This is a genomic window from Polaromonas sp. JS666 (assembly GCF_900103405.1).
In the GTDB taxonomy this organism is placed as follows: domain Bacteria; phylum Pseudomonadota; class Gammaproteobacteria; order Burkholderiales; family Burkholderiaceae_C; genus Polaromonas.
On the sequence record NZ_FNHX01000007.1, the window covers coordinates 1 to 171,041 of the forward strand.

The window sequence follows — 171,041 nt, forward strand, 5'->3', positions numbered from 1 at the left end:
AGGCCGGCGACAACGTCGGTATCCTGCTGCGCGGCACCAAGCGTGAAGACGTCGAGCGCGGCCAGGTGCTGTGCAAGCCCGGCTCCATCAAGCCGCACACGCACTTCACCGGCGAGATCTACGTTCTGAGCAAGGACGAGGGCGGCCGCCACACGCCTTTCTTCAACAACTACCGTCCCCAGTTCTACTTCCGCACGACGGACGTGACCGGCGCGATCGAGTTGCCAGAAGGCAAGGAAATGGTCATGCCAGGCGACAACGTGTCGATCACCGTCAAGCTGATCAACCCGATCGCCATGGAAGAAGGCCTGCGCTTCGCCATCCGTGAAGGTGGCAAGACCGTCGGCGCCGGCGTCGTGGCCAAGATCATTGCGTAATTCTGAAAAAACCAAGGAATTACCATGGCCACCAAGCAAAAAATCCGCATCCGCCTGAAGGCGTTTGATTACAAGCTGATCGACCAGTCGGCAGCTGAAATCGTTGACACCGCCAAGCGCACCGGCGCGATTGTCAAGGGCCCCGTGCCCCTGCCAACCCGCATGAAGCGTTTCGACATCCTGCGTTCGCCCCACGTCAACAAGACGAGCCGCGACCAGCTGGAAATCCGCACCCACCAGCGTCTGATGGACATCGTGGACCCCACGGACAAAACCGTGGACGCCCTGATGAAGCTCGACCTGCCGGCCGGCGTGGACGTCGAAATCAAGCTGCAGTAAGCGAAAAATCGGGGTTTCGGCCACAAGCCGGGCCCCAAATCGACAGGTTTTAGCCCGGGTTTGCCATTTTTGGCGGCCTGGGCTATACTCTTGGGCTGTCCATTACATATTGGCTTTGTTGCCGGTATGGATTGGGCGGTTTTATTAACTGTCTTTCACATCAAAACGTCTGCGGCCAATTGAAGTCGCAGCGGTGAAAGTTACGAAAGAACACATCATGAGTCTGAGCAACTCCCTCGGGTTGCTGGGCCGCAAAGTTGGCATGATGCGTCTGTTCACGGATGATGGGGACACAGTTCCTGTCACCGTGGTGGATGTATCCAACAACCGCGTGACCCAGGTTAAAACCGAAGCAAATGACGGCTACGATGCCCTTCAAGTGGCATTTGGCGCACGCAAAGCATCGCGCGTGACCAAGCCGGCCGCCGGCCACCTCGCGAAAGCAGGCGTTGAAGCTGGTGAAATCCTGAAAGAATTCCGCGTGACGCCCGACGTCGCAGGCAAATACGCCGCCGGCACCGTTGTGCCCGCAGCCGACGTGTTCGCCGTGGGCCAGCTGGTGGACGTGCAAGGCACCTCCATCGGTAAAGGCTACGCCGGCACCATCAAGCGCCACAACATGAGCTCGCAGCGCGCGTCGCACGGTAACAGCCGTTCGCACAACGTCCCCGGCTCCATTGGTATGGCGCAGGATCCCGGTCGCGTGTTTCCCGGCAAACGCATGACGGGCCATCTGGGCGACGTCACCGTGACCACGCAAAACCTGAACATCGTGCGCATCGACGAAGCCCGTCAGCTGCTCATGATCCGCGGCGCTGTGCCTGGTTCCAAAGGTGGTTTTGTCACGGTTCGCGCCGCGATCAAGGCCAAGCCCGCAAACGCTGCTAAAGGAGCGAACTGATGCAGGTCGAACTCCTGAATGACCAAGGTCTGGCCTCGTCCAAAGTGGACGTGCCCGATACCGTGTTTGGTCGCGAATACAACGAAAGCCTGGTTCACCAGGTGGTCGTGGCCTTCCAGGCCAACGCCCGCCAGGGCACCCGTGCCCAGAAGGACCGTGAGCAGGTTCGTCACTCGACCAAGAAGCCCTTTAAACAAAAGGGCACCGGTCGTGCACGTGCCGGTATGACGTCTTCGCCCCTGTGGCGCGGCGGCGGTCGTATCTTCCCGAACATGCCTGACGAAAACTTCACGCAGAAGATCAACAAGAAGATGTACCGCGCCGGCATGGCGTCCATCCTCTCGCAGCTGGCCCGTGAAGGCCGCCTGGCTGTGGTTGACTCCCTGACCGTGGACTCGCCCAAGACCAAGGTCCTGGCCGACAAGTTCAAGGCCATGAACCTCAACTCGGTGCTGGTCATCGCTGATGAAGTTGATGAAAACCTGTACCTGGCTTCCCGCAACCTGGTGAACATCCTCGTGGTTGAGCCCCGTTACGCCGATCCGGTGTCGCTGGTCCACTACAAGAAGGTTCTGGTCACCAAGGCCGCCATGGACCAACTCAAGGAGATGTTCGCATGAGCGCCCGTAACCCATCTTCTCCAAAACTGAAATTCGACGAAGGCCGCCTGATGCAGGTCCTGGTCGCGCCCATCGTGTCCGAAAAGGCCACCATGATCGCCGACAAGACCAATGCGGTGACCTTCAAGGTGCTGCAGGATGCCACCAAATTTGAAATCAAGGCCGCTGTGCAGTTGATGTTCAAGGTGGACGTCCAGTCGGTCGCCGTTCTCAACATCAAGGGCAAGACCAAGCGCTTTGGCAAGTCCATCGGCCGCCGCGACAACGTTCGCAAGGCCTATGTGACGCTCAAGCCCGGTCAAGAGCTCAACCTCGGCGGGGAGACTGCGTAATGGCTGTCATTAAAATGAAACCCACCTCCCCCGGCATGCGCGGGATGGTGAAGATCTCCCGGGATCACCTGCACAAGGGTGAGCCTTACGCGCCGCTGCTGGAACCGCAATTCCAGAAGGCTGGCCGTAACAACAACGGGCACATCACGACGCGCCACAAAGGCGGCGGTCACAAGCACCACTACCGCGTGGTGGACTTCAAGCGCAACAAGGACGGCATTCCGGCCAAGGTCGAACGCATCGAGTACGACCCCAACCGTTCCGCCCACATTGCCCTGCTCTGCTACGCCGACGGTGAGCGCACCTACATCATCGCCCCTCGCGGCCTTGAAGTCGGCGCCACGCTGGTGAGCGGTTCGGAAGCGCCGATTCGCGCCGGCAACACGCTGCCCATCCGCAACATTCCCGTGGGTTCCACCATCCATTGCATCGAGATGCAAATCGGCAAGGGCGCGCAAATCGCCCGCTCCGCCGGCACCTCGGCAACGCTGCTGGCCCGCGAAGGTACCTACGCCCAGGTGCGTATGCGCTCCGGTGAAGTTCGCAAGATCCACATCGAGTGCCGCGCCACCATCGGTGAAGTCGCCAACGAAGAACACAGCCTGCGCCGCCTCGGCAAGGCCGGTGTGAAGCGCTGGATGGGTATTCGCCCGACCGTTCGCGGTGTGGTGATGAACCCGGTTGACCACCCGCACGGCGGTGGTGAAGGCAAGACCGGCGAAGGCCGCCATCCTGTCGACCCATGGGGTAACCTGACCAAGGGCTACCGCACCCGCAACAACAAGCGCACGCAAGTGATGATTGTTTCGCGTCGCAAGAAGTAAGGCTAACCCATGACACGTTCACTCAAAAAAGGTCCGTTTGTCGACCATCATTTGGTAGCAAAAGCCGACAAGGCCGTTACCAACAAGGACAAAAAGCCGATCAAGACCTGGTCGCGTCGCTCCATGATCCTGCCCGAGTTCATCGGCCTGACCATCGCCGTGCACAACGGCAAGCAGCACGTGCCTGTCTACATCACCGATCAAATGGTTGGCCACAAGCTGGGCGAGTTCGCACTCACCCGGACTTTCAAAGGTCATCCGGCTGATAAAAAAGTTGTGAGAAAGTAAGGAAAGACCATGGAAACACGTGCAACCCTCCGGGGCGTTCGTCTGTCGGTCGACAAGGGCCGTCTGGTCGCTGACCTGATCCGCGGCAAGAAAGTGGATCAAGCCCTCAACATCCTGAATTTCACGCAGAAAAAAGCTGCTGGAATCATCAAGAAGGTTGTTGAGTCCGCCATCGCCAACGCTGAACACAACGATGGTGCCGATATCGACGAACTGAAGGTGAAAACCATCTACGTCGAACAAGGCGCCACGCTCAAGCGTTTCTCCGCGCGCGCAAAAGGCCGCGGCAACAGCATCAGCAAGCCCACGTGCCATGTGTACGTGGTGGTTGGCAACTAAAGGCAGCAGGATATGGGACAAAAAATCAACCCAACCGGGTTTCGCCTTGCAGTTAGCCGTAACTGGGCCAGCCGCTGGTACGCAAGCAACCGTGACTTCGCCGGCATGCTGGCCGAAGACATCAAGGTTCGCGAGTACCTCAAGGCCAAGCTCAAGAACGCCGCGGTTTCGCGCGTTCTGATCGAGCGCCCCGCCAAGAACGCCCGCATCACGATCTTCTCGGCACGTCCGGGCGTCGTGATCGGTAAAAAAGGCGAGGACATCGAGAACCTCAAGAAAGAACTGAGCCGCCAGCTGGGCGTGCCGGTCGCCGTGAACATCGAAGAAGTTCGCAAGCCTGAAATTGATGCCAAGCTCATCGCCGACAGCATCACGCAGCAGCTTGAAAAACGCATCATGTTCCGCCGTGCGATGAAGCGCGCCATGCAAAACGCCATGCGTCTGGGTGCCCTGGGCATCAAGATCATGTCGTCCGGCCGCCTCAACGGCATTGAAATCGCTCGCTGCGAGTGGTACCGCGAAGGCCGCGTGCCCCTCCACACCCTGCGCGCCGACATCGACTACGGCACCTCCGAAGCCAAGACCACCTATGGTGTGATCGGCGTCAAGGTCTGGGTCTACAAGGGCGACACGCTGGGCCGCAACGATGCGCCCGGCGCCAAGATGGTGGAAGTGCCTGACGAAGAACGCAAGCCGCGCGGCCCCCGCCGTGATGCGCGTCCTGGTGATCGTCCAGGCAGCGACCGTCCCGCTCCCCGTGGTGCCCGCGCACCGCGTGGCGCGACCAACACCGCCCCGGCGGATGGAAGCGACAAGCCGGCTGAAGCTACCCCTGGTAGCGAAGCCCCGAAAACCACCGTTAAGCGCGTCCGTAAAGCCGCGCCAGCTGCAGCAGCTGACGGTGCCAAGACCGAGTAATCGGTCTATTAACGGAGAATCAAAATGCTGCAACCCGCTCGCAGAAAATACCGCAAAGAGCAAAAAGGCCGCAACACCGGCGTCGCAACCCGGGGTTCCTCGGTTGCGTTCGGTGACTTCGGTCTCAAATGCACCGACCGTGGTCGCCTGACTGCTCGTCAAATTGAAGCCGCGCGCCGCGCGATTTCCCGTCACGTCAAACGTGGCGGCCGTATCTGGATCCGCGTCTTTCCGGACAAGCCAATTTCCCAAAAGCCCGCTGAAGTGCGTATGGGTAACGGTAAAGGTAACCCGGAGTACTACGTGGCTGAAATCCAGCCCGGCAAGATCGTCTTTGAAATCGTCGGTGTGCCTGAAGAGCTGGCCCGCGAAGCGTTCCGCCTGGCATCCGCCAAGCTGCCGCTGCGCACCACCTTCGTCAGCCGCATGATCGGCCAGTAAGGGGAAATGACAATGACCAAATCTACTGAACTGCGCCAAAAAGACGTTGCCGGCCTGAAGGCTGAAGTCAAAGAGCTGCAAAAAGCCCACTTTGGCCTGCGCATGCAAAAAGCCACGCAGCAACTGACCAACACTTCCACGCTGCGTTCCACGCGTCGCAGCATCGCTCGCGCCAAGACTATCCTGGCCGAAACCATCGTCAAGCAAGGAGCCAAAAAATGACGGAAGCTAAAAAATCCCTCAAGCGCACCTTGATCGGCAAGGTGGTGAGCGACAAGCGCGCCAAGACCGTGACGGTCCTGGTTGAGCGCCGTGTGAAGCACGAGCTCTACGGCAAGATCGTGTCCCTGTCCAGCAAGTACCACGCCCATGACGAAAAGGGCGAGTACCACACGGGCGACGTGATCGAGATCACCGAAAGCCGCCCGATCTCCAAGACCAAGAACTGGGTTGTGACCCGTCTGGTCGAAAAGGCTGCGATCGTTTAAGTCCCAGGTTTACCTGGAGCTGGCGTCAAGTCACTCTCTCAAAAACGGCTCACCTTGGTGGGCCGTTTTTGTTTGTACCGGTGCTTGCCGATGTTTGCCGCTTCCTCCGGAGATGACCTTCAGAGGCGAGCCGGTTTCTGTGCAGTGAGCGCACGCTTGCCGGCTCCGCACTACACTTCGGGGGTTGATTTCCAACCCCTTCATTATTCTCAGAGGAGTACACCATGATCAAAGTAGGCGACACCCTTCCGGCCACCACGCTGATGGAATTTTCCGAAGTCGAAGGCAACGGCTGCAGCATAGGCCCCAACCCGGTCGATGTGGCCAAGGCCTCGGCCGGCAAGACCATCGCCCTGTTTGCTTTGCCCGGCGCGTTCACGCCCACCTGCTCGGCCAAGCACGTGCCCGGCTATGTGGAGAAATTCGCCGAGTTCAAGGCCGCCGGTGTCGATGAGATCTGGTGCCTGAGCGTCAACGACGCCTTTGTCATGGGCGCTTGGGCGCGCGACCAGAAGACCGGCGACAAGGTGCGCATGCTGGCCGACGGCAGCGCGGATTTCGCGAAAGCCACGGGCCTGACGCTGGATCTGACGGCGCGCGGCATGGGCCTGCGCAGCAACCGTTACTCCATGCTGGTCAAGGACGGCAAGGTCGCCAGCCTCAATGTGGAAGGCCCCGGCAAGTTTGAAGTTAGCGATGCGGCCACGCTGCTGGCACAAGCCAAGGGCTGAGAGCGAAGTCTTCGCCATGAAAAAAGCCACCGTGCGCAAGCCCGGTGGCTTTTTTGTTTCCGCCTCCGGAAAGGCTTAAAGATCCACCTTGAGGTAATGCGCCCCCGCGATGGGGTTGTGATAGTAGGGCGGTATCTCGGCAAAGCCGAGCTCGGCATACAGTGCGCGCGCCGACTCCATGTCGTCCAGCGTGTCCAGCAGCACCGAGTGGTAGCCCGCTACACGCGCCGCGTCCAGGATGGCCTCGGCGAGCTGGCGGCCCAGGCCGAAGCGGCGAAAGGGCTTGCGCACATAGAGGCGCTTCATCTCGCCGGCATTGGGATAGTCGACCGAGTCCAGCGCGCGCAGCGCGCAGCAGCCCGCGACTTCGCCGTCCACCAGCGCCAGCAACAGCGCGCCTTCGGGCACATCGTATTCACCGGGCAGCTCGGCCAGCTCGGCCTCAAAGTTCTGGAAGCACAGGTCCACGCCCAGCTGCTCCGCATACTCGCGAAAGATCAGCCGCGTGGCGGCCAGCTCTTGAGGCGAGTCGGGTGTAATGAACTGGATGGAAGGGCGCTGCACGGGGTCGGCGGAGAAAAGTCGACAGCCAGTTTAACGTGATTTGCCGCCACCGCCGGCCGGTGCAAGCCCGGCCCCCGGCCTGCCGCGCGGGGCCTCAGAACGCCGGCGCCGCCAGCGTGGAAACCCAGTAGGCCACGCCGCCGCAAACTGCCAGGATCAGCACCGCGGCCACACGCGACACCGTGTCGTCGCGCGAGGGCGGCGCTTGCACCACCAGCTCCTTGTCGCCGTGCAGCATGGCGCCCACCAGGTTGTGCTTGCGGCTCAGGTAAAAAACGATGGCCGCGATGTGGAGCACCACCAGCGCCAGCAGCACCCATTTGCCGATGTTCTTGTGGTAATTGGTCGTCAGGCTGACGGTGGCGTTGGAGACAAAGCGCGTCAGCGGGCCGGCAAAAGCGATCTCGTCGTCGCTCAGCAGCCCCGTGCCGACCTGTGCCACCAGGAAACCCAGCATGGCGAACACCGAGCCGGCGCCTATCGGGCTGTGGCCGATACCGTGCTCGGGCTTGCCCTGGCCCTTGAGGTAGTTGATGACGCTTTGCGGCGCATAGATGAACGCACCAAAACGGGACCAGCGCCCGCCCACCAGGCCCCAGACGATGCGAAACAGCAGCAAGGCCAGCACCGTGTAGCCGAAGCGGAAGTGCCAGACCATGGCGTTGCCGCCCACGGTGCCGGTAATGGCCAGGCCGATCACGCAGGCCACCAGTGCCCAATGGAAAAACCGCGTGGGCAGGTCCCATACACGCACCTTGTGAAGATTTTTATTGGTGTACACGCTCACTCCTCGTTCATGTGGGTTATCTGATGGCGGGATTGTCCCCGGCCGCTCCTTGGTGCTTTCCCGTAGCGCATAAGTTCCTGCGGAACTTATCAGGCTTGGCTAAACTCAGCCACATGGCAGCAAGCCCAGCACGCTGCCATGGCCTGTCACCGACCATATCCTAAAAAAACCTCACGAGGAAAACCATGAAATTTTTCGCCAGCATCGCAGCGGCCGCCACCCTGGCAGCCATGGCCGCCCCGGCCTCCGCGCAGTTCGCCAAGCCCGAAGACGCCATCAAATACCGCCAGAGCGCGTTGTTTGTCATGGGCCAGCATTTCGGCCGCGTCGGCGCCATGGCCAACGGCCGTGTTCCCTTCGACGCCAAAGTCGCCGCCGAGAACGCCGAGATCGTGGCCGACATGGCCAAGCTCCCGTGGGCTGGTTTCGCACCCGGAACCGACAAGGGCGGCAATACCAAGGCCAAACCCGAGATCTGGACCGAGCAGGCCAAATTCAAGGAAGGCCATGAAAAGCTGGTCGCCGAAACCGCCAAGCTGGCCGCCGCCGCCAAAACCGGCAACCTCGACGCGCTGAAGACCGCTTTTACTTCCACGGCCGGCACCTGCAAGGCTTGCCACGACGCTTACCGAAATCAGTAAATAGGGCCCCCACGCTCCCCCACTGCGTGTGGGTCGCTGCCCCCCGAGGGGGCCGCCCGCCTGCAGTCCGGCAAAGCCGGTCCTGCGGCTCATGCTGGAATGGGGAAACAAAAAAAGCCGGTTCGTTTGAACCGGCTTTTTTACTGGGGAGGCGAATCGCTTCAGGTCTCGGCGAGCAGCTTCTCAATCAACTGGTGCAGCGCCGCAAAATCCGGCTCGCCCACGTACCGCTTGACGATCTCGCCGCGCTTGTTCACCAGGTAGGTGGTGGGCGTGAGCTGCACGTCGCCCCAGGCCTTGGCAACCGCGCCGGTGTTGTCGATGGCCACCTTGAAGGGCAGCTTGCGCGTCTGGGTGTAGTTCACGACATAGCTGGGCGGGTCGTAGCTCATGGCCACGGCCAGGGTGTCGTAGCCCTGGCTCTGGTATTTGTTGTAAGTGGATATCACCTTGGGCATCTCGGCCACGCAGGTCACGCAGCTGGTGGCCCAGAAGTTGACCAGGGTGACTTTGCCCTTGAGGTCGGCCGTGGTTTTTTTGCTGCCGTCCAGCAGCACGAAGGTCGACTCAGGCGCGGCCTGCGCGCCGCTGCATCCGGGCAGGCTGGCGAGGGCCGCCAGCGCCAAAATACCGGCCAGCGCCATGCGGCATACTGTCCAGCTGGATGTCAATTTCATGGGAGACCTCATCATGCAACGTCGCAATTTTAACCAGGCCGGCGTCAGCGCGTTGGGCGCACTGATATTGGCCACTTACCACCAGGCCCAAGCGCTCTCGCTTGGGGACCTGTCCGGCATCAGCAATGCCGACGCCAGCGCCGGCCTCAAAACCGCCCTTGAAAAGGGCGCCATCGCAGCCGTCGCCCTGCTGGGCAAGACGGATGGATTCCTCGGAAACCCAAAAGTTCGCATTCCTCTGCCCGGTTACCTTGAAGATGCGTCGAAACTGCTGAAAAACTTCGGCCAGGGCAAGCGCATCGACGAGCTGGTCACCTCCATCAACCGCGCCGCCGAAGCGGCCGTGCCCATGGGCAAGGATCTGCTGGTCAACGCGGTGCGCACCATGAACGTGAACGATGCCAAGAACATCCTGACCGGCGGCGAGACCTCGGTCACCACCTTTTTCGCGGAAAAAACGCGCGCGCCGCTGGGCGTGAAATTCCTGCCCGTGGTCACCAAGGCCACCGAAAAGGTCGGGCTGGCCAACAAATACAACGAGTTCGCCGGCAAGGCCGCCGGTTTCGGCCTGGTCAAAAAAGAAGATGCCAACATCCAGCAATATGTCACCGGCAAGTCCCTGGACGGCCTCTACCTCATCATCGGCGAGGAAGAAAAGAAGATCCGCCAGGACCCGGTGGGCACCGGCAGTGCGATCCTCAAGAAGGTATTCGGGTCGATGAAATAAAAAGTTCTAACGAACTGGATGTGACGCAAGACTGAGCGGATCGGCGATTCCGGTCCTCCTCTATTTGGAGGAGGCGAAGCATTTCCTTACATAGTGTTGGTAAATGTGCCCACACGGGAAATGCCCTTGCGGCGCGGCGGATAAACGTGCTCTGATTGGGACTGGTTGCAGTTAACGATCAGGAGGACAGCAGCCGTGCAAATAACAAAATCGGTGTTGGCGTACGTCCGCGGGAGCAGGCACTGCATGCGGCCTGTGAAGGCCGGCGCGCACTTGGCCGCAGCGCGTTTTGCGGCACTGCTTCTGGCGTCTGCGGCTGCCTGGACATCCCCCGCCGCCATCGCCGCGCCCCTGCTCGATGAACCGATACAACCGGTCCCCTTGACGCTCAAGCAGGACCCCGCCCGCGCGGACATCGGGCGCTTGCTGTTTCGCGATACCCGCCTGTCCGGCAACGGCCGCATCTCGTGCGCCAGCTGCCACGACATCAGCAAGGGCGGCGGCGACGGGCGCGACCGCTCGGTCGGCCTTCATGGCGGCCTCACCAGCGTCAACGCCCCGACCGTGCTCAATGCCGCGCTCAACTTCAAGCAGTTCTGGAACGGCCGCGCCGAGTCGCTCGAGGCGCAGGCCGACCACGTCATGCAAAACCCGGTCGAGATGGGATCGCAATGGGCGGAGGTGGTCCAGAAGGTCTCGCAGGACCCCAAATACAAGGCCGCGTTCGCCGCTTCCTACAAGGATGGCGTCACCAAGGCCAACATCCAGAATGCCATCGCCACTTTCGAGCGCACCCTGATCACGCCCAACTCGCGTTTTGACAAATACCTGCGCGGCGATGCCAACGCGATCACGGCCGCGGAGAAAGCCGGCTATGCGAAGTTCAAGCAGTATGGCTGCGTCGCCTGCCACCAGGGCGTGAACGTCGGCGGCAACATGTTCCAGAAGTTCGGCGTTATGGGCGACTACTTCGCCAAACGCGGCAACCCGACGGAAGCCGACCTGGGCCGTTACCTGGTCACCAAGGTCGAGAGCGACAAATACGTCTTCAAGGTGCCCAGCCTGCGCAACATCGCGCTGACCGCACCCTACTTCCACGACGCCTCGGCAAAAACCCTGGACGAGGCCGTCGACATCATGTTCCGCTACCAGCTCGGCCGTGTCGCTTCCAAGGAAGACAAGGAGGCCATCATCCGCTTCCTCAACACGCTCACCGGCGAACTGGACCCCAAACCGTGAAAAAAACGAATCGACTGGCCTGGATGCCCATGGCGGTGGTCACCGCCGTGCTGTTGTCCATCCTGGTGTTTCTGTACGCCAAGACCCAGAGCTTCGACGAGTCGCATTACTTTGAGGACATCGCCGTGCTGCGCCACCTCAAGCAGCTCGACGCGCAATGGGAGCTGGACGTGCTGAAGTCCAGGATAGGCATCAACACGCACTACGACGCGCTGGCCGACAACCAGGGCGAGATGGCCCGGCTCATGGAACAACTGCAGTCGGACAAGGACGCCCATCAGCACGATGCACCCGGGCGCGCGGACAAGCTCACGGCGCTGCAGCGCGCCGTGCAGGACAAGGCCTTGCTGATCGAGCAGTTCAAGTCGCACAATTCGGTGCTGCGCAACTCGCTGGCCTTTCTCCCCACTGCGGCGGAGGACGTCCAGCAGTCGCTCGGGACGGGCCGCGGCGCCGCGCAGCCGGCGTTCCAGCTGATTTCGGCCGGCGTGAGCAGGCTCCTGCTTGCGAGCATGCTGTACAGCCAAAGCCCGACCGGCGAGAAGGGCACCGAAATACACGACGAGCTGAACCGGCTTGACGGCACGCTGCACCTCGCGCCGCCGGGCATACGCGACAGGCTGGGTATTTTCCGCGCGCATGTCCAGGCCATTTTGCGCGAACAGAAAATCGTCAATGAGCTCCTCGCCGGCATTTCCGTGGCACCGACCGGAAAGCTGCTCGATGACGCCAGCGATGCCCTGACGGTCGAGCAGCAGCAGGCCGGCGTGGAGGGCGAGCGCTACGGCCGCTACCTGCTGATTTTTTCGGCGGTGCTGGTGGCGCTGCTGCTGTACGCGGCGGTCGACCTCCTGCGCAGCCACTCGACCATACGGCGCGTCAACGAGGAACTCCAGGGTGCCAATGAAACCCTGGAGCAGCGCGTGCGGGAGCGCACCCTCGCGCTGCATGCCAGCGAAACCCAGCTGCACCTGATCACGGACACGGTGCCGGCCCTGATCGCCTATATCGACGCCGACCAGCGCTTCCAGTTCCACAACCTGGCTTATGAAGAACGCTTTGGCTTGAAGCGCGAGCAGATCCACGGCAAGACCATGCGCCAGATGATGGGCCACGAGCTCTACGAGAAAGAGCGCGGCAAGATCCAGGAGGCCCTGGCGGGCTACGCGGCGGAGTACGACCGCACCCAGGAAGCGGCCGACGGCCAGCTGCACGACTACGTCATGCAGTACTTCCCGCGCTATGGCGAGGGCGAGGACGAGGGCAAGGTGCTGGGCTTTTATTCGCTGGGCACCGACGTGACCGCGCTCAAGCGCGTCGACCGCATGAAGAGCGAGTTCGTCTCCACCGTCAGCCATGAGCTGCGCACGCCGCTGACCTCCATACGCGGCTCGCTGGGCCTGATCGTCGGCGGCGTCGCCGGGGAGCTGCCGCCCATGGCCAAGAACCTGGTCGGCATCGCCACCAGCAACTGCGAGCGGCTCATCCGGCTGATCAACGACATCCTCGACAGCGAAAAAATCGAGTCCGGCAAGATGCGCTTTGACATGCAGGTCACGGAATTGGCGCCGCTGCTGGCCCAGGTCCTGGTGGCCAATGAAGGCTTTGCGGACCAGCACAAGGTCAAGCTGGCGCTGGATGTCCAGGCTGAAGGGGTCATGGTCAGTGTCGACAGCGACCGGCTGACCCAGGCCGCCACCAACCTGATCTCCAACGCCGTGAAGTTTTCACCGGCGGATTCCTTTGTCTATATCAGGCTGCTGTGCAGCAACAGGCGGGTCCGGGTCGAGGTGGCCGACAGCGGCCCCGGCATTCCGGAGGAGTTTCGCAAGCGCATCTTCCAGAAATTCTCGCAGGCCGACACCTCCGACACCCGGCAAAAAGGCGGCACCGGCCTGGGCCTGAACATCTCGCGCGCCATCGTGGAGCGCATGGGCGGCAGCGTGGGCTTCACCTCGCAGACCGGCGTGGGAACGGTGTTTTATTTCGAACTGCCAGAAGCGACGGCGCTGCCGGTGGAAGAGGCCAGCGTCGATGAAGGCAAAACCAGGGCCGGCTCACCGCCCAGGCCCTTGATCCTGGTCTGCGAGGACGACCCCGACATCGCCCACCTGATCAAGCTGATGCTCGACAAGGGCGGGTTCGATTCGGACATGGTCTACCGCGCCGCACAGGCCATGGAGCAGGTGGTCAAACGGCCCTACGCCGCCATGACGGTCGACCTGGGCCTGCCGGACCTGGACGGCATCAGCCTGATCCGCAAGCTGCGCCTGGAAGAGCGCACGCGCGAGCTGCCCATCGTCGTGGTGTCGGCCAACGCCGAAGCCGGCGAGCTCGAATTCAACAACCAGCCGCTGGCGGTGTCGACCTGGCTGGAAAAGCCCATCGACGAAAACAAGCTGATCCTCAGCCTGCAGCGCGCCATCGCCAACATGGCCGAAGGCCGGCCGCGCATCCTGCATGTCGAGGACGACCTGGACATCCAGCGCATCGCCGCCACCATCGCCCAGGACTTCGCCACCTTTGAATTCGCCGCCAGCCTGCGCGAGGCGCGCGAGCAGCTGGGCAAACACCACTACGACCTGGTGCTGCTGGACCTCACGCTCAAAGACGGCTCGGGCTGGGAATTGCTGGACACCATAGAGGACCTGAACCCGGCGCCGCCGGTGGTGGTGTTCTCCGCGAGCGACGCGGTGGCCCTGGACAGCGACCGCGTGGAGGCCGTGCTGGTGAAGGCACACACCTCCAACGACCAGCTGCTGCGCACCCTGCAGCGCGTGCTGGACGAAAGCCTGTGGGGGACGGTGCATCCGCCGTTGAGTGTTTAGCCCACCCCCGTCGGACGCTCACTTCGTGTAGCGCCTTCCCCCCTTCCAGGGGGCGGCGCCTGCGGTCTGGCAAAGCCAGTCCCGCGCCCCCCCGCCTGGATATGACATCATCGCTTCGTCCATGGCCCACTTCGCCCACACCTACCGCTACGCCGAACCTTCGTCACTGGAATTTTCCGGCGGCGCGCACATGAGGCTGGCCACCTCGTCCCCCGGCGCCAGCCCCCACCCGCATTTCTTTGACGGCGTGCTGCACCAGCCCCAACTCGCCGCGCAGTTGCTCAGCGCCGTGCACCTGCTGGTGGGTTCACGCTTTTTCACGCCGGCCAACAGCGTGAGCCTGGCGATCATGCTGGCCGACCCCGTGGTCACCTCCGGCGGCGGCATGTTGCGGCTGGAGGGTTTTTCGGCCTGCTGCAGCACCTACATACGGGTGGACATGGAGCCGCAGGCCTACACAGGAGACATCGCCGGCAGGGGAACGACCAATATCGACTTCAATGCCCCCATGCGCGCCGCGCTGGCCAAGGTGCGGGATGCCGATGGACTGTCGCTGTCGGTCGGGAGCACCGAGTTCGCGCTGCGCACGGCGGGCGCCTCGGTGGTCGAGAAAAAAGTGGAGCTGCCCCTGCGCTGGTTGCGCAGCATGGTGGCCGTGCAGGCTTACCAGGCCGCCATGCACAAGGTGTTTGAAGTGGACGCCATCCCCGCCTTGCGTTTCTTGCGCGGCCTGCCTAAGGCCTCCACCAGCAAGACACCGCTCTGGGTGATGGCCGGCCCGCAAGGCCTGCGAACCACCACGCAGGGCGATGGCACCGGTGTGCGTTTTACCGACGGCACCCGCTTGCGCGTGCTGGAAAGCCTGTTGCCCAAGGCCAAAACCCTGACTTTGTACGCCGATGCCCAACAGCAAGCCAGCGCCTGGTGCCTGGACTTCGGGAACATGCGGCTGACGCTGGTGCTTAGCGCCGAGGTCTGGCGAGGGTTCTCGGGGGAGGGCCAGGCGCTGCATGCGCTCGCGCTGGCGGACGATCGCCGTCCCGTTTCCGCAGTGCGCGCGCAGCTCAACTGGCAAGATGCCTTGCGTCCGGACGCACTGGCCGAGCAGTTGCAATGGCCGGTGCCCGATGTGGACAAGGCCTTGCAGGTGTTGGGCGTGGCGGGCCTGGTGGGGTTTGACCTGGCGCACGGCGCCTACTTCCACCGCGTGTTGCCCTTTGACCTGAGTCTGCTGGAAGACATGTCCCCCCGTTTGGCTGATGCCCGCGCGCTCCTGCGCGAGGGGGCGGTGCATCTGGTGTCCACCGCGCCGCTGGAAGCGCTCGTGCAAAGCGCCGACGTGAGTTACCGCGTGCGCGAGCTGGACGGCCTGATGCGCTGCACCTGCCCCTGGTTTGCCAAACACCAGGGTGAACGCGGCCCGTGCAAACACGTGCTGGCTGCACAAGCCGCGCTGAGTCTGAACTCTTCAAAGCTCCCGCAAACCGATGCCAGAAACTGATTCACAGCCCGCCTGCGATTCGCCGCTTGAAGCTTGCATACTGGCCGGCGACATCACCGGTGTGATGGACCTGGTCGATGCCATGAGCCCCGCCGAACGCGCCGCCAGCCTGCCCGCCGTGGAGCGGCTGGTGCACGCGCGCTGGCGCATGCTCAGGCCGCAGCAGCTCGACCCCGCGAACCCGACCCAGGCCCTGGACAAGCACAAGGCCAACAGGCTGTTTCGCGCCGTCGACCTGGCCCGCTTCCTCTGCACTTCCGGGCATCCGGCGGCAGACTACTGGATGCACATCGGCGTGCAAGACATTGCGGCCTTCAGGCAACGCTATCAGCCCGCGCTGTCGAGCCAGCCCATTGAAAAGCAACTGCGTGGCGAGCACAACTGGCACTACCGGCGCCATGTTCACCGCGCCATCGTCGCTGGGCTGATCGAGCGGCCGCAAACCGACGAGTATCTGCAAGCGCTCTTTTTTGGTGACTTGCGGGCCGAGTCCAACATCGTCCTCAATCATGTGGACGCGGACCCCGGCCTGGCGCCGCATCTGCTGCAACTGTTTGACCACGAGGGCACATCGGATGGCAGCTTTGCGGCCGTTGAAAAGTATTGCCACGACCCGGCGCTGACCTGGACCCAGGCCTTCCTGACCCTGTGCGAACGCGGTGTCTATACCCGGACCCAGTTGCTGGACAAAACCCTGGGTGCCCTGGCCTGCGACTGGCCGCAATTCAAGTCCGGCTGGTTCTCGCGCTTTCACGAGCGCCTGGCGCCCACCGTGGATGAAATGGCCGCCTTTGCACCCCGTTACCTGGCGCTGTGCCATAGCCGCATTGCGCCCACCGTGGGCCTGGCCATGGATGCCCTCGCACGCTTGTACAAGGCCGGCCGCATAGACGACACGCAGGTCTGCGAGGCCGTGCAGCCTGTGGTGACCTCCGCCGTCAAAGACCGCGTGCTGTCGGGACTGGAGCTGTTGGGCCAGGTGGTCAGGGACACGCCCGCGCGCGCCGCCGGCATCAGCGCCATGGCCGCGCATGCGCTGGCCCATACGGCCCCGGACGTGCAGAAAAAAGTCATTGCCTGCCTGCAAAGCTGGGGGCTGGACGCCGCAGGCCAGGAAGTGGCGCGTGGCTACCTGCCGTTTGTGTCGGCCGTCAACCAGGCCGCACTGGGCAAGCTGGTGGGCGTTGCGCAAGCCGTTGCAGCGGCCAGCACGCCGCCGGCAGGCGCCGGTGCATCCGCCCCAGTATTGCCCCCCGCGCCCGCCAGGCTCTCACCGCTTGACGCCAGCCGCGCGTTGCAACCCCTGGCCCAGGTAGCCGACCTGGTCGAGCGCATGGCCTACGTGTTGGAAAATCCCGCCGATGTGGACGAGTGGGAGCGCGTGGCCGAAGCCTTGGTTCGCCTGGCCCCGATACCCGCGGCAGACCGGGCGGCGTTCCTGGCTTTGAAGAAGCGCGGCAGTCGCCTGCACTGGGACAGCAAGCCGCTGGGCTTTGCGCTGGCCCAGCTGATGGCTTGCGCGCTGGGCGACGAAACCGCCGCCATGGCATCCATGGACTCCCCGGCAGGCAAGGTCAGCACCCATGACTTTATTGCCCAGCGCACACTCGGCCTGATGTCGCAAGCCGCTGCCGGCCTGGGCCTGACGCCTCTGTCCGCGCCCACGCACCGCGGCGGCTTCATAGACCCCCGGCAACTGGTGGCACGCATCGCGGCCTGCCAGGAAGCGAATGCAGCCTTGCCCTTGTCCGAGCAGGTGTTTGCGTTGATGCGCCTGGTGCCCGCCAGCGTGGACGCGGACGCCGCCCGCGACGCATTGCAACTGGCCCGCTCGCTCAAGGACCAGCCGGTGGTGCAAGCCCTTCGCCATGCGCTGGGGGGCACGGTGGCGGTGCCGCATGATGACGCTGCGCAAGCCTTGTTCGTGGCCGCTGCCCGCATACGCTCACCCCGCATGGACGATGCGCTCACGCTGGCAGCCTTTGGCGGCCTGGGCCCCGATGGCTCGGCCGCCGCGCAATTGGACTGGCATGTCAGCAGCAGCGAGCCCAGCGAAGCCGGCTATGCCGTGTTTCACACCCTGCATGTCACCTGCAGGCCCGAGCTGCGGCCGGTCGCTCCGCATCACTACGGTATCGCCCTGTGTGCAAAACACCTGATGGGCGAGCGGTGGCAAACCGAAACCGATGCCTCCACCATCGGCTTTGCCGCCAGCCTGCAGCCCTCCAACCTGGAGCCATTTTTTGCCGAAGGCGCGCGTACCCTTGGCAACAATGTGGATTGGTGGGAAGCGCAGTGGCAAAACCGCGCCTACCTGGATGTGCTGCTGCAGCCCACCACACCGATGACGCCTATGGCATGCCTGCTGCTGGCCGTGGGCCTGGCCGGCAAAGAACCGGGCCAGGGCGCGCTGGCGGTCGACGCGCTGGCGCGCAGCGTGCAAGATGGGCGCCTGGACCTAACGGCCATGGGCCAGACATTGGCGCGCCTGTGGGCTACGCCGCTCGTCAAAGGCCCGCGCCTGGCAAAGAGCCTGGCAGCCGCTACCCAGGCCCACGCCGCCATGCCTGCCGCCGTGTTCGCATTGCTGTGCGCCATGGCAGAGGTGCAATCCGGCGCACCGCGCAAAGACCTGTCGCCCCTGCTGGAGCTGCTGCTGGAATTGAAGCTGACGCAAGGTCTGGATTTGCCGGGCAGCACGCGCACGGCACTGCAGGCCATGCGCCTGAGCGGCAAAGGCAAACTCGCCGTGAAAGCACTCACCCCCGTCCAGGGGGCGGCGCCTGGGGCCGGCGAAGCCGGACCCTCGGCCCCCACTGGTGAAGACCCGGCGCTGGTTAAGCCATGAATTCTTAAGCCAGCATGAGCCGCGGAACCGGCTTTGCCGGGCCACAGGCGGGCGGACCCTTTCTCAGTACAAGGGGCAGGGAGCCGCCGCAGGCCCGAAGTGAGGGAGCGTGGGGGCTCTACTTCTTTTGCGTGGAGCGGAAGACCTGCATCACCGTCGCGAAGTCGCGGTCGAAATTGATGGGCAGGAAAGTGTCGTTGCCGGGCAGCTGCTTCTTCAGCGTGGGCGAGAAGCTGTAGCTGAACGAGCACTTCTTGACCCTGGCCTGCAGCTCGGGCGACACGTCCTTGTTCATGGTCCAGGTTTCCGTCATGAAGGGCGGGCTTTCCCAGATCGTGCGTATGCTCGATCCCTTGACGTCGCCCTTGACGACCATGCGCTGGTACAGGTCGCTGGCCACGGCCGCGGCCGGGAAGAAGCCGTGCATCACGCCCGTCACCGAGCGCTCATGCCCGTTGGAGAACACCACCTCGTAGTCCTTGTCCGGTGTCAGGCCCAGGGCCGGGAACAGCGCGCGCGGCGCCAGGTTGCCCGAGTTGGAGGTCGGCGTGGTGTGGGCAATCTTCTTGCCGACCAGGTCCTTGGGTTCCCTGTAGGGGCTGTCGATGCGCGTGATCAAAATCAGTTTGTAGGAGTTGCGCTGGCCGGTGGCCTTGTTGCCCGGCACCGCGAAGGGTGGGGCCTGCCCGGCCGTCACCATTTGCGCGGCCAGCCCCGGGTTCACCTGTCCGATCTGGGCCTTGCCGGTCGAAAGGGCCTCGACCAGCTCTTTCTCGCCCAGGATGTCGACATTGCTGGTGCGCTCCAGCGAATCGCCCTGGGCATTTTGCAGCTCCACATTGGCGCAGCGCGACAGGTGGCTGAAGTAGTCGCCCCACAAGGCCATGGTCTCGGTCTTGCCGTAGGTCTTGGGCATGGCCACCACCAGTTTTTCGCGCGGGCCGGTGAATTTTTCAACCGCCGGCGCGGCCGTGGCCTTGGTTTTTTTCGAGGGTGGGGTTTCAGTTTGTGCCACGGCAGAACCCAGAGCCAGCGCCGCGCCCGACAGCACCGCCACATTACGCAATAAAACCATCATGTTGATCGCCCCTAGTCATTGATGAACCGCATCCCACGGCAAGCACGGCCGCAGGGCCGTGCATTCAGTGTGCGCCCAAATTAACTTTCACTTACAAGTCGACGAACGCCAAAGGGTCATAAAGCGGGAATACCCCGGGTGATCCGTGGTTTTTTTGTCGAAAGAGAGGGCGCCAAGGTAGCGCGCCAAACGCCTTTTCTGATAAGAAAGCGTTACAACTCGCGGCCGGCGCCCGTGGCGCGAGCCATAGGGGTCATGCGCGGCAAGCGCCGAAGCGCCGCCACGCTTGATCTGCCGCAAGCTTTGCGCTGATGGCGTTTGCGGGAGCGCGCGCGCTTGCGCCAGATCAAGCCGCCCGATGGGCCGCGGGGCTTCAATCAGTGGCGGGAATGTTCCCGCTTCTCTTGCCTACTCATGAAAAAACAAACCATCGTCGCCTCTGCCCTCTGCGCGCTTTTGTCGAGCACGGCCTTTGCCCAAACCCTTGAAAGCCCCTGGCTGGTCCGCGCCCGCGCGGTCCACCTGGACAGCGCCAACGGAGACAGCACCGGACTCGGGCTGGCCATCAACAACAAGTGGATGCCCGAGCTCGACATCAGCTACTTCGTCACCCCCAAGGTCGCGGTCGAGCTGGTGCTGACGGTTCCGCAAAAACACACACTGTCGGCCGCCGGCACTGCCATCGGCAGCTTCAAACACCTGCCGCCCACGCTGACGGCGCAATACCATTTCGACCCCCTGGGTTCGGGCGCCTTCAAGCCCTATGTCGGCGCGGGCATCAACTACACCCGCTTCAGCGCGGTCAGCCTGCCGCCGGGCGTGGACATCAAACGCAGCAGCTGGGGCCCGGCCTTGCAGGTCGGCGTGGACATTCCCCTGGGCAAGCAGCTGTCCCTGAACCTCGACCTGAAGAAGGTCTACATCCGCACCGACGTCTCCGCGGCCGGCGCCAAGATCGGCACCTTCAAGGCCGACCCGATGTTGTTTGGCGTGGGGCTTGGCTGGCGGTTTTAAGCCGGCAGGTCCAAGGCGCTCGCGGCGCGAGACGCGTCGATTTTGCCGAGCAGCCACTGCAGGCCGGCCAGGTGCTGCTGGTCGTGGCTGCACAGGTAGTGCACCAGGCTGCGCAAGGTCAGCGCGCCATAGCCTTCGAACTCTGCCGTGCGCTCCAGCGCCTCCGGCGTGAGGCCCGCAAGAAGCTCCATGGTCTTGGCGCGCGCCGCGCGAAAAGCCGCCAGCGCCTCCCGCGCATCGGCCGTCGCATAAGCGCGTTCGCGCTCCAGTTCATAGCCGTCCAGCGATGCCAGCAGCGGCTTGTCCTCGGCCAGCGTGCGCTGTATGCGCACATGGTAGCCATCGATCTCGATATCCCGTACATGGCAGACCTGGCCCAGTGCCGAGAAGGTCTCGCTGGGGATGCCGTCCCAGGACGAAGGTGTCCAGTTGCGGTGGCTTTCGGGAATGGCCGCGTAAAACAGCTCCAGCTGGCGCGGGAAATCCGCCATGGCCTGCAGGGTCGCCGGATTCAGGGGCAGGGCGTTGCTCATGCCTTGCCTGTCTGAACGGAAGGCCAGAGCAGCGCCTGCGCCACGATCACACGCTCGCCGTTAAAGGTCGCGGCCGGCGAGCCGTAAAGCGCGTAACCGAGCGCAAGTGCCTCGCTGACCCGGTGGCAAAAACTAGCGTCATCGGGGCCGGTAAGCAGACGGTAGATGGGAAGGCCGTCGGGCGGCATGTTCGTGGCTGATGTCATGGCGGCATGGGGCGGGTGAACGGAGGGCGATATTACCGTGTCCGTCCCCATGCTGCACGAACAATCCCTCTCAGGCTTTCACCATGCCCGGCAATAGCAGGCTGCGGCCTGGGGCCGGCATGCCGGTAAACGCAAAATCGACTTCCGGCACGCGCCCGCTCACGATGTCGGCAATCGCCGCGCCCGAGCCGCAGGCATGCGTCCAGCCCAGCGTGCCGTGGCCCGTGTTGAGGAACAGATTGGACGTTTTGCTTTTGCCGATGTAAGGCACGTTGCTGGGCGTGGCCGGGCGCAGGCCGGTCCAGAACTGCGCGCCTTCGCCGTCCGTCATCTCGGGGAAGAGCTGCTTCACGCGGCGGACGATGGCCTGGCAGCGCACCAGGTTCAGCTCGGTGTTGTAGCCATTGAGTTCCGCCGTGCCCGCAATGCGCAAGCGATTGCCCAGGCGCGAGAACACCAGCTTGTACTCATCGTCCGTCAGGCTCACCTGGTAAGAGGCCGCTTCATTGATCACCGGCAGCGTCACCGAATAACCCTTGGCGGGGTAGATGCGCAGGCTTTGCCCCAGCTTTTTGGCCCAGGGTGCGCTGAAGGCACCCAGGCACATCACGTAAGCGTCGGCTTTCAGCACCTCGACGCGCCCGCCCGCTTCGCCACTGCCCCCGGCGACCAGCACGCCCTCCAGCTGCCCGCCGGCGGCCAGTACGTCAAGGATGTTCGTGTTGTAGAGAAACTTCACGCCCGCCTGCTCGCAGCGCGCGGCCAGCGCGGCGGTAAAGGCCTGGGCGTCGCCCGACTCGTCGCTGGGCGTCATGCTGCCGCCCACGATGCTGGCGCGGCACTGCGCCAGCGCGGGCTCTATGGCCACACACTCATCGGCGGTTTTCATGTCGAGTTCGCAGCCGTGCTCGCGCATGATGCGCGCCGGTTCCTGCGCGGCGTCGTATTCGGCCTGGCTGGTGTAGAAATGCAGGATGCCCTGGGTCTTCGCGTCGTAGCGCAGGCCCAGTTCGGCCCTCAGTTTTTGCAGCGCGCCGCGGCTGTACATGCCCAGGTTCACGATCTGCCGTATGTTTTGCGCGGTGCGCGCCGGCGTGCAGTTGCGCAAAAACTCCAGGCCCCACAGCCACTGGTTCACATCGGCGCGCAGCCGGAACAACAGCGGCGCGTCCTCGCGCGCCAGCCACTGCAGCACCTTGAGCGGCGCGCCCGGGTTGGCCCAGGGCTCCGCATGGCTGACGGAAATCTGTCCGCCGTTGGCAAAACTGGTTTCCATCGCGGCCGCGCCGCGCCGTTCGATGACTGTGACTTCGTGTCCGCGCTGCGCCAGATACCAGGCCGTCGTGACCCCCGTGACACCCGCACCCAAAACCATGACTTTCATGGCGATTCCTTTTTCAAGCAGAAATGGCAGTAGCGCAAGCGCCATGGCTTGGGGGTGCTTGAATCCGAAAGAAGAATCATGGCAACCGCCAAGCCATCAGGTGCTTGCGGCCGCTTCCACTGTCCTTGTTACCTGAGAGATTCAGCCGCGGCTTGCGCTGGGGCTTTGCTCCTTCGGTGCGCCGCACCTTGCATGCGGCGTCTCTCCAGACGGCTGTGTGTTTCCGGGCAGTACGGGACCTGAGCGATTATGGAAGTTTGCGCCTTCGGTGGCTGCCTTGCGGCAGCGCTCTCCTGCTTGAACGCCTTGAATTTACCACCTCAGCCCTGTTTGCCAAGTGCCGAGGGGGCATTAGTACAGGTCCAGCGGGGTGATTTGGCGGCTTAATAGTAGCGGCGCATGCGGGGCTTCAGCCTTCGCACACCGAGCGCACAAACTCCGCCTTGGCGTCGGTATAGGCCTCGCGGTCGGCCGGGTATTTGGCCGCCAGCTCGGCCTTGAGCGCCGCATAGTGCCAGGCCAGCGCGGCATCGGCGCGCAGCGCATCCCGAAATTGCAGGCGCTGCGCCCACACCGGGCTGCCGTGCACCACCAGGTGCAGGTGGTGGGTGCGGTGGCCGTCGGCCCAGCGCATCAGCCACTGGCGGTCGACCAGCGTCGCGTTGAATTCCGCCGAGGCCGTGTAGCCCTGCGCGCACAGCGGCGCCACCAGCGCCCTGGCCGCCGCCATCGAAGCCACGCCGCCCAGAATGTCGATCACCGGCTTGGCCGCCAGCCCCGGCACCGCCGTGCTGCCCATGTGCTCTATGGCGATAAAGTCGCCAGGAAACAGCGCCAGCAGCCGCTCCCGCTCAGCCTCAAACATCGCGGGCCAGTGCGGGTCGTAAGCCCGCAGCGCCACTTCCTCGTGGATGGCGGCCTGCAGCGACTCGGCGTCCGTCATGGCATCCAGCGTTGTCAGCGCAGCGCCACCACGGCCCGGCGCGCCAGCACCAGGCGCTCGTCCAGGTAGGCGCCGTAAAAATCCGGGATCGCCGCACCCACCAGCGGCTCGGCCAGCGCCTGCCCCTGCGGGCCCAGAAACAGCACCGTGGGCGTAAACGTCGCCTTGGCGGCCCGGGTCCAGGCGGCCGCCGTCGTGGGCTTGCCGTCAAAACCCGTCAGCGGCGTGCGGCTGTCGGTCACATTGAGCTGCCAGGCCTGAAGGCCGCTTTCCTGGCGTGCGGGCAGCAGGTAGTTGCGCCGCACCAGCTCGCAATACGGGCAGCCGGGCAGGGTGACCAGCATCACGAGCGGCTCGCTGCGCGCCGCGGCCAGCCCGGCCGCCTCGGGCAGAGAGGCCGGCACGGGCAGGGCGCTGTCCTTGGCCTGGGCCTGCAGCGGCCAGGCCAGGCTGCCCGCCAGCGCGGTCGTGAAGCCGCGGCGGCCTACCATCTTCATTCGGCGCACTCCAGCAGGATGTGCGCCAGCGCCGCCGGCTCGGTCACCATGGGGTCGTGGCCGGTGGCCAGCTCCAGCACGCGCGAATTCGGCAGCCAGGCGCCGCCCCAGAATTGCGGGTCGCGCGCGCGCAGCCGGCTGGGCGTGATGGTCGCCAGCGCCGGCGTAGTACAGCTCACAAACGTGCGCGGCACTGCCGCCACGCGCTTCACATCAAAATCCAGCGGCGCCTGGTAGGTGTTGCCCGGGTGCGGCGTTTGCCGGCGCTGCACCCAGTCATGGTCGGCGCCCGCCAGGCCGTACACCTCCGGGTCGGGCGGCGGAAAGCTGAAGCAGGGCGAGGCCTGCGCCGCCACCATGCGCTTTTGCTGCGTGGCGGCATCGTGCGTGCTGCTCCAGCTTTCGCCCGGCTGCGGCAGCACCGCATCCACATACACCAGGTGCTTGAGGCGCCCGCCCATGCGGTCCGCCACCGCCGTGCCTATCATCCCGGCGTAGGAATGCACCGCCAGCGTCACCTCGTGCAGCTCCTCGGCCTCAATCAGGTTGATCACGTCGTTGATGTGGGTGTCGAGGTTGATCGCGGGCGACAGCAGGTGCGCCCGCTCGCCCAGGCCCGTCAGCGTGACGGCAAAGGCCTTGTGGTGGTCCAGCTGCAAGACCTGCGCCACACGCCGCCAGCACCAGCCGCCATGCCATGCGCCATGCACCAGAACAAAATTGTGTTTCATCGCATCACCTCCTGCTTGGGGTTTGCCGCCTCAAATTGTCTTGCCGCCCTTTAACTCCGACAGCTTGGCGTCGGAATAGTTCAGCAACTCGCGCAGCACTTGCTCGGTGTGCTGGCCCAGCAGCGGCGGCGGCAAATCGGTGCGTACCGGCGTCGCGCTCAGGCGCATGGGGCTGGAGACCAGTTTTAAATCGTCTTTCACCGGATGTTGCCATTCGGTCACCATGCCGCGCGCCGCGATTTGCGGGTCGGCAAACACCTCGGCCAGGTTGTTGATCGCGCCGCAAGGCACTTTCGCCGCCTCCAGCGCCGCCAGCCAGTCGGCCTTGGCGCGCGTCTTCATCACGGCCTCCAAAATCGGCACCAGCTTGGCCCGATTCTGTACCCGGTTGCGATTCGTGGCAAACAGCGGGTTGCTCGCGAGCTCGGGGATATTGGCCACCGCGCAGAACTTCGCATACTGCGAGTCATTGCCTACGGCCAGGATCAAATGGTCCTTGCTCCCATCGGCCGCCGGCGCCACTTCAAACACCTGGTAGGGCACGATGTTCTGGTGCGCATTGCCGGCCCGGCCCGGCGCCTTGCCGCTCACCAAATAATTGGCGCCCAGGTTGGCCAGCATGGCCACCTGCGTGTCCAGCAGCGCCATGTCCACCTGCTGGCCCTCGCCGGTTTTTTCGGCATGGCGCAGCGCGGCCAGGATCGCCACCGTCGCATACATGCCCGTCATCAAATCGGCCACCGCCACGCCCACTTTTTGCGGCCCGCCACCCAGGTCGTCGCGCTCACCCGTCACGCTCATGAGCCCGCCCATGCCCTGGATCGCGTAGTCATAACCCGCGCGCTCGGCATAAGGGCCGTTCTGCCCAAACCCCGTGACCGAGCAGTACACAAGCCGCGGGTTGATGGCCTTGAGCGAGGCGTAATCCAGCCCATAACGCGCCATGTCGCCGACCTTGAAGTTCTCGACAAACACGTCGCAATGCGCGGCCAGCTCCCGCACCAGCGCCTGGCCTGCGGGCTGGGCAATGTCGCAGGTGACTGAGCGTTTGTTGCGGTTGGTGCCCAGGTAGTAGGCCGCCTCGGTGTCGGCGCCATCGGCATCCTTCAAGAAGGGCGGCCCCCAGGTTCGCGTGTCGTCGCCCGTGCCGGGCCGTTCAATCTTGATCACATCGGCCCCGAGGTCGGCCAAAGTCTGGGTGCACCAGGGGCCCGCGAGCACGCGGGAGAGGTCTAGGATGCGGATGCCGGATAGGGAGTTCATGGTGGCATTTTGCCTTGGCGTGAGAAGCGGGTATCAGGCGGACAAGCGTCGTGGGTGGCGCTAAAAAGCCACGCCTCCTCCGATTGAGGGAGGGATTGAATGCGATAGACGCCTAGAATTCGTTGGTAGCTGCTTCCGGGTTTGGTGACTTCACTTACTGCGTAACTTTGCCTCAATTTCGCAAAGCCAATGCTGGCGGCACTTCCAGAAGATCACGTTTCTAAGTTGTACCGCGGGTCTTGCGGCATACATTACGTCAGACCGCATTGATACACTGTGGCCGTGTGGGAGTTAGTGGTCGAAACGCTGGCCGATTAAGGTAGTTAGCTCAAAGCCGGAGACTGGGTTCAAATCCTGGCCACACACAAATATGCCTACGCCCGCCCTGCGCCCGTTCCTGGATGCCACTGGTCGCATCGTCCACCATCTGAATACGATTGTGGTGGGTTTGAGCGCAGTTGAAGGGGGAACAGCGGTAAAGCCTGCGACGATGGACATCACGTGGGCTCCACACGATCCTCGCACGTCGAGTCGGCAAGCGCGAGCTTTCGCACTCCGCTCCACATTGGTCTTCCTCTCGGAAGAGGTGAATATCTATCTGGACCGTCACACAACCTTTCCGGGTGTGAAGAGGCCTGCGGACTGGGAATCGAAGAGCAAGACTGATCGATTGCTCGCCGTCTGGCGTCACTGGAAGCTAGACGAGGACTTCATACTGGCGGGTGCGCTCCTCGTGGGGCATTGGCGAAATCGTAACGTTCACCGCAAGTCGAACGCGCGTCTCACTGACGCCCAGCGGAAATTGTTCGTTGACGCTGCGGAGGAGATCGGCGAGAAGTTCAAGAATCTTGATCCGAGGCAAACCCTTGAGCATTTTGAGAAGGACACACCGACGCTCAAAGATGTGTCATCGCTCACCGCGATGACTATTCGCTGCGTGAAAAGGCTTGACGAAGCTGTCCCTGAGCCAAAAAGCGCGGACGAGGTAAACGAGTGGTTCTCTGCTCTGGGGCTGGCTGGCGATCTGGATCGAGTACGCCGAGTATCCGCAGCAAAAGGGACGGAGGCGGTTGGAGTCTCGACCTTTCTCCGAACTCACTGTCCAGAGTTGCTGGACGCCTATGCGTACTACTGTGCCGATGCGGTCTAATTGGTCGGTCGAGCCCGGCACCCAGCGGCAACGCGCCGCTGGACGTACGGTCTTCCAATACGCCTCGCGGCGTCTTGCCGCTGGTGCGGCTCACCTTCGCGTTAGGTCCTAGCAAGTGTACTCTCGGTCTCCTACACCAAAGCAGGAACTCCTCCTCAAACGTGAAGCCTCCCTGGCCGCTATGGCCCTTGGGGCCGGCCTTGCTGACGTGCGAAGATTCAACTATGCCCAGACCGGGTACTTTTATAACGGCATGTACTCGTACTGCGTCGGGTTGGAGCGCGTGCTCAAAATCGTCTCGATTTACGACTACCGGCTAAATCATAGAGACCGGTTTCCGACGAATTCAACCCTGAAAGCTTTCGGTCACGGAATCAAGGACCTTCTTACCTACGCGGAGTCCGTTGCGGCGACACGGCATTTGGAGGTTCACCCAACATATAGAGCCGACCCCCTCTACGAAAAGATCATCCCGTGGGTAACTGACTTCGCTCAAAGTACCAGGTACTACAACCTTGACACTCTGACCGGGCGCTTGCATTCGACGGATGAACCGCTGGTTCGCTGGGAGAAGGAGGTTTGTTCGGTGATCGTCGAGCGCCACCACCGGCCGTCGGCTGCGCGTTTGCAGGAATTGGAAATGGTGAAAGCCATGCTCGAACCATTTGCACATGTCCGGCATACGAGTGGTTCAGGGATGCAGTTGAATGATGTTTCGTCCGCTGTCGATGAAAGTGCAACCTCTAAGGTCAAGCAGAAGTTTTCGATGTACTACCTCTACCAGCTATCCCGCTTCGCCTGTGAAGTTCTGCGAGAGCTCGAGTATGAGGGAAACTTCTTTCCAACGCTCCGTGAGTTCTTCCCACTCTTCATGTCCGACGAGAAGGCTTGGGTCCTTAGCCGAAAGACATGGGACCCGTACAAGCTGTGAGTGAGAGGCCTAACAAGTCGGTGGAGACGGGCGCTCGATCGGCGGGTGTTGGCCGTCTGCTGTCCGCCGGTCATCTCCAACGTTAGACCGCAGAGTCCAATGAGTCGAGACAAGCTGTCCCGTGCCGTCGAACGCGAGGTGAAATTGCTCGAATGTTCTTCGCGGCTACTTTCGTACCGGCGACTGAACTGGCGTATGGACGCAAGCCACAGAATACGTCGAGCCTTCGAAACCTTCGTGCAAGAGACGCGCTGGGGAAAATACCCGTTTAGCCTCCACGTGACTCAACATGAACATCCGGTCGAAGGGATGGTCCAGATTTCGGCAACCAAATTCCCGACCGGTGCAGTCACTCGTACCACCACGCACGACTCAGAACTTCGCGAACGGGTCACCGATATTCCTGTATTGGAGGAGGGCGGAACACTGGTGGCATCTCTCTCGGTGTCCGGGCATGTCGCGTTCATTGTTCACCCCAGGAGGTCGGATCGGATCAAGCCCGCCGAAGAACAGATATTCCTATTTCATCGACTCGATCCGACAGACGTAACAGACGGGGTCCTCGAAAGGGTTCTTCTTCGGTATCTTCTGTACATGCGCAGTACCTCTGTAATCGGCATCCACGACACACTTAATGTTCGGGAGTACCTTACGCTCCTGCGGATGAAGGTCGGAGATGTGCGATACCAGTACCGCTTATCCCGCGCCCTGTTGTCCATGCAGAATGAATGGGGGAAGCTGCTCTTGGCTGGTCTCATAGGCTGGCTAGTCGCGTATGTGACCGGAGCCGGAAAGTAAAGCGATCTAGCAGGTCATTAGATCCGGACACGCAGCGGCATTGCGCCGTGGGCCGTGTGCGGGAGCATACTCGCGCGCTGTCCGCCGTCATCTATGACGCTGCGCTGACCAAGCGCTGCCGTCAATAAGTTTTGTACGGCAAAAACTTCCCCGACAACACCACATTGACCCGATCCCCCTTGGGATCAGGCTCGCGCACGATATTCCATGCTGAAATCAATCGCGCTCATGATGCCATCGCCGAATTCTTCGTAGACGTAAGATGCGCGTGATCCATCTATACGGCTCTCCGACTCGCCATGATGAAAAAAACCGTCCCCGCCTCAAGCCCTGACGCTTATGTCGCCGCCCTCTCCGATTGGCGGCGTGCGGTGGTTGAACAGCTGCGTGCAGCCGTCCTGGGCGCCGCCACGCTGGACGAAGCCATCAAATGGGGCCACCTGGTCTATCTGTCGAATGGCCCCGTGCTGCTGATCCGCGCCGAAGAAAGCCGCGTGCTGTTCGGCTTCTGGCGAGGGCAGCGTCTTCGCGAGATGGATCCGCTGCTAAAGCCCGGCGGCAAGTATGAAATGGCGACCAGGGAGTTTCACGAGGGCGACGAGGTCAATGCGGCCTTGTCGCGACGCCTCGCCAAAGAAGCGATGCGACTTAACAAGACGCTTGGCGACCCCACCAAACTCTAGTATTGGCTTGAGTTTCAAATGAACGACCTATCGGACTACCTTGACAGCACGCATTCGAGCGTGCAGATCGATTTGCGTAACGACGAATGGCATTGTGAAGGCGGAATTCCGAGTCTTCCGGGTTGGTACTACATCAGCACGAATGCGCCGATCGATCTGCTCCAACGCCAGCCGCTGTGGAGCTCGACATATCAGCAGGCGAGGAACAAGCAGACGGCCAAGGTCAGGAACTACAACATTCAACAAAGAGCAGGCCGCTTCACGGATCGTCTTGCTCCTTACTTCAACACGAAAGGCGTCTACTCCGGGCTGGCTTCCAAACTTCTAGCCCGCGCAAGAGAGCACACTTTCGCTGATCCCGGCACAGCGGGCCTGGCTCTGGCCAGGTATCCAGAGTTCTTTGACTTCGAATGGATATTCCACTTCGTGACCCTTCACAGATTCATGGCCGACTGTCAATGCGAAGAGGTTCTCCTTCATCTTGGCGAGCAGGTGTGGCGTGCGAAGCATGGCTGGCCAATACTGTGCGCAGAGTGAAATTTAACCCCTCCATTGAGCGGACATGTGACATCAGGCTTTGCCTGCTGCCGTCTGCTACTCATGTCATACGGTAGACGTCATGGAAGCGACGCATGCCGAGATCGCGGACTATTGGTCACGTCACGAGGATGAATGTGATTTGTCAGTCGACTGGGCGGAGGCTGAAAAACTTTGCTGGCGGTGCGCTCAGGGGCGTAAGTTGCAACGTTGCCACATCATTCCGCGCGCCTTGGGCGGATCTGAGGATGCAAGTAACCTGGTTCTACTTTGCGCTCAGTGTCATTCCGAGGCGCCAAATGTCGCGGATCCGGCGTTCATGTGGACTTGGCTGCGTGCGCACGCCGTGAGCTCCTACGGGACGTATTGGTACGCCAGGGGATTTCGGGAGTACGAATTCATCTATGGCAAAAAGCCCTTCATTGGGGCGAAGGATCCTGAGGCGCTGTTGCTCCGGATGCGGGCGGCTCTCGAACAGTATCTGAAGCAGACAAGCACACATTGGGGCCAAGGGAAGCTCAATCCATCCACAATTGCCTGGGTTCTTCATCAGGTAGAGAGGGAGACGCGCGAATGACATCTAACCCCTGCCGAGCTACACAAGGTCCTAACATTCGCCATGATGAAGAAAACCGCTCCTGCTGCAAGCTCTGACGCTTACGTCGCCGCCCTCTCCGGCTGGCAACGGGCATGGTTGAACAACTGCGGACAGCCGTCCTGGCGTGGTCACGCTGGACGAAGCCATCAAATGGGGCCACCTGGTCTATCTGTCGAATGGCCCTGTGCTGCTGATCCGCGCCGAAGAAAGCCGTGTGCTGTTTGGCTTCTGGCGGGGGCAGCGCCTTCGCGAGATGGACCCTCTGCTAAAACCCGGCGGCAAGTATGAAATGGCGACCAAGGAGTTTCGCGAGGGTGATGAAGTCAATGCTGTCTTGTCGCGCCGCCTTGCCAAAGAGGCGGTACGACTCAATAAGACGCTCGGCGATCCCACCAAGCTTTAGTCGCGACGGCCGTTGCCGTGCCACCAGTCGAGCTGGCGCGCGATGCCCGTGCTGAAGTCGATGCCGCTCATGATGCGTAGCCGTAAACGGATACAACTGGCCGTTCTCAAGAGGATTGCATGCTCAAATTGAATCGCACCCACCAAATTGAGCTGCAGGTTTTGCAGCCTGCAATAGGTTAGATGCCATGGGGACAGCTTTTTTTCTCATCGTCGGATTTTTTGTTGCCGGTTTTGTACTGGGTGCCCTAGTTAACCATCCGAATGAGCAGCCAGCTGGCCGACTGAGAAAAATAGTGGGTGTCGTTTGGATAGTTTGGACGGTTCTTTGTGCCGTGATCGAAGCGAGCCTATTGCATAAGGTATGTCCACCAGGTGGGTGTGTGGGGTTTCTTGCCTTCAGCTCAATATTGGGGATGCTCTTAGGCTGGCTTGGCTTGGGTTTTTGCGCAACTTGGGGCTTCTATGTCGCCCGCAGCTACCTGCGCAGTCATCCATGAAGCTCACGCCCCGCAGTTCAATGGAGAGGGGCGTCGCGTTCTTGCCTCAATAAGTTTTGTAGGGCAAAAACTTCCCAGACAACACCACATTGACCCTATCCCCCTTGGGATCAGGCTCGCGCACGATGTCCATGCTGAAGTCAATGGCGCTCATGATGCCGTCGCCGAATTCCTCGTGAATCAGTTCCTTGATCGTCGTGCCGTAGACGCTCACGATTTCATACCAGCGGTAGATCAGCGGGTCGGTGGGTACGGGCGTGGGCAGCGAGCCCTTGTAGGGCACAACCTGCAGCCATTTTTGCTCTTCGGCCGTGAGGCCGAATATCTTGCCAATCACTTTCGCCTGCTTGGCGTCAAAAGTCATCTGGCCCAGGCAGCCGGCGGTTGTCCATTCCTTGCTGAGGCCGACTTTTTTGGCGACGGACTCCCAGGTGATGCCTTTGCTGACTTTGGTGGCGATGATTTTTTCGGTGATGTCGTTGCGGTTCATGGTTTGGCTCCTGTGTTGGGATGCCATAGCAAGCCTCATGCCCTGGCTTGTGCCTTCCTCGCGTGCATCACATGGATCGAATGCGCCAAGGCGGTGCAAAATCCCCTGAAAAGCGGCGCGCCGGGCTGAAGTTGGTGCCATTCAAGGGCGATCAACAGGCGCTAGCCCCGGGAAAAGCGGGTTGCAAGTTTCCAGCTGCCGTCTGCCTTGGGCTTTCCGGATACCACCAGCTGGCGAACGTTGGGATTCGGCTGGTCGAAGTCGCGGCGGGGCGCGGAAATATCGAGTACGTCCAGCTGGATGGCGTTGCCTTCAAACTGCACGGTCAGGCGCTTGCCCTTTTGGGCCAGAAACGCGGTAGTGCCCTCCAGCCTGACCTCAGCCTCGGTGGCCATCGCCCACCGGACCGTGCTGTCGGGGCGGGCTCCGAGAAGCTCGTCGTCGAGTTGCACCGCATCGTCCAGGAAACGGGCGCGGCGGGTGGCCCGCGTGACCTGGCCCGGTAAAAGCGCGGGGGTCAGGTCTATCAAGGCCTCGCGCTCGGCAACCATGCGCAGCGTGGCCATGCCGCGGGCGCTGTGTGCCTGGCCGTCCAGCGTCAGTGTGTTGTGCGCTTCGGCTGACAGCCTGAAGACCCGCCAGCGTGACGAACCCGGCTTCATGTTCCACAGGTCTATGCCGCGTGATTCCAGGCTGCTGTAGTCCTGCATGCCGAGGTCCTTGGCCCAGCGCAGGCCATCCAGGTCGAGCACAAAACTGCCCGCATCCATGTGCGCATGGCTGTGCGCTGCACCGCCCGCCTTGATGGCGAACCACCACGCGTTGGGATCGGACCATGATGAGCGCCAGATAGCGAGCGGCTGCGCCCCCTGGCCCGAGAAACTGGTGGGCGCGGTATTTCCACCTGTTTTTGTGGGCCACCACAACACCGAGAGAGGCGCGAAGCGGTCGGACAGGCCCTGCCTGTCGCGGATCATCTGGCGCTTGGCCGTCACCAGCGCGGGCTGATCCAGCTCACGCGCCAGGTAGACGATGGCGCATGGCAGTTCCTGCCCCTCGTTGCTGTCGGCAAAATTGAAATACTTCCCGGACGGGCCGATGGCGTGTGCATAGAACTCGGCGCTGCGCTTGAATCCAGGCGCATCCAGCAAGCCCCAATCGCGGTCCGTGCTGCCGTCCCTGTTGTTGCCGCGCAGTGCGGCGGCCAGCAGTACCGTATAGCTGCTTCCATAGCTCCAGTAGTCCGGCCCCTCCGGGTAGACCCCGTCCGGGCGGTAGGCCTTCAGTCCGATGAATACGCCTTGATGCGCCGCCGCGAGAAGGTCGGCTGCAAGTGCGGGTTCATCGTCCTCCACGGCCAGCGCCCCGAGGACCATGCCGCCGATGCAAACCTGGTTCCAGTTGTTGGTGGACCTGAACGTGATGTGGCCTTTGCGCGCCTGGGCAATGCCCTTGTCGACCATCGCGGTGCGCAGGGCGGCACGGTCATAGTCCGACAGGTCGTTGAAAAGCCAGCTGTAGGAAATGGCCATGCCTGTGGTCATTTCGGCGAGGTCCAGGTAGTGATCTGGATGCCAGTCGCTGAATGCGGCGACGGCGAGCATTTCCTGCCGGGCGCGGTCCAGAAAAACCCGCTCCCTGGTCACCCGGTAAGCGAAGGCCCACTGCAGGCTTCGGCGGATGAACTCGCGCGAGACACCGAGCAGGCGGCCGTCTTCGAGTGTGTGCTCCAGCGAAGGCAGGGCCATGTCACTGCGAGCGCGTGCCAGCAGTGCTGCGTTGAAACGGCCAAGATCAGGGTCTGCCTTGCATCGATCGGCCAGGGAGGACCAATCGCTTTCGCTTGCAAGCAGTGGCGGGTGAGCTTGAACTTGCTCTGTCGGCGGCGATTCGACAACCGCCTGCATGCTTCCGCACCCAGCCAACGGGGCAGTGGCCGGCAACATCGCTGCAAGAACCTCACGGCGGTTGAAAGGCATCCTTTTTGTCCTTCACCTTTTTGTCGTTCATTCAGATTGCGTTGGCTTTACACCCCGGACAGGGCTTTGACTACTCCGTAAATTCAGTAAACATCGGCTCAGGGCAACGCCCGTTTGCACCATTGCGTGCGTAGTAGTTCCAGCGCCAGGCCATTTCGGTGTTGTCCCGGCAGGCCGCGCCTTTGTACAGCTTGCCATAAGTGGCCCTCGCACCTGAGGACGACCGGTAACTGTCCAGCGTTTCAGTGACCAGCACACCGTCTTTGGGGTAGACCTTCAGCACGCCAAACGACGCATTGCTCGGGATGTCGTATTCAACATACAGTTCGGTCCGCTCAGGGTCGGGGTAGGCCTTCTCTACCAGGATAAAAACCGCCTGCTGTTGCGCCACCAGTTCTTGCTGCGTCAGGTGGTTAAAGGTTTGGGACTGGACTTTTTTGCCGAATTTCAGCGCCGGGCCCAGCACCAGCAAAGGTTTGCGCTCGCCCGCGGCGGCGGGGTTGAAGCGATGCAGAAGCGGCTTTTTAAACCGGTTCACGACAGCCGAGAAGATTTCGTCGTCGCTAAAGTTCTGGTTCTGCAGCTCCAAGGCCCGAACAGGGCTTGCGGCACATAGCAGCATGGCCGCCATGAATATGTGTGGTTTGAAAGAGGTCATCACCAAAGCTTACCAAGCAAGGCGCCCGGGGTTGGAGCGATGCTCGGTCTGCGAAGCGCGCCAAGGCAGATCCATGAATCGCTGTAAAGTCCAAGGCATGCTTACGATTTTCGGGGGCGCCGCGCGCTCCTTGCCGCGGCCGTCCGCCGCTTTTTTCCTGACAGCGATAGCCGTGCTCGCCGCCTGCAGCCCCAGCCTGAACTGGCGCGAAGTGCGGCCCGAGGGCACGCGCCTGGCGCTGCTGCTGCCCTGCAAACCCGACAAGGCGCAAAAAACCGTGCCCCTGGGCGGGCCGGCGACGCCGCTGTCCATGCTGGGCTGTGATGCCGGCGGCGCGACCTTTGCCGTGGCGGTGGCGCAGCTCGGTGATGCGGCCCAGGCCGCGCCCGTGCTCGCGCAGTGGCAAAGCCTGGCGCTGGCGAACATGAAAGCCGGGCCCGCGCAGGTGGCGCCGCTCAAGGTTTCCGGCGCGGCCGCCGTGCTGGTCAAGGCCCAGGGCAGTCGCCCCGACGGCGCGGTGGTCGAGGGGCAGGCCGCTTATTTCGCCCAGGGAGCGCAAGTCTTCCAGGTGGTGCTGTATGCGGACCGCATTGCGCCCGAAGTCGCCGAGACCTTTTTCTCCAGCCTGAAATTCGAATGACAAGCGCCGAAACCTCCATGTCCGCCGCGCACAATGCATCGGCCGCGCCGTCCGAACCCGGCCGGCTGGATGCCTGGACGGGCACCATCGTGTTCCTGGCCTTTGCTGCCGCCTACTTTTGCTCGGCGCTGGTGCGGGCCATCACGGCCACCCTGTCTCCCGTGCTGACGCAGGAGTTTTCGCTGCATGCGCGCGACCTGGGGCTGCTGGCGGGCGGTTATTTCCTGGGTTTTGCGGCCACGCAGCTGCCGCTGGGCACCTGGCTGGACCGCCATGGGCCCAAGCGCGTGATCCTGAGTTTTTTAAGCATTGCGGTGCTGGGCTGCCTGGCGTTTTCGCTGGCCACGAGTTTTGCCTGGCTGCTGGCGGCGCGTGTGCTGGTGGGCATGGGCGTGAGCGCCTGCCTGATGGCGCCGCTCACGGGCTACCGCCGCTGGTTCGAGCCGGCCACGGTCTTGCGCGCCAATTCCTGGATGCTGATGACGGGCTCGCTGGGCATGCTGGCCTCCACCCTGCCGGTGCAGTGGCTGATGCCGGTCACGGGCTGGCGGCCGCTGTTCTGGATCCTCGCGGCCATGATTGTGCTGTCCATGGCCGCCATCGCCTGGGTGGCGCCCGTGTGGAAAACCGGCCATGCCGCGGGGCCGGCCGGGGAGGCTGAAGAGTCCGGTTACGCGCCCATCTGGCGCAGCCGCTATTTCCGCAAGATGACGCCCATGGCCTTTTTTAACTACGGCGGGCTGGTCGCGGTGCAGACCTTGTGGGCCGGGCCCTGGATGGTCAAGGTGGCGGGCTACACGCCGCTTGAGGCCGCCACCGGCCTCTTTTATATCAATGCCACCATGCTGCTGACCTTCTGGAGTTGGGGCATGGTCAATCCCTGGCTGTCGCGCCAGGGCTGGTCGGCCGACCGGCTGATCACCTGGGGCGTGCCGCTCAGCATCGCGGTGCTGGCCTTTAACATCGCGGCCGGCGCGTCCACCGGCTGGCTGGGCTGGGCGCTGTTCTGCATGGGCTGCAGCGTCATGGGCTTGGCGCAGCCGGCGGTGGGCATGGCCTTCAAGCCTTCGCTGGCGGGGCGGGCGCTGTCGGCCTACAACCTCATGATTTTTGCCGGCGTGTTTGTCGTGCAGTGGGGCATAGGCCTGCTGATCGACGTGTTCGCCGCCCTGGGCCTGGGCACGCTGGCGAGCTTCCAGGCGGCCATGGGGGTGTTATTGTGTTGTTGTATCGCCTCATATGGGTATTTCCTCAGTGTGCGCGCCGATAATTCAGTGGAACCCGAAAACCCATGAACGGCATCTTCATCATCGCCCACGCCCCGCTGGCCTCCGCCTTGCGCCAGTGCGTGCTGCATGTCTTCCCCGACAACGCGCCCGGCGTCGCCGCGCTGGACGTGCAGCCGAACATGCCGCCCGAGGAAACCCTGGCCCAGGCCCGCATCATGCTGGCCCAGCTGGGCACCTCGCATGCGCTGGTGCTGGCCGACGTCTTTGGGGCCACGCCCTGCAACGTGGCGCAAAAGCTCGTCGACGGCGTTCATTCCAAACTTATCACCGGCATCAACCTGCCCATGCTGCTGCGCACCGTGTCCTACCGGCACGAGTCGCTGGACGCCCTGGTGGCGCGCGCCCTCGTCGGGGCCACGCAGGGCGTGATGCAGGTCGCCATTACCGCACCGCAAAACCAGGTGCGCCGAAACCATGATCAAGACCAGCACGAACATCAGCAATAAGCTGGGCCTGCACGCCCGCGCCTCCGCCAAACTCACCAAACTCGCCGGCAGCTTCGGTTGCGAAGTCTGGATGAGCAAGGGCGAGCGCCGCGTCAATGCCAAAAGCATCATGGGCGTCATGATGCTGGCCGCCGGCCTGGGCAGCACCGTCGAGGTCGAGACCAACGGCAACGACGAGCAGGCCGCGATGGAGGCCATCCTGGCGCTGATCGCGGACAAGTTCGGTGAAGGTGAATGAACGCACCGGCCAGGCCCATCACCCAAGCGCTGCCACTGCGGCGCATGACAGCCTGCGACCAGCCCGGATCTCTACCGCATAACTGGCGCCGCGCCGCGTTGCCGGCCGGCGCGCTGATGTTTTTACTCCCGGTTGTTTCAGCCTGGCCGGTGCCGGCTCAAGCTTTGAGCGCACGGCCGTTTGGCGAGGCGGTTCGGCAGCAGTTGGCATCGGGAAGTGGTTTTTTTCGCGGCGAGGCGGGGGAGCTGTTGCTGGCGCCGGATGGCCATTTCCGCCACGCTGCGGCATTGGCTCCTGACGGAGCCGGGCCATGGCTGGGTACCTGGAGCTTCAATGCCGACTCCGATGATCTCTGCCTGATGCCCTTGCCGGTGCAGGTGGCATTGCTGGCTGGCGGCAGGCCTGGCAAGCGCCCGCAGACTGTGCATTACAGTGCCGCGCTCGCTCGCGCCGGGCTGGTGGCTGATGGGGCGACTTTCGACGGGCCCGCGCAACTTAAGGCGCTTGCCGCGACGCCGGCCGTCGACATCCCCGCCAACGGCCGCGAAGCCAGCGCGATAACGCTGGACCGCGCGGCACGATTCATCCACGTGGCGGTTCCCGTGCGGCGTGAGAACCGCGAGGTCATTTACGCCACCTATCGCTTTCCGGTCACCAGGGATGCGGCGGTCTATCGCATTGTCTTGTCGGGCGTTTCAGCGCACGGTGCCCCCCCGCATCCGCTCGCGGGTTGTCGGCCGCTGGCGGCGTTTGGCTTGTTCGACGTGCGCGGGCTTGAGGCCACGGAGCGCACGGCGCTGCAGGCGCAAATTCAGCAGACGCTGGCTGCGCTACCCGCCGAGCCGGACTATGTGCAAGGCCTGCCGCGTGCGCAACAGCAGCAATCCTGGCGCCGCATCCAACCGCAAGACACCGGCCGCTTCTCCGTGCCGCAGACTGCCGTGCGGCTTACCGTGGGGCGCCGCCAGCCGGACCTTTACCAGGCTGCGACGGACGCCCTGATGGAAGGGGGCCCCGCCTTCAGCCAGGATCGCACGGCCGCGCAGCTGTCCAGGCCCGATGAGCGTGTGCTGGGTACTGCAGCCGGACTGCAATCGCCTGCTGACTTTGACGTGGACATGCGCCTGCTGGGTGAAGGCCGGCTGGACATAGCCGTGCTGTCGCGGCGCACTCCGATGGAAATCAATGAAGAGCGCGCACGCTCTCGCGAGTTGTTCGATCGTGTCCTGAACGCATTCCCGATGCTGGCACCGGGCGGTCCGCGCAGCAAGTCGCCTTCCTCTACGCAGGATAAAAAATCATGACTTTTTCCGTCCACGGTCTCGCCGTTTCTCGCGGCATCGCGATAGGCCGCGCCGTGCTGGTCGCCTCCAGCCGCGCCGACGTGGCGCACTATTTCATCGAGGACGAGAAGACGGCCGACGAGATCACGCGGGTGCGGATTTCGCGCAACGCGGTGATGGAGGAAATCACGCGCCTGCAGCAAGACCTGCCCAAGGACGCGCCGCACGAGCTGGCCGCCTTGCTGGACGTGCACCTGATGCTACTGCAGGACGAGCAACTGATCAGCGGCGTCAAGCACTGGATCGTGGACCGTCACTACAACGCCGAGTGGGCGCTGACCACGCAGTACGAAATCATCGCGCGCCAGTTCGACGACATGGAGGACGAGTACCTGCGCGAGCGCAAGGCCGACCTCGAGCAGGTGGTCGAGCGCATCCTGCGCCACATGAAGGGCGTGGCCTCGCCGGTGCAGCCGGCCGCCCAGGCGGGCGCGGGGCGCAAGCTCTCGCAGCAGGACCTGCTGCTGGACGACACCACCGACGTGCCGCTGGTGCTGGTGGCGCACGACCTGTCGCCGGCCGACATGCTGCAGTTCAAGCAAAGCCTGTTCGCGGGTTTTGCCACCGACGTGGGCGGCAAGACCTCGCACACGGCCATCGTGGCGCGCAGCATGGACATCCCGGCGGTGGTGGGCGCGCGCAGCGCCAGCCAGCTGATCAAGCAGGACGACTGGGTCATCATCGACGGCGATGCCGGCGTGCTGATCGTCGACCCCTCGCCCATCATTCTGGCCGAGTACGGCTTCAAGCAGCGCCAGGGCGAGCTTGAGCGCCAGCGCCTGAACCGGCTCAAGAACACACCCTCGCTGACGATGGACGGGCAGCGCGTGGAGCTGCTGGCGAATATTGAAATGCCCGAGGACACCCTGGGCGCGGTGACGGCCGGCGCGGTCGGCGTCGGGCTGTTCCGCAGCGAATTCCTGTTCATGGGGCGCAGCGGCAAGCTGCCCGACGAGGAAGAGCAGTACCAGGCCTACCGCAAGGCGATTGAAGGCATGCACGGCCTGCCGGTGACCATCCGCACGGTGGACATAGGCTCGGACAAGCCGCTGGACCGCCATGCCAAGGCGCAGGACACCCATCTGAACCCGGCGCTGGGCCTGCGCGCCATACGCTGGAGCCTGGCGGACCCGCCCATGTTCCTCACGCAGCTGCGCGCCATCCTGCGCGCGGCCGCGCACGGCCAGGTCAACCTGCTGGTGCCCATGCTGGCGCACGCCACGGAAATCCGCCAGACCATGTCGCTGATCGACCATGCGCGCGCCACGCTGGACAACAACGGCACGCCCTACGGCCCGGTGCGCCTGGGCGCGATGATTGAAATCCCGGCGGCCGCGCTCACGCTCAAGCTTTTCCTGAAGTACTTCGACTTTTTGTCGATAGGCACCAACGACCTGATCCAGTACACGCTGGCCATAGACCGCGCCGACGAGGCGGTCTCGCACCTGTACGACCCCTGCCACCCGGCGGTGCTGCGGCTGATCGCCGACACCATCGCCGAGTGCGACGCCCAGGGCAAGGGCGTGAGCGTCTGCGGCGAGATGGCCGGCGACGTGGGCATGACGCGGCTGCTGCTGGGCCTGGGCCTGCGCAGCTTTTCCATGCACCCCTCGCAAATCCTGGCGGTCAAGCAGCAGATCCTGCGTGCCGACGCCTCCAAGCTGCAGCCCTGGGCCGAACAGGTGCTGGCCAGCGAGGACCCGGCCGCGCTGCTGCAGTCCGCCTGAGCGTTCAGGCGCCCCAGTTCTTCCCGGTCACCAGCCGCCAGGCATTGCCGTAGGCGATTTTGTGGCGCGCGGCTTCGCTGAGCGGCGCCAGGATCAGGTTGCGCTGCCGGCCCATGGCGGTCCGGTACATGGACTCGACCGGCGGCCGGTAGTCGCTGGCCGCCAGAAAGCGCTCGGGGAATTTCTCCAGCAAGGCCTGCCATTCACTGCCCAGCCGCCCGCCCTGGAACAGGGTGGAATCGCGCGCGCCCGAGGGGCGGTAGATGTTCTCGGGGCGCGGCACCGCCAGGTCGAAATGCAGGCCGGGAAAGCGTGTGATCAGCGAGGCCACGTAAGCGGGGTTGTAGTTTTTGGTGCGCTCCGGGTAGCGGACCATGCCCAGGTGGCACCAGATGACCTGCGCCTTGGGGTAGCGCGCCAGCATGGCTTCCAGCACCGGGAGCAGGCTGTCCTCGATCTCGTAGTGGATCTGGAAGGCCGTGCCGGTGTCCTCGCTGAGCTGGAACAGCGCCTGGCCCGCGGGCCCGTCCAGCGGCACGGTGATGTCGCGGGCGAAGTTGCGGGCTTCCACCTGTTCGGGAGAGGGGTAGTGGCGAAACTCGTACTCGCCCATGGTGTAGTAGCGGCCGGTCTTCAGGTCGCCGGCCACCTTGCTCACAAAGGCGTCGGGGTTGTTCCACCAGCGCGGGAACTCGCCGCTGCTGGTCGTGGGGATGAAATAGCCGGGGTACTGGCGGTGCAGCTCCAGCGAGGGCTCGGAGTCCGGCGAAAATGCCGGCGCAAAAGCGATCTGCGCAATGTCGATCTCGTCCATCCAGGCCATGAGCTGGGGGATGTTGGTGGTGCCGGCCACATAGGTCGCTTCCATGTCGATGAGGGGCAAGCGGCCCTTGTCGAGCATGCCCTGCAGCCGTTGCCGCCAGGCTTCGATGGAGGCGGCGCGCGCGGCCGGGTCGGCGCTGCCTGCGGGCAGGGGCTGTGAAAAGGCCGGCAGGCTCAAGGTGGCCAGCGCGGCAGCCGGTGCGGCGGCGCGCTGCAGAAATTGTCGGCGGTCCATGTGTTTTATCCCTCCTCGGGCCTCCGGCCCTTTTTTCGCTGACCATCTTAGGGGAAGACCCCCGCCGAAACAAAGCGAAACATGCCGCAACCGGCGCGAAAACACCGCCGCGCCCGGCGTGGGCACCATGAAGAACCTCCAACCTCTCGCAAGGCTCTTCATGAAACACCGCATCAAAAAAACCCTGCTCGGCCTGTTTGGCGGGGCGCTCATCATCGGCAGCCTGGGCGCCTGCTCGCACGGCGGCCACGGCTGGCACGGTGACCCGGGCTCACCCGAAGCGCGCGCCCGCATCGTCGAAAAAATCGGCTCGCGCCTGGACCTGGATGCCGCGCAGAAACAAAAACTCGCCGTACTGGCCGACAAGCTGCAGGCCCAGCGCACCGCCTTGCGCGGCGCCACCGAGCCGCGCGAAGCCTTTCGCGGCCTGTTTGCTGGCAACAAGCTGGACCAGGCCGGCGCGAAAAAGCTGATCGACGAAAAAACCGCGGCCCTGCAGTCCGGCAGCCCCGAGGTGATCGCCGCGGCGGCCGATTTCTTCGACAACCTGCGGCCCGAGCAGCAGCAGAAAGTGCGCGACTTCATGGAGCGCGGCCGCCGCTGGGGCTACCGTGGCTGAGGCGCTGGTCTTTTTGCCCGGCCGCATGGCGCGCAGCGCGCGCCGTGTGGTGGCGGCGGAGCCCGGCAGCGCCAATGGCGGCGTGCGCCTGCTGCTGCGCGCTGAAGGCCTGATGGTGCTGGCCGCCTCGGTGGCGGCTTATGCCCAGTTCGGCGCGGGCTGGGGCTGGTTCGCGGCGCTGTTCCTGCTGCCCGACCTGTCCTTCGCGGCTTACCTGGCCGGGCCGCGCTGGGGTGCGCTGGCTTACAACGCGGCGCATTCCTATCTAGGGGCCGTCGGCCTGCTGGCCGTAGGCGTGCTCGGTGCTTCGCCCCTGCTGCTGGCCGCGGCGCTGGTCTGGTGCGCGCACATCGGCTTTGACCGCCTGCTCGGCTACGGCCTCAAGTACGGCGCGGGCTTTGGCCATACCCACCTCGGGCGGCTGGGCCCGCAGGACCCCTGGTGAAGACCGCGCAATCGCACCGCCTGCTGCGCGGCTTTTTGCTGCTGGAGGCCGGCCTGCTGGGCGCGGCCTCCGCGGTGCATTCCGGCCTGCTGCTGCGAGGCCATGCCCACGGCCAGGCCCGCATCGCCGAGGCGGTGATTGCCGCCGTGCTGCTGGCGGCCTGGGCCCTGAGCCTGGTCTGGCCCGCGCGCACGCGCAAGCTGGCGCTGCTGGGCCAGGGCTTCGCCTTGCTGGGCACGCTGGTGGGCCTGTTCACCATCGCCGTGGGTATAGGGCCGCAGTCGGCGCCCGACCTGGTGTTTCACTTCGCGCTGGTCGCCTTGCTGCTGGCGGGGCTGTACTTCGCGCGCCGCGCGCACGCCTGAGGGTGGGCCGCGATTTCTCCCTATGATGGTTGCATGCCCCGCATACTCCTGATCGACGACGACGAGCACCTGGCCGCGCCGCTGGCTGCCTACTTCGCGCGTTTTGACTTTGTGCTGGACAGCGCCCTGCGCCCCGGCGAGGGCCTGGCCAAACTGCGCGCCGGCACTTATGACGCGGCCATCCTGGACGTCATGCTGCCCGAGATGGACGGCTTCGCGCTGTGCCGCGAAATCCGCAAGGAAAGCGACATCCCGGTCATCATGCTGACCGCGCGCGGCGACGTGATGGACCGTGTGGTCGGCCTGGAGCTGGGCGCCGACGACTACCTGCCCAAGCCTTTTGAGCCGCGCGAGCTGGTGGCGCGCGTGCAGACCATTTTGCGGCGGCAGCGCGCCGTGGCGCCGGCCGGCCCGCGCCGTGTGTTCGAGGGCCTGGCGATCAACCTGGAAACCCGCGAGGTGCTGCGCCTGGGCGAGAAGGTCGAGCTGACCGGCACCGAGTTCGAGCTGCTGGCGCTGCTGGCGGCCGACCCGGGCAAGGTGTTCAACCGCGACGACATCCTGAACCGCCTGCGCGGCCACGAGGCCGAGCTGTACACACGCGCCGTCGACATCGTGGTGAGCCGGCTGCGCAAAAAACTCGAGCCGCTGGACTGCATCAAGACGCTGCGCAACGCCGGTTACACGCTGGCGGTGGGCAAGCCGGGCGCGCCATGAGGCGAAACCGGAACCGCTGCCGCCCTTCGCGGCCCGAGCGCTGGCGCCGCCGCTGGGGACATTCGCTGCGGCTGCGCCTGATCACGGTCTTCCTGCTGCTGGCGCTGGCCATGGGCGCGGTTTTCATGAGCGGCATGCAGCGCGCGTTTTCCAGCGGCTGGCGCGACGCGGCCAAGCCCCTGGTCAGCGACTACATGGACAGGCTGGTGGCCGACCTGGGCTCGCCGCCCGACCTGGGCCGCGCGCAGGCGCTGGCGGCGCGGCTGCCGATCTCGATACGCATAGAGGGGCCGCAGGTCAACTGGCAGTCGCACCCGGACCGGCAGTTCTTCGGCGGCCGCGCCAGCGAGTGGCTCAGCCGCACCACGGCCGACGGCCACAAGGTGGTGTTCGGCCCCGGCACCATTCCTTCGCACGGCATGTTCGGCTGGATCACGCTGTCGCTGCTGCTGTGCCTGCTGGTCGGCGCCTATGCCTATGTGCGGCGCCTGCTGCGACCGCTGGACGACATACGCGCCGGGGCCGAGCGCTTTGGCCGCGGTGTGTTCGACACGCCTATCCCGCTGCGCCGGCGCGACGAGCTCGGCGACCTGGCCGCGCGCATCAACACCATGGCGCACGACATCAAGGCCATGCTGGATGCCAAGCGCGGGCTGCTGCTGGCGCTGAGCCACGAGCTGCGCTCGCCGCTGACGCGCGCGCGCCTCAACGCCGAGCTGCTGCCGGTGCAGGGCGAAGGCAGCGCGCCGCGCGAGCGCGATGCGCTGCTGCGCGACCTCGGCGAGATGCGCGACCTGATCAGCGACCTGCTGGAAAGCGAACGCCTGGCCAGCCCGCACGCGGCCCTGCAGCGCGAGACCGTGGACCTGGCCGCGCTGGCGCGCGAGGTGGTGGCCGACATGCCGCAGGCGGCGGCCGTGGCGCTGGACCTGGCGCCGGATTTGCCGGCGCTGGCACTGGACCGCATGCGCGTGCGCCTGCTGCTGCGCAACCTGCTGGACAACGCGCTGCGCTACAGCGCCGGCGCGGCGCAGCCGCCGAGCCTGTCGCTGCAGGCCGGGGAGGGCGGCGGCGTGATGCTGGAGGTGCGCGACTTCGGCCCCGGCGTGGACCCGGCGCAGCTGGCGCATTTGACCGAGCCATTTTTCCGCACCGACGGCGCGCGCCAGCGCGCCACCGGCGGCGTCGGCCTGGGCATGTATTTGTGCCGGCTGGTGGCGCAGGCGCATGGCACGGCGCTGGAAGTGCGCAACGCGGCGCCGGGGCTGGCGGTGCAGGTGCTGTGGCGCTAGAGCACTGCCGGTTGCCCGGCACAGACCTCGCGCACGCAGGCGCGCAGCCAGCGGTGCGCCGGGTCGGCATCCAGCCGCGGATGCCACAGCAATGACACGGTGAACCCGGGCGTGGCGACCGGCAGGGCAAAACTCAGCATGCCGGCGCGCAGCTTGCCGGTATGGCGTTCGGGCAGGCTGGCCACCAGGTCGGAATCACCGGCCAGTGCCAGCGCCGCTGAAAAGCTGCCGACGATGGCGGCGACCTCTCTTTGCAGGCCCAGCGGCGCCAGGGCCTCGTCCACCGGCTCGGCGCCCAGGCCGCGCCGCGAAACGGCGATGTGCCGGGCGGCCGCGTAACGCGCGGGTGTGATCTCGCCTTCGGCCAGCGGGTGGCCACTGCGCACCACGCCTATGAAGCGGTCGCGGAACAAGGCCTGCACGCGCAGCTCGGGCGCGGTGGCCTTGCCGATCACGCCGGTTTCCAGGTCGACGTCGCCATCGCGCAGCGCTGTGCTGTCCTTGTCGAGTTTCTGCACAAAACACAGGCGCACGCCGGGCGCTTCCCGGCTTAGGCGGGCGAGCAGCGCGGGCCCGAAGTTCTCCACAAAACCCTCACGGGTGCGCAGGGTGAAGGTGCGCGCCAGTTGCTGCAGGTCGAGCTTTTCGGCGGGGCGCAGCACGGCCTGCGCGTCTTGCACCAGTTGGCCGACCTGCTCGCGCAACTCCATCGCCCGGGGTGTGGGCACCAGGCCGCGCCCGGCCCTGACCAGCAGCGGGTCGCCCGTGGTCTCGCGCAGGCGGGCCAGCGCCCGGCTCATGGCCGAGGGGCTGAGCCGCAAACGCCTGGCCGCACCGGCCACGCTGCCTTCGGCGAGCAGCACGTCGAGGACCACCAGCAGGTTGAAATCGGGCATGGACATGCCCGCACCATAGCGCATCTGGGCTTGGCATGGCGTCAAACGCACGAATAAAGTGCAAATGCTGCGCCTTCCGCTATGTCCGGCAAAAACCTAGGCTTGAGGCAGCCCTGTTGCGGGCTTTGTCTAACTCAATAAGAGAGCGGAATCCATGTCCAAGCCAATCCCTACACAACCCGGTGCCGGCACGGCATCGCCGCCCATGCCGCCCGCGGCTCGCTGGGCGCTGGCCAGCCTGTCGCTGTCCATGCTGCTGTCCGCGCTGGGCACCAGCATCGCCAATGTGGGCCTGCCCACGCTGGCGCAGGCCTTCAGCGCCTCCTTTCAAGAGGTGCAATGGATAGTCCTGGCCTACCTGCTGGCCATCACCACCCTGATCGTGGGCGCCGGGCGGCTGGGCGACATGCTCGGGCGGCGGCGCCTGCTGCTGGCCGGCATCAGCCTGTTCACGGCGGCTTCGCTGCTGTGCGCCGCCGCGCCCACGCTGGGGCTGCTGGTTGCGGCCCGCGCGCTGCAAGGCCTGGGCGCCGCCGTGATGATGGCGCTGACCATGGCTTTTGTCGGCGAGACGGTGCCCAAGGCCAGGACCGGCAGCGCCATGGGCCTGCTGGGAACCATGTCGGCGGTGGGCACGGCCCTGGGCCCCTCGCTGGGCGGTGTGCTGATCGCCGGCCTGGGCTGGCGGGCGCTGTTTTTTGTCAATTTGCCGCTGGGCCTGCTGGCCTTGTTTTTGGCTTGGCGCCACTTGCCGCCGGACCGCGCGGCCGGTGCCGAAAAAACCGGCAAGGCCGGTTTTGATGCGCTGGGCACGCTGCTGCTGGCCCTGGCGCTCGCCGCCTATGCGCTGGCCGTGACCCTGGGCCGCGGCAGTTTCGGCCCGCTCAATATCGCGCTGCTGCTGGCGGCGGCGCTGGGCGCGGGCCTGTTTGTGTTCACCCAGTCGCGGGTCGCTTCGCCGCTGCTCCGCTTGGCGATGTTTCGCGACCGCGTGTTGAGCGCCAGCCTGGTGATGAATGTGCTGGTCGCTACGGTGATGATGGCGACGCTGGTGGTCGGGCCTTTCTATTTGTCCCGCGCGCTGGGGCTGGGCACGGCCATGGTGGGGCTGGTGCTGTCGGTGGGGCCGGTGATTTCCGCGCTGAGCGGCGTGCTGGCAGGCCGGCTGGTCGACCGCCTGGGCGCGCCGGCCATGGTTGCCGCAGGGCTGGCCGCCATGGTGGCGGGCTCGGCAGCGCTGTCGGTGCTGCCGGGCCTGTTCGGCCTGGCGGGTTATATCGCCGCCATCGCCGTGCTGACGCCGGGCTACCAGCTGTTCCAGGCGGCCAACAACACGGCGGTCATGGTGGATGTGCCGCCGGACCGGCGCGGCGTGGTTTCCGGCCTGCTTAATTTGTCGCGCAACCTGGGGCTGATCACCGGGGCTTCCGTCATGGGCGCGGTGTTCGCTTTTGCCTCGGCGGCCAGCGACATCACGGCGGCCAGCCCTGAAGCGGTGGCCGGCGGCATGCGCATCAGCTTCGCGGTCGCGGCCGTGCTGGCTACCACCGCGCTGGCCCTGGCGCTGGCCAGCCGCGCGCTTACGGCGCGGCCTAGCGTGCCCGCGTGCCCAGCACCGCCGCGCCTATGATCATCGCCGCCGCCAGGCCTATGCTCCAGCTCAGCGCGCGGCCGCTGACCCCCATCAGCAGCGCGGTGGAGCCCAGCGGTGTGAGGTAGCTCAGGATGCCTATCTGCCGCGCGTCGCCGAGCTTGAGGGCCTTGTCCCAGAGGAAAAAGGCCGCGCCCAGCGGGCCCAGGCCCATCACGGCCAGCAGCAGCCAGTCTTGCGCCGACAGGGCCGCCGCCGGCTCCAGCACCCAGTGGCACAGCAGCGAGAGCAGGCCCGAGACCAAGCCGAACAGGCCTATGGCCGCGGTGGGGAAAGCCGCAACGCGCTGGGTCAGCAGCGAGTAGCTGGCCCAGATCAAGGCCGAGCCCAGCGCCGGCAGGTAGCCCCAGGACCAGCCGCCCGTGGCGGACCCGCCGGCCGCGCCCAGGATGGCAATGGCCGCGCCGGCAAAACCCAGCAGGGCCGCGGCCACATGCACGCCGCGCAGCCGCACGCCGCGAAGAAACATCGGCGCCAGCACCACCATGAACAGCGGCCACAGGTAGTTGACCAGGTTGGCCTCGACGGCGGGCGCGTGGCGCAGCGCGATAAAGAGCAGGAAATGAAAACCGAAAAGGCCGTAGATGCCCAGTGCCAGCGTGGCGGCGGGAATCTTCCATAAGGCGCAGTCGCGCAGCACAAAAGGCAGGGCCAGCAGGCTACCGACCAGCAGCGCCACACCGGTCAGCAGAAAAGGCGGAACATGTTTGAGCGAGACCCCGAGCGAAGCAAGCAGGGCCCAGAGGGCGATGGCGCCGAGTGCATAAAGATTGGCAGGCATGCCGCGAGCATAAAAGCCGCCGCGCCGGCCATCGTCGCGCAACGATGCTGTTCCAGCGTGCAACGACGCTCAAGGGCCTGCGCCAGGGCCATGTGCGCCTGCCGTCCTACAGGAATGCCTACATCCGGTAACCAGTTTCACCTGGCGGGCGTGTGCCGGACACCTCCTGGGCGCGGCTGGCGCGTTCAATGAGGGTGCAGATGTTCTGTTCTGACAACAAACCGGGGCCCGCAGCCTCAAGGAGACCCTCATGAAAAAGCTTTCCATCCTCCTGCTCTCGCTCGTGGGCTTTCTGGCCTTGTCGGGCTGCGTGGCCTATCCGGTGCCTTACGACAACGGGCCGCATTACCGCGGCGGCCCCGGCCCGCGTTATGACCGTGACGGCGATGGTGTCAGCGACCGTTATGACCGCCGGCCCAACAATCCCTACCGCTATTGAGATTGGCGCTTAAGCGCGGCCGTCAGCGCCGAGGGCGAGTGGTAGCCGCAGTGCAGCGCGGTGTCGGCCACGCTCATGCCGCGGCCGCGCAGCTGCAAGGCCAGTTCCAGGCGTTGCCGGCGCAGCCAGTGCATCACGCTGAGGCCGGTTTCGCGCCGGCAGCGCGTGGCGAACTGCGTGGGGCTTAAAAACACCTGCGCGGCGAGCTGCGCCACGCTGAGCGGTTCGTGCAGGCGCTGCTGCGTCCAGGCGGCCAGCTGTTCCCAGTCTATGGGGCGGCGGTAGCGTGTGGTGCGCGGCGAATACTGCGCCAGCGGCTGCCAGGATTCCAGCAGCAGGGCCGGGCCATAGTGCTGGGCCAGGCTGCCGCGTTGCTGCAGCGCGTGGGCCAGGTAGTTGCCAAGGGCCAGGGCCTGTGCGGCATTGGCCGGGTCGGCGGCGCAGCGCGCCCAGCCTGCGTGTGGGGTGTCCAGCACGATGCAGCGGCTGCCTTCGCGCGATTCAAAGTCGTGGTGCTCGCCGGGCGCGATCACACAGCCCTGGCCGGCCGCAACGCGGCGCCCGCGTCCCCGTACCTCGAGTTCGAGCACGCCGTCCAGGCCCAGCAGGACCTGGAAGTGCGGGTGCGCATGGCTGCCGTGGGAAGCGCCGTAGCGGCGCAGCGACAGGGAGCCTTGCGGCGCGTTCATGTTGCGTGGATCAAAGGGCCGCAGCCGCCGCGTCGGCCTTGTCGGCCACGCCGGCGGCGTGGGCCTGCTGGTCGGCGTGGTAGCTGCTGCGCACCATGGCGCCCACGGCGGCGTGGGTAAAGCCCATCTTGTAGGCTTCTTCCTCGAACATCTTGAAGGTGTCGGGGTGCACGTAGCGGCGCACCGGCAGGTGGCTGGTCGAAGGCGCGAGGTACTGGCCTATCGTCAGCATGTCGATGTTGTGGGCGCGCATGTCGCGCATGACCTGCAGGATTTCCTCGTCGGTCTCGCCCAGGCCCACCATGATGCCGCTCTTGGTCGGCACATCGGGGTGCAGGGCCTTGAACTTCTTGAGCAGGTTCAGGCTGAAGGCGTAGTCGCTGCCGGGGCGCGCTTCTTTGTAGAGGCGCGGCGCGGTTTCGAGGTTGTGGTTCATCACGTCGGGCGGCGCGGCTTTGAGGATCTCGAGCGCGCGGTCGTCGCGGCCGCGGAAGTCGGGCACCAGGATTTCAATCGTGGTGGCAGGCGAGAGCTCGCGGATTTTCTGGATGCATTCGACAAAATGGCCGCTGCCGCCGTCGCGCAGGTCGTCGCGGTCCACGCTGGTGATCACCACGTATTTGAGCTTCAGCGCCGCGATGGTTTTCGCCAGGTTCAGCGGCTCGTTGACATCCAGCGGGTCCGGCCGGCCATGGCCCACGTCGCAGAAGGGGCAGCGGCGCGTGCACTTGTCGCCCATGATCATGAAGGTGGCCGTGCCCTTGCCGAAGCATTCGCCGATGTTGGGGCAGCTGGCCTCTTCGCACACCGTGTTGAGCTTGTTCTCGCGCAGGATCTGCTTGATCTCGTAAAAGCGCGTGGTCGGGCTGCCGGCTTTGACGCGAATCCAGTCGGGCTTCTTGAGCATTTCGCCCTGCACCACTTTGACGGGGATACGCGATAGCTTGGCCGCGGCCTTTTGTTTGGCCAGCGGGTTGTAGCCTTCCAGGGCCTGGACTTCGCGGACCACGGGGTTGGCCGTGGTTTGGAGGGGGTCGGGTGTGCTCATGAATGTGTTTCGTGTTGGCGGCAGGGGGCTTTGGGCCTCAGGGCGCCAGGTAGGTGGCGAGCTTGCGGCCCAGCACATCCGCGGCTTCCTGCCAGCTTGCCGATACCCCGATTGTAGAAAGGTCTGTGGTTTGCAGTCCTACGTAGCCGCAAGGGTTGATGCGCGAGAAGGGTTCCAGGTCCATGGCCACATTGAGCGCCACGCCGTGGTAGGTGCAGTGCCGGCTGACCTTGATGCCCAGCGCGGCGATCTTGCCCAGGCCGCGAAACGGGTCGGCGGGGTGCAGCGGGCCGGTCAGCGCGGCGTGCGAGCTAGGGTCGTCCAGGCGAACATAAATGCCGGGCGAGCCGGCCACGCGGTGGCCGGTGACGCCGAAGTGCGCCAGGGTCTTGATGACGGACTCTTCGATACGGTAGACGTATTCCTTGACGTAGTAGCCGGCGCGCTTCAAGTCAATGAGCGGATAGGCCACAACTTGGCCGGGGCCGTGGTAGGTCACCTGGCCGCCGCGGTTGGTCTGCACCACCGGGATGGCGCCGGGATTGAGCAGATGGTCGGGCTTGCCCGCCAGGCCCTGGGTATAGACCGGCGGGTGCTCGCAAATCCACAGCTGGTCGGGCTCGCCCTCATCGGCGCCCGGGTGGCGGGCGGCCGTGAAGGCCTGCATGGCTTCGTAGGTGGGTAGGTAGTCGACCCGGCCCAGGTGGCGTGGTTCTGCCTGCATTTTGCGGCGCTATCGTGGCCTAGAGGACCACCTTGACCATGGGGTGCGTGGACAGCGTGCGGTAGAGCTCATCGAGCTGTTCGCGGCTGGTGGCGGTGACGGTGACGGTGACGCCCAGGTATTTGCCGCCCTTGCTTTCACGCAGCTCTATGGTGGAGGCGTCGAAGTTCGGGTCGAACTGGTGCGCCACCGAGGTGATGGCGGCGACCAGCCCTTCGACCTTGTGGCCCATGACCTTGATGGGGAACTGCGAGGGGTATTCGATCAGCGACTCCTGGCGCGAAGGCTCGGAGCCGGGGACTCCGATGATTTTCGGGGTGTCGGGCGATGTGGTCATGGCAAGGGGTCCTTTCAGGCCTGTTTGGCGCGCTGGTATTGGGCGTACAGCTTGGCATAAATGGGGCCGGGCTTGCCCTTTTCCAGCCCGTGGCCCACGGGCTGGCCGTCCAGCAGGGTGACCGGCAGCACTTCCTTGGTGGCCGATGACAGCAAAACTTCATCGGCCGCCAGCACTTCGGCGCGCGTGATGCGGCGCAGCTCGAAGGGGATGCCGGCGGCGCGGCAGATTTCCTCGATGAGGCCGAAGCGTATGCCTTCGAGCACCAGGTTGTCCTTGGGCGGGCCCAGCACCTTGCCGTCCTTGACGATCCAGACGTTGCTCGAAGCGGCTTCGCTGAGGTGCTCGCCGCGAAACATCACGGTCTCCACCGCGCCGGCATCGACGCTGATCTGGCGCGCGAACACCGCGCCCAGCAGGCTGGTGCTTTTGATGTGGGCTTTTTCCCAGCGGAAGTCGTCGGCCGTGACGCAGGCCACGCCGGCCTCGCGCTGCTGCGCGCCGGGCAGCTTCATCGTGTTGGCCACCGCGAACACGGTGGGGGTGAGGCCGGGCAGCATGGGGTGGTCGCGCATGGCGACGCCGCGGCTGAGCTGGATGTAGACCAGCTGGTTGCCGCTTTCGGCCGGCGCGGCGGTGGATTGCGCGTGGGCCGCGATCAGCTTCAGGGCCACGGCCTGCCATTCGGCGCGCGTCATCGGGTTCGGGATGCGCAGCTCGGCCAGGCTGCGCTCCAGGCGCGCCATGTGCTGCTCAAAACGGAACAGCCGGCCGCCATAGGCCGGCACCACTTCGTACACGCCGTCGCCGAAGATGAAGCCGCGGTCCATCACGCTGATCTTCGCGTCCTTGAGGGGGGTGTATTCGCCGTTCAGGTAGCAGGGCGTGTCGGGAAGGCTGGGGGAAAGCGTGGTCATGGTGGCTTGAAACAAAGAAAAGAAGGAAGAAAAAGAAGGAGCGTAAATACCCGATTGTCCAGGGTCCGGCGTTCAACGGCGGCGGCGCTTGAACCAGATGCGCAAACGCCAGGCCAGCTTGACCAGCAGGTAGCCGGAGGCGGAGCCCAGCACCGCGAACAAGCCCATGCCCAGTATGGCAGGCCCGCCAAACGAAGCCAGCCAGCTGATCACACCCGCGCCTTCGGACATGGGCACCGGCGGCGGCGCGTCCAGCAGCAGGCTGCCGGCCTGGTAGGCCAGCCAGAGCCAGAAGCCCACGGTGAAGGGGTTGGTGATGAAGGTGATGCCGACGGCGACGGGAATATTGGCGCGCCACCAGACGCTGTGGGCGGCGGCCGCGACGATTTGTGCGAAGGGCAGGGCAAAGGCCCAGAAGATGCCTATGGCCGCGCCGCGCGCCACGGCTTCGTGCTGCAGCCGCCACAGCTGCGGGTCCAGCAGGCGGTGCGCCACGGGCTTGAGCCAGGGATGGGCGGCCAGCACCTCGCGGGTCGGCACCGACGCCTTCAGGCGCTCCAGCCAGCCGGTTTTTTTTCGGGGTTGGGGCCGCGCCTTCTTCACGCGAGAAAAATGACGGCGGCTATCGCCAGCGCGCCCAGTGCGAGGTTGGCCATGGCCAGGGTGGCGATCTGCCCGACGCGGCGCCCGCCTTCGGGCCAGGCGGACGCGGCCACGGCCTGCTTGAGGCGGCGGAAGGGGCCGAAATACAGGTGGCCGAACAGCGCGAACATCAACAGACCCAAGCCGAACATCATGTGCCAGCCGGTGGGCGCACTTTTCATGCCGACGGCCAGCAGCATGGCCAGGCCCGTCACCAGCAGGACCGCGATGCCGGCCCACACCCCGACGAAGAAACGCCGCAGGACCTGCACGATCAGGGGCAGGCGCTGCGGCGGCGCGAGCTGCTCGGCCGCGGCGGGGCGCAGGGCGAACAGCATGAAGGAAATCCCGCCCAGCCAGGCGATGGCGGCGGCGAGGTGCAGGAATTTCATCAGGGCGTGCATGGAGGGATCTTTCAGTGGGGCGTTGGGCCAGCCCATTGTGAACCACCCCTGGTGCCCGCCCCGGCGCAGGTGTGAGAGGCCCCTAATTCACCCGCAAGCGGGGTTTTTTATGGGGGTGCAGGGGTTTCTACGTATAATCAAGGGCTTTGCTAATAGCGGCCCCTGTAACTTTCCCGTAATTTGTAGGTTTCAGAATGACAAATTCGGCGAATTCGGCGACGGACCCGGTCCCCCGGGCAGTTACATATGAGCTTGAGGCGGACGACGAGGGTTTCAAGACCCTGACGCGGGAAGAAGCCCAAAAGCTTCGTGAAACGAGTCCGTCGATCTCCCCCTGGTCGGTATTGGCGGGGCAACTGGTGGTTGGGGTTCTGGTGGCATGTGCTGCCTGGGCACTGACAGGCCAGCGGTCCGCCGGCTGGTCGGCGCTCTACGGGGCGCTGGCGGTGGTGATTCCGGCCGCGCTGTTTGCGCGCGGCTTGACCGGCAAAGTGTGGTCCATGAACCCAGGCACTGCGGTGGCTGGTTTCTTTTTGTGGGAAATGGTCAAGATCGCCTTGACGGTGGCAATGCTGTTTGCCGCGCCAAGGCTGGTTTCGATGCTGAGTTGGCCGGCCATGCTGGTCGGCCTGGTGGTGACAATGAAAACGTCCTGGCTCGCGCTGTTGTTCGCGGTCAGGAAAAATAAACTTTGAGGCGAGCAATAAATGGCTGCTGAGAATGCTGCTGGACATGGCGGTCCAACCGCCGGTGAATACATCGTTCACCACCTGACGCACTGGCGCAACAAGGAACTTGTTGGCCCGTTCGATCTGAGCGTCATCAACCTGGATTCCACCGTTTTCACCATCTTGCTGGGCGTGCTCGGTTGCTTCCTGCTCTGGAAAGCGGCCCGCAAAGCCACTTCCGGCGTTCCAGGCCGCTTCCAGGCCGCGGTTGAAATCCTCGTCGAAATGGTCGACGCGCAAGCCAAGGGCATCGTGCACAACGCCGAAAGCCGCAAGCTGGTCGCGCCGCTGGCCCTGACCGTGTTTGTCTGGATTTTCCTGCTGAATGCCATGGACTTGCTGCCGGTCGACCTGCTGCCCGTCATCTGGGCCTGGATTTACGGCGCCGCCGGCCATGACGCTCACCACGCTTACATGCGCTCGGTGCCCACCGCCGACCTCTCCATCACCATGGGCCTGTCCATGGGCGTGCTGATCACCTGCCTGGTCTACAACGTCAAGATCAAGGGCGTGGGCGGCTGGATCCACGAACTGTTCACCGCGCCTTTCGGCAACCACTGGGCGCTGTACCCCTTCAACTTCCTGATGCAGGTCATCGAGTTCGTCGCCAAGACGGTCTCGCACGGCATGCGACTGTTCGGCAACATGTATGCCGGCGAACTGATTTTCCTGCTGATCGCCCTGATGGGCGGCGCCTGGTCGCTGTCGGCGACCGGCATCGGCCTGGCCATCGGCCACATCATCGCGGGCTCGGCCTGGGCCATCTTCCACATCCTGATCATCACGCTGCAAGCCTTCGTGTTCATGATGCTGACGCTGGTGTACATCGGCCAGGCGCACGATCACCACTAACCCGTTGTCCCCGTTTTCCGTTTTTCTTTTTCTCTCGTAACCAAAGTCCTAAGGAGTCATCATGGAAGTTATTAGTTTTGTCGCTCTGGCCGCTGGCCTCATCATCGGCCTCGGTGCTGTCGGCGCCTGTATCGGCATCGGCATCATGGGCAGCAAATACCTCGAAGCAGCTGCACGCCAGCCTGAGCTGATGGGCGAACTGCAGACCAAGATGTTCCTGCTGGCCGGTCTGATCGACGCCGCTTTCATTATCGGCACGGGTATCGCGCTGTGGTTCGCTACCGCCAACCCCTTCCTGGCGCAAATCGCCAACCTGCCCAAGTAAGCATTGACCCAAGTCCCAAGAATGTCATTCCTTCGGGCCGGCTTGCAGCTGGGCCCCAAGGGAAAGGATGAGCAGTGAGCATTACCGGTACCCTTATTGTCCAGCTGATCGTGTTCCTGATTTTGGTCGGGTTCACGATGAAGTTTGTGTGGCCACCCATCGCGGCGGCCCTGGACGCGCGCGCGCAAAAAATCGCTGACGGCCTTGCTGCTGCCGACAAAGCCAAATCCGAACTCTCCGTCGCCAACAAGCGCGTGGAAGAAGAGCTGGCCAAGTCGCGCAACGAAGCGGCCGTGCGCCTGGCCGAAGCCGAGCGCCGGGGCCAGGCCCTGATCGAAGAAGCCAAGGCCAAGGCCACCGAAGAAGGCAGCAAGATCATTGCCGCCGCCAAGGCCGAAGCCGAGCAGCAGGCCGTGAAGGCCCGCGAAGCCCTGCGCGAGCAGGTGGCTGCGCTGGCCGTCAAGGGCGCCGAGCAGATTCTGCGCAAGGAAGTCAATGCCGGTGTGCATGCTGACTTGCTGGGCCGCCTGAAGATCGAACTCTAAGCGAGCATCAACATGGCCGAACTAGCCACCATTGCCCGTCCCTACGCCGAAGCGCTGTTCAAGGCCTCCGGCTCCGACCTGGGCGGCACCGCCGCCTGGCTCGACGAGCTGGCCGCCATCGCTGCGAATGCGCAGCTGCAGCAGTACGCCGGCAACCCCGGCGTCACTTCGGCGCAGGCGTTCGACGTGATTTCGGGCGTTGCCAAGACCAAGCTGCCGGACGCCGCGAAAAACTTCCTGCGCACGGTGATCGAGAACGGCCGCCTCAGCGTCCTGCCGGAAATCGCCGCGCAGTTCCGTGTCCTGAAAAACGCGCAGAGCGGTTCTTCCGACGCGACCGTCTACAGCGCTTTCGCGCTCGACGGCGCGGCGCTGGCCGACCTGTCGGCAACGCTGGAAAAACGCTTTGGCAAGAAGCTCAACCTCCAGGTTGAGCTGGAGCCGGCCCTGATAGGCGGCGTGCGAGTCGTGGTGGGTGACGAGGTGCTGGACACCTCGGTCAAAGCCCGTTTAGAGCAAATGAAAGTGGCGCTGATCTCCTGAGCCCGGTGCTCAGGCGCCACCCGCAGGTTTTTAGCCAACAACATACTGAAAGAAGGAAAGAGTCATGCAACTCAATCCCGCAGAAATTTCTGAACTGATCAAGAGCCGTATCGAAGGCCTGACCGGCAGCAGCGACATCCGCAACCAGGGCACCGTGGTGTCCGTCACCGACGGTATCGTCCGCATCCACGGCCTGTCCGACGTGATGCAGGGCGAAATGCTGGAATTCCCCGCAACCGCCGACGGTACCCCCACCTACGGCCTGGCGCTGAACCTCGAGCGTGACTCGGTCGGCTCCGTGATCCTGGGTGAATACGAACACATCGCCGAAGGCGACACCGTCAAGTGCACGGGCCGCATTCTGGAAGTGCCCGTCGGCCCCGAGCTGCTCGGCCGCGTGGTGAACGCCCTGGGCCAGCCCATCGACGGCAAGGGTCCGATCAACGCCAAGATGACCGACGTGATCGAAAAGGTCGCGCCCGGCGTGATCGCCCGTAAATCCGTCGACCAGCCCCTGCAGACCGGCCTGAAGTCCATCGACTCCATGGTGCCCGTCGGCCGCGGCCAGCGCGAACTGATCATCGGCGACCGCCAGACCGGCAAGACCGCCGTGGCCATCGACGCCATCATCAACCAGAAGGGCAAGGGCGTTTCCTGCGTCTACGTCGCGATCGGCCAGAAGGCTTCGTCGATCAAGAACGTGGTGCGCGCGCTGGAACAAGCCGGCGCGATGGAATACACCATCGTCGTGGCCGCCGCGGCTTCCGAGTCCGCCGCCATGCAATACGTCAGCGCCTACTCCGGCTGCACCATGGGCGAATACTTCCGTGATCGCGGCGAAGACGCGCTGATCGTGTATGACGACCTGTCCAAGCAGGCCGTGGCTTACCGCCAGGTTTCGCTGCTGCTGCGCCGCCCGCCGGGCCGCGAAGCCTATCCCGGCGACGTGTTCTATCTGCACAGCCGTCTGCTCGAGCGCGCAGCTCGCGTGAACGAGAAGTATGTTGAAGACTTCACCAAGGGTGCGGTCAAAGGCAAGACCGGTTCGCTGACCGCGCTGCCCATCATCGAAACGCAGGCCGGCGACGTGTCCGCGTTCGTTCCGACCAACGTGATTTCGATCACCGACGGCCAGATCTTCCTGGAAACCAGCCTGTTCAACGCCGGTATCCGTCCCGCGATCAACGCCGGTATCTCGGTGTCCCGCGTCGGCGGCGCCGCCCAGACCAAGCTGGTCAAGAACCTGTCCGGCGGTATCCGTACCGACCTGGCCCAGTACCGTGAACTGGCCGCCTTCGCGCAGTTCGCCTCCGACCTGGACGAAGCCACCCGCAAGCAGCTGGACCGCGGTGCCCGCGTGACCGAACTGCTCAAGCAGGCCCAGTACTCGCCGCTGTCGATCTCCAACATGGCCGCCACGTTGTTCGCCGTGAACAAGGGCTTCATGGACGACATCGAAGTCAAGAAGGTCCTGGCTTTCGAACACGGCCTGCACGCCTACCTGAAGGACAAGAACGCGGCCCTGATGGCCAAGCTCGAAGCCAACAAGGCCATGGACAAGGACGCTGAGGCTGAACTGAACACGGCCGTGGCCGAGTTCAAGAAGTCGTTTGCCTGATCTCGCCTGACCTCATCGTCAAGCAGGTAATTAAGCAACCCTCAGGAACCCCTTAGGAATCCATATGGCAGCAGGCAAGGAAATACGCGGCAAGATCAAATCGGTGGAAAACACCAAGAAGATCACCAAGGCCATGGAGATGGTGGCCGCCTCCAAGATGCGCAAGGCGCAGGAGCGGATGCGCGCTGCCCGTCCTTACAGCGACAAGATCCGCAACATCACGGCCAACCTGAGTCAGGCCAACCCCGAGTACACCCACGCGTTCATGGAGTCCAACGACGCCAAGGCCACCGGGTTCATCGTGGTGACGACCGACAAGGGCCTGTGCGGCGGCATGAACACCAACGTGCTGCGCGCCGTGACGGCCAAGCTCAAGGAAGTGCAGGCCGCCGGCCATGACGCGCGGGCGGTGGCCATCGGCAACAAGGGCCTCGGTTTTCTGAACCGGGTCGGCGCCAAGGTGGTGTCGCACGCGACCCAGCTCGGCGACAAGCCGCACCTGGAAAAACTGATTGGCCCCGTCAAGGTGCTGCTCGACGCGTACGCGGAAGGCAAGATCAACGCGGTGTACCTGTCGTACACCAAGTTCATCAACACCATGCGCCAGGAACCGGTGGTCGAGCAGCTGCTGCCCTTGACGGCCGCGCACCTGCAGGCCGACAAGGACCAGCACGGCTGGGACTACATCTACGAGCCCGACGCGCAGACCGTGATCGACGACCTGCTGGTTCGCTACGTGGAAGCGCTGGTGTACCAGGCGGTTGCCGAGAACATGGCGTCCGAGCAGTCCGCCCGCATGGTGGCCATGAAGGCCGCCACCGACAACGCCGGCAGCGTGATTGGCGAACTCAAGCTGGTTTACAACAAAACGCGTCAAGCGGCGATCACGAAAGAACTTTCGGAAATCGTTGCCGGTGCTGCAGCGGTTTAAGCCGCCACACCCGATTTAAAGATTTAAAGAAACGGAAAAGGATTCAATCATGGCTCAGGCTCAAGGCAAGATTGTTCAGTGTATTGGTGCGGTGGTTGACGTGGAATTCGCGCGCGACCAGATGCCCAAGATTTACGACGCGCTCAAGATGGAAGGCTCCGCGCTGACGCTGGAAGTCCAGCAGCAGCTGGGCGACGGCATCGTGCGCACCATCGCGCTGGGCACCTCCGACGGCCTGCGCCGCGGCAACGTCGTGTACAACACCGGCGCCAACATCACGGTTCCCGTGGGCAAGGCCACGCTGGGCCGCATCATGGACGTGCTGGGTTCGCCCATCGACGAGCGCGGCCCGGTCGACCAGACCCTGACCGCCCCCATCCACCGCAAGGCCCCCGCGTACGACGAACTGTCGCCATCGCAGGAACTGCTGGAAACCGGCATCAAGGTGATCGACCTGGTCTGCCCCTTCGCCAAGGGCGGCAAGGTGGGCCTGTTCGGCGGCGCCGGCGTCGGCAAGACCGTGAACATGATGGAACTGATCAACAACATCGCCAAGGCGCACTCGGGCCTGTCCGTGTTCGCCGGTGTGGGTGAACGTACCCGCGAAGGCAATGACTTCTACCACGAGATGGCCGACTCCGGCGTCGTGAACCTCGAGAACCTCGGCGAATCCAAAGTGGCCATGGTCTACGGCCAGATGAACGAGCCCCCAGGAAACCGCCTGCGCGTCGCGCTGACCGGCCTGACCATCGCCGAATCCTTCCGTGACGAAGGCCGCGACGTGCTGTTCTTCGTGGACAACATCTACCGCTACACGCTGGCCGGTACCGAAGTGTCCGCGCTGCTGGGCCGTATGCCTTCCGCCGTGGGCTACCAGCCCACGCTGGCCGAGGAAATGGGCCGCCTGCAAGAGCGTATTACCTCCACCAAGGTCGGCTCCATCACTTCCATCCAGGCCGTTTACGTTCCTGCCGATGACTTGACCGACCCGTCGCCCGCCACCACCTTCGCTCACCTGGACTCCACCGTGGTGCTCTCGCGTGACATCGCTTCGCTGGGTATCTACCCCGCGGTCGATCCGCTGGACTCCACCAGCCGTCAGCTGGACCCGAATGTCGTCGGCGAAGACCACTACAACACGGCCCGCGCCGTGCAGGGCACGCTGCAGCGTTACAAGGAACTGCGCGACATCATCGCGATTCTGGGCATGGACGAACTGGCCCCTGAAGACAAGCTGGCCGTGGCCCGCGCCCGCAAGATCCAGCGTTTCCTGTCGCAGCCTTTCCACGTTGCTGAAGTGTTCACCGGCTCGCCCGGCAAGTACGTCAGCCTGGCTGAAACGATTCGCGGCTTCAAGATGATTGTGTCCGGCGAGTGCGATCACCTGCCGGAACAGGCTTTCTACATGGTCGGGACCATCGACGAAGCCTTCGAAAAAGCGAAAAAGGTGGCGTAAAGCGGCCATTTGAGCGATCCGCGTTGTTGGCGTGCTCAATGTGCTTTCTGCACATTTCCGCGCGCCGCCTAGCGGCTCATCTCAACTGACCACTTTCCATCCCCCTTTTTAATTGGAGTACGTATGAGCACCATTCACGTCGACGTCGTATCCGCAGAAGAGTCCATCTTCTCGGGCGAAGCCAAGTTCGTGGCATTGCCCGGCGAGGCTGGCGAGCTGGGCATTTACCCGCGCCACACGCCGCTGATCACCCGCATCAAGCCGGGTGCCGTGCGCATTGAAAAAGCCGACGGCACGGAAGAGTTCGTCTTCGTGGCCGGCGGCCTGCTCGAAGTGCAACCCAACTGCGTGACGGTGTTGAGCGACACCGCCATCCGCGGCAAGGACCTGGACGAGACCAAGGCCAGCGAAGCCAAGGCCGCCGCCGAGGAAGCGCTGAAGAACGCCAAGAGCGACATCGACATCGCCATGGCCCAGTCTGAACTCGCCGTCATGGCCGCGCAGATCGCCGCCTTGCGCAAATACCGCCAGAAGAAATAAAAACAAGCCTTCCGGCTTTATCGCCGGATCGCAGCAAGCCCCTGTCGAAAGCCAGGGGCTTTTTTCATGGGCGGCGCATCAGCACTAATCCTTTCGCACTCATGCTGTTGCGCCGGCGCCTCAGCTTAACAACTGGAAACCCTAAATCACAGCCAGCGAGGGCGCCCCTGCCGTATCGTGGATCCAGGGATTCAACCGAAGCGACGAGGTGGGATTATGGACAGCGCACTGGACAGTCTGACGTGGGACGAAGAGCTTTCGCCGCACCGCAAGGGACGACGTTCGCTCAGGACATGGATACGCCGCATCCTGGTTGTGCTGACGGGGTTGTTTGTCTTGGGCGTTTTGCTGTCATCCTGAGCGGGTCTCTTCACTGAAGCAGCGGCGCGTCGGGCAGTTCATTCGCCTTGGCGTGCGCATCTTGCTCCGAGCCATCCACCGCGAAGTGCTGCATCAGTACCGCCGAGGTTTCCTCCAGCGCCTGCGTCAGCCCATCTTCATAACGCTGCTCGCGAAACGCGGCCGCCATGCGCGCCACCATGGCCTGCCATTGGTCGGGGCCGACATGCCGCGCCACGCCGCGGTCGGCGACGATCTCGATCGCGCGTTCGGCCAGCAGCACGTAAATCAGCACGCCGTTGTTGTGCTCCGTGTCCCAGACGCGCAGCTTGCCGAACATCGTGACCGCGCGCTGGCGCGTGAGCGCGGCGATGGACGTGTGCCGGCCCAGGCGCCAGAGATAGCTCAGGGGCAGTGAAGCCTCCACGCAGATGCGGATCTCGCCGCTGTGGCGCCGCTCGCTGGCCGCCACGCGCCGCGCGAGCCGCTGCAGCATATCGGGCGGAATCGCGCGCCGGGTATCGGCGGCGTCCAGCCAGAGGTGTTTGAGCAGGGTCTTGAGCTTGTTGAGCATGATGCCTACCAGTCTCCCGAGGCGCCGCCGCCGCCGAAATCGCCACCGCCGCCACTGCTGAAACCCCCGCCGTCGCTGCTGCTGCTGCTGCCGCCGCTGCTCCAGCCGCCACCGCCGCCGCTACCTATGCCGCCGCTGGTCCAGCCGCCCGAAGAGCGGCCGCCGCGGCCCAGCGCGCCCAGGCTAGCGACCAGCGCGAACACCGTGCCCACCAGGACGGCGAGGCCGGCCACGATCAGGCTGCTGGTGAAAATCCAGGCCAGCACGCCGACCACACCGCCGGTGGCCAGCGAGCCGAACTTGCGCCCCAGCACCATGGCCGCTATGCGCCCGGCAATCGGCACCGCAAAAAACAGGAAGACGGCCAGGTCCGTCCACTCAAAACCGTCGTTGTTGCCGCTGCTGCCGCTGTGTTCGGGCGCGGGCAGGTTTTCGCCGCTGATCAGCGCAATGAGCTGGTCGGCCGCGGCATCGAGCCCACCGGCGAAGTCGCCTTGTTTGAAGCGCGGCGTGATGGCCGTGTCTATGACCTGGCGCGCCGCCAGGTCGGGAATCGCGCCTTCCAGCGCCTTGGTGGTTTCTATGCGCACCTTGCGGTCGTTCTTGGCGACCACCAGCAAAAGCCCATCGCCTACGCCCTTGCGGCCTATCTTCCAGCTGTCGCCCACGCGCTGCGCATAGGCGGCGATGTCTTCCGGCTGGGTGGTGGGCACCAGCAGCATCACCACCTGGGCGCCGCGGCTTTGTTCAAAGGCCGTGAGCTTGGCTTCCAGCGCCTCGCGCTGCGCGGCGCTCAGCGTGCCGGTGCCGTCCATGACATGGGCTGTCAGTGCCGGTACCGGCTGCACGCCGCCCTGCGCCCAGGCCGCCAGCGGCAGCCAGGCGGCCAGCAGCAGGCCTCCCAGCAGCCGGGCACCGCCGCGAACAAAAAGCATGGAGCGCCGCACGCTCAGGCCCGCCGTGCTTTATTTCTTGTTGAAGTCCACCACCGGCGGCGTGGAGATCTGCGCCTCGTTCTGCACCGAGAAGTTGGGTTTGACCTGGTAGCCAAAGACCATGGCCGTCAGGTTGTTCGGGAAGCTGCGCGTGAGCACGTTGTATTCCTGCACGGTGTCGATGTAGCGCTTGCGCGCCACGGTGATGCGGTTTTCCGTGCCTTCAAGCTGCACGCGCAGGTCGCGAAAGCCCTGGTTGGCCTTGAGGTCGGGGTAACGTTCGCTGACCACCATGAGGCGGCTCAGCGCGCTGCCCAGCTCGCCCTGCGCTGCCTGGAATTTGCTGAAGGCGGCCGGGTTGTTCAGGGTTTCGGGCGTCACCTGGATGGAGGTGGCCTTGGCGCGCGCTTCCACCACCTTGGTCAGCGTATCCTGCTCGAACGCCGCTTCACCTTTGACCGTGGCCACGATATTGGGCACCAGGTCGGCGCGGCGCTGGTACTGGTTCAGCACTTCGGACCAGGCCGACTTGGTCTGCTCATCCAGGCGCTGGAAGTCGTTGTAGCCGCAGCCCGAGAGCAGCAGGCCCAGCAGGGCCGCGAGGGTGAATGTCAAAAAGCGGGATATCGTCATGGCAATGCCTCCGAAAATGCAAGCCGCAACACTAACATAGTCGAATGTCCCCGCTGCCCACATCCCCCGCTTCCGGCAGCCCGCTGCAAGCTTTGCAGTCCGCCCTGCGCCCGCCGCCGCCCGTCCAGGCCAAGCCGCGCCTGCTGGTGGCCGGCGCCACCGGCGTGCTGGGCAACGAGGTGCTGCGCCGCCTGGTCGGCAGCGGCCGCTATGCGCACACCGAGGTGCTGGCCACCGAAGCCATGGCGACGGGGCTCTCCGGCGTCGGCATCGCGCTGGCGGGCGTGCCTTCGCCGATCGCGCAATGGGCCTTGAGGCCGCTGCCGGCGCACACCGGGCTGGTCATGTTCGAGCCGCCGCGCATGTATTACGGACGTGAGCGCACGCTCTGGACGCCCGCGCCTGCGGAGCTGCCCGCGCTGGCGCAGTGGCTCAAACGCTGCGGCGTGCAGACCCTGGTCGTGGTCGTGCCGCACGCCACCGGGCGCCTGCCCGATGCGCTCAAGCGCGGCCTGGCCAACCTCGACGAGCAGGCCGTCGCCGCCTTGGGCTTTGAACGCCTGCTGCTGGTGCGTTCGGCCCGCAAGGCGCAGGACGCCGCGGGAAAGAATGTGCTGGAGCGGGTCGCGGCCTGGATGCTGTCCACGCTCAGGTTCATGATTCCCCAGGCCGAGCAGCCGGTGCGGCCCGCCAAGCTCGCGGAGTTCGTCGATGCCGCCCTGCAGGTGCTGCCGCCCGGCACCCATGTGGCCGCGCCCGAGCTGCTGTGGCAGGCCAACCAGAGCGGCAGCGCGGGCCGGGCGGGCGGCGGCATGCAGGGCGTGGTCCAGGCCTGGCTTGCTGCGGCGCGCAATCCCGCGCAGAATTCAGCACCAAACGCCAAGCCGGATTGAAGCCCATCCCCTTGCCCGAACTTCTTTTGATCGTCCCCATGCCCAAACCCAAAGTCCCGCCCGCCAGCACCGGCAACGCCGATGACATCGAGGCGGCCTTTTACGACGCGCTGCAAACCGGCGACATTGAAAAACTCATGGCCTGCTGGGGTGACGAGGACGACATCGTTTGTGTGCACCCTGGGGGCGCCCGCCTCGTGGGGCCGGCGGCCATACGCGCGACCTTCGATGCGATGTTCTCCAACGGCACCATACGCGCGCAGCCCATCAAGGTCCGCAAGGTGGAGGCCATGAGCGCCAGCGTGCACAGCGTGCTCGAGCGCATCGAGGTGCTCACCGAAGAAGGCCCGCGCCACGCCTACGTCATCGCTACCAACGTCTACCACAAGACCGCGCAGGGTTGGCGCATGGTGGCCCACCATGCCAGTCCCGGCACGCCGCGCGAAATGCAGGAAGTGTCGGAAACGCCCACCGTTCTCCATTGACCCGGCTGCGCATGGAACCCGCCATGAACTATGCCGCGCCCTGGTGGCTCCCGGGCGGCAACCTGCAGACCATCTGGGCCGCCCTGCAGTCGCGCCGCTTCCTGGGCCCGCAGCCGGTGTTTCGCCGCGAGCGCTGGACCACGCCTGATGAGGACTTTGTCGATGTCGACTGGCTGGTCACGAACGACGCGACTCCCGAACCCAAACCCTTGCTGGTGGTGTTCCACGGCCTTGAAGGCTCCTCCGCCAGCCACTACGCCGAGGCGCTGGCCGATGCCGCGCGCGAGCGCGGCTGGGCCTGCGCGATCCCGCATTTCCGCGGCTGCTCGGGCGAGATCAACCTCGCGCCGCGGGCCTACCACTCGGGCGACTTCGCCGAGATCGACTGGATACTGCGGCGCTTCGCGGAACAGCGCGACGGGCCGGTGATGGCCGTCGGCATCTCGCTGGGCGGCAACGCGCTGATGCGCTGGGCCGGCGAGATGGGCGCCGAGGCCCGGCAGGTGGTGGGCGGCATCGCTTCCGTGTGCTCGCCGCTGGACCTCGCCGCCAGCGGCTGGGCCATAGGCCGGGGCTTTAACCGCCTGGTCTACACCCGCATGTTCCTCAAGACCATGGTGCCCAAGGCCTTGCAAAAGCTGGAGCAGCATCCCGGGCTGTTCGACCGCGAGCGGCTGCTGGCCGCGCGCGACCTCTATGCGTTTGACGACGTCTTCACCGCGCCGCTGCACGGCTTCAAGAACGCCGACGACTACTGGTCGCGGGCCTCGGCCAAGCCGCACCTGCACCGGATTGCCGTGCCCGCGCTGGCCCTGAACGCGCTCAACGATCCCTTTGTACCGGCGTCCAGCCTGCCGCAGGCCTCGGAGGCGGGGCCGCATGTCACGCTGTGGCAGCCGGCCCAAGGCGGCCATGTGGGTTTTCCCTCGGCGCCCTTCCCGGGCCATGTGCGCGCCATGCCTGACGCCATCACCGCCTTTCTGGCGGCGCAGTTATAGCTCCGCGCGCAAAATAAGCTCATGGACGACATTGTTCGGCAGGCGATTGCCAAATGGCCCAATGTTCCCGACTGCTACGGCTGGCTGGGGCTGGACGCGCGCGGCAACTGGTATATGCGCGACGACAGGGCCCAGGCCGCCGGGCCCTTTAGCGGTGTTCCGGGTGCGGACCCCGCGCGCAACAAGGCCGCCAAGGGCTCGCTGCTCAAGCATGACAAGTTGATCGACTTCATCCAGCGCAACTACGAAAGCGACGCCGGCGGCCGTTGGTTCTTCCAGAACGGCCCGCAGCGCGTTTATGTAGAGCTCGAAGCCACACCGCTGGTCTGGCGCGTCGGCCCGGCGCCCTCCTTCGCCGTCACCGCGCACACCGGCGCGGCCGCGCGTGCGCAGCGCTGCATTCTGGATGAGGCCGGGCGGCTTTACCTGGAGACCGACCTGGGCTTTGGCCTGGTCCATACCCAGGACATGACGCATGCTGCCGATGCGGTGGAGCAGGGCCTGTGGGTGCCCGAGGACTACGCCGCCCGCGACCTGCCGGCGCGCTTTGCCTATGTGCGCAGCCCGCAGGCGCAGCAGCAAAAACCGTAGCGGCAAGCGCTGCCCCTGAATAAAAGAAGCACAAGAAAAAAGCCGGTCAATGACCGGCTTTTTTGTGAGGGGGCGGGCAGCTTACTTGACCGAAGTGACCATGTACTGAACCACGGCCTTGATTTCGCTGTCGGAGGCTGCGGAACCGCCCTTGGGTGGCATTGCGCCTTTGCCCTTGATGGCACTGGCGGTCAGCCCATCGACGCCGGCGGCCACGCGTGGGCCCCAGGCGGCCTTGTCACCGAGCTTGGGTGCGTTGGCCACGCCCGTTGCATGGCAGGTGGCGCAGACCTGGCCGTACAGCGCGGGAACCGCGCCACCGGCGGCGGCTGGTGCCGCAGCGGGTGCGGCACCCTTGTTGGCGGCGGCCAGGGCCGCCACGACGTCTGCTGATGGGGCTGCGGCGGCCGTTGCGTCGGCGGGAGCTGCCGCTGCTGCCGCGGCAGGCGCCTTGGGTTCGGCAAACTTGCCGCCAGCGGCTGCCGTCATGTAGACCACGGCCCTGCCGACTTCGATGTCATCAAAGTCGCCGCCACCTTGCGCGCCCATCGCGCCCTTGCCCTTGAGGGCCGAATGCCAGAGTGCATCGAAGCCGGTCTTGATACGGGCACCCCAGGCGGCCGCGTCACCGAATTTCGGTGCGCCGGCGGCGCCCGTGCCGTGGCAGGTCACGCACTGGGCTTTGTAGACTTCTTCGCCGGATTTGAGGGGACGGTTCGCATCGCGGATTTCAACCGAACCGATTTTCTGGATGCGCTGCGCGACGGCTTTGGCGTCTTCGCTGGCGCCGGCAGCCGGCTTGTTGGCCGAAGCGACGTAATAAACCAGGCCGATGATGGCGAAAACGGGGACGACAAAAGAGAAAAAAACCGCTGCCAGCAGCTGCTGGGGCGTCTTGATCGGGCCAGTGTGGGCTTCTTCGTGGGCCGTGGTGTGGTCGTTTGCGCTCATGGCGTCCTCAAAAAACTAAAAATCGGGGGGCTATCGCGTATTGGTGGCACGCTTGTACAGCGCTTGCTCAGCAACCTCGGATTATAGCTGGGGCTCTTGCCGGGCCCGGGGCGTGCCGTGGCCGGCTGGTAGAATCGGGCACACCGCGCGGCGTGAATCGCCCGCGCGGTGCAAATGCCCTGATTTCGCGTCCTCCCGGGCCGCGAATTCCGGCGCAAACCGTTTCCAGCGTTGCGGCTGTAGCTCAGTGGATAGAGTATTGGCCTCCGAAGCCAAGGGTCGTGGGTTCGATCCCCGCCAGCCGCACCAATTTCGCTTTGTAGATCAATGATTTACAACGCGCAGATGATATCAATGTAGTGCATTGTTTAGCAATATTTGGCACGCCGTGCGTGCCAAATCTGTGCCAACAACTTGCAGTATTTAGCGTTGCTTGATTTGCGTAATGGACCTTACCGGTCATGGCGGCAACCGATTCCCCCTTACGATCTTTCAAGTGCCAAGTGCATTAGTCAGTACCCATCATTCGCCATTCAAGCGCAAGACTCTCTCTTGTTTTAATCACGTCAAGAAGCACTGACCGCTCTTAGGCTTGGGGAGACGCTGGACGGGCTCTGTTCCCGTTACCCAGTTGCGATGTCAACAATCGGCCAGAAGCAGACATCAGAACCCGCAGGGTGCATTTATAGTGCTTCGGCGCAGTACGGTAGGCGGCAAGAATGAACGCTGACGGTGCACTGCCGAAAGTGCAATCGGGTCGACGGCTGGAGGAGACCTTCATAATTAAGGCCTTCCCCGCTTGTTTGAGATGCCCACCTTCCGTCATGAATAAATTCTCGCTGCAACAGCAGGTGCTGAAACGGCTCGCCGAAGACCTGCTGCAAGCCGAAGATGCGGTGCGGGTGGCACACGAAACGGCGACCCACGCAGAAAATATCGCCGAAAACAAATACGACACATTGGGACTCGAAGCCGCCTACCTGGCCACCGGCCAAGTCCGGCGCGCCGAAGCCATCCGCCAGGCGATGGCCAAGTGGCACCAATTCCGCCCGCGTCCCTACGACGCCAGCAAAGGGATACAGCTCGGCGCGCTGGTCTGCCTGGTCGATTCCGACGACAAGCAGCAACAGCTCTTTCTCGGCCCGGATGGGGGCAGCATGCAGTTGGGCAGCGGCACTCAGCTGGTTCAGGTCATCAGCATGGAAGCCCCTTTGGGCAGGGCCATGCTGGGCAAATGCGAGGGTGATGATGTGTCGATACAGGTCGCTGCAATCCGACAGCAGTTTGAGGTGCTGCGGGTTCATTGAGCCGTGAACGACTCCTCTGGGCCCATTGCAGCCGTCGGTCAGATGACAGCTTCCGGCAAAAGCAGACGTAGAGTTTCAAACGTGAAGCACAAAAAAGAATCAGACATCATCACCGCAGCCGAGGAGACCTGCGGTCTGCCGTGGACAGAACTTTTCGCATTGAATGGCAGCGTCATTGGCAGTGAAAGAGCAGGCGGACAAGTCTTTCTTCACATGATTGATGATGACCACTTGGCGGATGCTGCATTGAGGTTGTTACGCCAGCAAGGTAAAACTCGCAACGATGGTGGCGCATAACTGTCGAATTTCGCTGAAGTCTGACCCGCGTAGGCACTACCTTGCTTGTTTTAAAAGCAGAGGGAATTCAGGAGTGATAGACGTGGCGACAGTGCGATCAAGCTGCATGAATCGCTGAGCATCCTCTGTCTTTGATCCAAGGCCTGACGGCACAGCCGCGCGGTAGAAAGAGCCGGCGTACGGCATTTGGCCTTTTTGCGCCTCCTCTACTTGGAGGTGGTGGCCCACGTACGTAAGCGTTAATCTTCAATGGCCGCGCTATGTGGTGCATTGGATTAGAGCGCTACAAAATTCAAGTACGCAGGAACTAGGAGCCGTAACGCATATGATTTTTTCCAGACTTGCTGCGCTTTTTATTCCAGTTAGCCTGGCCTTTCTGCTCGCGGCGTGCGCCAGTCCACCTCGTTACGCAAATGTGAGGCATGAAAAGGAAGATCCAGCGCCCAAGAATAGGGCTTCTTTAAAGCCTTACCTCACGACCACGTGCATTGACAAGACAAGAAAATTAAGCGAAGGGTGCGAGACAAAAAAAGAAGAAACCTTCATAGGGCTGGCTATCTCCGGTGGAGGTTCAAGAGCGGCAAACTACGCAGCAGCCGTGATGCGGGAGCTTGATTCCATTGGAATACTTCAGCACGTTGACGCTATATCAAGCGTATCCGGGGGCTCTCTCGCGTCCGCTTACGTCGCCGCAAAGGGTAAAAAATACGACCAGAACACATTTGAATTTTGGGAAGAAGCCAAACGGGATTTGTCGCAGGACTTTCGATCAAAGCTTCTGGCCAAGTTGGCTCGGCCAGACAACTTCATATCTTCAATGTTTGGTTCGCTAGGCCGAACCGAGTTGATGGCAGAAGTCTTTGACGACACGCTGTTCAGAGGCTTGACCTTTGGGGATATGGGCGATGGCGGATTTGGCTTACTTATCAACGCAACGGCATTGAATGAGCTACCCGGTCCATATCCACAGCATTGCAGTAGCCGAGGTGTGCTGGCGCCAAGAATCAAGTGGGAGAGTGTCACTTTTACGGATTTCTTTTTCAGGAACTGCCTGAACTCGAATTTGGATTCCTACCCATTGTCACGGGCAGTTGCGGCCTCGGCTGCTTTCCCGGGGCTTTTCAGCGCGGTTCCACTGGCGTCGTACCCTAGCGACACTCAAGTTCACTTTGGCGCAAAGAAGACGGACAAAAAGTTTCTGCATGTGATTGACGGCGGTCCGTCTGACAACCTTGGCGCCGAAAATCTGGCTGGGTCCCTCCTCTATAAGGTTGCCCACGACCGAGTAGAAGTGAAGCAGTGCCTGCTGATTGTGATCGACGCTTTTGCGACAGGGGATATCGATCAACGGTATAAAACCGATGACGTGCGCAGCCCCTTGGATCGGCTTGTCGACACGGATTTCTTTGACTCGATCGATGCGATGCTCAGCCATCGTCGTGAAGCGACGTTGCGCAATCTGGGTCAAGTTCGTGATGTCAACCGCAGCCTTGGATATGCAGACAATTTCCCAGTCCAAGGAAGCACTTTTAAGCTGCGGCACAACTCTCGAACTTCAACAACCTCACTGAGAAAGGTGCTGGGAGAAGAGCGGGTTTTTTACCGCGACGACGTCAATTGCTTCGTCTGGTACCTGTCCATCGATGGCCTTGAAGAGCTCGTCGGGGCTAAATGGGCTTTTGGCGAGCAACTCAAGGAGAAGACCCGTCGCGAGTTCGAGTTGAAGTACACGACCGAAGAGCTCAAACGGCTTGGAGAGCTGCCCATGTACCAACCGGAGGTGCTTCTCAATGAATACATGACGACAGACTATCCTCGTCGGGCGAAGGCCGTTAGCGACTTGGCTTCCAGAGTGAGGACGGATTTTAATCTTGTCGGGCCAAAAAACTGCTCTGGCCCGGTTCTATCTCGAGCGCTGTGGCTGGCTGGTGCGATTTCAGTCAATGCCGACCTACTGGGTCGCAGCGAGGTTTGCAGGTGGATGAGGGCGCGAGGGCTCAGCGTTTCGGGGAGCTGCGAATCCGACGAGCTTTATGAATTGCCGAGGCTGCCTGTCAAGTATGCTCCGACCGAACAGGGAGACTACTCGGTAGCTTGCGAATAACCTGCTCGGAAAGCATGCTTTCGCCCATCCTGGCCTGTCGCACCCCCAATCAGATATCGATCGCATGCAGTTGAAGATCGCGGCGGGTTCGCAACCTTGGCTGGATGGAACCGCCTGATCAAGAATCGACATGCTTCGAGCGGTGGTTTCGATAACCTCGGCTACGGTACGTTGACGTTTAGCCTGCGCCGATGGTCCTCACAGGTGAGTAGCGGCAAGGCAAAGGTCTTGTGCAGGGCAAGCGCCCGCCGCGCCTCATCCCGCGATTCACCGCGACGGCCGCCAGGACTTCAGCAACTCCCGCGACGCGGCGCAGGCCCGCGCGGCGCGCTGCGGCAGTCCCAGTTCCGGATGGGTCTTGCCGGCCGGTGCTTCCACCGACAAGGGGATATCGGCGGGCAAGGCATCCAGGTAATCTTTCAGGGGCAACTCGCCTTCGCCCGGAAACAAACGTCCCTGGCGCGCTTCGTCGGTGATGCCGGCGTCGGTCGGGTCCTTGAGCGGTGCGTCGCAAAGTTGTACCGAACCGAGCAGGGCGGCGGGAATCTCGCGCAGCATGGCGGCCGCCCCCCCGGACCGGTACAGGTGCAGCATGTCCACCAGCAGCCTGCCGTTGGGCCGCGCCGCGCGCGTGACGATTTCCAGCGCCTGCGGCAGCGTGCCGACGATGCGAAAGCGCATGAACTCCAGGTCCACGCCGAGGCCGACGCCGGCGGCGAGGTCGCACAGCGTGCCGAAGTTATCGGCCAGGCGGCCGAAGTCCGTGTCGTCGCCCGAGACGCTGAGCCGCCGCGCGCCCAGCTCGGCGGCCAGCGCCACGGTGGCCGCGTAGTCGTCCACGCGCAGCTGCGGCGCAACCGAGAGGAACTCCACGTCATGCACGCCGACGCCGGCATCGGCCATGCGGCGGCGCCATTCGATGACCGTGGGCCGGCTCAGCGGGTAACACAGGCCGCCGGGTACGGCGGGAAAAACGCGTAGGCCGACCTTCTGGTAGCCGGCCTGGGCCGCGAGGTCGAAGAAGGCCGGCGGCGCCGCGTCCAGCACGGTGAGATGGGCAAGTGACAGTGGAATCATGGTGCTATTTGTGGAGGATCTGGCCGAGGAAGTCGCGCAGCCGTTCATGCTGCGGGTTGGTGAAAAATACCTCGGGCGGCGCCTGCTCGACGATCTCGCCGCGGTCCATGAACAGGACGCGGTCGGCGACGCTGCGCGCAAAACCCATCTCGTGCGTGACGCACAGCATGGTCATGCCTTCTTCGGCCAGTCCAATCATGGTGTCCAGCACTTCCTTGACCATCTCCGGGTCCAGCGCCGAGGTCGGCTCGTCGAAGAGCATGATTTTAGGCGTCATGCACAGCGCCCTGGCGATCGCTACGCGCTGCTGCTGGCCGCCCGAGAGCTGCGCCGGGTACTTCTTCGCGTGTTCGGGTATGCGCACGCGCGCCAGGTATTTCATCGCGATGGTTTCGGCCTCGGCCTTGCCGGTGCCGCGCACCTTCATGGGCGCGAGCATGCAGTTCTCCAGCACCGTGAGGTGCGGGAACAGGTTGAATTGCTGGAACACCATGCCGACCTCGGCGCGCACCGCGCTGACGTTCTTCGCGCCGGCGCCCAGGTCCATGCCGTCGACCATGATGCGGCCCTTCTGGAAGGGCTCCAGGCGGTTGATGCAGCGTATCGTCGTCGACTTGCCCGAGCCCGAAGGCCCGCAGATGACGATGCGCTCGCCCCTGCGCACCGTCAGGCTGACGTCGTTCAGCACCTGCGCCGCGCCGAACCACTTGCTGACGCCCTCCATCGTGATGATGGTTTCCTTGCCGGCGGCGCGCGGCACCGCGTGGTCCGGCGCGATGCCGGAATCCCTGGAGATCATGATGCTCGCTCCGCTGTGCAACTACTTCGCCACCGCGGCGGGCAGGGCGGCTTCGGTCTCGCCGGAGGCCGGCATGTCGGTGCGCATCTCCTGCCCTATCCATTTCTTGTAGAGCGCGCCCAGCTCGCCGCTGGCGATCTTGCGCGCGATGAAGGCGTTGATGTAGTCCGCCCATTCGCGCTCGCCCGGCCGCACGGCCGCGCCCTGGTAGCCGCGCGCCACCACGAGCTTGATGTCGTATTTGCCGGCGCCCGCGATCTGCGCGATCGAGCCGAGCTGCGTGTGCGCCGCGCCGGCCAGGTCCACCTGGCCCGACAGCAGCGCCTGCACCGCGGCGGCATCGTCGTCAAAACGCTGGACGGTCGCGCCGGAGTTCGCCTTGGTCATGGCCGAATCCTGCACGCTGCCGCGCGGCACGCTGATGCGCAGGCCCTTGAGGTCGGCATAGCCCTTCATCGCCGGAAGCGATGTCTTGCCGATCAGCACGGTCTCCAGATAAGAGTAGGGGCGCGAGAACAGCACCACCTTCTGCCGGTCGGCCAGGATGGTGACGACCGCGGCCAGCACGTCCACCTGCCCGGTCAGCAGCGCCGCCGTGCGGTTGGCCACCGTCACCGGCGTGAACTCCGGCTTGACGCCGAGGTCCTTGGCGAGCATTTCCGCGAACTCGATGTCGTAGCCGGTCAGCTTGTTGTCCTTGTCGCTGAAGCCCCAGGGAACCTGGGCCACCTGCGCGCCGACCTTGAGCACGCCGGATTTTTTGATGTCGGCCACTTTCTGCGCATGCGCCAGGCCGGCCAGGGTGAGTGCGACGGACAGGGCGATCAAAGTGCGGCGGGTGAATTGTCGAATCATGGTTTGTCTCCTCTAATGAATGCGGAAATCCGCGGGTCTTGCGTGATGGGATCAGCCTGCGGCGGCAAAGCGTTTTTCCAGCCGCGCGCTGTAGCGCGACAAGGGAAAACAGATCGCGAAGTAACACGCCGCAACCAGCCCGAAAGCGAGCAGCGGCTTGTAGGTGACGCTGGAGACCAGCTGGCCCGAACGGGACAGCTCGACGAAGCCGATGATGGCCGCGAGCGAGGTGCCCTTGATCAGCTGCACCAGGAAGCCGACGGTGGGCGCAAACGACATGCGCAGCGCCTGCGGCAGCACGATGTGGCGCATGCGCGTCCAGTAGCAAAGGCCCAGTGCGTCCGCTGCTTCCGACTGCCCGCGCGGCACGGCCTGGATGCCGCCGCGCCAGATCTCGCCCAGGAAGGCACCCGCATGCAGTGTCAGCCCCACGGCCGCCGCGACCCAGACATTGACCTTGAAGCCGAACACCGGCAGGCCGTAAAACACCAGGAACAGCTGCAGCAGCATGGGCGTTCCCTGGAAGAAGTCGATGAACACCCCGGCCGCCACGCGCAAGGCTTTCACCGGCGCGGTGCGGGCGAGCGCCACACCCAGCCCGGCCAGGCCGCCGCCCAGGAAGGCGATGGCCGAGAGCTGCAGCGTGGCCCACAGGCCGCTGGCAATGACCCAGAATTCAGTGAGTGTGAAGTCGCGAATCATGGCGGCCTCAGCGGGTGGGGTAAGAAAAGTAGAAGCGGTCTATCAGCTTGAAGACCGTCGAGAAAACCGTCGACATCGCCAGGTACAGCAAGGCGGCGATGATGTAGACCTCAAAGCTGCGGAAGGTGTCCGAGTCGATGTTCTGGGCCACCGAGGTCAGCTCCTCCGCGGAGATGGAGGAGACGATGCTGGTGGTCAGCAGCAGCATCACGAACTGCCCGGCCAGCGAAGGGTAGACCGTGCGCAGCGCCGGCTTGAAGACGATGTGGCGAAAGGTCTGCAAAGGGTTCAGGCCTAGCGCGGCGCCGGCCTCGAACTGGCCGCGCGGCACTGACTCAATGCCGGTGCGTATGATCTCGGCCGAGAAAGCACCCAGGTTCAGGCTCAGCGCCGCCACCGCCGCGGTGTTTGGCGTCAGGCTCAGGCCCAGCGAGGGCAGCCCGAAAAAGATGAACAGCACCTGCACCAGGAAAGGTGTGTTGCGCACGATCTCGATGTAGCATTGCGCAACCCAGCGCAGCGGCGTCGCCGTGGAGCGCTTGCCGAGAACGGCCAGCAGGCCTATGGCCATGCCTATCGCCACCGCGACCGCCGAAAGCCGCAGCGTCAGCCAGCAGCCCTGGGCGAATTGTTCCCAATGCGGTAGCAGCACCGCGAAGTTGAAGCTGTAATTCATGTCTGTCGCTCTTGTCTCGTGAATAGGTCTTTTGGTGAACCGACATGGGCGCGCCAACCCGGCGCCCTCGGGCTTGGCTTTCTAGGCCGGCAGCGAAACCGCGCTCCCCGTCTTTGCCGCCTGCGTCACCGCCAGCGTCGCTTCCAGCGTGCGGAAGCCGTCCTGCGCCGAACACACGGGCGCTTCGTGGCCTTCGATGAGCGCGGCGAAATGGCGTATCTGTTCGGTGTAGGGGCAGCCGATGTGCAGGGCGGTGCGCTCCATGGTCAGCGGGTCGTGCCAGCCCTGGGCCGGGCCCTGGTCCTGGCGGTAGCGCCAGACTTCCAGGCGCGGCAGGGTCAGCGAGCCTTCCGTGCCTGAATAGAAATGCGCGTTGATGTCCTGGCGCGGGAAACGCTCCGCCTCGCCGGCGGCCAGGTCCCAGTTCCAGGGCGCGGCCGCCGTGTCCGACACGGTGACCGTGCCCAGCGCGCCGCTGCGAAAGCGCAGCGCGACCACCGCGGTGTCCTCGACGCCAAAGCCGCGCACCGCGCTGGAGGCCAGTGCCTGCACGCTGTCGATTTCCCCGTAGAGATGGCGCATCAGGTCGATGTCGTGGATCAGGTTGATCAGGATGGGGCCGCCGCCCGGCTCGCGGCGCCAGGCCACGTCGAAGTAATCGCGCGGCTTGAGCCAGGTGCACATCACCGTGGCGCTGACCGGCCGGCCCAGCGTGCCGGCGGCCACGATGGCCTTGGCCTTGCGCATGATGGGGTTGTGGCGGCGCTGGTGGCCCACCAGCACCGGCAGCCCGGTGGCGCGCGAGGCTTCGCAGATGCGCCGCCCGTCGGCCAGGGTGTCGGCGATGGGTTTTTCGACCAGCACCGCGGCGCCGCGCTCCAGGCAGTCGACCGTGATCTGGGCGTGCGTCACATTGGGCGTCGCGACGATCACGCCTTTCGGTTGGGTCGCGGCCAGCAGGCTTTGGTAGTCGGGAAAGCAGGGCACGCCGATGGAGCGCGCGAAGTCGGCGGCCGCCGGTGTCGGGTCGGCGATGCCGGCCAGTTTGACGTCCGGGCTTTTGAGCGCGCGGTCTATATGGGTCATGCCGATCAGGCCGGCGCCGATCACGGCGATAGGAAGTCTGCTCATGGGTCCTTTTCTGGATGGGGGCTGCTGTTGAGGGGGAGTCTAGTAACAACAAAAATATCTACAATCCGCAAATAGTTGAGTCGTATTCAACGAATTGTTGATAATCAAGGCCATGGACCTGAAGGATTTGCACGTGTTCTGCGAGGTGGTGCGCCGCTCAGGCTTTGCCGCCGCTTCGCTGGAGATAGGCACGACGCCGGCGCACATCAGCAAGCGCATAGGCATCCTGGAGGCACAACTGGGCGTGCGCCTGTTCCACCGCACGACGCGGCGCGTGGTGATCACCGAAGATGGCGAGCGCGCCTACCAGTGGGCGCGGCGCATCCTGGACGACAGCAACGCGATGTCCGAGGCCTTCAGCAGCGCCAAGAGCGAGCCCTCGGGCCAGCTGCGCATCGCCACCAGCCAGCGCCTGGGCCGCGAACATGTGGCGCCCATACTGTCCCTGCTGGGCACGCGTTACCCCCGCATCGAGGTCTGGCTCGAACTGCTGGACAGGCGCGTGGACCTGGTCAGCGAGAACTTCGACCTCGACATCCGTGTCGGCGAGCCGGCCCAGCCGCAGCTGATTGCGCAGCGCATGGTGGAGAGCTGGCGCATCTTGTGCGCCTCGCCCGAGTACCTGGCGCGGCGCGGCCACCCCAAGTCGGTGGCCGAACTGGCCGAGCATGAATGCCTGCTGTACCGCGAGCGCGAGCAGCCCTTCGGCACCTGGCGCCTGACAGGGCCCAAAGGGCCGGAGTCCGTCAAGGTGACCAGCCGCTTCAGCTCCAACCACAGCGATGTGGTGAAGGGCTGGAGCGTGGACGGCAAGGGCATCTGCCTGCTGTCGATATGGGATGTTGCGCAGCCTTTGCGCGACGGCCGGGTGGTGAGGGTGCTGCCCACACACCACGAACCGGCCGACGTCTGGGCCATGACCAGCACCCGCTCGGCCGGCTCGGCCAAGGTCAGGGTCTGCGTGGAGTTCCTCAAGGAACAGCTGGCGCGGGGGCCGCACGCGCTGCAAATAGGCGCGCGCTCGTCACGGCCAGCCTAGGCTGCGAACAGGGGCCCCGGGCGGCCCCGCTGGCCGGGCGAGGGGAGAAAAAGCTTCTTTTGGATACTTTAAAAGTATCAAATAGCCCGAATTAAGATATTTTACATGCTGCACATGCGTTCCTAGAATCGCGCCAAACAGCCGTGGTTTGCAAGTTGTTACAGCTTGCTTTCCCGGTAGCCGGACAAAAAGGTCGTCAAGGAAACGCTGGATTTGCAGTCCATTTGTGACGCGTAGGCGGGGAAGCCGCCATAGCGCACAAGGCGTGAAGCCGTGTCGATCTCCGTATTTTTGACAAGCGGGGTATGGGCATGACGTGTGTTCGCAATCGATGGTTACAAGTTGTCGTGGCAATGGGCCTGGCTTTTCTCTGCGTGCGCCTTTTCGCTGCGGCCGACAAAACCGCCGGCGAACTGCCCAAGGAGCAGGTGATTGACCTGGAAAGCGCGGGCGCGGCCTATCCCTTTGCGGTCTATTCCAACATCGACCTGCGCCGGCCTGACCCCGGCATCCGGCGCGCCGTGGTTTTTGTGCATGGCGTGCAGCGCGATGCCGACCGCTACTTCGGTGTGGGCCTGGGGCTGCTGCAGGCCGCGCGGCTGGACGCCTCCAGCACTGTGTTGCTGGTGCCGCATTTCCTGACGGCTTCTGACCCGTCGCCGGACGGCAGGATTCCGCTCTGGCGCGGCGGCAACTGGATGCAGTGCCAGGAGTCGCGCGGCAAGGAGGCCATCAACTCCTGCGGCGTGCTCGACGATATCGCCCGTTACCTGAGCGCGGACAAGCGTTTCCCCGTGCTCAAGGAAATCGTCTTCATCGGCCACTCGGCCGGCGGGCAGCTGATGCAGCGCTATGCCGTGCTGAACAACAGCGAGGAGGCGCTGCGCAAGGCGGGCATACGCGTGCGTTATGTGGTCTCCAGCCCGTCCTCTTATCTGTACCTGGACGCCAACCGTCCCGAGGGCGAGGACTTCAAGCCGGTGAACAGCATCCTCTGCCCCGGCTACAACAACTTCCGCTACGGCCTGGGCAACATGGTTCCCTACGGCCAGGGCCTGGACGGCGAACAGCTGTTCAAGCGTTATGCGGCGCGCGAGGTCCTTTACCTGGTGGGCGCGCAGGACAACGACCCGGCCTACGAGTCGCTCGACAAATCCTGCGGCGCCGCCATGCAGGGCACGGACCGCCTGAACCGGCACAGGAATTACCTGCGTTACGAACAATTTCTGGCGCGCAAGTGGAGCACGCCCGTGGCGCGCGCCGTCATGGTGGTGCCTGACGCGGGCCACGAGGCGGCCGATATTTTTGAATCGCGCGAGGTCGCCGCAAAAATTTTCCCGGCCGCCGGCCACTAGCCAAGAGCAGGGAGAGCACAAAAACACACAGGGACCAACAGGGACGCACCGAAATACAGGCACACGAAGAAAACACAAAAGAAGCCCCCACGGCGCGCACACAACAACAAGACAGAAAACGAACACATGATGGAATCCCCACGCCTTGCCGCGCCCCGGCGAAAAATCCTCGCATCGCAGATCTGCGCGATGCTGGCCGCCGCGCCCTTCACCATGCCATGCGCCGTCCACGCGCAAACGCCGCCCAGCGCCGGCACCCTGTTCGACGCCAACCGGCAGCAGCTGTCGCCCGCGGAAACCAGCGGCGCGCCGGCGGCCGTGCAGCGCCCCGCGCGCATCGAAAAAGAGACCGAAGGCAGCGATGAGGGCCAGGGCCTTGCCGCAGGCGGGCCGGGCGTGCAGGTCACCGGCTTTGTGTTGAGCGGCAACCGGTCCCTGCCGGCTTCCGAGTTGCAAGGCCAGTTGCAGGAATTTGTCGGCCGCGAGCTGGACTTCGCCGGGCTGGGCAAAGCCGCCGCCAAGATCACCGCCTACTACCGCGCGCGCGGCTACCTGGTGGCGCGTGCCTACCTCCCGGCCCAGGAAATACAGGGCGGCATGGTCGCCCTCGGCATCCGTGAAGGCGTCATAGGCCGGGTGGTGGCCGAGCCTGACGCCAATGTGCGACTGGACCCGGCGCTGATAGGCCGGCACCTCGCGGGGCTGCAGCCGGGCGAGGTGATCCAGGAGAGCGACCTGGAAAACACGCTGCTGCGCCTGTCCGACATCGCTGGCATGACGGTCAAGGCGGTGCTGCGACCGTCGGCCGAGCCGGGCGCCACCGACGTCATCGTCAAGCTCAGCGAAATGAGCGCGATCACCGCGCGCGTGAGCATAGACAACGGCGGCAGCTTTTACACGGGTGCCAATCGCCTGTCCGCCAGCCTGAGCCTCAACGACGCGCTGGGCATGGGCGAAAGCTTCAGCCTCAACACACAGCAAACCTTTGAAGGCCTGCGCATCGCCGGCGTGGGCTACCAGCAGCCCCTGGGCACGACGGGCCTGACGGTGGGCGCGAACTTCGCGGGCCTGCAATACAACATTGGCAAAAACCTCAAGGAGGTCCAGGCCAGCGGCGAAGCCCGCATCAGCACGCTGTTCCTCAATGCCGCGCTGCTGCGCAGCCGGCGCGCCAACGTCAATGCCTCGCTGGCGGCGGAATACCGGCATTTCCAGGACACCACAGGCGGCACCACCGTCGACAAATCCGCCCATGTGCTGAGCGCGGGCCTGTCCGGCGACTGGCGCGACGATTTGACCGGTGCGCCGGCCAGCAACAGCTGGAATGCACGCGTGGGCATGGGCCACCTGAAAAAGGAAACCGCCAACGACGCAGCGCTGGACCGCTTCACGGCCAATGCGGCCGGCGACTACAAAAAACTCAACCTGTCCTATAGCCGCCTGCAGCAGCTGGGTGGCGGCTTCTCGCTGCTGGGCTCCGTCAGCGCGCAGTACGCCGACAAGAACCTGGACGCATCGGAAAAAATGAGCCTGGGCGGCTCGAACGGCGTGCGCGCCTACCCGGCCGGCGAGGCCGCGGGCGACCAGGGCATGCTGGCGCGGCTGGAATTGCGCAAGAACCTGGGCGTCGTTGGCAACGCGGTGGTGGAAGGCGCGCTGTTTGCCGACGCGGGGCGCGTGACCATCAACAAAAAGCCCTGGGACGCCAGCGAGAACCGCGCCAGCCGCTACGGCTACGGCGTGGGCCTGAACGTCTACCACAAGGACCTGGTGTTCAATGCGAGCTTGGCGATGTCGCCCGGCGTCAACCCGACCAGCGAACCGAAAAGCGCGCGCCGCCTGTGGCTGTCGGTCTCGGGGTCGCCCCAGGCCTTCACCGGCCTGGCCTCCAGCAGCAGCGGCGGCAACCGGGGCGAGGACTTCGAGGAAGCGCAGGACGGCATGCTGTTCTACGGCTCGCTGGGCATCGTCCCCGAATATGTGAGCCGCTCGGGTTCCACGCCCGCGGCACCCGCCGACCAGAGCAAACTGGCCACGCCCAACGGGCGCAATATGTCGGGCTTCTGGCGCGCGCGCGACAACGTGTCCTACGTGGGCGCGCGTGGTGGCATCCCGATTTACGAGCATTGGAAGCTGCTGTGGCAGCTGGAGCTGGGCTTGTCGCTGAGCGCGGGCGCCGCCGGTGTCGATGCCTCGCCGGACTGGACGCACAGGCAGGAACTGCGCAACACCGGCGTGGCCGTCGCCCATCCCGACGCCGGCACCGCGATGTACGGCAACTGGGACATGCCGCTCAAGGAAAGCACAACTTCCTTCGATCCCTTCGGCGCCACCACCAGCGCGGCCCACTACAACATCATCGGCTCGCCGGGCTTTGCCACCAGCATCACCCGGAATTCGGGCCCGGTGGGCACGGCGGCGGTGAACAACAACGACGATGCCGCTTTCAACCGGCGTCAGGCCGGCGTGTACGGGTACTGGACGCCCAAGATGGGGGGCTTTCAGCTCAAGCTGGCGTATTCGAACAACGGCATGAAGGCCGCGCCCGACGTGGACACCGGCTACCTCTACGGCGGCAGCCTGTCCTATGAGAACGGCGGCTTCTCCGCCGTGGTGGCGGCCGAGCAGCACATCAACTACTTCGGCATCGCCAGCCTGGGCCGCAACGCGCGCGGCGTCGGCACCAACACCCACGTCACGCAGGGCACCACCTCGGACGACTACAGCGTGCGCTACGGCGTGGCCTACGACTTCGGCGACACCAAGGTCTCGCTGATTGCCGACGAGTTGCGCTACGCCGAATCCGGCGTCGTCAACACCAGCGTCACCTCCAGCGACATGTCCAGCTACCGCCGCCGCGCCTACATGGTCGGCGTCACCCACAAGATCGGCGCCTGGCAGCTGCGTGCCAGCCATGCCAAGGCCTTCGCGGGCGACTGCACCATGATTTCCGGCAACGGCGTGAACTGCTCGACCGAGGGCATGGGCGCGACCTCCCAGGCCATCGGCTTTTCCTACAACTGGAGCAAACAACTGAGGATCTTCGGCCAGTACGTGGTGCTGCGCAACCAGCCGCTGGCCAACTACAACTACGCCGTCGCCGGCGTGTTCGGCACCTCCGGCGTAGGCACCACGATTCGCGCGATCGGTGTCGGTATCAATTACACATTCTGAGGGGCTCGCCATGACGCACCAACCTTCCCCGGCTTCTTCCATTCATGCGGCGCGCAAAAGCCGCCCGAGGCTGACGCCGCTGACGGCCGCCATGCTGTCGGCGCTGTGCAGCATCTACCCGCTCCGGGTATACGCGCTGGACCCTGGCGCGCTGCCGACCGGCGGCCAGGTCACGGCCGGCAGCGGCAGCATCAGCCAGAGTGGCAACGTGATGAACGTGGTGCAAGGCAGCGACCGCATGGCCGCGACCTGGAACACCTTCAACATCGGCAGCGCGGCCAGGGTCAATTTCGCACAGCCTTCGGCCTCCTCGGTGGCGCTCAACCGCGTCACCTCCAGCGACGCCTCGCAGATCATGGGCCAGCTCAATGCCAACGGGCAGGTCTACCTGATCAACCCCTCGGGCATCCTGTTCGGCCAGGGCTCGGCCGTCAACGTCGGCGGCCTGGTGGCCAGCTCGCTGAACCTCTCCGACGCCAATTTCATGGCCGGCAACCACCGTTTTGAAGCCGATGGCACGGGTGGAGCGGGCGGCGCCGTGATCAACCAGGGCAGCATTGTCGCGGCCGACGGCGGTTATGTGGCACTGCTGGGCGCGCAGGTGCGCAACGAGGGCAGCATCACGGCCCGCCTGGGCAGCGTCATGCTGGGCGCCGGCGAAAAAGTCACGCTGGATTTCAACGGCGACGGCCTGATCAATATGCAGGTCAGCGACCCCGCGCTGGGCGCCAGCGTGGTGAACCAGGGCCTGCTCAAGGCCAACGGCGGCGTGATTGTCATGTCGGCGCGCTCCGGCGACGCACTGCTGTCCCATGTGGTCAACAACGAGGGCGTGATCGAGGCGACCAGCCTGCAGCGCCGCAACGGCGCCGTGCTGCTCGACGGCGGCGGCGCGGGTGTCGTCGCGGTGAGCGGCCGTGTCGACGTCTCGGGCCGCGGCGCCGGCGAAACCGGCGGCACTTTCAAGGCCCTGGGCCAGTACGTCGGTGTGTTTGACGGCGCGCGCATAGACGCCTCGGGCGACGCCGGCGGCGGCACGGTGCTGGTCGGCGGCAACTACCAGGGCAGCGGCACCGAACGCCAGGCCGTGGGGACTTTCATGGGTGAAGGCGCCCGCATCCAGGCCGACGCGATCAGCAGCGGCGACGGCGGCAAGGTCATCCTGTGGTCCACCGACAGCACGCGCTTTCACGGCGGCATCACCGTGCTGGGCGGGGGCCAAACCGGCAGCGGCGGCCTGGTCGAGACCTCGGGCCACAACCTGGAAGCGACGGGTTCGGTGGATATCAGCGCGGCCTCCGGCAAGGGCGGTACCTGGCTGATCGACCCCTACAACATCAACATCACGAGCACGGCAAGCGTCGGTGCGACCGGGAGCTCGCCCTTCACCTCGAGCGGCGCGGCCAGCTCCAACCTGAGTTCGGCCGTGCTCAATGCCTCGCTGTCCGAAGGCGCCAACGTGATCGTCCAGACCTCCGCCGTCGGCGGCACCTCGGGCGACATCAACGTGCTGGACAACGTCAAGGGCGTGGGCAATGCCTCGCTGACGCTGCAGGCGCACCGCAACATCATCATGGGCAGCCGCACCATCTCCAACGGCACCGGCAAAAGCCTCAACGTTTCGCTGGTCTCCAACTACGGCGATACCGGCAATGGCTCGGTGGCATTGACAGGCAGCACCATCACCACCAACGGTGGGGCCATCACCATCAGAGGTGGCAGCAATCCGCTGACCGGCTATGCCGCCACCAACCAGAGCGGCGCCTCTGGCGTGGCGATCACCGGGGGCACCACGCTGAGCACCAGCGGCGGCAACATCACGATACGCGGCGCCTCCACATCGACAAGCTCCAGCAGCAGTGCGGTGAATATCTCCGGCTCCACGCTCAATGCCGGCGGCGGGAACATCTCCATCCTGGCCAACGTCGCCAGCGCCAGCGCGACTGGCGACGCCTTTGTGCTCACCGGCGGCAGCAACGTGCAGACCAGCGGTGCCGGCTCCATCACGGTGGACAGCACCAACCTGGGCAGCGGCAACGGCACGCGCATCTTCAGCACCAACAACACCCTGGCCGCCAGCGGCTCCGGCAACCTGACGATCAGCGGCAACGCGACTTCCGGCTTCGGTGTGCTGATCTGCTCGACCGCCAGCACCTCCTCGCAACAGCTCACTGTGGGCAGCGGCAACCTGACCGTGCAGGCCAATGCCAACGGCTTCGCCGGCGCCGGCCGCGGCGTCTACCTGGCGGCCTCGGGCAACGGCGGCGTGGTGCTCAATGCCACGGCCGGCGGCGCCATCACGCTGGGCGGCAGCAGCACTGGCAGCTACGGCACCGTGCTCAATTCGACGGGCCCGGGATCTTCCATCAGCATCTTCTCGGACGGCGCCATCACGGTGGCCGGCAACACCTCGGGCGGCACCACGCCCGCGCTGGGGCTGCTGAGCTCCGGCAGCGGCGCCAGCGCGGCCACCGCTTCCAGGGTCAACATCAGCAGCACGGCCGGCGCGCTCAAGCTGTTGGCCAACAACAGCGTGGTCAATCCGACCACCGGCTCGTTCAAGGCCGTGTCGCTGGATGCCAGCGGCAGCTACGCCAGCATCAACCTGGGCACGCAGTCGGGCGCGCTGACGCTGGACGGCACCAGCTATTCGGGCCGCGGCGTCGACATCGCGCCCTCCGGTGCCAATGCGGCGATCAACATCACCACCGGCAGCGGCGCCATTGCCGTCAACGGCAACAGCACCAGCAGCTTCGGCGGCTACGGCATCTTCCTGAACTCCACCGGCAACTCGAACGGTGTCAACGTCAGCACCGTGAGCGGCGACATCACCTTCCGCGGCGACTCCATAGGCACCTCGGACGCCATTTCCCTGGGCGGCAGCGCTTCGAGCACCAACTCGGTCAACAACATCGCCTCGCAGGGCGGCAACATCACGCTGCTCGGCAACTTCCACTCGCCGAATGTCGCCGAGCTGGACCATGGCATTGCGATCCAGAACGTCGCCAACCGCATCCAGACCACCGGCTCGGGCAACGTGACGCTGGTTGGCAATGCCGCCGACCAGGGCAACGGCGTCAGCATTTACGGCGGCGGCAAGGCGCTGGTCAGCGTCGAGAACGGCGCGCTCGCGATCACCGGCAGCAGTGTCTACGGTGACGGCGTGGGCGTGCTGACCGGCAACAACGTCATACGCGCCACCGGCAGCGGTTCTGTGAGCGTGGCCGGCAGCTCCAGCTACGGCAGCGGCGTCACCATCTACCCTTCGACGGCGACCAGTTCCGCCGCGATCTCCACGGTGTCGGGCAAGCTCTCGGTCACGGGAAACAGCGGCCCGGCCTCCACCGCGCCGGCGGTGCTGCTGCGCAGCGCGGCCTCGGGCGCCGCCAACGGCGTCAGCATCACCTCGGGCAGCGGCGACATCGACATCCAGGCGACGACCGCAGGCTCCGGCGAGGGGCTCTCCATTGTCGGCAGTAGCACCAATGCCTTCAATACCGTGAGCACGGGCGGCGACGGCAGCCTGCGCGTTTCGGGTTCAGGCGGCAGCTACGGCGTGCGCATAGACGGCGGCACCAACAAGCTGCAGGTGGAAAACGGCCTGCTGCTCATCAGCGCCAGCGCGCCCAATGGGCAGGCTTTCAGCCAGTCCTCCGATGTCACGACGATTGCCGCCACTGGCTCCGGCACCGTGCTGCGCAGCCTGGGCGGCACCATCAGCAACAGCCTGACCAGCGCCGCGTCGGCAGGCGCCACTGCCGCGCTGCAGACTGAAATGGCCGGTGGCGACTGGATGGCACCGCTGGCGGGGGACACCCCGGCGCCGCCCTCCGGCGCCGGCACGGACAGGCTCACCATTTCCGTGCTGTCGCCAGGCGCCGATCTCAATGCATCCGCCGCGGGAAAAGACGATGCGACGCCTTGAACCTGTGCCCGCCGCGGCGGCGACCATCCGCTTCATGCCGCCGCGCCGCACCGGGCGGCTGGTGCTGCTTGCGCTGCTGCTGGCATTGCTGTCCGGCGCGGCCGTCGCCGCGGACAAAACCCCCGGCAAGGCCGAGCACGACAATTTTCATTTCCTCGGCGAAATGAACAAGGCCTCCACCGTGATGGTGGTGGAAACCCGAATCGTCCCGCCCGAGCTGGGCAAAAAAATCGCGCGAGCGGTCGACCAGGTGATCCGGGACGGCAACCAGCCGGGCGCCAAGCGCCCGGGGGACTACCTGCAGTACGAGCCGCTGATCCTGGCGCTGGCCGGCCCCGACGGTTCGCGCATGCATTCGGGGCGCAGCCGGCAGGACATCCTGTCCACCACACGGCGCCTGATGCAGCGCGAGCGCGCGCTGGCCCTGATGGCCGCGATGACCCAGTCGAAAGCGCAATTGCTGGCCGTGGCCGAAAAAAACCTGGACACCATCGTGCCGGCCTATACCAACGGCGTGCAGGCCCAGCCGACCACTTATGCGCACTACCTGCTGGCCTTCGCCTCGGTCTTCGGGCGCGACAGCGCGCGCCTGAAGGATGCTTATGCGCGCCTGAACCTGAGCCCGCTGGGCGCGGGCGCGCTCGGCACCTCGAGCTTTCCGGTGAACCGCGAGCGCCTGGCGGAGCTGCTGGGTTTTGACGGCGCGCTGGAAAACTCCTACGACGCGGCGCAGCTCGGCGCGCTCGACACCGGCGTGGAACTGGTGGGCCTGTGCAGCAACGCGGCGCTGATGATGGGCGTGCTGGTGCAGGACATGCACACCCAGTACCACCAGGCCGCTCCCTGGATCACCCTCCAGGAAGGCCGGCTCACCGGCACCAGCAGCATCATGCCGCAAAAGCGCAACCCCTATGCCCTCAACACGCTGCGCTTGCAGGCCAGCGAGGTGGTGGGCCGCGCCTTTACCTACCAGCTGGAGGCGCACAACGTCACGCCCGGCATGCCCGACTACAAGCGCGACCAGGTCGAAAAAACCCTGGAGCTCACGACCGATGCCTTTGTGAAGCTGGCTGAGCTGATGAACAACCTCGTCATAGACCGCAGCCGCGCCCTGCAGGAAGTCGAGGCCGACTATTCCACCACCACCGAACTGGCGGACATCCTGCAGCGCGATTCCGATGTCCCGTTTCGGGTCGGCCACCATTTCGCCTCGGAGCTGGTCAGCCACGGGCGCGCCCACAAGCTCAAGCCCGCCGAGATCCCTTTTGACGTCGTCAAGCAGCTGTACACCGAAGCGGTGAAAGCCTTTGACTTCCCGCGCACGGATTTCCCGCTCACGCAGGAACGCTACCGGACGGCGCTGAGCGCGCAGAACATGCTGGCCTCGAGCAAAGGCCTGGGCGGCCCGCAGCGTGCGGAGACCACCAGGATGCTGGCGGCCGAGAAGCGCCGGCTGGACCAGGACGCAGCCTGGCTCAAGGCGCAGGAAGAAAAACTCGCGCTCGCCCAGCAGAAGCTGGACCGCACTTTTTCCGGGCTGTTCCAGTGAGCCTGGTGTCGGCAACGGTGATACTGGCGTTGCCGGAGGGGCGCCATGGCTGAGGAAATTTTTTCGCTCGAAAACTTCGAATACCTGTGCTACTCGCGGCAGCAGGAGCCGGCCGCGCGCGAGCTGGTCAAGCTGCTGCTGCTCATAGACAGGAACTACGGCAACCTTGACGGCAACTTCGCGCTCAGCTTGTCGGCCGCCGTGGGCGCGCGGGAGCGCGACGCGCACGGCCTGACCCGCATCACCAGCGCCATCTCGGCGCTGTTCTCCGACCCAGGCTTTCACGTCACGCCAAACGGCTTCGGCCAGCTCATCAACTTCCAGCGCTGGCTGTCGGCGCTGTTCGCCGCCAGCGCCTTCGTCCATTGCGACCACATCCTGAAGTCGCTCAACTTCCTGGGACCCGGCGCGCCGGAGTTCCATGTCAGCGAGCAGGACCTGGTGAAGTTCTGCATCCTGTACTCGCCCGAATCGGAAATCCCGCTGGACGCGGAACTGCTGTGGCGGCAGAACAAAAAACTGGCCGCCGCGCTGTTCACGGCCCTGCTCTCGCCGCGCTTTCTCGGCTCGCCCGCCGCGCACTCCAAACGCGAGGCGCTGCTGGCCTGGTTGCCCGATCATCTCGAGGAAATCGACAGCCTGGACCTTTTGCCGCTGGGCATCCTGCACGACGTGTACATGCACTGCAGCTACGCCGACCTGCCCGGCCGCCATGAGATCAAGCGCCCCATCAATCGCCTGATCCGCAAGAAACTGGACGCGCTGGGCCTGGCCCGCGTGCCCCTCACCCTGGCTCCGGCCAGCACGGACAAGCCCGTCATGCTGGTGCTGCTCGAATGGTTTTCCGGCGGGCATTCGATTTACCGCACGCACTCCAGGAGCATGGAGGCCGCGCGCCGGCATTTCTACCTGGTGGCCGTCGCCTATCCCGGCAACATCGACGAGCTGGGCCGGGCGGTGTTCGACGAGGTGGTGGATTTCGAGGCGCCCAACGACATGATGGCCTGCCTGCGCCAGCTGCACACGCTGGCCTGCGCCCTCAAGCCCGCCGTGTTCTACATGCCCAGCGTCGGCATGTTTCCCATCACCATGTTCGCGGCCAACCAGCGCCTGGCGCCGGTGCAGGTGGCCGCGCTGGGCCATCCGGCCACCACGCACTCCGACCGCATCGACTACATCAGCGTGGAAGACGACTTCGTCGGCGACCCGGCCTGCTTCAGCGAAACCCTGCTGCGCCTGCCCAAGGACGGCCAGCCTTACCGGCCGTCCGCCATCGAGGTCTCGCTGGCGCGGCCGCGGCGGCAGGACTCGCCCGTGGTCAACATCGCCGTGGCCTCGACCACCATGAAACTCAACCCGAAGTTCCTGCTGGCCTGCCAGAAGATATGCGCCGGCTCGCGCAAGCAGGTGCGCTTTCATTTCCTGATCGGGCAGGCGACCGGCCTGATCTATCCGCAGGTGCTAAGGGTGATACGCCGCTACCTGCCGGATGCCGAGGTCTACGCCCACCAGCCCTATCCCGACTACCTCGCCATCTTCAGCCGCTGCGACATGTTCCTGAGCCCTTTTCCTTTCGGCAACACCAACGGCATCACCGACGCGATGACGGTCGGCCTGCCCGGCGTGTGCAAGACGGGGCCCGAGGTGTTCGAGCATATTGATGAGGCCCTGTTCCGGCGCCTGGGCCTGCCGGACTGGAGCATCGCCGCCAGCGTGGAGGACTACGTCGCGGCCGCCATCCGCATGGCCGACCGCTACGAGGAGCGGGCCGCGCTGTACCGCCGGCTGGAGCGGCCCGAATGCCTGGACGCCTTGTTCCTGGGCCGCGCGGAGTGCCTGGGCGACCGGCTGCATCAGACCTGGTTGGCGGCGGCCGGCAGGTCCTTGCCCGACAGGGCCTGATGCATGGCCTGGCGGTCCAGCGTTTTTTCCCAAGCGCAGACGGCGATGCAGGCCACACAGTTGCCGATCACGTTGGTGAGGGAGCGGCATTTCATCAGCCGCTCCACGCCCAGCAGCAAGACCATGCCGGTCAATGGAATCAGGTTCAGGCTGGCCAGCGTCGCGGCAAGGGCCACGAAGGACGAACCGGCGACGCTGGCGGCGCTCTTGGACGTCAGCATCATGATGCCCAGCAGCGACAGCAGCTGCCAGAACCCCAGGTCGACATGCGCCACCTGCGCCAGGAAGACCGCCGCCATCGCGATGTAAAGATTGCTGCCGTTCAGGTTGAAGCTGTAGCCGGCCGGCAGCATCAGGCGCACCACCGGTTTGGCGCAGCCCATTTTTTCCAGCTTCTCGACCAGGCCCGGCAGGGCGGCGATCGATGCGCTGGTGAAAAAGACCAGCATCAGCTCTTCCTTGACATAGGCGACCAGGCGGAAGATGCTGCAGCCGGCGGCGCGCGCGACCAGGCCCATCACGACGAAGACGAACAGGATGCTGACGAGGTAGATTGCGGCGAGAAAGTGCAGCAGCGGCAGCGCCGAGGATATGCCGTAGCGGCCTATCATGAAGGCCACGGCACCGAAGGCGGCCAGTGGCGCCAGCTTCAGGACCATGCCGACCATGCCGTAGAACACCTGCTGCACGCCTTCTATGAGCTCCAGCAGGCCGCGGCCGCGCTCGCCCACGCGCGCTAGCGCGATGCCCGTCAGCAGCGCCAGCAGCAGGACCTGCAGAATGCTGTTGCCGGTGAAGGCGCCGGTGAAGGTCGAGGGAATGATGTCGAGCAAAAATTCGCTCGCGCTTTGCGTGGCCGGCGCGGGCGCCGCTTGCTGCGCGGCCTCGGCGGCAAAAACCGGCGCGAAGCCCTTGCCGGGCGCCAGCAGCAGGGCGCCTGCAATGCCCGCCGCCAGCGAGAGCACCGTCATGGCCTCGAAGTAGAAGAAGGCCTTGACGCCCACTTGCGTGGCCTGCAGCCGGTTGCGCATGCCGGCGATGCCGGACACCACCAGGCAAAAAATCAGCACGCCGATCAGCATGCCGACCAGGCGCAGGAAGCCGTCGCTCAGGGGTTTCATCAGCGCGCCGGCTGACGGGAAGAAATGCCCCAGCAGCATGCCGGCGGCAAAGGCGAGGGCCATCTGCGCGATGGGATGGCGAAGCGTTTTTCTGGTTCTGGTCATCGACCGCCCAGTCTACGGGTGATCTTGCCACGGGCCTTCGCGAGCCGCGCCATACGGTGGATTTTTGAGGATGGACGGTGAGTGTAAAGACGCATAGGTGTCATCCTGCGCCCAGGGCATATACCTAAAATCCGGATGCAATATTCCTGATATCTTTAAAAGATGGGTTGAGGCGATGGAACTGAGATGGAACTGAGACACCTGCGCTACTTCCTGATGGTTGCTGAGGAGCAGCATTTCACGCGCGCCGCCGAGCGGCTGAACATGCAGCAGCCGCCCCTGAGCCACCAGATCCGGCTGCTGGAAGAAGAACTGGGTTTCGAGTTGTTCCGCCGCCATCCCAAGGGCGCGGCGCTGACGGCCGGCGGCGCCGTGTTTGTGCAGGAGGCCAAGGCCATACTGCGCGGCGTCGAGCAGGCCTCGGCGCGCGCCGCGCGCGCCGCCCAGGGTTTTGAAGGCACGCTGGCCATAGGCTTTACCAGTTCGGCCGCGGCCCACCCCCTGATTCCCGGCATCATCCGCGCCTACCGCGACGCCTATCCCGATGTCCACCTGGACCTGCGGGAAGCCAATGCGGCCGAGCTGACCGAAGGCATAGACCGGGGCACGGTCAATGTCGCGATTTTGCGTTCGCCCGTCAGCCATCCGCGCGGCGTGAGTTTTTTCTCCCTGCTGGAAGAAGAGATGCTGCTGATCCTGCCGGTGGGCCACGCGCTGGTCGCGGGCGCCGCCAAGGACAAGATGCCGGTCATCGACCTGAGGGCCCTGGCCGATGAACAGTTCATCCTGGTGCGCAGGCACGGCGCGCCGGGCATGTATTCGGACCTGATCGAAGCCTGTGAACAAGCTGGCTTCACGCTCAAGATCGCCACGGAGGTCGAGCGCATGCTGACCAACATCAGCCTGGTCGCGGCCGGCGCGGGCGTCTCCGTCGTTCCCGCCTCGATGAAGGATTTCCACCGCGAGAGCGTGGTGTACTGCCGCATCCGCAATGCCAGGCCGGCCCTGGTGGCGCCCATCACGCTGGTGAGCCGGGAGGACAGCAACTCACCGGCCGAAAAAAACTTCCTGGACCTGGCCAAAAGTTTCGCGCGGCAGCACAAGGCCGCAAGGTAGGCGTGCGGCGGGCCCTAGGCCGGTTTCAGTGCAAAATGGGCCGGCGCCGCTGCCCGCGCCTGACATGTCAGCCACCACACCGCCGCCTCCATGAGAACCCGCCACATCGAAGTCCTGCAGGCCATACTGCGCACCGGCACCATCAGCGGCGCGGCGCGCCTGCTGCATGTGTCCCAGCCGGCCGTGACCAAGGCCTTGCAGCATGCGGAGGCAACCGTCGGTTTTGCGCTCTTCAACCGCGAAGGCAAGCGCTTGGTGGCGACCCGGGAAACCCACGCGCTGGCCCCGGTCGTGGAGCAGGCCACGGGCGGCCTCGATGCCGTGCGCGAGCTGGCGCGCAACCTCAAGCTGGGCGCCGACAAGGCGGTGCGCGTGGCGGCCGTCGCCTCGCTGGCCAACAGCGTGCTGCCGTCCGCGCTGCTGGCGGCGCGCAAGCTGTTTCCCAAGATGCGCAGCGAGCTCAACACCGGCCACACCGAGGACATGATGCAAAAGCTGCTGATGCACGAGGTGGACCTGGCGATCGCCTTCGACCCGCCGCTGCATCCCTCGCTGGACTGCGTGGAGATAGGCCACCTGCAGCTGGTCGCGGCCAGCCTGCCCGCGCGCCTGGGCAAATATGCGCGCAACAAAACGATCTCGGCCGAGGCGCTGGCGAGCATGGAGCTGATTGAGCTCTCGGGCAAGGACCCGCTGGGCCGCATCTATTCGCGTTATGCCAACCGCTTCAACTGGCAGCAGGGCAAGACGGCGGTGCGCACCTACCAGATGGCGGTGCGGCTGGCCGAGCTGGACCAGGGCGTGGCGATTGTGGATTCGGCCAGCGCCAACTTTTTTTCCGACAAGCTCAAGGTCCTGCCGCTGGAGCCGCGCGCCGAGTTCCCGGTCTGCGCGATGTACCTCAAGGCGGCCGCCGTCACCGACATCATGCGCACGCTCACGCAATGCGTCGGTGACGAACTCCAGAAAGTACAGGAAGCCACCCTGCAGCCCAGGGCCTGAAGGGCGGCGAGCCTGCCGGCCTAGTACTGGCTGGCGGCCGCGGGTTGCGCCACCGCTTGGCCGCGCAGGCTTTGCACCACGCGCCTGGCGGCGACCAGGTCGCTCAGGCCCACGCCGACGGCCTTGAACAGGATGATCTCCTCGGGCGAGCGGCGCCAGGGCTCCCGGCCGGCCAGCAGCTCGGGCAGGTCGCTGATCTGCGAGGCGTCCAGGCTTTTGTCGGCCAGCCCGATCACGATCTCGCCGGCCTCCACCAGGCTTTGCGGCTTCCATTCCACAATGACGCGGTCGCTGCGCGCGCGGCTCACCTGGTCGATTTCGGTGCCGCCGGGCAGGCTGGTGCCGACCGCGCAAATGGCCGCGCCGCGCTGCAGCCAGGCGCCGTCAAACAGCGGCTGCTTGGAGCGCGTCACGGTGACGATCAGGTCGGCGCCAGCCACTGCCTCCTGTGGCGACATTTGGCGCACCGCGATGCCGTAACGCGCAGCAAACGCTTCGCAGGCCTGCGAGACATCGGCCGTGTCGACGATGGCGATCTCCGAAAAGCCCATGGTTTCCTGCAAAGCCTCGAGGTGCGTGCGGCCCTGGATGCCCAGACCGAAGAGCGCCATTTTTCTCGCGCCCGGCCGGGTGATGTTGTGCGCTGCCCAGGCCGTCATGGCGGCGGTGCGCGCGCGCGTGATTTCCGCTGCCGGCATCACGTGGTGGTCCTGCCGCGCCAGGTCGAAGAGGTTGACCAGGAAGTCGAACTGGCCGTTGAGGCTGGTATAGGTTTTGTAGGCGGCGACGCCGCGGCTTTCCCACAGCGCCCCCATGCCGCTGAGCTTCCAGCTGCCGCAGTCTATGCGCTGGCGCGCCTGTATGGCCGCGTCGCCGCTGCGCAGGGATTCAAAGGCCGCGGGCAGGTCCTGCAAGACCTCGCGCCAGCCGACGCTGCGGGCGACGTCTTCATCGGTATAGGTATGGATCATGGAATGCTTTCGAAAAAGAAGGCGCGCCTGGAGGCCCCAAGCCGGCGCCGAGGAGAGCATCCTAAGTGGGCATGCGAGCCCGCCCTCATCACATTTGCGCGAGGCCAATAACCTGAAGTTATGGGCTCCTCTGAAGTGCTGCTTGGGCGCGCGTGCGCCGGGCTTGACGCGCTGCGGCTTCGTTTGCATGATGCCGCCAACCCGTCCCTGCCGAATGCCCTTGCTGAAAGCGAATTCCTCCCATGCCCGCATTGCCATCCCTCTTGCGCACCGGATCCAAGCCCCTGGCCGCGCTGCTCGGCCTGCTGCTGCTGGCCTGCCCGGCGGCACGCGCGCAAAAAGCGCAAACCGTGAACTTCCTGAGCGAGGACGGCAAGACGACGCTGGTGGCTTACCAGTACGTGCCCGATACGCCGGGCCCGCACCCGGCGGTGGTGATGCTGCATGGGCGCGGCGGCCTGTACACCACGCTCAAGCAGACTTTTGATGCCGACTCGCTGTCCTCGCGCCATGTCGCGTGGGCGAAGTTCTGGGTCGAGCGCGGTTATGTGGCCTTGCTGGTGGATTCCTTCGGCCCTCGCGGTTATGCGCGCGGCTTTGAAGCGGGCACCAACGACGGTAGCCGGCCGGCCAGCGTCAACGAAATCACGGTGCGCCCGCTGGACGCCTACGCGGCACTGAAGTTTCTGCGCGCCCAAGCCGCCGTCGTCAAGGACCCGGTGTTTCTGCAGGGCTGGTCCAACGGCGGCAGCACGGCGCTGTCCGCGGCCTCCACCACGGCGCCGGGCATCGAGGCACCGACCGAGGCCACGGGTTTCCGGGCATTCCTGAGCATGTACCCGGCCTGCGGCCAGGTCATGCGCAGGTATCCCCAGACTTACCGCAGCTACGCGCCCATGCTGCTGCTGATAGGCACGGATGATGAAGAGGTCAACCCGGAACGCTGTGCCCGGCTTTCCGAGATCGCCGAGCGCAACGGCAGCGACTGGCAGTTTGTGCTCTACCCCGGTGTCGAGCATTCCTACGACACGCCCACGCGCAAGCGCGAATCCGTGGCGGCCAACAAGCTCGCGGCCGAAGACAGCAAGCAGCGCGCCGAGGCCTTCTTCGGAAAATTCCTCAAGCGCTGACATGGGCCGCGCCAGGCGGCCCCCTCCTTGAATGATCGAACGCCCGCCTTGCAGCGGGCGTTTCGCTTTGTGCACGCCAGTGGTGCGCGCGCGGTGTTTCTAGGCGGTGATACATATTTTTTGCGTGGATAAATAACCGTGGGTTATGGATATGGGCGGGTATTTCGAACTGGTCCCGGCAGGCAAATCCCAGTCCAATAAGCAGCGGGGAGAAGCAGCTTTCAAGCACGGCGCCGGTCCGGCTGAAAGCTTTTGAAAACGACAGATGCAAGCAATCCATGTGAACAAATCCAGAAGCCGGCCTTTTAAACCCAGCGTCATTGGCGGCTTGCTGGCGCTTTCCGGTTATGGCGCCTTCGCGCAAGCGCCCGATGCCGGTCGCATGCTGGAGTCCATACGCGAACGCGCGCCGGGCCTTTCAAACCCGGCACCGGCGGACGCACCGGCCGTGATTGAAAAACCCGCGCAGGAAAACCACGCGCCGTCCGCCGACACCGGCGCGCGGGTGCTGGTGACGCAGTTCGCGTTCAGCGGCAACGATTCCATCGATGCGCAAACGCTGGCCGCGGAGCTCGGCGGCTTCACCGGCCGCGAGATCGGCTTCGAGGCGCTGGCCGAGGCCGCCGCGCGCATCACGCGCTTTTACCGCGAACGCGGCTTTCTCGTGGCGCGCGCCAACCTGCCCGCGCAGGACATTGCCGGCGGTACGGTGAGGCTGGAAATCCAGGAAGGCCGGCTGGGCGCGGTGAGCGTGGAACCCGCCAAAAATGTGCGCCTGGACCCGGGTGTGGTGCGCCGCTTCATCGCCGGCCTGGCGCCCGGTGCGGTGATACGCGAGGCCGAGATAGAGCGCGCGCTGCTGTTGCTGACGGACCTTCCCGGCATCACGGTCAGGGCGGTGCTGCGCGCGGGTGCCCAGCCCGGCACGGCCGACCTGGTGGTGAGGATCAGCGAAAGCCCGCTGGCGCAGGCGCGCTTCGGTTTTGACAACCAGGGCAACAGCTACACCGGCCGCAACCGCCTGACGGTGGAGCTGTCGGCCAACGACTGGCTGGGCCTGGGCGAGGCCTGGAGCGCCAAGGGCATCACCAGCTTCGAAGGCCTGACGGCCCAGACCCTGGGTGTGTCGGCGCCCCTGGGCGGCTCCGGCCTGCGCGCGGGCCTGGCTTACACCAACCTGCTCTACAAAATCGGCCGGGATTTCGCGCCGCTGGACGCCAGCGGCGAGGGCGAAAGCCTCAGTGGCTTCATCGCTTATCCTTTCATGCGCGGCCGGCAGGCCAACCTCACGGGCCAGCTCTCGCTGGAGCAGAAAAACTATATAGACCGCGTCAACCAGGCCGGCCTGGACGTCAGGAAATCCTCGACCCTGGCCAGGCTGGATATCTATGGCGACTGGCGCGACGGCGTGAGCGGCAACCCCGCGCTGACGAGTTACTCCCTGGGCCTGACGCGCGGCCGCCTGAGCCGCGACACCCTGTCCGACGCGGCCTTCGACGCGCGTTCGGCCATGACCAACGGCCGCTTCAGCAAACTCAACTGGTCGCTCTCGCGCCTGCAGGCGCTGCCGGGCGGCTTCACGCTGCACGCTTCGCTGTCGGGCCAGCAGGCCTCGAAAAACCTCGACTCGTCGGAAGAATTTTTCCTGGGCGGCCCGGGCGGCGTGCGCGCCTACCCGCAAGGCGAGGGCGCGGGCGACGAGGGTTGGCTGTCCCGGCTGGAACTGCGCCACGGCCTGGGACGCATGGGCGGCTTCGGCGTCGAAGGCTTTGTGTTTTACGACGCCGGCCGCGTGCGCATCGACAAAAATCCTTGGGATCCCGCGCAGCTGAGCAACCATAGAAGCCTGCAAGGCGCCGGCCTGGGCCTGGTGCTCACGCGGCCCAAGGCGCTGACGGTCAGCGTCGGCGTGGCCTTCAAGCCCAGCAGCACACCGAGCACCGTCGAGGCCTCGCACAGCCCGACGTTTTTTGTGCAGCTCAGCGGCGCGCCGCAAGTCTTCGCGGGCCTGGGCTCCTCGCTGTCGGACGATGCGGCGCTGAGCTCGGACAAGTTTGAGATCTACGGCGGCTTCGGCCTGGAGTTCGAGCAGGTCGCGCGCGACGGCGCGACGCCGGCCGGCCCGCGCGGCGCGACTTTCTCCGCCACCCCCACGGGCAGGCAGCTGCCTTCCTACCTGCGCATCAGCGACCCTTCGTCCTCGATAGGGGTGCGCGGCGCGCTGGGCCTGGGCGGCGGGCTGGAGGCCTTCTGGCAGGCCGAAGCCGGCGTGGCCTACAAATACGTGCCGAAGACCGGCCCCAGTTCCGAGCGCCCCGAATCCAACGCGGCCACCAGCCTGCAGGACGCGGGCGTGGGCCTGCGCAGCCCCGACTGGGGAGCCGTGCGTTACGGCCAGTGGACCATGCCGTTTCGCGACATGACGGCCAAGTTCGATCCCTTCAATGACTACGGCATAGGCGGCGCGGGCGGCATCATAGGTTCGCCGGGCCTGGGCGTGGGTTCTTCGAGCGTGGCCGGCCCGGTCACCGAGGTGGGTGATGCGAACAACGACGACGCGGCCTTTATACGCAGGCAGCCCGGCGTGTGGCAATACGCCACACCGGAATGGAAGGGCCTGTCGGCGCGCATCGCCTATTCCAACAACGGGCGCAGGGCGGCGCCCGACCTGGGCGCGGGTTCGGCCTGGGGTTTCAGTGGCTCTTATGTGAACGGCGCGCTCAAGCTCGGCATCGCCTACGAACAGCACAACCAGTATTTCGGCATTGCCAGCCTGGGCCGCAACAACCGCGGCGTCGGCTCCTCGGCCACGGCGGTGACCCAGGGCACTTCCTCGCGCGACTGGGCCGTGAGCCTGGGCGCCAGCTACACGCTGGGCGCGACGACCTTCTCCATGCTGCTCGACAAGCTTTCGTATGCCGAGTCGGACGTGATTCCCGGCAACACGGTGCCGGATTTGCAGAGCTACCGCCGCCGCGCCAGGCTGTTCGGCGTGACCCATACGCTGGGCGCCTGGGAGCTGCGCGCCAGCGCCGGCCGCGCCTCGCCCGGCAGCTGCGACACGGTGTCCAACGACCCCGCGCTGCGCAGCTGCTCGACCGCGGGCCTGGGCGCGACCCTGGTCGCGCTGGGCTTGAACCGCACCGTCAGCAAAAACCTGAGCGTCTACGGCACCTATTCGCGCATACGCAACGACGGCTCGGCGAGCTACAACTTCCGCACCGGCGCGGTGTTCGCCTCGGCCGGCAACACGCCCGGCGTAGGCGCCGACGTGACCGGCTACGGCCTCGGCTTCAAGTACAGGTTCTGAGAAAGAGAGTCACGCATGCATGCCGTCCACCAACGCTCCCCCCGCGCCTTCCGCCCCCTGCTGAATTCCGTCATGCTGGCCGTCCTGGCCCTGCAGGCGGGGCGGGTGTTTGCCGACGCGCTGCCGGGCAATGCCTTGCCGACCAACGGCCAGGTCGTCGCCGGTTCAGGTGGCATCACCACCTCGGGCAATGTGCTGACCGTCAACCAGTTCAGCGACAAGCTCACGGCGCAATGGGACACTTTTAACATCGGCGCCGCGGCCAAGGTGAATTTCGTGCAGCCTTCGCGCTCGTCCATCGCGCTGAACCGCGTGATGTCCAGCGACCCTTCGCGCATCTACGGCCAGATCAATGCCAACGGCCAGGTTTTCCTGGTCAACGCCGCGGGCATCCTGTTCGCGCCGGGCTCCAGCGTCAACGTCGGCGGCCTGGTGGCCAGCACGCTGGATATTTCCAATGCCGACTTCGCGGCCGGCAACCTGCGTTTCAGCAACAACAGCGGCGCCAGCGGCCAGGTGCTCAACCAGGGCACGCTCACGGCCAGCGAGGGTGGTTACGTCGCGCTGATAGGCCCGCAGGTCGGCAATGAGGGTGCAATCAGCGCGCAGCGCGGCACGGTGGCCCTGGGCGCGGGCAACAGCGTCACGCTGGACATGCACGGCGACGGGCTGCTCAACCTGCAGGTGGACGGCGCCGCGCTGGCGGCGCTGGCCTCCAACAGCGGTGCCATCCAGGCCGACGGCGGGCTGGTCGTGATGGCCGCGCGCGCCGGCGGCGACCCGCTGGCCACCGTGCTCAACAACAGCGGCACGGTGCAGGCCAGAAGCCTGACAAACAAGAATGGCGTGATACGCCTGGAAGGCGGCGACAGCGGCGTGGTGGCGGTCAGCGGCACGCTGGATGCCTCGGGCTACGGCGCGGGCCAGACCGGCGGGACCGTCAAAGTGCTGGGCGACAAGGTCGGGCTGTTTGCCGGCGCGCGGGTCGATGCCTCGGGTGATGCCGGCGGCGGCACCGCGCTGCTGGGTGGCAACTGGCAGGGCTCGGGCAGCGAGCAGCGCGCGCGGGCGACCTTTATAGACGCCGATGCGCGGGTCAAGGCCGATGCGGTGAACAGCGGCAACGGCGGCAAGGTGGTGGCCTGGTCGGACGAAAGCACGCGCTACTACGGCAGCATCAGCGCCAAAGGCGGCGCGGCGAGCGGGCAGGGCGGCAACGCCGAGGTGTCGGGCGTCAACTTCCTGGACTACGCGGGCACGGCGGACCTTACGGCGGCCCGCGGCAACGCGGGTTCGCTGCTGCTGGACCCGACCAACATCACGATCTCGACCGGCGGCAACACCGCGACCTGGAACGGCAGCAACACCTTCACCGGTTCGGGCGCCTCGTCCATCCTCAACACCACCACGCTGGTCAACCAGCTGGGCACGGCCAATGTGACCGTGAGCACGGCCAGCGCCGGCGCCTCGCTGGGCGATATCACGGTCAGCAACGCCATCGCCTACAACGGCGCGACCGACCGCACCCTGACCCTGCTGGCCAACCGCGACATCAATGTCAACGCCAACATCACGTCGGGTACGGCCAAACTTCATGTTGTGCTGAACTCGGCCTCGGCCGGCGGCGCGGCCGTCGGTTCGGTGTCGCTGGGATCGGGCGCGCAAATCGTCAGCAACGGCGGCAACATCACCATAGGCGGCGGTGCCGACCCCACGACCGGCTATGCCACCGGCGGCGGCGTCACCACCATAGGCTTTCGCATGGTGGGCGGGGGCAGCCTGCTGAGCAGCGGCGCGGGCAACATCCTGATCAATGCCAAGGGCGCGACGGGCCAGGCCTTCTCCATGGGCACCAGCGCCAACACCATCCAGAGCACCAGCGGCAACATCACCATCAACGCCCGCAACGCCGACGCCACGGCCTTTGGCATGAACAGCGGCACCAACATCATCCAGTCCACCGGCACGGGCAACATCACGATCAACGCCGAGTCCACCGGCAACGCGCTGGGTATGACCATGGGCTCCAGCGGCAACAACACGATACGCGTCGCGGACGGCGTGCTGAGCATCAATGCCAAGTCGACAGGCTCCAGCAGCGCGCTGGCCATAGGCTCGGGCACCAACACCCTGCAGGCCACCGGCAGCGGCAGCCTGGCCCTCACCGGCAACTCCAGCGGTTCGGGCAACGCCGTCTCCATGATCACCGGCACCAACCTGATGCGCACGGCCGGCGGCAGCATCAGCATCAGCGGTACGGCCACGGGCAGCGGCAGCGCCATCGTGCTGGGCGACGGCGCCGCCCAGGCCAAGGTCGAATCCACCGGTGCGGGCAACATCACGCTCACGGCCAACCGTCCGGTGGCGCTGAACCTGGCAACGCTCAGTTCGGGCGGCGGCAACATCGCCGTGTCGGGCACGGGCGCGGGCGCGACGCAAGGCATCGCGCTGACAGGCGGCAGCAAAATCCTGACTTCGGGTGCGGGCGGCATCACGCTCACGGCGGCCAACACCGGCGGCAGCGCCTTGCTGATGGGCTCGGGCAACAACCTGGTCGCGGCCTCGGGCTCCGGCAACGTCACGCTCGACTTGCAGTCCAGCAACGCGGGCTCGGGTTCGGGCCTGAGCATGGGCAGCAGCGGCACCAATGCCATACGCACGGCCGACGGCACGCTGAGCATCAATGCCCGCTCCGCCGGCAGCAGCAGCGCGCTGGCACTGGGCTCGGGCAGCAACACGCTGGAGGCGACCGGCGCCGGGCAGGTGCTGCTGGCCGGTGCGGCCACGGGCGCGGGCAACGGCATCTCGCTGGCCGGTGGCACCAACCAGGTCAAGACCGTGGGCGGCGCCTTGTCGATGTCGGGCAGCAGCACGAACGGTGGCGACGGCATCACCTTCGGCTCCTTGAACAACTCGGTGCTGTCGCAGGGCGGGAACATCAGCCTGAGCGGCAGCAGCGCGCGCGGCGCCGGTATGTCCATGGCCACCGGGGCCAACCTGGTGCAGGCCGGCGGGCAGGGCAGCCTCAGCGTCAACGCGCAATCGGCCAGCACCGGTTCCGGCTCCGGCCTGGGCATGGGCACCGGCGGCAGCAACACCTTGCGCACGGCGGACGGCACGCTGACTGTCAATGCGCAATCGGCCGGCAGCAGCAGCGCGCTGGCGCTGGGCTCGGGCAGCAACCTGATTGAATCGACGGGCAGCGGGCAGCTTGTGCTGGCCGGCAAGGCCTTGGGATCGGGCAACGGCATCTCGCTGGCGGCCGGCGGCACCAACACGGTTCGCAGCGCGGGCGGCGACCTGTCGGCCACCGGAACGGCCATGGGCAGCGGCGACGGCATCAACATGGCCAGCGGTAAAAACAGCTGGCTCACGCAGACCGGCACCATCACGCTGTCCGGCATCGCGGCAGGCTCGGGCACCGGCATCGCGATACGGCCCAGCACCGACGTGGCGACGATTGAAGCCAGCGGCGCCGGCAACATCAGCTTCAAGACCGACAGCTACGACAGCACGCCGACTTCCACCGGCACCGGCTCGGTGCGCATCGCGAGTGCCGGCGGCGTGCTTGCCATCGAGCAGCTGACCTCCGGCATCACCCTGGGCATAGGCGAGGGCGCGGTCGGGCAGCTTAACTGGAGCGGCGCTGAAATCGGCCAGGTCGCCACCGGCTTTTCCTCGGTGCGCATAGGCAATATGCTGTCCGGCGCCATCGATGTGCGGCCGCCGTCCTTTCCCGCGCCCGTGGTGTTGCCGGTACGCTCGGGCGATGCGGCGCGCCAGCAGGCTGCCATCGTCGCTTCCACACAGGGCGAAGCGCCCGAGTCGGCGGCGGCCCATGAGCCCAATGAGAGCACGCTGGCCCTGCGTGTTGAAGAGCCCCATTTGCTGAAGGTGGAGGGCTTTGATGAAAAACCTTGAATCATGGCGATTTGTTGCGTCGGCCGCATTGGCTTTCAGCCTGGCCTTGCCCTGCCTGGCGCAGGAAAAAGTGCAATTCCCCAGCCTGGACCGTTGGCAGGGCAGCGAGCGGCTGGTGCTGGACGGGTATCTCTACAAGCCCGAGGCGCAGGGCCGCTTTGTCGCGCTGGTGATGTTCCACGGCTGCGCCGGCGCCCTGGGCAAGAACGGCGCCGTCACCCAGCGCTTTCGCGATACCGCCAAATTGCTGAACAGCATGGGCTACGGTGTCCTGCTGGTGGACAGCTTCAACCCGCGCGGCGAGCGGCAGATCTGCACCGTCAACCCCAAGGCCAGGGCCATCCAGGAAGAGCATCGCTGGCTGGACGCCTATGGCGCGATCGAATACCTCAACGCGCGAGCCGACGTGGTGCCCGGAAAAATTGGCGCCATCGGTTTTTCGCACGGCGGCACCGCGGCCGTGCAGGTGATGAATGCCGAGCTGCCGGTGAAAAAACAGGGCGCGCCCGGCTTTGCCGCGGCCATCGCCATGTACCCCGGCTGCGCTTCCACGCTGGCGGCCAGGCCCGACTATGCGGCTTATGCGCCGCTGCTGATCCTGGCCGGCGAGCTCGACGACTGGACGCCGGCCCGCTACTGCCAGAAGCTGGCCGAACGCAGCAAGGAACGCGGCCAGCCCGTGGACATTGAAATCTACCCCGAGGCCTACCACGGCTTTGACGAGCTGAGCCCCGTCAAGCTGCGCGAAGACGTGGTGCGCAGCGGCAAGCCCGTGCACGTGGGCGGCAACCCCGCCGCGCGTGTCGCCGCCCACGCCAGGATCCGCGAATTTTTCGCCAGGCACCTGCCGGCCCAGTGAACCGGCGCCCTCATTCTCTCCATTTCACAAGGAAAAAAAGATGCGTTTACACACGAGAGCCCGCGCTTTGACGGGGCTGGGTTTTGCTTTTTTCATGTCGCAAGCGGCCGTGTATGCCCAGCTGCAGCCGGTCCCGGCCCAGGACGTCGCGCCCGAGCCGTCCTCGGGCTACACCGAGAAGAAGGCCGTCACGGCGAAAAAATTCATGATTGCCACGGCCAACCCGCATGCGACGCGCGCCGGCCAGGAAATGCTCAAGGCCGGCGGCAGCGCGGTGGACGCGGCCATCGCCGCCGCCCTCATGCTGAACCTGACAGAGCCGCAGTCTTCGGGCATAGGCGGCGGCGCCTTCATCGTGAGCTACGACGCGGCCCAGAAGGCGCTGAACGCCTATGACGGCCGCGAAAAGGCGCCGGCCTCGGCCAAGGGCGACCGCTTTCTCGACGCCAAGGGCAAGCCCCTGCCGCTCAGGGAGGCCATCAACTCCGGCAAGTCCGTCGGCGTGCCCGGCCTGCTGCGCGTGATGGAACTTGCGCACCAGAAGCACGGCAGGCTGCCCTGGGCCCAATTGTTTGAGCCCACCATACGCCTGGCCGAAAGCGGCTTTGCGGTGTCGGAGCGGCTGCACACCGTGATCAAACTCGACAAGACCCTGCGCGCCAACGCGAATGCGCGCGCCTATTTTTACGACGCGGCCGGCGAACCGCTGGCGGTCGGCGCCACGCTGAAAAACCCGGCCTTCGCGGCGGTGCTCAGGCGCGTCGCCAAGGAGGGCCCCGATGCCTTCTACAAAGGCGAGATTGCCCGCGACATCTCCGCCGCCGTGAACAGCCAGGCCCAGCCCGGCGACATGACGCCGCAGGACATCGCCGGCTACCAGGCCAGGGAGCGCGCGGTACTGTGCGGCAGCTACCGCGCCTACAAGGTGTGCGGCATGCCGCCGCCCTCGTCGGGCGGCATTGCGGTGCTGGCCATGCTGGGCGCGCTGGAGCGTTTCCCGCTCGCCGGCGTGCGGCCCAACTCCACCGAGGCCGTGCACCTGTTTTCCGAAGCCGGTCGCCTGGCCTATGCCGACCGCGACTACTATGTGGGCGACCCCGACTTCGTGAACGTGCCCGCGACGGCGCTGGTCTCGCCCGAGTACCTCAAGACCCGCAGTGCGCTGATACGCACCGATGCCAGCATGAAGCGCGCTTCGCCGGGCGTGCCGGCCGGCGTCAAGATGGCCTGGGCGCCCGATGAGGATTCGGAGATACCGGCGACCAGCCACATCTCGGTCATCGATGGCAGCGGCAACGCGGTGTCCATGACGACGACGATTGAGGCGGTGTTCGGCAGCCACATCATGGTGCGCGGCTTTTTGCTGAACAACCAGATGACGGACTTCGCGCTCGCGCCCGAGGAGAACGGCCTGCCGGTGGCCAACCGTATCGAGGGCGGCAAACGCCCGCGCAGCACCATGTCGCCCACGCTGGTGTTCGACGCCGACGGCAAGCTCAAGATGACGGTGGGCTCGCCCGGCGGCAGCGCCATCATCAATTACGTGGCCAAGACCCTGGTGGGCGTGCTGGACTGGGGCCTGGACGTGCAGCAGGCGATTTCGCTGCCGAACATGGGAAGCCGCAACCGCGCCACCGAGGTCGAGCTGGGCAGCGAGCTGGAAAAACTGTCCGGCCCCTTGAAGGCGCTGGGCCACGAGGTGCAGGCCATTGAATTCACCAGCGGCCTGCAGGGCATTGTGGTGACGCCCCAGGGCCTGGTCGGCGGCGCCGATCCGCGGCGCGAGGGTTTTGTGCTGGGGGAATGAGGCAGCGCTTTTTTGAGCAAGCTGCAAACGGGCCGGCTGGAAGAGGGCGCGCTATCTGCGAAGATAGCCTGCTTTATTTCCAGCAAACCCAGGAGCAGGCATGCAAGATGGTATCCACACTGAGAGGCTTCAGGCCTCCCCCTGCGCATGACGGCGGGCGGGCAACTGGGTTTCGGTTTTGACGAGGGCCTGCTGGCGATGGCCGCCGAGGCCGCTGCCGCCAAGCTGCGCAAGCCCAAGGCGGTGAAGGCGCCCAGGCCCGTGGCGCCCGAGGCCGCGGCACTTCCTCCCGCCGCAACGGACGACAACCCTGAGGCCATGGCCCAGGCGCTGGAGCGCCACCCCGACTACCGGGTGCTCAGGCGATTGGTGCCGGCCATGGAGTTTGCGCAGGCGCCGCAGGGGCCCGTGGCCCATGTGGTGATCCTGGACACCGAAACCACCGGGCTGGACGCCTCGCGCGACCAGATCATGGAGCTGGCGCTGCTGCGCATCCAGGTCGACACGCAGACGGGCCTTGCGACGGGCCCGGTCCAGGTCTATGACGGGCTGCGCGACCCGGGCATGCCGGTGCCGAAGATCGCGCGCGAGATCACCGGCATCACCGACGGCATGCTGGCCGGCCAGCAGCTGGACATGGCGCGCGTGGGCAGCCTGCTGGAAGGCGCCGACCTCGTCATCGCGCACAACGCGGGTTTTGACCGTCCCTTCGTCGAAGGCCTGATTCCGCAGGCGCAAGCCCTGAACTGGGCCTGCTCTTTTGCCGACATCGACTGGACGGCGGCGGGCCACAGCTCGGCCAAGCTCAGCTACCTGGCTTCCGAACTCGGCTGGTTTTACGATGCGCACCGCGCGGAGATGGACTGCCATGCGCTGCTGGCGGTGCTGATGGCCGAACTGCCGGGCCAGGGCGTCAACGGCCTGGCCCACTTGCTGTCCTCGGCCCGCCTGCCCAGCTACCGCTTGCAGGCCACGGGCGCGCCTTTCGCGGCCAAGGAGCTGCTCAAGAACCGAGGCTACCGCTGGGACAGCACCGCCAAGGTCTGGCACACGCGGCTGGGCGGCGACGCCGCGCTGCAGGCCGAATGTGAATGGCTGCAGCGGGATGTTTACGGCGGGCGGGCCGCGCGGCTGGCGTGGGAGCGCTACGATGCCACAAGCCGCTACTCCGGCCGCGCCGGAACTCCCGGCTGGGCCCAGCTCGGCGCCTAGGCCGGGAACATTGCGCCGCCGGTGGTATCTGACAACTCCACAATCAAAAATTCCAGGAGCCCTTCCCCATGAAAGCCTTTCACACCGCCCCGGCCATGGCCCTTGTGGCGCTGCTGCTTGCCGGCTGCGCCTCCACGCCCGTGACGCCCGGCATGTCGCGCGAGCAGGTGCTGGCAAGTTACGGCACGCCGACGCGCACGGTGCCGTTGGCATCGGGCACGCGCCTGCAATATTCCGGCCAGCCCAAGGCCCAGACGGCCACCATGGTCGACCTCGATGCCGCCGGCAAGGTGGTGGCGGCCCGGCAGGTGCTGAACCTGCAGGACTTTTCGAGAATCGAGGCCGGCAAATGGACGCGCCAGGACGTGGAGCGCGAGTTCGGGCCCCCCTCGACGGTGGACCGGGTGTTCAATTGGCCCGGGGATGTCATGACCTACCGCTGGCTGGACCTGGATGTGGACAAGCTCTACTGGGTCTACCTGGATGCCGGCAACGTGGTCCAGCGCACCGGGCAGGGCATCGAAATTCCGGTCCGGATGAACGACAACTGACAGGGAGAGCGCGGCACTCAGTCGCGTGATACCGCGCGGCCGATTTCCGGCCAGCGGTGGTGCAAATACATCCAGGCCGTGAGCCCTATGCACATCATGCCCAGCGACACTGCGGCCAGCGCGGGCGTGGAATGCATGACCAGCGGCGCGACGATGCCGGCCACGATGCCGTTGGCGGTCGAACCGATAAAGGCCTGCAGCGACGAGGCCATGCCGCGCCGCTCGGGATACAGGTCCAGCACCAGCAGCGTGACCACCGGCACCATCAGTGCCCAGCCGAAGGCGAACACCGCGATCGGGAACAGCGCCCAGGAGGCATGCGGCGTGAACAGCAGGTTGGCCGTGAGGTTGAGCACCGAGGTCAGCAGCATGATGACGAAGCCGTGGCGTATCTGCTGCTTGGGCGCGATCTTGCCCGCCAGGCGGCCGCTGAGCCAGGCGCCGGACATGATGCCGGAAATGGTGAGCAGGAAAAACCAGAAGAACTCGGTGGGCTGCAGCGCCAGGTGGTCCCCCAGGAAGGCCGGCGCCGACAGCACGTACAAAAACATGCCGTTGAAAGGCACGCCGCTGGCCAGCGCCAGCAGCAAAAAGCGCGGGCTGGAGCCCAGCTGCCAATAGCCGCGCATCAAATGCCGCACCTCAAAAGGCTGGCGGTCCAGCGGCGGCAGCGTCTCGGGCAGGAAGCGGAAGTTGGTTGCCCACAGCACCACGCCCACGCCGGTGAGAAACCAGAAGATGCTGTGCCAGCCCAGGTGCACAAACAGCCAGCCGCCGACGATGGGCGCCAGCGCGGGCGCCACGCCGAAATAAATCGTCACCTGGCTCATGACCTGCTGGGCCTGCGCCGGCGGGTACATGTCGCGGATGACGGCGCGCGAGACCACGATGCCAGCGCCCGTCGACAGGCCCTGCACGGCGCGGAAAAAGACCAGTTGGCCTATGCTTTGCGACAGCGCGCAGCCGGCCGAGGCCAGGGTGAACAGCGCGATGCCCCAGAGCACCACCGGCCGGCGGCCGAAGCTGTCGGCCAGCGCGCCGTGGAACAGGTTCATGAAGGCAAAGCCGAACAGGTAGGCCGACAGCGTCTGCTGCATCTGCACCGGCGAGGCGCCCAGCGACTGCGCGATGCCGGAAAACGCCGGGATGTAGGTGTCTATGGAAAACGGCCCCAGCATGCCGAGGATGGCCAGCAGGGCGGCGAGTGTCCAGCGCGGGGCGCGCCAAAGCTGGTCGGCATTGGGGTTCATGCGTTCTTGAGTTTGAGGGCGGTTTCGTAGAGTTCGTTGCGTCCCAGGCCGGTGATGTCCGCGGCCAGCTTCACGGCGGTCTTGAGCGGCAGTTCGGCCAGCAGCAGCCGCAGCACCCGCGTGCCGTCCTCGGCGTTTTCGGGCGCGTAAGAGGGGTGCAGCACCAGGGCGAATTCGCCGCGCGTGCGCTGCGGCCCCGCGGCCAGCCAGGCCGCGAAGTCCTGCGCCGGCACGGTTGCGATCTCCTCGAACTGCTTGGTCAGCTCGCGGCCCACGGTGACCAGGCGTTCCCCCAGCACGGCCATGGCGCGCGCCAGCGCCTCGATACGGTGCGGCGCCTCCAGAATGACGACGGCCCGCGTATCGGCCTGCAGCGCCGCGATGGCCTGGTCGCGTTCGCCGGCCTTGCTCGGCAAAAAGCCGGCAAACACAAAACCGGTCTCGCCGCCGGGGCTGGCCAGGCCGGCCACGCTGAGCACCGTGGTGACGCTGCTGGCGCCGGGCAGGGGCATGACGGCCAGCCCGGCCGCGCGCACCGCGGCGACCAGGCGCGCGCCGGGATCGCTCACGGCGGGCGTGCCGGCATCGCTGACGTAGGCCACGCGCTCGCCGCGCCGCAGGCGTTCAATCACCAGGTTAGCGGCCTCTGCCTCGTTGTGCTCGTGCACCGCGAGCAGCGGCTTGTCGATGCCGTACTGGCGCAGCAGGGGCTGGGAGTGGCGCTTGTCCTCGCAGGCGATCGCGTCCACCAGCTGCAGCACCTGCAGCGCGCGCAGGCTGATGTCGGCCAGGTTGCCTATGGGCGTGGCCACGACATACAGCGCGCTTTCCGGATAATGCTGCATGCCCGCCGCGGCGCGCGCCGCATCCAGGGCCAGGTCGAAAGAAGCGTTCAATGTGGTTTTCCAGAAAGGTTTCCAAGGTCCCGCCGGTGGCCGCGGCCGCCGAAGCGCGGCCCCTGCCCGGGCAGGTTACCACCAAGTCGCGCGGCGATGCCGCGGAATCCGCCGCGCGCGCCTACCTGGGGCGGGCGGGACTGCGCTTCGTGGAGGCCAATTATCGGACGCCGGGCCGCGGCGGCGGCGAGATCGACCTGGTGATGCGCGCACCCGACGGCACACTGGTGTTTGTAGAGGTGCGGCAGCGCGCAGACGACCTGCATGGCGGCGCGGCGGCCAGCATCAGCAGCGCCAAGCAGCAGCGCATCGTGCTGGCGGCGCGCCACTACCTGATGCGTTTCGCGAGCCCGCCGCCCTGCCGTTTTGACGTGGTGCTGGTCAAGGGCGCGCTAGGTGGGGATGCGCGCGCCGCCATCGAGTGGCTGCCCGCCGCGTTCGACGCTTCGTGAATCGTGCCCGCCGCCAGGCGGGGCGCCCGCTGGATCAGGTCTGGAATTCGCTCGGGTGCACGGTCTCGACCATCTTGTTGTCGCGCAGAAAGGTGACGATCCAATGGCCGAACTTCTGCGTGAAATGCACGGGGACGGCCTGATTGAGCGCGAGGGCGATGGATTGCCGCACGGGCAGGTCGATGTCGCGCTGGTCCGAGGGCGCAACGTCCACGCGTATCAGCATGAAGGTGTCGCGGTCCTGGAGCTCCACGCTCGGGGACGACCATCTTGCGGCCGTCGCCTGCATGAAGGCGGCGGTCACCTTGCTGACGACCTCGGGATCAAAGACGGGACTGCTCATGTGCGTGGGACTGGCTTGTTAAGTAACCGTATGTATCGATGATGGCGCAAATTTTCCGCAAGCGGCCACCGTGCGCCGCATTTTTGGAATGAACCGGACATAGTTCCTGGAACTAGTTCCGCTTTTGTGCCCTGCTATTTGCGAGAGGCCAGCTCCCGGGGAGCGGCTGCTTTTTGCAAAGCCCTCGATTCTATAAAGATCGCCAGGGCGGGCCGGCCAACGCGCCGGCCGGCCATCAGGGGGCAAGCATGACCCGCTATCATTGGCGCATGCTTGAACAACGCATTGAACAGCAGTTTATTGACAGCGCCGACCTCAAGTACCAGGCCGCCCAGGTGCTTTCCAAACCGGTCGCGGCGGCGGTGCAGGCCATACTGGCCAGCGTCACCAGCGGCGGCAAGGTGCTGGCCTGCGGCAACGGCGGATCGGCCGCCGATGCCCAGCATTTCGCCGCCGAGTTCGTCGGCCGCTATGAACGCGAGAGGCCCGAGCTGGGCGCGATCGCCTTGACGACGGACAGCTCCATCCTCACCGCGATCGCCAACGACTACGATTTTTCGGTGATCTTTTCCAAACAGGTCCGCGCGCTGGGCGTCGCCGGCGATGTGCTGCTGGCCATGAGCACCAGCGGCAACTCGGCCAATGTGCTGGCCGCCATCGAAGCCGCCCACGAGCGCGAGATGACCGTGGTGGCCCTGACGGGCCGCGGCGGCGGCAAGATCACCCACGCCCTGCGTGAAACCGATGTGCATATCTGCGTGCCGCACGAGCGGACCGCGCGTATCCAGGAAGTGCACCTTCTTGTCCTGCATTGCATCTGCGATGGCGTGGATACCCAGTTACTTGGCGACCAGGAGACCTCTGTATGAAATGTGTTTCGTTTAAACGGCTGACTTTGACCCTCGTCACGGCCACCCTGATCGGCGGCAGCCTGACGGCCTGCTTCCCGCTGGTGGTGGGCGGCGTCGCGGGCGGCGCGCTGGTGGCAACCGACCGCCGCACCTCCGGCGCGCAGCTCGAGGACGAGGGCATCGAATTGCGCGCGACCAGCCGCATCCGCGGCAATGTCGGCGAGCGCGTGCACGTCAACCTGACCAGCTACAACCGGCAGGTGCTGCTCACGGGCGAAGTGCCGAACGCCCAGGACAAGCAGCTGGTCGAGCAGATCGTCGCGCGCGTGGAAAACGTGAGCTCGGTGGTCAACGAACTGGCCATCATGGGCAATTCGACCCTGACGCAGCGCTCTTCCGATGCCCTGGTCACCGGCCGTGTCAAGGCCATGCTGCTCGATGCGCGCGACCTGTCCTCCAACGCCTTCAAGGTGATCACGGAGCGCGGCACGACCTACCTGATGGGCCGTGTCACGCAGCGTGAAGCCGATCGCGCCACCGAGGTGGTGCGCTCCACGCCCGGCGTGCAGAAGGTCATCCGCATTTTCGAGATCATCAGCGAAGAAGAGCTGGCGCGCATGCTGCCGTCCAAGCCCGCCACGCCGCCGGCCCAAAGCACCAAACCCGCGGGCGGCTGAAGCCCAAAAGCAAAGCGGCCGCACCGGACAAGCCGGTGCGGCCGCTTTTTTTTACCTGTGGGGTAGGCTTAGCGTAGGCGCTTGATGAGGCTCGAAGTATCCCAGCGCTGGCCGCCCATGGCCTGCACGTCCGCGTAGAACTGGTCCACCAGGGCGGTGACCGGCAGCCGGGCCCCGTTGCGCTTGGCCTCGTCCAGCACCAGGCCCAGGTCCTTGCGCATCCAGTCGACGGCAAAGCCGAAATCGAATTTGTCGGCCACCATGGTCTTGCCGCGGTTGTCCAGCTGCCAGCTCTGCGCCGCGCCCTTGCCGATCACCTCCAGCACCTGGTTCACGTCCAGCCCGGCTTTCTGGCCGAAGGCCACCGCTTCGCTCAGGCCTTGCACCAGGCCGGCGATACAGATCTGGTTGACCATCTTGGTGAGCTGGCCCGCGCCGCTGGCGCCCATCAGCGTGAAGGCCTTGGAAAACGCCATGCCGGCGGGTTTGACGGCGTCGAATGCCGCCTTGTCGCCGCCGCACATCACGGTGAGCGCGCCGTTCTGCGCGCCGGCCTGCCCGCCCGAGACCGGGGCGTCGATGAACTGCAGGCCCAGCTTGGCCGCCGCCGCGTAGAGTTCGCGCGCCACATCGGCCGAGGCCGTGGTGTGGTCGACAAAAATGGCGCCGGGCTTCATGCCGGCGAAGGCGCCATCCGCGCCTAGCGTGACGGCGCGCAGGTCGTCGTCATTGCCGACGCAGCAAAACACGATGTCGGCGCCGGCGACGGCCAGGCGCGGCAGGGCGGCCTGCGCCGGCTTGCTCGTAGCCGCGAATTCGGCAACCCAGGCGGCGGCCTTGGCCGCGCTGCGGTTGTAGACGGTGACGCCGTGGCCGGCCAGCGCCAGGTGGCCGGCCATCGGATAGCCCATGACGCCCAGGCCCAGGAAGGCGACCTGGCGGGGGGAAGAAGGTTCGTAGGTTTTGGGGGTGGTGCTGGACATGGGAATGGATACAGGGACGGGATGCGTGGGGAGGAACGAAGAAGAAGAGGGAGAAGAGGGCCGCCGGCGCAAGGCCGGCGCCCTGCACCCTAAACGATGGCGAAGTTTTCGGTGCCGGCCGACAGGTCGGTCGACTTGGCGCGCTGCGAATTGAGCTTGATCTGCAGGCGCAGGTCGTTCACCGAGTCGGCATTGCGCAGGGCATCTTCGTAGGTGATGAAGTGGCTTTCAAAGGCGTCGTACAGGGCTTGGTCGAAGGTCTGCATGCCCAGGTTGCGGCTCTTTTTCATGATCTCCTTGATCTCGGAGACTTCGCCCTTGAAGATCAGGTCGGAGATCAGCGGCGAGTTGAGCATGACTTCCACTGCGGCAAAACGGCCCTTGCCGTCCTGCTTGGGCACCAGGCGCTGCGAGATCATGGCCTTGAGGTTGAGCGACAGGTCCATCAGCAGCTGGGTGCGGCGCTCTTCGGGGAAGAAGTTGATCACGCGGTCCAGCGCCTGGTTGGCGCTGTTGGCGTGCAGCGTGGCCAGGCACAGGTGGCCGGTTTCGGCGAAGGCGATGGCGTGCTCCATGGTCTCGCGGTCGCGGATCTCGCCCATCAGGATCACGTCGGGCGCCTGGCGCAGCGTGTTTTTCAGGGCCGCTTCCCAGCTGTCGGTGTCCAGGCCCACTTCGCGCTGCGTGATCACGCAGTTCTTGTGCGCGTGGACGAACTCCACCGGGTCTTCAATCGTGATGATGTGGCCGTAGGACTGCTCGTTGCGCCAGTCGACCATGGCGGCCAGCGTGGTCGACTTGCCCGAGCCGGTGGCGCCGACCAGGATGGTCAGGCCGCGCTTGCTCATCACCACATCCTTGAGCACCTGGGGCACGCCCAGCCCGTCGATGGTGGGCAGCGTGGCCGGAATCGTCCGCATGACCATGCCGACCTTGCCCTGCTGGATGAAGGCGTTCACGCGAAAACGGCCCACGCCGGGCGGCGAGATCGCGAAGTTGCATTCCTTGGTGCGCTCAAACTCCGCCGCCTGCTTGTCGTTCATGATGGAGCGCGCCAGCGCCAGCGTGTGGTTGGCGTTGAGCGGCTGCGGCGAGACCTTGGTCACCTTGCCGTCCACCTTCATGGCCGGCGGAAAGTCGCCCGTGATGAACAGGTCGCTGCCGTTGCGGCTGACCATGAGCTTGAGCAAGTCGTTGATGAATTTACTGGCCTGGTCGCGTTCCATGAGCGACTCCTTTCAAACAGATTCTGTTGTCAACGAAAGACGGCGGGATGGCTTAGCCGGGGAAGTTTTCCGGTATCTTGGCCTTGCCGCGCGCCTCCGCGGCGGAAATCACATTGCGCTTGACCAGGTCGGTCAGGTTCTGGTCCAGGGTCTGCATGCCCACGCTGTTGCCGGTCTGGATGGCCGAATACATCTGCGCGACCTTGGCTTCGCGGATCAGGTTGCGGATTGCGGAAGTGCCCAGCATGATCTCGTGCGCGGCGACGCGGCCCGCGCCGTCCTTGGTCTTGCACAGCGTTTGCGAAATCACCGCTTGCAGTGACTCCGACAGCATGGAGCGGATCATTTCCTTTTCCTCGGCCGGGAACACGTCGATGATCCGGTCTATCGTCTTGGCGGCGCTGGAGGTGTGCAGCGTGCCGAAGACCAGGTGGCCGGTTTCAGCGGCCGACATGGCCAGGCGTATGGTTTCCAGGTCGCGCATTTCGCCCACGAGGATGGCGTCCGGGTCTTCGCGCAGCGCGGATTTCAGCGCGGCGTTGAAGCTCAGCGTGTGCGGGCCGACCTCGCGCTGGTTGATCAGGCATTTTTTGGATTCGTGCACGAACTCGATGGGGTCTTCCACCGTGAGGATGTGGCCGTACTCGGTTTCGTTCAGGAAGTTGACCATGGCCGCCAGCGTGGTGGACTTGCCCGAACCCGTGGGACCCGTCACCAGCACCATGCCGCGTGGTTTGAGCGCCAGGTCGCCGAAGATTTTCGGGGCGTTGAGCTGCTCCAGCGTCAGGATCTTGGACGGAATGGTCCGCAGCACGGCGCCGGCGCCGCGGTTCTGGTTGAAGGCATTGACGCGAAAGCGGGCCAGCCCGTCGATCTCGAACGAGAAGTCGACCTCCAGGAATTCTTCGTAGGTTTTGCGCTGGGTGTCGTTCATGATGTCGTACACCATGGAATGCACCTGCTTGTGGTCCAGCGGGTCGATGTTGATACGCCGCACGTCGCCGTGAACCCGAATCATGGGCGGCAAGCCAGCCGACAAATGCAAGTCAGACGCCTTGTTCTTGACGCTAAAGGCCAGCAACTGCGTGATATCCATCCCGGGACCCTTTTAAAAATGACTCAACTAAAGTTTACAGTTCGATTATGACCACGATTGTGCGCAATCTCCAGCTTGTCCGTGACCGTATCACCACGGCCTGCTTCGCCGCCGGGCGCAACCCGGCCACCGTGCGGCTGCTGGCCGTGTCCAAGACCTTCGGCGCCGAAGCCGTCGCCGAAGCCGCCTCGGACGGGCAGCGCGCCTTCGGCGAAAACTATATCGCCGAGGGCGTGGAAAAAATCCTCGCGCTGCGGGGCCGGCCGGGCGGCCTGGCCCTGGAATGGCACTGCATAGGCCCGGTGCAAAGCAACAAGACCCGCCTGGTCGCCGAGCATTTTGACTGGGTGCAGTCGGTCGACCGGCTCAAGATCGCCCAGCGCCTGAGCGAGCAGCGGCCCGACAGCCTGCCGCCGCTGCAGGTCTGCCTGCAGGTCAATATCGACGGCGGCGCCAACAAATCGGGCCTGGCGCCGGCCGAGGTCCAGGCCCTGGCGCAGGAAGTCGCGCAGCTGCCGCGCCTGGTGCTGCGCGGCCTGATGGCCATTCCCGAGCCCGCCGCAGACTTCGACGCGGCCTGCGCGGTGCATGCCAGGACCAAAGCCCTTTTTGATGCGGTCAATGCTTCAGGTGTCCTGCCGACACCTATGGATACCTTGTCGCTGGGCATGACCGCCGACCTGGAGGCCGCCATTCATGCTGGCAGCACCATGGTTAGAGTAGGCACCGCCATATTTGGCAAGAGGTAGGCCCCCACGCTTTTCACTTCGCCTTCGGCTCCGTGTAATGCGCTGCCCCCCAAGGGGGCACTGCGCTTGCGGCCCGGCAAAGCCGGTTCCGCGGCCCCTGCTGGTGAAAATATGCCCGCCTCGGGCTTCTTTTATTTCTTGGGGACAGCGATGGGCTTGATGGTGCCGCAGTCGGCCGACAGCCATTTGCCCGTGGCATCCATGGTCATCTTCTCGGGTTTGCCCTTGACGGTGGTCGTGGTGTTCATCTTCATGGTGTAGCCGGAGTCGCCGTTGAAGGTCATCACGCCTTCGCCGCTGGAAGGCGGCTGGGTGCAGGCGTAAGAGAACTTCATGGTGTTGCCGCTGACCGGCGAACGGGTGGTCTTGCAGTCGCCTTGCTGCTGCTGCGGCAACTCATTGCGCTCTGCCATTTCCTTGGTGATGCATACCTTCATGCTCATGCCGCCACCGGAGGCCGAGCCCATGGACATGCCCTGCTTGGCCATCATGTCCTGCATCTGTTTGCGCTGCTCGGGCGGCATGCTGGCCATCTGCTTTTCCATATTGGCCATGGCTTTTTCCATTTCGCCGGAACTCGACTGCATTTTGTTGGTGATTTCCCACAAGCCGGGCTTGGTGGTTTGCGCATAAGCGCCGGCGGCGAAGGCCAGTGCGGCGCTTGCCAGCAGAAGAGAGGTGGATTTCATGGTCACTCCTGGTGAGATCTGACAGGGAGGGGTGTGGTTTGTGCTCGCATTATGGCCAGGGAGCGCCGCCTGGCAAGCCCTGGCGCGGCCCTGCCCGGACGGCGGGCCCGGTTCAGCGCATGAATTTCCCGCCGCGCCCGATGATGGTCAGGTCGGTGAAACGCGAGCCCTCGTGGCTTTTGGGCGCGTAGCTGATGGTGAAGCCGCCCATGTTGTGGTCGCGCAGTGATTCCAGCGCCGTGGCCAGGCTTTCGCGGGTCAGGTTCTTGCCGGCGCGGCGCAGGCCTTCGGTGAAGACCTTGGCCGCGAGAAAACCTTCCATGCTCGAAAAATCAAAATCCTTGTTGCCGGCTTCCGTCATGCGCTGCTGGTACTCGCGCACGATGGCCGAGGAGGGCGTGTAGGGAAAGGGCACGACCTGCGAAATCGTCACGCCGGCCCCGGCGTCGCCCAGTTCCTCGGCCAGAGCCTTGGAGCCGACAAAGCTCACATTAAAAAACTGGCCGCCGTAGGCCTTGGCCCGGGCCTGCTTGATCAGCGCGGCGCAGGACTTGTAGGCGCTGATCTGTATCACCGCTTCTGGCGTGGCCTTGAGGATTTCCGCCAGCGGCGCGGCCACGTCCACGCTGTTGCGCTCGACGGTGACGCTGGCCGCGGCTTTGAGGTTGCGTTTGGCCAGCGCCCGCGTCACGCCCTCCAGCCCGGCCTTGCCGTAAGAATCGTTCTGGTAGAAAACGGCGATCTTGGTGATGCCAACGGTGCTCAGGTGCTGCACGATGCGTTCGGTCTCGTCAAAGTAGCTGGCGCGTACATGGAAGATGTTGCGGTTGAAGGGCTCGCGCAGGGCCTGCGCGCCGGTGAACGGGCCTATCAGCGGGATGCCGGCCGCGTTGATGGCCGGCACGGCGGCCAGCGTGGTCGGCGTGCCGACCGAGCCGACCAGCGCGAACACCTTGTCCTCCTCGATCAGGGCCTTGACCGCTGCGGCGGCCTTCTCGGGCTCGTAGCCGTCATCGCGCGATACCAGCTTGAGGCTGCGGCCGTTGATGCCGCCCGCCGCATTGACCGCATTGAAGTGGGCCAGTATGCCCAGCTGCATGCGCTTGCCCAGCTCGGCCGCGGGGCCAGTCTGGGCGGCGAATTGCCCGACCAGGATTTCGTTGTCGCTGACACCGGTTTCCGCGCAGTGCGCGCTACCGGCCGCCAGTGCCAATAGCAGCGCGCCGAACCGGGACCATGGCTGGGTGTTCATCAGTAAGCCCTCCGATGTTGTCTGCAACCGTGGATTCGGCCGCAGTCTGCCTATGCAGTGGATTACCTATATTTGTGTAGGGCAAAGGTATTCCGAGCTTGCCGGCTTGGCAACGCGGTTAGTCCCCATAGAGGGCCGGTTTTGGGAAAAAGTCTGTGAAATACAGCCGAAAAAGGGTGAAAACCGCATTTCCCGGCGGCCGGCGCCCTTGGGCGGCTAAACGCCCAGTGCCAGCCGAGTGGTGCTCTTGACCTCTTCCATCACCGCGTAGGTACGGGTTTCACGCACGCCCGGCAGCTGCCACAGCACGGTACCGGCGAAAGAGCGGTAGGCCGCCATGTCGGCCATGCGGGTCTTGAGCAGGTAGTCAAAGCCGCCGGCCACCATATGGCATTCGGTGATTTCAGGGTGCACCTGCACCGCCGCTTTGAAGGCCTCGAACACATTGGGCGTGGTGCGGTCCAGCAAGACCTCCACAAACACCATCATGCCGGCGCCCAGCTTGAGCGGGTTGAGCAGGGCCTCGTAGCCCAGGATATAGCCGTCCCGGCTCAGGCGCTGCACCCGGGCCAGCACGGCCGTGGGCGACAGGGCCACGCTTTCGGCCAGCTTGAGGTTGGAAATCCGGCCGTCCTGCTGTAAAACATTCAGGATTTTGAGGTCTATACGGTCAATTTCTGCTGAGGCTTCAAACATGAGTAGTGAATTATTCGGTTATTTTGTGAAATTTAGCGGGAAACTCATCATTATTCAACGGAACATCGATGTATCCACTGAATAACTACCCCAAACCGTGAAATCCTCCATGGAGCCCCCGATGTTCACCTCCCCGCGCCTGCCTTTCCCCTACCGCCCTGAATCCGAGATCGTGGCCGGCCAGCTGCGAAGCCTGGCCGGCGCGCTGGACTGGGCGGCGGCCGCACATTCGGCCCAGCCCTGGGTGCAGGCCGTGCGCGACAACCCGCCGCCTTTCTGGGCCATGGAAAGCCTGCTCAAGGAATACCCGATTTCCAGCGCCGAGGGCCTGGCCCTGATGCGCCTGGCCGAAGCCCTGCTGCGCGTGCCGGATGCTGAAACGGCGATTGCGCTGACGGCCGACCAACTGGGGCGCGCCGATTTCGACGGCGCCGGCGACGGCGTGATGGCGCGCCTGTCGGCCTCCGCGATCGCGATGTCCAAGCTGTTTTTGCCCGAGGGCGGCCATCCCAACTTGATGAGCAAGCTGGGCGCGCGCACCGTCGTGGCCGCCACCCTTCGCGCCGTGCAACTGCTGGGCCGGCAATTCGTGCTGGGCCAGACCATTGGCGACGCCATGGGCGAGGCCGACGGCAGCCGCAAAAAAATCCCCAACCTGCGTTTCAGCTACGACATGCTGGGCGAGGGCGCGCGCACCGACGCCGATGCCCTGCGCTACCTCGCGAGCTACACCCATGCCATCCAGGCCATCGCCGCCGGCGCGAATGCCGCAGGCCCGACGGAAAAAAACGACGGCATCTCCATCAAGCTCAGCGCGCTGCACCCGCGTTATGAAGACGCCCAGCGCGAACGCGTGATGGCTGAACTCGTGCCGCGTGTCTGGGGCCTGTGCGAGCTGTCGGCCCGGGCCAATATCAACCTCACGATAGACGCCGAGGAAGTCGACCGGCTGGAGTTGTCGCTCGACGTCTTTGAGGCGCTGGCCGCCCTGGTGGCCCAGCACCATCCGCAGTGGCAGGGCTTTGGCCTGGCCATGCAGGCCTACCAGACGCGCGCGCTGGACCTGATCCATCACATCGCCGCCATTGCCCGCAAATACAGGCTGCGCCTGATGTGCCGCCTGGTCAAGGGCGCGTACTGGGATTCGGAAATCAAGCGCGCCCAGGAGATGGGCCTGCCGCACTACCCGGTGTTCACGCACAAGCACCACACCGACGTGTCCTACCTGGCTTGCGCGCAGGCCTTGCTGGCCGCGCCCGATGCGATCTACCCGCAATTCGCCGGCCACAACGCCGCGACCATTGCCGCGATTTTGCAGATGGCTTCGCGCAACGCCGTGCCCTTTGAGCTGCAGCGCCTGCACGGCATGGGTGAGGGCGTGTTCCGCGAGGTGCTCAAGAACCCGCTGATCAGCTGCCGCGTCTACGCCCCCGTGGGCGCGCACCGCGACCTGCTGGCCTACCTGGTGCGGCGCCTGCTCGAGAACGGCGCCAATTCCTCCTTTGTGCACCAGCTTGCCGACGAGTCGGTCGGCATGGGCGAGCTGCTGACCTCGCCGCTGCGGCTGGAGCCCGAGTCCTCGCTGCCGCTGCCGCCCGCGCTCTACGGCCCCGGCCGGCCCAACAGCCTGGGCCTGGACCTCACGGTAGCCAGCATGCGCGCGCCGCTGCTCGCCGCGCTGGCCGCCACCCCCGTGCCCGTGGTGCCGGAGTTTGACACCCGGCAGGCCGCGGCTGTGGTGGAGAAAGGCGTCGGCGCTTACCGACAATGGAGCAAAGTGGACGTGGCCGGGCGCGCGGCCATCCTGCGCCGCGCCGCCGACGCGATGGAGCGGCAGATGCCCAAGCTCTGCGCGCTGCTGGTCAAGGAAGCTTTCAAGACCTGGGGCGACGCCGTCTCGGAAGTGCGCGAGGCGGTGGATTTCCTGCGCTACTACGCCAATGAGGCCGAACGCATCATGCAGCCCGTGGCCCTGCCCGGCCCGACCGGCGAGACCAACGAGCTGCGCCTGACTGCGCGCGGCGTCTGGGTTTGCATCAGCCCTTGGAATTTCCCGCTGGCCATCTTCACCGGCCAGGTCGCGGCGGCGCTGGCCACCGGCAACGCCGTGCTGGCCAAGCCGGCCGAGCAGACGCCTGGCATTGCCTGGGAGGCGGTGAAGCTGCTGCATGAAGCCGGCGTGCCCGAAGGCGCGCTGCAGCTCGCGCACGGCCCCGGTGAGACCGTGGGCGCGGCGCTGGTGGCGGCGCCCCAGGTGGCCGGCGTGGTGTTTACCGGCTCCACCCAGGTCGCCAAAATCATCAACCGCGCGCTGGCCGCCAAGGACGGCCCCATCGTCCCGCTGATCGCCGAGACCGGCGGCATCAATGCCATGCTGGTCGACAGCACGGCCCTGCCCGAGCAGGTCGCCGACGCGGTGGTGCAAAGCGCGTTTCGCAGCGCCGGCCAGCGCTGCTCGGCCCTGCGTTTGCTGTGCGTGCATGAAGGCATCGCCGACCACGTGATAGAGATGATCCAGGGCGCGGCGCGGGAACTGGTGGCCGGCGAGACGGCAAACCTCGCCACCGACGTCGGTCCGGTGATTGACCGTGAAGCCTTTGACAACATCCAGAAGCATTTGCAGCGCCTGGGCGACAGCGCCAAGGTGCTGGTCGCACCAGTAGCCCCGGCTTCCCAGGCCAACCTCATCCCGCCCGCCGCCTTTGAAGTGCGCAGCCTGTCCGACGTGAAGGACGAAATCTTCGGCCCCGTGCTGCAGGTCGTGCGCTGGGGTAGCGGCGAACTCAAGGACCCGCAGGCCGTGATCGCGCAGATCAACGCACTCGGCTACGGCCTGACCCTGGGCATACAGACCCGCATAGACTCCCGCGCCCAGGCCCTGGCCGTAGCGGCCCATGTCGGCAACATTTATGTGAACCGCAACATGATTGGCGCGGTGGTGGGGGTGCAGCCGTTTGGTGGAGAGGGGCTCTCCGGGACCGGCCCCAAGGCCGGTGGGCCGCATTACCTTTACCGTTTCTGTGCTGAGCAGACGGTCACTGTGAATACGACGGCGGCTGGCGGGAATGCCGCGCTGCTGGCGGGCGGCGTTTGAGGGTTTGCTCGCCCTCGCGGGCGGGCGTCAGATCTCTATCTTGCTGCCCAGCTCCACCACGGAGTTGTTCGGCAAATTCAAGAAGTCGGCCGCCCCACTCGCGTTGTGGTGCATCTGCGCAAACAGCTTCTCGCGCCACGGCGCCATGCCGCTGCCAATCGTCGGAATCACGGTGTCACGCGAGAGGAAGTAGCTGGTGGTCATGGACTCCAGCTCGCAGCCGCGGCCCTTGATCTGCTGCAAGGCTTTGGGCAGGTCCAGGTCGTTCTTGAAGCCGTAGTGCACATTGACCTGCCAGCAGTCATGCCCCAGCGCCTGGATTTCCAGGCGTTTGTTCATGCCTATCCAGGGAATTTCGTGGTTGCGCACGGTCACGAACAGGTTCTGCTCGTGCAGCACCTTGTTGTGCTTGAGGTTGTGCAGCAGCGCGTTGGGCACGCTGCCGGGTTCGGCGGTCAGGAACACGGCCGTGCCCTCGACGCGGGCCGGCGGGCTCACAAAAACGGCGTCCAGGAAGCTGGGCAGGTCTATCGCGTCGGCGCGCAGCTTTTCATTGAGCAGGTGGCGGCCTTCCTTCCAGGTGATCATCAGCGTGAAGACGGCGCCGCCTATGACCAGCGGGAACCAGCCGCCGGCGAACAGCTTCATGAGGTTGGAGGCGAAGAAGGCGAAGTCGACGAGGAAGAACACGCCGGTGGCGGCGATGCACAGGCTCAGCGGGTACTTCCAGCCGTAGCGGATCACGTAGAAGGTCAGGATGGTGGTGATCAGCATGTCGGTGCAGACCGCGATGCCGTAGGCGGCCGCCAGGTTGCTGGACGAGCGGAACATCACCACCGCGAGCACGATGGTGATGAACAGGCCCCAGTTGACGAAAGGCATGTAGATCTGGCCGGTGTCACGCACGCTGGTGTGTTGGATATTGAGGCGCGGCAGGTAACCCATCTGGATGGCTTGTTTGGTCACGCTGAAGGCCCCGGTGATCAGGGCCTGCGAGGCGATCACCGTGGCCATGGTGGCCAGGCCCACCAGCGGCAGCAGCGCCCACTCGGGCGCCATCAAATAAAAGGGGTTTTTTACGGCGGCGGGGTTGCTGATCAGCAGGGCGCCCTGGCCGAAGTAATTGAGCACCAGCGAGGGCATGACCACCGAGAACCAGGCCAGGCGTATCGGCTTTTTGCCGAAATGGCCGAGGTCGGCGTACAGCGCCTCGGCGCCGGTCACGCACAGCACCACGGCGCCCAGGATGATGAAGGTGGTGCCGGGGTTGGCCCACATGAACATCACGGCATAGTGCGGGCTCAGCGCCACCAGGATGTGGGGGTTGGTGGCGATCTGCGAAATGCCCAGCAGGGCCAGCACGGCGAACCAGATCAGCGTGATGGGCCCGAAGAACCGGCCTATGCCGGAGGTGCCGTGCTTTTGCACCGCGAACAGGGCAAACAGGATGATCAGGGTGATAGGGATCACGCCCTGCTTGAAGGCCGGCGAGACGACTTCCAGGCCTTCGACCGCCGACAGCACCGAGATCGCCGGGGTGATGACGCCGTCGCCGTAAAACAGCGAGGTGCCGAAAATGCCGACGACCAGCAGGGTGCGGCGCAGCTGGGGCTTGTCCTTCACCGCGGTGGAGGCCAGCGCCAGCATGGCGATCAGCCCGCCTTCGCCGTTGTTGTCGGCGCGCAGCACCAGCGCCACATACTTGATGGAAACGATGACGGTCAGCGTCCAGAAGAAGATGGACAGGATGCCGTAGACGTTGTCGGGGGTGAAGGGAACATGCCCGGAACCGAAAACTTCCTTGACGGCATACAGGACGCTGGTTCCGATGTCGCCGTAGACGACACCGATGGCGCCCAAGGTGAGCGCCGCGAGTGATGATTTTTGACTAGACACAAAAACTTCCCGTCTTTGCGCCAGGCCCGTTCAAAACGGCTCCAGGCGGGCGGGAATGGTTACCTTTGGGAACGCTATTTTGCGCCCGGGGGCCCGGCTTGCAAGTCGGCGGGCACCCCTAAATCCAACTAATCCCGATTTTGTTGCACCGCAACAACTTGTAACAAGGGGAGGGCGCTGCACGTGCTTGGGGCCCTATCCGGCAGATGACGGGGTAATGCTATGTATTTAATAGTGGGCTGCGTATGGCGCATGGGGGTTGGCCCCGAAAGGCCGTAAAAGGCCATCAAAAAACCCCCTTGCGGGGGTTTTTCAGTCGTAAACCTCGGCGTCCGGGTCGGTGGCTTCGAGTTCGTAGCTTGCCGCCAGCATGGCCAGCCGGGCGATCACGCCATACATATAGAAGCGGTTGGGGCTGCTGGAGCCGGGCTTTTCGCCGGGCTGGGGCAGGCGTCCGCTGTCGGCGAAGGCCAGCGGCACAAAACTGGCGCCGGGCGCGTTGAGATTTTCGTCCACGCCGCGCTCGGCATGCACGCGGTAAAAACCGCCGACCACATAGCGGTCCATCATGTAGACCACGGGCTCGGCCACCGCGTCGTTAACGCGCTCGTTGGTCAGCACGCCTTCCTGGATGATCACTTCCGACAGCGCCTGACCGTCCTTGGTGGTGCTCATCTTGTTCTTGGTCTTGCGGTTCAGCGCGTCCAGGTCCTTGACGTCGCGCACCGTCATGATGCCCATGCCGTAGGTGCCGTTGTCGGCCTTGACGACGACAAAGGGCTTTTCGTTGATGCCGTATTCCTTGTACTTGCGCTTGATCTTGGTCAGCAGCGCGTCGACATTGGTGGTCAGGCACTCCATGCCGGTGTTCTCGGCGAAGTTGACCTCGCCGCACTGCGCGTACATGGGGTTGATCAGCCAGGGGTCTATGCCCAGCAGCTTGCCGAAGCGCTTGGAGATTTCTTCGTAAGCCTTGAAGTGGTGCGACTTGCGGCGCACCGACCAGCCCGCGTGCAGCGGCGGCAGCAGGTACTGCTCGTTGACGTCTTCCAGGATGCCCGGGATGCCGGCCGACAGGTCGTTGTTCAGCAGGATGGTGCAGGGGTCGAAGTCCTTCAGGCCCAGGCGCCTGTCGGTACGTATCAGCGGCTCGATGGTGATGGTCTCGCCGGTCGGCAGGTTCAGTGTGGTGGGCGCCTTGATCTCGGGGCTCAGCGAGCCGAAGCGCACGTTCAGGCCCGCCTGGTGGAAGATGCGCTTGAGCTGCAGCACATTGGACAGGTAAAAGCTGTTGCGCGTGTGGTTCTCGGGCACAACCAGCAGATTGCGCGCTTCCGGGCAGATTTTTTCGATCGCGGCCATGGCGGCCTGCACCGCCAGCGGCAGCATCTCAGGCGTCAGGTTGTTCCAGCCGCCGGGATACAGGTTGGTGTCCACAGGGGCCAGCTTGAAGCCCGCGTTGCGGATGTCGACCGAGCTGTAAAACGGCGGCGTGTGCTCCATCCACTCCAGCCGGAACCAGCGCTCGATGGCCGGGGTGGAGTCCAGCACGCGTTGTTCGAGTTCGTTGATGGGGCCGTTCAGGGCGGTGATGAGGTGCGGAACCATTCGGCCACTTTCGATGAGGGAGTCTGTTATGTACTTCGGTTATATCTGACCGAATTTTAGGGAGATTGGGGTGGCATACCTGGGTTACAAGGGGTAACGCCAACGCGGGCCATCCAAAAATCCGTGGGCCGGCTTCGCAGCCCGGCATGCCCTCAGGAGCGCACTTCGCCCTGTCCCAGCACCACATATTTGAGGGAGGTGAGTCCCTCTATGCCGACCGGCCCGCGCGCGTGGAACTTGTCGGTACTGATGCCGATTTCGGCGCCCAGGCCGAACTCGAAACCGTCGGCGAAGCGGGTGCTCGCATTCACCATGACGCTGGCCGAGTCCACCTCGCGCAGAAAGCGCTGGGCGTGCATGTGGTCGCGCGTGAGGATGGCGTCGGTGTGGTGGCTGGAGTAGTGGTTGATGTGGGCGATGGCTTCGTCAATCCCGTCCACCACCTTGATGCTGATGATGGGCGCCAGGTATTCCTCGTACCAGTCCTGCTCGGTCGCGGCCACAGTGTTGGCATTTTTCACGCCGGACAGGATGGCCAGCGCTTCGGGGTCGCAGCGCATCTCCACGCCCTTGGCGGCGTAAATCGTGCCGATTTTCGGCAGGAAGGCGGCGGCCACGCCGCGCGCCACCAGCAGGCCTTCGCTGGCGTTGCAGGGGCTGTATTTCTGCGTCTTGGCGTTGTCGGCCACTTTCACGGCCATCTCCAGGTCGCAGGGGTCGTCGACGTACACATGGCAGTTGCCGTCCAGGTGCTTGATGACGGGCACTTTGGCGTCACGGCTGATGCGTTCAATCAGGCCCTTGCCGCCGCGCGGGATGATGACGTCCACATACTGCGGCATGGCGATCAACTGGCCGACGGCCTCGCGATCGGTGGTGGGCACCAGCAGCACGGCGTCGGGCGGCAGGTCGGCGTCGGCCAGGGCTTGCTGCACCAGCGCGGCCAGCGCCTTGTTCGATTCGATGGCTTCCGAGCCGCCGCGCAGTATGCAGGCATTGCCGCTCTTGATCGCGAGCGAGGCGGCCTCTATCGTCACATTGGGCCGGCTTTCGTAAATCATGCCGAACACGCCAATGGGCACGCGCATCTGGCCCACGCGTATGCCGCTGGGCTGCTCCTTCATGCCGATGATGTCGCCGATCACGTCGGCCATCGCGGCCAGCTGTTCGCAGCCCTGGGCCACGGTGTCGAGGATCTTGGGCGTGAGCTTGAGCCGGTCCAGCAGGGGGCCGGCCAGGCCGGCGGTTGTGGCGCGTTCCAGGTCGCGCTGGTTGGCGGCTTCCAGCGCCGCCGTGTTTTTGCGCAGCGACTTGGCCAGGTTCAGCAGGGCTTTGTTCTTGGCGGCGGCCGGTGCGCGCGCGATCTCGGCCGAAGCCGCTTTGGCCCGGGAGCCCAGCAGTTCCATCATGCCAGCGACGTCGCCGGCGATATCGCTGGAAGAAGAAAGGGCTTGGTGGGAGTCGGGCGCGTTCATGAGGCCATTTTAGGCTTGCCGCAGGCCGCCGACGGCGCTGGGGCTATGCCTGCCTGGTACGCCCTTGCGTCGCGCATTGCTCGCAGACCATGCCGGCCAGCCGGTGCAGGGCCTGCCAGCCGTCGGCGGGCCAGTCGGGCTGCTTCAGGCCCTTGACGATGCCGTCGACCTTGTGGGCGGCATGCAGCAGGTTGGCCAGGGTGGTGTCGCCGATCTGCGGCAGCACGCGCTCGAACAGTTTTTCCTTGATGCCCCAGACGCGGTTTTCGCGCAGCGCCATGGGCATGGGCCGGCCGGCACTGATGGCGTCCTTTACGCGCTTCATGCTGCGGATGTCTTCGGCCAGCGCCCAGTGCACCAGCACTTCAGACTCGCCCTCGGACTGCAGGCCGTCCAGCATGCGCGCCACGCGCACCGCCTGGCCGCCCAGCACGGCTTCGGAGAGCTTGAAGACGTCGTAGCGTGCCACGTTGAGCACGGCATTTTCGACCTGGTCGAAGCTGAGGACGCCGTCGCTGCCACCGGACTGGGCCGGGTAGAGCAGGCCCAGCTTCTGGATTTCCTGGTGCGCCGCCAGCAGGTTGCCCTCGACCCGGTCGGCGAAAAACTGCAGCGTGCGCTGGCCTTCCTCGCCGGCGGCCACGCGCTGGCCCTGCTGCTGCAGGCGTTGGGCGATCCACTGCGGCAGGCTGCGCCTGTCTATCGGGTCGAATTTGACGGTGACGCCGAAGCTCTCAAGCGCACCGAACCAGGCGCCCTTGGCTGTCATGCTGTCCAGCCGCGGCAGCATGACCAAAGTGAGCGTGCTGTCGTCGCCCTGCGCGCGCTCGGCAATCTGTTGCAGCGCGACCGAGCCGTCCTTGCCGGGTTTGCCGCTGGGGATGCGGATCTCGACGATCTGCTTGTCGGCGAACAGGCTCAAGGAACCGCCGCTGGCCAGCACCTCGCTCCAGTCGAAATGCGCGCCGGCCACGGTGTGCACCGTGCGCTCGGTATAACCCTGCTCGCGCGCCGCGGCGCGCAGTGCGTCGGCGAACTCCTGCACCAGCAGCGGCTCGTCGCCGTGCAGGGTGTACAGGCTCTTCAAGCCGCGCTTGAGGTGTTCCTGGAGTTGGGCGGGGGCCAGATTCATGTCGGGGAGTTTAGCGGGCGTATCAGGGTCACAGCTTGGTGGTCGACAGCAGCAGGCTGGTTTCGGTATTGGCGATGCCCTCGAGCAGGCGTATGCGGCCCAGCACGCGGTCGAAGGCTTCCAGGCTGTCGGCCTGCAGCTCGGCCACCATGTCCCAGCGGCCGTTGGTGGTGTGCAGGGCGCTGACGGCCGGGTCGCCGCGCAGCGCGGCCAGCACCGCGTCGGTGCGGTTGCCCTCGACCGCCACCGTCATGAAGGCGCGTATGCGGTGGCCCTCGGCCTGGGGCTTGAGGCGCACCGTGTAACCCGTGATGGTGCCGTCGGTCTCCAGTCTGGCCAGCCGGTTCTGCACCGTGCCGCGCGAGACCCGCAGCACCTTGGCCAGCGAGGCGACGGAGGCCCGGGCGTTGTCGCGCAACAGGGACAGCAGTTGGCGGTCGGTATCGTCCATGGGTAGATTTTATTGGCGAAACGCCAATTTTGACTGGCTATTTGCTCAAACAACCGGGGAATTTGATCGGTTTACTGACTTTTCTTTGCCATGAGGGCTGCAGACAATGGAAATCAACACAAGACCGGGAGCCCCACCATGGTTGACTACATTGGCATTGAAAGCATCCAGAAAATCGTCCGCCAGCGCGGCGCCGCCGCCTTTATCGAAGGCCTGGCCGGCGAGATCGAGCATGACTACCGGCGCTGGAACGATTTTGACAAGTCGGCGCGCCACGCCATCCATTCGCCCGACGGCGTGATCGAACTGATGCCGACCAGCGACGGCCACCAGTATTCCTTTAAGTACGTCAACGGCCACCCCAAGAACACCGAACTGGGCCTGCTCACGGTCACCGCCTTCGGCGTGCTGGCCGACGTGGACACCGGCTACCCGCTGCTGCTGTCCGAGCTGACCATCACCACCGCGCTGCGCACCGCCGCCACCTCGGCCCTGGCCGCGAAATGGATGGCCAGGCCGGACAGCCGCGTCATGGCCCTCATCGGCAATGGCGCGCAAAGCGAGTTCCAGGCGATCGCCTTTCACCACATGCTGGGCATACGCGAGATGCGCCTTTTCGACATCGATGCCGCGGCCAGCGGCAAACTGGCGCGCAACCTGCACGCCATGGGGCTGCAGGGCTTGCGCGTGACGGTTTGCCGCTCGGCCGCCGAGGCCGTGCAAGGCGCCGACATCGTGACCACCATCACTGCCGACAAGCGCAATGCCGTGATCCTGACGCCGGAGATGGTCAAGCCCGGCATGCACCTGAACGCCGTGGGCGGCGATTGCCCCGGCAAGACCGAGCTGCACGCCGACATCCTGCTGCGCAAGGACGCCCGCGTGGTGGTCGAGTTCGAGCCGCAGTCGCGCATCGAAGGCGAGATCCAGCAAATGCCCGAGGATTTCAAGGTGGCCGAATTCGCCGACGTGCTCAAGGGCACGGCCGTGGGACGCGCATCGCCCGAAGAGGTCACGATTTTTGATTCGGTCGGTTTTGCGCTGGAGGACTATTCGGCCCTGCGCTACCTGCACAAGCTGCAGCTCGCCGACCCGGCCCTGCGCCGCCAGATCGACCTGGTGCCGCGCCTGGACAACCCCAAGGACCTGTTCGGCTTGCTGGCGCCGGCGGCAGCCCGTACAGTCAAGGTACCCCGTCCCGACACCATCCCTGAAATGGCCCTTGATGAGCATTCCCGTTGACCTGATAGGCGCGCCCACCGACATAGGCGCGGGCAGCCGCGGCGCGTCCATGGGCCCCGAGGCCCTGCGCGTGGCCGGCATCCGCGAGGCGCTGCATGCGCGCGGCCTGCAAGTGGCCGACACCGGCAACCTGGCCGGCCCGACCAATCCCTGGCTGCCGCCGGCCGACGGCTACCGCCACCTGGCGGAAGTGGTCGAATGGAACAAGGCCGTGCATGAGGCCATGTACCAGAGCCTGGCCGCCGGCCGCCTGCCCATCCTGCTGGGCGGCGACCATTGCCTGGGCATAGGTTCCATCAGCGCCGTGGCGCGCCACTGCCGCGCCAGCGGCAAAAAACTGCGCGTGCTCTGGCTGGACGCGCACACCGACTTCAACACCAACACCCTCACGCCCACCGGCAACGTGCACGGCATGCCGGTGGCCGTGCTGTGCGGCCACGGCCCGACCGAGCTCACCGGCATAGGCGGCGCCACGCCGGCCATGAGCCCCTCGGCGATACGGCAGATCGGCATACGCAGTGTGGACGAAGGCGAAAAGCGCTTTGTGCGCCAGGAGGGGCTGGAGGTCTTCGACATGCGCTACATCGACGAGATGGGCATGCGCCACACCATGGAAAAAGCCCTGGCCGGCATGGATCCCGACACGCACCTGCACGTGAGTTTCGACGTGGACTTCCTCGACCCGTCCATCGCGCCCGGGGTGGACACCGCCATCAAGGGCGGGCCGACCTACCGCGAGGCCCAGTTGTGCATGGAAATGATCGCCGACACCGGCCTGCTGGGCTCGTTGGACGTGATGGAACTCAACCCGGCGCTGGATGTGCGCAACGGCACGGCCGAAGTCGCGGTGGACCTGATCGAGAGCCTGTTCGGCAAGAGCACGCTGATGCGGGCCTGAGGCCCTAAAGCTCCGTCACGGCCGCCAGGCGGCGCATGATTTGCTGGACCACGTCGCTTTGCATGTCGCGGTACAGCATGTTTTCTTCGGCTTCCTTGGCCAGCACGGCGGACTCGTTGAAGCTGATGTCGCGCTGCTGCAGGATTTCGGAGTCGGGAATCAATTCCTTGCCCGCCAGCGTGCGCAACCTGAAGCGAAAACGCAGCCGCAGCTGGAATTCGCGCACCTGGCCCGAGGTATTGGTGCTGAGCACCACCTTCTCGCGCTGGTCGCTCAGCACGTCCAGGATCACCTGCGCCTCGTTGAGGCGGCGGGGGTCGGAGATCACTTCCACCTTGTGGGTGGCTTGCAGGGATCTTCTGAGTTCCACGCCCAGCGGCGAGCTTTCGCCCAGGGAAGAAAAAAGCGTGCTGAAGGCGAAGTTGGGCGCCTTGCGCAGGGCGAAACCGCAACCGCCCAGTGTGAGGGCGGCGGCGCTGGCCGACAGGGAAAGGAATGCGCGACGCTGCATGGGCTTGCCTTCTTTGCGTTGAAACGGTCTCAGATGACGATGTTGACCAGGCGGCCGGGCACCACGATCACTTTTTTGGCGGGTGCGCCCGCGGCCTGCTTGATGAAGGCTTCCGACGCCAGCGCGGCCGCCTCGATGGCGGCCTTGTCGGCGCCGGCCGGCACCGTGACCGCGCCGCGCAGCTTGCCGTTGATCTGCAGCACCAGTTCGATCTCGTCCTGCTGCAGGGCGGCTGCGTCCACCTGCGGCCAGGGCGCGTCGAGCAGCTCGCCGTGCTGTGCGGCATAACCGAGCTGCGACCACAGCGCGTGCGCCAGGTGGGGCGTCGCCGGGTACAGGCAGCGCAGCAGGATGCCGAAGCCCTCGCGCAGGGCGGCGTCCGAGCCCGCGGAGGCCGCGCCCTTGAAGTCTTCCAGCGCGTTGAGCAGCTTCATGTTGCCCGACACCACGGTGTTGTACTGCATGCGCTGGTAGTCGTAGTCGATCTGCTTGAGCACCGTGTGGATTTCCAGGCGCAAGGCCTTGGTGTCCTTGTCGAACGCGGGCGTGCCGCCCTCGGGCTGCTTGCCGGCGCCGAGCTTGACGCCGAAGTTCCAGACGCGGCGCAGGAAGCGGTAGGAGCCCTCGAGCGCGGCGTCGTTCCACTCCAGGGTGGTGTCCGGCGGCGCGGTGAACATGGTGTAGAGCCGGGCGGTGTCCGCGCCGTACTTTTCGATCAGGTCCTGCGGGTCGACGCCGTTGTTCTTGGACTTGGACATGGTGGTCCAGCCCTCGTAGGGCACCGGCAGGCCGTCGGCCTTGGCGGTGGCGGAGAGCACCTTGGCGTGCTCGTCGCGCACGATGTCGAGCTCGTGCGCCCAGAAGTACTGCTTGCCGGTGGTGGTGCGCGCGAAGGCCTCGTTGAGCACCATGCCCTGCGTGAGCAGCTTGGTGAAGGGCTCGTCGACCTTCACCAGCCCCAAGTCGCGCATGACCTTGGTCCAGAAACGCGCATAAAGCAGATGCAGGATGGCGTGTTCGATGCCGCCTATGTACTGGTCCATGGGCATCCAGTAGTTGGCGCCTTCGGCCACCATCTTCTGGGCGTTCTTGGGATCACAGTAGCGCATGAAGTACCAGGACGAGTCGACAAAGGTGTCCATGGTGTCGGTCTCGCGGCGCCCGGGTTTGCCGCAGACGGGGCAGACCACGCCGGCGTGAAAGCCCGCATGCTTGTGCAGCGGGTTGCCGGAGCCGTCGGGCACGCAGTCCTGCGGCAACACCACGGGCAGGTCTTTTTCCGGCACCGGCACGGCGCCGTGCTCCTCGCAGTGGATGATGGGAATGGGCGTTCCCCAGTAGCGCTGGCGGCTCACGCCCCAGTCGCGCAGGCGCCAGGTGGTTTTTTTCTCGCCCAGGCCCTTGGCCGCGAGGTCGGCGGCGACGGCTTCGACGGCCGCCTTGAAGGACAAGCCGTCGTACTTGCCGGAATTGATGGTGGTGCCCTGCTGCTTGTCGCCGTACCAGTCGGCCCAGGCGTCCAGGCTGTAGGCCTGGCCCTTGACGTCGACCACCTGCTTGATGGGCAGGCTGTATTTTTTGGCGAACTCGAAGTCGCGCTCGTCATGCGCGGGAACGCCCATGACGGCGCCGTCGCCGTAGCTCATCAGCACATAGTTGCCGACCCAGATTTCGACCTTGCCGCCGGTGAGCGGGTGCGTGACGAAAAGGCCCGTGGGCACGCCTTTCTTTTCCTGCGTGGCGAGTTCGGCTTCCGTGGTGCCGCCGGCCTTGCTTTCCTCGATGAAGGCCGCGACCTTGGGGCTGGAAGCCGCCGCGTGCAGGGCCAGCGGGTGCTCGGGCGCCACGGCGCAGAAGGTCACGCCCATGATGGTGTCGGCGCGCGTGGTGAAGACGTACATCTTTCCGTCGCCGATCAGCTTGCCGGAGGCATCCTGGATGTCGTGCGTGAAGGCAAAGCGCACGCCTTCGCTTTTGCCTATCCAGTTTTCCTGCATGAGCTTGACGCGCTCAGGCCAGCCGGGCAGCTTGTGGCTGACGCTGTCGAGCAGCTCTTCGGCGTAGGCCGTGATCTTGAGGTAGTAGCCGGGGATTTCGCGCTTTTCCACGGTGGCGCCGGTGCGCCAGCCTTTGCCGTCAATGACCTGTTCGTTGGCCAGCACGGTCTGGTCGACCGGGTCCCAGTTCACGACCTGGGTCTTGCGGTAGGCAATGCCTTTTTCCAGCATCTTCAGGAACAGCCACTGGTTCCACTTGTAGTAGTCCGGGTCGCAGGTGGCGACCTCACGGCTCCAGTCGATGGCCAGCCCCATCGCCTGCATCTGCTTTTTCATGTAGGCGATGTTGTCGTAGGTCCACCGGGCCGGCGGCACGCCGTTTTTCATGGCGGCATTTTCGGCCGGCAGGCCGAAGGCGTCCCAGCCCATGGGCATCAGCACGTTGTAGCCCTTCATGCGCAGGTGGCGCGTGAGCATGTCGTTGATGGTGTAGTTGCGCACGTGGCCCATGTGCAGCTTGCCGCTGGGGTAGGGCAGCATGGAGCAGGCGTAGTATTTCTTGCGGCCTGCATCCTCCGTCACGCGGTAGGCGTCGGCGGCGGTCCAGTGGGCTTGAGCGTCACGCTCAACGTCGAGATGGTTGTATTTGTCTTGCATGGAGAACCGGGAAGGCGGAAAACGGAACAGGAAACAGGGGAAAAGGCCGGGCGGCGCGTGCCGTTGCCGGGAATCCCCGATTTTAGGGGCAGGGCTGTTTTAGCGCGGTGCGGCTGAAGCGGCAGGGTTGTCGGCCACAAAGCCTATGCGGTTGAGCCCGGCTTTTTGCGCCAGGCCCATCACCTGCACCACCTTGCCATAGGGCACACCCTCGTCGGCCCGCAGCTGGACCTCGGTCTCGGGGCTCTGGGCGGCGGTCTCACGCAGCCGGCCCGCGAGTTCGTCGGTGTTCAGGGGTTTGTCGTTCAGGAAAGCCTGGCCGGACTTGTCGATCACCAGCGTGACGAATTTCGGGGCGTCGGCCGGCTTGGCGGCCTCGGTCTTGGGCAGGTCCAGCCGTATGCTGCTGGCCAGCAGGGGCGCGGTGATGATGAAGATGACCACCAGCACCAGCATCACGTCCACCAGCGGCGTGACGTTGATCTCGCTCATGGGCTGCGGGCCCTGGGTGCGCTCAAGCCGTCCGAAAGCCATGGTCGTCAGGCCTTGTGCGCCAAAAGCTCGCGCAAATCGCGCGCGAAGCCTTCAAGATCGGCTTCGATGCGGCCTATGGAGCGGCCGAAGATGTTGTAGGCCAGCACGGCCGGGATGGCCACGGCCAGGCCGGCTGCCGTCATGATCAGGGCCTCGCCGACGGGGCCGGAAACCTTGTCGATGGTGATCTGGCCGGCCGAGGCGATGCCGACCAGCGCGTGGTAAATACCCCAGACCGTGCCCAGCAGCCCCACAAAAGGCGCGGTGGAGCCGACGGTGGCCAGCAGCACCTGGCCGAATTGCAGCTTGTGCAGCACGGCATGCAGCGCGTCGCGCAGCACGCGGGTCAGTTGCTGGGACTTGTCGCCCGCCGTGGCCAGCGTGCCGGCGGCCGGGAGCCTGGTCGCGGCGATCAGCGGCAGCACCAGCGCTTCGCGGTCGAAGGCGGCGACTTTTTCACCGGCCTGCTCCACCGAGGCCGATTGCCAGAAGGCCGCGGTGCTGCGGGCCACGTCGCCGGCGGCGCGCTGAAGCAGCCAGCTTTTCCAGAGGATCACGACCCAGCTCGCCACTGACATGGCCAGCAGCAGAACGGCCACCAGCTGGCTGACGATGCCGCCTTGGGTCATGAGGCTCAGGAAATCCATGTGGGTCACACCTTTGAGTTGCCGCGGCCCGGACCGCGCTTATTTTTTCAGGCCCAGCACGTCGAACATGTCGAAAAGGCCGGTGGCGTGCCCGTCCAGGAAACGGGTGGCGCGCAGGCTGCCCTGGGCATAGTTGCTGCGGCTGGACGACTTGTGGCTGATTTCGATGCGTTCGCCGGTGCCCAGGAACATCACGGTGTGGTCGCCCACCACGTCGCCGCCGCGCACGGCGGAAAAGCCTATGGACCGCGGGTCGCGCTCGCCCGTCACGCCTTCGCGGGCGTAGACGCCGCAGTCCTTCAGGTCGCGGCCCAGTGCGCCGGCGATGACCTCGCCCATCTTGAGCGCGGTGCCGGAAGGCGCGTCAACCTTGTGGCGGTGGTGGGCTTCGACGATTTCGATGTCGTAGCCGGTGGACAGGGCCTGGGCCGCCATTTCGAGCAGCTTGAGCGTGACGTTGACGCCCACGCTCATATTGGGCGCCATGACGATGGCGATATCCTTGGCGGCGGCGGCGATTTCGGCTTTCTGCGCATCGGAGAAGCCGGTGGTGCCTATGACCAGCTTGACGCCCATCTCGCGGCAGGCCGCCAGGTGGGCCAGCGTGCCTTCGGGGCGGGTGAAGTCGATCAGCACGCGGGAGTCTTTCAATCCCTGGCGTATATCGGCGCTGATGGCGACGCCGCTGGCGCGGCCGGTGAACGCGGCGGCGTCGGCGCCTATGGCCGGGCTGGAGGCCTGGTCAAGCGCGCCGGTCAGCTGGCAGTCGGTGCTGGTGTTGATCGCCTCGATCAGCATCTGGCCCATGCGGCCGCTGGCGCCCGCCACCGCGACCCGGTGACGGCGGGCCTGGTTGGCAACCGCCTCGCTCACTGTTTCGGGCTTTCGAGGGGAGGGTAGCTCGCGGCCGGCGCGCCGGCGGGCACGCTCGCGGAGGTCGCGGCGGCGCTGTCCGCTGCCGGCTTGGATTTTCCGGCGGCCTTGACCAGCTGCTCTTCGGTGGCTTCGAGCACGGGCACCTCGCCCAGCTTGCGCCGGTTGCCCAGCTTGGCGATGAATTCGGTTTCGCTCGGCATGGCGTCACCTTCAAAACGTTCCAGCTGGTCGTTCTTGAAGTAAACGGTGTATTTGTAGGACTGGGGTTCCACGCCTTGCCGTTTCAGGGTGAAGACGTAATCCCAGCGGTCGGCGTGGAACAGGCTGGCCATCAGCGGCGTGCCCAGCGTGGCCTTGACCTGGTCGCGCGTCATGCCGGCCTTGAGCTGCTCGACCTGCTCCTTGGACACGAAGTTGCCCTGGATCACGTCGACTTTGTAGGGGGTGACCCAGTTGATCGGATTGACGGAGCTGGCGCTCATGCCGCGCAGGCTGCTGCAGGACGCCAGCACCGTGCAAGCCAGGAGCAGGAAAGCGGTTCGGGCGCCGTAACGATGATTTGCAGGCATGGCTGACATAGTAAGGGGGTGTAGCGATATGATTGTTCATTGTAGCGGCTGGGGGCCCCCGGCCGGCATCCGCCCGGACGGGCCGCATTGCCGCTTTACACCGGTTTTACCCAGAGAGTTTCCCCATGAGCAACATTGACGAGCTGAAAAACACGGGTTTGAAGGCCACGCTGCCGCGCCTGAAGATCCTGGAAATTTTTCAGGCGGGCAAACAGCGCCATATGACGGCCGAAGACGTGTTCCGGGTGCTGCTTGAAGAACGTTCGGACATCGGCCTGGCCACCGTCTACCGGGTGCTGACCCAGTTCGAGCAGGCCGGCCTGCTCAACCGCAGCAATTTCGAGTCCGGCAAGGCGGTTTACGAGATCAACGAAGGCCAGCACCACGACCACCTGGTGTGCCTGGACTGCGGCAAGGTCGAGGAGTTCTACGACGCCGAGATCGAAAAACGCCAGCAGTCGGTCGCCAAGTCCAAAGGCTTCGCCATCGCCGACCACTCCCTGTCCATTTACGCCAACTGTACCAAGGACAAATGCCCCAACCGCAGCACCGGCACGCCGGTCAGGCATCACCATTCTTGAGGGTTTAGAGGGCGTCTATAAAACGGGGGAATGCCGCGCGGCGTAGAAGGTGTGAAGAAACCGTAGCGAGCGGCCCGAGGTCGCGTCGAGAACCGGAGCCGTACACCCGTACGGCGAGGATCGCAGGCGCGAGATCGGGACGCGCAGTAGGTTTATTCGCACCTTCTAGTCGTCTTGTTCCATGGCGCGGCGGTGCCTTTCGACGAATTCCTGGTAAGTATTGATGCCGCGCAGCTGCAAAATCGCATTGCGCACCGCGGCCTCGACCAGCACGGCGATGTTGCGGCCGGCCTCCACCTGGATGATGACCTTGCGCACGGGTATGCCCAGCACGTCCTGCGTCAGCGGCTCGTAGGGAATGCGTTCGTAGTCGCGCTCCAGCGTCTCGCGGCGCACCAGGTGCACGATCAGCTTCAGGCGCATCTTGCGGCGCACGGCCGTCTCGCCAAAAATCGCCTTGATGTCGAGCAGGCCTATGCCGCGCACCTCGAGCAGGTTTTGCAGCAGCTCGGGGCAGCGCCCCTCTATCGTGGTCTGGTTGATGCGGTACAGGTCCACCGCGTCGTCGGCCACCAGGCCGTGGCCGCGCGAAATCAACTCCAGGCCCAGCTCGCTTTTGCCCAGGCCCGACTCGCCGGTGATCATCACGCCCATGCCCAGGATGTCCATGAACACGCCGTGCATGGAGGTGCGGTCGGCGAAATGCTTGGACAGATAGGCCCTGAGCACGTCGATCACGAAGGCGGCCGACTCCGGCGTGGAAAACATCGGCAGCTGCGCGCGCTCGCACATGGACAGCAGCGTGTCGGGCGCCACCTGGCCGTCGGCCACGACCAGCACCGGCGGCTCCAGCGTGATGATGCGGGATATGCGGCGGGCGCAGTCCTCGGGGCTGGCGTTGGTCAGGTAGGCGACCTCGCGTTCGCCCAGAATCTGCACGCGGTAGGGATGGATGTAGTTGAGGTAGCCGACCAGGTCGGCGCCGGAGCGGGCGGCCCGCACGGCGACTTCGTCGAAGCGCCGCTCGGAGGCGCCCAGGCCGGCGACCCATTCCCATTTCAGGGAGGCGCGGTGGTCTTCAAATAAAACGTCGGCGCTGACAACGGTGGGCTTCATGCCGGCCTGTGATACGGGAAAAGAGCCCGGAGCGGGCTAGGAGCTGACTTCGTGGACCGAGTGCCAGGAAGCGATCAGGTGGTGCAGTCCAGCGGCATCGGTGCTGGTCTTGAGCTGCTCGCGCAAGGTGCTGTCGCTGAGCAGTTCGGCGATTTCCGAGAGGATCTCGAGGTGTTTTTGCGTGGCGGCTTCGGGTACCAGCAGGAAGATCAGCAGGGCCACGGCCTGTTCGTCCGGCGCGTCGAAGCCGATCGGCGATTGCAGCAGGAATACCGCCGCCATGGGGGCCTTGAGCCCCTTGATGCGGCCGTGCGGAATCGCCACCCCATGGCCGAGCCCGGTCGAGCCCAGGCGTTCACGGGCGAACAGGCTGTCGGTGATCAGCGCGCGGTTCAGGCCGTGCTGATTCTCGAACAGCAGCCCGGCTTCTTCGAAAGCACGCTTTTTGCTGGTCGCTTCGACGCTGACCAGCACTTGGGAGGGGGGCAAAATTTGCGAAAGACGGTTCATAACAATCTTTTAGTCGCCGAATTATGCACTTTGCAGCGGGTTTGCTGGGAAAAGAGGCATAAAAAAGCCGCTTGAGCCTTCAAGCGGCTTTTTTCATGCAACTTGCGCAAACCCGGTGCCGGTCGCCAAGGCGGAGTCTCCAATCGGGCCGCGTTGGGAACAGCGCGCCCCCTTGGCAGGGCTGCGCACCAGCTCGGGCAAAAAACGGGTAGGCCCTTCAGGCCTGGCGCTTGGCGGCAACGTGGTGGTGATCCTGGGTTCTGGTTTTGTAGCGTCCGACCTGGCGGTCCAGCTTGTCGGTCAACTCGTCTACGGCGGCGTAAAGATCAGCGTGGGAACTCTCGGCGAACAGGTCGCGGCCCTTGACATGCACATTGCACTCGGCCCGCTGGCGTCTTTCCTTTTCTTTCATGTTGTCCACTGTCAACAGGACTTTTACGTCCACTACCTGGTCGAAATGCCGGGTAATCCGATCCAGCTTGCTGGTCACATAGCCGCGCAGCGCGGGGGTGACTTCAAGATGGTGACCGCTGATCGTCAAGTTCATAAAGAGACTCCTTTTCCAATGTTGGAGCTGGGTTTGAAAACACCACCCGGCCCGTGAGGGGAGGGCGGCAGACGGGGACAACGCTCTTGGATTTACTATGCGCCCGAAGGCCGTCAATTGCAACCGGGCTTGCAATAAATAATGAAACCTTCTGAAAATCCCCTTGACCGGTATGGCGCCGCGTTCGCCAGGCCTGCCGGGGCGCCGCTTCCGCGGGTGCGGCAAGCGCTTGATTTCGCAGGCTTTTTGCGGCCGGAACCCTGCGTGGAGGGATAGCAGGCTTGCAGGAAATCCACGCGGGCGGCATCATGCGGACAAGGTTCACGCTGGCTGCTGCGGGCCGAAACAAGGGCCCATCCAGGACCGGGCCGCTGTATGCCGGGCTGCAGGAAAACCATAACAACAGGCCTCTTCACGACCATGCACCGCCTGCTCTTCCCCTGTTCGCCTTCGACCCGGCCCGGCCATGTCGCTTGAGACCATTATTTCCTCCGCCTTGACCCGGCCCGACGAGGACCGCAATGCGCTGGTGCTCATGGGCGGCGGGGCGCGCACCGCCTACCAGGCCGGCGTGCTGCACGCGCTGTCAACCATGTTGAGCCTGCAGGGCGGCGCGGCCGGCGAGCGTTTTCCCTTCAACATCCTGGTGGGCACCTCGGCCGGCGCGCTCAATGCCGCCTTCCTGGCGAGCCGCGCCGGCGAGGGCCTGCAGGCCTTTGCCCAGCTGGCGGCCTTCTGGACCACACTGCGCTCCTCGCATGTCTACAAACTCAAGGTGCCGGCCTGGATACGCTCGAGCCGCATCGCCGCGGCGCTGTTTCTGTCGCAGCAGGTGCGGGCGCAGCAGGCGCTGCTGGACAACACGCCGCTGGTGGACACCTTGCACCGCGCCATCTCGCTGGGCCGCATCGAGCAGGCCCTGCAGGACAGGACGCTGCGCGCCGTGGCCGTCACGGCTTCGAGCTACAGCAGCGGCGTGCACTGGACCTTCTGCCAGATGGCGGCGGGCCGGCAGTCCGACCTGTGGAGCCGGCCCGGGCGCCGCGCCGAATTCCAGCCCATCACCATCGAGCACCTGATGGCCTCCAGCGCCATCCCCTTTCTCTTTCCAGCCACGCCGCTGTGGGTGGACGGCCATCCCGAGTTCTTCGGCGACGGCTCCATGCGCCAGAGTTCGCCGCTGTCGCCCGCGCTGCACCTGGGTGCCGGCAAGGTGCTGGTGATAGGCGTGGGCCAGCCCGAACGCGCCGGCTTTGTGGGTGGCGGCAACGGCGCCAACGTCACCGGCCGGCCTTCGCTGGGCGCGATTGCGGGCCATGCCATGGCCAGCGTTTTCCAGGACACGCTGCAGGCCGACGTGGAGCAAGCGCAGCGTGTCAGCAAGACCGTGCGCCAGATGCCGCGCGAAATCGCGGCCATCATGCCCTACCGGCCGGTGGATATCCTGGCGATCGCGCCTTCGCAGTCGCTGGACGCACTGGCGCAGGCCCATGCGTCCGAGCTGCCCGCTGCGACCTACAACGCCCTGGCGGGCCTGGGCGCGCTGGGCGCCAAGGGCAGCCCCGGCGGTGCCGCGCTGGCCAGCTACCTGCTGTTTGAGCCGGGTTTTGTGAAGGCGTTGATGGCGCTGGGCGAGCGCGATGCCTATGCGCGCAAGGACGAGCTCATCGCCTTTTTTATGTAGTCCGCAAGATGGCTAACCCGGACCTGAAATGCCATAATCGCCGCTGTTCAATTACGGAGAAATCCTTGGAAAGCAGCCCTAGTCGCTAGCTTTCAACACCGCAGACTGACGCAGGCTTGCAAAGGCTCATGCTCAAAAGGGGGTTGAAAGCGATGCACCATCCCACCGCCCCTTTACCGCGCTTTGCGCAAGGCCCGAGCGCAGGCCTTGTGTGCAGCCCCCTGAACCGATAGGCAGTCAGTCATGCTCAATATTTTCACGCTCGCCAACGGCCGGCTTTTCCAGGAAGAAATCGAATCCCTGGAAGAACTCTCCAGGTTCCAGCCCATCTGGGTGGACCTGGAATCCCCCACCCTCGAAGAAAAACGCTGGATCAAGCAGTACTACGGCCTGTCCATCCCCGAAGACGCGATGGACGAGGACATCGAGGAGTCGGCGCGCTTTTACGAGGAAGACAACGGCGAGCTGCACATACGCTCGGACTTCCTGATCGCCGACGACGCCGAGCCGCGCACCGTGCGCGTGGCCTTCATCCTGAACCTGGTCAACGACGACCTCAAGAGCAAGGGCGTGCTGTTCTCCATCCACGACGAGGACGTGCCGGTGTTCCGGCTGCTGCGCATGCGCGCGCGCCGCGCCCCCGGCCTGATCGAGGACGCCAAGGAAGTGCTGCTCAAGCTGTTCGACGCCGACGCCGAATACTCGGCCGACACGCTGGAGGGCATTTACGTCGAGCTCGAGAAAGTCAGCACCCAGGTACTGTCGGGCGACGTGACCGACGCGCTGGCCGGCGAAGTGCTGGGCAGCATCGCCCGCCACGAGGACTTGAACGGCCGCATACGCCGCAACATGATGGACACGCGCCGCGCCGTCAGCTTCATGATGCGCAGCAAGATGCTCAACGCCGAGCAATTCGAGGAGGCGCGGCAGATCCTGCGCGACATCGACTCGCTGGATTCGCACACCGCCTTCCTGTTCGACAAGATCAACTTCCTGATGGACGCCACGGTCGGTTTCATCAACATCAACCAGAACAAGATCATCAAGATCTTCTCGGTGGCCAGCGTCGCGCTGCTGCCGCCCACGCTGATCGCCAGCGTCTACGGCATGAACTTCAAGCTCATGCCCGAGCTCGACTGGTCGCTGGGCTACCCCTACGCCATCCTGCTGATGGTGGCCAGCGCCGTCGTGCCCATGTGGTACTTCAGGAAGCGCGGCTGGCTGAAGTAGCCGCCGCGCCGCGGCCGTTCACGCGTCGCCGTAGACCGGCTCGCAGCGCACCTCGGTCTTCACCGAGTTGGCGATAAAGCAGGCCTCGTGCGCGTCGTGGTGCATCTTGGCCAGCTCTTCGCGGCTGGGCTGGTGTTCGCCGGAAAAACTCACCTCGGGATACAGGGTGACCACGGTCATGGCCACCTTGCCTTCCGCGTTCTTTTCCATGACGCCGACCGCCGCGTCGAAGTAGCGGTCCACGCGGAACTTGCGTTTGACGGCCATGGTCAGGAACCACAGCATGTGGCAGCTCGACAGCGCGGACACAAAAGCCTCTTCCGGGTCCAGCGCCGACGCGTCGGACATCGGCAGCGGCACGACGCTGGGCGAGGATGAGCCGGGCACCTCCAGGCCGCCGTCAAAGCGCAGCAGGTGGCGGCGGCTGTAGCGGTTGTCCAGGAAGTTGGCGTCCTTGCGTTCCCACAAGGTTTGTGCGGTGTAGTGCGACATGTTCGAAGGCCCGGAATGGATCAGTGGAAGAAGTTGCGCAGCGCCCGCGCGGTGGCCTCGGGCTGCTCTTCGGGAATGAAATGCCCGGCCGCCATGGCCTGGCCGGCTACTTCGCCGCTGCACTGCGCTCGCCATAGCGCCAGCGGGTCGAACAGGCGGTGCACCACACCGCGCTCGCCCCACAGCACCAGCAGCTCGCAGGCCAGCTTCAGGCCCTGCGCGCGCCCGTCGCGGTCGTGTTCCAGGTCTACGCCGGCGCTGGCGCGGTAGTCCTCGCAGGCGGCGTGCAGCGCTTCGGCATTGCAAAAGCTGCGCTCGTATTCGGCCAGCGCCCGCGGCTCGATGTAGTTCAGCCCGGCGCTGCCCCAGCCGCCCAGCTTGGCGTGCAGATAGGCCTTGGCGGTTTCCGGGTGGTTGGCGCCCATCATGATCTCGGGCAGCGGCGCGGGCTGCAGCATGTGGAACCAGTGGTAGTAGGCGCGGGCAAAGGCCATATAGGGTTCGGTCATGCTGCGGCCCTCGTACATGTCGAGCGTGGGCGCGATGTCGATGATGCAGAGCTTGGCCACACGCGCGGCGTGGTCCAGCGCCAGCCGATGCGCCACACGCCCGCCGCGGTCGTGGCCGCACAGAAAGAAGCGGTTCACACCCAACGCGTCCATGACGCCAATCATGTCGTGCGCCATGTTGCGTTTGCTGTAGTTGCTGTGGTCGGGCAGGCCCGCCGTCTTGGAGGAGTCGCCGTAGCCGCGCAGGTCGGGCATGACCAGGAAATAGTCGCCAGCCAGGCGCTGGGCCACGCGGTGCCACATCACATGCGACTGCGGAAAGCCGTGCAGCAGCAACAGGGCCGGGCGTACCGGGTCGCCGGGCACCACACGGGAGACCCGCGCATTGATGGATGCGCCGTTCACTTCGAAATTGCGCAGCTCAAACCCGTCAAACCAGCTCATGGAGCCTCCCGGTGAGATTCAACTCTTGCGTTGGGCTAGCGTCGCACTCCGCATGCCCTGTCTCAGGCGGGACGCGACGCCAGATATTTTTGCAGATTCGCGGCCGCCTGGGCCCGCACTTTGTTACGCAGAAAAGGCGTCCAGCCCAGCAGCAGGCCGGGCGCGCCCAGCGCCTGGCGCGACCAGGCCCAGAAATCAAAGCGGTCGCGGTGGCGGCTGATGAGTCCCTGTTCATTGAACTCGAACTGGCCGTCGATGACGTTGTGCACCATGCGTCCGGTGGTGCTGAAGCGGTAGTCGGCCTCCCAGTGCGCTTTGCCGGCCCGCGCGTCGGCCTCAATACCGCTGTAGGACAGCTTCCAGACGTCGGCGCCCTTGGCCTTGGTCACGTCGCAGAGCATGTGCCACATGCCGGTGACCTCCTTGTGGCCGCGCAGCGAGAAGGCCTCGTCGTCGAACTGGGCATCGGGCGCGTAGCAGGCGGCCATGGCGTCCGAGTCGAGGCGGGTGAAGGACGCGTAGAAATTTTCGAGGGTGATCTGGTTGGGGTGCATGCTGTCTCCTGGTCGGCAATGTCGGTGAGGGTCGGGTCCGCGAACTCTATAGCGGCCGGCGCGGGGCGGGCGTCACTCAGGCGTCAGCCGGCCTCTTGCGGCACTTCCGGCTCTTGCAGCAACTCCAGCAGCCGCCGCAGCGCATGCGCCGCCGTGGCGCCGCGCACCGCGGCCCGGTCGCCGTCAAAGCGCCGCACTTCCGACACCAGCCGCCCCGGCAGCGCGAAGCCAAACCATACCGTACCCACGGGTTTGGCGGCGCTACCGCCCGTCGGGCCGGCCACCCCCGTCACTGCCACGGACACGTGCGCGCGCGAATGCGCCAGCGCACCGGAAGCCATGGCACACGCCACTTCCTCGCTGACCGCACCGTGGCGAGCAATCAGCGGGGCCGGGACGCCCAGCAATTCCGTCTTGGCTTCGTTGGAATAGGTGACAAAGCCGCGCTCAAACCAGTTGCTGGAGCCGGCCAGGTCGGTGCAGGCCGCCGAAATCATGCCGCCGGTACAGCTTTCGGCGGTGGCCAGCATGCGGCCCTGGGCCTGCAGCAAGGCCGCGAGCTGTTCAGCCAACGCGCTGCTCACCAGAACCTCCAGAGCGCGATCACCAGCAGCGTGCAAAACGCCGCCACGAAGTCGTCAAACAGGATGCCGAAGCCGCCACGGTAGTTAAAGCCCTTGAAGGCCTGGTCGGCCCAGGCCACGGGGCCGGGTTTGACGGCGTCAAAAAAGCGGAACAGCCCGAACGCGGCCAGCTGGGCCCCGAAGTCCGCGGGCATCACCAGCCACAGCACCAGCCAGAAGGCCACGACCTCGTCCCAGACGATGCTGCCCGGGTCCAGCACTTTCATGGCCTTGGCCGTCACGGTGCAGGCCCACCAGCCGGCCAGCGTGGAGGCGGCGATCAGCCAGCCCATCTCGGCCGGCGTGAGCCACTGCTGCAGCACCAGGAAGGCCAGCCAGGCCCAAAGCGTGCCGGCCGTGCCGGGCGCGACCGGGCTCAGGCCGGCGCCAAAGCCCAGCGCAATGAAATGCGCGGGGTGCGTCAGCAGGAATTTCGCGGTGGGCCGGAAAGCGGGCGGCGGCGTGGTGGTGTCGGTCATGTGTGGGGTGGGCAGCGAATGCCCCGGGGCAGTGGCTGATTTTGTCACAGCGGTTTCACACGCGGCCGGCACAGTCCTGCGATTCACCAGACAAGAGGGAATTCGGGATGAGCAAACACAAACAGGTGTTGAACAGGATGAACGCCTTGACCCTGGCCGCCGCCTGCGCGCTGTGCCTGGCGGCCGGCAGCGGTCGCGCCCAGACGGCGCCGGCCGTAGAGGCCGTGCTGGCGGGCCATGCGGCCCTGGGCGCCGACGCCTCGGTGGCGGCGCCGCGCGATGCGGGGCCCTTTTTTGCCACGGCGGGCAAATTCGCCAATGCCAAACGCCAGCGCAACGAGCAACTCGGCAGCGAAAGCGCCAACACCTTTGTCGGCGACCCCAAATACCCGCGCGCCTCCGGTGGCGCGCTGCCCATGAAGGGCCAGTCAGTGCAGGGGTTTTCGGGCATTGTCTCCCTGGGCAAGGGCGAATTCCTGGCGCTGACCGACAACGGCTTCGGCAACAAGGTCAACTCGCAGGACGCGCTGCTGATGGTGCACCGGCTGTCCGTCGACTGGGGCAAGGGCCGGGTCCTGCGCCGCGGCACGACCTTTCTGAGCGACCCCCACAAGCGCATTCCTTTCCACATCCAGAACGAAAACACCTCGCGGCGCTACCTCACGGGCATTGATTTCGACCCCGAATCCCTGCAAGTGGTGGGCAATGAGTGGTGGATAGGCGACGAGTACGGCCCCTACCTGCTGCGCACCGACTTCCAGGGCCGGGTCCTGGGTGTGATCGAAACCGTCATCAAGGGCAAGCTGCTGGCCTCGCCCGACCACTATATGCAGGGCCGCCTGCCCAACCTGCCCGGCGAGGCCTTGTTCGAGGTGCGGCGCTCCAACGGCTTTGAGGGCATGGCCAGATCACCCGACGGCAGCAAGCTCTATCCCATGTTTGAAGGCCCGCTGTTCGACACCACGGCCAAAAGCGTCGAGAAATCCGGCGACAAGACCTATGTGCGCATCAACGAGGTGGACGTTGCCTCGGGCGGCTACACCGGCAAGCAGTGGAAATACCTGCTCGAGGAAGTGGGCAATGTCGCGGCCGATTTCCAGCTGCTGGACGCCACGACCGGCCTGGTAATAGAGCGCGACGACAGCACCGAAGGCCAGGCGCCGGCCTGTCCGGGTGAAGCGCGCACCGATTGCTTTACGCGGCCCGCGCGTTTCAAGCGCGTCTACAAGATAGACCTGGCGGCCGCCGATACCGATGGTTTTGTGCGCAAGGTGGCTTATATCGACCTGACCCGCATCGCCAACCCGCAACGCCTCGCGAAGCTGGGGCCCAATGAAGCGATGTTTTCGCTGCCGCACCTGGGCCCCGAAGGCCTGGCGATTGTCGACGCCACCCACATCGTGCTGGTCAACGACAACAATTTTCCGTATTCATCGGGCCGTGAAATCGGCAAGCCCGATGCCAATGAGCTGACCCTGCTGGATATTCGCGCGCTGGTCGAAGCCAAATAGGCCGGCTAAGCGCGCGGGTCAGCCGGCGGTCGGGCCGCCCACCAGGTCTCTTTCGTGGCTGAACCACTCGGCCCAGTAGTCGATACAGGCGCGGATCTTCGGCAGCCGGTGGCGCCCGCCCAGCGTCACGGCATGAATGGGCACGGGCTGCTCGTCGACAAAGCCCGGCAATACCGGCACCAGCAGGCCGCGCCGCACCAGGGGCTCGGCCGCCAGCATGGCAAAGCGCGCAATGCCCAGGCCCTGCAGGGCCAGCTGGCTGGTCGTGCCGGTGGAGTCGGCACGCCAATGGCCGTCCGCCGTGATCACCACGGGCTGGCCGTCGATGATGAAGGGCCAGCGGTTGAGCGTGGTCGCGCCGCTGTTGCTGATCAGGCGGTGCCGGCCCAGGTCGTCAGGGTGCTCGGGCGTGCCTTGGGCCGCAAGATAAGCCGGCGTGGCGTACAGCCGTCGCCCATGCGTGCCAATCTGGCGCATCACCGTGTTCTCGTTGGTGTGCGTGCCGCTGCGGATCGCGATGTCGACACCGTCGCGCACCATGTCCACCAGGCGGTCGTCCACCTTGAGTTCCACACGAACCTGCGGATGGCGCCGGCTCAGCCCTTCAAGGCTGGGCACCAGCAGGTACTCGGCCATCACGGTGCTGGCCGCCACCCGCACCCAGCCGCTGGCCTCGCCGCTCTGGCTGGCGAACTCGCCTTCCAGGTCGTCCAGTGTCTGTGTCATGCGCCGGCAATAGCCGAGAAAAGTCTCTCCCTCGGGCGTGAGGGTCAGCGCATGCGTGCTGCGCTGTACCAGCCGCGCATTGCAGGTTTTTTCGATGCGGGCAATGGCGCGGGATACCTGGCTGACCGGCACGCCGCGCGCACGCGCCACGGCCGAGAAGCTGCCCAGTTCGGCCACGCGCGCAAACAGGTGCATGTCGTCAAAGTTCAGGTCGCGCATGCCGGCCATATTACCCATCGCCGGGCTTTTTTGTTTTGCGCCTGGCGCAAGACGCATTTGCGCCGCGGGTGGTTTCCGGCGGCGGCGGTTTTGCGCACAGTGGAGCCGTACCCCAACCGAAAGGACGCTCTCATGAACTCCCTCTACACCGCAGCCGAAGAACAGCGCCTGACCGCCGCCGCGATGGCCGAGGCCAGGCATTTGCGTGCCCTGGCACCGGCCCAATTCTGGTCGGTGCTGGGCCGCCTCGTGCGCGACCTGGTGCACCCAGTGCGCCCAGGCGCCGCCGTCCACCCTCAGGCGAAGTGATCGAAAGAAGCGTAGTGCCGCAGCAGCGGCGCGCCGGCCGCGTCGAGCAGGCGCAGGCCGGTGGCCGCGTCGATGCGGCCTATGCGGCTGACGGGTGTTTGCGCCTGCCTTGCCGCTGCCAGCACGGCGTCGCGGGCGGAGACCGGTGCGGTGAAGGCGAGCTCATAGTCGTCGCCGCCGGCCAGCGCGAACTCCAGCTGCTTTTCAGCGCCAATGCCGGTTCCGGGCCAATCGGGGTGGGCGCTAGCGGCCACCAGATGGGCCGCGAGCGCGGTTTCCAGTGTGGCCCCCGCGCTCGAGGCGCGCAGGATGTGCTGCAGGTCGCCAATCAGGCCGTCGCTCACGTCGATGGCCGCCGAAGCGATGCCGCGCAGCGCCTGGCCCAAAGCCACACGCGGTGTGGGTTGCTCCAGCCGGCGCCTGGCCTGGGCCAGCAAGCCGGGCTGCAAGGACACCGTGCCGCGCAGCGCGTCCAGCGCGAGCCGCGCGTCGCCCAGCGTGCCGCTGACATACAGGTCGTCACCGGCTTTTGCGCCCGAGCGCAGCAGCGCCTGGCTTTTGCCGTTCAGCACGGGCACTTCGCCGAACACGGTGATGCAGATATTGAGCGGCCCCTGCGTGGTGTCGCCGCCCACCAGCTCGCAGCCGTGCGCATCGGCCAGCGCCAGCAGGCCTTTCGAAAAAGCCGCCAGCCAGGCCTCGTCGACCCGCGGCAGTGCCAGCGCCAGCGTGAAGGCCAGGGGTTTGGCACCGCAGGCGGCCAGGTCGCTCAAGTTGACGGCCAGCGCCTTGTGGCCCAGCGTGAAAGGGTCCACGTCCGCGAAGAAATGCCGGCCCTCGACCAGCATGTCGCTGGAAATCGCCAGCTGCGTTCCGGGCGCGGGCTGCAGCAGCGCGCAATCGTCGCCCACGCCCAGCGCCGCGCGCGCGGCGGGGCGCGTGAAGTAGCGTGCGATCAGGTCAAATTCACCCATGGCGCAGAGCATACAGGCTGCGCCGGCAGGGGTTTCAGAAATTCTGCTGGTGCGTGAGGCCGCCGCGAAAACGTTCCGACGCCTGGCGTATGACTTCGGCCAGCAGGTGTTCCTCGCCCTGCCTTTCGCGCAGCCAGCGGGCATCGTTGTCGCCGCGCTCCACGCTGTTTCGCAGCAGGTGCAGCGAGGCGCCCGCGCCCATGGCGGTGGCATGGCGCTCGATCTGCGCCATGGTCAGCAGTATGTGCTCGCGCAGCGGCATGTGGCCGCCGGTGGCGGGGTCCACATAGACCGCGTCCAGGCCGAAGCGGCAGGCCTGGAAGCGGTTGTAGGTGTAGACCAGGTAGTCGTCCTCGGTGGGCACAAAGGGCTGCTCGTGCATGAACCAGGAGGCCAGCGACTGGACAAAACCCGCCAGCGCGGTGGCGCGCTCCACCGTGAGCGGCGTGTCGAACACGCGGATCTCGATGGTGCCGAACTCCGGCTTGGGCCGGATGTCCCAGTAAAAGTCCTTCATGCTCTTGACCACGCCGGTGCGCGTCATCTTGTCGAAGTACACGGTGAAGTCGTCCCAGGTCAGCGCGAAGGGGGCTCGGCCCGAGAGCGGAAAGGCGAACACCGAGTTGAGCCGGGCCGAGTCGAAGGCCGTGTCCTGGCCCTGCACATAGGGCGAGGAGGCCGACAGCGCGATGAAGTGCGGGATGTAGCGCGACATGCGGTGCAGCGTGAGCAGCGCGCTATCGGCGTCGGGGCAGCCCACGTGCACGTGCTGGCCGAAGATGGTGAACTGCTTGGAAAGATAGCCGTAGAGCTCGGACAGTTCGCGAAAGCGCGGCTTGTCGTAGATGCGGCGCTCATGCCACTGCTGGAAGGGATGGGTGCCGCCGCCGACCACGGCGATGTTGAGCTTGTCGGCGCTCTTGACCAGCGCGTCGCGGATCTGCGAAAGCTGGCCCAGCACCTCCGAGGCGTTGTGGCAGATCCCGGTCGAGACCTCAATCATGCTGGAGGTCATCTCGGGCACCACGGCGCCGGGCAGCGGGATTTTGGACATCAGGCGCAGCATGTCCTCGGCATAGGGCGCGAGATCGTAGTCATGCGTGTTCACCAGCTGCAGCTCAAGCTCCACGCCCAGCGACAGCGCGGCCGATTTGTGAAAAGGTTCAAGGCTCATGGACGGGTCCGGATGCGGGGCCGCGCGTGAGCGGCGCCCAGGGTTTGGAACTTTCGCCGGCGCGGTAAATGGCCACGGTGGCCAGCACCGCGCCCAGTACCTCCATCAGCAGGATGGCGGGCAGGGCCACGCTGGCGATCTGCCGGCCCAGGGCGCCCGAGGCCGTGGCGAACTGCGACACCAGCAGCAGCGCGACCGAGGACATCGGCGACATCGCGCAGCCCACCCACAGGGCTTGTTTCCAGCTGGCGCCGCTGCCCGCGTTGCCGATGGCAACACCGATGATCTTGGCCGCCATGCGCGCCAGCACCATGGCGATGACCAGGCCTGCCACCGGGCCGCTCCAGTCGGCCTGCGCCGCCACCACCGAGACCAGCACGAACATCAGCATGGTCAGCATGGCGGAGGCCGTGCCCATCTGCCGCGGCCACGACCAGGGGCGCGGGTTGAGCTGCTTGAGCAGCATGCCGCCCAGCAGCGCCGCTAGCGGTGCCGAGCCGCCGAAATGGGCCGCCAGCGCGGCGCCGGCGGCGATCAGGGCCAGCAGCAGGATGGCGGTGTTTTCGCTGGTGGGGCTCATCACGCGCAGCGCGGTGCGCAGCGTGAGGGCCAGCACCGCGCCCACCACCACCGACAGGCCCAGCACCACCAGCACCGGGTAGAGCGTGCTGAGCACGCTGGCCACACCCGATTCGGGGCGGTGCATCATGCCGGCGCGGGCGCTGCATAGCGTGAGCGCATAGAGCGTGCCCAACGTGGACAGCACCAGCGCGCGTTCGGTGACCGGGCCCGCCGCGCGCGTGTCTATGGCCACGCGCGACAGCACCGCCGGCGAAGCGGCCATGGCCAGCAGGGCCAGCGGTTCGGCCACGGCGACGCGCACGCTCATCGCGCCCAGGGCCCAGTACACGAGGATGAAGGTCAGCGCCGATTCGGCCAGGCTTTGCACCAGCACCATGGGGTTGTGGCGAAACCAGCGCAGCGGAATGCGCCCGCCGGCCTCGAACAGCACCACAGCCACGCCCAGTTCCAGCAGGAACAGCCCCGTGCCCTGCAGCGGCCAGACCGCGCCGGTGAACCCGGCCAGGCCGGCAACGCCGCCGACCAGCGAATAGCCGACCACCTTGGGCAGGCCGGTATAGCGGTTCAGCAAGTGGCCCGCGGCGGCGGCCACCGCGAGAAGGATGGACCACTGCACGGTCGGCAAGCCTGCCGAAGGTTTGATCCATTCGGCCCAGATGGCCAGGATGTCATTCATGGGGGATGGGTCTCCACTCTGATGGGAACTTCTGCAGACAGGCCCCTGAAGGCGGCATGTTGCGCGTTGGTCGGCCGGCCTTTACGGCCTGGGGCCCGGTGGGTTTGCGCGAAAGAAAACTTGTTGCATTAATTTACAGGCGCCTCCGGTGCGAGCCTGTAGGACAAGGCCGGAAATGCCACCCATGCTTGTTGGGTGAAGAGCCCAGCGGCGCAACCTAATGGAGGCATGTTCACCAGTGGGGGCCGCGGGACTGGCTTTGCCTGACCGCAGGCGCCCGCCCCCTGGGAGGGGGGGAACAGGCTACACGCAGTGAGCCTGGACGGGGGTGAGCTTATTCAGGCATGAAAAAGCTGCGCGGATGGCTGCGCCAGCGCGCCCAGATGGCGGCGCGAATGCGGGCGCGGTCCACATTGCTCACGTTGTGCGCCTGCAGGGCCAGGCGGAACGCGAGGTAAAAACTCACGCCGAGGTTGAGCGCGCCTATCAGCGGAATGGCCGCGACGCACCACCAGATGGTGGGGTGCTTGAAGGCTTCCAGGCCCAGCGAGGCGCCGGCCGCGGCCAGCTGGCCGGTGGACAGCGTGACGTGGCGCGCCTGGAGTTCCACGCCGAAGAAGCCGGTGAAGGCCGGGATCAGCCCCAGCATGAAACCCAGCGCGATGTTGGAGGCGAAGCCCGAGATGTTGTCGCGCATGAAGCTCGACCAGCGGGCCGCGCGCTCGCTGCCCAGCACGGCGGTGATGCGCGGGTTGTGGCGCATGGCCGAGTCCAGGCGGTGCAGCACGAACCAGTTTTCGGTCCAGCCCGCGATCATGCTGGCCGCGAACAGGATGCCGCCGGTAAAGCCCGCCCACATCAGCGTGGGGCCCAGCAAGGTCAGCGTGCCCAGTACATGCTCGGCCTCGGTGGGGCTGATCATGGGCCGGCCCAGCAGCAACAGCACCAGCGTGTTGACCAGCAGCACCGCGGGCACCACCATGAACACGTTGCCGAAGACCGCCGCCACCTGCGAGCGCACCAGGTGCGTGACCTCGTCGACAAAGGCTTCGATGGTGCTGGCGGCATCGGCCGAACCGAGGTCCTTGAGCTTGGCCGCCATGGCCGGCGCGGTCATGGCCGGCTGCTTGGTGGCCAGCGTGAAATGCAGCAGCTGGATCAGGATGAAGCTGGCGGCATACATGAGGCCGGACCAGAAGCCGCCCCAGAAGGCCGAAAGGCCCACCGCGACGATCATGAACTTGAGCAGCGTGGTGAGGGCCGTGACGGCGCCGCCGCCCATGGCCTTGCCCAGCATTTCACGGTATTCGCCGCGCGTGCGGGTGATGTAGGTCTCGCCGGTCTCGGCGCTGCGCTCGGCCACCTTGGCCGACAGCAGCGTGGAGTTGGCGCTGATCAGCGCGCTGATGCTTTTGCCCTCTTGCGCGGTGATGACGCGGCGCCCCAGCAGCTTGACGGCCGCCATGGCCGGCTTGGGCGAGACCAGGCTGTCGAGCAGTTCGCGCACGCGCAGCATGCGCTCGCGCAGCTGGCGCAGGCGAAACACCATGCCGACCGAAATGCCGTTTTCCTCCAGGTGCGTGTAGATGCTGTTGACAGCCTGGCGGCAGGCGTCCAGCCGCTCGCGGTATTGCGCGATCGCGGCCTGTAGCTGCGCCTCGTCCCGTTCGGGTTTGAAGAAGGCGTTGCGCAGCCCGTCGATGTCGGCCGGCAGCGCATGAAAGGCGCGCGCGTGCGGCGTGGCGCGGTTCATGCGCAGGCGCAGCTCGGGCGCGAAGCCGGTGGCGCGGATCTGCGCCGTGCAATAGGCCAGCGCGTCCATCAGGCTGTAATGCCAGTGCAGCGTGTCCATCTCGGGGCTGGCCGACAGCAGCTGGCTCAGCCGGGCGATTTGGGGCTCCTCGAGCGCGCCCATCCACTGCGCGTCAAAGCGGGTGGGCGCCACCAGGGGAAACAGCTCGGAGGCGTCGACGGTCTCGGGCGTGCCGGGCAGCCATTTGCGGCGCAGGCGCTCGGCCAGTTCACTGACGAAGGCCGTGCGCGGCGCGAAGCCGAAATCGGCCAGCAAGGTGGTGATGTCGACCGTCTGGATCAGCGTCTGCCACCAGGCCTGCAGGCGCGCGCGCAGCTCGGGCTGTATCTCGACGGCATCGATGAAGGCCTGCACCCGCGCCACCGCGGCCGGCACGGAAGTCTCATCGCCGCGTATCCATTCGAAGAGCTTGATCAGCCAGACGTGGCGCTGGGCCAGGCCGGCGTCCGGATCCAGCGCCTTGAGCAGGGATGCCAGGTCTTTCATCGGACGCTCAGGACCGGGGGATCAATGCAGGACGCGGCCGGGCGGGACGCTGCCGTTGCCGTTGTGCGCTTCCAGCACGAACATGGGAATAGGCGCCTCGAAGCGCTCGCCGTCCTCGGCGACGCAAAAATAGCTGCCGTGCATGGTGCCGCTGGGCGTGCGCAGGCGCGACCCGCTGGTGTACTGGAAAGACTCGCCCGGCTTGAGCAGCGGCTGGTGGCCGACTACGCCCAGGCCCTTGACCTCCTCGTTGTGCCCATTGGCGTCGCTGATGACCCAGTGGCGCGAGATCAGCTGGGCCGTCACTTCGCCGGTGTTGGTGACCGTGACGGTATAGGAAAACCCATAGACATGGTCTTCCGGCGCCGATTGCTCGGGCAGGTATTGGGGGACGACTTCGCAGGAAAACTGGTATTTGGGCATGGCTCTGGAACTGTTGGCGATCATGTTAACCGCCTGCCGTGGCTGTTGGCCCGGCGAAACAGCGGGCAACACCAAGGGCAGGCGGGGGCCGCGGCTTGCTGCGACAATCCTGCCATGCCTAAAAACCAGCCGCCCACCTACCGGATCGCCCCTTCCATCCTGTCCGCCGATTTCGCCCGCCTGGGCGAGGAGATCAAGGCCGTCATCGCCGCCGGCGCCGACTGGATCCACTTCGACGTGATGGACAACCACTATGTGCCCAACCTGACTTTCGGTCCCATGATTTGCCAGGCGCTCAAGCCGCACGCCAAAAAGGCCGACGGCACGCCGGTGCCGGTGGACGTGCACCTGATGGTGCAACCCGTCGACGCGCTGGCCGCGGCTTTTGCCGACGCCGGCGCCGACCTGATCAGCTTCCACCCCGAGGCCTCCGGCCATGTGCACCGCAGCGTGCAGGCCATCAAGGCCAAGGGTTGCAAGGCCGGGGTGGTGTTCAATCCGGCCACGCCGCTGGACGTGCTGGACTGGGTGATAGAGGACATCGACCTGATCCTGATCATGAGCGTTAATCCCGGCTTCGGCGGGCAAAGTTTCATCGATTCGGCGCTGCGCAAGATTGAGCAGGCACGCAAGCGCATAGAGGCCTCGGGCAAGGACATCCGCCTCGAAGTCGACGGCGGCATCAAGGCCGACAACATCGCGCGCGTGGCTGCTGCCGGCGCCGACACCTTTGTGGCCGGAAGCGCCATTTTTGGGAAACCCGACTACAAGGCGGTGATTGACGCCATGCGGGCGGAACTGGTGAAATAAGCCGGCGCGCGACAATGCGCATCCGCGCGCGCCAATCCCGGTAACCGGCCAGGCCGGAGGCCGGCCCCCCGTCACACATGGAGGAGCCGCATGACTGAAGCCGTAAGCGAGCAAAGCGGGCCGCGTCCCGCGCGCCGCGCCCGCGTCCTGGTGGTGGACGACACGGCGGACGTCCGGTTTTTCCTTGTCGCCCTGTTGCGGGACGACTATGAGGTGGAGGCCGCCGAGTCGGGCGAAGAGGGCCTGCAGGTGGCGCTGTCCGATCGGCGCCCCGAAATCATCCTGCTGGACGTGATGATGCCCGGCATGGACGGCTATGAGGTCATGCGACGGCTGGCGCGCGACCCGCGCACGGCCGATATTCCCGTCATCTTCCTCACGGCGCTGAGCAGCGTTGAAGAAGAGCAGTTCGGGCTGGACCTGGGTGCCACCGACTACATCACCAAGCCGATCAGCCCGCCCGTGCTGCTGGCGCGCGTGAGGCTGCACCTGGAGCGCAGCGCCAATGCCAAACGCCTGAAGACCCTGTCCGAGCAGCTGTCGCGCTACCTTGCGCCGCAGGTCTACCAGTCGCTGTTTGACGGCTCCCGCCAGGCCGAAATCCAGACCCAGCGCAAACGGCTTACGGTGTTTTTCTCGGACATCAAGAACTTCACGGCCTCCACGGCGCAGTGGCAGCCCGAGGAAGTTACGTTTTTGCTCAACAGTTACTTCGAGGAAATGTCGCAGATCGCCGCCGAGTACGGCGCGACCCTGGACAAGTTCATCGGCGACGCCATCGTCATCTTCTTTGGCGATCCCCACACCCTGGGCCCGCGCCAGGACGCGGTGCAGTGCGTCAGGATGGCCGTGGCCATGCAACAGCGCATGGCCGAACTGCGGCAGCGCTGGAAGGCCATGGGCATCCCCAAGGCTTTCGAAATACGCATAGGCATCAACTCGGGCTTTTGCGACGTCGGCAACTTCGGCAGCAACCTGCGCATGGACTACACCATCATCGGCCGGGAGGTGAACCTCGCCGCCCGGCTGGAGCAGGCCGCCGAGCCCGGCGGCATCCTGATTTCCAGGGACACCCATGATCTGGTTCAGGGCGACATCGAGGTCGAAGAACGCGAGCCGGTGATCGCCAAGGGGTTTTCCGAGCCCATCACGGTTTACGCGGTCCGCAAGACCCCGGCCCCGCCGGCCGTCGCGGCGGGAGTGATCCAGTGCGACCGGCCCGGCTTGCGCCTGGAGCTGGACCCGGGCCGCCTCACGCCCGCGCAGCGCGCGGACGCCGCCGCCGAGCTGCGCAGGGCGCTGGACAGCCTGGAGCCCGCGCTGCAGGCCGGTGGTGCGAGCGCCGCTGCGCCGGTGCCGGCCGCCGCGGCCGCCGCTGGCACGCAGGCCTCCCGCCTCGCCGCCGTGCAGGCGGCGGATGCGGCGGGCGCCGGCGACGAGACGCTGCCGGACAGCATTACCGGAATCAACCTGACGGTGGGACTGAGCCGGGCGATGAACATGAAAGGTTTTTACATTTCGATGCTGCGCCGCTTCATGGACGGCCGAGCGGACACGCCGGTACGCATACGCGAAGCGCTGGCGGCCGGCGACCTGAAGGCGGCGGAACTGCTGAGCCACTCGCTGCGCGGCGTCTCGGCGCAGATAGGCGCCACGCAACTGCCGCAGGACGCCGAGGCATTGGAGCAGGCGCTGCGCGACAACGCGCCGCGTGAGGGCATCGACGAGCTGCTGCTGCGCATGGAGGATTCGCTGGGCGAACTGATGGAGGCGCTGCGCTCGGCCTTGCCGCCGACCGATGCCGCGAAATCGCCATGAAGACCCGGGCCGTCCCGCTTGGTGTATCTTCTTGCTACGGGCGTACGCCATTCGGGCCGGCCCTGGACCCTTAGAATCATCAGGCAGGGCGCCCAGGCGCATGTCATGCCCCTTACCCACAGAGAGGAGCTACACCGTGCAGTACAACGACATCTACGCAGTTACGCCCAAAGGCCAGCAAGAGCTGCGCAGCGCCGCCACCACGATTTCACCGCCTGAAGTGGAGCTGCTGGTGCGCCTCGACGGCATCCTGTCCATGGCACAAATACGCCAGAGCGTGGGAGAAGCCGTCGGTGCGACGCTGGACAACACCTTGAAACTGTTGCTGGCCAAGGGGCTGGTGACGCAGGTCCCGCCGGACCCGTTCGCCGCCTCGCTGCAGTTCCAGCTGAGCCCGGCGGCGCTCACCGAGGCGGGTGCCGAAGCCGACCTCTGCGCGGCCACGCTCAAGAAGTCCAACTACTACGTCCGCATTGCCCGCAAGCGGGGCTCGCCGCGCCAGCGCGCGCCCGGCGAACGCCAGTCGGCCATCATCGTGGACGACGATGAGCACCTGGCCAAGTTCCTGAACCATTACCTGACCTTCGAGGGCTTCGACGTGCGGGTGGCGGGCTCGCGCGCCGAAGTGGTGGCCGAGTTCCGCAAGACGCCGATTCCCGACCTGGTGCTGCTGGACGTCATGCTGCCCGATGCCGACGGTTTTGACATCCTGCTGCGCATCCGCTCGCATCCCCAGCTCAAGGACATTCCCGTGATCATGCTCACGGCGAAGGCCACGCGCGAGGCGGTGCTCAAGGGCCTGGCCAGCGGTGCCGACGGCTACATCACCAAGCCCGTGGAGACCGAATCGCTGATCCAGGCGGTCCGCACCGTGCTGGGCTCGCAGTAGCGCGCGAGCATGGCCAGATGAGCCGCTTTTCTGGTCAACCAGGCCTGCCGGCTCAAGTGCCATGAGGCTGCCTTTTCGCGCCACCATCAACGTCGCGCTGGGCGCCGGGATGATCCTGATCATCCTGAGCATCGCGGCTTCCTATCTCACGATCAATTCGCTGATCAGCGGCACGCAAAGCGAAACCGAGGCCCGCGAAACGGTGCTGCTGCTGGAGCAGGTCGTCTCGGAGTTTCAGGCGGCGGAGTCTTCGCAGCGGCGTTACCTGCTGACCAATGTTGCCGGCGACCTTGCCGCCTACCAGCGGGCCCGCTCGCTGAGCCAGCAGGCGCTGCAGCGCGTGCATACGCAAGCCGGCACGGGCCAGGACTGGCGCGCCCTGGGCGAGGCCATGACGCGCCGCTTCGAACTCATGGAGCTGGCCATCGCCGCCCGTCAGCAAACCGGGCTGGACGCTGCGGCCGCCGTCGTCGGCAGCGCGCCCAACCGCCGGCTTCATGACGAGATAGAGGCGCTGGTGGCCCGCATCAAGGCGGCCGAAATTCAGGCGCTGGAGCACTCAAAAGAGGAAACGCGCCAGACCGCGCAGACCGTCAAGCAATTGATCCTGCTGGGCGGGCTGCTGTGCCTGAGCGTGTTCGGCTGGGCCATCCAGATGATCGTCAGGGCGCAGGAAAAGCGCCGCCGCGTCGAGGCCAGGCTTTCCGACAGCGAGGCCATGAGCCGGGCCGTGACCGAGAGCATGGCCGAAGGATTGGTGACGGCCACCCAGGAGGGCATCATCGTCAACGCCAACAGCGCCGCCCGCCATCTCTTCGGTTACCGGCTCGACGACCTGGTGGGCCGCGAAGTGACCATGCTGCTGCCCACGCGCTACCGCATGGGCTTTCAGGCCTTCTTCGCCAGCCTCGGCGGGCGCCAGCGCGGCTTTCGCGAATGGGACGTCAAGGTCCTGGGCCTGCGCCACGACGGCACCGAGTTCCCGGTGAACGCCTCTTTCGGTGACGTCAATGTCGGCGGCCGCCGGCTGTTCACCGCGATCATCCATGACATCACCGAAAGCAACCGCATCAGCGACGCCCTGCGCAGCAGCGAAGCCCAGCTGCGCGAGCTGACCGACGCCGTTCCGGCCTTGATCGCCTATGTCGACAGGGAGGAGCGCTTCCAGTTCCACAACCGGGCTTATGAAGAGGCCTTCGGCCTGCCGTCCGAACAGATACAGAACCGGACCCTGTTCGAGGTCATGGGGCCGCAGCTGTACGAGCAGGTCAAGGGCCATGTGCAGGAGGCGCTGGCGGGCTATTCGGTTCGCTACGAGTGCGTGCAGGTGACGCCCGGCGGCGAGCGGCGTGAATACGTCATGAGCCATTTCCCGCGCTACGGCGAGGGGGACGAGCAGGGCATGGTCGTTGGGTTTTCATCGCTGGGCAACGACGTGACCGAGCTCAAGCGCATAGACCGCATGAAGAGCGAATTCGTCTCCACCGTCAGCCATGAGCTGCGCACGCCGCTGACCTCGATACGCGGCTCGCTCGGGCTGGTCTGGGGCGGTGTGACGGGCGAGTTGCCGGCGCAGGCCAAAAACCTGGTGGGCATCGCCAAGAGCAACTGCGAGCGGCTGATCCGGCTTATCAACGACATCCTCGACAGCGAAAAAATCGAATCCGGCAAGATGAGTTTTGAGCTGAGGCCCATGGAGCTGGAGCCCCTGCTGGAGCAGGCCCTGGCCGCCAATGAAGGCTTCGCGGAGCAGCACGGCGTGACGCTGGCGCTGGGCAGGATGGAAGCGCCCGTGCAGGTCTGCGTCGACAGCGACCGGCTGATCCAGGTGGTGACCAACCTGCTGTCCAATGCCATCAAGTTCTCGCCGCCGGGAGGCGCCGTGCAGGTGTCGCTGCGCACGGACGCGGGGCGCGCGCGCGTGGAAATCACCGACAGCGGCCCCGGCATTCCGGATGAATTCCGCCAGCGCATCTTCCAGAAGTTTTCCCAGGCTGACTCCTCCGACACGCGGCAAAAAGGCGGAACCGGCCTGGGCCTGAGCATCTCCAAGGCCATCATCGAGCGCATGGACGGAAGCATAGGCTTCACCACGGAAAGCCGGGTGGGCACGACCTTCTTCTTCGAGCTGCCCGTGTGGCGGGAAGCGCCGCCGGTCACGGCGCCCATGGGGCTTGACGGCGTGACGCGCCCGCGCGTGCTGGTGTACGAAGACGATCCCGACGTGGCCCAGCTCATCGGCATGATGCTGGACAACGGCGGTTATGCCGTGGACATGGCGCACACCCACGAGCAGGCGCGTGACCACCTCAAGATGGAGTCCTACGCGGCGATGACGGTGGACGTCAGGCAACCTTATGAGAGCGGGTTCTCGCTGATACGCGAGTTGCGGGCGAACAAGCGCACCGCGCGCCTGCCGGTGCTGGTGTTGTCCGTCACCGCTGCGGAAGCACGGCAGCAGGCGGGCAGCCACACGCTGGGGGTCTCGGGCTGGCTGGAAAAGCCCCTCGACGAGCAGCGCCTGCTGGGCAGCCTGGACCGTGCGATCCAGGCCAGGCGCCGCGCCGCCTCCTGAGCGCCATTCAGGGGTACAGCATTTCCTTGTTGATGCTGATGCAGCCGCCCGGCATGCGGATCAGGTACACATGGTGGGTGGGCGAATACGGCAGCACGCTGATATTGCGGCCTATCACGTTGAGCGGCTGCGCATAGCGGAAATCCTGCTGGGCGACGTCCTGGCAGGACTTGTTCCAGGTGCTGACGGTGTCGTAGCCGACATCGCAGCCGCCCATCAGGCCGGGACTGAAAAACGCGCTGACAAAGGTGGTCCCCGCAGGCCCGGTTTTTTCAATCGAAGCCGAGAAGGCCGAAGCGGCCGGCGCCACGCGGTTGGCCATCAGCATCACGGCGTAGCCACCCTCCGGCCCGGTGAGCACCGGTCCCAGCGTGCGCAGGGCCTTGGAGCAGCTGGTGATTCCGGCGCCTGTCGCCAGCCGTTCAAAAGTGTTGGCGCCGGGCGGCACCACGGCGAGCGGCGGTGTTGCCGGCTGCGTCATTGTGGGCCCCGGCATCGCCGCGGCAAGCAATGCGGCACAGGCCGCGGCCAGCCGCCGCAGCGCCTTGTTGCGGCATCGGTCTTGAGAAAAAGCATTCATGGCATTCCCGGAAGGTCGGTGGCGGCAATTGGAAAAAGTGCAGGCCTAGCGTAGCGCAGAAAGCCGGCGCCAGGGAGCGGGTTCTGGCATGATCGCCGCTCCGCTTGCCACCTTTTACCGGCTGTTTTGCATGAATCCCACTGTTCTGACGCTCACCCATTTCGACGCCGCCATGGTGGACCTGGACGGCACGCTGGTGGACACCCTGGGAGACTTCGTGGCCGCCGTGAACGCCATGCTGGCCGAGCTGCGCAAGCCGGGCCAGGCATCGCAAACGCTGGATGCGGCGACCGTGGGCCGCATGGTCGGCAAGGGCTCGGAGAATCTCGTGAAGGCGGTGCTGGCGTATGCCGGGGCGGAGATGCCGGACCGCTATGCCGAAGCCATGGCGAGCTACCAGCGGCATTACGCCGCCATCAACGGCTTGCACTCGGCTGTGTATCCTGGAGGGCTGGAAGGCTTGCGCGCTCTGCAGCAGGCCGGGCTCAAACTGGCCTGCCTGACCAACAAGCCGCTGGCCATGGCGCGCCAGCTGCTCAGGCTCAAGGGCCTGGACGGTTTTTTCAGCGAAGTCTTTGGCGGCGACTCCTTCGCGCGCAAAAAGCCCGATCCTCTTCCCCTGCTCAAGACCTGCGAGGCGCTGGGTAGCGCGCCCGCGCGCACCCTGATGATCGGCGACTCCAGCAATGACGCGTTGGCCGCGCGGGCGGCGGGTTGCCCGGTGCTGCTGGTGACCTACGGCTACAACCACGGCGAGCCGGTGCGCGAGGTCGATGCCGACGGCTTTGTCGATTCGCTGGCCGAACTGCGTTTCCAGAAATAACAATGAGGCGGTAAAAACGGCAACGGGGCTTGTGCCCCGTTGATCGTGTGAAAGCCGCGGGCCTTATTTACCCAGCAGCGCGTCCTTGAGTTTCCAGTCGGCGGGCTGCGGGCCCAGCCAGATGCGCACCAGGGCGTTGAAAAACTCGGCTTCCTTGAAGGGCTCGCCTTGTGGTTTGCCTTTGACGGAAATCACGGTGCCGGTGCCGGGAATCCAGTCGATGGTGAAGCCTTCGCCGGCCACCAGCTTCTTCTGGTCGGCGAAAAGCTGGCCCATCCTGATCAGGCCGGGAATCAGCTTGGACATTTCCGCCTTGGGCGCGTTTTCGGTGAAGGCGGTGGTAAAGCTCTTGCCGAGTTCGTTGGAGTCGATCTCGCGCAGCAGGGTGATGCTGATGCGCTTGGGGCCGGCCATGGTGTAGACCTCTTCGGGGGTGGCGGCCTTCTTGGGCAGGTACATGCCGGCCACGTAGACTTTGAACACGGCCTTGTAGCGGATGCCCGCGCCATTGAGCTGGAGCTTGGTGCCGTGAAGCTCCACCGGATCGTCGAGTTTGACGCCCGCTACCTCCATGGGTGCGGCAAGAATGCCGAATGAGAGCAACAGGCTGGTCAGGCCCGCGATGCATCGCGCTGTCAAAGTCATGGGCTGTCTCCAAAGAATGATTGAAATAGAACGAGCGTTCTTTTTTTTATTTCTCCATTCTCGAGTTTCGGGGCCCTCCCTCACAAGAGGGTTTGCGAGATAAGCATTAGTACTAGTTTGTCCGGGCCATGCTGGCCTGGCGCGGGCCGGTCCCGGTCTTTGCTACACTTTGCCCTACATGTTCATTCATCGCATCATTCAAACAGGTTGTGGCGACCGGGGAGCCTGGCCCTGGCGTACCTGTCATTTCTCGCACGCCTGAGGCGCATGCGGGCCGGCGCGTTACCACGCTGCCATCGGTCCGCGCAACTGCCGCAGGTTCTGCGGCACCCCCCTTTCCCATCGATGCCCTCCCGAGAGGTGCATCCCGGCCCCGGTCTTCGGGGCGTTTTGAATGACCGGCGGCAGCGCCTCTTTGCGCTTTGCCCCCCAGCGAAGGATTTACCGTGATCACTGAACTCGAATTTAAAAGCCTGGCCGGCCAGGGCTACAACCGCATTCCCTTGATGGCGGAGGCGTTTGCCGACCTTGAGACGCCGCTGTCCCTTTACCTCAAACTCGCGCACTCCAAGGACGGCGGCAAATTCAGCTTCCTGCTGGAGTCCGTCGTCGGCGGCGAGCGCTTCGGCCGCTACAGCTTTATCGGCCTGCCGGCCCGCACGCTGGTGCGCGCCTCGGGTTTTGGCGCCGACCGGGTCACCGAGGTGGTGACGGACGGCCGCGTCGTGGAAACCTCGGCGGCCAACCCGCTGGATTTCATCGCCGACTACCAAAAGCGCTTCAAGGTCGCGCTGCGGCCGGGCCTGCCGCGGTTTTGCGGCGGCCTGGCCGGTTATTTCGGCTATGACGCGGTGCGCCACATCGAGAAAAAACTCGAAGCCAGCTGTCCGCCCGATACCCTGGGCTGCCCCGACATCCTGCTGCTGCAATGCGAAGAACTGGCGGTGATCGACAACCTCTCGGGCAAGCTCTACCTGATCGTCTATGCCGACCCGGCCCAGCCAGAGGCCTATGCCAACGCCAAGAAGCGCTTGCGCGAGCTCAGGGAAAAACTCAAGTACTCGGTCAGCGCCCCGGTGGTCAAACCCTCGCAAAACTACCCGGCCGAGCGCGACTTCGCCAAGGCCGACTACATCGCCGCCGTGGAGAAGGCCAAGCGCCTGATCGAAGCCGGTGACTTCATGCAGGTGCAGGTCGGCCAGCGCATCAAGAAGCGCTACACCGAGTCGCCGCTGAGCCTGTACCGCGCGCTGCGCTCGCTCAATCCCTCGCCCTATATGTATTACTACCATTTCGGGGACTTCCACGTGGTGGGGGCATCCCCCGAAATTCTGGTGCGCCAGGAGCAGGTCAGCGAAGGGCAGAAGATCACCATCAGGCCCCTGGCCGGCACCCGCCCGCGCGCCTCCTCGCCCGAAGCCGACAAGGCCGTCGAACAGGAACTGGTTAACGACCCCAAGGAGCGCGCCGAGCACGTCATGCTGATTGACCTGGCGCGCAACGACATAGGCCGTATCGCCAAGACCGGCACGGTGAAGGTCACCGAGGCCTTCGCGGTCGAGCGCTACAGCCACGTGATGCACATCGTGAGCAACGTCGAGGGCGTGCTGCTGGATGGGATGACCAGCATGGACGTGCTCAAGGCCACTTTCCCGGCCGGCACGCTGACCGGCGCGCCCAAGGTCCATGCCATGGAAATCATCGACCAGCTCGAACCCACCAAGCGCGGCCTCTACGGCGGTGCCTGCGGCTACCTCAGCTATGCCGGCGACATGGACGTGGCGATTGCCATACGCACCGGCATCATCAAGGACCAGACGCTGTACGTGCAGGCGGCAGCCGGCGTGGTGGCCGACTCGGTGCCCGAGCTCGAATGGAAAGAGACCGAAGCCAAGGCGCGCGCGCTGCTGCGGGCGTCCGAACTTGTCGAGGAGGGCCTGGAATGAGCACGACCGTCCGCCCAACCGTGGAGCACTGCCACACCATGGCCGACGTGCGCCGCAACATCGACGCGCTTGACGACCGCATCGTGGCGCTGGTCGCCGAGCGCAGCGCTTACGTCGCGCAGGCCGCGCGCATCAAACAAAGCGCCGGCGAGATCGTCGACAACGCGCGCATCGAATTCATCGTGGACCGCGTGCGTGCCCAGGCCCGCGCGGCCGGCGCCCCCGAGGCCGTCCTGGAAGCGGCCTACCGCGCCATGATCGCCGCATCCATTGACTTTGAGCGCGGCGAATTCCAACGCCTGCGCCAGGAGGCCTGAACATGAAGCGCAGCAAACTCTTGATGATCGACAACTACGACAGCTTTACCTACAACATCGTCCAGTACTTCGGTGAACTGGGCGCCGAGGTCGAGGTGTTTCGCAATGACGAAATCAGCGTGGCGGACATCGCCGCCCGCGCGCCCGACCTGCTGGTGGTCTCGCCCGGGCCGTGCTCGCCGGCCGAGGCCGGCATCTCGGTCGCGGCGATCCAGCATTTCGCCGGCAAGCTGCCCATCCTGGGCGTGTGCCTGGGCCACCAGAGCATAGGCGCGGCCTTCGGCGGGAACATCATCCGCGCGCAGCAGCTCATGCACGGCAAGACCAGCGTGATCACCACCACACAAGAAGGCGTGTTCGCCAATCTGCCCGAGCAATTCGTCGTCAACCGCTACCACTCGCTGGCGATTGAAAAATCGTCCTGCCCCAAGGCCCTGGCCGTCACGGCCTGGACGGACGACGGCGAGATCATGGGCGTGCGCCACAAGGAGCTGCCCATCCAGGGCGTGCAGTTCCATCCTGAATCGATACTGACCGAGCACGGCCACGCCATGCTGAAAAACTTCCTGGAGCAAAGCGCATGAGCCAGGCTTTTGTGGATTTACGCAGCGACACCGTCACCCGGCCGACCGCCGCCATGCGCGAGGCCATGCGGGCCGCGCCGCTGGGCGACGACGTGTTTGGCGACGATCCCGCCGTCAATGGGCTGCAGGAAAAAATCGCCGGCTTGCTGGGCTTTGAGGCCGCGCTGTTTGTGCCCACCGGCACGCAGAGCAACCTCTGCGCCATCCTGAGCCACTGCCAGCGCGGCGACGAGTACATCGTCGGCCAGATGGCGCATTGCTACCGCTGGGAAGGCGGCGGTGCGGCGGTGTTCGGCAGCGTGCAGCCGCAGCCGCTGAACCACCATAGCGACGGCACGCTGGCCCTGTCCGAGATCGAGGCATCCATCAAACCCGACGACGCGCATTTCGCGCGCACACGGCTGCTGGCGCTGGAAAACACCCTGGGCGGCAAGCTGCTGCCTTTTGACTATGTGCAGCAGGCCACCGCGCTCGCGAAAAAACACGGCCTGGGCCGCCACCTGGACGGTGCGCGGCTGTTCAATGCCGCCGTCGCGCAGGCCGCGCAAACAGGCGGTAGCGCGCTGGCTGAGGCCAAACGCATCGCGGGATGCTTTGACAGCGTCTCTGTCTGCTTCAGCAAGGGCCTGGGCGCGCCTGTCGGTTCGGCGCTGTGCGGTTCGCGCGAGTTCATCTTGCGGGCGCACCGCATCCGCAAGATGGCGGGCGGCGGCATGCGCCAGGCCGGCATGCTGGCGGCCGCGGCTTCGCATGCGCTGGACCACCACGTGGGGCGCCTCGCCCAGGACCATGCGCTGGCCAGGCGACTGGCCGATGGCCTGGCCGGCATCGAGGGCCTGCAAGTCGAAACGCCGCAGACCAACATCGTATTTGTCGATCTGACGGGCGCGGCGCGCGAGCAGTCCGCTGCCCTGCTCAAGCACCTGGCCGGCAGAGGCATACGGGCCACGGGCCTGTACCGCCTGCGTTTTGTCACCCACCTGGATGTGGATGCCGACGGCGTGGACCGCGCGGTGGCCGCCATCCGGGAATTTTTCCGTCGCTAAGGAGCCGCCATGCCTGATTTCCAACACCTGTTGCTGTTTATCGCGGCCGGCTGGCTGCTCAACCTGACGCCGGGCCCCGACGTGCTTTACATCGTGACCCATTCGCTGCGCTCGGGCGCGCGCGCCGGCATCGTGGCCGGCCTGGGCATCACGGCGGGCTGCTTTGTCCACATCTTCGCGGCCGCCGTGGGTGTGGGCGCTTTGCTGGCCACTTCGGCCCTGGCCTTTACCGTGCTCAAGTGGATAGGCGCGGCCTACCTGCTGTGGATAGGCGCGAAGATCCTGCTGTCCAGGGCGCCGCAGGCCACGACCGACCTTGCCGCGGTCGCCGCCGCCGAAGCGCCCAAGCCCCTCAAGGCGATTTTTATGGGCGGCTTCTGGACCAATGTGCTCAATCCCAAGGTGGCGATTTTTTTCCTGGCCTTTGTGCCGCAGTTCATCGCACCGGGCACCGAAAACAAGGCGCTGGCCTTTGTGCTGCTGGGCGTGCTGTTCAACCTGAACGCCATCCCGGTCAATTCGGGCTGGGCCGTGGCGGCTGCCTGGATGGCCAGGCGCGACGCCGTGCAGCGCGGCATGCACTGGCTGGACCGCGCGGCCGGCGCCATGTTCATCGCGTTTGGCCTCAAGCTCGCCTTTACCGATAATCCCGCGAACTGAACCTTCCTCCAGCCCCGGAACAAACAAGCGAGACAAGCCATGCCCCATACCCACAAAATCACCCCGCAGGAAGCGCTGCAGCGCACCATAGAACACCGCGAGATCTTCCACGACGAGATGCTGCACATCATGCGGCTCATCATGAGCGGCGAGATGTCGCCCGTGATGATGGCCGCGCTGATCACCGGCCTGCGCGTCAAGAAAGAGACCATAGGTGAGATCACCGCCGCCGCGCAGGTGATGCGCGAGTTCTCCACCAAGGTCCACGTGGCCGACAAGACCCACCTGGTCGATATCGTCGGCACTGGCGGCGACGGCTCGCACACCTTCAATATTTCCACCTGCTCCATGTTTGTGGCGGCGGCGGCCGGCGCCAAGGTCAGCAAGCATGGCGGGCGCAGCGTCAGCAGCAAATCGGGCAGCGCCGACGTGATCGAATCGCTGGGCATCCATATCGGCCTGAAGCCCGAGGCGATCGCCAAATGCATAGAACAGGTCGGCGTGGGTTTTATGTTCGCGCCCAACCACCATCCGGCGATGAAAAACGTCGCCCCCATCCGCAAGGAACTGGGCGTGCGCACCATCTTCAACATCCTGGGCCCGCTGACCAACCCGGCCGGTGCGCCCAACATCCTCATGGGCGTGTTCCATTCCGACCTGGTGGGCATCCAGGTGCGCGCCCTGCAGCGCCTGGGCGCCGAGCATGCGGTGGTGGTCTACGGCAAGGACGGCATGGATGAGGTCAGCCTGGGCGCGGCCACCGTGGTCGGTGAACTCAAGAACGGCGAAATCACCGAATACGAAATCCATCCTGAAGACTTCGACATGCCCATGGCCAGCAACCGCGCGCTGCGCGTGGAAACGCCCGAGCAGTCCAAGGCCATGCTGCTGGGCGTGCTGGACAACCAGCCCGGCGCGGCGCGCGACATCGTGATCCTCAATGCCGGCGCGGCGCTGTACGCCGCCAATGTGGCCGACTCCATGAAGGCCGGCATAGGCCTGGCCCGTGAAGCGCTGGCCTCGGGCGCGGCCAAGGCGCGCCTGCAGCAGCTGGTTTCCACCACCCAACAACTTGCGGCCTGAACACCATGTCCGACATCCTCGACAAAATCATCGCCGTCAAGCGCCAGGAAATCGCCGAGGCGATTCGCAAGAAACCCTTGGCCGTGATGCGTGAAGACGCCGAATCGCGCGTGCTGACGCGCGACTTCGTGGGCGCGCTGCGCGCCAAGATCGCGGCGGGCCAGCCCGCGGTGATCGCCGAAGTCAAAAAAGCCAGCCCGTCCAAGGGCGTGCTGCGCGCCGACTTCATCCCGGCCGACATCGCGCAAAGTTATGCCGAAGGCGACGGCACGCTCAGCGCGGCCTGCCTCTCGGTGCTGACTGACAAACAATTCTTCCAGGGCAGCGTCGACTACCTCAAGCAGGCCAGGGCCTCGTGCAGCCTGCCGGTGCTGCGCAAGGACTTCATGGTCGACCCTTACCAGGTCTATGAGGCGCGGGTCATGGGCGCCGACTGCATCCTGCTGATCGCCGCCTGCCTGGACGACGCGCAGATGAAGTCGCTGGAGGCACTGGCCATGTCGCTGGACATGGCGGTGCTGGTCGAGGTGCACGACAAGGCTGAGCTGGAGCGCGCGCTCCAGCTCAAAACGCCGCTGGTCGGCATCAACAACCGCAACCTCAAGACTTTCGAGGTTTCGCTGGACGCCACCTTGGGCATGCTGGGCCAGGTACCGGCCGACCGCCTGCTGGTCACCGAATCCGGCATCACCACGCCGGCCGACGTGAAGCGCATGCGGGACGCCGGCGTCAATGCCTTCCTGGTCGGCGAGGCCTTTATGCGCGCCGACGAGCCGGGCTTGGCGCTGGCCCAGCTGTTTGGCGGCCAGTAAACCTGGAGGCGGTGCAGATGAACCCTCCGGACCAGCTGCTGAGCGCGGACCCCGCGGATTGGCCGGTGGCGCCCGGCTGGCGCCCCGCGACCGAGGCCTTTTTTGCTTCCCCCACGGGCCGCAAGCTGCTGGATTTCCTGCAAGGGCGGCTCGCGCAAGGCGCGGTGATCTTTCCACCCCAGCCGCTGCGCGCGCTGGAACTCACGCCGCCCGAAGAGGTGCGCGTCGTGATCCTGGGCCAGGACCCCTACCACGGCCGGGGCCAGGCCGAGGGCTTGGCCTTCTCGGTCGCGCCCGGCGTGGCCTTGCCGCCTTCGCTGCGCAACATCTTCAAGGAGCTTCAGCGTGACCTGGGCACGCCGCCGCCCAAGTTCCCGGCGCCCGGCGGCAGCCTGGTGAAATGGGCCACGCACGGCGTGCTGCTGCTCAACACCTGCCTCACGGTCGAAGAAGCCCAGCCGGCCAGCCATTCAGGCAAAGGCTGGGAAGTGCTGACCGACACGCTGATCCGCCAGGTCGCCGACGGCGACCACCCGGTGGTCTTCATGCTGTGGGGCTCCCATGCCCAGAGCAAGCGGGCCCTGATTGACGCCAAGCGCCACAAGGTGCTGGTGGCCAACCACCCTTCACCGCTGTCGGCCCTGCGGCCGCCCCTACCTTTCATCGGTTGCGGGCATTTCTCGCAGGCCAGGGAATGGCGCGATGCGCACCCGAAACCCTAGTGTTTCGGCGCTAAGCACTAATTAATAAGGACTGTGGGCCGTCCCGCTAGAACTCCTGCGGGAGGCTGCCGACATAGTCGCGCCGGATATTGACCGTGCTTTGCTGGCCCAGCGCTTCAAAGTGGCGGCGCAGCCAGCGTTTGGCCGCGCCCTGGCCCATTTCAAAGAGTTTTTCGATCATGGCGCCGTCGGCCGACATCTTGCTCGACGAGGGCAGGTTCTCCAGGGCCTCGCCGCCGTCGATGCGGTGCAGCAGCAGGCTTTTGTACTTCACGCCTTCCTGCAGGCGCCCGTCGGCCAGCAGGCGGTTGATGAAATCGATGGTACGCATCTGGGACAGCAGGCTGGCGTTAAAGGTCAGCTCGTTCACCCGGTCCATGATGTCGTGCGGCGTGTGGGGCACCTCGGGCCGCCGCAGCGGGTTGATCTGCACCACGATGATGTCGCGGCTGCTGCATTCGCTGATCAGGGGCAGCAGGGAAGGATTGCTGGAAAATCCGCCGTCCCAGTAGGACTGGCCGTCAATTTCCACCGCCTGGAACAGCGTGGGCAGGCAGGTGGAGGCCATCACCGCCTGCAATGTCAGGCGTTTGCCCGAAAAGATTTCGGCCTGGCCCGTGTTCACATGGGTCGCGGACACAAAAGCCTTGGGCAGCTGCAAGGCGGCGACGGCGGGAAAATCGATTTCCGCCTGCAGCAGCTTGCGCAGGGGGTTGATGTCCAGCGGATTGGACTGGTAGGGCGAGAGCCATTGGCTCATGGCATTGTTAAAAAAGTTAGTACCCACTTTGTCGGAGGGCCAGCCACCCAGCAGCATCTTGCTGATGCCATCGGCCATGGAGCCCAGGCTGCCCATGGCGGCCACGCCTTGCCAGATCCGGGCCAGCGAGGCGCGGGCGGCCTCCCGGGGATTGGGCGTTCCACTGTTTTTGTGCGCGGCAACCGCAAATCCGTGCGCCAGTGCCACGGCATTGACCGCGCCCGCGCTGGCGCCGCTAATGCCGTCGAACTGGATGCGCTCGTCCTGCAGCAGGGCGTCCAGGACGCCCCAGGTGAAGGCGCCGTGGGAGCCGCCGCCCTGCAAGGCCAGGTTGACCCGGCGCTGGGAGGAGGGGTCGGGCGGCGAGGGGATTGGGGGCGGGGTGCTCATGAGGTATTTTTAATGCTTTTTGCGATACCCGGGGATTCCGTCCGACATAAAACCGTGGCATAATCCGAGGTTCGCTTGAAGGATGGGTGCCCGAGTGGCTAAAGGGGGCAGACTGTAAATCTGTTGGCTAACGCCTACGCTGGTTCGAATCCAGCCTCATCCACCAGATTTTTGTTGATTTTTGGCAAGCGGACAGTGCAAGGCAGTCGCGAAAAGCGGCTTTTGGGCTGTGAGTGGTTTGATGTGAGTTGAATTGGCAGAGCTGCGCGGGAGTAGTTCAATGGTAGAACCCTAGCCTTCCAAGCTAATGACGCGGGTTCGATTCCCGTCTCCCGCTCCACAAAGCCGCGGTTTTGTGGTGTTTGCGGGCTCTGTTGGTTGGTCTTGCGTTGGATTGCGGTGGGATTGAAGTCGTTTGACTTTTTGAAGAATTTAAGCCCTTTTGGCTCAGTGGTAGAGCACTCCCTTGGTAAGGGAGAGGTCGCGGGTCCGATTCCCGCAAAGGGCACCAATTTTGAGCCGGCGCAGCATGCAAGGTGCTGCGACCGGCGGTAGTGATTCACTGGTTTTGTAACTCTTTATAAATTTCTGGAGTTGAAAAAATGGCAAAAGGCAAATTTGAGCGGACCAAGCCGCACGTCAACGTAGGCACGATTGGCCACGTGGACCATGGCAAGACGACGCTGACGGCGGCGATCACGACCGTTCTGGCATCGAAGTTCGGCGGCGAAGCCAAGGGTTACGACCAAATTGACGCGGCACCGGAAGAAAAAGCGCGCGGCATCACGATCAACACCGCCCACGTCGAGTACGAAACGGCGAATCGCCACTACGCCCACGTGGACTGCCCAGGCCACGCCGACTATGTGAAAAACATGATCACCGGCGCCGCCCAGATGGACGGCGCGATCCTGGTGTGCTCGGCCGCTGACGGCCCCATGCCCCAGACCCGCGAGCACATCCTGCTGGCCCGCCAGGTGGGCGTGCCTTACATCATCGTGTTCCTGAACAAGTGCGACATGGTTGACGACGCCGAACTGCTCGAGCTCGTCGAAATGGAAGTGCGCGAACTGCTGGACAAGTACGACTTCCCCGGCGACAAGACCCCCATCATCCACGGCTCGGCCAAGCTGGCCATGGAAGGCGACAAGGGCGAGCTCGGCGAAGGCGCGATCTTCAAGCTCGCTGAAGCCCTGGACACCTACATTCCCCTGCCAGAGCGCGCTGTTGACGGCGCCTTCCTGATGCCCGTGGAAGACGTGTTCTCCATCTCCGGCCGCGGCACCGTCGTGACCGGCCGTGTCGAGCGCGGTGTGATCAAGGTCGGCGAGGAAATCGAGATCGTCGGTATCAAGGACACGCAAAAGACCACCTGCACCGGCGTGGAAATGTTCCGCAAGCTGCTGGACCAGGGTCAGGCCGGCGACAACGTCGGTATCCTGCTGCGCGGCACCAAGCGTGAAGACGTCGAGCGCGGCCAGGTGCTGTGCAAGCCCGGCTCCATCAAGCCGCACACGCACTTCACCGGCGAGATCTACGTTCTGAGCAAGGACGAGGGCGGCCGCCACACGCCTTTCTTCAACAACTACCGTCCCCAGTTCTACTTCCGCACGACGGACGTGACCGGCGCGATCGAGTTGCCAGAAGGCAAGGAAATGGTCATGCCAGGCGACAACGTGTCGATCACCGTCAAGCTGATCAACCCGATCGCCATGGAAGAAGGCCTGCGCTTCGCCATCCGTGAAGG

General features: G+C 65.1%; 170 protein-coding genes, 4 tRNA genes, 2 pseudogenes and 1 riboswitch. Of the genes and pseudogenes, 102 read left to right on the top strand and 74 right to left on the bottom strand.

From position 1 onward, the window contains the following. The 13 genes and pseudogenes from tuf (BLQ85_RS17160) to BLQ85_RS17220 form a co-directional block, all read left to right on the top strand. A pseudogene (tuf, locus tag BLQ85_RS17160) lies at nucleotides 1-377 on the top strand (elongation factor Tu); the annotation flags it as partial. 24 nt (nucleotides 378-401) lie between these two features. After that, nucleotides 402-716, top strand: coding sequence for a 30S ribosomal protein S10 (gene rpsJ, locus BLQ85_RS17165; protein ID WP_007838118.1), 315 nt, complete (start codon nucleotides 402-404; stop codon nucleotides 714-716). 217 nt (nucleotides 717-933) lie between these two features. After that, the gene (gene rplC, locus BLQ85_RS17170; RefSeq protein WP_007866493.1) at nucleotides 934-1,617 is read left to right on the top strand and encodes a 50S ribosomal protein L3; all 684 of its coding nucleotides are present in this window, start codon (nucleotides 934-936) and stop codon (nucleotides 1,615-1,617) included. Beyond that, the gene (gene rplD / locus BLQ85_RS17175; protein WP_007866495.1) at nucleotides 1,617-2,237 is read left to right on the top strand and encodes a 50S ribosomal protein L4; all 621 of its coding nucleotides are present in this window, start codon (nucleotides 1,617-1,619) and stop codon (nucleotides 2,235-2,237) included. The genes rplC and rplD overlap by 1 nt, the downstream gene beginning before the upstream one ends. After that, entirely contained in the window at nucleotides 2,234-2,569 is a 336-nt protein-coding gene (gene rplW / locus BLQ85_RS17180; protein WP_007866498.1) for a 50S ribosomal protein L23, read from the top strand. Before rplD ends, rplW begins: the two co-directional genes overlap by 4 nt. Next, a complete protein-coding gene (rplB, locus tag BLQ85_RS17185) occupies nucleotides 2,569-3,393 on the top strand; it encodes a 50S ribosomal protein L2 (RefSeq protein WP_074578631.1) in 825 nt (274 codons plus the stop codon). The genes rplW and rplB overlap by 1 nt, the downstream gene beginning before the upstream one ends. Nucleotides 3,394-3,402: 9 nt before the next feature. Further along, nucleotides 3,403-3,681, top strand: coding sequence for a 30S ribosomal protein S19 (gene rpsS, locus BLQ85_RS17190; protein WP_007866503.1), 279 nt, complete (start codon nucleotides 3,403-3,405; stop codon nucleotides 3,679-3,681). A 9-nt stretch (nucleotides 3,682-3,690) separates the two neighbouring features. Continuing rightward, nucleotides 3,691-4,020: a 50S ribosomal protein L22 gene (gene rplV, locus BLQ85_RS17195; protein WP_007866508.1), complete on the top strand. Its 330-nt coding sequence runs from the start codon at nucleotides 3,691-3,693 to the stop codon at nucleotides 4,018-4,020. Between the two features lie 12 nt (nucleotides 4,021-4,032). Beyond that, nucleotides 4,033-4,938: a 30S ribosomal protein S3 gene (gene rpsC / locus BLQ85_RS17200; RefSeq protein ID WP_007866518.1), complete on the top strand. Its 906-nt coding sequence runs from the start codon at nucleotides 4,033-4,035 to the stop codon at nucleotides 4,936-4,938. 24 nt (nucleotides 4,939-4,962) lie between these two features. Then, the gene (gene rplP / locus BLQ85_RS17205) at nucleotides 4,963-5,379 is read left to right on the top strand and encodes a 50S ribosomal protein L16 (protein WP_007866520.1); all 417 of its coding nucleotides are present in this window, start codon (nucleotides 4,963-4,965) and stop codon (nucleotides 5,377-5,379) included. Nucleotides 5,380-5,391: 12 nt separating this feature from the next. After that, on the top strand, nucleotides 5,392-5,601 hold the full coding sequence (gene rpmC / locus BLQ85_RS17210; protein ID WP_007866523.1) for a 50S ribosomal protein L29: 210 nt from the start codon (nucleotides 5,392-5,394) through the stop codon (nucleotides 5,599-5,601). Further along, a complete protein-coding gene (gene rpsQ / locus BLQ85_RS17215; RefSeq protein WP_007866526.1) occupies nucleotides 5,598-5,867 on the top strand; it encodes a 30S ribosomal protein S17 in 270 nt (89 codons plus the stop codon). The genes rpmC and rpsQ overlap by 4 nt, the downstream gene beginning before the upstream one ends. A gap of 224 nt (nucleotides 5,868-6,091) precedes the next feature. Continuing rightward, on the top strand, nucleotides 6,092-6,598 hold the full coding sequence (locus BLQ85_RS17220) for a peroxiredoxin (RefSeq protein WP_074578633.1): 507 nt from the start codon (nucleotides 6,092-6,094) through the stop codon (nucleotides 6,596-6,598). A 75-nt stretch (nucleotides 6,599-6,673) separates the two neighbouring features. Here BLQ85_RS17220 and BLQ85_RS17225 read toward each other — a convergent pair whose 3' ends face one another. Both BLQ85_RS17225 and BLQ85_RS17230 read right to left on the bottom strand, forming a co-directional pair. Beyond that, entirely contained in the window at nucleotides 6,674-7,162 is a 489-nt protein-coding gene (locus tag BLQ85_RS17225) for a GNAT family N-acetyltransferase (RefSeq protein ID WP_074578635.1), read from the bottom strand. A 94-nt stretch (nucleotides 7,163-7,256) separates the two neighbouring features. Then, a complete protein-coding gene (locus BLQ85_RS17230) occupies nucleotides 7,257-7,943 on the bottom strand; it encodes a cytochrome b/b6 domain-containing protein (RefSeq protein WP_074578887.1) in 687 nt (228 codons plus the stop codon). 191 nt (nucleotides 7,944-8,134) lie between these two features. Here BLQ85_RS17230 and BLQ85_RS17235 point away from each other — a divergent pair, with 191 nt between their 5' ends. Continuing rightward, on the top strand, nucleotides 8,135-8,590 hold the full coding sequence (locus tag BLQ85_RS17235; protein ID WP_074578637.1) for a c-type cytochrome: 456 nt from the start codon (nucleotides 8,135-8,137) through the stop codon (nucleotides 8,588-8,590). 161 nt (nucleotides 8,591-8,751) lie between these two features. On the opposite strand, the gene BLQ85_RS17240 is transcribed toward BLQ85_RS17235, so the two are convergent. Then, entirely contained in the window at nucleotides 8,752-9,267 is a 516-nt protein-coding gene (locus tag BLQ85_RS17240; protein ID WP_074578640.1) for a TlpA family protein disulfide reductase, read from the bottom strand. 13 nt (nucleotides 9,268-9,280) lie between these two features. On the opposite strand from BLQ85_RS17240, the gene BLQ85_RS17245 reads away from it, so the two are divergent. The 5 genes from BLQ85_RS17245 (at nucleotide 9,281) to BLQ85_RS17265 (ending at nucleotide 18,410) form a co-directional block, all read left to right on the top strand. Continuing rightward, entirely contained in the window at nucleotides 9,281-9,994 is a 714-nt protein-coding gene (locus BLQ85_RS17245) for a DUF4197 domain-containing protein (protein WP_074578889.1), read from the top strand. Nucleotides 9,995-10,375: 381 nt separating this feature from the next. Beyond that, complete coding sequence (locus BLQ85_RS17250; RefSeq protein WP_254806465.1) at nucleotides 10,376-11,233, top strand: cytochrome-c peroxidase; 858 nt, start codon at nucleotides 10,376-10,378, stop codon at nucleotides 11,231-11,233. Then, nucleotides 11,230-14,061, top strand: a complete 2,832-nt coding sequence (locus tag BLQ85_RS17255) for a DAHL domain-containing protein (protein ID WP_254806466.1) — start codon at nucleotides 11,230-11,232, stop codon at nucleotides 14,059-14,061. The genes BLQ85_RS17250 and BLQ85_RS17255 overlap by 4 nt, the downstream gene beginning before the upstream one ends. A 121-nt stretch (nucleotides 14,062-14,182) precedes the next feature. Next, entirely contained in the window at nucleotides 14,183-15,562 is a 1,380-nt protein-coding gene (locus BLQ85_RS17260; RefSeq protein WP_074578646.1) for an SWIM zinc finger family protein, read from the top strand. Further along, nucleotides 15,549-18,410 carry a DUF6493 family protein gene (locus tag BLQ85_RS17265; protein WP_074578648.1) on the top strand — a complete coding sequence of 954 codons (2,862 nt, stop codon included), beginning with the start codon at nucleotides 15,549-15,551 and terminating at the stop codon, nucleotides 18,408-18,410. The genes BLQ85_RS17260 and BLQ85_RS17265 overlap by 14 nt, the downstream gene beginning before the upstream one ends. A 118-nt stretch (nucleotides 18,411-18,528) precedes the next feature. On the opposite strand, the gene phnD is transcribed toward BLQ85_RS17265, so the two are convergent. Continuing rightward, complete coding sequence (phnD, locus tag BLQ85_RS17270; protein ID WP_074578650.1) at nucleotides 18,529-19,488, bottom strand: phosphate/phosphite/phosphonate ABC transporter substrate-binding protein; 960 nt, start codon at nucleotides 19,486-19,488, stop codon at nucleotides 18,529-18,531. A 414-nt stretch (nucleotides 19,489-19,902) separates the two neighbouring features. Between phnD and BLQ85_RS17275 the strand changes: the two genes are divergently transcribed. After that, nucleotides 19,903-20,502 (top strand): OmpW/AlkL family protein, encoded by a 600-nt coding sequence (locus tag BLQ85_RS17275; protein ID WP_074578651.1) that lies wholly within the window; start codon nucleotides 19,903-19,905, stop codon nucleotides 20,500-20,502. Here BLQ85_RS17275 and BLQ85_RS17280 read toward each other — a convergent pair. The 7 genes from BLQ85_RS17280 to BLQ85_RS17310 form a co-directional block, all read right to left on the bottom strand. After that, nucleotides 20,499-21,035, bottom strand: a complete 537-nt coding sequence (locus BLQ85_RS17280) for a DinB family protein (protein ID WP_083336895.1) — start codon at nucleotides 21,033-21,035, stop codon at nucleotides 20,499-20,501. The two genes, BLQ85_RS17275 and BLQ85_RS17280, sit on opposite strands and share 4 nt — an antisense overlap. Beyond that, on the bottom strand, nucleotides 21,032-21,241 hold the full coding sequence (locus BLQ85_RS17285) for a DUF1737 domain-containing protein (protein WP_074578891.1): 210 nt from the start codon (nucleotides 21,239-21,241) through the stop codon (nucleotides 21,032-21,034). The genes BLQ85_RS17280 and BLQ85_RS17285 overlap by 4 nt, the downstream gene beginning before the upstream one ends. Nucleotides 21,242-21,311: 70 nt before the next feature. Further along, nucleotides 21,312-22,670 carry a D-amino acid dehydrogenase gene (locus tag BLQ85_RS17290; RefSeq protein ID WP_074578653.1) on the bottom strand — a complete coding sequence of 453 codons (1,359 nt, stop codon included), beginning with the start codon at nucleotides 22,668-22,670 and terminating at the stop codon, nucleotides 21,312-21,314. Nucleotides 22,671-22,735: 65 nt separating this feature from the next. Next, nucleotides 22,736-22,844, bottom strand: a riboswitch (glycine riboswitch). Nucleotides 22,845-23,034: 190 nt separating this feature from the next. Further along, nucleotides 23,035-23,568, bottom strand: coding sequence for a GrpB family protein (locus BLQ85_RS17295; RefSeq protein WP_074578655.1), 534 nt, complete (start codon nucleotides 23,566-23,568; stop codon nucleotides 23,035-23,037). Between the two features lie 14 nt (nucleotides 23,569-23,582). Then, nucleotides 23,583-24,065, bottom strand: a complete 483-nt coding sequence (locus BLQ85_RS17300; RefSeq protein ID WP_074578658.1) for a thioredoxin domain-containing protein — start codon at nucleotides 24,063-24,065, stop codon at nucleotides 23,583-23,585. Then, nucleotides 24,062-24,796 carry an alpha/beta fold hydrolase gene (locus BLQ85_RS17305; protein ID WP_074578659.1) on the bottom strand — a complete coding sequence of 245 codons (735 nt, stop codon included), beginning with the start codon at nucleotides 24,794-24,796 and terminating at the stop codon, nucleotides 24,062-24,064. The genes BLQ85_RS17300 and BLQ85_RS17305 overlap by 4 nt, the downstream gene beginning before the upstream one ends. Before the next feature lie 30 nt (nucleotides 24,797-24,826). Beyond that, nucleotides 24,827-26,059 (bottom strand): CaiB/BaiF CoA transferase family protein, encoded by a 1,233-nt coding sequence (locus BLQ85_RS17310; RefSeq protein WP_074578661.1) that lies wholly within the window; start codon nucleotides 26,057-26,059, stop codon nucleotides 24,827-24,829. A 370-nt stretch (nucleotides 26,060-26,429) separates the two neighbouring features. Between BLQ85_RS17310 and BLQ85_RS17315 the strand changes: the two genes are divergently transcribed. The 3 genes from BLQ85_RS17315 to BLQ85_RS17325 all read left to right on the top strand — a co-directional run bounded on the left by BLQ85_RS17315 (nucleotide 26,430) and on the right by BLQ85_RS17325 (nucleotide 28,938). Further along, nucleotides 26,430-27,209: a hypothetical protein gene (locus BLQ85_RS17315; protein WP_139201040.1), complete on the top strand. Its 780-nt coding sequence runs from the start codon at nucleotides 26,430-26,432 to the stop codon at nucleotides 27,207-27,209. A gap of 283 nt (nucleotides 27,210-27,492) precedes the next feature. Then, the gene (locus BLQ85_RS17320; protein ID WP_139201041.1) at nucleotides 27,493-28,140 is read left to right on the top strand and encodes a hypothetical protein; all 648 of its coding nucleotides are present in this window, start codon (nucleotides 27,493-27,495) and stop codon (nucleotides 28,138-28,140) included. A gap of 99 nt (nucleotides 28,141-28,239) precedes the next feature. After that, nucleotides 28,240-28,938, top strand: a complete 699-nt coding sequence (locus tag BLQ85_RS17325) for a hypothetical protein (protein WP_139201042.1) — start codon at nucleotides 28,240-28,242, stop codon at nucleotides 28,936-28,938. A gap of 121 nt (nucleotides 28,939-29,059) precedes the next feature. On the opposite strand, the pseudogene BLQ85_RS17330 reads toward BLQ85_RS17325, so the two are convergent. After that, nucleotides 29,060-29,195: pseudogene (locus tag BLQ85_RS17330) on the bottom strand (cyanate hydratase); the annotation flags it as partial. 42 nt (nucleotides 29,196-29,237) lie between these two features. Between BLQ85_RS17330 and BLQ85_RS17335 the strand changes: the two are divergent. The 4 genes from BLQ85_RS17335 to BLQ85_RS17350 all read left to right on the top strand — a co-directional run bounded on the left by BLQ85_RS17335 (nucleotide 29,238) and on the right by BLQ85_RS17350 (nucleotide 31,159). Next, nucleotides 29,238-29,621 (top strand): DUF1801 domain-containing protein, encoded by a 384-nt coding sequence (locus BLQ85_RS17335; protein WP_074578670.1) that lies wholly within the window; start codon nucleotides 29,238-29,240, stop codon nucleotides 29,619-29,621. 18 nt (nucleotides 29,622-29,639) lie between these two features. Then, nucleotides 29,640-30,158: a hypothetical protein gene (locus tag BLQ85_RS17340; RefSeq protein WP_074578672.1), complete on the top strand. Its 519-nt coding sequence runs from the start codon at nucleotides 29,640-29,642 to the stop codon at nucleotides 30,156-30,158. 82 nt (nucleotides 30,159-30,240) lie between these two features. Further along, nucleotides 30,241-30,735 carry an HNH endonuclease gene (locus tag BLQ85_RS17345; RefSeq protein ID WP_074578674.1) on the top strand — a complete coding sequence of 165 codons (495 nt, stop codon included), beginning with the start codon at nucleotides 30,241-30,243 and terminating at the stop codon, nucleotides 30,733-30,735. A 145-nt stretch (nucleotides 30,736-30,880) separates the two neighbouring features. Beyond that, nucleotides 30,881-31,159 carry a DUF1801 domain-containing protein gene (locus tag BLQ85_RS17350; protein WP_254806467.1) on the top strand — a complete coding sequence of 93 codons (279 nt, stop codon included), beginning with the start codon at nucleotides 30,881-30,883 and terminating at the stop codon, nucleotides 31,157-31,159. 545 nt (nucleotides 31,160-31,704) lie between these two features. Here the strand turns inward: BLQ85_RS17350 and cynS are convergent. The 3 genes from cynS to BLQ85_RS17365 all read right to left on the bottom strand — a co-directional run bounded on the left by cynS (nucleotide 31,705) and on the right by BLQ85_RS17365 (nucleotide 34,758). Continuing rightward, nucleotides 31,705-32,148: a cyanase gene (gene cynS, locus BLQ85_RS17355; RefSeq protein ID WP_074578676.1), complete on the bottom strand. Its 444-nt coding sequence runs from the start codon at nucleotides 32,146-32,148 to the stop codon at nucleotides 31,705-31,707. 161 nt (nucleotides 32,149-32,309) lie between these two features. Then, nucleotides 32,310-34,127, bottom strand: a complete 1,818-nt coding sequence (locus BLQ85_RS17360; RefSeq protein WP_083336896.1) for a heparinase II/III domain-containing protein — start codon at nucleotides 34,125-34,127, stop codon at nucleotides 32,310-32,312. A gap of 70 nt (nucleotides 34,128-34,197) precedes the next feature. Next, nucleotides 34,198-34,758: a hypothetical protein gene (locus BLQ85_RS17365; RefSeq protein WP_139201043.1), complete on the bottom strand. Its 561-nt coding sequence runs from the start codon at nucleotides 34,756-34,758 to the stop codon at nucleotides 34,198-34,200. A gap of 124 nt (nucleotides 34,759-34,882) precedes the next feature. On the opposite strand from BLQ85_RS17365, the gene BLQ85_RS17370 reads away from it, so the two are divergent. Genes BLQ85_RS17370 through ptsP form a run of 6 tightly spaced genes read left to right on the top strand, consistent with a single transcriptional unit; the run spans nucleotide 34,883 to nucleotide 40,468 of the window. Next, entirely contained in the window at nucleotides 34,883-35,425 is a 543-nt protein-coding gene (locus BLQ85_RS17370; RefSeq protein ID WP_083336897.1) for a hypothetical protein, read from the top strand. Next, nucleotides 35,422-36,720 (top strand): MFS transporter, encoded by a 1,299-nt coding sequence (locus BLQ85_RS17375; protein WP_254806468.1) that lies wholly within the window; start codon nucleotides 35,422-35,424, stop codon nucleotides 36,718-36,720. The genes BLQ85_RS17370 and BLQ85_RS17375 overlap by 4 nt, the downstream gene beginning before the upstream one ends. Next, the gene (locus tag BLQ85_RS17380) at nucleotides 36,717-37,160 is read left to right on the top strand and encodes a PTS sugar transporter subunit IIA (RefSeq protein WP_007869023.1); all 444 of its coding nucleotides are present in this window, start codon (nucleotides 36,717-36,719) and stop codon (nucleotides 37,158-37,160) included. Before BLQ85_RS17375 ends, BLQ85_RS17380 begins: the two co-directional genes overlap by 4 nt. Continuing rightward, the gene (locus BLQ85_RS17385) at nucleotides 37,129-37,398 is read left to right on the top strand and encodes an HPr family phosphocarrier protein (protein ID WP_007869021.1); all 270 of its coding nucleotides are present in this window, start codon (nucleotides 37,129-37,131) and stop codon (nucleotides 37,396-37,398) included. Before BLQ85_RS17380 ends, BLQ85_RS17385 begins: the two co-directional genes overlap by 32 nt. Then, nucleotides 37,395-38,702 (top strand): hypothetical protein, encoded by a 1,308-nt coding sequence (locus BLQ85_RS17390; RefSeq protein WP_139201044.1) that lies wholly within the window; start codon nucleotides 37,395-37,397, stop codon nucleotides 38,700-38,702. The genes BLQ85_RS17385 and BLQ85_RS17390 overlap by 4 nt, the downstream gene beginning before the upstream one ends. Next, the gene (gene ptsP / locus BLQ85_RS17395) at nucleotides 38,699-40,468 is read left to right on the top strand and encodes a phosphoenolpyruvate--protein phosphotransferase (protein ID WP_074578684.1); all 1,770 of its coding nucleotides are present in this window, start codon (nucleotides 38,699-38,701) and stop codon (nucleotides 40,466-40,468) included. Before BLQ85_RS17390 ends, ptsP begins: the two co-directional genes overlap by 4 nt. A gap of 4 nt (nucleotides 40,469-40,472) precedes the next feature. Here the strand turns inward: ptsP and BLQ85_RS17400 are convergent, their stop codons facing one another. After that, nucleotides 40,473-41,525 carry an amidohydrolase family protein gene (locus BLQ85_RS17400; RefSeq protein ID WP_074578686.1) on the bottom strand — a complete coding sequence of 351 codons (1,053 nt, stop codon included), beginning with the start codon at nucleotides 41,523-41,525 and terminating at the stop codon, nucleotides 40,473-40,475. Between the two features lie 160 nt (nucleotides 41,526-41,685). Between BLQ85_RS17400 and BLQ85_RS24360 the strand changes: the two genes are divergently transcribed. The 5 genes from BLQ85_RS24360 to BLQ85_RS17425 are packed head-to-tail and all read left to right on the top strand — an operon-like array spanning nucleotide 41,686 to nucleotide 44,963. Further along, a complete protein-coding gene (locus BLQ85_RS24360; RefSeq protein ID WP_074578688.1) occupies nucleotides 41,686-42,144 on the top strand; it encodes a Spy/CpxP family protein refolding chaperone in 459 nt (152 codons plus the stop codon). After that, the gene (locus tag BLQ85_RS17410; protein WP_083336899.1) at nucleotides 42,137-42,589 is read left to right on the top strand and encodes a DUF4260 domain-containing protein; all 453 of its coding nucleotides are present in this window, start codon (nucleotides 42,137-42,139) and stop codon (nucleotides 42,587-42,589) included. Before BLQ85_RS24360 ends, BLQ85_RS17410 begins: the two co-directional genes overlap by 8 nt. Then, nucleotides 42,586-42,954, top strand: coding sequence for a hypothetical protein (locus BLQ85_RS17415; protein ID WP_074578690.1), 369 nt, complete (start codon nucleotides 42,586-42,588; stop codon nucleotides 42,952-42,954). The genes BLQ85_RS17410 and BLQ85_RS17415 overlap by 4 nt, the downstream gene beginning before the upstream one ends. A gap of 33 nt (nucleotides 42,955-42,987) precedes the next feature. Continuing rightward, nucleotides 42,988-43,671, top strand: coding sequence for a response regulator transcription factor (locus BLQ85_RS17420; RefSeq protein WP_074578693.1), 684 nt, complete (start codon nucleotides 42,988-42,990; stop codon nucleotides 43,669-43,671). Beyond that, nucleotides 43,668-44,963, top strand: coding sequence for a sensor histidine kinase (locus BLQ85_RS17425; RefSeq protein ID WP_074578695.1), 1,296 nt, complete (start codon nucleotides 43,668-43,670; stop codon nucleotides 44,961-44,963). Before BLQ85_RS17420 ends, BLQ85_RS17425 begins: the two co-directional genes overlap by 4 nt. On the opposite strand, the gene BLQ85_RS17430 is transcribed toward BLQ85_RS17425, so the two are convergent. Next, entirely contained in the window at nucleotides 44,960-45,865 is a 906-nt protein-coding gene (locus BLQ85_RS17430) for a LysR family transcriptional regulator (protein ID WP_074578901.1), read from the bottom strand. The genes BLQ85_RS17425 and BLQ85_RS17430 overlap by 4 nt on opposite strands. Before the next feature lie 148 nt (nucleotides 45,866-46,013). Between BLQ85_RS17430 and BLQ85_RS17435 the strand changes: the two genes are divergently transcribed. Then, nucleotides 46,014-47,489: an MFS transporter gene (locus BLQ85_RS17435; RefSeq protein WP_074578697.1), complete on the top strand. Its 1,476-nt coding sequence runs from the start codon at nucleotides 46,014-46,016 to the stop codon at nucleotides 47,487-47,489. Here the strand turns inward: BLQ85_RS17435 and BLQ85_RS17440 are convergent. Further along, the gene (locus BLQ85_RS17440; protein WP_074578903.1) at nucleotides 47,452-48,291 is read right to left on the bottom strand and encodes a DMT family transporter; all 840 of its coding nucleotides are present in this window, start codon (nucleotides 48,289-48,291) and stop codon (nucleotides 47,452-47,454) included. The two genes, BLQ85_RS17435 and BLQ85_RS17440, sit on opposite strands and share 38 nt — an antisense overlap. Nucleotides 48,292-48,541: 250 nt before the next feature. Here BLQ85_RS17440 and BLQ85_RS17445 point away from each other — a divergent pair, with 250 nt between their 5' ends. Continuing rightward, nucleotides 48,542-48,730 (top strand): hypothetical protein, encoded by a 189-nt coding sequence (locus BLQ85_RS17445; protein ID WP_074578698.1) that lies wholly within the window; start codon nucleotides 48,542-48,544, stop codon nucleotides 48,728-48,730. Here the strand turns inward: BLQ85_RS17445 and BLQ85_RS17450 are convergent. The 7 genes from BLQ85_RS17450 to BLQ85_RS17480 all read right to left on the bottom strand — a co-directional run bounded on the left by BLQ85_RS17450 (nucleotide 48,724) and on the right by BLQ85_RS17480 (nucleotide 53,491). Next, complete coding sequence (locus tag BLQ85_RS17450) at nucleotides 48,724-49,419, bottom strand: helix-turn-helix domain-containing protein (RefSeq protein ID WP_074578700.1); 696 nt, start codon at nucleotides 49,417-49,419, stop codon at nucleotides 48,724-48,726. The two genes, BLQ85_RS17445 and BLQ85_RS17450, sit on opposite strands and share 7 nt — an antisense overlap. Nucleotides 49,420-49,429: 10 nt before the next feature. Next, a complete protein-coding gene (gene lipA / locus BLQ85_RS17455) occupies nucleotides 49,430-50,467 on the bottom strand; it encodes a lipoyl synthase (protein ID WP_074578702.1) in 1,038 nt (345 codons plus the stop codon). A 37-nt stretch (nucleotides 50,468-50,504) separates the two neighbouring features. After that, a complete protein-coding gene (gene lipB / locus BLQ85_RS17460; RefSeq protein WP_074578705.1) occupies nucleotides 50,505-51,191 on the bottom strand; it encodes a lipoyl(octanoyl) transferase LipB in 687 nt (228 codons plus the stop codon). Nucleotides 51,192-51,210: 19 nt separating this feature from the next. Continuing rightward, nucleotides 51,211-51,528 (bottom strand): HP0495 family protein, encoded by a 318-nt coding sequence (locus BLQ85_RS17465; protein WP_074578707.1) that lies wholly within the window; start codon nucleotides 51,526-51,528, stop codon nucleotides 51,211-51,213. Nucleotides 51,529-51,542: 14 nt separating this feature from the next. Further along, nucleotides 51,543-52,445, bottom strand: a complete 903-nt coding sequence (locus tag BLQ85_RS17470) for a D-amino acid aminotransferase (protein ID WP_074578709.1) — start codon at nucleotides 52,443-52,445, stop codon at nucleotides 51,543-51,545. Nucleotides 52,446-52,517: 72 nt separating this feature from the next. After that, the gene (locus BLQ85_RS17475; RefSeq protein WP_254806469.1) at nucleotides 52,518-52,985 is read right to left on the bottom strand and encodes a DUF2062 domain-containing protein; all 468 of its coding nucleotides are present in this window, start codon (nucleotides 52,983-52,985) and stop codon (nucleotides 52,518-52,520) included. Nucleotides 52,986-53,044: 59 nt separating this feature from the next. Continuing rightward, nucleotides 53,045-53,491: a DUF4149 domain-containing protein gene (locus BLQ85_RS17480; RefSeq protein ID WP_074578905.1), complete on the bottom strand. Its 447-nt coding sequence runs from the start codon at nucleotides 53,489-53,491 to the stop codon at nucleotides 53,045-53,047. 194 nt (nucleotides 53,492-53,685) lie between these two features. Here BLQ85_RS17480 and BLQ85_RS17485 point away from each other — a divergent pair, with 194 nt between their 5' ends. From BLQ85_RS17485 to BLQ85_RS24620, 10 genes are all read left to right on the top strand, one after another. Next, entirely contained in the window at nucleotides 53,686-54,186 is a 501-nt protein-coding gene (locus BLQ85_RS17485; protein ID WP_074578713.1) for an ATP synthase subunit I, read from the top strand. Between the two features lie 12 nt (nucleotides 54,187-54,198). Continuing rightward, a complete protein-coding gene (gene atpB, locus BLQ85_RS17490) occupies nucleotides 54,199-55,071 on the top strand; it encodes a F0F1 ATP synthase subunit A (RefSeq protein ID WP_074578715.1) in 873 nt (290 codons plus the stop codon). A gap of 61 nt (nucleotides 55,072-55,132) precedes the next feature. Further along, complete coding sequence (gene atpE / locus BLQ85_RS17495) at nucleotides 55,133-55,396, top strand: F0F1 ATP synthase subunit C (RefSeq protein ID WP_007868969.1); 264 nt, start codon at nucleotides 55,133-55,135, stop codon at nucleotides 55,394-55,396. A gap of 74 nt (nucleotides 55,397-55,470) precedes the next feature. Further along, nucleotides 55,471-55,941, top strand: coding sequence for a F0F1 ATP synthase subunit B (locus BLQ85_RS17500; RefSeq protein ID WP_074578718.1), 471 nt, complete (start codon nucleotides 55,471-55,473; stop codon nucleotides 55,939-55,941). 12 nt (nucleotides 55,942-55,953) lie between these two features. Next, nucleotides 55,954-56,484 (top strand): F0F1 ATP synthase subunit delta, encoded by a 531-nt coding sequence (locus BLQ85_RS17505; protein ID WP_007868963.1) that lies wholly within the window; start codon nucleotides 55,954-55,956, stop codon nucleotides 56,482-56,484. A 64-nt stretch (nucleotides 56,485-56,548) separates the two neighbouring features. Then, entirely contained in the window at nucleotides 56,549-58,102 is a 1,554-nt protein-coding gene (gene atpA / locus BLQ85_RS17510; protein ID WP_074578720.1) for a F0F1 ATP synthase subunit alpha, read from the top strand. A 64-nt stretch (nucleotides 58,103-58,166) separates the two neighbouring features. Further along, nucleotides 58,167-59,033, top strand: coding sequence for a F0F1 ATP synthase subunit gamma (gene atpG, locus BLQ85_RS17515; protein WP_074578722.1), 867 nt, complete (start codon nucleotides 58,167-58,169; stop codon nucleotides 59,031-59,033). A gap of 49 nt (nucleotides 59,034-59,082) precedes the next feature. After that, nucleotides 59,083-60,489, top strand: coding sequence for a F0F1 ATP synthase subunit beta (atpD, locus tag BLQ85_RS17520; RefSeq protein ID WP_007868954.1), 1,407 nt, complete (start codon nucleotides 59,083-59,085; stop codon nucleotides 60,487-60,489). 123 nt (nucleotides 60,490-60,612) lie between these two features. After that, entirely contained in the window at nucleotides 60,613-61,029 is a 417-nt protein-coding gene (locus BLQ85_RS17525; protein WP_007868942.1) for a F0F1 ATP synthase subunit epsilon, read from the top strand. A gap of 216 nt (nucleotides 61,030-61,245) precedes the next feature. Next, complete coding sequence (locus tag BLQ85_RS24620) at nucleotides 61,246-61,389, top strand: hypothetical protein (RefSeq protein ID WP_175456139.1); 144 nt, start codon at nucleotides 61,246-61,248, stop codon at nucleotides 61,387-61,389. 10 nt (nucleotides 61,390-61,399) lie between these two features. On the opposite strand, the gene BLQ85_RS17530 is transcribed toward BLQ85_RS24620, so the two are convergent. Genes BLQ85_RS17530 through BLQ85_RS17540 form a run of 3 tightly spaced genes read right to left on the bottom strand, consistent with a single transcriptional unit; the run spans nucleotide 61,400 to nucleotide 63,510 of the window. Then, nucleotides 61,400-61,942 (bottom strand): TPM domain-containing protein, encoded by a 543-nt coding sequence (locus BLQ85_RS17530; protein WP_074578724.1) that lies wholly within the window; start codon nucleotides 61,940-61,942, stop codon nucleotides 61,400-61,402. 5 nt (nucleotides 61,943-61,947) lie between these two features. Next, complete coding sequence (locus tag BLQ85_RS17535) at nucleotides 61,948-62,877, bottom strand: TPM domain-containing protein (RefSeq protein ID WP_074578907.1); 930 nt, start codon at nucleotides 62,875-62,877, stop codon at nucleotides 61,948-61,950. A gap of 30 nt (nucleotides 62,878-62,907) precedes the next feature. Further along, nucleotides 62,908-63,510 (bottom strand): LemA family protein, encoded by a 603-nt coding sequence (locus BLQ85_RS17540; RefSeq protein ID WP_074578726.1) that lies wholly within the window; start codon nucleotides 63,508-63,510, stop codon nucleotides 62,908-62,910. Between the two features lie 44 nt (nucleotides 63,511-63,554). Here BLQ85_RS17540 and BLQ85_RS17545 point away from each other — a divergent pair, with 44 nt between their 5' ends. From BLQ85_RS17545 to BLQ85_RS17560, 4 genes are read left to right on the top strand one after another with little or no spacing between them, the layout of a single operon-like run. Beyond that, complete coding sequence (locus BLQ85_RS17545; protein WP_074578729.1) at nucleotides 63,555-64,403, top strand: hypothetical protein; 849 nt, start codon at nucleotides 63,555-63,557, stop codon at nucleotides 64,401-64,403. Nucleotides 64,404-64,441: 38 nt separating this feature from the next. Continuing rightward, nucleotides 64,442-64,888, top strand: a complete 447-nt coding sequence (locus tag BLQ85_RS17550; RefSeq protein WP_074578731.1) for a YybH family protein — start codon at nucleotides 64,442-64,444, stop codon at nucleotides 64,886-64,888. A 23-nt stretch (nucleotides 64,889-64,911) separates the two neighbouring features. Then, entirely contained in the window at nucleotides 64,912-65,886 is a 975-nt protein-coding gene (locus BLQ85_RS17555; RefSeq protein WP_083336906.1) for a YheT family hydrolase, read from the top strand. A 21-nt stretch (nucleotides 65,887-65,907) separates the two neighbouring features. Further along, the gene (locus BLQ85_RS17560; RefSeq protein ID WP_074578736.1) at nucleotides 65,908-66,477 is read left to right on the top strand and encodes a DUF2946 family protein; all 570 of its coding nucleotides are present in this window, start codon (nucleotides 65,908-65,910) and stop codon (nucleotides 66,475-66,477) included. Between the two features lie 81 nt (nucleotides 66,478-66,558). On the opposite strand, the gene BLQ85_RS17565 is transcribed toward BLQ85_RS17560, so the two are convergent. After that, nucleotides 66,559-67,428 carry a c-type cytochrome gene (locus BLQ85_RS17565; RefSeq protein ID WP_074578738.1) on the bottom strand — a complete coding sequence of 290 codons (870 nt, stop codon included), beginning with the start codon at nucleotides 67,426-67,428 and terminating at the stop codon, nucleotides 66,559-66,561. A gap of 233 nt (nucleotides 67,429-67,661) precedes the next feature. Here BLQ85_RS17565 and BLQ85_RS17570 point away from each other — a divergent pair. From BLQ85_RS17570 to BLQ85_RS17580, 4 genes are all read left to right on the top strand, one after another. Beyond that, a tRNA-Arg gene (locus BLQ85_RS17570) sits at nucleotides 67,662-67,737 on the top strand. 515 nt (nucleotides 67,738-68,252) lie between these two features. Further along, the gene (locus BLQ85_RS17575; RefSeq protein ID WP_074578740.1) at nucleotides 68,253-68,735 is read left to right on the top strand and encodes a GreA/GreB family elongation factor; all 483 of its coding nucleotides are present in this window, start codon (nucleotides 68,253-68,255) and stop codon (nucleotides 68,733-68,735) included. A gap of 3 nt (nucleotides 68,736-68,738) precedes the next feature. Continuing rightward, the gene (locus BLQ85_RS24365) at nucleotides 68,739-69,032 is read left to right on the top strand and encodes a hypothetical protein (protein WP_175456140.1); all 294 of its coding nucleotides are present in this window, start codon (nucleotides 68,739-68,741) and stop codon (nucleotides 69,030-69,032) included. Nucleotides 69,033-69,357: 325 nt separating this feature from the next. Then, entirely contained in the window at nucleotides 69,358-71,136 is a 1,779-nt protein-coding gene (locus BLQ85_RS17580; RefSeq protein WP_074578742.1) for a patatin-like phospholipase family protein, read from the top strand. A gap of 267 nt (nucleotides 71,137-71,403) precedes the next feature. Here BLQ85_RS17580 and BLQ85_RS17585 read toward each other — a convergent pair whose 3' ends face one another. The 6 genes from BLQ85_RS17585 to BLQ85_RS17610 form a co-directional block, all read right to left on the bottom strand. Beyond that, complete coding sequence (locus tag BLQ85_RS17585; RefSeq protein ID WP_074578744.1) at nucleotides 71,404-72,213, bottom strand: sugar phosphate isomerase/epimerase family protein; 810 nt, start codon at nucleotides 72,211-72,213, stop codon at nucleotides 71,404-71,406. A 4-nt stretch (nucleotides 72,214-72,217) separates the two neighbouring features. Then, entirely contained in the window at nucleotides 72,218-73,012 is a 795-nt protein-coding gene (locus BLQ85_RS17590; protein ID WP_083336900.1) for an amino acid ABC transporter ATP-binding protein, read from the bottom strand. A gap of 21 nt (nucleotides 73,013-73,033) precedes the next feature. Then, entirely contained in the window at nucleotides 73,034-73,867 is an 834-nt protein-coding gene (locus BLQ85_RS17595) for a transporter substrate-binding domain-containing protein (protein WP_074578746.1), read from the bottom strand. Nucleotides 73,868-73,918: 51 nt separating this feature from the next. After that, entirely contained in the window at nucleotides 73,919-74,566 is a 648-nt protein-coding gene (locus tag BLQ85_RS17600) for an amino acid ABC transporter permease (protein ID WP_371327307.1), read from the bottom strand. Nucleotides 74,567-74,576: 10 nt separating this feature from the next. Then, on the bottom strand, nucleotides 74,577-75,245 hold the full coding sequence (locus BLQ85_RS17605) for an amino acid ABC transporter permease (RefSeq protein WP_074578750.1): 669 nt from the start codon (nucleotides 75,243-75,245) through the stop codon (nucleotides 74,577-74,579). Between the two features lie 81 nt (nucleotides 75,246-75,326). Beyond that, complete coding sequence (locus BLQ85_RS17610; RefSeq protein ID WP_074578752.1) at nucleotides 75,327-76,376, bottom strand: Gfo/Idh/MocA family protein; 1,050 nt, start codon at nucleotides 76,374-76,376, stop codon at nucleotides 75,327-75,329. A gap of 112 nt (nucleotides 76,377-76,488) precedes the next feature. Here BLQ85_RS17610 and BLQ85_RS17615 point away from each other — a divergent pair, with 112 nt between their 5' ends. The 6 genes from BLQ85_RS17615 to BLQ85_RS17640 all read left to right on the top strand — a co-directional run bounded on the left by BLQ85_RS17615 (nucleotide 76,489) and on the right by BLQ85_RS17640 (nucleotide 89,320). Further along, complete coding sequence (locus BLQ85_RS17615; protein WP_074578754.1) at nucleotides 76,489-77,415, top strand: LysR substrate-binding domain-containing protein; 927 nt, start codon at nucleotides 76,489-76,491, stop codon at nucleotides 77,413-77,415. A gap of 374 nt (nucleotides 77,416-77,789) precedes the next feature. Next, nucleotides 77,790-78,770, top strand: a complete 981-nt coding sequence (locus BLQ85_RS17620; protein WP_254806470.1) for an alpha/beta fold hydrolase — start codon at nucleotides 77,790-77,792, stop codon at nucleotides 78,768-78,770. A 126-nt stretch (nucleotides 78,771-78,896) separates the two neighbouring features. After that, nucleotides 78,897-81,944 carry a ShlB/FhaC/HecB family hemolysin secretion/activation protein gene (locus BLQ85_RS17625; RefSeq protein ID WP_254806471.1) on the top strand — a complete coding sequence of 1,016 codons (3,048 nt, stop codon included), beginning with the start codon at nucleotides 78,897-78,899 and terminating at the stop codon, nucleotides 81,942-81,944. 10 nt (nucleotides 81,945-81,954) lie between these two features. Then, nucleotides 81,955-85,869, top strand: coding sequence for a beta strand repeat-containing protein (locus tag BLQ85_RS17630; protein ID WP_074578758.1), 3,915 nt, complete (start codon nucleotides 81,955-81,957; stop codon nucleotides 85,867-85,869). Continuing rightward, nucleotides 85,856-87,418, top strand: a complete 1,563-nt coding sequence (locus tag BLQ85_RS17635) for an argininosuccinate lyase (protein WP_083336907.1) — start codon at nucleotides 85,856-85,858, stop codon at nucleotides 87,416-87,418. The genes BLQ85_RS17630 and BLQ85_RS17635 overlap by 14 nt, the downstream gene beginning before the upstream one ends. Before the next feature lie 45 nt (nucleotides 87,419-87,463). Continuing rightward, a complete protein-coding gene (locus BLQ85_RS17640) occupies nucleotides 87,464-89,320 on the top strand; it encodes a peptide transporter (protein ID WP_074578761.1) in 1,857 nt (618 codons plus the stop codon). Here BLQ85_RS17640 and BLQ85_RS17645 read toward each other — a convergent pair. Beyond that, on the bottom strand, nucleotides 89,272-90,546 hold the full coding sequence (locus BLQ85_RS17645) for a cation:dicarboxylate symporter family transporter (RefSeq protein ID WP_371327305.1): 1,275 nt from the start codon (nucleotides 90,544-90,546) through the stop codon (nucleotides 89,272-89,274). The genes BLQ85_RS17640 and BLQ85_RS17645 overlap by 49 nt on opposite strands. A 186-nt stretch (nucleotides 90,547-90,732) precedes the next feature. On the opposite strand from BLQ85_RS17645, the gene BLQ85_RS17650 reads away from it, so the two are divergent. Together BLQ85_RS17650 and BLQ85_RS17655 are read left to right on the top strand one after the other, a co-directional pair. After that, complete coding sequence (locus BLQ85_RS17650) at nucleotides 90,733-91,662, top strand: LysR family transcriptional regulator (protein WP_074578765.1); 930 nt, start codon at nucleotides 90,733-90,735, stop codon at nucleotides 91,660-91,662. A gap of 90 nt (nucleotides 91,663-91,752) precedes the next feature. Next, nucleotides 91,753-92,664 carry a LysR family transcriptional regulator gene (locus BLQ85_RS17655; RefSeq protein WP_074578767.1) on the top strand — a complete coding sequence of 304 codons (912 nt, stop codon included), beginning with the start codon at nucleotides 91,753-91,755 and terminating at the stop codon, nucleotides 92,662-92,664. Nucleotides 92,665-92,684: 20 nt separating this feature from the next. On the opposite strand, the gene BLQ85_RS17660 is transcribed toward BLQ85_RS17655, so the two are convergent. Next, entirely contained in the window at nucleotides 92,685-93,635 is a 951-nt protein-coding gene (locus BLQ85_RS17660; protein ID WP_074578769.1) for an ornithine cyclodeaminase family protein, read from the bottom strand. Nucleotides 93,636-93,877: 242 nt separating this feature from the next. Here BLQ85_RS17660 and BLQ85_RS17665 point away from each other — a divergent pair, with 242 nt between their 5' ends. The 7 genes from BLQ85_RS17665 (at nucleotide 93,878) to BLQ85_RS17695 (ending at nucleotide 106,425) form a co-directional block, all read left to right on the top strand. Then, nucleotides 93,878-94,765, top strand: coding sequence for a dienelactone hydrolase family protein (locus tag BLQ85_RS17665; protein WP_083336908.1), 888 nt, complete (start codon nucleotides 93,878-93,880; stop codon nucleotides 94,763-94,765). 280 nt (nucleotides 94,766-95,045) lie between these two features. Next, nucleotides 95,046-98,075: a porin gene (locus BLQ85_RS17670; protein ID WP_175456141.1), complete on the top strand. Its 3,030-nt coding sequence runs from the start codon at nucleotides 95,046-95,048 to the stop codon at nucleotides 98,073-98,075. Between the two features lie 15 nt (nucleotides 98,076-98,090). Further along, the gene (locus BLQ85_RS17675; RefSeq protein ID WP_074578773.1) at nucleotides 98,091-101,996 is read left to right on the top strand and encodes a beta strand repeat-containing protein; all 3,906 of its coding nucleotides are present in this window, start codon (nucleotides 98,091-98,093) and stop codon (nucleotides 101,994-101,996) included. Further along, the gene (locus BLQ85_RS17680; RefSeq protein WP_074578775.1) at nucleotides 101,983-102,855 is read left to right on the top strand and encodes a dienelactone hydrolase family protein; all 873 of its coding nucleotides are present in this window, start codon (nucleotides 101,983-101,985) and stop codon (nucleotides 102,853-102,855) included. The genes BLQ85_RS17675 and BLQ85_RS17680 overlap by 14 nt, the downstream gene beginning before the upstream one ends. Nucleotides 102,856-102,895: 40 nt before the next feature. Beyond that, nucleotides 102,896-104,662, top strand: a complete 1,767-nt coding sequence (gene ggt / locus BLQ85_RS17685) for a gamma-glutamyltransferase (protein ID WP_074578777.1) — start codon at nucleotides 102,896-102,898, stop codon at nucleotides 104,660-104,662. A 147-nt stretch (nucleotides 104,663-104,809) separates the two neighbouring features. Next, entirely contained in the window at nucleotides 104,810-105,874 is a 1,065-nt protein-coding gene (locus tag BLQ85_RS17690) for a 3'-5' exonuclease (protein WP_074578780.1), read from the top strand. A 68-nt stretch (nucleotides 105,875-105,942) separates the two neighbouring features. Continuing rightward, nucleotides 105,943-106,425 (top strand): hypothetical protein, encoded by a 483-nt coding sequence (locus BLQ85_RS17695; protein ID WP_074578782.1) that lies wholly within the window; start codon nucleotides 105,943-105,945, stop codon nucleotides 106,423-106,425. Between the two features lie 17 nt (nucleotides 106,426-106,442). Here BLQ85_RS17695 and BLQ85_RS17700 read toward each other — a convergent pair whose 3' ends face one another. Next, nucleotides 106,443-107,675 carry a multidrug effflux MFS transporter gene (locus BLQ85_RS17700; protein ID WP_074578784.1) on the bottom strand — a complete coding sequence of 411 codons (1,233 nt, stop codon included), beginning with the start codon at nucleotides 107,673-107,675 and terminating at the stop codon, nucleotides 106,443-106,445. Beyond that, nucleotides 107,672-108,520 (bottom strand): 16S rRNA (cytidine(1402)-2'-O)-methyltransferase, encoded by an 849-nt coding sequence (gene rsmI / locus BLQ85_RS17705; protein ID WP_175456144.1) that lies wholly within the window; start codon nucleotides 108,518-108,520, stop codon nucleotides 107,672-107,674. Before rsmI ends, BLQ85_RS17700 begins: the two co-directional genes overlap by 4 nt. 50 nt (nucleotides 108,521-108,570) lie before the next feature. Here rsmI and BLQ85_RS17710 point away from each other — a divergent pair, with 50 nt between their 5' ends. Beyond that, nucleotides 108,571-109,023: a YraN family protein gene (locus tag BLQ85_RS17710; protein WP_083336902.1), complete on the top strand. Its 453-nt coding sequence runs from the start codon at nucleotides 108,571-108,573 to the stop codon at nucleotides 109,021-109,023. Nucleotides 109,024-109,057: 34 nt separating this feature from the next. On the opposite strand, the gene BLQ85_RS17715 is transcribed toward BLQ85_RS17710, so the two are convergent. Continuing rightward, complete coding sequence (locus tag BLQ85_RS17715) at nucleotides 109,058-109,366, bottom strand: hypothetical protein (RefSeq protein WP_074578787.1); 309 nt, start codon at nucleotides 109,364-109,366, stop codon at nucleotides 109,058-109,060. 269 nt (nucleotides 109,367-109,635) lie between these two features. On the opposite strand from BLQ85_RS17715, the gene BLQ85_RS17720 reads away from it, so the two are divergent. Both BLQ85_RS17720 and BLQ85_RS17725 read left to right on the top strand, forming a co-directional pair. Further along, on the top strand, nucleotides 109,636-110,235 hold the full coding sequence (locus tag BLQ85_RS17720; RefSeq protein ID WP_074578790.1) for a phosphoheptose isomerase: 600 nt from the start codon (nucleotides 109,636-109,638) through the stop codon (nucleotides 110,233-110,235). Further along, nucleotides 110,232-110,894, top strand: a complete 663-nt coding sequence (locus BLQ85_RS17725; protein WP_074578792.1) for a BON domain-containing protein — start codon at nucleotides 110,232-110,234, stop codon at nucleotides 110,892-110,894. The genes BLQ85_RS17720 and BLQ85_RS17725 overlap by 4 nt, the downstream gene beginning before the upstream one ends. A gap of 68 nt (nucleotides 110,895-110,962) precedes the next feature. On the opposite strand, the gene BLQ85_RS17730 is transcribed toward BLQ85_RS17725, so the two are convergent. The 3 genes from BLQ85_RS17730 to BLQ85_RS17740 form a co-directional block, all read right to left on the bottom strand. Continuing rightward, nucleotides 110,963-111,877: an NAD(P)-dependent oxidoreductase gene (locus tag BLQ85_RS17730; RefSeq protein WP_074578795.1), complete on the bottom strand. Its 915-nt coding sequence runs from the start codon at nucleotides 111,875-111,877 to the stop codon at nucleotides 110,963-110,965. An 89-nt stretch (nucleotides 111,878-111,966) separates the two neighbouring features. Beyond that, the gene (locus BLQ85_RS17735; protein ID WP_007867660.1) at nucleotides 111,967-113,103 is read right to left on the bottom strand and encodes a PilT/PilU family type 4a pilus ATPase; all 1,137 of its coding nucleotides are present in this window, start codon (nucleotides 113,101-113,103) and stop codon (nucleotides 111,967-111,969) included. 52 nt (nucleotides 113,104-113,155) lie between these two features. Next, entirely contained in the window at nucleotides 113,156-114,199 is a 1,044-nt protein-coding gene (locus tag BLQ85_RS17740; protein WP_074578797.1) for a type IV pilus twitching motility protein PilT, read from the bottom strand. Nucleotides 114,200-114,246: 47 nt separating this feature from the next. Here BLQ85_RS17740 and BLQ85_RS17745 point away from each other — a divergent pair, with 47 nt between their 5' ends. Next, a complete protein-coding gene (locus BLQ85_RS17745) occupies nucleotides 114,247-114,948 on the top strand; it encodes a YggS family pyridoxal phosphate-dependent enzyme (protein WP_074578799.1) in 702 nt (233 codons plus the stop codon). A gap of 131 nt (nucleotides 114,949-115,079) precedes the next feature. Here BLQ85_RS17745 and BLQ85_RS17750 read toward each other — a convergent pair whose 3' ends face one another. The 3 genes from BLQ85_RS17750 to BLQ85_RS17760 all read right to left on the bottom strand — a co-directional run bounded on the left by BLQ85_RS17750 (nucleotide 115,080) and on the right by BLQ85_RS17760 (nucleotide 117,585). Next, nucleotides 115,080-115,637: a DUF3617 domain-containing protein gene (locus BLQ85_RS17750; RefSeq protein WP_074578801.1), complete on the bottom strand. Its 558-nt coding sequence runs from the start codon at nucleotides 115,635-115,637 to the stop codon at nucleotides 115,080-115,082. A gap of 112 nt (nucleotides 115,638-115,749) precedes the next feature. Then, nucleotides 115,750-116,889 (bottom strand): ABC transporter substrate-binding protein, encoded by a 1,140-nt coding sequence (locus tag BLQ85_RS17755; protein WP_074578804.1) that lies wholly within the window; start codon nucleotides 116,887-116,889, stop codon nucleotides 115,750-115,752. A gap of 216 nt (nucleotides 116,890-117,105) precedes the next feature. Further along, nucleotides 117,106-117,585, bottom strand: a complete 480-nt coding sequence (locus tag BLQ85_RS17760; RefSeq protein WP_007872894.1) for an Lrp/AsnC ligand binding domain-containing protein — start codon at nucleotides 117,583-117,585, stop codon at nucleotides 117,106-117,108. 121 nt (nucleotides 117,586-117,706) lie between these two features. On the opposite strand from BLQ85_RS17760, the gene BLQ85_RS17765 reads away from it, so the two are divergent. Further along, nucleotides 117,707-120,679 (top strand): L-glutamate gamma-semialdehyde dehydrogenase, encoded by a 2,973-nt coding sequence (locus BLQ85_RS17765; RefSeq protein ID WP_083336903.1) that lies wholly within the window; start codon nucleotides 117,707-117,709, stop codon nucleotides 120,677-120,679. A gap of 27 nt (nucleotides 120,680-120,706) precedes the next feature. On the opposite strand, the gene BLQ85_RS17770 is transcribed toward BLQ85_RS17765, so the two are convergent. The 5 genes from BLQ85_RS17770 to BLQ85_RS17790 all read right to left on the bottom strand — a co-directional run bounded on the left by BLQ85_RS17770 (nucleotide 120,707) and on the right by BLQ85_RS17790 (nucleotide 127,241). Then, entirely contained in the window at nucleotides 120,707-122,575 is a 1,869-nt protein-coding gene (locus tag BLQ85_RS17770) for a potassium transporter Kup (RefSeq protein WP_074578808.1), read from the bottom strand. A 312-nt stretch (nucleotides 122,576-122,887) separates the two neighbouring features. Continuing rightward, entirely contained in the window at nucleotides 122,888-124,183 is a 1,296-nt protein-coding gene (gene gshA / locus BLQ85_RS17775) for a glutamate--cysteine ligase (RefSeq protein WP_074578810.1), read from the bottom strand. A gap of 152 nt (nucleotides 124,184-124,335) precedes the next feature. Beyond that, nucleotides 124,336-125,592 carry a glutamate-5-semialdehyde dehydrogenase gene (locus BLQ85_RS17780; RefSeq protein WP_371327308.1) on the bottom strand — a complete coding sequence of 419 codons (1,257 nt, stop codon included), beginning with the start codon at nucleotides 125,590-125,592 and terminating at the stop codon, nucleotides 124,336-124,338. 109 nt (nucleotides 125,593-125,701) lie between these two features. Next, the gene (gene holA, locus BLQ85_RS17785; protein ID WP_074578815.1) at nucleotides 125,702-126,790 is read right to left on the bottom strand and encodes a DNA polymerase III subunit delta; all 1,089 of its coding nucleotides are present in this window, start codon (nucleotides 126,788-126,790) and stop codon (nucleotides 125,702-125,704) included. A 28-nt stretch (nucleotides 126,791-126,818) separates the two neighbouring features. Continuing rightward, complete coding sequence (locus BLQ85_RS17790; RefSeq protein WP_074578817.1) at nucleotides 126,819-127,241, bottom strand: Lrp/AsnC family transcriptional regulator; 423 nt, start codon at nucleotides 127,239-127,241, stop codon at nucleotides 126,819-126,821. A gap of 138 nt (nucleotides 127,242-127,379) precedes the next feature. On the opposite strand from BLQ85_RS17790, the gene BLQ85_RS17795 reads away from it, so the two are divergent. Together BLQ85_RS17795 and rocF are read left to right on the top strand one after the other, a co-directional pair. Then, nucleotides 127,380-128,483 carry an ornithine cyclodeaminase gene (locus BLQ85_RS17795; RefSeq protein WP_074578819.1) on the top strand — a complete coding sequence of 368 codons (1,104 nt, stop codon included), beginning with the start codon at nucleotides 127,380-127,382 and terminating at the stop codon, nucleotides 128,481-128,483. Further along, nucleotides 128,467-129,381: an arginase gene (gene rocF, locus BLQ85_RS17800; protein ID WP_074578821.1), complete on the top strand. Its 915-nt coding sequence runs from the start codon at nucleotides 128,467-128,469 to the stop codon at nucleotides 129,379-129,381. Before BLQ85_RS17795 ends, rocF begins: the two co-directional genes overlap by 17 nt. Nucleotides 129,382-129,385: 4 nt before the next feature. On the opposite strand, the gene lptE is transcribed toward rocF, so the two are convergent. The 6 genes from lptE to BLQ85_RS17830 all read right to left on the bottom strand — a co-directional run bounded on the left by lptE (nucleotide 129,386) and on the right by BLQ85_RS17830 (nucleotide 135,172). Beyond that, the gene (lptE, locus tag BLQ85_RS17805; protein WP_074578823.1) at nucleotides 129,386-129,892 is read right to left on the bottom strand and encodes an LPS-assembly lipoprotein LptE; all 507 of its coding nucleotides are present in this window, start codon (nucleotides 129,890-129,892) and stop codon (nucleotides 129,386-129,388) included. Between the two features lie 29 nt (nucleotides 129,893-129,921). Beyond that, nucleotides 129,922-132,546: a leucine--tRNA ligase gene (gene leuS, locus BLQ85_RS17810; RefSeq protein ID WP_074578825.1), complete on the bottom strand. Its 2,625-nt coding sequence runs from the start codon at nucleotides 132,544-132,546 to the stop codon at nucleotides 129,922-129,924. A gap of 99 nt (nucleotides 132,547-132,645) precedes the next feature. Further along, nucleotides 132,646-133,080, bottom strand: coding sequence for an ExbD/TolR family protein (locus BLQ85_RS17815; RefSeq protein ID WP_074578827.1), 435 nt, complete (start codon nucleotides 133,078-133,080; stop codon nucleotides 132,646-132,648). Between the two features lie 5 nt (nucleotides 133,081-133,085). Next, nucleotides 133,086-133,727 carry a MotA/TolQ/ExbB proton channel family protein gene (locus tag BLQ85_RS17820; protein ID WP_074578829.1) on the bottom strand — a complete coding sequence of 214 codons (642 nt, stop codon included), beginning with the start codon at nucleotides 133,725-133,727 and terminating at the stop codon, nucleotides 133,086-133,088. Nucleotides 133,728-133,766: 39 nt separating this feature from the next. Further along, entirely contained in the window at nucleotides 133,767-134,600 is an 834-nt protein-coding gene (gene dapB, locus BLQ85_RS17825) for a 4-hydroxy-tetrahydrodipicolinate reductase (RefSeq protein WP_074578831.1), read from the bottom strand. Next, nucleotides 134,597-135,172 carry an outer membrane protein assembly factor BamE gene (locus BLQ85_RS17830; RefSeq protein ID WP_074578833.1) on the bottom strand — a complete coding sequence of 192 codons (576 nt, stop codon included), beginning with the start codon at nucleotides 135,170-135,172 and terminating at the stop codon, nucleotides 134,597-134,599. Before BLQ85_RS17830 ends, dapB begins: the two co-directional genes overlap by 4 nt. A 125-nt stretch (nucleotides 135,173-135,297) precedes the next feature. On the opposite strand from BLQ85_RS17830, the gene fur reads away from it, so the two are divergent. Then, nucleotides 135,298-135,753, top strand: coding sequence for a ferric iron uptake transcriptional regulator (gene fur / locus BLQ85_RS17835; protein WP_074578836.1), 456 nt, complete (start codon nucleotides 135,298-135,300; stop codon nucleotides 135,751-135,753). Between the two features lie 165 nt (nucleotides 135,754-135,918). Here fur and hprK read toward each other — a convergent pair whose 3' ends face one another. The 3 genes from hprK to hpf form a co-directional block, all read right to left on the bottom strand. Then, the gene (gene hprK / locus BLQ85_RS17840; RefSeq protein ID WP_007872844.1) at nucleotides 135,919-136,869 is read right to left on the bottom strand and encodes an HPr(Ser) kinase/phosphatase; all 951 of its coding nucleotides are present in this window, start codon (nucleotides 136,867-136,869) and stop codon (nucleotides 135,919-135,921) included. Nucleotides 136,870-136,905: 36 nt separating this feature from the next. Then, nucleotides 136,906-137,379, bottom strand: a complete 474-nt coding sequence (locus BLQ85_RS17845; protein ID WP_007872841.1) for a PTS sugar transporter subunit IIA — start codon at nucleotides 137,377-137,379, stop codon at nucleotides 136,906-136,908. A 217-nt stretch (nucleotides 137,380-137,596) separates the two neighbouring features. After that, nucleotides 137,597-137,926 carry a ribosome hibernation-promoting factor, HPF/YfiA family gene (gene hpf, locus BLQ85_RS17850; RefSeq protein WP_007872838.1) on the bottom strand — a complete coding sequence of 110 codons (330 nt, stop codon included), beginning with the start codon at nucleotides 137,924-137,926 and terminating at the stop codon, nucleotides 137,597-137,599. A gap of 466 nt (nucleotides 137,927-138,392) precedes the next feature. Between hpf and BLQ85_RS17855 the strand changes: the two genes are divergently transcribed. Both BLQ85_RS17855 and corA read left to right on the top strand, forming a co-directional pair. Then, the gene (locus BLQ85_RS17855) at nucleotides 138,393-139,610 is read left to right on the top strand and encodes a patatin-like phospholipase family protein (RefSeq protein ID WP_074578838.1); all 1,218 of its coding nucleotides are present in this window, start codon (nucleotides 138,393-138,395) and stop codon (nucleotides 139,608-139,610) included. 243 nt (nucleotides 139,611-139,853) lie between these two features. Beyond that, nucleotides 139,854-140,840: a magnesium/cobalt transporter CorA gene (gene corA / locus BLQ85_RS17860; RefSeq protein ID WP_007872834.1), complete on the top strand. Its 987-nt coding sequence runs from the start codon at nucleotides 139,854-139,856 to the stop codon at nucleotides 140,838-140,840. Nucleotides 140,841-140,858: 18 nt separating this feature from the next. Here the strand turns inward: corA and BLQ85_RS17865 are convergent, their stop codons facing one another. The 5 genes from BLQ85_RS17865 to BLQ85_RS17885 form a co-directional block, all read right to left on the bottom strand. Beyond that, on the bottom strand, nucleotides 140,859-141,332 hold the full coding sequence (locus BLQ85_RS17865; protein WP_074578840.1) for an OsmC family protein: 474 nt from the start codon (nucleotides 141,330-141,332) through the stop codon (nucleotides 140,859-140,861). A gap of 20 nt (nucleotides 141,333-141,352) precedes the next feature. Then, a complete protein-coding gene (locus BLQ85_RS17870) occupies nucleotides 141,353-142,285 on the bottom strand; it encodes an alpha/beta fold hydrolase (protein ID WP_074578842.1) in 933 nt (310 codons plus the stop codon). Nucleotides 142,286-142,347: 62 nt separating this feature from the next. After that, complete coding sequence (locus tag BLQ85_RS17875; protein WP_074578843.1) at nucleotides 142,348-142,839, bottom strand: nuclear transport factor 2 family protein; 492 nt, start codon at nucleotides 142,837-142,839, stop codon at nucleotides 142,348-142,350. Between the two features lie 83 nt (nucleotides 142,840-142,922). Further along, nucleotides 142,923-143,423 (bottom strand): CinA family protein, encoded by a 501-nt coding sequence (locus BLQ85_RS17880; protein ID WP_371327306.1) that lies wholly within the window; start codon nucleotides 143,421-143,423, stop codon nucleotides 142,923-142,925. Next, a complete protein-coding gene (locus BLQ85_RS17885; protein ID WP_074578845.1) occupies nucleotides 143,420-143,941 on the bottom strand; it encodes a phosphatidylglycerophosphatase A family protein in 522 nt (173 codons plus the stop codon). Before BLQ85_RS17885 ends, BLQ85_RS17880 begins: the two co-directional genes overlap by 4 nt. Nucleotides 143,942-144,048: 107 nt before the next feature. Here BLQ85_RS17885 and BLQ85_RS17890 point away from each other — a divergent pair, with 107 nt between their 5' ends. Beyond that, nucleotides 144,049-145,452 carry an esterase-like activity of phytase family protein gene (locus BLQ85_RS17890; RefSeq protein WP_074578847.1) on the top strand — a complete coding sequence of 468 codons (1,404 nt, stop codon included), beginning with the start codon at nucleotides 144,049-144,051 and terminating at the stop codon, nucleotides 145,450-145,452. 18 nt (nucleotides 145,453-145,470) lie between these two features. On the opposite strand, the gene BLQ85_RS17895 is transcribed toward BLQ85_RS17890, so the two are convergent. Beyond that, the gene (locus BLQ85_RS17895; RefSeq protein ID WP_083336904.1) at nucleotides 145,471-146,415 is read right to left on the bottom strand and encodes a LysR family transcriptional regulator; all 945 of its coding nucleotides are present in this window, start codon (nucleotides 146,413-146,415) and stop codon (nucleotides 145,471-145,473) included. A gap of 114 nt (nucleotides 146,416-146,529) precedes the next feature. Between BLQ85_RS17895 and BLQ85_RS24625 the strand changes: the two genes are divergently transcribed. Continuing rightward, nucleotides 146,530-146,706 (top strand): hypothetical protein, encoded by a 177-nt coding sequence (locus BLQ85_RS24625; protein WP_175456142.1) that lies wholly within the window; start codon nucleotides 146,530-146,532, stop codon nucleotides 146,704-146,706. Here the strand turns inward: BLQ85_RS24625 and thiL are convergent. The 5 genes from thiL to apaG all read right to left on the bottom strand — a co-directional run bounded on the left by thiL (nucleotide 146,694) and on the right by apaG (nucleotide 152,834). Further along, the gene (thiL, locus tag BLQ85_RS17905; protein ID WP_074578921.1) at nucleotides 146,694-147,680 is read right to left on the bottom strand and encodes a thiamine-phosphate kinase; all 987 of its coding nucleotides are present in this window, start codon (nucleotides 147,678-147,680) and stop codon (nucleotides 146,694-146,696) included. The two genes, BLQ85_RS24625 and thiL, sit on opposite strands and share 13 nt — an antisense overlap. Before the next feature lie 34 nt (nucleotides 147,681-147,714). Beyond that, entirely contained in the window at nucleotides 147,715-148,854 is a 1,140-nt protein-coding gene (locus BLQ85_RS17910; protein ID WP_074578851.1) for a YbdK family carboxylate-amine ligase, read from the bottom strand. Then, on the bottom strand, nucleotides 148,844-150,112 hold the full coding sequence (locus BLQ85_RS17915) for a cation:proton antiporter (protein ID WP_074578853.1): 1,269 nt from the start codon (nucleotides 150,110-150,112) through the stop codon (nucleotides 148,844-148,846). Before BLQ85_RS17915 ends, BLQ85_RS17910 begins: the two co-directional genes overlap by 11 nt. A 334-nt stretch (nucleotides 150,113-150,446) precedes the next feature. Then, complete coding sequence (locus BLQ85_RS17920; RefSeq protein ID WP_074578855.1) at nucleotides 150,447-152,411, bottom strand: site-specific recombinase; 1,965 nt, start codon at nucleotides 152,409-152,411, stop codon at nucleotides 150,447-150,449. A gap of 21 nt (nucleotides 152,412-152,432) precedes the next feature. Beyond that, a complete protein-coding gene (gene apaG / locus BLQ85_RS17925) occupies nucleotides 152,433-152,834 on the bottom strand; it encodes a Co2+/Mg2+ efflux protein ApaG (RefSeq protein WP_007874098.1) in 402 nt (133 codons plus the stop codon). Between the two features lie 114 nt (nucleotides 152,835-152,948). Here apaG and rpe point away from each other — a divergent pair, with 114 nt between their 5' ends. The 4 genes from rpe (at nucleotide 152,949) to BLQ85_RS17945 (ending at nucleotide 158,926) form a co-directional block, all read left to right on the top strand. Continuing rightward, complete coding sequence (gene rpe / locus BLQ85_RS17930) at nucleotides 152,949-153,644, top strand: ribulose-phosphate 3-epimerase (protein ID WP_074578857.1); 696 nt, start codon at nucleotides 152,949-152,951, stop codon at nucleotides 153,642-153,644. 90 nt (nucleotides 153,645-153,734) lie between these two features. Further along, complete coding sequence (locus BLQ85_RS17935; protein WP_074578859.1) at nucleotides 153,735-155,462, top strand: adenylate/guanylate cyclase domain-containing protein; 1,728 nt, start codon at nucleotides 153,735-153,737, stop codon at nucleotides 155,460-155,462. A 136-nt stretch (nucleotides 155,463-155,598) separates the two neighbouring features. Further along, a complete protein-coding gene (locus BLQ85_RS17940) occupies nucleotides 155,599-156,351 on the top strand; it encodes a response regulator transcription factor (protein WP_074578861.1) in 753 nt (250 codons plus the stop codon). Between the two features lie 61 nt (nucleotides 156,352-156,412). Further along, the gene (locus BLQ85_RS17945; RefSeq protein ID WP_074578862.1) at nucleotides 156,413-158,926 is read left to right on the top strand and encodes a PAS domain S-box protein; all 2,514 of its coding nucleotides are present in this window, start codon (nucleotides 156,413-156,415) and stop codon (nucleotides 158,924-158,926) included. A 7-nt stretch (nucleotides 158,927-158,933) separates the two neighbouring features. On the opposite strand, the gene BLQ85_RS17950 is transcribed toward BLQ85_RS17945, so the two are convergent. Then, entirely contained in the window at nucleotides 158,934-159,506 is a 573-nt protein-coding gene (locus BLQ85_RS17950; RefSeq protein WP_074578865.1) for a hypothetical protein, read from the bottom strand. A 130-nt stretch (nucleotides 159,507-159,636) separates the two neighbouring features. Between BLQ85_RS17950 and gph the strand changes: the two genes are divergently transcribed. Then, nucleotides 159,637-160,329 carry a phosphoglycolate phosphatase gene (gph, locus tag BLQ85_RS17955; protein ID WP_074578922.1) on the top strand — a complete coding sequence of 231 codons (693 nt, stop codon included), beginning with the start codon at nucleotides 159,637-159,639 and terminating at the stop codon, nucleotides 160,327-160,329. A gap of 63 nt (nucleotides 160,330-160,392) precedes the next feature. Here gph and BLQ85_RS17960 read toward each other — a convergent pair whose 3' ends face one another. Further along, nucleotides 160,393-160,974 carry a chalcone isomerase family protein gene (locus tag BLQ85_RS17960; protein WP_074578867.1) on the bottom strand — a complete coding sequence of 194 codons (582 nt, stop codon included), beginning with the start codon at nucleotides 160,972-160,974 and terminating at the stop codon, nucleotides 160,393-160,395. Nucleotides 160,975-161,420: 446 nt separating this feature from the next. Between BLQ85_RS17960 and trpE the strand changes: the two genes are divergently transcribed. The 8 genes from trpE to BLQ85_RS18000 are packed head-to-tail and all read left to right on the top strand — an operon-like array spanning nucleotide 161,421 to nucleotide 168,144. Continuing rightward, nucleotides 161,421-162,920, top strand: coding sequence for an anthranilate synthase component I (gene trpE, locus BLQ85_RS17965; protein WP_074578924.1), 1,500 nt, complete (start codon nucleotides 161,421-161,423; stop codon nucleotides 162,918-162,920). Then, nucleotides 162,917-163,237 (top strand): chorismate mutase, encoded by a 321-nt coding sequence (locus BLQ85_RS17970; RefSeq protein WP_074578869.1) that lies wholly within the window; start codon nucleotides 162,917-162,919, stop codon nucleotides 163,235-163,237. The genes trpE and BLQ85_RS17970 overlap by 4 nt, the downstream gene beginning before the upstream one ends. 2 nt (nucleotides 163,238-163,239) lie before the next feature. Further along, a complete protein-coding gene (locus tag BLQ85_RS17975; protein ID WP_074578871.1) occupies nucleotides 163,240-163,821 on the top strand; it encodes an aminodeoxychorismate/anthranilate synthase component II in 582 nt (193 codons plus the stop codon). After that, complete coding sequence (ltaE, locus tag BLQ85_RS17980; RefSeq protein ID WP_074578874.1) at nucleotides 163,818-164,867, top strand: low-specificity L-threonine aldolase; 1,050 nt, start codon at nucleotides 163,818-163,820, stop codon at nucleotides 164,865-164,867. Before BLQ85_RS17975 ends, ltaE begins: the two co-directional genes overlap by 4 nt. Before the next feature lie 9 nt (nucleotides 164,868-164,876). Continuing rightward, nucleotides 164,877-165,527, top strand: a complete 651-nt coding sequence (locus BLQ85_RS17985) for a LysE family translocator (protein WP_074578875.1) — start codon at nucleotides 164,877-164,879, stop codon at nucleotides 165,525-165,527. A 39-nt stretch (nucleotides 165,528-165,566) separates the two neighbouring features. Beyond that, nucleotides 165,567-166,610 carry an anthranilate phosphoribosyltransferase gene (trpD, locus tag BLQ85_RS17990; protein ID WP_074578877.1) on the top strand — a complete coding sequence of 348 codons (1,044 nt, stop codon included), beginning with the start codon at nucleotides 165,567-165,569 and terminating at the stop codon, nucleotides 166,608-166,610. 5 nt (nucleotides 166,611-166,615) lie between these two features. Then, nucleotides 166,616-167,422, top strand: a complete 807-nt coding sequence (gene trpC / locus BLQ85_RS17995) for an indole-3-glycerol phosphate synthase TrpC (protein ID WP_074578879.1) — start codon at nucleotides 166,616-166,618, stop codon at nucleotides 167,420-167,422. Between the two features lie 17 nt (nucleotides 167,423-167,439). Next, complete coding sequence (locus tag BLQ85_RS18000) at nucleotides 167,440-168,144, top strand: uracil-DNA glycosylase (protein WP_074578881.1); 705 nt, start codon at nucleotides 167,440-167,442, stop codon at nucleotides 168,142-168,144. Between the two features lie 46 nt (nucleotides 168,145-168,190). Here BLQ85_RS18000 and BLQ85_RS18005 read toward each other — a convergent pair whose 3' ends face one another. Continuing rightward, complete coding sequence (locus tag BLQ85_RS18005; protein WP_074578883.1) at nucleotides 168,191-169,294, bottom strand: patatin-like phospholipase family protein; 1,104 nt, start codon at nucleotides 169,292-169,294, stop codon at nucleotides 168,191-168,193. An 80-nt stretch (nucleotides 169,295-169,374) separates the two neighbouring features. Between BLQ85_RS18005 and BLQ85_RS18010 the strand changes: the two genes are divergently transcribed. The 4 genes from BLQ85_RS18010 to tuf (BLQ85_RS18025) all read left to right on the top strand — a co-directional run. After that, a tRNA-Tyr gene (locus BLQ85_RS18010) sits at nucleotides 169,375-169,460 on the top strand. Nucleotides 169,461-169,560: 100 nt separating this feature from the next. Further along, nucleotides 169,561-169,634, top strand: a tRNA-Gly gene (locus BLQ85_RS18015). 96 nt (nucleotides 169,635-169,730) lie between these two features. Further along, nucleotides 169,731-169,805 (top strand) — tRNA-Thr (locus BLQ85_RS18020). A gap of 91 nt (nucleotides 169,806-169,896) precedes the next feature. Then, nucleotides 169,897-171,041: elongation factor Tu (gene tuf, locus BLQ85_RS18025; protein ID WP_074578885.1), on the top strand; the 1,145-nt coding region annotated here is incomplete at its 3' end.

What these genes read in the sequence shown, in the direction of transcription:
- rpsJ (WP_007838118.1), top strand. Translation starts at nt 402, where the DNA reads ATGGCCACCAAGCAAAAAATCCGCATCCGCCTGAAGGCGTTTGATTAC.
- rplC (WP_007866493.1), top strand. Translation starts at nt 934, where the DNA reads ATGAGTCTGAGCAACTCCCTCGGGTTGCTGGGCCGCAAAGTTGGCATG.
- rplD (WP_007866495.1), top strand. Translation starts at nt 1,617, where the DNA reads ATGCAGGTCGAACTCCTGAATGACCAAGGTCTGGCCTCGTCCAAAGTG.
- rplW (WP_007866498.1), top strand. Translation starts at nt 2,234, where the DNA reads ATGAGCGCCCGTAACCCATCTTCTCCAAAACTGAAATTCGACGAAGGC.
- rplB (WP_074578631.1), top strand. Translation starts at nt 2,569, where the DNA reads ATGGCTGTCATTAAAATGAAACCCACCTCCCCCGGCATGCGCGGGATG.
- rpsS (WP_007866503.1), top strand. Translation starts at nt 3,403, where the DNA reads ATGACACGTTCACTCAAAAAAGGTCCGTTTGTCGACCATCATTTGGTA.
- rplV (WP_007866508.1), top strand. Translation starts at nt 3,691, where the DNA reads ATGGAAACACGTGCAACCCTCCGGGGCGTTCGTCTGTCGGTCGACAAG.
- rpsC (WP_007866518.1), top strand. Translation starts at nt 4,033, where the DNA reads ATGGGACAAAAAATCAACCCAACCGGGTTTCGCCTTGCAGTTAGCCGT.
- rplP (WP_007866520.1), top strand. Translation starts at nt 4,963, where the DNA reads ATGCTGCAACCCGCTCGCAGAAAATACCGCAAAGAGCAAAAAGGCCGC.
- rpmC (WP_007866523.1), top strand. Translation starts at nt 5,392, where the DNA reads ATGACCAAATCTACTGAACTGCGCCAAAAAGACGTTGCCGGCCTGAAG.
- rpsQ (WP_007866526.1), top strand. Translation starts at nt 5,598, where the DNA reads ATGACGGAAGCTAAAAAATCCCTCAAGCGCACCTTGATCGGCAAGGTG.
- BLQ85_RS17220 (WP_074578633.1), top strand. Translation starts at nt 6,092, where the DNA reads ATGATCAAAGTAGGCGACACCCTTCCGGCCACCACGCTGATGGAATTT.
- BLQ85_RS17235 (WP_074578637.1), top strand. Translation starts at nt 8,135, where the DNA reads ATGAAATTTTTCGCCAGCATCGCAGCGGCCGCCACCCTGGCAGCCATG.
- BLQ85_RS17240 (WP_074578640.1), bottom strand. Translation starts at nt 9,267, where the DNA reads ATGAAATTGACATCCAGCTGGACAGTATGCCGCATGGCGCTGGCCGGT.
- BLQ85_RS17245 (WP_074578889.1), top strand. Translation starts at nt 9,281, where the DNA reads ATGCAACGTCGCAATTTTAACCAGGCCGGCGTCAGCGCGTTGGGCGCA.
- BLQ85_RS17260 (WP_074578646.1), top strand. Translation starts at nt 14,183, where the DNA reads ATGGCCCACTTCGCCCACACCTACCGCTACGCCGAACCTTCGTCACTG.
- BLQ85_RS17265 (WP_074578648.1), top strand. Translation starts at nt 15,549, where the DNA reads ATGCCAGAAACTGATTCACAGCCCGCCTGCGATTCGCCGCTTGAAGCT.
- phnD (WP_074578650.1), bottom strand. Translation starts at nt 19,488, where the DNA reads ATGATGGTTTTATTGCGTAATGTGGCGGTGCTGTCGGGCGCGGCGCTG.
- BLQ85_RS17275 (WP_074578651.1), top strand. Translation starts at nt 19,903, where the DNA reads ATGAAAAAACAAACCATCGTCGCCTCTGCCCTCTGCGCGCTTTTGTCG.
- BLQ85_RS17280 (WP_083336895.1), bottom strand. Translation starts at nt 21,035, where the DNA reads ATGAGCAACGCCCTGCCCCTGAATCCGGCGACCCTGCAGGCCATGGCG.
- BLQ85_RS17285 (WP_074578891.1), bottom strand. Translation starts at nt 21,241, where the DNA reads ATGACATCAGCCACGAACATGCCGCCCGACGGCCTTCCCATCTACCGT.
- BLQ85_RS17290 (WP_074578653.1), bottom strand. Translation starts at nt 22,670, where the DNA reads ATGGCGCTTGCGCTACTGCCATTTCTGCTTGAAAAAGGAATCGCCATG.
- BLQ85_RS17295 (WP_074578655.1), bottom strand. Translation starts at nt 23,568, where the DNA reads ATGACGGACGCCGAGTCGCTGCAGGCCGCCATCCACGAGGAAGTGGCG.
- BLQ85_RS17300 (WP_074578658.1), bottom strand. Translation starts at nt 24,065, where the DNA reads ATGAAGATGGTAGGCCGCCGCGGCTTCACGACCGCGCTGGCGGGCAGC.
- BLQ85_RS17305 (WP_074578659.1), bottom strand. Translation starts at nt 24,796, where the DNA reads ATGAAACACAATTTTGTTCTGGTGCATGGCGCATGGCATGGCGGCTGG.
- BLQ85_RS17310 (WP_074578661.1), bottom strand. Translation starts at nt 26,059, where the DNA reads ATGAACTCCCTATCCGGCATCCGCATCCTAGACCTCTCCCGCGTGCTC.
- BLQ85_RS17315 (WP_139201040.1), top strand. Translation starts at nt 26,430, where the DNA reads ATGCCTACGCCCGCCCTGCGCCCGTTCCTGGATGCCACTGGTCGCATC.
- BLQ85_RS17325 (WP_139201042.1), top strand. Translation starts at nt 28,240, where the DNA reads ATGAGTCGAGACAAGCTGTCCCGTGCCGTCGAACGCGAGGTGAAATTG.
- BLQ85_RS17335 (WP_074578670.1), top strand. Translation starts at nt 29,238, where the DNA reads ATGATGAAAAAAACCGTCCCCGCCTCAAGCCCTGACGCTTATGTCGCC.
- BLQ85_RS17340 (WP_074578672.1), top strand. Translation starts at nt 29,640, where the DNA reads ATGAACGACCTATCGGACTACCTTGACAGCACGCATTCGAGCGTGCAG.
- BLQ85_RS17345 (WP_074578674.1), top strand. Translation starts at nt 30,241, where the DNA reads ATGGAAGCGACGCATGCCGAGATCGCGGACTATTGGTCACGTCACGAG.
- cynS (WP_074578676.1), bottom strand. Translation starts at nt 32,148, where the DNA reads ATGAACCGCAACGACATCACCGAAAAAATCATCGCCACCAAAGTCAGC.
- BLQ85_RS17360 (WP_083336896.1), bottom strand. Translation starts at nt 34,127, where the DNA reads ATGCCTTTCAACCGCCGTGAGGTTCTTGCAGCGATGTTGCCGGCCACT.
- BLQ85_RS17365 (WP_139201043.1), bottom strand. Translation starts at nt 34,758, where the DNA reads ATGGCGGCCATGCTGCTATGTGCCGCAAGCCCTGTTCGGGCCTTGGAG.
- BLQ85_RS17370 (WP_083336897.1), top strand. Translation starts at nt 34,883, where the DNA reads ATGCTTACGATTTTCGGGGGCGCCGCGCGCTCCTTGCCGCGGCCGTCC.
- BLQ85_RS17375 (WP_254806468.1), top strand. Translation starts at nt 35,422, where the DNA reads ATGACAAGCGCCGAAACCTCCATGTCCGCCGCGCACAATGCATCGGCC.
- BLQ85_RS17380 (WP_007869023.1), top strand. Translation starts at nt 36,717, where the DNA reads ATGAACGGCATCTTCATCATCGCCCACGCCCCGCTGGCCTCCGCCTTG.
- BLQ85_RS17385 (WP_007869021.1), top strand. Translation starts at nt 37,129, where the DNA reads ATGATCAAGACCAGCACGAACATCAGCAATAAGCTGGGCCTGCACGCC.
- BLQ85_RS17390 (WP_139201044.1), top strand. Translation starts at nt 37,395, where the DNA reads ATGAACGCACCGGCCAGGCCCATCACCCAAGCGCTGCCACTGCGGCGC.
- ptsP (WP_074578684.1), top strand. Translation starts at nt 38,699, where the DNA reads ATGACTTTTTCCGTCCACGGTCTCGCCGTTTCTCGCGGCATCGCGATA.
- BLQ85_RS17400 (WP_074578686.1), bottom strand. Translation starts at nt 41,525, where the DNA reads ATGGACCGCCGACAATTTCTGCAGCGCGCCGCCGCACCGGCTGCCGCG.
- BLQ85_RS24360 (WP_074578688.1), top strand. Translation starts at nt 41,686, where the DNA reads ATGAAACACCGCATCAAAAAAACCCTGCTCGGCCTGTTTGGCGGGGCG.
- BLQ85_RS17420 (WP_074578693.1), top strand. Translation starts at nt 42,988, where the DNA reads ATGCCCCGCATACTCCTGATCGACGACGACGAGCACCTGGCCGCGCCG.
- BLQ85_RS17425 (WP_074578695.1), top strand. Translation starts at nt 43,668, where the DNA reads ATGAGGCGAAACCGGAACCGCTGCCGCCCTTCGCGGCCCGAGCGCTGG.
- BLQ85_RS17430 (WP_074578901.1), bottom strand. Translation starts at nt 45,865, where the DNA reads ATGTCCATGCCCGATTTCAACCTGCTGGTGGTCCTCGACGTGCTGCTC.
- BLQ85_RS17435 (WP_074578697.1), top strand. Translation starts at nt 46,014, where the DNA reads ATGTCCAAGCCAATCCCTACACAACCCGGTGCCGGCACGGCATCGCCG.
- BLQ85_RS17440 (WP_074578903.1), bottom strand. Translation starts at nt 48,291, where the DNA reads ATGCCTGCCAATCTTTATGCACTCGGCGCCATCGCCCTCTGGGCCCTG.
- BLQ85_RS17445 (WP_074578698.1), top strand. Translation starts at nt 48,542, where the DNA reads ATGAAAAAGCTTTCCATCCTCCTGCTCTCGCTCGTGGGCTTTCTGGCC.
- BLQ85_RS17450 (WP_074578700.1), bottom strand. Translation starts at nt 49,419, where the DNA reads ATGAACGCGCCGCAAGGCTCCCTGTCGCTGCGCCGCTACGGCGCTTCC.
- lipA (WP_074578702.1), bottom strand. Translation starts at nt 50,467, where the DNA reads ATGAGCACACCCGACCCCCTCCAAACCACGGCCAACCCCGTGGTCCGC.
- lipB (WP_074578705.1), bottom strand. Translation starts at nt 51,191, where the DNA reads ATGCAGGCAGAACCACGCCACCTGGGCCGGGTCGACTACCTACCCACC.
- BLQ85_RS17465 (WP_074578707.1), bottom strand. Translation starts at nt 51,528, where the DNA reads ATGACCACATCGCCCGACACCCCGAAAATCATCGGAGTCCCCGGCTCC.
- BLQ85_RS17470 (WP_074578709.1), bottom strand. Translation starts at nt 52,445, where the DNA reads ATGACCACGCTTTCCCCCAGCCTTCCCGACACGCCCTGCTACCTGAAC.
- BLQ85_RS17480 (WP_074578905.1), bottom strand. Translation starts at nt 53,491, where the DNA reads ATGCACGCCCTGATGAAATTCCTGCACCTCGCCGCCGCCATCGCCTGG.
- BLQ85_RS17485 (WP_074578713.1), top strand. Translation starts at nt 53,686, where the DNA reads ATGACAAATTCGGCGAATTCGGCGACGGACCCGGTCCCCCGGGCAGTT.
- atpB (WP_074578715.1), top strand. Translation starts at nt 54,199, where the DNA reads ATGGCTGCTGAGAATGCTGCTGGACATGGCGGTCCAACCGCCGGTGAA.
- atpE (WP_007868969.1), top strand. Translation starts at nt 55,133, where the DNA reads ATGGAAGTTATTAGTTTTGTCGCTCTGGCCGCTGGCCTCATCATCGGC.
- BLQ85_RS17505 (WP_007868963.1), top strand. Translation starts at nt 55,954, where the DNA reads ATGGCCGAACTAGCCACCATTGCCCGTCCCTACGCCGAAGCGCTGTTC.
- atpA (WP_074578720.1), top strand. Translation starts at nt 56,549, where the DNA reads ATGCAACTCAATCCCGCAGAAATTTCTGAACTGATCAAGAGCCGTATC.
- atpG (WP_074578722.1), top strand. Translation starts at nt 58,167, where the DNA reads ATGGCAGCAGGCAAGGAAATACGCGGCAAGATCAAATCGGTGGAAAAC.
- atpD (WP_007868954.1), top strand. Translation starts at nt 59,083, where the DNA reads ATGGCTCAGGCTCAAGGCAAGATTGTTCAGTGTATTGGTGCGGTGGTT.
- BLQ85_RS17525 (WP_007868942.1), top strand. Translation starts at nt 60,613, where the DNA reads ATGAGCACCATTCACGTCGACGTCGTATCCGCAGAAGAGTCCATCTTC.
- BLQ85_RS24620 (WP_175456139.1), top strand. Translation starts at nt 61,246, where the DNA reads ATGGACAGCGCACTGGACAGTCTGACGTGGGACGAAGAGCTTTCGCCG.
- BLQ85_RS17530 (WP_074578724.1), bottom strand. Translation starts at nt 61,942, where the DNA reads ATGCTCAACAAGCTCAAGACCCTGCTCAAACACCTCTGGCTGGACGCC.
- BLQ85_RS17535 (WP_074578907.1), bottom strand. Translation starts at nt 62,877, where the DNA reads ATGCTTTTTGTTCGCGGCGGTGCCCGGCTGCTGGGAGGCCTGCTGCTG.
- BLQ85_RS17540 (WP_074578726.1), bottom strand. Translation starts at nt 63,510, where the DNA reads ATGACGATATCCCGCTTTTTGACATTCACCCTCGCGGCCCTGCTGGGC.
- BLQ85_RS17545 (WP_074578729.1), top strand. Translation starts at nt 63,555, where the DNA reads ATGTCCCCGCTGCCCACATCCCCCGCTTCCGGCAGCCCGCTGCAAGCT.
- BLQ85_RS17550 (WP_074578731.1), top strand. Translation starts at nt 64,442, where the DNA reads ATGCCCAAACCCAAAGTCCCGCCCGCCAGCACCGGCAACGCCGATGAC.
- BLQ85_RS17555 (WP_083336906.1), top strand. Translation starts at nt 64,912, where the DNA reads ATGAACTATGCCGCGCCCTGGTGGCTCCCGGGCGGCAACCTGCAGACC.
- BLQ85_RS17560 (WP_074578736.1), top strand. Translation starts at nt 65,908, where the DNA reads ATGGACGACATTGTTCGGCAGGCGATTGCCAAATGGCCCAATGTTCCC.
- BLQ85_RS17565 (WP_074578738.1), bottom strand. Translation starts at nt 67,428, where the DNA reads ATGAGCGCAAACGACCACACCACGGCCCACGAAGAAGCCCACACTGGC.
- BLQ85_RS17575 (WP_074578740.1), top strand. Translation starts at nt 68,253, where the DNA reads ATGAATAAATTCTCGCTGCAACAGCAGGTGCTGAAACGGCTCGCCGAA.
- BLQ85_RS17580 (WP_074578742.1), top strand. Translation starts at nt 69,358, where the DNA reads ATGATTTTTTCCAGACTTGCTGCGCTTTTTATTCCAGTTAGCCTGGCC.
- BLQ85_RS17585 (WP_074578744.1), bottom strand. Translation starts at nt 72,213, where the DNA reads ATGATTCCACTGTCACTTGCCCATCTCACCGTGCTGGACGCGGCGCCG.
- BLQ85_RS17590 (WP_083336900.1), bottom strand. Translation starts at nt 73,012, where the DNA reads ATGATCTCCAGGGATTCCGGCATCGCGCCGGACCACGCGGTGCCGCGC.
- BLQ85_RS17595 (WP_074578746.1), bottom strand. Translation starts at nt 73,867, where the DNA reads ATGATTCGACAATTCACCCGCCGCACTTTGATCGCCCTGTCCGTCGCA.
- BLQ85_RS17605 (WP_074578750.1), bottom strand. Translation starts at nt 75,245, where the DNA reads ATGAATTACAGCTTCAACTTCGCGGTGCTGCTACCGCATTGGGAACAA.
- BLQ85_RS17610 (WP_074578752.1), bottom strand. Translation starts at nt 76,376, where the DNA reads ATGAGCAGACTTCCTATCGCCGTGATCGGCGCCGGCCTGATCGGCATG.
- BLQ85_RS17615 (WP_074578754.1), top strand. Translation starts at nt 76,489, where the DNA reads ATGGACCTGAAGGATTTGCACGTGTTCTGCGAGGTGGTGCGCCGCTCA.
- BLQ85_RS17625 (WP_254806471.1), top strand. Translation starts at nt 78,897, where the DNA reads ATGATGGAATCCCCACGCCTTGCCGCGCCCCGGCGAAAAATCCTCGCA.
- BLQ85_RS17630 (WP_074578758.1), top strand. Translation starts at nt 81,955, where the DNA reads ATGACGCACCAACCTTCCCCGGCTTCTTCCATTCATGCGGCGCGCAAA.
- BLQ85_RS17635 (WP_083336907.1), top strand. Translation starts at nt 85,856, where the DNA reads ATGCGACGCCTTGAACCTGTGCCCGCCGCGGCGGCGACCATCCGCTTC.
- BLQ85_RS17640 (WP_074578761.1), top strand. Translation starts at nt 87,464, where the DNA reads ATGGCTGAGGAAATTTTTTCGCTCGAAAACTTCGAATACCTGTGCTAC.
- BLQ85_RS17645 (WP_371327305.1), bottom strand. Translation starts at nt 90,546, where the DNA reads ATGACCAGAACCAGAAAAACGCTTCGCCATCCCATCGCGCAGATGGCC.
- BLQ85_RS17650 (WP_074578765.1), top strand. Translation starts at nt 90,733, where the DNA reads ATGGAACTGAGACACCTGCGCTACTTCCTGATGGTTGCTGAGGAGCAG.
- BLQ85_RS17655 (WP_074578767.1), top strand. Translation starts at nt 91,753, where the DNA reads ATGAGAACCCGCCACATCGAAGTCCTGCAGGCCATACTGCGCACCGGC.
- BLQ85_RS17660 (WP_074578769.1), bottom strand. Translation starts at nt 93,635, where the DNA reads ATGATCCATACCTATACCGATGAAGACGTCGCCCGCAGCGTCGGCTGG.
- BLQ85_RS17665 (WP_083336908.1), top strand. Translation starts at nt 93,878, where the DNA reads ATGCCCGCATTGCCATCCCTCTTGCGCACCGGATCCAAGCCCCTGGCC.
- BLQ85_RS17675 (WP_074578773.1), top strand. Translation starts at nt 98,091, where the DNA reads ATGCATGCCGTCCACCAACGCTCCCCCCGCGCCTTCCGCCCCCTGCTG.
- BLQ85_RS17680 (WP_074578775.1), top strand. Translation starts at nt 101,983, where the DNA reads ATGAAAAACCTTGAATCATGGCGATTTGTTGCGTCGGCCGCATTGGCT.
- ggt (WP_074578777.1), top strand. Translation starts at nt 102,896, where the DNA reads ATGCGTTTACACACGAGAGCCCGCGCTTTGACGGGGCTGGGTTTTGCT.
- BLQ85_RS17690 (WP_074578780.1), top strand. Translation starts at nt 104,810, where the DNA reads ATGACGGCGGGCGGGCAACTGGGTTTCGGTTTTGACGAGGGCCTGCTG.
- BLQ85_RS17695 (WP_074578782.1), top strand. Translation starts at nt 105,943, where the DNA reads ATGAAAGCCTTTCACACCGCCCCGGCCATGGCCCTTGTGGCGCTGCTG.
- BLQ85_RS17700 (WP_074578784.1), bottom strand. Translation starts at nt 107,675, where the DNA reads ATGAACCCCAATGCCGACCAGCTTTGGCGCGCCCCGCGCTGGACACTC.
- rsmI (WP_175456144.1), bottom strand. Translation starts at nt 108,520, where the DNA reads ATGCAGCATTATCCGGAAAGCGCGCTGTATGTCGTGGCCACGCCCATA.
- BLQ85_RS17710 (WP_083336902.1), top strand. Translation starts at nt 108,571, where the DNA reads ATGTGGTTTTCCAGAAAGGTTTCCAAGGTCCCGCCGGTGGCCGCGGCC.
- BLQ85_RS17715 (WP_074578787.1), bottom strand. Translation starts at nt 109,366, where the DNA reads ATGAGCAGTCCCGTCTTTGATCCCGAGGTCGTCAGCAAGGTGACCGCC.
- BLQ85_RS17720 (WP_074578790.1), top strand. Translation starts at nt 109,636, where the DNA reads ATGCTTGAACAACGCATTGAACAGCAGTTTATTGACAGCGCCGACCTC.
- BLQ85_RS17725 (WP_074578792.1), top strand. Translation starts at nt 110,232, where the DNA reads ATGAAATGTGTTTCGTTTAAACGGCTGACTTTGACCCTCGTCACGGCC.
- BLQ85_RS17730 (WP_074578795.1), bottom strand. Translation starts at nt 111,877, where the DNA reads ATGTCCAGCACCACCCCCAAAACCTACGAACCTTCTTCCCCCCGCCAG.
- BLQ85_RS17735 (WP_007867660.1), bottom strand. Translation starts at nt 113,103, where the DNA reads ATGGAACGCGACCAGGCCAGTAAATTCATCAACGACTTGCTCAAGCTC.
- BLQ85_RS17740 (WP_074578797.1), bottom strand. Translation starts at nt 114,199, where the DNA reads ATGGATATCACGCAGTTGCTGGCCTTTAGCGTCAAGAACAAGGCGTCT.
- BLQ85_RS17745 (WP_074578799.1), top strand. Translation starts at nt 114,247, where the DNA reads ATGACCACGATTGTGCGCAATCTCCAGCTTGTCCGTGACCGTATCACC.
- BLQ85_RS17750 (WP_074578801.1), bottom strand. Translation starts at nt 115,637, where the DNA reads ATGAAATCCACCTCTCTTCTGCTGGCAAGCGCCGCACTGGCCTTCGCC.
- BLQ85_RS17755 (WP_074578804.1), bottom strand. Translation starts at nt 116,889, where the DNA reads ATGAACACCCAGCCATGGTCCCGGTTCGGCGCGCTGCTATTGGCACTG.
- BLQ85_RS17760 (WP_007872894.1), bottom strand. Translation starts at nt 117,585, where the DNA reads ATGTTTGAAGCCTCAGCAGAAATTGACCGTATAGACCTCAAAATCCTG.
- BLQ85_RS17765 (WP_083336903.1), top strand. Translation starts at nt 117,707, where the DNA reads ATGTTCACCTCCCCGCGCCTGCCTTTCCCCTACCGCCCTGAATCCGAG.
- gshA (WP_074578810.1), bottom strand. Translation starts at nt 124,183, where the DNA reads ATGGTTCCGCACCTCATCACCGCCCTGAACGGCCCCATCAACGAACTC.
- BLQ85_RS17780 (WP_371327308.1), bottom strand. Translation starts at nt 125,592, where the DNA reads ATGATGGAACTGCTGGGCTCCCGGGCCAAAGCGGCTTCGGCCGAGATC.
- holA (WP_074578815.1), bottom strand. Translation starts at nt 126,790, where the DNA reads ATGAATCTGGCCCCCGCCCAACTCCAGGAACACCTCAAGCGCGGCTTG.
- BLQ85_RS17790 (WP_074578817.1), bottom strand. Translation starts at nt 127,241, where the DNA reads ATGGACGATACCGACCGCCAACTGCTGTCCCTGTTGCGCGACAACGCC.
- BLQ85_RS17795 (WP_074578819.1), top strand. Translation starts at nt 127,380, where the DNA reads ATGGTTGACTACATTGGCATTGAAAGCATCCAGAAAATCGTCCGCCAG.
- rocF (WP_074578821.1), top strand. Translation starts at nt 128,467, where the DNA reads ATGAGCATTCCCGTTGACCTGATAGGCGCGCCCACCGACATAGGCGCG.
- lptE (WP_074578823.1), bottom strand. Translation starts at nt 129,892, where the DNA reads ATGCAGCGTCGCGCATTCCTTTCCCTGTCGGCCAGCGCCGCCGCCCTC.
- leuS (WP_074578825.1), bottom strand. Translation starts at nt 132,546, where the DNA reads ATGCAAGACAAATACAACCATCTCGACGTTGAGCGTGACGCTCAAGCC.
- BLQ85_RS17815 (WP_074578827.1), bottom strand. Translation starts at nt 133,080, where the DNA reads ATGGCTTTCGGACGGCTTGAGCGCACCCAGGGCCCGCAGCCCATGAGC.
- BLQ85_RS17820 (WP_074578829.1), bottom strand. Translation starts at nt 133,727, where the DNA reads ATGGATTTCCTGAGCCTCATGACCCAAGGCGGCATCGTCAGCCAGCTG.
- BLQ85_RS17830 (WP_074578833.1), bottom strand. Translation starts at nt 135,172, where the DNA reads ATGCCTGCAAATCATCGTTACGGCGCCCGAACCGCTTTCCTGCTCCTG.
- fur (WP_074578836.1), top strand. Translation starts at nt 135,298, where the DNA reads ATGAGCAACATTGACGAGCTGAAAAACACGGGTTTGAAGGCCACGCTG.
- hprK (WP_007872844.1), bottom strand. Translation starts at nt 136,869, where the DNA reads ATGAAGCCCACCGTTGTCAGCGCCGACGTTTTATTTGAAGACCACCGC.
- BLQ85_RS17845 (WP_007872841.1), bottom strand. Translation starts at nt 137,379, where the DNA reads ATGAACCGTCTTTCGCAAATTTTGCCCCCCTCCCAAGTGCTGGTCAGC.
- hpf (WP_007872838.1), bottom strand. Translation starts at nt 137,926, where the DNA reads ATGAACTTGACGATCAGCGGTCACCATCTTGAAGTCACCCCCGCGCTG.
- BLQ85_RS17855 (WP_074578838.1), top strand. Translation starts at nt 138,393, where the DNA reads ATGTCGCTTGAGACCATTATTTCCTCCGCCTTGACCCGGCCCGACGAG.
- corA (WP_007872834.1), top strand. Translation starts at nt 139,854, where the DNA reads ATGCTCAATATTTTCACGCTCGCCAACGGCCGGCTTTTCCAGGAAGAA.
- BLQ85_RS17865 (WP_074578840.1), bottom strand. Translation starts at nt 141,332, where the DNA reads ATGTCGCACTACACCGCACAAACCTTGTGGGAACGCAAGGACGCCAAC.
- BLQ85_RS17870 (WP_074578842.1), bottom strand. Translation starts at nt 142,285, where the DNA reads ATGAGCTGGTTTGACGGGTTTGAGCTGCGCAATTTCGAAGTGAACGGC.
- BLQ85_RS17875 (WP_074578843.1), bottom strand. Translation starts at nt 142,839, where the DNA reads ATGCACCCCAACCAGATCACCCTCGAAAATTTCTACGCGTCCTTCACC.
- BLQ85_RS17885 (WP_074578845.1), bottom strand. Translation starts at nt 143,941, where the DNA reads ATGACCGACACCACCACGCCGCCGCCCGCTTTCCGGCCCACCGCGAAA.
- BLQ85_RS17890 (WP_074578847.1), top strand. Translation starts at nt 144,049, where the DNA reads ATGAGCAAACACAAACAGGTGTTGAACAGGATGAACGCCTTGACCCTG.
- BLQ85_RS17895 (WP_083336904.1), bottom strand. Translation starts at nt 146,415, where the DNA reads ATGGGTAATATGGCCGGCATGCGCGACCTGAACTTTGACGACATGCAC.
- BLQ85_RS24625 (WP_175456142.1), top strand. Translation starts at nt 146,530, where the DNA reads ATGAACTCCCTCTACACCGCAGCCGAAGAACAGCGCCTGACCGCCGCC.
- thiL (WP_074578921.1), bottom strand. Translation starts at nt 147,680, where the DNA reads ATGGGTGAATTTGACCTGATCGCACGCTACTTCACGCGCCCCGCCGCG.
- BLQ85_RS17910 (WP_074578851.1), bottom strand. Translation starts at nt 148,854, where the DNA reads ATGAGCCTTGAACCTTTTCACAAATCGGCCGCGCTGTCGCTGGGCGTG.
- BLQ85_RS17915 (WP_074578853.1), bottom strand. Translation starts at nt 150,112, where the DNA reads ATGAATGACATCCTGGCCATCTGGGCCGAATGGATCAAACCTTCGGCA.
- BLQ85_RS17920 (WP_074578855.1), bottom strand. Translation starts at nt 152,411, where the DNA reads ATGAAAGACCTGGCATCCCTGCTCAAGGCGCTGGATCCGGACGCCGGC.
- apaG (WP_007874098.1), bottom strand. Translation starts at nt 152,834, where the DNA reads ATGCCCAAATACCAGTTTTCCTGCGAAGTCGTCCCCCAATACCTGCCC.
- rpe (WP_074578857.1), top strand. Translation starts at nt 152,949, where the DNA reads ATGCCTAAAAACCAGCCGCCCACCTACCGGATCGCCCCTTCCATCCTG.
- BLQ85_RS17935 (WP_074578859.1), top strand. Translation starts at nt 153,735, where the DNA reads ATGACTGAAGCCGTAAGCGAGCAAAGCGGGCCGCGTCCCGCGCGCCGC.
- BLQ85_RS17945 (WP_074578862.1), top strand. Translation starts at nt 156,413, where the DNA reads ATGAGGCTGCCTTTTCGCGCCACCATCAACGTCGCGCTGGGCGCCGGG.
- BLQ85_RS17950 (WP_074578865.1), bottom strand. Translation starts at nt 159,506, where the DNA reads ATGAATGCTTTTTCTCAAGACCGATGCCGCAACAAGGCGCTGCGGCGG.
- gph (WP_074578922.1), top strand. Translation starts at nt 159,637, where the DNA reads ATGAATCCCACTGTTCTGACGCTCACCCATTTCGACGCCGCCATGGTG.
- BLQ85_RS17960 (WP_074578867.1), bottom strand. Translation starts at nt 160,974, where the DNA reads ATGACTTTGACAGCGCGATGCATCGCGGGCCTGACCAGCCTGTTGCTC.
- BLQ85_RS17970 (WP_074578869.1), top strand. Translation starts at nt 162,917, where the DNA reads ATGAGCACGACCGTCCGCCCAACCGTGGAGCACTGCCACACCATGGCC.
- BLQ85_RS17975 (WP_074578871.1), top strand. Translation starts at nt 163,240, where the DNA reads ATGAAGCGCAGCAAACTCTTGATGATCGACAACTACGACAGCTTTACC.
- ltaE (WP_074578874.1), top strand. Translation starts at nt 163,818, where the DNA reads ATGAGCCAGGCTTTTGTGGATTTACGCAGCGACACCGTCACCCGGCCG.
- BLQ85_RS17985 (WP_074578875.1), top strand. Translation starts at nt 164,877, where the DNA reads ATGCCTGATTTCCAACACCTGTTGCTGTTTATCGCGGCCGGCTGGCTG.
- trpD (WP_074578877.1), top strand. Translation starts at nt 165,567, where the DNA reads ATGCCCCATACCCACAAAATCACCCCGCAGGAAGCGCTGCAGCGCACC.
- trpC (WP_074578879.1), top strand. Translation starts at nt 166,616, where the DNA reads ATGTCCGACATCCTCGACAAAATCATCGCCGTCAAGCGCCAGGAAATC.
- BLQ85_RS18000 (WP_074578881.1), top strand. Translation starts at nt 167,440, where the DNA reads ATGAACCCTCCGGACCAGCTGCTGAGCGCGGACCCCGCGGATTGGCCG.
- BLQ85_RS18005 (WP_074578883.1), bottom strand. Translation starts at nt 169,294, where the DNA reads ATGAGCACCCCGCCCCCAATCCCCTCGCCGCCCGACCCCTCCTCCCAG.